Source organism: Agrobacterium sp. MA01 (genome assembly GCF_009650195.1).
Lineage (GTDB): Bacteria > Pseudomonadota > Alphaproteobacteria > Rhizobiales > Rhizobiaceae > Allorhizobium.
Genome location: NZ_CP045854.1, coordinates 1,127,496 through 1,354,636, shown reverse-complemented (window position 1 = coordinate 1,354,636; position 227,141 = coordinate 1,127,496). Strand labels below are relative to the sequence as shown.

Here is a 227,141-nt window from a genome sequence, read left to right as displayed (position 1 = left end):
GTCCGATATACTTGTCTTCGACAGCGCGCTTGTTCTCGGTGTAGCGCGAGCTATCGATACCAAACGCCATGGCCTGGTCCTGCAGGTCGCATTCGCCACCCTGGTCGCAGATCGGGCAATCCAGCGGATGGTTGATCAGCAGGAATTCCATCACGCCTTCGCGGGCCTTTTTGACCATCGGCGTATTGGTGTAAACTTCCGGCAGTTCGCCGTTCGGGCCGCCACGGATGTCGCGCACGCCCATGGCGCAGGAGGCTGCCGGCTTCGGCGGGCCACCCTTCACCTCGACGAGGCACATGCGGCAGTTGCCGGCAACCGACAGCCGTTCATGGAAACAAAAGCGCGGAACCTCGGCGCCAGCTTCCTCGCACGCCTGCAACAGCGTGAAATGATCCGGAACCTCGATCTCTTTTCCGTCGATCTTCAGCTTAGTCATATTCGCCTTCCTGCCTCACGCTTCCGCGCATCCTGCCGGGGCATTCCTGCCGCGACTGACAGTCTTCGTCCGCACCGGATGAAAACTGCCGGTTTTATCCCTCAAGTCCGGCGCATCGCCCCCGCGCGGCCGAACCTTAATCTTAACTGCCTGACCGAGCCTTGCCACCCGCCAACCGGCGCGCCTGGCCTGCCCAGTCGTCTCGCAGCACGCGGCCGCCGAGACCCAATTCCTTGTCCAGCGCATCAAGCGCCTTCTCATTCATCTCAGCGAGGTCCTTGAAGCGGGTAATCCCCCTGCCCTTCAGGACCTGCTCGACCTTCGGCCCGATGCCATCGATCTTCTTCAGATCGTCGGCCTTGCCGCTGGCCTTCCTCGGCCTCACAGCCGGCGCGGCGGGCTCGACCTTTGCATCCGGCAGAGCCTTCGCTTGTGCTGCGGCCTTTGCCTTTGTTCCAACGGCCGGCTTTGCAGCCGCCTTGGCCTTCGGTGCAGGCTTCTGCTTTTCAGCCTTGGCTTTCACCGGGGCTGCGGCCTTGGCCTTCGCCTTCGCCAGAACCGGCTTTTCCGCCGTCACCTTGGCCGGGGTCGGCTCAGGTTCAACCTTTTCGACCGGGGCCTCGACCTTCGTCTCAGCCTCAGCTGCCGGCTTCGCCTCCGCCGCCTTGCGCTCTTCTTCCAGTTGCCGCGCAATCTGGCCGGTTACTTCCATGGCGCCCTGAATGGAGCCAAGGAAGAGCTTGCCCATCTGCGCCGCCATGCCGAAGCCGAAGGCGGTTGCGGCGGCCATGGCGGCCGCCGGATTGGTCATCAGGTCCTCAAGGCCTTCGGAGGCGCGAGCGTCAGATGCCGGTTCGTCCGGCCCCTTTTTCCCGTCCTTGTCCGAAGAGCCTGTCATCCCCTTTGTCCCTTACTCTGCCGCTTCCATGACCACGCCATGGGCGATCGCGTTGCGGGTGTACTGGTCGATGCGCTTTTCCATCTCCGGACGGAAATGCTTGATCAGGCCCTGGATCGGCCAGGCGGCGGCATCTCCAAGCGCACAGATGGTGTGGCCTTCCACCTGCTTCGTCACCTGGAAGAGCATGTCGATTTCACGCTTCTGGGCATTGCCCTTCACCATGCGTTCCATGACGCGCATCATCCAGCCTGTGCCTTCGCGGCATGGCGTGCACTGGCCGCAGCTCTCGTGCTTGTAGAATGCCGAGAGGCGCCAGATGGCCTTCACGATGTCGGTCGACTTGTCCATGACGATGACAGCGGCGGTGCCGAGGCCGGAGCCCAGCTCACGCAAACCGTCATAGTCCATGATCGCGTCCTTCATCTGGGCGCCCGGTACGCAAGGTACCGAGGAGCCGCCCGGGATGACGGCGAGCAGGTTGTCCCAGCCGCCGCGGATGCCGCCACAGTGCTTTTCGATCAGCTCCTGGAAGGTGATCGACATGGCTTCTTCGACCGTGCACGGCTTGTTGACGTGACCGGAGATCGAGAACAGCTTGGTGCCGGCATTGTTCGGACGGCCAAAGCTCGAATACCAGGACGCGCCGCGACGCAGGATGGTCGGGGCAACGGCGATCGATTCGACGTTGTTGACCGTGGTCGGGCAGCCGTAGAGGCCCATGTTCGCCGGGAATGGCGGCTTCAGGCGCGGCTGGCCCTTTTTGCCTTCAAGGCTTTCCAGAAGTGCGGTTTCTTCGCCGCAGATATAGGCGCCGGCGCCGTGGTGGACGACGATATCGATGTCGTAGCCGAGCTTGTTGTTCTTGCCGAGCAGGCCGTAGTCGTAGCACTCGTCGATCGCAGCCTGCAGGGCTTCGCGCTCGCGCATGAACTCGCCGCGAACATAGATGAAGGCATGATGCGCGCCCATGGCGAAGGAAGCGATGACGCAGCCTTCGATCAGGGTGTGCGGATCATGGCGCATGATCTCGCGGTCCTTGCAGGTGCCAGGTTCCGACTCATCCGCATTGACGACGAGATAGTGCGGACGGCCGTCCGATTCCTTCGGCATGAAGGACCACTTGAGACCGGTGGGGAAGCCTGCGCCGCCGCGACCGCGAAGACCCGAGGCCTTCATCTCGTTGATGATCCAGTCACGACCCTTTTCAAGGATTTGCTTGGTGCCGTCCCAATGGCCGCGGGACATCGCGCCCTTCAGGGACTTGTCCTTGAGGCCGTAGATATTGGTAAAGATGCGATCCTGATCTCTCAACATACCCTAACCTCTCAGCGCGGCTTCTTGCCGAAGACCTTGATGTATTCCGCTTCGCCGCCCTTGGCGAGCGCCTTGGCCTGCTTGACCCAGTCGTCCCGCTCGATACGGCCGGAGAACTTGAGATAGGTGTCGACCCACTCGCGCTCTGCCTTCTTCCACTTGGCGACCTGATCGAACGTGTAGACGCCGAGGCCGTTCAGTGTCGCTTCGATCTTCGGGCCGACGCCCGAGATCATCTTCAGGTCGTCAGGCGTTTCCGGGCGCTCGATGCCGGCCGGACGGTTCTTCTCGTCCATGACCGCGGCGGGAGCCGGAGCGACTTCCTTCTCGACCGGGCGGGCCGTATCGGCAGAATCGCCCTTCTGCTTGACGTTCTCGGCAGCAGCCTTTTTGGCAGTTGCCGGGGTCTTGAGCTTCTCGTCCGTCACCGGCGCATCCGTAACCGGTTTCGCGGCGTTGGCGGGCGGTACGGACACTTCCTCGGTCTGTGCCGGGGCCGTATCGTTGAAGCGGATCGGCTGGATGTCACCGGTCAGGGTGGTCGGACCACCGACAGGCGCCGAGAAAATGCGATCAACCTGCGGGCCAGGCTTGACGTCGGAACCCTTGCCGGCGGCGAACCGATCGATGATGTGCTCGAGCTGGGTCACGGTCAGGTCTTCATAGGCATCCTTGAAGATCATCACCATCGGCGCATTGACGCAGGCGCCCTGACACTCGACTTCTTCCCAGGACAAGGTGCCGTCTTCGTTGCGTTCGAAGGGCTCCGGGTGGATCTTCGACTTGCAGACGTGAATGAGGTCTTCCGCCCCCCGCAGCATGCAGGGTGTCGTGCCGCAGACCTGGATATGGGCGCGCGTACCAACAGGCTTCAGCTGGAACTGGGTGTAGAATGTCGCGACTTCGAGGACCCGAATGAAGGGCATGTCGAGCATTTGGCCGACATACTCGATCGCAGCCTTGGTGACCCAGCCTTCCTGTTCCTGTGCGCGCATCAAAAGCGGAATGACCGCCGATTGCTGGCGCCCCGCCGGATACTTGCGAATGGTGGCTTCAGCCCAGATCGCATTCTCCGCGGAGAACGAGAATGCTGCGGGCTGGAATTGCTCTTCGGCTAGTCGACGAACGGACATACTTCCTCACGCCTTGTCTCAGTTTATGGAACCACACCGCGTATTCGTCACATTGGCGAATTCGCAGGCATAGGCCGAATTGTCTTTCTGAAGGAATACGAAGAGCTTCGAGCCGGTCCAGCTGGAGCTCTTGATCTCGTATCCATCCCGGATCAGCTTGGCCATCGACACTGTTTCCCTCGACGATACAGCACTGTTCTCCTGAGCCACCGCCTGGGTGGCGCCGAGACAGATCAGCAATGCCGCGAGGGTCTTAAGCATCAGCGGTCTACTTCCCCGAACACGATGTCGAGCGAGCCGAGGATCGCCGAGACGTCGGCCAGCTGGTGGCCGCGGCACAGGAAATCCATGGCCTGCAGATGCGCATAACCCGGGGCGCGGATCTTGCAGCGATAGGGCTTGTTGGTGCCGTCGGAGACGAGGAACACGCCGAACTCGCCCTTGGGGGCTTCGACAGCGGCATAAACCTCACCGGCCGGTACGTGATAGCCTTCGGTGTAGAGCTTGAAGTGGTGGATCAGGCCTTCCATCGACCGCTTCATCTCGCCACGCTTCGGCGGAACGACTTTGCCGTCGAGCGATGAGACCGGGCCGGTCTTGGCATCGCCCAGCAGACGGTTGACGCACTGCTTCATGATCTTCACCGACTCGCGCATTTCGAACATGCGGATCAGGTAACGGTCGTAGCAGTCACCGTTCTTGCCGACCATGATGTCGAAGTCGAGATCGGAGTAGCACTCGTAAGGCTGCGACTTGCGCAGGTCCCAGGCAGCGCCCGAACCGCGGACCATGACGCCCGAGAAGCCCCAGGCCCAGCAATCATCGAGGCTGACGACGCCGATGTCGACGTTGCGCTGCTTGAAGATGCGGTTGCCGGTCAGAAGGTCGTCGATGTCATCGAGCTTTTCCGGGAACTGGTCGCACCACTTGCCGATATCCTCGACCAGCTGATGCGGCAGATCCTGATGCACGCCACCGGGACGGACGTAAGCGGCATGCATGCGGGCGCCGGAGGCGCGCTCATAGAACACCATCAGCTTTTCGCGCTCTTCAAAGCCCCAGAGCGGCGGCGTCAGCGCACCAACGTCCATGGCCTGCGTGGTGACGTTGAGGAGGTGCGAGAGAATACGACCGATTTCCGAATAGAGAACGCGGATCAGCTGACCACGGATCGGAATCTGGATGTCGAGCAGCTTTTCGACGGCCAGCGAATAGGCATGTTCCTGGTTCATCGGCGCGACATAGTCGAGGCGATCGAAATAGGGCAGCGCCTGCAGATAGGTCTTGGTCTCAATCAGCTTCTCGGTGCCACGATGCAGCAGGCCGATATGCGGGTCGACGCGCTCGACGATTTCACCGTCCAGCTCAAGCACGAGGCGAAGAACGCCGTGCGCCGCCGGGTGCTGCGGGCCGAAGTTGATATTGAAGTTGCGGACGTTGTGTTCGTTCATGGTCTCTGCCCTTCCGCTCACTTGGCCGCTTTTTCATCGCCGGGCAGCACGTAATCCGTGCCTTCCCAGGGCGAGAGGAAGTCGAAATTGCGGAATTCCTGCTTGAGCTCGACGGGCTCGTAGACGACGCGCTTGGCGCTGTCGTCGTAGCGAACCTCGACGAAACCGGTCGTGGGGAAGTCCTTGCGCAGCGGATGCCCCTCGAAACCATAGTCTGTCAGGATACGGCGCAAGTCCGGGTGATCGGTGAACAGGATGCCGTACATGTCCCAGGCTTCGCGTTCGAACCAGTCGGCGCCGGCAAAGACCGGACAGGCCGACGGGACCGGCTTGAACTCGCCGGTTGCGACCTTGATGCGGATGCGCAGGTTCTGACGCGGCGAGAGCAGGTGGTAAACCACGTCGAAGCGGTCTTCGCGCTTCGGGTAGTCGACGCCGCAGATGTCGATCAGGTTGACGAAGCCGCACTGGACGTCGTCACGCAGGAAGGTCAGGAGCGGAATCAGGTTTTCCGACTTCGCCGTCAGCGTCAGTTCGCCGAAGCTGATGTCGCTCGACGAAATCAGCGCACCGCGGACTTCTGCGAGGTAGGAAGCGAGCTCGTTCAGGGCTTCACTCATGTTTTCAGTCCCTTCGCCTTACCGCTCGATCGTGCCCGTGCGCCGGATCTTCTTCTGCAGGAGCATCACACCGTAAAGCAGAGCTTCTGCCGTGGGGGGACAGCCCGGCACGTAGATATCAACCGGCACGACGCGATCGCAGCCGCGCACGACGGAATAGGAGTAATGGTAGTAGCCGCCGCCATTGGCGCAGGAGCCCATCGAGATCACGTAACGCGGTTCCGGCATCTGGTCATAGACCTTGCGGAGTGCGGGCGCCATCTTGTTGGTCAGCGTGCCGGCGACGATCATGACGTCAGACTGGCGCGGTGAAGCACGCGGTGCAAAGCCGAAGCGCTCGGCGTCGTAACGCGGCATCGACAGCTGCATCATTTCGACGGCGCAGCAGGCGAGACCGAAGGTCATCCACATCAGCGAGCCGGTACGGGCCCAGTTGATCAGCTCGTCGGTCGAGGTAACCAGGAAGCCCTTGTCGGCGAGCTCGTTGTTGATCTCGCCGAAGAAGCGGTCATCGGCGCCGATCGGCTTGCCGGTGTTGGGATCGATGATGCCCTTTGCCTGCGGCGCAATCATCGTCGTATCGGACTGGATCACTCCCATTCGAGCGCCCCCTTCTTCCATTCATAGATAAAGCCGACGGTGAGAACACCGAGGAAAACCATCATCGACCAGAAGCCGAACCAGCCGATCTCACCGAAAGATACTGCCCAGGGGAACAGGAAGGCGACTTCGAGGTCGAAGATGATGAAGAGGATCGACACCAGGTAGAATCGGATGTCGAACTTCATGCGGGCATCATCGAACGCGTTGAAGCCGCACTCATAGGCCGACAGCTTCTCCGAATCGGGCGCCTTGTAGGCAACGGCAAACGGCGCCACCAGGAGCGCAATACCGATGATCAAGGATATGCCGATAAAGATGGCGATCGGAAGGTAAGAACTGAGCAGATCAGTCATCATATCACCCTGCTTGTCTCGCATGCCTGATGGCATTTAGGGCGGAGGCGACAAGCCGTAAAGAGAGTTGCAACGCGCCGTGGTTAGCGCAGGCAGCCACCCAGCGCAAGTCCAACCAAAGCCTTTTCACCCGATACCGGATCGCACCTTACCAGCGGGTAAAATGCATGTCTCGCGCAATCGCGCGTGCAGTGCAAAAAGACGCAACACACCGAGCCTGCAAGGCAGGCTCAACACATCACAAAATGATCTGAGAAAACAAGTGGCGCGAGTGACGGGGCTCGAACCCGCGACCTCCGGCGTGACAGGCCGGCACTCTAACCGACTGAGCTACACCCGCGCATTTCATGGGGATTTCCCCATGTCTTCGCTGCCTGAAGCAGCATGCCTTGAAGGCTTTGGAATGGCGCGAGTGACGGGGCTCGAACCCGCGACCTCCGGCGTGACAGGCCGGCACTCTAACCAACTGAGCTACACCCGCGCATTTCCAAATCGGGGTTCAAGGCGATCCCCGTCGAGCGGCTTGCCGTTCGATGAGCGGCTCTCTACGGCGTTCATCTGGAGGTGTCAAGCAGCATCTGAGACAAAACCGTGACGGCCCGATTTTTTCCCCCGCCCCTCCCCCGGGGTCATCGGAAGCTCGCTGCTCGCGACAACGCGCCGCAGGCGCAAAACAAGGATTCTGCTCGGTTTTCCACAAGGCCCGATCGGCCGCATGACAAAAAAACAAAAAATCTGCACAAACACTCTTGCGGATTTTCCGCGATCCGCATAGATCACGGCCACCGACGCGGCAGACACGATTTGTCAAGCGTACGGGCGATTAGCTCAGTTGGTAGAGCGCTTCGTTTACACCGAAGATGTCGGGAGTTCGAGTCTCTCATCGCCCACCATTTTTTCTCTTCCTTCGTTCAGTTTTTCTTGCGCAGGTTGATGCGCATCGCCTTTCCGTCTGTCTGATCGACGTCGAAGGCACCCGTCTTCCGGATCAGATCGCTCAATTTTGAACATCCATAAGTTCGCGAATCGAAATCCGACTTGAGGTTGGAGAGCTGCGTCCCCAACGCAGAAAGCGCGACCCAGCCTTCCTCGCTGTCGATGTCGGACAAGACGCGTTTGATGATCGGGACGGCAGCGCTCGGCGTTTTGAGCGGCGAGAGTGCCTTCGTGTCATCGTCCGGCGATGCCTGGACACTGATGTTTTCCGTGTAGATGAAGCGTCGGCAAGCCTGACGGAAACTCTCGGGCGTTTTCTGCTCCCCAAAGCCGAAAACATCGACACCCTGCTCACGAATGCGGGAGGCGAGTCGGGTGAAATCACTATCCGACGACACGAGGCAGAAGCCATCAAATCGCCCGCTCAGCAGGAGATCCATGGCATCAATGACGAGCGCAATGTCAGAGGCATTCTTGCCGGTCGTGTAGGCAAACTGCTGCTGAGGTATGATCGCGTGCCGCGTCAGCGTTTCGATCCACCCTTTTGATCTGGGACTGGCGAAATCGCCATAGATCCGTCTGACACTAGCCTCTCCAAGGCGAGCAATTTCCTCGAATAGCCCATCGGCGATCTTGCTTGAGGTATTGTCCGCATCAATCAAAACGGCGAGACGCTTCAAACGATCGTTCGGTGCCATTCCAAGTCTCCCCGTTGCAACCAGAGCCAAAGCTGCCCTCAGACTTCAGCCTCGAAGACTCGCTTCGCATTGGCAAGTGCGACAACACCGATTAGCAATAGGCCCGCCGGATTGCTCCAGCGGGCCTCATTCATATCAATGTCTCTGCTTCTTACTTCCCGCCGATCGGGCGGGTCGCCGCCGCCTTCTCCACCATGGCCGTCACCTCGGCACGGCGCGCGCCTTCGAGCGGCATGCGCGGCATGCGGACACGCTCGGAGCCGCGGCCCATGATCTGCTCGGCGAGCTTGATCGACTGCACGAGGTCGTGTTCAGCATCGAGATGCAGAAGCGGCATGAACCAGCGGTAGATGCGGCGGGCTTCCATCCAGTCGCCACGGTCGGCGGCAGCGACCAGGGCCACCGATTCGGCCGGGAAGGCGCTGGTGAGGCCGGAGACCCAGCCCTTGGCGCCGAGCATCAGGCCTTCGAGCGCCACGTCGTCGAGGCCGGCAAAGATGTCGTAGCGGTCACCGAAGGCGTTGATCAGATCGGTGAAGCGGCGCGGATCGGGGGCGCTTTCCTTGACGGCCTTGATGTTCTTCACGCCGTCAAGTGCTTCCAGCACTTCCGCACCGATGTTGACGCGGTAGGCGGGCGGGTTGTTGTAGAGCATGATCGGCAGGCCGGTCGCTTCGGCAACGGTCTTGAAATGGGCAACCAGTTCATGCGGCTTCGGCACATAGACCATGGCCGGCAGGAGCATCAGGCCATCGGCGCCGATCTTTTCGGCATCGCGGGCATAGGCCGTGGCGCGGCGGGTGTCGAATTCCGACACGCCGGTGACAACAGGCACGCGGCCATTCACCACCTCGACGGCGGCCTTCAGGATGGTGCGCTTCTCTTCCGGATCGAGCGAGTTGTTCTCGCCGCAGGTACCCATGACGATCAGGCCGTTTACGCCGTCGTTGACGAGGGCGTCGAGCACGCGCTGGGTGGCGTCGATATCGACCGAGAGATCTTCATGGAATTGAGTCGTTGCGGCGGGGAAAACGCCGTGCCAGCCGGTGGTCATGGGATGCTCCTGTTGAAGTGATCAAATCACAGTATACAGTTTGTCGACAAAATCAAGGCGCGCGTTTCAGAGATCGCTGAAACGGGATTGCAGGACTTCAGATGTCGGGAAGTTCGGCTGCGGCGGCGATGTTGCGGGCGACGTAATCCTGGATCTGGCGAACGATCTGGTCGGCATGGGCAACCGACAGCCGGTCGGCCTCCTCGACATCGCCTGAACGGATCGCCTCGATGATCTTCTCGTGCTCCTCGACATAGCGGCGCGGCAGGCGGTCGTCGAAGGTCTGATAATAGAGCCGGAGAATGCGCCGCCCCTCGTCGAGGAGCCGGGCAAAGAAGGTGGTGTAATAGGGATTGCCGGCGCGCTCGGCGATCGCGACGTGGAATTCCCGGTTAGCCTCGATCATGGCGAAGGCGTCCTGGGCCTCGACGGCGCGGGAAAAGGCCTGCTGCTGCCGGATGATCTCGGCCATCCAGGCATCGCCGGAACGCTTTGCGGCGCCACGGGTCGTCACGCGGTACATCAGGCAGAGCGCCTCGAAATAGGTGGGCAGACTGGAGAAGTCGATGACCGCGACAATCGTGTTGCGATTCGGCAGACTGGTGACCAGCCCGTCCGAGGTCAGCCGCAACAGCGCCTCGCGAATCGGGGTGCGCGACATGCCGAAATGTTCGGAGAGGCGCGTTTCATCCAGCGGACTGCCGGGCGGGCGCTCCATGGTCAGGATTTCATGGCGCAGCGCCTTGTAGACCGATTCGGAACCGGAGCCGCGGGTGCGTGCCCCCTCACCCTTGCCATTGTCGGCATCCGTGCCACCCGTCTCGTTCATGCCCATCCATCGACCTGTTTGCTGCCTCGGTTTGAAGCCAGCACAGCGACGAACGGCGCTTAAAGTCAAGCACCGAGGAGGACGGCGCGTCAGGCAGGCGATCAGGCCAGCTGGCCTGTCGGTGCATCGTCGCCCCAAAGCAGCGGGCTCCAGGCCAGTTCGGGCGGAACGGCATGGAAAAGGGTGCGCGCCGGATAGGCAGAGCGTGGACGCTTACCGAGCGGCACGAGCTGGAAGCCATGGCCGATCATCTCGTCTTCGTCGAAGACATTGCGCAGATCGACGACGACAGGCGATTTCATCAGATCTTTCAGACGCGGCAGATCCAGCGACTTGAACTGATCCCATTCGGTCACAAGAACGACGGCGTCCGCACCCTCTGCGACCTCGTAGGCGTTGCGTCGGTATTTGACCGCACCGAGGACCGCCCTCGCCGCCTCCATGCCTGCGGGGTCGTAGACATGCACATCCGCGCCGCCATCGAGCAGGGTTCTGATGATGGCGATCGAGGGCGCCTCGCGCATGTCGTCGGTATTGGGCTTGAAGGTCAGGCCGAGGACACCGATTCGCTTGCCGCGCACGCTGCCGTCACAGGCGGCAATCACCCGGCGGCCCATGGCCCGCTTGCGGTTTTCGTTGATCGCGACCGTTGTCTCGATCAGCTTCAAGGGCCGGTCGTAATCCTGCGCCGTCTTCACCAGCGCCAGCGTATCCTTCGGGAAGCAGGACCCGCCGAAGCCGGGACCCGCCTGGAGAAACTTGTCACCGATGCGGCGATCCATGCCCATGCCCTTGGCGACCTTCTGCACGTCGGCGCCGAGTTCTTCGCAGAGATCGGCCATTTCGTTGATGAAGGTGATCTTCATCGCGAGAAAGGCGTTGGAGGCGTATTTGATCAGTTCGGCTGTGCGGCGCTCGCAGAAATAGAGCGGCATCTCCTTGAGATCGAGGGCCTCATAGATGTCGCGCATGACCTCGGTGGAGCGTTCGTCATCGGAGCCCACCACGATTCGGTCCGGGCGGCGGAAATCGGAAATGGCCGCACCTTCCCGCAGGAATTCGGGATTGGAGACGACCGCGATGTCCTTTTGCGGGAATTCTTCCCGGAAGATGCGTTCGATCTCGTCGCCCGTGCCGACGGGCACGGTGGACTTGGTGACCACGACGGTGAAACCGGTGGCCGCGGCAGCAATCTCGCGGGCGGCGGCGTATACATGGCTGAGATCGGCGTGACCATCGACGAGGCGCGACGGCGTGCCGACGGCGATGAAGACCGCATCCGCGGCCGCTACCGGTCCGACGAGATCGCCAGAGAATCTCAGGCGACCGGCGACACAATTGTCGGCAATGATGATCTCCAGACCGGGCTCGTAGATCGGCACTTTTCCAGCCTGCAGCGCCTCGATCTTGTCCCGGCTCTTGTCGACGCAGACCACGTCATGACCCAGCGCCGCCAGGCAGGCTCCGGAGACAAGCCCCACATATCCCGAACCGATCATTACAATGCGCATCCGTCACCCTTCCCGAAGAGAATCGAGCTTGAACCTCACGCCGTCACATGTGACCGAAAGACACGACGACTGGATGACAGCCGCTCGCCAGCTCGCAGGGACGGGTGATCGGATAGCGAATCGTCTTGTTTCAGGCGCCGAGGCTTGCGCGCAATTTCTGATGGGCCGCCTCGTCGAGGGAGAAATTCCACATCAGGGCGATGGCCGCGAGCTTGGGGAGGATCGGCAGGAAGGCGTAGAGGGCCGTCAGTGCGGTGAGTGCCCCGGGCGTCTGGGTGGCCGTCTGGCTGCCGATGAAGCCGGCGAGATCGAGGAGCGGGAAGACGACACCGGCGGAGAGTGCCACCGCAAGCTTGGTGGTGAAGCTCCAGGCGGCGAAGTAAAGGCCGGAGCGCTGCTCGCCTGATGAAACCGTGTCGTTGTCGATCACGTCGGCCTGGATCGCGGGTGGCAGCGTCAGATCGAAGCCGAGCAAAAGACCGGTCACGACGCAGACCACGGTGAAGGCGAGCACATCGCCCTTGCCCAGGAAACCCGCCACCGAGAAGACGGCACAGGCGAGCATCATGGCGTAGCACCAGGCGCGGTGCTTGCCGAGGCGCTTGGCGGTGGCAACTGCCAGCGGCACGCCGGCGATGGCGCAGAGGAAATAGGTGAAGAGCAGCGGCCCCTGCATAGCCGGCGCATCGAGACGCTGGCCGACGAAATAGATGAAGAGCGAAGCTGGGATCGCATTCGCAAAGCTGTTCAAGAGGAAGGCGCTGACCAGTCGCAGGAAGGGACCATTGGCGCGCAGATGCCGGAAGCCCTCCCGCAACGAGAGCTTCCGCTGTGAGAGATCGATCGGTTCCGGCACCACGGCCACCGCCAGCAGTCCCGCTAAGGGTAGCGCGACGGCAATGAAGACGGCGACCCAGGCAAGGCCGTGAAAGCCGGCTGCCGTGTCCAAGCCGCCGACGAATGGCAGGGTGATCGCGATCAGCGAGCCGATCAAGGTGGCGCCCTCGCGCCAGGCCGACAGCTTCACGCGGGCCTGATAACCGGTCGCGAGTTCCGCACCCCAGGCGGTATATGGCAGCAGCGACCAGGTGGCGCCGATGGAGAGCGCCACGCCCCAAAAGGCGAGATAACCGACGCCCGCGTCCTCCGGCGGCCAGAAGAGCATGAAGGCAGCGAGCGCCGTCAGCGGCGTGGAGATGACGAAGAAGAAACGGCGGCGACCATAGCGAGAGCGGACACGGTCGGACAGCCAGCCAAACAGGGGATCGGTGATCGCGTCGACCAGCCGGATGGCAAGCAGCAGCGTGCCGATGGTCGCGAGCGACAGGGCGAAGTGATCGGCGTAGAAGGTCGGCACCACGATGTAGAAGGGCAGCGCAATGGCGGCCATCGGGATTGCGGGAAGCGCGTAGAAAGCAAGGCGCTTCGACGACGGGGCCTGGTCTGTCATGGGGATCCGATCACTGAACTCTCTGGAAAGGTCTACGGCTTGTCGGAGTTAACGGTTTTGCCGGTGCGGCGGCAGCGCTCCGAACAGTAGATGACATTGTCCCAGTCCCGCTCCCATTTCTTGCGCCAGGCAAATGGTTTGCGGCAGACGGGACAGGTTTTCTGGGGCAGATCGCCCTTGCGGATCATCTTGGGCATGCGGGGCTCGCGTTTGAATTTCACCTCCCATTTCGCATGGGCGGCGGTAGCGGATCACTTCAAGAGATTAGAGCGGTTGAAGCTTGCCACCCCCTGCCCCACTTGCTAGCTCGAAACCGCAATCACGGGAGAGACATCACGATGAGAGAACATAAATTCGGCCGGACGGAATTCACCGTCAGCGATATCGGCTTCGGCGCCTGGCAGATCGGCGGATCCTGGGGCGAGGTATCCGAGGCCGACGGCCGTGCTGCGCTGAATGCGGCGCTCGATGCCGGCATGACCTTCATCGACACGGCAGACGTCTATGGCGACGGTCGGTCGGAAAAAATCATTGCCGAGGTGCTGAAGGCGCGTGGCGGCAAGCGGCCGATGGTGGCGTCCAAGGCCGGTCGGAGGCTCAACCCGCATGTGGCCGATGGCTATACCAAGGCGAATATAGAAGCCTTCATCGATCGGTCGCTGAAGAACCTCGAAATCGATACTCTCGATCTGGTGCAGCTGCATTGCCCACCGACCGACGTTTACTATCGCCAGGAGATGTTCGAGGGGCTGGAAGAGATCCGCAAGGCCGGCAAGATCAAGCATTACGGCGTCTCGGTCGAAAAGGTCGAGGAAGCGCTGAAGGCAATCGAGTATCCGGGCGTCGTTTCGGTGCAGATCATCTTCAACATGTTCCGCCAGCGCCCGGCTGCCCTCTTCTTCCAGGAGGCCAGGCGCCGCAACGTCGCGGTCATCGCCCGCGTACCGCTGGCAAGCGGCCTGCTTTCGGGCAAGATCACCGCAGCCACGCAGTTTGCGGCGGAAGACCACCGCAACTTCAACCGCAATGGCGAAGCCTTCGACGTGGGCGAGACCTTTGCCGGCGTGCCATTCGAGACGGGGCTCGCGGCCGTCGAGGAAGTGCGCAAGCTGGTGCCAGCTGGCACCTCCATGGCGCAGTTTGCACTCCGCTGGATCCTGATGCATGAGGCCGTCACGGTCGTCATTCCCGGCGCCCGCAATGGCGAGCAGGCCAAGGCCAATGCGGCGGCCTCGGACCTTGCAGCGCTTTCTGCCGATGTCATGGCGGCGTCGCGCGAGGTCTATGAGCGGCTGATCGCACCGCATGTGCATCATCGCTGGTAATCCGCACCGGTGACGACATGAAAAGAGGCCGGGTGAGCGATCACCCGGCCTCTTCTGTTTCAGCTGGCCCGATCTTTCGATCAGTTGGTGCCCTGAAGGTTCACTTCCCAGAACAGGGTCTCGCCAGACGAGTCATCCACGCCGTCATTGTCGGTCACGGCAAAGGCCTTGCCCGATGCGTCGAAGGCGAAGCCTTCGAGCTTGTCGACGACATAGCCATTGGTGGCGGCCTTCAGGTCCGGGATGAAGTCATGGACTTGTTCCTTCGCAACCGTCGGGAGCTCTTCACCGATCTTGGCGGGCTTCAGATCGGCAATCGCGACGCGGTAGAGCTTCTTGAGCTTGGCGTTATCGCCGATCTGGTTGTCGCGCTCGACGATATAGACGTGGTCGCCATGGGCGGTGATTTCCGACAGACCGACCCAGCCTTCGCCAGCCGCTTCCAGCGGATAACGAACGGCACCCCATTCCTTGGACTTCGGGTTGTAGGAGAGGAGCTTCACCGAGCCCTTCTCGTCATCGCCCCATCCGCGCTGAACGGCCATCCAGAGCGTCATGTCGTCGCCGGTGCCGACAGAGGTGATGCCTTCGAGACCGAAGCGGGTCTGGCTGGCCAGGAGTTCGACCGGCAAGCCGATCTCGGCCTTGATCTCGCCCTTGGCGTCGACATTGTAGAGGCCGTGGCCGACGAGCTTGGCAGCATCGCCTTCGGAAGCCAGCCAGAAGCCGCCCTTGCCGTCGAGCGTGATACCTTCCAGGTCGAGCTTCTGGGCCGCAGCGCCACCGCGGGTGATCGGCAGGGCTGAGGTGATGACAGCCGGCTTCTGCGTTGCATCGATCGTGAAGATCGTCGGCTGCATGGCGTAGAAGCTGTCGTTGACGGCATAGAGCGTGCCGACCTTCTCGGCATCGCCGACGAGGCCAGAGAGAGCGCCCCAACCGATCGGTGCGCCATCGACCATGGCCGACTGGATCATCGGATAGGCGGGCGTACCTTCAGCCAGTTCATAGAGCATGACGTGAGAGCGCGCGCCACCGTCTTCACCGAGATCAACTTCGTTGGCGGTTACCAGAAGGTTGCGCGATGGGATGGCGACTGCGCCTTCCGGCGAGACGCCCGACGGCAGGAGCTGGGTGAGTTCAGGCTCGGCGCCCGTGTCCTTGTAGACGGCGGCAATCGAGGAACGCTCGGCGAGAACGAAGAAATAGTTCTGGTCGCCGAAGGTTGCGGCTTCCAGGCCTTCCGGCTCGACGCCCTTGGAACGGGCGCGCTTGTCCGGGAAGTGGCCGATCTGGGCGATCGCCATTTCGAGCGAGGCGCCGGCTTCGTAGGCGACCTTGCCGGTCTTGTCGAAAATGGTGAAACCGCGTGAACCGCCGTTCCAGTCGCCTTCATTGGCGATGACAAGACGATTGTCATCGAGCCACTTCACGGCGTCGGGCTCGCGCGGAACGCCGTCCTTGGTGCCGGTGAACTTCAGCGCGCCATCCGACTTGGTGTCGATGCCCGTCAGATCGACCGTACCGGCGGAGAAGTGGCTCTTCACTTCGCCGGTCTTGCCGTCGACGATGGCAATGTAGTTGTTTTCCTGCAGCGTGACGGCGATTTCGCCGAGGCTGTTGACCGAAACGAATTCCGGCTCCGGATCTTCTGGGGCGACTTCGGCGAGACCGGTCAATGCGACGCGCTTCATGGTGCCGCAATCGGCAACGCCATCCTTCAGCGAGATGATGACGAGGTCACCGGCCGGCATCTGCGGCAGGGCGCCGTCGTTGACGTCTTCGTCACGCTCGTTCTCGATGGCGATCGCGACGAAAGAGCCGTCCTTGGCAACAGCAACCGAATCCGGCTGACCGCCGATGTCGCAGGTGCCCTCGACGGTCTTGCCGGCGATGTCGACGATCGCGAGCTTGCCCGACGGGTTGGTGAAGCTCTCGGACGTGTTGACGCCGACGAGAACCTTGCCACCGGCGACGGAAACAGAAGTCGGTTCGCCGTCCATCATCAGCACACCGGCGGCCTTCGGCGCCTTGGCGTCCGTGATGTCGATGAAGCCGATGCCGCCGAGCGGGCTGTCGGAATAGATCAGGGTATTGCCGTCTTCCGAGGCCGTGATGATCTCGGCCGAGGTGGTGGAAAGCTTGTCCTTGTCAGCCGGCAGATTGGTGGCGACCGGGAAAGCGGCAATACGGTTGAAAACCTGTTCGGCTGCGGCCGGCAGGGCCACGGATGCAAAAAGCGCCGCCGTCAGGGCGACGCGGGAGAGACCATGGGTCATCGGGAAACCTCCAGTATCCAGAAATGGAACAAGAGGGTTCTGAGGCAGTCCGATGACAGTCGAATGACAAGGCGGGAATGAACCCACTTTTCATCGGTTCAGGGTTGAGGCGAAACTTCCTTGCCAGCCTCGCGCAGCATCAGGAAGAGTGATGCGCCGAGGATGAGAAGAGCGCCCAGCCAGAGATAGCCGCTCGGCGCATAGCCGAAGACGAGCCAGCCGGCAAAAACATTGAGCGGCAGTTTCAGGTCGTCGAAGGGCTGAACATAGGCGGCATCCGCCGCATTGTAGGCGAGCGTCAGCAGATACTGGCCGATGGCTGTCAGAAGACCTGCTGCGAGAAGCAGCCAGAGCGCCAAACCTTCAGGAATGGCAAAGCCGGATGCTGCAGCAAGGCCGAAGTTGATCGGCGTCAGCAGCACGAGAAGCCAAACGGTCACCGTCTCCGGAGACTCGTAATGGGTGAGGTTCTTCATGATCAGCGAGGAACCGCCCCAGAGAAGCGCAGAGAGAACCGGCAGCAGGGCGGCGAGCGTGAAGCTGTCCGACCAAGGCTGCAGGATGATCATCGCGCCAACGAAGCCTGTCAGCGTCGCCAGCCAGCGATCACGACCGACGGTTTCGCCGAGAAAGAGCCGCGCACCAATGATGATGAAGAAGGGCGAGGTCATGACGAGCGCGATCGCCTGCCAGATCGGTACAGTGGCAAGGCCGGTTACCCATGCCTGGACGCCGAAGGCCGCGAGCAGGACGCGCAGGATGTGGCGGACGGGATAGGCGGTCTTCATCGCCTTCAAACCGAGCCGGAACAGCAGCGGAAGGGAGAGGACAAGAGCGAAGCCATATTGCCAGAAGGCCGTTGAAGCCGGCGGAAAGCCGAGCGTCATCGAGAGCCACTGGGTGACGACATTGAGAATGGCAAAGGCAACGCCTGCCAAAACCATAAAACCGGCACCGACAACGGCCCGGGAGCGCAGAACAGAAACCGAGCTCTGATTCATGTCATTTTTCCTTATCCAAAGGACCAACACAAATCAGGACAGATGAGGACGACGAAAAACCGCGCCCGGACGGGCACGGACCTGCGCAGCAACGCCCAACAGATCCGCGTGACGCGGATGCAGGGCACAGCCTGACCTCATTCTCTTTCATCCGGACTTTAACCGTCGGCTCCGGAGTTACACCGGATCTGCTGACCCTGCCCTTCCCTTAGAGAAGACCAGGCGCTCGCGGGCTTGGAGTTTCCTCCTTACCGCCGGTGGGGAGTTTCACCCCGCCCTGAGAACGAATGCCGGACAATCCGGCGCAACAGAAATATGACAGCCCATGCTGCAGCGCAAGAGCGCAAAAAGAAAGCCCGGCACAGAGGCCGGGCTAACCAGGGTGTCAGCTGACCATCGGCACCGAAGGGTGGCGACGGTCACGACGGATCAGCTGTTGACAGCGTCCTTCAGGCCCTTGCCGGCCGTGAACTTCGGCACGTTGCGAGCCGGGATATCGACTTCAGCGCCGGTGGACGGATTGCGGCCCTTGGAGGCTTCGCGACGGGCGACGGTGAAGGCGCCGAAGCCAGCGAGACGAATGTCGCCGCCGTTCTTCAGTTCAGCCTGGACCGTTTCAAAAACGGCATCAACGGCAGAGGCAGCGTCAGCCTTGGTGAGGCCAGCCTTCTCGGCGACCGCGGATACGAGTTCGTTCTTGTTCATGTTTCCACCCTTTCTGATTGGTATGAAACGACTCAAATGATTAAGTCGGGCGGAGAATACGAAAGCTTCTGCCCTTCGCAACTCAAAAGCACCCGAAAGCCCCGGAAAACAAGCCTTTTAAGCGGCTTTTCACAAAAAAGGCTGGCAAAAATGCCAGCCTTTTTGTCGGTTTTGGAGCTTTGTGGCTCACTTATGGCAGATTTGCCTCAGTGAGCGACTGTTGCACCGGTTTCGTCGGTCCCATCGACCACCGCAATGGCCGGCGTTTCAACGGTTCCGTCCCATTCAATCGGTTCAGGCACGCGAACCAGCGCATGACGGATCACTTCGCCCATGCGGGACACGGGGATGATCTCCATGTTGTTCTTCACGTTGTCCGGAATGTCAGCCAGGTCCTTGGCATTCTCTTCCGGGATCAGAACCTTCTTGATGCCGCCACGAAGCGCCGCAAGCAGCTTTTCCTTGAGGCCACCGATCGGCAGGACGCGACCACGCAGTGTGACCTCGCCAGTCATTGCGACATCCTTCGAGACCGGAATGCCGGTCATGATGGAGACGATGGCGGTTGCCATGGCGATACCGGCGGACGGACCGTCCTTCGGGGTTGCGCCTTCCGGAACGTGAACGTGGATGTCTGACTTGTCGAAGCGCGGAGGCTCGATGCCGAAATCGACGGCGCGCGCACGGACATAGGATGCCGCAGCGGAGATCGATTCCTTCATCACTTCCTTCAGGTTGCCCGTGACCGTCATGCGGCCCTTGCCGGGCATCATGACGCCTTCGATGGTCAGCAGCTCGCCGCCCACTTCCGTCCAGGCCAGACCCGTGACAACGCCCACCTGGTCCTCGCCCTCAGCTTCGCCATGACGGAAGCGCGGGACGCCCAGATATTCGTTGATGTTCTCACCGGTCACGGCAACCGAGGTCACCTTGCCCTTGATGATTTCGGTCACGGCCTTGCGGGCGAGCTTCATCAGTTCGCGTTCGAAGGAGCGAACGCCAGCTTCGCGGGTGTACTGCTGGATGATCGCCAGGATCGCCGAGTCGGCAACGGAGAATTCCTCCGGCCGCAGGGCATGTTCCTTGATCGCCTTCGGCAGCAGGTGCCGCTTGGCGATCTCAAGCTTCTCATCCTCGGTGTAACCGGCAATACGGATGATCTCCATACGGTCCATGAGCGGACCCGGGATGTTCAGCGTGTTGGCGGTCGTCACGAACATGACGTTCGACAGGTCATATTCCACTTCGAGATAGTGGTCCATGAAGGTCGAGTTCTGTTCCGGATCCAGCACCTCAAGCAGGGCCGAAGACGGGTCGCCACGGAAGTCCATGCCCATCTTGTCGATCTCGTCGAGCAGGAAGAGCGGGTTGGACTTCTTGGCCTTCTTCATCGACTGCACGATCTTGCCGGGCATCGAGCCGATATAGGTGCGGCGGTGGCCACGGATTTCGGCTTCGTCACGCACACCACCAAGCGCCATGCGCACGTATTCGCGGCCGGTTGCCTTGGCGATCGACTTGGCGAGCGAGGTCTTGCCGACGCCCGGAGGGCCGACGAGGCACAGGATCGGGCCCTTCAGCTTCGTCGCACGCGCTTGAACGGCGAGATACTCGACGATGCGTTCCTTGACCTTGTCGAGACCGAAATGGTCCTCGTCGAGGGTCTTTTCAGCCGCGTTGAGGTCGATCTTGACCTTGGACTTCTTGCCCCAGGGAAGCCCCAGCAGCCAGTCGAGATAGTTGCGCACGACGGTGGCTTCCGCCGACATCGGGCTCATGTGACGCAGCTTCTTCAGCTCGGCATCGGCCTTTTCCTTGGCTTCCTTGGAAAGCTTGGTCTTGGCGATGCGCTCTTCCAGTTCGGCCATCTCGTCACGGCCGTCTTCACCGTCGCCGAGTTCCTTCTGGATCGCCTTCATCTGTTCGTTGAGGTAGTATTCGCGCTGCGTCTTCTCCATCTGGCGCTTGACGCGCGAGCGGATACGCTTCTCGACCTGGAGAACCGAGATCTCGCCTTCCATGAAGCCGAGCGCCTTTTCCAGACGCGTCTTCACGCTCACCGTTTCCAGCATTTCCTGCTTTTCGGTGATCTTGATGGAGAGATGCGAAGCAACCGTATCGGCGAGCTTCGAGTAATCCTCGATCTGGCTCGCGGCGCCGACGACCTCAGGCGAGATCTTCTTGTTCAGCTTGACGTAGTTTTCAAACTCGGAAACCACGGAGCGGGACAGGGCCTCGATCTCGACCGCATCTTCTGCCGGCTCGGCGAGGATGCTCGCCTTGGCTTCGTAGTAATCTTCGCGGCCGGTGTAGCTTTCGACCTTGGCGCGTGCACGGCCTTCGATCAGCACCTTCACGGTGCCATCTGGCAGCTTCAGCAGCTGCAGGACGTTGGCAACAGTACCGACTTCGTAAATGGCGTCCGGGGCCGGATCATCGTCGCTTGCGTTGATCTGGGTGGCCAGCATGATCTGCTTGTCGGAGCCCATCACCTCTTCCAGAGCGCGAATGGACTTTTCACGACCGACGAACAGCGGAACGATCATGTGAGGAAACACCACGATGTCGCGCAGAGGCAGCACCGGATAGGTGTTCACCTCGTTTGCAGCTGACGTATTCGTCATTTCACTTCCTTTCAAACGTCCCGGGGAAACCGGGACTCCATGCCGACCCAAAAGAGGCATCAGGCATATTTTTCGATCCTCCAACAAGTGGAGTGGCGCTCCCGCCAATTCAAGCCTGCCGCCTGTGCCCGCGCCGAATCTGTGACATCAGCATGACAGAACCTGCCCGCTTTCACACTACATTGCGGACCTGATGCGAACCATGCGCGTCACTTCGTCGCCTGAAAGGCAGCCGGTCGTCGCATGGATGATCGGGAACGCGGATACGCGGTAACGGCGACGCAGAACTCAAGCGTTCACTCGCCCCTGTTCTAGCCCAATCGACGGGCCTGACAACAGCGAATACCGTAAATGGACAAGGGCTCCGGAGATAACCACAGGCAGCACCAAAAAAGATCGCCCGAAACGGAAAAGCCCGCCACAAGGGCGGGCTTTTCGCTGCAATCGATCCGAAACGATCAGGCGGAGGCGTTGGCCTTCTCTTCCTGGCGATCGGCATAGATGTAGAGCGGGCGGGAATTGCCGTTGACGACGTCGTCGGAGATGACGACTTCGCGGACGCCTTCCAGTTCCGGCAGTTCGAACATCGTGTCGAGCAGGATCTTTTCCATGATCGAACGAAGGCCACGGGCACCGGTCTTGCGGGTGATCGCCTTGCGGGCAATCTCGCGAAGCGCGTCCTCGTGGAAGGACAGTTCGACGTCCTCCATTTCGAACAGGCGCTGGTACTGCTTCACAAGCGCGTTCTTCGGCTCGGACAGGATCTGGATCAGTGCATCTTCGTCCAGGTCTTCAAGCGTCGCCAGGACTGGCAGACGACCGATGAATTCCGGGATGAGGCCGAACTTGACGAGATCTTCCGGCTCGAGTTCACGCAGAACTTCGCCGACACGGCGATCGTCTTCCGCCTTCACCGTTGCGCCAAAACCGATCGAGGTCTTTTCGCCGCGGGCGGATATGATCTTGTCGAGGCCGGCAAAGGCGCCGCCGCAGATGAACAGGATGTTGGTCGTATCCACCTGCAGGAATTCCTGCTGCGGATGCTTGCGGCCACCCTGCGGAGGAACGGACGCGACCGTGCCTTCCATAATCTTCAGAAGCGCCTGCTGGACGCCCTCGCCCGATACGTCGCGGGTGATCGAGGGATTGTCCGACTTGCGGGAGATCTTGTCGACTTCGTCGATGTATACGATGCCGCGCTGGGCGCGCTCGACGTTGTAATCTGCCGACTGCAGGAGCTTCAGGATGATGTTTTCGACGTCTTCACCGACATAACCGGCTTCGGTCAGAGTCGTGGCATCCGCCATGGTGAAGGGCACGTCGATGATGCGGGCAAGCGTCTGGGCAAGATAGGTCTTGCCGCAGCCGGTCGGGCCGACGAGCATGATGTTCGACTTCGCCAGTTCCACGTCGCCGCCCTTGGAGGCGTGCGAAAGGCGCTTGTAGTGGTTGTGCACGGCCACAGCGAGGATCTTCTTCGCCTGCTTTTGACCGATCACGTATTCGTCGAGGATCTTGATGATGTCCTGCGGCGTGGGAACGCCGTCACGAGACTTGACCATCGAAGACTTATTCTCTTCGCGGATGATATCCATGCAGAGTTCGACGCATTCATCGCAGATGAACACCGTCGGTCCGGCAATCAGCTTGCGGACCTCGTGCTGGCTCTTGCCGCAGAAGGAACAATAAAGGGTATTCTTGGAGTCACCGCCGTTGCTTCCGCTGACTTTGCTCATGTCTTTATCCTTCCAGCACGCCGCGCCACCGCAGTCACGGCAGGGCGGTCACTCACACTGTTCAGCTTCCACCGCCGCCTTTGGTGAAAACCGCTTCCGATCCGGAGCTACTAGCCGATCCGACCTTGTCGGAGCGGCGGCAACGAAAACTCTCAGTCTCGGCAGACTATGTCACAAAGATTCAACATAGCCTTAATCCTACTATTAGCGCTTTTGCGTCGACTTTAAACCCCGGGTGCCATCACGTCTGCCGGCATCGGTCCGATACCGGCATCCGCAACAAGGGTCAGGCCGACGGTGCAGCGCCTTCCATTTCAGCGCGCGAGGTCAGGATACGGTCGATCAGACCCCATTCCTTGGCTTCGCTCGATTCCATGAAGTGGTCACGATCAAGCGTGTTCTCGACTTCGTCATACGTCTTGCCCGTATGCTTGACATAGACCTCGTTCAGGCGACGCTTCATCTTAATGATGTCACGAGCATGGCGCTCGATGTCGGAGGCCTGCCCCTGGAAGCCGCCGGAAGGCTGGTGAACCATGATCCGCGAGTTCGGGGTGGCAAAGCGCATGCCCTTCTCGCCTGCAGCGAGGAGCAAAGAGCCCATCGAAGCGGCCTGGCCGATGCAAAGCGTCGACACGGCAGGACGGATGAACTGCATCGTGTCGTAGATCGCCATGCCGGAGGTGACGACACCGCCCGGCGAATTGATGTAGATGGCGATTTCCTTCTTCGGGTTCTCGGCCTCAAGGAAGAGAAGCTGGGCACAGACGAGCGAGGCCATGGTGTCTTCGACCGGGCCCGTCAGGAAGATGATCCGCTCCTTCAGCAGTCGAGAAAAGATGTCGTAGGAGCGCTCGCCACGGTTGGTCTGCTCGACGACCATCGGCACCAGAGCGAGAGCGGTATCAACGGGATTTCTCATGTCGGTCCTTTTTAAGCCTCTCCCCGGCACATCCGGTGGCGGGAATCACGTAGTCTTTGTCAATCCCTACATAGAGTGTCCGCACCCAGACATTCAAGACACGAGGACCGGATATCCTTAATGGTCGCGATGCGCTCCCTGCTGGAGATCCTGACTTTCGGCCGGCTCGACGGACGGCTGAGTGCCATGGCGCGATATCCGTACACAAGAAACGGCTAACATGGTGAAATTTCGGTAAGTCTGGCCTTTGCTCAATTCCTGGCCGGGGCAGGATTCTGCGCGTTTTCATAGTGACTGTTTAACCTGCTTGGCCCATTCTGCAGCGATAGACTGCCGAATTCGTTTCAGGAATTGCATCGTGATTGACGTCAAGACCGCGTTTTTGCTCTGGGTTATCCAGGCCAGCACGCTCGCGATTCTGCTCATGGCCATCTGGTGGCACGCCCGTGACCAGAAACACTTCTTCTGGTTCGGCATCGGATTCCTGTTTCATGCGAGTGGCCTTGGACTGGTCGCGCTGCGCGGACAGATCCCCGATTTCGTTTCGATCCAGACGGCCAACACCATATCGCTCCTCGGCTTCAGTCTCTGGGTGAAGGGGCTCGCAGCCCTTGATCACAGGCCGGCACCGCGGCTTTTGTGGATCCCGCCCGTAGTCTGGCTCGCCGGAAACCTCGCACCCTTCATCCGGATGGAGTTCGCCTTTAGGGTCTCGCTTTACAATGTGGCCGCCGCCATCGGCTTCGCGACGCTGGCCTTCATCGCCGCGCGCGCGCAATTCAGCTCCCGCCGCGATCGCGCCCTGCTTGTCTGCATCTGGGGTGGTCAATCTGCGGTGACGCTGGGTTTTGCCGCGTTCGTCATTTTCCAGCGCCCCACGAGCTTTGCCGACAACTATTTCTCCATGTGGATAGGAACGCTCGCGGTCATCGGCTTTGTGACCTCGGTCGTGATACTCGCCAAGATTACAATGGACCGTTCCCAGGAACAGCTTCAGGCACTGGTCAGGACCGATCCACTGACCGGCGCGCTCAACCGGCGCGGCTTTTCCGAGGCCTATCAGGGGCTTGTGGAAAGCTCCCCCCTCAACACACTGGCAGTCCTGATCTTCGACCTCGATCATTTCAAGCAGATCAACGACCGTCACGGTCATACGGTCGGTGACCGGGTCCTGCGGGAATTTGCCGAAGTCTGCCGGTCGCTTCTGCCGCAGCGTGCGGTTTTCGCGCGGACCGGCGGTGAAGAATTCGCCGCAGTCCTCGCGATTTCGGAACCAAGGGATGCGGCGCTGTTTGCCGAAACCGTGCGGCTGGCGCTGGCAGATCGCAGCATCCCGACCGAAGACGAGGCGATCTCTGTCACCACCAGCGTCGGCATCGCGACCAGTTCTCTGCGCGACGCAGATCTGGACAAGCTCCTGTCCGAGGCCGATCTCGCGCTCTACACGGCCAAGGCGCAAGGGAGAAACCGCACCTCGCTGCGCTCGGGCAATCACACCGTGACCGTGCCGCCAGCGCGCGAAGACAACATACAGGTAGAGGTCGATCGGCAGGCGAGCCGACAGGTGGCCATTCTGAAACGCATCTCTGCCGTTGCCCACAAGCTGGACGACTGAGCGCATCCGCTTCCCCTTGCGCGCGGGAATGCAAAGGATAAACAGAACGCATGACACAGACATCCTTCCTTTCCATCGACCCCGCCACCCGTCGGGTCTCCCTCGACGCCCGCGATCCGGCCTTCTACAGCGATCCGAACCGCACCTATGCGGCCCTGCATGACAGCTGTCCGACCTTCTACTGGGAGGAACAGAAGCAATGGTTCTTCACCGGCTATGACCATGTGAACGCGCTTTTGCGCGACCGCCGCTTTGGCCGGCAGATCCTGCATATCGCGACCCGCGAGGAGCTCGGCATGCCGGAACCGGCCGAGCACACCCGTCACTTCGACAAGGCTGAGGAGCATTCCCTGCTCGAGATCGAGCCGCCGGAGCACACGCGCCTGAGGACGCTCGTCAACCGCGCCTTTGTCTCTCGCCATGTGGAGAAGATGACGCCTGAGATCGAACTGCTCGCGAATCGGCTGATCGACGATTTCGAGAAGGATGGAAAGACCGAGCTTCTGTCGACCTTTGCCGACATCATCCCGGTCACGATGATCGCGCGGATGATCGGCATCCCCGAGGACATGGGACCACAGCTCCTCAAATGGAGCCACGACTATGTCGGCATGTACATGTTCAAGCGGACGCGTGCAGACGAGGAAGCCGCAGACCGCTCGGCGAAGGAATTTGCGGATTATGTTCGGACAGTGATTGCCGAGCGCCGCGCCAATCCGAGCGACGATCTCTTGAGCCACATGATCCACACCGAGCACAAGGGCCAGTTCCTCACCGAGGACGAGCTGATCTCGACAACGATCGTGCTGCTCAATGCCGGCCATGAAGCGACCGTGCACCAGATCGGCAACTCGGTGCGCGTGATCCTCGACAGCGGCATCGATCCCTCAACGCTGTTTTCCGACGAGAAGACGACCGAGCGGACCGTCGAGGAAACACTTCGCATCTGTGCGCCGGTGCACATCTTCCAGCGCTGGTGTCTGGAGCCCTGCGAGATCGACGGCGTCAGCTTTCAGCGTGGCGACAAGGTGAGCCTGATCCTGGCTGCGGCCAATCTCGATCCGCAGAAATTCCCCGACCCACTCGCCTTCAAGCCTTCGCGCGATGAAGGGGCCAACCTCTCCTTCGGCGCAGGCATTCATTTCTGCATCGGAGCTCCGCTCGCCAGGCTCGAGCTCAACATCGTGCTGCCGCTGCTCTTCAAGCGCTTGCCGGGGCTGAAGATTGCAGAGACGCCCACCGTCAAGGACGTCTATCACTTCCACGGGCTGGAGCGGCTCGATCTTACCTGGTGAGGGCAGTCGGCTCGGCGTAGCGGACCATCAGCGCTTCGACGGCCCGCCGCATGGCGAGCCGCAATTCCGGCGGGTCGAGAGCCTCGATGTCCGTTCCAAGCTTCAACATTTCGGACACGGCCATCCGCTCATGCGCCACTGGCAGGCGGACCGTCTGCCAGCCATACTCGTCAGGCTCTCCCAGCAATTCGAGATTGGCGCGCACATAGGGTGGCGCCATGTGCTCCAGCTCTTTTAGTCCCCAGGCCGAGAGCCGGATCACTGCCGAGTTCGGGTAGAGCTCGAGTTCGAGGCGCCGCGTGTTTTCGTTCCAGTATTCTGCGAGATCAAAATCTCTCGGCCAATCGAAACGCTCTTCGGTGACGATCAGGTCGAGGACACGCGAGATCCTGTAGGTGCGGACAGTGCCGTCGACGCGAGCGGCAAGATACCAGGCTCCGCCCTTCATGACGATGCCGAGCGGTTCGGCCTGACGGTTCTTTTCCGCCGTCCAGGAGCGGTAGCGCATGCGGATGCGCTTGGAGTTCCAGACCGCATCGGCGATCGCCTGCAAATAGACGGGCTGCTCACCCTCAGCGAGCCAGGCCGGTGCATCGAGATGGAACTTCTGTTGCATACGCCGGGCGCTCTCCCGCAGATCCTCGGGCAAGGCGGCCGTCAGCTTCTTCTGGGCGCCGGCCATCAGCGAACCGAGACCGAGATCGGCGGCGGCACCGGGAATACCGGACAGGAACATGGCCTCGGCCTCTGACGGCGTCAGGCCATTCAGCCGCACGCGATAGCCATCCAACAGCCGATAGCCGCCGTCCGAGCCCCGCTCGCTGTAGACGGGGATACCTGACAGTGAGAGGGCATCGATATCGCGGTAGATGGTGCGTACCGAAACCTCGTTTTCGTCAGCCAGTGCCTCGGCCGTCACCAGCCCCTTCGCCTGGAGTGTGGTCAGTATGTTGATGAGCCGGCTCGCCCGCATCAGAAAATCTCCCTTTCGACCATCATGCTAAACCAACCTGACACAATCTGACAGGTATGGTGGCGCATTCTCCCTTCGTCGCCTTATGGCGTGATCATTTTCGAAAGGGAGACGTCCAATGACGCAGACACGATCAATCACCCTCTTCTACTCACCCCAGACCCGTGCCACCGGTGCGCGCGTGTTACTCGAGGAACTGAAGGTGCCTTACGATCTGCATGTGCTGAACATGAAGACGGGCGAGCAGCGCCAGCCCGCCTATCTCGCGATCAACCCGCTCGGCAAGGTGCCGGCGGTGCGAGTCGGCGATACGTTGGTTACCGAACAGGGCGCAATCTACCTCTATCTCGCTGATCTCTACCCCGAAGCGGGGCTTGCCCCTGCCCTCACGGACCCGGATCGCGGCGCTTATCTGCGCTGGCTCTTCATCTATGGCAGTTGCTTTGAGCCGGCAGTCGTCGATCGCGTCATGAAGCGCGAGCCGGGATCGATGAACGAGACCCCCTATGCCAGCTACGAGTCGCTGATCGACATACTAGAGGAGGCGCTCAAGACGGGCCCCTACCTGCTCGGCGAGCGCTTCACGGCAGCGGATCTGCTCTGGGGGATCGCGCTGCGCTGGACGACGATGTTCGGCCTCGTCGAGGCGCGCCCGGCGTTTCAGGCCTATATGGCCCGCATCGACGGTCGCGCGAGTGTTCACAAGGTGTCGGCCGAAGATGTCGCCATGGCTGCCGAACACGAGGCGGCAGCGGCCAGGCTTAAGGCCGCAAGCTAAAGCCGGATCACATAGTCCTTGCGAGTCGTTTCAAGCACTTCCCAGGTTCCCTTGAAGCCGGGTCTGAGGATCAGGCGGTCGCCTGCCTTCAAGTGAACAGGCTCGCCGCCTTCCTCGGTGACAACAGAGTGGCCTTCGAGAATGTGGAAGTACTCCCATTCATCGTAGACGATCCGCCACTTGCCGGGCGTCGACTGCCAAATACCGGCATAGATGCCACCGTCGGCTTCCTCGATGTTCCAGGTGGTGAAGCGTGGGTCGCCTGAAATCAGGCGATCGGCGGCGGGAGCGCCCTCTTCCGGCGTGACGGTGGAGGGATCGAATGGCAGTGACAGGCTCATCATAGTCTCCAGGGAAACGAGCGGCGGTGTTGTGCACCGCCGCTCAAAGGACAGATCAGGCCGAGGCCAGCGCCTGCTCAAGATCGGCGATGATGTCTTCGGCGTCCTCGATGCCGATGGACAAGCGGACGACGTCAGGCCCGGCACCGGCTGCGACCTGCTGGGCTTCGGAGAGCTGCGCATGGGTCGTCGACGCCGGATGGATGATCAGCGAGCGGGTGTCGCCGATGTTGGCCAGGTGGGAGAAGAGCTTCAAGCCACCGACCAGCGCTTTGCCGGCCTCGAGCCCGCCCTTGATGCCGAAGGTGAAGACGGATCCTGCGCCCTTCGGCGAGTAACGTTTCTGCAGCGCATTGTTCGGATCGTCGGCCAAGCCGGCATAATTGACCCAGGCGACCTTCGGGTGGCTCTTCAGCCAGGTCGCAACCTTCATGGCGTTATCGCAGTGGCGTTGCATTCTGAGCGGCAGGGTTTCGATGCCGGTCAGGAGCAGGAAGGCGTTCATCGGGGCGATTGCGGGCCCAAGATCTCGCAGGCCAAGGACACGGCAGGCGATCGCGAAGGCGAAATTGCCGAAGGTCTGGTGCAGGACGACGCCGTTATATTCCGGGCGTGGCTCAGACAGCATCGGATACTTGCCGGGTTTTGCAGACCAGTCGAAGGTGCCGCCATCGACGATGACGCCGCCCATCGAATTGCCGTGGCCGCCGAGGAATTTGGTGACGGAATGCACGATGATGTCGGCACCGTGTTCCAGCGGGCGGATCAGGTAGGGGCTCGCCATGGTGTTGTCGACGATCAGCGGCAGACCGTGGCGATGGGCGACCTCGGCGATGGCTTCGATATCGACGAAGGTGCCGCCGGGATTGGCCAAGCTTTCGATGTAGACGGCCTTGGTCTTGTCATCGATCTGGGCGGCAAAGCTCTCGGGGTCAGCAGGGTCTGCCCAGCGCACCTGCCAGCCGAAATTCTTGAAGGCATGGCCGAACTGGTTGATCGAGCCACCATAGAGCTTCTTCGCCGCAACGAAGTTGTCGCCGGGCTGCATAAGCGAGTGGAAGATCAGGAGCTGGGCCGCGTGACCTGAGGCCACAGCGAGTGCTGCCGTGCCGCCCTCTAGGGCTGCGATCCGCTCTTCCAGAACGCCCTGGGTGGGGTTCATGATGCGGGTGTAGATATTGCCGAACTCCTTGAGGGCAAAGAGATTTGCGGCATGATCGCTGTCGTTGAAGACGTAAGCCGTGGTCTGGTAGATCGGCGTGATCCGCGCGCCCGTGGTGGGGTCCGGCTGGGCGCCGGCATGGATTGCGAGCGTGGCGAAACCCGGATTGTTCTCCGACATTATTTGGTCCTCCCTATGTGACTTCGGGCCGGATCATAATCAGTCGCCGCCCGATGTCAGCCCGGATTATTCCAAAGTGCGGGGGTGATCGGGAAATTCATACTTGATCGAGGTCAATGCGGTCGTCCGTCGTGCTGGCATGCTCTTCGCAGTTAAAGGAGAGACGCATGACACTCACGATCGCCGATCCGGTCCGCCACACCGTGCAGCAAATCCTCTCCTGGTTCGCCCAGGGTTTCGAAACCGCCAATGAAGGCAACATGCTTGCCGCCTTATCCGATGCCGAAGTCGATGCGCTCGCAGACGACTGCGGCATCAGCAGCCATCAGTTGCTTGCGCTCGTGAAGGCAGGCCCGCATGCCGCCGACGAAATGCCGGCGATGATGCGGGCCTTGAACATCGATCCGGCAGAGGTGGAGTACCGCATGCGTCGCCTGTTCCGCGACATGCAGGTGACCTGTGCGCAGTGTTCATCCAAGGATACCTGCCGGGCGCACCTGCACCAGGGCAAGGCCGAGCAAACCTTTGTCGACTATTGCGGCAATGCCGATACGCTGAACGCGCTGCGCGCCAATCCGGACTTGCTGGTCGGCGCCTAACGCGTCAGAGCCCGAGCCTGGGGATTTCGATCGCCGGGCAGCGGTCCATGACCACGCGGATGCCAGCCTCTTCGGCCGGCTTGACGGCTTCATCGTCGCGGACCGTAAGCTGACCCCAGATGACCTTGGGCCGGTTCGGCAAGGCAAGCGTTTCTGCGACCACCTCGCCCAGGTATTCCGGTGCCCGAAAGACGTCGACCATATCGATCGGTTCAGCAATGTCAGACATTGTGGCGTAGACGGTCTGGCCGAGAATTTCCTTGCCAGCCTGGCCCGGATTGATCGGATACACCGTGTAGCCCTTCGACAGAAGGAAACGCATGACGCCGAAGCTCGGTCGATCCGGCTTTGGAGACGCGCCGAGCAACGCGATCGTTCGAACGCTTCCGAGGATGTCCCGCAGGTCATCCGCGCTGTAGTGATCGTGATCGGCCATGTCTGTCTCCTCATCTCGCTAGATCAGGATTAAATGGTGTGGCCGCCGTCGACAACAAGGCGGAACCGCCCTGCCCGGCCACACGTTGATCTGCCGTCTCAAGGAGGACCGCCATGCGCCCGACACAGCTTGCCATTACAACTATCGCAGCCCTGCTGCTTGCCGAGCCGGCACTCGCGATTTCGCGCTACAACTCCACTGCGCTCACCTGCGACCAGGTCCGGCAGCGCGTCTTGAACGAAGGCGCGGTCATTCTGCGCTACCCATCGACGCGCGTGAAAGGCATGACGCTCTACGACCGCTATGTCACTCGCAGCGCCATGTGCGATCCACATGAATATGCCGAGCGTGCCTATGTGCCGACACGCGATACCGCCCGGTGCCCGGTGCTCAACTGCCAGGACTACGATCCAGAGACGCGTCGTTTCGGCTTTGGAAAACCGATCATCCGCTTCTGAATCGCCTGAGCGTATTAGGCTGCATGACCTTGCGCCGAGCCCGGATGCAGCCGCTCATAGACAAGCGGGTATTCGGAGACCAGCGCGCGGTTCATGACCATGCTGATGCCTGCTGCCTCTGCCTTTTCGGCCGCCGCATCATCCCGAATGCCGAGCTGACACCAGATCGCGAAGGGCCGGGGCGACATTGCCAGAACCTCGTCGACGATGCCCGGCAGGCATTCCGTGCGGCGGAAGACATCGACGAGATGAACCGGTTCCGGAATCTCCGCCAGCGATCCGTAGACCTGCTGCCCGAGGATGCGCTCGCCGCGATGCAGCGGATTGACGGGGAAGACGTGATAGCCCTTGCCAAGCAGAAAGCCGGAGATCCAGTGACTGGGGCGCTTGTCATCCGGCGAGGCGCCGACGACGGCCACGTTCTTGGCCGTCGCAAGGATATCGGCAAGGTAGCTGTTGAGGTAGGTGTCGTGGTTCATGGACGTTCCTCCCGGCCCGCAAAGGCCCTTGGTTTACCCGTCCATCTTGTCCCAATCTCACTCTAGCGCGGACCGCTTAACGAGCGCGTATCCATATCGGTCAAATGCGAGCGATCATTCCGGAAGGATGACATGTCCGTGTTCATCCTGCGGGAAGAAGGGGTTGAAGGCGATCTCCCACAAATGACCATCGGGATCGGCGACGTAACCGGAGTAACCACCCCAGAAGACTTTCTCCGGCGACTTGACCAGCCTTGCCCCGCAGGACACGGCAAACTTCACGACGGCATCGACGCCGATCTCGCTCGAGACATTGTAGGCGAGCGTGACGCCGGAAAAGCCCGGGGGCGTGTCCGAGACATGCGCATCTTCCGCCAGGCTGGCGCGCGAAAACAGACCAAGGGCCGTGCCCTTCAGCTGGATGAAGGTCACCTGGTCGTTGGACGCGGCGGATTTTGTCCAGCCCAACCTCGCATAAAACTCGGTGCTGCGAGCGACGTCGGCGACGCCGAGCGTGATGAGCGAAATTCGGCGTTCGAGCGACATGGCGATCTCCGTTGACGACCCCAGCCGGTACGTTCGGTTTATGTTTTCATTATGTTCATGTGCATATTAGCAAAATCATGGGTTGCGCTGGACAATTATGACACGTCCGTTCCATTTGCCTGCTTCGCTGGAATGCGGAATTCCGCCTTTTCCGGCCGATTAGCGCGGTCATGGAGTCTGATGCCGACAGCGATCGACATACGGTAAAATAACACCACACTATCAAGTCATTGTTTTACCTTCGGTTTCTCCGAAACCGCCGAGCTGCCGCGATCTTGACCTCCAGCGGCACTCCCTCTATACCCCTCCTCGGAATGCGGCCCTTCGGGACCGCCTTCTTTTTTGCGTCGAAAACGGCGCGAAACAAGCAACAAGAAACGCCTGTCGCTCCCACAATTGGGAAACACAGGATCACACTGAAAGAGACCTCAATGTCTACCTTCGTTCAGAAGCCTGCAGAGGTGGAGAAGAAGTGGATCCTCATCGACGCCGAAGGGCTCGTTGTCGGCCGCCTCGCCACCATCATCGCCATGCACCTGCGTGGCAAGCACAAGGCCACCTACACCCCCCATGTTGACGACGGCGACAACGTCATCGTCATCAATGCCGAAAAGGTCGTCTTCACCGGCAAGAAGTATGCCGACAAGAAGTACTACTGGCACACCGGTTATCCGGGCGGCATCAAGGAGCGTACGGCTCGCCAGATCATCGAAGGCCGCTTCCCGGAGCGCGTTCTCGAGAAGGCCGTCGAGCGCATGATCCCGCGTGGCCCGCTCGGTCGTCGCCAGATGAAGAACCTGCGCGTCTATCCTGGCACGAACCACCCGCATGAAGCTCAGCAGCCCGTCGCTCTCGACGTTGCCAAGCTGAACGCCAAGAACACAAGGAGCGCCTAAGTATGGCCGATCTTTCTTCCCTGAAGGACCTTGCCCCGGCACAGGACGCAGCTCCGGCTCACGTCCGCAAGGTCGACTCGCTGGGTCGCTCCTACGCCACCGGCAAGCGTAAGAACGCCGTTGCCCGCGTATGGGTCAAGCCGGGCACCGGCAAGATCACCATCAACGGCCGCGAGTTCTCCACCTACTTCGCACGCCCGGTCCTGCAGATGATCCTGCAGCAGCCGATCGTCGCAGTGGCCCGTGACGGCCAGTTCGACATCATCGCGACTGTCGCCGGCGGCGGTCTCTCCGGCCAGGCCGGTGCCGTTCGTCACGGTCTCTCGAAGGCCCTCACTTACTTCGAACCGGGCCTGCGTCCGGTCCTGAAGAAGGGTGGCTTCCTGACCCGCGACAGCCGCGTCGTCGAGCGTAAGAAGTACGGCAAGGCGAAGGCCCGTCGTTCGTTCCAGTTCTCCAAGCGTTAATCGCTGGACAACCGGAAACGGAAATCAAGGCGGGGCTTCGGCTCCGCCTTTTTTCGTTCGCCTCGACCCGCGCAGCTGCTGCCGGAGATCGGGGCTTGACCGAGCAAGTCGACCAACTAACTTGATCAAATTTTCAGAGGGAGAAGAGCATCATGGCCAGCAAATCGATCGACAACGCGTTTACCGCAAAGACCCTGCGCGGTGCAGCGACCGATCCGACCTATGCGGGCGCGCTCTCCTTCATGCGCCGCAAGTATTCCAAGGACCTCACCGACGTCGATGCGGTCGTGCTCGGCATCCCTTTCGATGCCGCCGTCTCCAACCGGCCCGGCGCCCGTTTCGGGCCACAGGCAATCCGGCGCGCCTCGGCGATCTTCGACAATGATCCGCAATATCCCTTTGCGCGCGATCTCTTCGAGCAGATGGCCGTCATCGATTACGGCGACGTGCTTCTGGACTACGGCAATCATCAGAAGACCCCTGCCCTGATCGAGGACCAGGCGTCCGAGATCATCGCTTCGGGCGCCTACCTGCTTGGCCTTGGCGGCGACCACTTCGTCACCTGGCCACTTCTGAAAGCCCATGCCGCCAAACACGGACCGCTGGCGCTCGTGCATTTCGATGCCCATCAGGACACCTGGGACGATGACGGCCAGCGGATCGACCATGGTTCCTTCGTCTGCCGGGCCGTGCGCGAAGGCGTGATCGATCCGACGAAATCGATCCAGATCGGCATCCGCACGGAAGCGCCGGAGGATTTCGGCATCCGGATCATTCCAGGCTACGAGGTCGAGGACATGGGCGCGCAGGCCATCGCCGACGCGATCCTCTCGCATGTTGGCACGGCTCCGACCTATATGACCTTCGACATCGACTGCCTCGACCCGGCCTATGCTCCGGGCACGGGGACACCGGTCGCCGGCGGCCCCTCCTCCGCCAAGATGCTGTCGGTCCTGCGCAAGCTCGGGGCCCTCGACGTCCGGGGCTCCGACATCGTCGAGGTGGCGCCGGCCTATGACCATGCCGACATCACCGCAATTGCCGGTGCCACGGTTGCAATGTATATGCTGGGCCTGCGCGCCGAGAAACTCGCGACACGCGCCTGACACATTGATTCAACACACTCACAATCAGATTCCGCATTCTCATCCAAACCTCTGACAGGATTAGACAAATGGCAGCGAAGATCTTCATCGACGGCGAACACGGCACAACGGGCCTGCAGATCCGCACGCGCCTGGCCGACCGCCGCGATCTGGAGCTGCTGTCGATCCCCGAAGCGGAGCGGCGGAACGAGAAGATGCGTGAGGACATGCTGAACAGCGCCGACATCGCCATCCTCTGCCTGCCCGACGATGCGTCGAAGCAGGCCTATGAGATGACGGCAGCGAATAACAATGTCCGTTTGCTGGATGCCTCAACCGCATTTCGGGTGCATCCCGATTGGGCCTATGGCTTTGCCGAAATGGACAAGGCGCAGAAGGCGAAGATCCAATCGGCGCGCTATGTTTCCAATCCCGGCTGCTATCCGACCGGTGCGATCGGCCTCATCCGGCCGCTGCGCGCTGCCGGAATCCTGCCGGACGGCTATCCGATTTCTGTCAATGCCGTGTCGGGCTATACCGGCGGTGGCAAGCAGATGATTGCGCAGATGGAGGACAAGACCCATCCGGAGCATCTGGCGGCGAACAACTTCCTCTACGGCCTGACGCTCAAGCACAAGCATGTGCCGGAGATGCAGACCCATGGCCTGCTTGACCGCGCGCCGCTGTTTGCCCCCTCCGTCGGGCGATTTGCGCAGGGCATGATCGTCCAGGTGCCGCTCTTCCTGGAGGATCTCGCCGCAGGCACGACGGTGGAGAGCATCCATGCTGCACTCGTCGCCCATTATGCGGGCCAGGACATCGTCAGTGTGGTTCCGCTGGCGGACAGTGCCAAGCTGCCGCGCGTCGATGCAGAAGAACTGGTCGGACAGGACTCGATGAAGCTCTTCGTCTTCGGCACGCCCGGTGGTGTGCATGTGAACCTCGTGGCGCTGCTCGACAATCTCGGCAAGGGTGCGTCGGGGGCTGCCGTGCAGAACATGGATCTGATGCTGTCGGCGTGACCGGCCATCTTGATATCCCGCCAGGTCGGATATCCCGGCCTCGCGGGTCGACTCGTTCACAATTGCCGAACGAAATGTCGATCATCTGCCTCATTATCGATGACTATTCTCGGTGCTAGTGTCCTTGCGAAAGCGAGGCCACACTATGAGCAACCGTTTCCCCGTCTACTTCATTCCCCATGGTGGCGGCCCGTGGCCGTTCATGGAATTCCCGCGCGATACCGAAGGCAAGGCGCCCTGGGATGATCTTCGGGCCTTCCTCGAAGGCCTCGATGCGGAAATCGGGCGGCGGCCGAAGGCTGTGCTCGTGGTTTCAGGCCATTGGGAGAAGGAACCGGTGCCGACGGTGAGCACGGCTGCGAAGCCTGGCATGCTCTTCGACTATTACAATTTCCCGCCGCACACCTACGAACTCTCCTACCCTGCCCCGGGCTCGCCGGACCTTGCGGCCCGCGCGCGAGCGCTCCTGGCAGTGGCCGGGATCGAGAGCGCCGAGGATGCCACGCGCGGCTTCGATCATGGCGTCTTCATCCCGTTCATGCTGCTCTATCCGGATGCGGATGTGCCGCTGACGATGATCTCTCTCAAGAATACGCTGGATGTTGAAAGCCATGTGGCGATCGGCGAGGCGCTGGCGCCGTTGCGTGACGAAGACGTGCTGATCATCGCTTCGGGCATGAGCTATCACAACATGCGGATGTTCCGGCAGGCGGAACCAAATCATGTTGAGCAAGCGATCCGGTTTGACGACTGGCTGACGCAAGCGGTCTCCGCACCCGACAGCGCGCGGCGTTCAGAAGTGCTTGCGACCTGGGAGCAGAACCCGGATGCCCTGGCCTGCCATGTGCCGGACCACGATCACCTCGTGCCGCTGTTCGTCGCGTCAGGTGCAGCAGGCTCCGATGCTGGGCGGCAGGTCTTCCGGGGTGAATTTCTCGGAAAACCTTACTCCGCCTATCGCTTCGGCTGATCAGGCTCAGTCGCGGACTTCGACAACAACCGGCTTCGGGCGCTCGCCGTAGAAGGCACGCAAATGAGCGACCGCAAAGGCGAGCACCACCAGCGCCATGCCCTGATGGATGACACCGGCAGCCAGCGGCACCTGCATCACGAGCGTCGCGATGCCGATCACCGCCTGGATGCTGATGAGCACGAAAAGCACCACGCTGCGGCGGGCATGGGTGGTGTCGGGAGCCGCCCGCAGAGACTGGACCATGTAGGCGAGTGCCGCCGCCCACAGAACATAGGCGCCGATGCGATGGATATATTGCACCGTCTTGGGGTTTTCGAAGATGTTGATCCAGGCGGGAGACTGGACGAAGAGCCCCTGCGGCACCCAGGCGCCGTCCATCAGCGGCCAGGTGTTGTAGGTGAACCCGGCATCGAGACCCGCGACAAGCGCGCCGAGATAGATCTGGACGAAGGTCATGATGAGCAGAACGCCCGCGAAGAGACGGCTCTTTTCCGTCGGGACAGCATCGTCAGTATGCGGGTAAAGGCTGCGATAGATCCAGACACAGCTGGCGAAGATGAAACAGGCCATCATCAGGTGGACGGCCAGACGATACTGGCTGACGTCAGTCCGCTCGCTGAGACCCGAGGAAACCATCCACCAGCCGATGAAGCCCTGCAGGCCTCCGAGCGCCAGAAGCCCGACCAGCGGCGTGCGCAGGCTCGGCTCGATCTTGCCGCGCAGCCAGAAATAGGCGAGCGGCACGGCAAACAGCACGCCGATCAGGCGGGCGAGCAGACGATGTGCCCATTCCCACCAGAAGATGAACTTGAACTCGTCGAGGCTCATACCCTTGTTGATCTGCTGGTATTCCGGGATCTGACGATAAAGTTCGAGCTCCTCTTCCCACTCTGCGGCGGTCAGCGGCGGGATAACGCCATGGATAGGTTCCCACTTGGTGATCGACAGGCCTGAGTCGGTCAGGCGCGTTGCCCCGCCGACCAGCACGAGACAGAAAAGCGCAAAAATCACCACGCCAAGCCAGATTCGGACCGCCTTTCGGTCAGCATCCACGCGAGCGATTTCCTTGCGCACCTGCAACTCGGTTCCGGTCAATACTGCTGTCATTCGTCAATCCTCTTTTCGACCGTTGATTTGCATCAGTCAGCCGTGCAAAACAAGCCCGCCGGTTTGCGGCAAGCGGTCGCGTCGCGGAAGACGGCGACGTCGAGTAGGAATAAGGCATGACAAGGCGCCCGAAACTGAGATCCTTCATCGGTACGATCCTGATCATCCTGATCGTGTCGGTCTATGCCCTGCTCGCGACGACGATCGCGACGGCAACACTCGCGACCGCGCCCTGGTGGGCTCATCTGCTTTACTTCCTCCTGACCGGCCTGCTCTGGGTCATTCCCGCCATGCTCGTGATCAAGTGGATGGCCGGCCCCTTCAACAAGAAGGACGTGGATTAACTCCGCCTTTACCCTGGCACGGTGTCGGGCTGCCCATCTCCGAAACCGATAACCGTTTGTTGGCAGTGTCCGCCTAAGCTCCTGCGCGTCAGTGAAACCGGACAGGATAGGGTACATGCGGGCCCAGATACGCCATGATGCGATGGCATTTGCCGAAGATCTGCCAGATGACGGCGCCACCGTCGACCGCAGTCAAGCGACCCTCGACAGCCCCGCTGGACGGCTCTCGCTGACGGTCCATCAGCGCATGGCGCCGCTGGAACGGGTCTGGCGGCAGCTTGAGGCCGACCCCTGGAACTCCCTGCATCATGGCTATGACTGGTGCCGCGCCTGGGTCGAGACCCATGGCCATCCGCTTGCCATCGTCGAAGCACGCCTGAACGACGAGATCGCCTTCCTGCTGCCACTTGAGATCGAACGGCACTATCTCGTGCGCAATGCCCGCTTCATCGGATCCGCCTTCACGAACTTCAACAGCGGCCTGTTCAGCGCCGGCTTCCGGGCGATCGCGTCGACGCTTCCCGGCCCCGCGCTCGAAACACTGCTGGTCGAAGCGTTGCGTGACCACGCCGACCTGCTCAGCTTGACGAACATCCCCTTCGACTGGCGTGGCGAGCGGCATCCGCTTTCAGCTCTGCCGCATATCCGCAACCAGAACGCCTCCTTCCAACTGCCGCTGTGTGCGACCATGGAAGAGACGATTGCGTCGCTGAATGCCAAGAGCCGGCGCAAGAAGTATCGCGCACAGATCCGCAAGCTGGAAGCCGCAGGCGGCTTCGACCATATCCGCCCGACCAAGCTTGCCGAGCAGCAAGCCCTGCTCGAACGCTTCTTTCAGCAGAAGGCCGCCCGGTTTGCCTCAGGCGGCTTGCCGAACGTCTTCCAGCCTGCGGAGACGCAGACCTTCTTTCGGATGCTTCTCGAATTAGATCGCGGCGGAAGCGACGTGCCGCTCGAACTGCATGCCGTTCGCCTGAAGGGCGAGCATGACGGCAAGATCGCCGCCATCACCGGTCTCTCGCGCAAGGGCGACCACGTCATCTGTCAGTTCGGCTCAATCGACGACAGTCTGATGGCGGAGGCGAGCCCCGGCGAACTCCTGTTCTGGTTGGTCATCGAGCGCAGCGCCCTGAACGGTGCCGCCCTGTTCGACTTTGGCATTGGCGATCAGGACTACAAGCGTCGCTGGTGCTCCGTGCAAACCGTGCACCATGATGTGTTGCTGCCTCTGCGCCCTGCAGGTCACCTCGCGGCGATGACGCATCGCAGCCTCACCCGGACGAAAACCTTCATCAAGGGCAATCCGCATCTCTACACGCTCATCCAAAGGATGCGAGCCCAGAGCACGGCTGCGCCGACTGCCAAACCAGAGGATTGAGCGTTCCCGGCCCAGGGAACGGCCGATATCAGGCTGCGTCTCTCGCGTGGCGGCTTGGCGGCGTCTTCACCGAAAGCAGAACGAGATCCGAATAACCGACATCCTCGAAGGTAACCATGATCTCGGCAAGTTCGTCAGCCTTGGGGTCCGGGGCTGAGAGGATGATCTCGTGGCGGCCATTGCGGCTGAGACGGGCGACGCTTTCTGCATTCGCAGGACCGCATTCGACCAGAACCAGATCGTAGACGTCAGCGAGTGCATCGACGATCATGGAGAGACGGTCGGCGCCACGCATGGCCTGACGGATATCCGCATTGCCCTGCGGGACGATATCGGCCGTCGAGGAACGATCAGGATGGATGCAATCGGCAAAGGCGGCTTCGCCGGTCAACAGATCCGTGATTCCAGGAAGATCGCGCCAGGACGCCATCAAACGCGTCGGGCAGGCTGATCCCGTCATGTCGACGAGAACTATGCGCCTGCCGCGATCGGCCAGTTCGCGGGCGAGAGCGACCGTGCCGAGCGAGCCGTCATCGCCCGATGGCGAAATCGCAAAAGCGATCCGCGTTTCCTGCTCGACGAGAAAACTGGCCACGGATGCGATAGAGAACTCGTCATGCTCCTCGACAGTCTCAGCCGCAGGAATCTCGGCAGTGACGACCTGCTCCATCTCCTCGACCAGTTCGGCGTCCGGGGCAACATTCAAAAGGCTCGCGGGCGTATCGGCCGAACGCTCGGGCTTGCCCGGATCGGGAGCGGCTTCCTGACGCGGTAGCGCCTCTTCCTCACGACGGACCGCAACGGGAGCCACTGCCCCCGTGGGACGCAAGGCCCGACCGCTGAAAAGTTCGGCAAGCATCACGGCGACGGCCGCGAGAATCATGGTCGACAACGTGGCGACGATCGTAATCGGCAGAACCTTCGGGAAGTTCGGCTCCTGTGGCTCGATCGCGGTGGAAATCACACGCGCATCAGCAGGGCTCGAATCCTTGTCGAGGCGTGACGACGCCTCGCGGTAGCGGGCCAGATAGGTTTCGAGCAGCTGACGCTGGGCGGTCGCCTCGCGTTCCAGTGACTTCAAGCCGACTTCGTCCTCGCCGGCACGGGCCGTGTCAGCCTTCAAGGTATTCAGCTGGGCAAGCAGCTGTGTTTCGCGCTCACGAGCAACGGCGGCTTCATTTTCGAGGCCGGCCGCGACCTTCAGCGATTCGGCCTGTACCTGCTCGCGGATACCCGAAAGCTGGGCACGCAGGGCCTTCATCTGGGGATGACCATCGAGGAGGCGCGTGGAGAGATCGGAAATCTGGGCGCGCAGCTGCGATTCGGCGGCCCTCAGGCGCTGGATCGATTCCGAGCGGGCAACCGCATCCAGCGTTTCGGTCGACCTTCCAGCCTTGATGCTGGCACGCAGGTTTTCAGCGGTTGCTTCGGCATTCGCGCGTTCGCCACGGACCCGGGCGAGTTCCGTCGAGATATCGGAGAGCTGCTTGCTGCTGAACGAGCTCTGATCGGAGCCGAGTGACATCAAGCCCGCCGAGGAGCGATATTCCGCAACCTTCTGCTCGGCCTCGCGGACCTTTTCGCGCAGATTGGCGATCTCCGTCTCCAGCCAGCGGACGGCGTCGGAATTACTGTCGAGCTTGGCTCCGCTCTGCAAGGAGCGATAGACGTCCATCATCGTGTTCGGTACAGCCGCTGCGAGCTTCGGATCCTGCGACGTGAACTCGATCCCGATCACCCGCGACTTGTCGACCTGATAGACGGCGAGCTTTTCCTTGAAGGCGTTGATGACGCGCTCTTCGGGCGGCAGTTCCAGCGGGTTGCTCTTCAGTCCAAAGAGCACGAGGAAGTCGGTGACGACGGAGGGGCTGGAGTCCGGATCGAATTCGGTGCGCTCATGCAGCTTGAGGTCCCGGGCCACCTGCTTGATCAAATCAACGGACTGGAGCAGTTGCACCTGGCTTGCGATATTCAGTTCGTCGGGCAAAGGTTCGGCGATCGAGGACGAGGTTCCCGATGCCGAGAAGTTCGGCTCGCGCGGCTCGATCAGAAGTTTTGCATCGCCCTTGTAGGTGGGCGAGATCGCATTGGCACCAACGAAGGCCAGCACCCCGACAAGCGCAGTCGCGGCCAGGATCCTCCCCTTTCGCTCCCACACGGCGCGAAAGAGCTGGGCGAGGTCGATATCGACATCATGTTGATCGCGGTCCACACTCGGCATCACAGACTCCCGGAACATCTTGCCCGCGAAAGTAAAGGATCATGGTAACTCAAGGGTTAACCGTGATGCTCCCAGTTTTGGCGCCTGAATGAGGCAATCCGCCACCAGACGTTTACCCGGCATTAACCCTAACCATTCGATAACAGGCCAACGAATGTGGGTTCAGTGGGAGCGCAGCAGCGCATGGCGATGGTCGGCAAACAGGCGATGGTTCTGATCGCAAGCGTGGTCCTGTCGATCGGCGTTTCGGGCTGCGCGAGTTATCGCCCTGCCCCAAAGGTCTTTCACGAGGCCACGATCCAGCCGTATCGGCTCGACAGCGGCGACCGTCTGCGCGTCACCGTTTTCGAACAACCGAGCCTCACCAACACCTATACCGTTGACCAGGCCGGCTACATCGCCTTCCCGCTCGTTGGTCAGGTCGCGGCTCGCGGTGCGACCCTCACCCAGCTCGAAGGCGCGATCGCCCAGAAGCTCAAGCAGGGGTACCTGCGTGATCCCGACGTCTCGATCGAAGTCGATCGCTACCGGTCCATCTTCGTCATGGGCCAGGTCGGGCAACCGGGGCAATACGCCTATGTGCCGGGCATGACCATCCTCAACGCCATCGCCGTCTCCGGCGGCTTCAACAGCCGCGCCAATCAACGGGATGTCGACGTGACCCGCAAGATCAACGGACAGATCATCACAGGCCGCGTGCCGATAACCGACCCGATCCTCGCCGGCGACACCGTCTACGTGCGCGAACGGCTGTTCTGATCGATGGCCGAAGCCCCGTCGCTGCGCATCGTGCATTGCTTTCGGTCGCCGATCGGCGGGATCTTCCGCCATGTCCGCGATCTGGCAGAGTTGCACAGCGCGGCCGGACACAAAGTCGGCATCCTCTGCGACAGCTCAACGGGCGGCGCCCATGAAGACCGGCTCTTCGAGCAGATCATGCCGCATCTTGCGCTCGGCGTCACACGCTTCCCGATCCGGCGTTCCGTCAGTTTGAAGGACATGGCGGCGCTCGGCGAAGCTTACAAACTCATCAAGGAATTGCAGCCGGATATCCTGCATGGTCATGGCGCCAAGGGCGGCGTGATCGCGCGGTTGATCGGCTCACTGCTGCGGGTTCGAAGGTATCGCGTCGCCCGCCTCTATTCACCGCATGGCGGCAGCCTGCATTTCTCGCGGGCAAAACCGTCAGGACAGGCCGTCTTCATGGCCGAGCGCGTTCTGGAGCGGATGACGGAGTCGATTTCTTTCGTCTGCGACTACGAGCGCCAGACATACGAGACGAAGATCGGCAAGCCCCACTGTCAGGCGACGCGGGTCTATAACGGCATCAGCGAGAGAGACTTCGGGCGTATCCCGGTCGAAGCCGAGGGCGTGGATTTCGCCTATATCGGAATGCTGCGCGACCTCAAGGGGCCCGATGTCTTCATCAATGCCTTCGCCGAAGCTGAACGACTGGTTGGTCGACCGTTGAGCGGGGTGATCGTCGGAGACGGCCCCGACCTCGATCGCTATCGTCGAATTGTCGAACAAAAGGGCCTCAGCCGCCGGATCGGCTTCAGACCCGCCATGCCCATCGCCGAGGCCTTTGCGCTCTCCGACATCATTGTCGTTCCCTCGCGCGCCGAGGCCATGCCCTATATCGTCCTGGAGGCGCTGGCCGCAGAAAAGACGGTTATCGCCTCACGGGTCGGGGGCATTCCCGAGATCCTCGGCCCTGACTGCGAGGCCCTCGTCGAGGCCGGCCGCGCCGACCTCTTCGGCGCCGTGATGGCCAAGGCGCTCACCGATCCGGACTGGTCGAGGCGAACCATGCCGAGTCCTCAGAGCTTCCGCTCCCGTTTTTCCGCAACAGTCATGGCCAGGGACATCGAAGCGCTTTATCGGGCGCAACTCGCGCGCATTTGACCGCGGCTTGCACTGAAACGGCACAGATCACGCCATTTCTGAGGGGATCCTAAAGCGTTTCTTAGGACCTTCGCCGTAGTCTTCCCGCACACACGTGCGAGATCCAGACATGAACAAGGTCGACAAACCCGAGGCATTCGATCTTGACGCATTGCGTCGCGGTCAGACGGCCGGCGACGATCCCCTGCACAAGGTGGAAGGGGAGCGTAAAGCCGAAATCAGCGCATTGGCACGCCAGATCGCGTCACAATATGCGGTGGCCAACTATTCGCCGTCGATCGTGATCGGCCAGCTGCGTTTTCTCGAGTTCTTCAGTCTGTTCGGGATTGCGCTCGGCGCCAACTTCTTCTTCGCCTTCGATCCGGGCGCTCACTTCCTCGACACGAGCGTCAGTGCCTTTGTCGGCTCGCTGATGGCATTGCTCTTCATGCAGGCCAGCGATTGCTACCATGTCTCGATTCTGCGTTCGCCGATGGGATCCATGGCGCGGGTTCTGGGAAGCTGGATGGCTTCCCTCGGTCTTGTCGCTCTGACGAACTTCCTGTTCATCGACCATGACCCCAATTACCGCAGCATACTCGCCGCATGGTTCGTGCTCGGTGCGATCTATCTCCTGATCGAGCGCAATCTGATCGGGTTTGGCTTTCGGCGCTGGGGACGCAACGGCGTGATGGAGCGCCGAGCGGTGATCGTCGGCGGCGGCAAACCTGCCAAAGACCTGATCCGCGCTCTGGAACAGCAGCCGGAAAACGATATCCGGATCTGCGGTATCTTCGACGATCGCAACTCTGCACGCTCCCCGGACGTGGTTGCCGGTTACCCGAAGCTCGGGACCGTGGCGGAACTCGTCGAATTTGCGCGTCTCGCTCATATCGACATGCTGATCATCTCGCTGCCGCTCAGCGCTGAAGCCCGCATCATGCAGCTCCTGAAGATGCTCTGGGTGCTACCGGTCGATATCCGCCTCGCCGCCCATTCCAACAATCTGCGCTTCCGGCCGCGCGCGTATTCGCATGTCGGTGCGGTCCCGCTTCTCGACATTCTCGACAAGCCGATCCGTGACTGGGATTCCGTCGCCAAGCGCGCCTTCGACATCTTTTTCAGCGTTCTCGCCCTCATCCTGCTGTGGCCGGTTTTCATTGCCACGGCGATTGCGGTCAAGATGACATCCAAGGGACCGGTCTTCTTCGTGCAGAAGCGTCACGGCTTCAACAACGAGGTGATCAACGTCCTGAAATTCCGGTCGATGTATACGGAAATGAGCGATCCGACGGCCAAGAATGCCGTTACCAAGAACGACCCGCGCGTGACGCCGGTCGGCCGTTTCATCCGCAAGACGTCGATCGACGAGTTGCCGCAGATCTTCAACGTGCTGCGCGGCGATCTCTCGCTGGTCGGCCCCCGTCCCCATGCCATCCTCGGCCAGACCCGCGACAAGACCTTCGGCGAAATCGTCGAGGGTTATTTCGCCCGCCACCGGGTCAAGCCCGGCGTCACAGGCTGGGCGCAGATCAACGGCTGGCGCGGCGAAATCGACACCGACGACAAGATCAAGTTCCGCACGGCCTATGACCTCTATTACATCGAAAACTGGTCTCTCTGGTTCGATCTGAAGATCCTGTTCCTGACCCCGCTCAGGCTTCTCAATACCGAGAACGCCTATTGAGTGCCGTCGTCAACCAAGCGAGGCCCTTCAATCCGCAGGCAGCTGCCGTTCAGCTGATGATCTCCTGGATCATGGCGTTTGGCGTATTCCTGTCGGGCTTCGTCATATCCGAGCCTGCCCCTTATGAACTTCTGATGGTCGGCCAGGTCGCGCTCTGGTTCCTCTTCGGCCTGAAGATCTCGCGCGTCGTCGCGCCCCTGCTCGCTCTGTTGCTGATTTTCAACGTCGGAGGGCTTTTGGCACTGACCATGCTACGGACCATCCTGACGGAACAGGTGCTCTATGTCGCGGTGTCGATCTTCCTGGCGCTCACGGCCGTGTTTTACGCTGCGGTCATCGAGGACAGGCCGCAGCGGCTGAAACTGATCTTCCAGGCCTGGGTGGCTGCCGCCATCATCACGGGCATGCTCGGGATTCTCGGCTATTTCCACGCCTTCCCCGGAGCAGAAGTCTTCACGCGCTACGATCGCGCCATGGGTGCCTTCCAGGACCCCAATGTCTTCGGCCCGTTTCTCGTCGCGCCGACACTTTACCTGATGCATGGCATGCTGAAAGGGCGGCTGCTCGAGTCCCCGCTGCGGATTGTCGGTATTCTGATCCTTTCCTTGGCAGTGTTTCTCTCCTTCTCGCGCGCCGCCTGGGGACTGTTTCTCTTCTGCACCGTCGCCCTGGTCTTCGTCATGCTGCTCAAGGAGCGGACCAATGCCTTCCGCCTGAAGATCCTGGTGCTGTCCCTTGCTGCGGTTGTCGCCATGGTCTTGGCGCTCTCGGTCGCTCTGCAGTTCGAGAAGGTGCAGGCGCTATTCGAGACCCGGACCCAGCTGGTGCAGGAATACGACGGCGGCCACCTGGGGCGCTTCGCCCGGCACCGTCTCGGTTTTGAACTGGCGATGGAAAGGCCGCTCGGGATCGGGCCGATGATGTTCGGCCGGATCTTCCCGGAAGACGAACACAATATCTGGCTGAAGTCCCTGATGGCCTATGGCTGGATCGGCTTTGTCTCTTACGTGACCCTGATGATCTGGACCGTGTCGATGGGCTTCCGCTACTTGCTGCGCGAACGCCCCTGGCAACCCTATCTGATGGTCGCCTGGATTGTTCTCGTCGGGCATATCCTGGTCGGCACCGTGATCGATACCGACCACTGGCGGCATTTCTATCTCGTGCTCGGCATCGTCTGGGGCTGCGGCGCTGCCGAATGGCGTCACCAGCGCGCCTTGCGGAACTGACGCAGAAATGGCCGATTGCGGGCACTGCATTGATTTATTGCCCGCGCACCCCATACTTTACTCATGATCACACCTGCTCAGATACGCGCTGCGCGCGCCATGCTCGACGTCACCATCGACCGATTGTCGCAGGAAAGCGGCGTGCCCGCGCTGCTGATCCTCCAGATCGAAGCCGGGAATGGCTATGACGCCACACCACAGCATTACGCGGCGCTGAAGACCGCGCTCACGGATATGGGCGTCGTCTTTCTGGAGGCGGGCGAAGGCGGCCAAGGTGCAGAAGGACTTCGTCTTGCTGCGCGCGGCAGTGACGACGGTATGCGCCCCGAAGAACTCACCGCCGCCAACGACGATTGAGTTTTTCCAATATGGCGATGGAACAATAACCGGCGCCCAGACTTTCCCTGTCCGACATCATCAGACAGGAGAATTTCATGAGCCGGAACAATGGCCTCTACCTCATCATCGGTGCACTCGTGGTCGCCGTCATCGGCCTTGGCATCTATGTCTACCAGGAAGAGCAGAAGCCTGACGGCGTCGAACTCCGCATCGGCGAGAGCGGCGTCTCGATCGAGGAAAACTGAGCAACGGCCTCAGCGGCTCAAATTCGGCCTGGCCGAATGAAGGTTTCGTAGAACTGCTGGGGGGCGCCGATGGCGCCCTCAAGCATGTAGGCCTGGCGCTCAGAGCCGGCGCGTCGCGCGATGACGGGCAGGCCATGGTCCAGGGCATCAAGCAGGCGATACTCCACCAGCCGTCTGCCATTCTCATCCTTCCAGACGATCATCGATCCTTCCGGCCGGGCTTCACTCTGTCCAGCGAATTCATCAAGCCCATGGAAATCCAGCCATTGGGCGAGCAGCGCCTCGCCATTGCCCGGCGACACCACCCGATCCGCCCTGCCCTGCCAGATCGCCACGGCCGGCTTCCGGCTGGACACGTCTCCTGCCGCACTCCGTGCCAGGTCACCCCATTCCCGTCTGCTGCGACGAGGACCTGATTTCATCACTGAAAGTGCCGACATGGCGTCGCGGGCCGCGCCAAAGGGGAGCCCACCCACCACCTGACCGGCGGCAAAGAGATGCGGATATGTGACGAGAAGCGCATTGGCCATGGCACCGCCCGCCGACAGGCCCTGGATGAAGACCCTGCTGTCCGCGATCCCGTGACGCTCGATCGCGTGTTCGATCATCTGGCGGATCGACATCAGCTCACCGCGATCGCGCGCCACCATGCTCGGGCGGAACCAGTTGAAGCAGAGATTGTGATTGTTCTCCTTGGTCTGCTCCGGATAGAGCAGCACGAAACCCTTTTCCCGCGCCATGCGGCTCCAACCGCTGCCACGGTCAAACTGTCTTGCGGTCTGTAGACAGCCATGCAGCACCACCACGAGCGTAGCCGCGTCCCGGCGGGCGGAGGGCACATATTCAAACATCCGCAGTCGTCCGGGATTGCTGCCGAAGGCATGCACCTGCACGAGGCCAGAGCGCGGCGCGCGGGGTTTTGCGACCTTCGGCGGCTCGTAGATCCTGAGCTTCGGCATCGCCTTCTCCAGCCTGCGCTGCAGACGCTTCTGGCTGCGAAGCAGCGCAGAAAGCGGAGACATGGAGAACTTGAAGCGCATCGGATTTCGGCCCCTTTCGAACCTCACCCCTACATAATGCTGCATTGCAGCAAACATAGGACAGAAAACAAAAGAAGCCGAGTAATGTTCACTCTGAGAGGTCTGATCCACCTGTCGCCAACAACGAAAAAACCGGGCACCTTGCGGTACCCGGTCTCTCTAACCATGCGTCGAAATCAAGTGATTGATCCCTAAGCATAAAATGGTCGGAATGGCGGGATTCGAACCCACGACCCCTTGACCCCCAGTCAAGTGCGCTACCGGGCTGCGCTACATTCCGTCATCTGCCAATCGTGCTTTTTGGGTCACGAGTGACCCGCTCGACAGCCAGTTTCCTTTAGACAGTCAGCCATTTCTGCGCAAGGGGAAACTCCAGCGCGGACGAAAAAATGAGAGGATGATCAGTTCAGACGCTGCATCAGTGCTCTGATTTCCTCGAAGCGCCGGCGTTCTTCGGGTTCTTCGCTGTTTGCGGCGTAACAGGTCAGGTCCATGCAGAAGCGCGTGACCTGCAGCGGTTCAGCGTCATGTTCGAATTGGCACTCGATCTCGTCAGAAATGTCCTGCGGTTCGCTGTCCATCCGGGTGGAATAGGTCAGCCTTGCTCCTGGCGGATCAAGCTCAGGAAAGGCCTGGACAACGCCGACCTTGAGATCTTTGACCATCAGCATGTTCTTCGCCACGAAGATGCAGGCATCCTCTACGGTAGCAGGTCTGGCCTCGGTGGCGCCAGACGACGTTGCCGCCTGCTGCGCAAGCGCCGGGGCGGCGGCGAGCAGGGAGAGAAGTGGGAGTGTGATAAAAAGCCGTTTCATGGAGCCTCGCGCGGGTTGCGTGTCGGTCCTTCAACGCCTCAAGGTCAGCGGTGTTCCGTTCAACGGAACGATGCGTTATCACCGCACCTGGTCGAGCAGCCGCTTGCATTCGAGCAGGTCGAAGAGTGCCTCCTGCAAGAGCGCACGGTCTTCCTTGCCGACGGAGCCCTTGCCGACCGAGATTTCCGGTGCGTCATCATTGGCACCGCCACCGAAGCCGAAGAAACGACCGCTGGTGCGCACCTTGGGTCGGCCGACGACCTGGTCCTCGTCGAGATTGACCTTCGGCTCGTCGTTCTTAGAGGCATTGGCGGCAACAAGCGCTTCCATGGTGGCGACATCGCCGGTGGCAACGGCCATGACGAACTTGTTGCCGTTGGTCTTCAGAAGCTTCTGCACGCCCTTGATCGTATAACCCTGATCGTAGAGCAGATGGCGGATGCCCTTAAGCAGTTCGACATCGTCGGGACGATAGTAGCGCCGACCGCCGCCGCGCTTCAGGGGCTTGATCTGCGGAAAGCGGGTTTCCCAGAAGCGCAGGACATGCTGCGGCAGGTCGAGGTCATCAGCGACTTCACTGATCGTGCGGAAAGCATCCGGGCTCTTGTCCAACTGCATCACAGCGCTCCTCGAAGATCACGCGGGCGCGCGACTCGGATCACATTTCAACGGGGTGAGGGCTGGTTTTCAAGCGCTCGATGACCGGCGGCACGATGCTCCACCGATTTTGGTCTTTTCTCAGGCGGCCGGATTGACCGGCTTCTGCTTGGCCTTGCGGGCTATATGAGCGCGAAGAATGCGCTGCTTGAGAACGTTGGACGCCTTGAACGTCATCACCCGACGGGGAGAAATCGGCACTTCCTCGCCGGTCTTCGGATTACGGCCGATTCGCTCGTTCTTGCTACGAACCTGAAAGGTGGCGAAGGACGAAAGCTTCACGGATTCACCACGCACAATGGCATTGCAAATCTCGTCGATGACCGTTTCCACGAGTTCGGCGGATTCCGTCCGGGAGAGACCGACCTTGCGAAAGACTGATTCTGCCAAATCCGCACGCGTCACTGTCTTTCCGGCCATTGTTCTCGCCCGCCTAAATCAATGATCTTGTTGAATTGGGCAGAGACTATTGCCCTTGGCCGCAACGGTCAAGTGCTTGTCGATGCGCAATTTTTAGGGTTTCAAATGCTACCAGCGCACCAGCACGGCGCCCCAGGTGAAGCCGCCGCCCATGGCCTCGAGCATCACCAGATCTCCCTGCTTGATCCGGCCGTCGCTGGCCGCCGTCGCAAGGGCCAGCGGAATGGATGCCGCAGACGTATTTCCATGCTTGTCGACGGTGATCACGACCTTCTCATCGGGAATGCCGAGCTTCTTCGCCGAGCCGTCGATGATGCGCTTGTTGGCCTGATGCGGGACCAGCCAGTCGATGTCGTCAGCGGTCGTACCGGTCGCCGTGAACGCAGCCTCGATGACGTCGGTGATCATGCCGACGGCATGCTTGAAGACTTCGCGGCCTTCCATGCGCAGATGACCAACCGTGCCTGTGGTCGAGGGACCGCCATCGACATAGAGCTTTTCACGATGGGCGCCGTCCGAGCGCAGGTTCGAGGTGAGAACGCCGCGGTCTGCAACCGTCCCCTCGCCTTCGGCCGCCTCGAGCACCAGCGCACCAGCACCGTCGCCGAACAGAACGCAGGTCGTGCGGTCGGTCCAGTCGAGGATGCGGGAGAAGGTCTCGGCGCCGATCACCAGCACACGCTTGGCCATGCCGCCGCGGATATAGAGATCAGCCGTCGCCATGGCATAGACGAAGCCGGAACAGACGGCCTGAACATCGAAGGCGAAGCCGTGATGCATGCCGAGACGGTTCTGGATGTTGACGGCCGTCGCCGGAAAGGTGTTGTCGGGCGTCGAGGTCGCACAGATGATCAGGTCGATGTCGGCAGCCGTCAGACCTGCGCGATCGAGCGCTTCCTGAGCTGCCGCTGCACCCAGCGATGCCGTCGTCTCGCCTTCACCTGCGATGTAGCGCTGCTTGATGCCGGTACGCTGAACAATCCACTCGTCTGAGGTTTCGACCAGGCTTTCGAGATCAGCATTGGTCATAACCCGTTTCGGGAGCGCTGCTCCGAAACCGCGAACTACAGAACGGATCATTGGAGTTTCCTACCTTTCACGCCGCTTCGGGGCCGGCCGGAGACGGGTGCCGCGCGTGATATTTTTTCAAGTCGTTTTCGATCTTCTGGGTGAGACCGTTCCGGGCCATGTCATAGCCCACATCGAGAGCCGCCGCAAAGCCTTCGGCATCCGTGCCGCCGTGGCTTTTGATGACGATGCCGTTCAAGCCGAGGAAGACACCGCCATTGACCTTGCGCGGGTCCATCTTCTCGCGCAGGCGATCAAAGGCGCCCTTTGCCAGGATGTAGCCAAGCTTGGCCATCCAGGTGCGCGACATGGCCGCGCGCAGGTATTCGGCGATCTGCTTGGCCGTGCCCTCTGCAGTCTTGAGGGCGATGTTGCCGGTAAAGCCTTCGGTGACGACGACGTCGACAGTGCCTTTGCCGAGGTCATCCCCTTCAACGAAGCCATAATAGTCGATCGTGTCGAGGCCGGCCTCGCGAATGAGGCGCCCGGCTTCCTTGACCTCTTCCTGGCCCTTGATCTCCTCCACGCCGACATTGAGAAGGCCAACCATGGGCTTCTCGATTTCGAAGAGCGCGCGCGCCATGGCGCCACCCATGACGGCGAAGTCGAGCAATTGCTGCGCATCGGCACCGATGCCGGCACCGACATCGAGCACGATGCTCTCGCCCGACAACGTCGGCCAGATCGCGGCGATCGCCGGGCGCTCGATGGTCGCCATGGTGCGCAGGCAGAATTTCGCCATGGCCATAAGCGCGCCGGTGTTGCCGGCCGAGACGACCACATCGGCCTGGCCGGACTTCACCGCCTCGATCGAGCGCCACATGCTGGAGACGTAGCGGCCGCGGCGAAGCGCCTGGCTCGGCTTCTCATCCATGGTGACGGAGATGTCGCAGTGGTGGAAGGTCGACTTTTCCTTCAGCTTGGGAAACTGCGCGAGGATCGGCAGGCAGCGTTCCTGCTGGCCGAAGAGAAGGAAGGTTACATCGGGATGACGCTCAAGTGCCTTGGCGGCTCCGGGGATGACGACCTCGGGACCGAAGTCTCCACCCATGACGTCGACAGAAATTCTGATCACTTAGACCTGACCCTTCTTCATCGCTGGTCAGCGATATTTTCGGCCAAAATAGCGCTTTTCACTCGGCACACAACCCACCCGCAGGTGCAGATGGGGGATGATCAGTCCTTTTTCCAGTCTTTCAGGACCGCAAAGGGCGACGGCTTCTTGTCTTCTTCAGCCTTGCTTTCGATGTGTCCGGAGAAGGCAACGCCTTCTTTCTTCGGATAGGGATCGATGTCGAGAGCGGCGAATTCGGCGACCAGCGCGCCGGCGTCGATCGTGTCACCGGTAAACTGTTCGGGAAGGTCGGGACCATCCGGATCGAGCACCATCTCACCGGCGCCATCGAGCACGATGCGGGCAAGCTTGGATCCCTCCGGCACGAAGATCTGGTCGATCTCCTGATCGATCGTGGAGACCACCGGTTCCAGGGTGACGACGCAGGCCTGCACGAGTTCGCCCGTGACATTCCCCTTGATGCGTACACCGTCCTTTTTCCAGCGGGCGATCTGCAGGTCGGCGGACAGCCGATTGACCGCCTCCACGTTCCAGAGGTCCGCAAGGCCCGCGCGCTCACGCTCGTCGGCTTCCACATGGACCTGTACCGGGTTGGCGGAGATATGGGCGACTTTCACCAGATAGGTGAACTCGCGAGGGTCCCTTGCATTGCTGCCTGTCATGTCGTCAATCCTTGTTCTACCGTCCGGTGCGACCTCTGCGCTCCAAGCGCTTGCCGCTGCTCAGGCTCCCGGGACGGCCAGGCGGGCCATGCCCGTCTCGATTTCGTTTTCATCCAGGGCGGCCAGCGCTTGCTCGGCTGCAAACATCCAGTCGGCTAGCGCCTGCATGGAGGGAGCCGCCTCGCCTTCTTCGGGATGAATGTTGCGCTTCAGCGCGGCGCCAAGCGCTTCGCGGTCGTTTTTATCCAGTGCCGCCGCGTAGGACTCCAGTCGACCATAATACATGCCGGCGAGCTTCTTCATGCGCTTCGGCACGCCGGGATCGCCGACGCCCAGTTCGCGGATGGAGTGATCGACATCCTCAAAGAAGGCGTCGATGATGTTCTGGGCGATCTCCTGGCCGCTGCGCGGAGATTTCGCCGTGCGGCGAAAATAGAGAATCAGCATGATCGTCAACAGCTCGAACCGGCCGATCACGGTGTCCGGAACATTCATGTCGAGATAGAATGCGGGCGTGCGCGCCGCCGCCGTCAAAGCCCCGTACTGGCGCTCGACGATCACCTGATTGTTTCTTTTCTGCCGAAAGAAGCCGAATACCATCCAATTCCACCAAAAAGAGCCGGCCGAAGTGGTGAGCCCGGACGTGGTCGTGTTGCATGATTGCGAAAGCTGGTTTACCGAAGCAGGCGTGAATTGCAATGCCGATATCCGGCACGGATGCCGCATCTCGTGGCAGATTGATCGGCAAATCGGCAGCGCAAGCTTTGCGGCGGCTTTCCCCGGAAAGGCCACAATGCTATGCGCAGAAGCGATCAGGCTCCGTCAGGTGCCATCGACAGTCATGGGAGACGTTTGCGTGAATATCAGGATTTTCAAGTCGGACAGGAAGCTCCTGAGCACGACCGCACTTGCTCTTGCCGTCACCATCGGCCTCTCCGCCTGCCAGACCTCCGAGGTCTTCCACAACGGCTATGTCGTTGATCAGGCTGCGCTGGATCTGGTGCCGGTCGGTTCCAGCCGCGAACAGGTCCTTCTCTCGCTTGGCACGCCGTCGACCACGGCGACCTTCGACGGCGAAGTCTTCTACTACATCTCCCAGAAGCGCACCCGCCCGGTCGCCTTCATGAAGCAGCGCCTCGTCGACCAGCAGATCCTCGCCATCTACTTCGACAAGGACGGCGTCGTTGCGCAGCGTGCGAACTACACGCTGCAGGACGGCAAGGTGTTCGACACGATTTCCCGCACGACGCCGACCGGCGGTCGCGATCTCACATTCCTGCAGCAGCTGCTGGCTGGTGGCGGTGGCGCAGCCAACAGCGTCCGCAATATCCTGAGCAATTACTGAGACCATCCGCCGAGGGAGCTATGCCCTCGGCCCATAGAGACATGAAAAAGACCGCGGAAGTTTCCTTCCGCGGTCTTTTTGTTTTGGCATCTTCGCCTCAGCCCGCGAGAACGGCGAGCAGCAGCAGCGCAACGATGTTGGTGATCTTGATTGCCGGATTGACGGCAGGCCCTGCGGTATCCTTGTAGGGATCGCCGACCGTATCACCGGTGACAGAGGCCTTGTGGGCGTCCGAACCTTTCAGGTGCTTCACGCCATCCTTGTCGATGAAGCCGTCTTCGAAGCTCTTCTTGGCATTGTCCCAGGCACCACCACCGGAGGTCATCGAAATGGCGACGAACAGGCCGTTGACGATGACGCCGAGCAGCGAGGCGCCAAGGGCTGCAAAGGCGGAAGCCTTGGAGCCGGAAATCAGGAGCACGCCGAAATAGACGACGAGCGGCGCCAGAACCGGCAGCAGCGAGGGAATGATCATTTCCTTGATGGCGGCGCGGGTCAGGATGTCGACCGCCCGGCCATAGTCAGGCTTTTCGGTCCCCTGCATGATGCCCGGCTTCTCGCGGAACTGCCGCCGGACCTCCTCAACGATCGAGCCGGCTGCGCGGCCGACTGCCGTCATGGCGATACCACCGAAGAGGTAGGGGATCAGACCGCCGAAGATGAGGCCGGCGACGACATAGGGGTTGGAGAGATCAAAGGAGATCGGTCCCATGTCCGCGAAATACGGGTACTGGGCGCTGTTTGCGGCAAAGTAGGCCAGGTCGTTGGAATAGGCCGCAAAGAGCACGAGCGCGCCGAGGCCGGCAGAGCCGATGGCATAACCCTTGGTGACGGCCTTGGTGGTGTTGCCAACGGCATCGAGCGCGTCTGTCGACTTGCGGACTTCAGGCGGCAGATGCGACATTTCGGCGATACCGCCGGCATTGTCCGTGACCGGGCCGAAAGCGTCGAGGGCGACGATCATGCCGGCGAGGCCCAGCATGGTGGTAACCGCGATCGCCGTGCCGAAGAGGCCGGCAAGCTGGTAGGTCGAGATGATACCGCCGACGATGACAATGGCGGGAAGTGCGGTCGATTCCAGCGAGACCGCCAGACCCTGGATGACGTTGGTGCCGTGACCGGTGACCGAGGCCTGGGCGATCGAGTTGACCGGGCGCTTGTTGGTGCCGGTGTAATACTCGGTGATGACAACGATCAGCGCCGTCACCACGAGGCCCAGAATGCCGCAGATGAACAGGTTCACACCGGTGATGTCCATCCCGGCAACGGTGCCGATGGAACCCCAGCCAATGGTCAGCGACGTGGCAATGGCGAGACCTGCCACGGACAGGAGCCCGGTGACGATCAGACCCTTGTAAAGCGCGCCCATGATCGAGCCGCTGGTGCCGAGCTTGACGAAGAAGGTGCCGATGATCGAGGTGATGATGCAGGCGCCGCAGATGGCGAGCGGATAGATCATCGCAATATCGAGCACGGCCGAACCGGCAAAGAAGATCGCAGCAAGCACCATGGTGGCAACGACGGAGACCGCATAGGTCTCGAACAGGTCTGCCGCCATGCCGGCGCAGTCGCCGACATTGTCACCGACGTTGTCGGCGATTGTTGCCGGGTTGCGCGGATCGTCTTCGGGAATGCCGGCTTCCACCTTGCCGACGAGGTCCCCACCGACGTCGGCGCCCTTGGTGAAGATACCACCGCCCAGACGGGCGAAGATCGAGATCAGCGAGGCGCCGAAGCCGAGCGCGACAAGCGCATCGATGACGGCACGCGAGCCGCTTTCATGACCGAGTATTGCGGTCAGGATGTAGAAGTAGATGGAGACGCCGAGCAAAGCGAGACCTGCGACCAGCATGCCGGTGATGGCGCCGGACTTGAAGGCTATGTCGAGACCGGCCGCCAGACTGTGGGAAGCGGCCTGGGCGGTGCGCACATTGGCACGGACCGAGACATGCATGCCGATGAAGCCGGCAGCCCCCGACAAGACGGCACCGATCAGAAAGCCGATGGCAGCGGTGCCCGAGAGAAGAAGCCAGGTGGCGACGAAGACGACGGCGCCGACGATCGCGATGGTCAGGTATTGCCGAGTGAGGTAAGCTTGAGCACCCTCGCGAATATAGCCTGCAATTTCCTGCATTCGGGCATTGCCCTGATCAGCTGCAAGCACCGAGCGTGTCGCCCAGACCGCGTAGACCACCGACAGCAACCCGCATAAAATTACGCCCAGAAGAACCGTCATTCGCAATACCCTCCCGTATTGCCCGCGCCTCACTCATCGCGGGCCGTGACTCGCAGACTCAGGCCCCCTCCTCCGAGACCTCGTCAACGCGTGGCGAGATTGCGTCGCGCTTTTAGCGGCGTCAAGTACGCATATTTTGCCGTCTCAAGGGAACTCAGGCGGCTTTGCGGGCAGCCGCGCGAAGCTGGAGAACGACCAGCAGGAGGCAGGCGATCGTGATCGGCCAGATCACCAGATTCATGACCGACCATCCAAAGGCGGTGAACACCTTGCCCGAGGAGAAGGACGAAAGTGCTACGGTCGAGAACAGGATGATGTCGTGGAAACCCTGCACCTTGTCGGCCTCGGCCGGACGATAGCTCGAGGCGACGATCGCGGTCGCACCGATAAAGCCGAAGTTCCAGCCGATGCCCAGGAGAACGAGAGCGCCCCAGAAATTCCAGAGCGCAATGCCCATATGGGCGACGACCGCGCACGCCATGAGGATCAGCAGGCCGCCCGCAACCACCTTCTCGGCACCGAAGCGGGTGATCAACATGCCGGTGAAGAAGCTCGGCGCGAACATGGCGATGACGTGCCATTGTATGCCGAGCGTCGCCAAGTCGGACGAAAATCCGCAGCCGATGACCATCGCGAGCGGTGCACCGGTCATCATGAAGGTCATCAGGGCATAGGAACTGATGCCGCAGATCATGCCGGTCATGAAGCGTTGGGTCATGACGATTTCGCGCAACGGGCGCACGGGGCCTGAGGCTTCCGCCTTCTTGTCAGCAAGGCTCGGCAGCTTCAGGAAGAACAAGACACCGATCGCGCAGAGCAGCAGAGGCACCATGCCGAGGAAGGCGCCGGCGAAGGTCACAGGTGCGAGCGCATCCTTGAACCAGATGGCGATCTGCGGTCCGACGATGGCGGAGATGATACCGGCGGCGAGGATCCAGGAGATTGCCTTGCCCTTGTAGAAGCTTGGCGATGCGTCGGCGGCGGCGAAACGGATCTTCTGGGTGAAGCCCCCAGATATGCCCATGAGCAAAAGCGAGAAGGCAAAGAGCCAGAAGTTCGACTGGATAAGCGAGAAGGCGGCCAGTGCGCTGCCGAGCGCACCCATCAATGCGCCGACCATGAAGCTTTCGCGGCGGCCAAGAACCCTGGAGGCCGCTGCCACCACGATCGCGCCGACGGCCACGCCGATGTTGAAACCCGTCAGCGGAGCGGTCGAGAGCGACTTGTCGGCGCCGAGCATCTGGAACCCGGCGAGACCACCGACGGCAAAGGCAAGCGGCGGTGCAGAGCCGAGAATTGCCTGGGCCACGGCAAGCAGACCGACGTTACGCTTGGCTGTCGAGAATTGTCCGTCCAGCCCTGCTCCCGTCGTCGCGTCCATCTGCCAATTCCTACTTCTGCGCCGGAGCGCGAACCTGCTTTGCAATCCGGTCGAGAACGGCGTTGACCAGCTTCGGCTCGTCTTCGGTGAAGAAGGCCTGCGCGATCTCGACATACTCCGTTACAATAACAGCGATGGGCACATCCTTGCGCTCGATCAATTCGAAGGTGCCGGAACGCAGAATGGCGCGCACGGTGCTATCCATGCGCGACAGTGACCAGTCGTCCTGCAGGGCGCCACGGATCATCGGGTCGATCTTCGTCTGGTCGCGCACGACACCGGCGACGATCGAGCGGAACCAGGAGGCGTCCGCCTTCAGATAGGTTTCTCCGTCGACCTCCTGGCCGAGGCGATGGGCTTCATATTCGGCCACAACCTCAAGCACGCCGGAGCCGGCGATGTCCATCTGATAGAGCGCCTGCACAGCTGCCAAACGAGCTGCACCGCGCTGGTTTGCCGGCTTTACCGGATGCTTGCCTTCGCCCGTCATCACTCAGCCACCCAGCTTCTTCTTCAGGTCGATCATGGACAGGGCTGCGCGCGCCGCAAAGCCGCCCTTGTCCTTTTCGCTACGCTTGACGCGTGCCCAGGCCTGCTCGTCGTTCTCAACGGTCATGATGCCGTTGCCGATCGGCAACGATTCCGAAACAGCGAGATCCATCAGCGCCCGCGAGGACTCGTTGGCAACGATATCGAAATGGTAGGTCTCGCCCCGGATGACCATGCCGAGCGCGACAAAGCCATCATACTGTGTCCCCTCGTCGTCCATGGCATCCAGTGCCATAGCGATCGCCGGCGGGATTTCGAGCGCACCCGGCACCGTGATGACGTCGAAAGTGGCGCCGGCTTCCTTCAGCGCGTGTTTCGCGCCATCCAGGAGAGCGTCCGACATGTCGTCATAGAAGCGTGCCTCGACGATCAGCAAATGCGGCGATGCCGTCTTGTTTCCCATGGGTCTGATCCGATCTTGAATGTGATTGCGGCGCCTGGCCGAACAGAGACGCGGTCAAACCACGCCGTTTCCCGGAAGGCAAGTGTTTTTGCTGATGGCCGGACCTGCGTTCCCGGCACGGCTCATCATGTCAGGCCGATCAAGGCTTTGCACCGATTGTTCCACTCTCGCTAATGCAGGCGAAAATCAGGCAACCAGCGTGACAAATGTTTAATGGAATTCAGTAACTTAGAGCCAGGATTTCGCCACAAACCGACACCACCTTCAGTCCTGCAAGCGAGCGACGGAATCCCCCGCCATCGCAAACATCCTTGAAAGGAACAGGAACATGAATCGCTTTGCAACCGTTCTGAGTGCCTCTGCACTGTCGGCCATCGCCTTCGGCGCCGAGAGCTATGCCGCCATGCCTTCTGCAGCCGGCATGTCCGGCAGCAGGATCGAAAGCACCATCCAGACCATGTCGTCCAAGGCCTTCAACGTCGTCCGCCTCGACTCTCTGAAGACCCATGACACGGCGCATGAACGCTTCGCCGCGGTCTCTCCCACCTCGCAGGAAGCCCGACACATTCAGGCAGCGGTGATCGCAAACCGCTCGCTTGCCCAGAAGCTCGAAGGCCAGAAGGTCGAGCTCACCAATATCGTCGGCGCCGATCAGGCTGCCGATGGCGGCGTCACCTTCTACGTCCGCTGATCAACCTCCGCCTCCCCTCCATACCCCACCTTGCCCCCCCGTGTCCTAGGACACGGGGCTTTTCGCGCGCAATGGAACCTTTCATGGAGCCCACGTGTTTCCGGTCATGAAAGGCGCCCGGAGGCGGTTGCCTCGCAACACGAAAGATGGAGGCACCCCATGGGTCGCGGCATTCTATTCTGGCTGATCGGCGTACCGATCCCCCTGATCATTCTGTTCCTGCTGTTCTTCCGTTAAACCCAGGCAGACGCAGGCAGTCTCTCAAAAATCTGCAGCCGGTCGCTTCCGATCTGTCTCTCGTCGATCTTGACGAAACCGGCAGGCAGGCGGCCGGCTGAAATCGGCGAAGGAATACCGCCTTCTCCGATCGTCACCGCGGAATCGTAGAGTTCGATCCGGTCGACCACTCCGCGCGCCAACATGTCGGTCGCGACACGAGCGCCACCTTCCACCATCAGTGACGAGACACCCCGCCGCGCAAGCAGCGCCAACAGTCCATCGACATCCGGAACCTCCGACACTTCCACACCCATGCTGACCAGCGCGGCGCGATTGCCTGTTGCGCCGGGTGCCACGGCGAGGAGAACGGGGACGTCCTGGGCCGTCTTGGAAAGCTTGGATGTCACCGGTAGTTCCGCCTTGCGATCAAGCACGATCCTGAGCGGCGAGGCGCTTTCGAGACCCGGCAACCGGACCGTCAATTCGGGATCGTCGGCAAGCGCGGTGCCGATGCCGACCAGGATTGCGTCGCACTGCGCCCTCAGACGATGCACGGCTTCGCGTGCCTCTGGCCCCGTAATCGCGACCTGGCCTGCGCCAACGCGACCGACCATACCATCAGAAGAAACGGCAAGCTTCAGAATCACTTGCGGACGTCCCTTCGTCTGCCGGGTGAGATAGCCTGCCATCGCCCGACGCGCCTCTTTCTGCAGGATGCCGATGGTCACCTCGATATCGGCATCCGCGAGGATCTTGAGCCCCTGGCCCGAGACACGCGGATCGGGATCAGCAACGGCGACCACGACGCGGGCAATGCCGGCCGCGACGATGGCATTGGCACAGGGCGGGGTCTTACCATGATGCGAGCAGGGCTCGAGCGTGACATAGGCGGTCGCCCCCCTTGCCTTCTCGCCGGCTTCGGCGAGCGCCTGGGGTTCGGCATGGGGGCGCCCACCGAGCGCGGTGACGCCACGACCTACGACTTCGCCATCCTTGACGATCACGCATCCGACGGAGGGGTTGGAGCCGGTACGGCCGACATGCTTCAGGGAGAGCTCGATTGCCTCCCGCATATGCCGTTCGTCGCGGGCGGTAATGGACACGCCGTCAATCCGCCGTGCTGTCTCTGGAGATCTTGGCGTTGATCTCGGCAATGACGTTCTCGAAGTCTTCGGCATGGCTGAAGTCGCGATAGACCGAGGCGTAGCGCACAAAGGCAACGTCATCGAGGGTCTTCAGGGCTTCGAGCACCTGCAGACCAATTTCTTCCGAGGATATCTCGGTCTCGCCGGAACTTTCGAGGCGGCGCACGATGCCCGACACGGCACGTTCGATGCGGTCGGCATCGACAGGTCGCTTGCGCAGTGCGATCTGGAAGGACCGCACCAGCTTGTCGCGCGCGAAGGGTGCCTTGCGGCCAGTCTTCTTCAAGACCATCAGCTCGCGCAGCTGCACCCGTTCAAAAGTCGTGAAGCGCCCCCCGCAATCCGGACAGATGCGCCGCCGGCGGATGGAGGTGTTGTCCTCCGCCGGTCGCGAGTCCTTGACCTGGGTTTCATCCGATCCGCAGAAGGGGCAGCGCATCAGCCTTATGCCTTACATGTAGGGGTACATCGGGAAACGGTCGGTGAGAGCAACGACCTTCTCGCGAACGGCACCTTCGACGGCGGCATTGCCTTCATCAGAATTGGCGACCTTCAGGCCGTCGAGAACTTCGACGATCAGATTGCCGATTTCGGTGAACTCGGCTTCCTTGAAACCGCGCGTGGTGCCGGCCGGCGTGCCGAGACGGATACCCGAGGTGACGAAGGGCTTTTCCGGGTCGAAGGGGATGCCGTTCTTGTTGCAGGTGATGTAGGCGCGGCCGAGGCCGGCTTCAGCACGCTTGCCGGTGGCGTTCTTCTTGCGAAGGTCGACCAGCATCAGGTGGTTGTCGGTACCGCCGGAGACGATATCGAGATTGTGCTTGATCAGCGTGTCGGCCAGAACCTTGGCGTTCTTGACGACCTGGGCCGCGTAATCCTTGAATTCCGGCTTCAGCGCTTCGCCGAAGGCGACCGCCTTGGCGGCGATGACATGCATCAGCGGGCCACCCTGGAGACCCGGGAAGACGGCCGAGTTGAACTTCTTCGCCAGATCCTCGTCGTTGGTCAGGATCATGCCGCCGCGTGGGCCGCGCAGCGACTTGTGGGTCGTCGAGGTCGCGACGTGGCAATGCGGGAACGGCGACGGATGCTGGTCACCAGCGACGAGGCCGGCGATGTGGGCCATGTCGACCATGAGGTAGGCACCGACAGAGTCTGCGATCTCGCGGAAACGCTTCCAGTCCCAGGTGCGGGAATAGGCGGTGCCGCCGGCGATGATCAGCTTCGGCTTGTGCTGCTCGGCCTTGCGGGCCACATCTTCCATGTCGAGCTGGTGGTCGTCTTCACGCACGCCGTAGGAGACGACGTTGAACCACTTGCCGGACATGTTGACCGGAGAACCGTGGGTCAGGTGACCGCCCGAGTTCAGGTCGAGGCCCATGAAGGTGTCGCCGGGCTGCAGCAGCGCCAGGAAGACGGCCTGGTTCATCTGGCTACCGGAATTCGGCTGGACGTTGGCGAAGTTGACGCCGAACAGCTTCTTGGCGCGCTCGATCGCGAGTTCTTCCGCGATATCGACGAACTGGCAGCCACCGTAGTAGCGCTTGCCCGGATATCCCTCGGCGTATTTGTTGGTCATGATCGAGCCCTGGGCTTCGAGCACGGCGCGCGAGACGATGTTCTCAGAAGCGATCAGCTCGATCTCGTGGCGTTGACGACCGAGTTCCTTCTCGATCGCACCGAAAATTTCCGGGTCGGCATCGGCGAGAGAACGAGAAAAGAAGGCATCGTTGTTCGACATGATCGCTGGCTCCTCAAAAGCGTTTGATGCTGTGGGGTCTTAAACTTCTGCAGTCACGAGAGCAATACGGAGAGCGACATTTGCAGATCAATTGACGCGCGGAGGCGAATGGCCGCAGCCCCCGAAAAAGAAAAGCCGCGCACGAGGCGCGGCTTGGGTTAGGTCAAGTGCGGTGGAGGCGCTTATTGCAGCGGCACGAAGTCCTCTTCGACAGAACCTGCGAACTGCTCGACGCCGATATTGGCCTGGAGCGCCAGCTGCGCATCGCCGTCCTTCTGATAGATGTCGTCACGGAACTGGACGATGTTGTCGCGGGTCGACCAGGCGCTGATGTAGACGATGTAAACCGGCACTTCTTCGGCCAGCTTGATCGGATTGTTCTGGCGGGTCGTGATGACGCGCTCGATCTCCTGACGTGACCAGCCGGGCGTGTCGCGCAGCAGCCAGGTGACGAGGTCGCGCACGTTCTGCACGCGGATGCAGCCTGAAGATTCGAAGCGCATCAGCTTGTTGAACAGGCCCTGCTGGGGCGTGTCGTGCATGTATTCGTTGTGCGGATTGTGGAAGTTGATCTTGGTGGAGGCCATGGCGTTGATCTTGCCCGGATCCTGGCGGAACATCAGGTTGGGCGCCTTCTCCGCATTCCAGTCGACCGTTTCCGGCGCGACTTCATTGCCATTGCCATCGAGCAGACGGATGGCATTGCGCGTCAGATAGGTCGGATCCTTGCGCATCAGCGGGACAATGTCCTTCTCGATGATCGAGCGCGGCGCGGTCCAGTAGGGGTTGAGGATGACCTCGTAGATCTTCGAATTGATCATGTGGGTCGGGCGGTCGATACGGCCGACGACAGCGGTGTTACGCAGCGCGACGCGATCGTCTTCGACGGCTTCGACGGAGGCACCGGGAACGTTGACCGTGACGTAGCGACGACCGAGATCGCCGGACATCGACTGCAGACGCACCAGATTGGTGTTGAGCTGGTTCAGACGGACATCGGCGCTGACATTCAGTGCCTTGACGGTGAATTCGCCGAGAACACCGTCTTCCGGCAGGCCGTGACGGGCCTGGAAGCGCTTCACCGCACCTTCGACATAGGAATCGTAGGAATTGGACATGCCGGCTTCTTGCGGGAGGTCGCCTGCAATCATCAGACGCTGGCGCAGGCTCTGGACGGCTGGGTCCATGGCGCCGATCCGCAGCGCCGAAGGTGCGTTGACCATGGGCCAGCCACCGTTCGAGACGATCATCTGATACCGGCCGATCGCCTGCTGCATGTTGACGAGGTTGCCGGCGCTCAGCATCGGCGTGTTCGATGTGACGGCGGCAGCGGTGCGCGACGCCTGGGCGTCGAACTGGTCGTCCCAGTTGCCGCGACGCGGTGCGTTGATCAAGTCATTGACTGCATCCTGCGCCATGGCCTGTCCGGTGAATGCCGCAGCACCGGCAGCGGCAGCACCACGCAACAGCGAGCGGCGCGAGAGAGCAACAATTCCAGACGTCTTGGACATATTTCCTACCGTTTCATCCTGAACCTGTCCCAAACGCATACCGCGCCATGGTTAACAAAGCGCCGCCAGAGAGGCAGGGACATGCATTTCGGGGTTGATCGGAGACTGTTGACGCACCTCCGTTCCTAGCTTCGCCGGTCCCATATCAATATGGCCAATTCGTGTCACCAAGGGTTGCGTCACGGGAGTGTGTAGATCGAATTCGGGGCTGTCGGCAGCAGGCGGCCCCGTCCAAAGATCGTCGTCGAGACATCGTTCAGGCCGCTTGCTCGCGCGCGGATTTGCTGATTCCCTCGGATGTGCGCGGTGATTTGCGGGAGGCTTTTATGGAAGAGGTCGATGACAGTGTGGAGGTGTTCAGCTTTGAGGATGGGTGGCGCATCGTCGAGCTACTGACCAAATTCGACTACCAACGCGAAGGCGGTTTGATGGGCAATTGCGTCGGCATGTATTACGACGGGCCTCACACCATCTATTCCCTCCGCAACTCGCTCAACGAACCGAGAGCCAACATTTTGCTTGTGGGCCGAGAGGTCACAGAGGTCGCGGGGCGATACAATACGGTTCCCAAACCCAAGTACATAAAACGGGTGAAACGGTTCCTTGCCGAACGCGGCTACACGGTGGCGCCTACAGCGTTTCTCATTACTGAACTGCGGTCGAGAAACGGGGGACGGATCCAAAACGAGACAAGGCGCTACGGTGCAGGCTGAACCCGCGACCTAGCGCCTTCTCAATGCCACCGCATGACTGGAGGAAATGCGTGGGTGTCTCAGCCTCTCGTGGATTAGAGGCGGTACATGATGCTATCGTTCCAGAAGCGGTCGAGGCGCTGCAGAAGCTTGTTCATCTGGGTGAACTCGTCTGTGCCGATGCCGCCGACCTTCTGGATCGAGCCGATGTGGCGCTCGTAAAGCTTGGCAACAGTCTCGGCGATTTCCTGGCCGGCATCCGTCAGGCTGATGCGGACCGAGCGACGATCGACGCGCGAGCGCTGGTGGTTGATGAAGCCGAGGTCGACGAGCTTCTTGACGTTGTAGGAAACGTTCGAGCCCAGATAATAACCGCGCGAGCGCAGTTCACCGGCGGTCAGTTCAGAATTGCCGATGTTGAAGAGCAGGAGTGCCTGGACGGCGTTGATGTCGGAGCGACCCTTGCGGTCGAACTCGTCCTTGATGACGTCGAGAAGGCGGCGGTGAAGACGCTCGACGAGGTGGAGGGATTCGAGGTAGAGCGAACGGATCGCTTCTTCCTGCGGGTCGAGAGTGGCCGGCTGCGGCTTGAGCTTGGTGTTCATATCGGTCTGCCTCACTGTTTTGTTTGGCGGTGTTGGTTTTTTCTCCCGCCTTGGTGAGGACCGTATCCAATGCGCATAAAATTCTATTTAAAACGCAGGCTTAACAGAGGCTTACTAAAGCCCAGCCTGCGATCAGGGTAAATCAACCGTTATACGCTCCTGCTTGTGTCTCCCTTCGAGCCACAACGCCAGGCGGAAAACAACGAAGACGACAAAGACCACCGAATGCATGGTGACGGCGAGCGTGTTGCGGCCGAAGATCTCCGGCCAGACGGTGAACATCAGCATCTGCCCGCCCGCTGCCAGAAGCCACATCACCGGCCCCCACGAGCCAGCAACCCAGAGGCCGAGGGCGGCGACCGGAAACACGACCGCAAGCCCTGTGGCCGCCACCCGCCAGGGTGTCGACAAGAGATCGAAGCGGCCGAGGCCGTTCTGGCTGTAGCCGACAAGGAGCGCCCAGTACTGCAGACCGAACCACAGGCAGGACAGCGCCACCACGCGCAGAAAGAGCACGAAGATGGTCTCGGTGAGACTGCGAATGGGTGTCTGCGACGAATCAGCTTCCATGGATGGAAGATAGGCTGGCGACAATGCCTCCGCCAGCACGGCTAGCCGCCCTCCCCTGCTGATGTCAGCCCCTCTGCCAGGCGCCTGCTCAACAAAACACAGATCACGCATCTTCAGGCTACTGTTTTGCAAGCCCCGGTCGGCGTGCTAATCAGCAGCCGGACAGAGACGAAGGATCGCGATCATGACGGACAAGACACATCAGGTAGACGACGTCACCGGCCACCGGCGCATGCGCCGCCTGCGCAAGGCCGACTGGCAGCGCCGCATGGTTCTGGAGAACCGCCTGACGGTCGATGACCTGATTTGGCCGATCTTTGTCGTGCCGGGCTCCGGCATCATGGAGCCGATCGCGGCAATGCCCGGCGTCTTCAGAATGAGCGTCGACAAGGCGGTCGAGGCTGCCAGGGAAGCGGCCGACCTCGGCATTCCGGCACTCGCGACTTTCCCGAATGTGGAAATGGAGCTGCGCGATCAGACCGGCTCGGAAGTCCTGAAGGGCAACAACCTCCTCAATCAGGTAACAGCTGCGATCAAGAAGGCGGTTCCCAATATCGGCGTCATCACCGATGTGGCGCTCGACCCATTCACCAGCCATGGGCATGACGGCATCCTGCGCGACGGTGAAATCGTCAATGACGAGACGGTGGATCAGCTGGTGCGCGCTGCTGTTGCCCAGGCCGATGCCGGGTCCGACATTATTGCGCCCTCCGACATGATGGATGGCCGTATCGGAGCGATCCGCCGCGGGCTGGATGCCGCCGGTCACCAGAGCGTCGGCATCATGTCCTATGCCACCAAGTTCGCCTCCTGCTACTACGGCCCTTACCGCGAGGCGATCTCGACCAGCGGCCTTTTGAAGGGTGACAAGAAGACCTATTACATCGACCCGGCCAACGGCACCGAAGCCGTGCGCGATGCAGCACTCGATGTCGAGGAAGGCGCAGACATGCTGATGGTCAAGCCTGGCCTTCCGTACCTCGACATCTGCTGGCGCCTCAAGGAAAGCTTCGGGCTTCCTGTCTTTGCCTATCAGGTGTCCGGCGAATACAGCCAGATCAAGGCTGCCGCCGCCAATGGCTGGATCGACGGCGAGCGCGCCATGCTGGAAACGCTGCTCTGCTTCAAACGGGCCGGCTGCGATGGGATCCTCACCTATTTCGCACCCGAAGTGGCACGTCTTCTGGCCAAACAGGGCTGAGGTTCACGGATTATTGTATTCGGCATCGGGCTCCCCATATCTGAGGCACAACCTCAAAGGAGCCTGATATGAGCCTCGACAGCAATTCGTCCTATGCCGCCCCCGAAGACTGGCGCGCCTATAGCGGCGTGCTTTCGCGGCGCGTCTTTGCCTTCCTCGTCGACTACCTGTTCATCGGCCTCCTCTGGATCCCGGCGGCCGTGGTGGTCTTCTTTCTCGGCATCCTGACGCTTGGCCTCGGCTGGCTTCTCTATCCGATCCTGTTCTTCGTCGTCGCCGGTCTCTATTTCGGCATGTCTCTGGCGGGTCCGTCCCAGTCCACGCCGGGCATGCGGATGATGGGCATTGCCATGGTCCGCCTCGATGGTCGCAAGATCGACTTCGTCACGGCGGTCGCCCACCTCGCACTGTTCTGGATCCTCAACTCCGTGCTGACGCCGCTCGTGCTTCTCGCCGGCCTGTTCATCGAGCGTTCGCGCCTGGTGCATGACCTGCTGCTCGGCACGGCTGCGGTACGAACCTACTAAGCGTCACAATCTCCTATTGCGACAATGCACTCCGGCATCACGCCGGAGTGTTGACCTTTTTCATTCTTGCGCCATCCTACTTCTGACAGGTCACGCCAAAGGATTCTCTTCATCCGCATATGAACACGCAGACCAGCCCCTCCCCACAATTCTACCTGACGGCGCCTGCGCCGTGCCCGTATCTTTCGGGAGAGATGGAGCGGAAGGTGTTCACCCACCTGGTTGGGCAGCGTGCGACGGAGATGAACGATCTTTTGACACAAGGCGGTTTCCGTCGGTCTCAAAATATCGCCTATCGCCCGGCCTGCGAATCCTGCCGCGCCTGTGTGTCGGTCCGGGTGCTGGTCAATGAGTTCGAACCGAGCCGTGGCTTCAAACGCGTCGAGGCCGCCAATACGGATCTGGTTTCCACCGTCTTTCCGGCCCAGCCTTCGACGGAGCAATTCTCTCTCTTCCGCCACTATCTCGACCATCGGCACCAGAACGGCGGCATGTCGGACATGTCGGCGCTCGACTATGCGATCATGGTCGAGGACAGCCATGTGCAGACGCGGGTCATCGAGTACCGGCTGCGCTCACCGGGCGACGGCATCTCGGCCCAGCCGCGGGGAGAACTGATCGCGGTTGCGCTGTCCGACCTGATGAGCGACGGGCTGTCGATGGTCTATTCGTTCTACAATCCGGAAATGGAAAAGCGGTCACTCGGCACGATGATGGTGCTCGACCACATTCGCAGGGCCAAGGCGCTCGGCCTGCCGCATGTCTATCTCGGCTACTGGGTGCAGGGCTCGAAGAAGATGGGCTACAAGACGCGCTTCCAGCCGCAGGAACACCTGATGAACCAGGGCTGGACACGTTTCCCCCTCGATTCCGAGGGCTGAATCCATAAAAAGACGTGGGACGGACGGTCCCATTTCGGGACAGGTCAGCCCTTCGCAGCTGGATCGCTGCGAAGGGCTGTCTCATATCAGGACAGTTTGCGGATAATGCCGTAGACGATGTTCTTGTTCTGGCCGAAGCGCACGGTGGCTTCGACCGGAAGGTCACCCACGCTACCGTTGATAATGCGCCTCATGTCGGTCTCTGAGCGCAACAAAAGCGCCCAATTCATGAAGGTTTCCATGTAGCCATCGACCATGATATCGGTGGCAAAATTGGCAAACAGGAAAACACCATTAGGCTTGAGCATATTCAAGCAGCGCTGGGTAAGCTTTATGGAAACTTTGTCGTTCAAGTAGTCGTATAGCCCGGCCGCGTACACAAAGTCGAACTTTCCGAAGTCATGGCGACCGGCAAGAATTCCGCGCACCGAACCATCAACTGCTTCCACGCAGGTACCACCCAAGTCCCGGCTAATCGAACCTACACTGAGTGGATCCTGATCAAGCGCGACCCAACGTTTCAGACGACCTTCCTGTAAGGCAAAAGACCGGTTGGCTTCGCGCAAGTGGCCTGCGGCAATCGTCAGAACTTCCGCTCCGCTGCCGCGCGAAGAAGCAATTTCATCAACATGTTGGGTGAGAAGATCACGACGCTCGCGGACTGCAACTGATGACGACGCATCCTTGGTGTAGTTGTAGAGAGCTTTACCCAAAGGCGACGCCCCCGCAATTCTATCGGCAACACTCGGATGCCCGTAGATGAAGTCGAGCAACTGTGCATCCCCGGAATAACCGCGTGGCTTTTCGAAGGACCAACGAGTGAACGGGTCTTCCAGGAAGTACCTAGCAACCGGATGCTGTTGGGCGATCGGTATCAGCTGCTGCCAGACGCTGGGCGAATAGCGCTTCCGGATGTCGTGTAGAGAACCTGCAATCCGATGAATGATCTGTCGAGGCTCGGCACCCTGCTCGAATTGCTGCAAAGCTATTCCGAGGGTGAGGCCCAGCGCCGTGCGGGCTGTCCTTAACTCCTCATCCCTCCATTCCGTACCCGGCGCGACGACATGGGCGGCGATCGCTTCCGGAGTAATCAAGCTCTCACCGTCGAGTGTAAATCCAGTTTGACTCATATACCGCACCACCGTGAACAACGAAAACCTCGTTAATACTTCAGTTACCATATGTGCAGCTGCGAGATTGCGCGACTCGATTTGGTAACTTTTGAGGAGTTTGGTTAACAGCGCGGTGGTCGTCGTCCTGTGACGAGCCGGACCAATGCCTAGAGACTTGAAATATGGATACGAAAACACCTGCCGGGTCCTTCGCCGATGCGGATAACGCCGGAATGTTCAGAGAAAGCACGGGTGGATGATGGCTGAGAGACGGACTAACGGGCCGATCAAGCAAGCATCCCAAACCGGCGCAGTGGAGACCAATGGAACCTTTCATGTCGCACGCTGCCCTCAACGATCTTGAAGCGACTGGCAAAACCTGCCCAAGCCAAGCGCCGGTCTCGGCGTTGCGTAGGCTGTATCAGACCCATACCGGTCCTGTCCGCGTCACTAGTGCTCGACAGGGCCTGTGGGTCGCTGTCTTCGTCTACATGCTGTTTTCCGTCAGTGACCTCGTCCTCATCCCGGACGTGGCGTCTGCCACAATCCTCGCCCGCCTCGTGGTAGGCGTGGGGTCACTTGTAGTCCTTGAGATTTTCTGCTGGGGCAAAGCAAGGGCCAGCGTGATCGAAACGATTTCCGCGGCATCAATCGTGGCAGGATATGTCGTGTGGTTGCTGCCGGCGCTTCAGACTACGGCTGTCGAGAGTATTCGCCTCTACATGATCTTCGGCACCATTTTCATGATGGGGGCCAACCTCTTTTTCATTTTTCCGTTCGTGCTGTCGGTCGTTACCTCTGTCGCGGTGTTGGGTATCCTACTTGGCAGTATGCTGGCTATGTTCCCCGGCGATCTGGTCTACGCGATCAATTTCGGGCTCTTTTACGTTTCCTGCTTCATTTTCACCTCTTACGTGAACTGGAAGCTGAACGGGGAGCGCTACAACGTATTCTTAAACGCGCTTGAAGCGGCGCACCAACATCGAGAATCGGAAAAACGTGGGCTCGCGCTCGAGCGCCTCTCCAACACTGACTATCTGACTGGCGTCGAAAACCGCCGCGCTGTCGACAAGCGACTCCGCGACTACTGGAACGACTGGCAGAGCGAAGGCAAGGCCTTTGCTGCGATCTTGGTCGATGTCGACTTCTTCAAGAAATACAACGACTTCTATGGCCATCAGGCCGGCGACCGCTGCCTGATATTGGTCGCGAGCGTGCTCAACGACACGCTGAAGCCGCTCAATGCATCGGTCGGCCGCTACGGCGGCGAAGAGTTCATCGTGCTGTCACGCGTCACGGGCCGCGATCAGGTCATGGCGCTCTGCGAGATCATCCGCAGCGCCGTCGAGGGACTGCATCTCGTCCACGACCAGCGACGTGATGGTCAGGCGGTGGTGACCGTCAGTGTCGGTGCCTCCTATACGCGTCCGCAGAGCGGCCCCAAGCTCGAACGCATCATCAACGAGGCGGACCGGGCGCTCTATTCGGCCAAGGCGAACGGTCGCAACTGCATCCGGCTGTTCAACCCGAACGATCCGCTGACCAGCGACGACAATGAGAACATCGCGGCGACGCTGAGGATGGCGGTCAAGAACGACCTGGTTCATCTCGTCTATCAGCCGATCCAGAACCTTCGCACCGGCCGCATCGAAGCGGTCGAGTCGCTGATGCGGATGAAGATGGTCGACGGCACGCCGCTGTCGCCGGCCCAGTTCATCCCGGTCGCCGAGCGCACCGGCGCCATCCTCGATCTCGGCCTCTGGGCGATCCGCCGGGCCTGCACGGAGGTGCTCGCGACCGGCATTGCGCCGATGGCGAGCGTCAACGTCTCGGCCATTCAGCTCAAGTCGCGCGGTTTTGCTCTGGCCGTCTCGACGATCCTTGAAGAGACCGGCGTCTCCGGTTCGCAGCTCGCCTTCGAGATCACCGAGGGCATCGACATGGAAGGACAGTCGGATGTCATCCGCTGCATCACCGATCTGCAGGCGCTCGGGATCCGCATCTGGCTCGACGACTTCGGCACGGGCTTTGCCGGCCTCTCCTGGCTGCGCCTGTTCCCATTCGACACTGTCAAGATCGATCGCTCCTTCCTGCAGGATGCCCGCCGTCCGGCAGGGCGCGCCATGCTCGAGGACATCATCCGCCTCATCCGCAATCGCGGCCTGAAGATCCTGATCGAGGGTCTGGAGACGGCCGACCATGTCGAGCTGATGCATGAACTCGGGATAGAACTCGGCCAGGGCTATTATCTCGGCCGCCCCGTGCCGATTGACGAAGTCAAGATCAAGTCCTTTCCGCGACTGGCGAGCGTGTCCGGTCTTTGAGGGCGAGTGCTGATTGACCCCAGAAATGGACGATCGACACCTCTGCGTTTCCTGAACGAAATCAGTAGTATCCGGCCAGATTCCAATCTGGACGGATACACGCATGAGCACGGTCGACGCAACTCAACGGACCGGACAGCCTGATTTTGCCGAGAAGCTGCTGAAAGACACCTCCATCAGGGTGAGCGACAGCTATCTTGATGCCTTTCGCAGCCATGTCGATCCGGTGCAGCATGAAGCAGGCACACTCCTCTTCCGAAAAGGCGATGACAGCAGCTTCGCCATCCTGATCGCCGAGGGCGAGATCGAGGTCTATGACGAGGAGAGCGGCAATGTTCTCGCGATCGCCGGCGAAGGGTCGCTCATCGGCGAACTAGGGCTGATCAGCGGCGATCCGCGCAGCGCTTCGGCCAGAACGCTGACCCCGCTGCGTGGCTGGAAAATCGACCGCGCGCAGTATCGCGAGTTCCTGAGCGATCGGCCCGAACTCGCCACCCTCTTCTTCCGCAAGATCTATGCCCAGCTGTCGGCGAGTTACGGCAAGCTCAGGCAACAGTTCGTGGCGCTCGAAGAGGCCGACCGGCGCTATCACGCGCTGGCCTTCCTCTTCGTCACCATGGTTCTGATGATCAACATCTACGCCCTGGTGAACAGCCTCATCCTGACCAATCTCAAGGAGACCCATCAGTCGCAGGTGATGTTCTGGACTTCGCGGGTGATGGAAGTCTGGGGCGCCTTCGTCATCTGGGGACTGACCGTGCGCTGCGGTCTGACGCGACACGACATGGGCATCCGGATGGAGAATCTCTGGAAATCGGTCGGCATGGGACTGGCCATCAGCGCCGTCGCTCTGGCCGCCATGGCCTATTTCCGCACCATTCTCTATCCGGAGCTTCAGGGAACGCCGATACTCGACCCGAAGCTGGTGACGATCACCGTCTACACCTACATCATTGTCGCGCCACTGCAGGAGTGGATCTGCCGCGGGGTGCTGCTGACGGCGATTGCCGATCTGATGCCGGGCAAAACCCGCCCGATGTCGGCGATCGTGATCACGTCCTTGATCTTCTCCACCCTGCATCTGCACTATTCCCAGTCGCTCGCCGTGGTCGCCCTCGTCTCCGGCATCGTCTGGGGCTGGCTGCACCTGAAATACCGCAACCTTGCCGGGCCTATCGTCTCGCACTTCATCCTCGGCAATGCAGCGACGCTGATGGGTGTCTGGTCGATCTGGGAGCGTGGCTGACAGACAAAAGCCGGCCGCGAGGCGACCGGCTGTCATTGTGTGAGGCCTTGGGATCAGCCCGAGAATTTGCCGCTGCGCGGGAAACCCTTCGGGACAAGGCGGCCGGCCGAGGCGCGATCACCCTGCCATTCGACCAGTTCATCCTTCGTCTTGGTGAAGGTGCGTCCGGCACTGTCGGCCCATGTCAGACCGTCTGCGATCGCGAAGAACTTGACGTCGGAGATGCCGCCATCCTTGTAGCGCTGCAGGCGCACGCCCTTGCCGCGGGTCATTTCCGGGATCTGGGTCAGGGGGAAGACGACGAGCTTGCGGTTCTCGCCAACGACGGCGAGATGATCGCCGCTGACGGGCACCACGAGCTTTGCCTCATCCGGCATGCCGACATTCATCACCTGCTTGCCCTTGCGGGTATTGGCGATCACTTCGCCTTCCGGCACGATGAAGCCATTGCCCGCTGTCGAGACGAAAATCAGCTTGCGGCTGGAATCATGGACGAAGGCCGTCAGCACGTCCTGATCGTTTTCCATGTCGACCATGATGCGCAGCGGTTCGCCATGACCGCGACCGCCGGGAAGCTTGTCGCCGCCGAGCGTGTAGACCTTGCCGCCAGTTGTCACTAGCAGGATCTTGTCCGTCGTCTGCGCCGGGAAGGCCACCTTCAATCCGTCCCCTTCCTTGAAGGTCAGCGACGAGGTATCGGCGATATGGCCCTTGAGTGCGCGGATCCAGCCTTTTTCAGAGATGACGACGGTGATCGGTTCCTTTTCGATCATCGCCTGCTGGATTGCCTCGACATCGGCATCAGGCGCGTCGGAGAACACGGTGCGGCGGCGACCGAGTTCGGTGGCCTTGGCGTATTTCTTCTTCACTTCGCCGATTTCCCAGGCGACCGTCTGCCACTGCTTGTCCGTGGAGGCGAGCAGGGATTCGATCTCGGCCTTTTCCGCCGACAGCGCATCGTGCTCCTTGCGGATCTCGAATTCCTCGAGCTTGCGCAGGTTTCTGAGGCGCATGTTGAGAATGGCTTCGGCCTGGTTGTCGGTCAGATCCCATTTGGCGATCAGGACCGGCTTCGGCTCGTCCTCCTCGCGGATGATCCGGATCACCTCGTCGAGGTTGAGATAGGCGATCAAAAGGCCGCCGAGGATTTCCAGGCGCCGGTCGATGGCAGCCAGACGGAACTTCGAACGGCGGATGAGAACGTCCTTGCGGTGGGCGAGCCACTCGGTCAGCACCTCGTTGAGGGCCATGACCTTGGGCACCTTGCCCTGGGACAGCACGTTCATGTTGAGCGGAATGCGGCTTTCGAGCTCGGTGAGCTTGAAGAGCGATTCCATCAGCAGCGTCGCGTCGACCGTGCGGCTCTTCGGAACGAGAACGAGGCGAACATCTTCCGCACTTTCGTCGCGCACGTCTTCCAGAAGCGGCAGGCGGCGGGCTATCAGCAGTTCGGCGATCTTTTCGATCAGGCGCGACTTCTGCACCTGGAACGGGATCTGGGTGACGATGATCTGGTAGCCGCCGCGGCCGAGGTCTTCGGTCTCCCATTTGGCACGGACGCGGAAACCACCGCGACCGGTGCGATAGGTTTCGAGCATCGAGGCGCGGCTCTCGACGATCACGCCACCAGTCGGGAAGTCGGGGCCTTCGATGCCGCCGCGTTCCGGATGGGCGGGATCTGCCAGCAGCTCCTCGACGGGCGCGCCGGGGTTCTTGATCAGGTAGAGGGCCGCGTCGCAGAGCTCATGGGCGTTGTGCGGAGGAATGGACGTCGCCATGCCGACCGCGATGCCCGAGGCGCCGTTCGCCAAGAGGTTCGGGAAGGCACCCGGCAGAACCGTCGGCTCGTCGTCTTCCTCGTTATAGGTCGGGCGGAAGTCAACTGCGTCCTGATCGATGCCCTCGAGCAGCAGGGCCGCGACGTCGGTCATGCGGGCTTCGGTGTAACGATAGGCGGCTGCACTGTCGCCGTCGATATTGCCGAAGTTGCCCTGCCCGTCCACGACCGGATAGCGCTGCGAGAAATCCTGCGCGAGGCGCACCAAGGCGTCATAGACCGACTGGTCGCCATGCGGGTGGAACTTACCGATGACGTCGCCGACGATACGGGCGCATTTCTTGAAGGCCGAGTTCGGGCGAATGCCCATCTCGCTCATCGCGTGGATGATGCGGCGATGCACGGGCTTCAGGCCGTCGCGGACGTCCGGCAGCGCACGATGCATGATCGTCGACAAGGCATAGGCGAGATAGCGCTCTTCGAGCGCCGCCTTCAGGTCAACAGGAAGAATGTGATCGCCACCCTCATCGGGCGGAAGCTGATTTGTCCCCATGGGTTTCCCCTATCGGAGAAGACCCGCAACAGCAAGGAATCCGGGGATTCTGCCTGTGGATTAAGGCGATGTGATCGCCATCACGCCGCAATCTTGCTGCATCAGGCTATGGCGAAAACCGGTGGACGTTTTTTCAATCCCACTTATAAATATCGCCGACCAATTTTGTCCGCACTTCTCGCGGAACCAGCACGAAGGACCTTCTCATGACCCAGTACCGCTCCACCCGACTTCTGCTCGCGAGCGCTGCGCTCACAGTCTTCGCCGGTCCTGCCTTTGCGCTGGACGGGCAGGATTTGTTGAAGAAGATCAATGCTGCCTTCGCGACGGGTGGCAGCAACATCACGGCTGAGAACGTCGAGGTCGATGGATCGAACGTCGTCTTCAAGGGCCTGAAGCTTGGGGTGGAAGGCGCTACGGCTGAGAAGCCCCTGATGCTTGAAGAACTGACGCTCGAAGGCGTGACCGAGGAAGAAGGCGGCGCCTACTACATCGAGCGCGTCGAATTCCCCGAGGTTAACGTGACCGAGGAAAAGTCGAGCTTCAAGGTTCAGGATCTCTATCTGGCCGGCGTCTATGTGCCCGGCGACGCCAATGCCGAGGGTATTGATTCGCTGATGTTCTACGAAGAGGCCCATAGCGGTCCGGTCGACGTCACTGTCGATGGCAAGTCGGTGTTCTCGATGGCGGAAGCGGTCGGCACGATGGGCCTGTCGGACGACGAGAGCACGATCACCTTCGAAGGCACAGTGACCGGCGTGAAGGCCGATCTCAGCACCGTCGAAGACCCGCAGACCAAGGCACAGATCGAAGCGCTCGGCCTCACCACGCTCGACGGCAGCATGAACATGTCCGGCAGCTGGGAAGTCGAAAGCGGCACGATCGACATCGAGGACTACTCGATCGATTTCGCCAATGTCGGCAAGCTCTCCCTCGCCTTCTCGATGTCCGGCTACACGCTCGATCTCGTCAAGCAGATGCAGGAACAGGCCCGCATGATGCAGGCACAGCCGCAGAACGAGCAGGCCCAGCAGGCAGCGGGTCTTGCCATGCTCGGCCTCGTGCAGCAGATGACGCTGGTCGACGCTCAGATCCGCTTCGAGGATGCCGGCATCACCAAGCGCGGCCTCGACTATGCCGGCAAGAGCAACGGTGCCGACGGCGCCCAGATGGCGCAGATGGTCAAGGGCATGGTCCCGATCCTGCTTGCCCAAGCCAAGCTCGGCGCGATCCAGAACGAAATCTCTGCCGCCGTGAACACCTATATCGACGATCCGAAGGCGCTGACCATCGCTGCAGCGCCTGCCAATCCGGTCGCCTTCCCGATGATCATGGGCGCCGCCATGGGCGCACCGGAAACCATTCCGGGCCTGATCGGCCTCAAGGTCACCGCCAACGACTGATCGTTATCGATTGATGGAGAAGCCCGGCCCGCGAAAGCAGCCGGGCTTTTTTATACCTTGGATCAACGAAAAAGGCCGGGATCGCTCCCGGCCTTCGTCATTTAACGGTCCGCTCTGCGGCTCAGTCCTTCTTCGGCTGCGGCACGACGCGCAGGGCCAGATCGCGCAGCTGGGCTGGCGTTGCCGGCGACGGGGCGTTCATGAGAAGGTCCTGGGCCTGCTGGTTCATCGGGAAGATCGAGATTTCGCGCAGGTTCTTCGCGCCGACGAGCAACATGACCACGCGGTCGATACCGAAGGCGCAGCCGCCATGCGGAGGCGCACCGTACTGGAAGGCGCGGTACATGCCGCCGAAGCGTTCCTCGACATCCTGCTGGCTCAGACCGACCTTCTCGAAGGCCTTGACCATCAGTTCCGGCGACTGGTTACGGATCGAGCCCGAGGCGATTTCGAAGCCGTTGCAGACCGCGTCATACTGATAGGCCTTGAGCGACAGCGGATCCTGGCTTTCCAGCGCTTCCAGACCACCCTGCGGCATCGAGAAGGGGTTGTGGGCGAAGTCGATCTTCTTTTCTTCCTCGTTGTATTCGTAGAACGGGAAGTCGACGATCCAGCACATTTCGAAACGGTCGCGGTCGACGAGGTTCAGCTCCTCGCCGGCGCGGGTGCGGGCTTCACCGGCAAACTTGTAGAACTTGGCCGGATCGCCGGCGACGAAGAAGGCCGCATCGCCCGGCTCGAGGCCGAGCTGCTGGCGGATCGCTTCGGTGCGCTCTTCGCCGATGTTCTTGGCGAGAGGGCCGGAGCCGGCAATCTTGCCGTCCTCTTCCTTCCAGAAAATGTAACCGAGGCCCGGCTGGCCGGCCGATTGCGCCCAGGCGTTCATGCGGTCGCAGAATGCTCTGGAGCCACCGGTCTTGGCCGGGACCGCCCAGATCTCGACCTTCGGGTTGGAGGCGATCATGCCGGCGAAGACCTTGAAGCCGGAATCGCGGAAGTGGTCGGTGACGCCTTCCATGACGATCGGGTTGCGCAGGTCCGGCTTATCGGAGCCATATTTGCGGATCGCGACGTCGTAAGGGATGCGCGGCCATTCCTTGGTGACCGGCTTACCTTCGGCGAACTGCTCGAAGACCGAGGTCATCATCGGCTCCATCGTCGCCCAGACATCTTCCTGCGTGACGAAGCTCATCTCGACGTCGAGCTGGTAGAATTCGCCCGGCAGACGGTCGGCGCGCGGGTCTTCGTCGCGGAAGCAGGGCGCGATCTGGAAGTAGCGGTCGAAGCCGGCAACCATCAGAAGCTGCTTGTACTGCTGCGGCGCCTGGGGCAGCGCGAAGAACTTGCCTTCGTGGATGCGGCTCGGCACGAGGAAGTCGCGCGCGCCTTCCGGCGACGAGGCCGTCAGGATCGGGGTCGAATACTCGGCAAAGCCGGCAGCGGCCATGCCCGTGCGCATCGACGAAATGATCTGGGTGCGCTTGACGATGTTCTTGTGCAGCGTGTCGCGGCGCAGATCGAGGAAGCGGTACTTCAGGCGCACGTCTTCCGGATAATCGGGCTCGCCGAAGACCGGCAGCGGCAGTTCCTTGGCAGCCGAGAGAACCTCGATCTCCTGGGCGTAGAGTTCGATCTCGCCGGTTGCCATGGCCTTGTTGGTGGTCTCTTCCGAACGGGCCTTGACGAGACCGTCGATGCGGATGACCCATTCGCCGCGCACGGTCTCGGCCAGCTTGAAGGCCGGGCTATCCGGATCGGCCACGACCTGGGTGATGCCGTAGTGATCGCGCAGGTCGATGAAGAGCACGCCGCCATGGTCACGAACGCGATGGACCCAGCCCGAGAGGCGGACGGTCTGACCGACGTCGGATTTGCGAAGAGCGGCACAGGTGTGGCTGCGGTAACGATGCATGATGTCGTGCTTTCCTGGACTGATAGACGGCTGGCGGGCACAAGAATCCGGCACACGGCCAGCCGATAGAAAATCGGGCGGAAAAGCGCATGGTGCGCCTGATTTGTCAAGGCTGGAGGCGTGAGACCGGGTGCCGGGCGTGGCATCTAGCTCTACCGATGCGATGACCAGCTTGGGTGTTGCGAGTACCTAGCTTATACGCCAAGTTGCGACAACGGGAGGGGTAGATGAGTTCAGAGCTAGTCAAAAATGAGATTCGACGTTTCCTGAAATCGGAGAACAAGTTGGCGCTGTGCCTCAGAGGGAGGTGGGGTGTCGGCAAAACCTACACTTGGGATACCCTCCTCGCAGAGGCTTTCAGGAACGACACGGTCACCCCGCAAAGGTATGCGTACGTCTCCCTATTCGGACTGGAGGCCCTCAGCGACGTCAGAAAGTCGGTATTCGAACATACCGTTGAAGCGGCCGCCTTCAGAGAGAAGAAGAATCTCGAAGCCACCTTCAGCAGCGTTTCCGAGCGAGTGGGGCAACTCACCTCTAGATGGAGGGCAGGGGTAGGTATGCTCCGCGGCGTTCCAGTCGTGGCCGATTACGGCGGTCTCGTGGAAGTGGGTTTCCTTGATGTGAGGGACCAGATCGTGTGTTTCGACGATCTTGAACGCATAAGCGACAGCCTAAAACTCAAGGACGTTCTGGGGCTGATCTCTTTCCTTAAAGAGAAGAAGAGATGCAAGGTTGTTCTATTGCTCAACAGCGACGCCCTTAAGGGGCAGGATGCGGAAGATTTCCACCTTCAGTTAGAAAAGGTCATCGACATTAATCTCGAATATGATCCGACCCCGGTCGAATCGATCGCTACCGCAATACCAGACCGTTCGACGTTGAAGACCAGATTGGTGGCCGAATACACGACCAAGCTGGGGATCACAAATCTTCGGACTGTTTTCAAGATCCTTCAGATCTGCGAACGACTGCAAGAGGTGTTGAATGGATACGACGAGCGAGTTGTCAGCCAAGCTTTCCACAGTTCCTGCTTGTTCGCCTTTGCGCTATATCAGCCGAGCGATGCACCACCGTTGCAGGCGATCTTGGAACACCGACCATATGCCCACCTATTCGGCGACAACGAGGAAAAGACCCCCGAGCAAATCCAGCACGCCGAGCTGCTCAGACGCTACGCATTCCGGACGGCCGATAGTTTCGACCGCGTTGTCTTCGACTGCATCCGCACAGGTGTCTATACTGATTCGAAGATCAGGCAGGAGGCAGACCTTTTAGCCGCCCAGCTCAAACTTGCTGATAAGAATGCAGCATTCTCGGCAGCATGGGACATCTACCACGGATCCTTTGATGATAATGGCGAAGAGTTTGCGCAAGCGTTGAAGCAGTCGATTGTCGACAATGCGCCTGCGATTACCCCAACCGATTTGTCAGCTTCTATCGCTACCCTGAAGGAGCTAGGTCACACAGAAGGCCTCACTGACATTATCAATACCTACGTCGAAAGTAGAGGAGAAGGGAAAGAATTCTGGGGCGGTGACTGGATGGTACCTGGCTTTCACGTAGAAGATCCTGATGTCAAAGCAGCATTTGACACCAAAGCCGCGGAATTCAGAGATGATCGTACTCTCGAAGCGGTCGCGACATCCATCGTGAAGCAAAGCGGCTGGGGTGACAGCGATCTCGATTTTCTGGATCAGCATACAGCCGAAGATTTCTACAGCGCGATCAAGGCTGCGAAAGGCGAGCAGCTTCGAGCTATCGTACACGGTCTGACTTACTTCCGAAAAGTCTCGAGCACAGATCCAAGATTGCCCAGCATCACCGCTAAAGCCATTGATGCCCTTCAACGGATCGGCCAAGAGAGTCAAATCAATCGCCTCCGCGTCGGCAAATTCGGTGTCGAAGTGCCTGTTGCCTGATACATGAGTAACTGCGTAGATCGACCAATACCCCACCTTCTGCTTCAGTTCTAACTCGCGAACGGCAGCTTTTTGGCGGAGGACACAAGGACCCCTAGTATCCGCCTGTCACCGCAAGTCGGACAAGTCTGTCGATCATAGCCAATCTTCGCTCATGCCCGCCCCCATCACTCCGGCAACAACACACTCGCCAGATCCAGCGGCGCCGCAAAAGGCTCGCAGCCGGTGCCGCCGTCTCCCTCCGGTGGCAGCTTGCCGTCGATCATCAGATGCGCGTGGCCATGGATCTGCGACCAGACGAGTTGCTCCACGGCCGCCCTGCCCTCCGGCGTGTCCAGTTTCATGCGCTTTGCCACCGGCCACGAGATCTCCTCGAGAACGGCATGGGCGGCGTTGGCGGGCGGGCCGATGGCCGGGTCGTCCCAGTCGAGGCGGTTTGCGGTGAACATCAGGCGGAAGAGATGCGGGCGAGACCTGGCAAAATTCAGATAGCCGCGGGAAGCCGCCCGTAGCTGCTCTGCCGGATCATCAGGGGTTGCCGCCATGGCCTCCCGCATCGACGCGGCAAACAGCCTGAAGCCTTCGACGGCAAAGGCGGTCATCAGGTGACGCAGGGTCGGGAAATGATGTTCGGGGGCCGCATGGGAGACGCCGACCCGGGCGGCGAGTTTGCGGAGCGTCAGGCCTTCCAGGCCCTGCTCTTCGAGCATGTCGAGCCCGGTGCCGATCAGCGCCTGGCGCAGGTCGCCATGGTGATAGGATTTCTGTCTTGCCATGCCCCTTCATAACCGGTCGCACCCACGTCGTCAAAATCAATCTTGACATTGCCAAGTTATGCCGCATTGTTATCTTGTCACCGTCAAGATGAGGCTCCCATGTCCCCCGACACCGTGTTTTCGATTGCCAGCAGCACTGCGATGGCCGGCTGGATGCTGCTCATCCTCGCGCCGCGCTGGGCAGCCCTCATCGCCTTCATTCGTTTCGGCCTGATCGGGGCGCTTTCGCTCACCTATGCGGTGCTCGTCTTCGTCTACTTCTTCCGCGTCGAGGGTGGCGGCTTTGGCTCGATCGCCGAGGTTCGGGCGCTGTTCACCAGCGACCCCGTGCTTGTCGCCGGCTGGGTGCATTACCTCGCCTTCGATCTCTTCATTGGCACCTGGATTGCCGTCGAGGCGGACAGGCGCGGCTACAATCGCCTGCTGCAGGCGCCAATGCTGGTGGCGACCTTCATGTTTGGCCCGCTGGGCCTCCTGCTCTTTTATCTCACCCGCGCGAGCGAAACCGCGCTTAAGCCCCGAAAGGCCTGACCGATGACCATGCTCTTCAATGACAGCGTCATGCTCGCGCCGTCGCCGGACCTTGCTGCTGCCGAACAAAGAACCCGCCGTGTGCTGATCGTCGGCATCGGATTGTCGGTGGCGCTGGCCCTTCCGAGCCTTGTGGCGCTTAGCCTCGACGACCGGCTGATCAACGGCATCAGCGTCTGGAGCAAGCCGCTGAAGTTCCAGGCATCGCTGGCCATGATGCTTCTGACCCTCATCCTGCTCCTGCCGCTGATCGAGGCGCGCACGCGGGCCGGGCTCGGCGTTTTCCTGGCGAGCCTGATGGCGGCGATCACGGCAAATGGCGAAGTCTTCTACATCACCCTGCAGGCCGCCCGGGGCCGCGCCTCGCATTTCAACGACAGCACACCTTTTGAGGCGATGGCCTATAGCGTGATGGGCGCAGGCGCCGCTTTGCTGGTGCTGTCGAGCCTGGTGATTGGCGTTTACATCCTGCTGCGTCCAAGACCCGATGCGCCAACGGGCTTAAGGCTTGGCGGTGGCTGGGGCCTCGTGCTCGGCAGCATCACCACCCTGATCACCGCTTTCGCACTCGGCAGCGGCCAAATCGACGGTCCCGGCCACTGGGTCGGCGGCATCAAGACGGATGTCGGCGGGTTGCCGCTGTTCGGCTGGTCGCGCACCGGCGGGGATCTGCGTGTGCCGCATTTCTTCGCCACCCATATCATGCAGGCCTTGCCGATCCTCGGCCTTGGCCTCGACCGCTTCACGCCCCGGCTCGCCAGACCCGGCATTGCGCTCGGCGCCGTGATCTCCATTGCCGTGGTCGTCGGCACTTTCGTTCAAGCCGTCCAGGGGCGGCCCTTCCTCTGACGGTTAAATCCGGGCGGATGGCGATGGGCCGCGATTTTAGCCTGTCGCCGTCTGTCGAACAGGTCTACGAATTCGGACCTGCCACGGCACCGACTCAATGATCACACGCCCTCGCCGCGGCCTGCAGGCCCTCACATGCACGACATCCGCCCGCTTATCCCGCTTCTCATCACCGCCGGCATCCTGATCGGCGGCAACGGATTGCAGGGCACGTTCATCGCGCTGCGCGGCATCGAGGAGGGCTTCAGCACCTCGGTCATTGGCATGGTGGGTGCCGGCTATTTCATCGGCTTCGTGATCGGCTGCGTCTACATCACCAAGATCATGCGGGCGATCGGGCATATCCGCGCTTTCTCCGCGCTCGCGGCCATCGCATCCGCCGCCTCGATCATGATGGTGCTGGTGATCGATCCGATCTCCTGGTTCCTGATGCGCCTCGTGCAGGGTGTCTGCTTTGCCGGCTTGTTTGCCGTCGTCGAAAGCTGGCTAAACGCCCGCGTCACCAATGCCACACGAGCGCGCACACTTTCCGTCTACCGTTTCGTCGATCTCGGCTCGGTGACGGCGGCGCAATATATGATCCCGCTCTTCGGGGTCAGCGGCATCGATCTCTTTGCCATCATCGCCATGGCGCTGTCGCTTTCGCTCGTGCCGATCTCGTTTGCTGACAAGTCGAGCCCCGCGCCGCCCAAGGACGTGAAGTTCGATATCAAGATACTCTGGTCGGTCTCGCCGCTCGCCACCGTTGGCTGCATCGTCATCGGGCTCACCAATTCGAGCTTCCGGTCGCTCGGGCCGATCTATGCCGACGGCATCGGCCTGTCGGTAACCGCGATCGCCACCTTCATGAGCATCGGCATCTTTGCCGGAATCGTGCTGCAATATCCGCTCGGGCATTATTCGGACAAACTCGACCGTCGCGTGATCATCCTTGTCTCGACGACCGGCGCTCTGCTCGCCTCGATCTATCTCGCCTTCCTTGCGGGTGACGGGGAGCTTGCCAATTTCATCGGCATCTTCGCCTTCGGCGCCTTTGCGCTGCCGCTTTATTCGCTCTGCTCGGCGCATGCTAATGACCATGCGGCACCCGGCCAGCATGCGCTGGTCTCGGCCGGCACGCTGTTCTTCTGGTCGATCGGCGCTGTCGTCGGACCGCTGATTGCCTCTTTCCTGATGGAGGCCTTCGGGCCGCATGCGCTCTTCGCTTACGTCATCGTCGTGTTGACGTTTTTTGCGGCATATACGCTCGCCCGCATTCGCGTGCGCGACGCGGTGCCGACCGAAAAGCGGCGTATGCGCTTCCGCAGCCTGCTGCGCACCTCGACATTCTTCAGCAAGCTCGCGACGCCGCCGAACGAAAAGGACGGCGGCTAACCTGAACATCGTCAGGCCTGCGACAGCATGGACGGTCAGGACTATTGCTGATCGCACGCCTCAACTTTAAAAACGGGACGACCAGCGAGAATTCCGACCGTGACCTTTGTTTCCCGCCGTACCCTTCTCAAATCCGCAGCCGTGCTTGGCGCATACGGCACAGGCCTTGCGGTGATGCCGCGTCTCAGCCAGGCGCTGGCTGCCAGCGACCCGATCGAGATCGAGGCATTCACAGGCGATGTCTTGCTCGACGGCAAGCAGGCGACGCGTGGGGTGATGCGTTACGCACTGGGCGGACAGACGTCGGTCGACCCCTCCCCGCCGATCCTGCGCGCCAGACGCGGCGAAGCCTTCAAGGCGCAGCTGATCAACCGGCTGGACGAACCGACCACCATCCACTGGCACGGCATCCGGTTGCCGAACGACCAGGACGGTGTGCCCTTCGTCACTCAGCCCTACGTCTATACCGGCGACCGCTTCGACTATGCCTTCTCGCCGCCGGATGCAGGCACCTTCTGGTATCATCCGCATTGCAACACGCTGACCCAGATGGGCCGCGGCCTTGCGGGCGTGATGATCGTTGTAGACGACCGCGATCCCGTCTTCGATGGCGAGGTGGTGCTGAACCTGCGCGACTTCCGGCTTGGCGGCAACAGCCAGTTCATCGAACAGTTCAAACCGCGCGATGCGGCAAAGACGGGCACCTTCGGGACGCTCAGGACCGCCAACTGGCAGCCGGAGCCGACCTACGACGTTCCGGCGGGCGGTGTCGTTCGGGTCCGCATCCTTGCAGCCGATGTGACCCGGATCTACAATTTGCGCCTTGCCGGCGCTGACGCGCAGATCATCGCGATCGACGGACACCCGGTGCCTCAACGTCTGCCGCTCGACATGGCCGTAGTCTCGCCCGGCCAGCGGCTGGACCTCGCCGTCCGTATCGCCGACAGCGAAGGGTCGGAAATGGTGCTGGAGGACATCAGGCCCTCGACACCGAAGGTCGTTGCGCGGCTCCGTGCCGTTGGTTCATCGCTTAAACGCGATCTCGGGGATCTCGGGCCGCTTGTGCAAAACGCCGGCGTGGACGCCGATCTCTCCAACGCAACCCAGATCCCGCTGCTGCTGAGCGCCACTGCGGAAAGTGCGGCCCGCGATTCGATCTGCGGGACGCTCGGTTATTCCTTCTGGGCGATCAACAAGGTGCCCTATCCCGGCGACACACCCGATCCGACTGCGCCGATCGCCGAGCTGAAGCTTGGCCGCAGCTATCTGCTCAATGTCGAGAACGTCACGCCGCATGCGCATCCGATCCATCTGCATGGCATGAACTTCAAGGCCATTTCTTCGAACAAGCGAGAGGTCCAGCCTCTCGTCTCGGACACCTATCTTGTGCTGCCGGATGAAAAGATCCAGCTTGCACTGGTGGCCGACAATCCGGGCGACTGGGTGTTCCACTGCCACATCATCGAACACCAGAAGACCGGCATGACCGGCTATTTCCGAGTGACATGACATGAGCCTTGCCGAGACGATGCGGATCCACGAGCCCTATGCGGGGCTGTTTGCCTATTACGACGGACGCATCCTCGGCAAACGTCTGCATTCCGACAAGCCGAACTGGCTCGACGACGGCGCCTACAGCCTCGGCGTTGCGAGCTATGCAATCGTCTCGGGGCGAGAGGCGCTGGTCTATGACACGCATATCTCCTTTGACCATGCGCGTGCCATCCGCAGCCATCTCTCCAGCCTCGGCGTCACCAGCATCCGGGTCGTGCTCAGCCACTGGCATACCGATCATGTCGCCGGCAATGCCGGCTTCATCGACTGCCCGATCATCTCGAACACGCTGACGCGCAACACGCTGATCGAGAAGCGCAAGGTGCTGGCGGAGAAGGATCCGCCAATCAACCCTGTGGTCATGCCGACGGAGACCTTCGAGGGCGAGACGGTGCTTCAGGTCGGCGACATCACCGTCACGCTCATGCAGTTCGACATTCACAGCGCCGATGGGACTATTCTGCTGCTGCCGCATCTCGGTGTGCTGCTGGCCGGCGACACGCTGGAAGACAGTGTCACCTATATCTCGGAGCCCGAGAACACGGCGCGTCACATCGCCGAACTCGACCGACTGGCGAAGCTCGATTTCAGCCGCATCCTGCCCAATCACGGCGACGAGCAGGTGATCGCATCCGGCGGCTATCCGCCGTCTCTGGCGACCGCCACGCGCGACTATCTTACCCGACTGCTTGCGCGTCTCGATCATCCCGACCTAGACCAACAGAGCCTTGAAAGCTTCATCGCGCCGCAGCTTGCAGCGGGAACCCTCACCTACTTCGCACCCTACGAGGCCGTCCACAACCAGAACATCGCGGCTCTCAAGGGCGCCAAATTCGACGAATAAGGGGACATCGGCCCGGGATTGCCCGCCACAGACTGCTTTCCAAGTCGTTCATATTGACAAGGAAGGCCAGAAGGGAAACTAAGGTTGATCCTGTAGTTTCCATGACCGAGCCGAAATGATCGATACCACTGCTGCGCTCGAAGAGGCTTGCCGCCTCCTCGCCCAATCCGATTTCATCACGATCGACACGGAATTTCTCCGCGAAACGACCTTCTGGCCGGAACTCTGCCTCATCCAGATGGCGAGCCCGGACCATGAATACATCGTTGACCCGATGGCCAAGGGCATCGACCTCAAGCCCTTCTTCGAACTGATGGCGAATTCCGCCGTGGTGAAGGTCTTCCATGCGGCCCGCCAGGACATCGAAATCATCTTCCATCTCGGCGATCTCATCCCGCATCCGATCTTCGACACGCAGGTTGCGGCCATGGTCTGCGGCTTCGGCGACTCGGTCTCCTACGACCAGCTCGTGCAGAAGATTAAGAACGTCCATATCGATAAGACCTCGCGCTTCACCGACTGGAGCCGCCGTCCGCTCTCTGAAAAGCAGCTCGACTACGCGCTGGCCGATGTTACCCATCTGCGCGACGTTTATCTGAAGCTGAAAGGCCAGCTGGACGCGGAAGGCCGGGCAGAGTGGCTGACCGAGGAAATGGCGATCCTCGAATCCCGCGAGACCTATGACCTGCCGCCGGAACAAGCGTGGCAGCGATTGAAGATGCGGCTGCGCAAGCCGACCGAGCTTGCCGTCATGCAATATGTTGCAGCATGGCGAGAGCGCGAGGCGCGTGCCCGCAATGTGCCGCGTTCACGTGTGCTGAAGGACGATGCGATCTACGAGATCGCCCAGCAGCAGCCGAAGGATGTGGAGGCGCTCGGACGCCTGCGCACCATCCCCAAGGGCTGGGAACGCTCATCTTCAGGCGCCGCCATCATCGAACAGGTGAATACGGCCCTTGCACTTCCCAAGTCTGAAATGCCGCATTTGCAACGTCACGCGCATGCACCCGAAGGCACGCAGTCGGCGGTCGAACTCTTGAAGGTTCTGCTGCGCCTCACCTCGGAAAAACACGGCGTCGCCTCCAAGGTCATCGCCAACAGCGAAGACCTGGAAAAGATCGCAGCCGAAGGCGAGAAGGCCGAAGTGGCCGCTCTCCAGGGCTGGCGCAAGGAGCTGTTCGGTGACCTCGCGCTGAAGCTGATCTCCGGCGGTGTCGGCCTGCGCTTCGTCGACAAGCGCGTCGAAGCGGTGGAGTTCTGATCCGTGACGGCGCTATCCCTGCGCCGTGCAACGGAGGCCGACATCCCGTTCATCATGGAGACCGAGCGCAAGCCGGGCTATGACCAGTTCATCGGATGCTATGGCGTTGACGAGCACATGGCGCAGCTTGCGAGCCCCTCGTTTGCGTACCTGATCGGCGAGGATGACGATGGCCAAACGCTTGGCTTCGTCATCCTTATGGATCTCAATCGGCGCGACGGGAATGCCTGCGTCAAGCGCATCGCCGTTGCCAGCCCCGAAAAGGGCGTGGGCACGCCACTGCTGGCCGGCGCCGTCGACTTTGCCTTTCTCGAAACCAATGCCCATCGCCTCTGGCTCGACGTGGTGAGCGGCAATCTGCGTGCGCAGGCGGTCTACCGCAAGATCGGCTTCATCCAGGAAGGCGTGTTGCGCGAGGCAGCGCTTCTTCCCGACGGCAGCCGCTCGGATTTCCTCCTGATGTCCATGCTCCGCCCCGAATGGGCGGCGCGGCGCGGCTGAGGACACCCCATGGAACTTCCCGCCCCGCTCCGCTCCGCCGTCGACCAGATGCTCCAGGGCGAACCGCTGGAACGGATCGCCAAGGCGAGCGCAATTCTGTCTGATCGCTATCGACGCGAGGTGCGCGACGGGCGGTTTCATATCGATGATGCGCTTGCCGCCAAGGCCTATCTTGCGACCCGCCTGCCCGCAACCTTCGCCGCCGTTCGGGCAGCACTCGCCATGGTCGAGGATGCGGCACCGGATTTCCAGCCGGAGACCCTGATCGATCTCGGCTGCGGCCCCGGCACAGCACTCTGGGCAGCAGCCGATACCTGGGGCAGCCTTGGCTCCGCAGAGATGGTGGAAGCAAGCGGCGCGATCCGCAGCGTCGGCGAAAAGCTGGCCGCCGCCGGCAGCGTGAAAAGCCACTGGCAGGCGGGTGATGTGACGGCCAAGATCCCGGTGCTTGAGCCAGCCGATCTCGTGACGCTTGCCTATGTGCTGGACGAGCTTCCGCCGGCAACCATCGGAACCGTCACGGAAAAACTCTGGGCGCTGACCAAGGGCATGCTCGTCGTCATCGAGCCCGGCACACCGGCCGGCTGGCAGCGCATCCTCCTGGTCCGCGACAAATTGCGATCTCTCGGAGCGCATCTCGTCGCGCCCTGCATGCATGCGGAACACTGTCCGATCGTGGCACCGGACTGGTGCCACTTCTCAAGGCGCGTGGCGCGCTCGCGGGTGCATCGTCTGGCCAAGGGCGCCGAAGTGCCGTGGGAGGACGAGAAATACATCTTCATCGCCGCTTCGCGCGAGCCTGTTGCAATAATCGGGGACCGGGTACTTTCTCCGCCGCGCGTCAATGGCGGTGTCGGGCGGGTCAAGCTCTGTCGCACCGACGGCACGGCTGCCGAGCTGACGCTCAGCAAACGCGATGGCGAGGCCTTCAAGGACATCAGGCGGGCCGACTGGGGCGACCGTCTGGAACTGGGGAATAAGGGATGACCACGCGGCTGACATCCGAGCTTGCCTCCCGCTTCGCGACGATCGCGCTGGGGCATGTCACCCGCGAATATCCCAATCATATTCTGCACGGGCTCGAAGGGCCGGAGGATGCGAAGACACCGTCCGAGCTTCATCCGGTCTTCTACGGCAGCTATGACTGGCATTCCTGCGTCCATGGCTACTGGATGCTGGCGCGTCTGTTGCGGCTCCATCCCGACATGCCGGAAGCGCAGGCGATCCGCGATCTCTTCTCAACGATGCTGGTGCCCGACACGGTCGCCGGCGAATGCGCCTATTTCGACCGGCCGATGGCGCGCGGTTACGAGCGTCCCTATGGCTGGGGCTGGCTGCTGAAGCTTGCCGCCGAGTTGCACGGCCACGAGGACCCTGCCTGGGGGGCCGCGCTGTCGCCGCTGACGGAGCGGATTGTCCAGCGCTTCCGCGACTTCCTGCCGCTTGCCACCTATCCCGTGCGAACAGGCACGCATTACAACACCGCCTTTGCGCTGAGGCTCGCTGCCGACTATGCCGAAACGGTCGAGGATACCGGCTTGCTCGAGCTGCTGCGGGAGACCGCGCTGCGCTGGTACAGCTCTGACACCGCCTGCCCCGCTTGGGGCGAGCCCTCGGGCGACGACTTCCTGTCGCCAGCGCTGATCGAGGCGGAATGCGTGCGCCGGCTCCTCTCCGCCGCCGACTTCGCCCGCTGGTTCGACAGTTTCCTGCCCGACATTGCAGCCAAGCAGCCGCGCACGCTGTTTGCGCCCGCCTCCGTCTCCGACCGCTCGGATGGCAAGATTGCTCATCTCGATGGCCTGAGCCTCAGTCGCGCCTGGTGCTGGGCCTCTCTGGCGCGCACCGTGCCGGTCACCGACACACGCCGACCTGTGATGATCAAGGCCGCGCATGAGCATCTCGAAGCCGGGATCGCGCATGTGGCTGGCGACTATATGGGTGAACACTGGCTGGCGAGTTTCGCGGTCCTGGCGCTTTCGGAGACGGAATGATGAGCAGCCTCACTGACACCGTCGACATCAGGGGTCGCGTGCTCGTTTCAGGCTCGGCCGAGGGCGAGGTCTTGTTTACCGATACGGCGCTCAGCTTCTGGGGCGGTGCCGATGCCGTGACCGGCGAGATCATCGACCGGCATCACCCGTTGAGCGGCGAGCGACTGACGGGCCGCGTACTCGCCCTGCCCACCAGCCGCGGCTCCTGCACCGGCAGCGGCGTGATCCTCGAACTGATCCTCAACGGAAAAGGTCCAGCCGCGATCGTGCTTGAGCATCCCGAGGCGATCATCACACTCGGCGTCATCGTCGCCGAGGAGGTTTTCGGGCGGTCGATCCCGGTGATCGCTATCGGGAAAGAGGCGTTTGCAGGGCTGCGGACCGCAAAACGCATCCGAATCAGCGATGCGATCGCCGAGATCGGTTCAGACATCGCGCTAACGGATCAGGACCAGGCCATTCTCACGGGCGAGCGGGGCGAAGCGGCTGCCGTTGCCATGCGCATGGTGCTCAGGATGGCGGCGCTCGAAGGCGCAAAGGAGCTTATCGACATCACCCGCGCCCATATCGACGGCTGCATCTATACGGGTCCTGGAGGCCTGGCCTTTGCCGAGAAGCTGCGCGATCTCGGCGGTCGCGTCGTGGTCCCGACGACGCTGAATGCGATTTCAGTCGATCACCGCCGCTGGCAGGCGCAGGGTGTTTCTGAGGATCTAGGGCGTCCGGCGTCCGCAGTGGCCGACGCCTATGTTGCGATGGGAGCTGAGCCGACCTTCACCTGCGCGCCCTACCTGCTCGACGACCGACCCGCGCGCGACGAGCAGATCGTCTGGGCGGAATCGAATGCCGTCGTCTATGCCAACAGCGTGCTTGGCGCCCGGACGATGAAATATCCTGATTATCTCGACATCGCGATTGCGCTGACGGGACGGGCCCCCAAAGCGGGCTGTCATCTGCCGGAGGAGCGCGCGCCGCAGATGAAGGTCACCGTGCCGCCGCTAGAGGGCGTGGATGACAGCTTCTGGCCACTGCTCGGCTATCTGATCGGGACAATCTCGCCCGATGCGATTCCGCTGATCGAGGAAGTATCCGTGCACAGTCCTGACACGGATGCCCTGAAGGCCTTCGGGGCAGCGTTTGCCACCACCTCGGCAGCACCGATGTTTCATATCGCTGACGTCACGCCGGAGGCACTCGACCCCAAGGCATTTGCAACGCTCGACCTGCCGACCATCTCACTCACCCATCAGGACCTGCTGCGGGCCTGGCGCGAGCTAAACGGCGCGGATGCGGGTCCAGTGCAATTGGTCTCGCTCGGCAATCCGCATTTCTCAGCCACCGAGCTTGCCGCCCTAGCAGCGCTCTGTCGGAATAAGACACGCCATCCGCAAGTGCCGCTCGTCGTCACCTGCGGCCGCGCCGAAATGGCCAAGGCGGAAGCCTCGGGCGATGTGGCTCTGCTCACGGCGTTCGGCGTCACGCTCGTCAACGACACCTGCTGGTGCATGGTGACAGAGCCGATCATTCCCGTCGATGCGATGGTGATCATGACGAATTCCGGCAAATATGCCCATTACGGCCCGGGCCTGACCGGGCGGACCATGCGCTTCGGTAGTCTTGCAGCCTGTGTGGAAGCTGCGGTCACGGGCAAGGATCGCGGCGATCTGCCCGCTTGGCTCGGCTAGCCTGTGGGTAACGGGTGACGTCACTGAAACTTCACCCAACGGCAATCGGTGCGACATGAAGGTTCCTTAAGGACAGCGGCGTTTCCTCCCTTTCAACTAGGTGACGCTATGACCAAAGCTCTTTTGACATCTGCCGCCCTCTTCATTCTCTTTGTCTCCCAGGCCTCGGCCGAGGAGAAGGCTTTCCCGGCCAAGCTCGTCAATCACGCCATCCTGCCGGGCAACACCATCATCGGCGCTCCGGCGGATGCGCCCGCTCATCTCAAGACCTCCGGCAAGTTCTCGACCGCGGACCGCAAGCGTGCGGACGCGCTTGGCAGCGTCCCCGGCAAGGACGGCGTACGCCTGACAGGCCTTTCGCTGCCCTTCGATGGCCAGCCGCTGCAGGGTTTCTCCGGCATCAAGGCCATGGAAGACGGCACATTCTGGAGCCTCTCCGACAACGGCTTCGGCTCGAAGAACAATTCAAGCGATGCCATGCTGATGCTGCATCATCTGACCTTCGACTGGGATGCCGGCGCGGTGAACGTCCAGAAGACGCTCTTCCTCACCGATCCCGACAAGAAAGCCCCCTTCCCGATCGTCATGGAAGGCTCGGACAAGCGTTACCTGACAGGCGCCGATTTCGATGTCGAATCCATCCAGCCGGTCGCGGACGGTTTCTGGGTCGGCGAAGAGTTCGGCCCCTACATGCTGAAGTTTTCGACCGAAGGCGCCCTGACCGACGTCATCGCCACCAAGGCCGGCGAGATCGAGGTGAAGTCGCCCGATAATCCCACGCTCGTCGTCCCTGCCAATCCGGCGGCGAAGATGCCGGTCTTCAACCTGCGGCGCTCCGGCGGCTACGAGGGCCTCGCAATCTCCAAGGATGGCTCGAAACTTTATGCCATGCTGGAAGGGCCGCTCTACCTCGAAGACGCTTCTGTCGAAAAGGCAGATGGCCTGACGGCGCTGCGTATCATCGAACTCGACGCCGCGTCCAAGGCCTGGACGGGGAAGACCTGGCTCTATCCGCTGTCTGAAGGCGGCGAGGCGATCGGCGATTTCAACATGATCGACGAGACGACGGCCCTCGTCATCGAGCGTGACAACGGTGCGGGTGTCGTTGAAAAGGCCTGCGCCGATCCGAAGGCGCCGGCTGCCGACTGCTTCGCCGTTCCGGCCAAGCACAAGCGTATCTACAAGATCGAGATGACGGAAGAAAACGCCGGCAAGGCCGTGCGCAAGATCGGTTACATCGACCTGATGAAGATCGAAGACCCCGACAACAAGAAGCGTCAGGGCGGCGGCGAAGGCTTTTACGACATGCCTTTCGTCACCATCGAGAATGTCGATGTCGTCGATCCGACCCATATCGTCGTCGGTAACGACAACAACCTGCCCTTCTCGGCCGGCCGTGCGCTCGACAAGGCCGACGACAACGAGTTCGTTCTGCTCGAAGTGGGCGAATTCCTCGCAGCAAAGTAAGCGACCACAAGATCTCGGGCCGGGCAACGAACGTGTTCGGTCTGACGCATGAAAGAGAAAAGCGCAGGGGTTCAGGATCCTGCGCTTTTTTATCGAATCTAGGACCGTGTGAGCGTCAGGTCGGCTTGGCGCAGGCCGCCTCGATCGGTCCTATGGATTTTGCCGCCCCGGTCAGCGGATAGGTAAAGGTCTTCTCGCCTATGGTGAACTTCAGTTCTGTTCCCTGCTTCAGCATCCGGGCAATGGCGGCATCGAAGGCTGGGCGCGCTTCGAGGAATGTCAGCTCCATCTCTTCCAGAAACTGGATCTCTGCATCGACGACCAATTGATCGGCGAGAGGCGGCGCGGTCACCGTCAGCTTTACCGTGCCGCTCTTCGGTTCGAAATCCGGATCCAGCGAGAGCGTCATGATAAAATCACGTGCTGGCAGTTCACAGCGGAAGCTCACCGGCACATCATCGGTCTGTGGCATGCCGTAGAGGAGCACGGCGCCACCCTCTTGCGCCTCCCCCATCCATATACGCGCCTCTTCGGCGTTCACGTGAGGCACAAGGAAGATCAACGGCGAGGTGGCCACCGCCAAGGCCAGCATCGTTTTGCGGATCGCTGCAGGAAGCGGTACTTGCTTGGGATTGCTGCTGACCGCCATGACACCCTCTCCAATCAAGGCTGCAAATCTTGGAGATTTGTAGCCCGTCCCTCAGACGCGAGCAATCGCCATAGCGATCACAGCGCTCAAGCGAGAGATGGGTGGATAGGAGTGCGCTAGCGCCCCTATTCGAAGACGAACGCCAGCCGTTTGCCGGTCAGCTTCGACAACTGCATCAGGCGGCCGTCCAGCCGCTCGCCGGCAAAGTCCTGGTAGGACTTCGGGACAACGAATTCGAGGTCGAGCTCCGGGCTGTCCGAACGCCGGAAGGTCAGGTTGTTGACGACGCCGGGCATCGAGGCCGAGAAGAGATAGACGACGCGCAGCATGCCGCCGACGAGCTTTGCCCTATCCAGCAGGCGTTCGGTGGCGATGGCAGCGAGCGGGCCGGTCTGGCCGTCGTCATGCAGGCCTTCGAAACGGTAGTAGTTGGTGAGCGCAATGAAGGCGCGGCCCGGATGCGTAATGCCGACGAAGGAGGAGTGGGCAATCACGTTCAGCGCCTGCAGGCCGCGATAGTCGGGATGAGCGCGCCAGCTGATATCGGCAAGCAGGCAGGCGGCCTGGCGATAGCGGCTTTCCTCTTCCGTCTCCTGGATGTCGAAGAAGGGCATCATACGGCCCGTCCAGTCGGCGAGCTCACGGGCATGTTCCGGTGAGCGGGCACGCAGGATGGCGAGTTCATCGGCAGCCTCGATCAACGGATCGAGCGCTTGTTCTTCATCGAGCAACAGCGAATAGAGGTAGCCCTCACGCACCCCTTGGGCCGAGAAGCAGACGCTTTTCGGCTGCATGATCTCGATCACTTCGCGCATGGCGACGGCCCCGAAGGGGATCAGGTTACGGCGGCTCTTGGAAATGGTCGACCAGGCAGGATCGCGGCTGTTGGCGCCCGAGATGATCTCCTCCAGGAAGAAGGCGATCTCGTCATAGGGCAGTTCATAGCCCTGCATCATGTGCAGCGGGTATTTGCGAATTTCCATGTGCAGCTTGGCGATGTTGCGCCAGGTGCCACCCACTGCATAAAATGTGCGCCCCTGCCCCTTCTTGAGCAGCGATACGTCACCCATCAGTTTCTTCGCGAGCGCACGGGCCTTGGGCAGCGACCCTTCGACACTTTCCGACAGGCGCAAACCGCCGAGCGGCAGCGTGACGCCCTTGCCGAAGCTCTTGCCCTTGATGTCGATGAGTTCCAGCGATCCGCCGCCGAGGTCGCCGGCAATGCCGTCGGCATCGTGGAAGCCGCTGACGACGCCGAGGGCGGAGTATTTCGCCTCTTCCTCACCGGTCAGGACCTGAATTTCGTGGCCGAGGATCTCCTCGGCTCGGGCGATGAAATCGGGACCGTTGGAGGCCTCGCGCGCTGCGGCGGTCGCCAGCACATACATGCGCGTCGCCTTCGCCTGATTGGAGAGCGCGCGGAAGCGGCGGAGCGCCACCAGCGCCCGTTCGACGCCATCCTCGTCCATCCGGCCGGTCATTGCGACGCCCTTGCCGAGGCCGCAGAGAACCTTCTCGTTGAAGAGGACCGTCGGCGCGCGGGCCAGCCCCTCATAGATCACCAGGCGGATCGAGTTGGAGCCGATGTCGACGACGGAGACAGGGGCGATACCGGGAAGACGCCCCTGCGCTTCAGATCTTGTCATGAGGTACCAGAGTTATCGTTTCCTGCCGGATATCAGACCGGCGATCAGTTTCGGTGCGCTTGATTTCAATGCTTCTCCGCGACCCGAAAGGCTCGGATTGGTCATGAAATAGTGCTGGGCGTTGAAAGGTTCCTCACCCTGTCGCACCTCGATGCGGCGTGACGTACCGTCGGCCAATATCTCGTAGCTCTGCTGGTTGTCAATCAGGTTGCCCAGCATGATCTGGGACAGGACCTGCTCATGCACAGTGGGGTTAATGAGCGGCACCAGCGTCTCGACACGGCGGTCGAGATTGCGCGGCATCATGTCGGCGGAACCGATATAGACCAGCGCCTTTTCCGACGGGAGACGATGACCGTTGCCGAAGCAGAAGATGCGGCTGTGCTCGAGGAAGCGGCCCACGATCGACTTGACCCGGATGTTGTCGGAGAGACCCGGCACGCGCGGCCGCAGGCAGCAGATGCCACGGATAACCAGATCGATCTCGACCCCTGCCCCGCTTGCCGCATAAAGCGCGTCGATGATCTCGGGGTCGACGAGCGAGTTCATCTTCATCCAGATCTGGGCCGGACGACCGGCCTTTGCGTGCGCGATCTCCTCGTGGATGTGCTTGAGGATGCGTGGACGCAACGTATAGGGCGAGACGGCCAGCTTCATGCTCTCTTCCGGTTCGCCGTAGCCGGTGATGAAGTTGAAGACATTCGCCATGTCATGGGCGATCTTCGGATTGCAGGTGAAGAAGGAGAGGTCCGTATAGATCTTCGCCGTCACCGGGTGATAGTTGCCCGTGCCCAGATGGCAGTAGGTCCGGAGCTTGCCGTCTTCGCGACGCACGACCATGGACATCTTGGCGTGGGTCTTGAGTTCGATGAAACCGAAGACGACCTGGACGCCGGCGCGTTCGAGGTCGCGAGCCCAACGGATATTGGCTTCCTCGTCAAAGCGCGCCTTGAGCTCGACGAGCGCCGTCACCGACTTGCCCGCGTCGGCGGCATCAATGAGCGCACGGACGATCGGGCTGTCGTTCGAGGTGCGGTAGAGCGTCTGCTTGATTGCGAGAACATCGGGGTCGCGCGCGGCCTGCAACAGGAATTGCACGACGACATCGAAGCTTTCATAGGGATGATGGACGATCATGTCCTTCTCGCGGATCGCGGCCAGGCAGTCGCCGGCATGTTCGCGGACCCGCTCCGGGAAACGGGCGTTGTACTGCTCGAAACGCAGGTCGTCGCGCGGGGCCTTGGTGATTTCCGAGATCGTATTGAGCGCGAGCAGGCCGGGGAGAACGGCGACGCGATTGTCGGCAACACCGAGTTCGTGAACGACGAACTGGCGCAGGGCCACCGGCATCTCCGAGTCGACCTCGATGCGGATCACGGAGCCGCGGCGGCGGCGCTTGAGCGCCGTCTCGAAGAAGCGGACGAGATCCTCCGCCTCTTCCTCAACCTCGATATCGCTGTCGCGGATAATGCGGAAGGTGCCGAAACCCTTGACCTCATAACCCGGGTAAAGCCGGTTGATGAACAGCCCGACCATGTCCTCGAGCGTGATGTAGCGGATGGTGACGCCCTCGTCCGGCAGACGGATGAAGCGGTCGAGCGTCGGCGGCAGACGCAGCAATGCCGTCATAGGCTCGCCGGTGCGGCTCGAGCAGAGCTGCAGGCCCATGGAGAAGCCGAGATTGGGGATGAAGGGGAACGGATGCGCCGGATCGATCGAGAGGGGCGTCAAAACCGGGAAAATCGCTTCTTCGAAAGTCGTTTCAAGCCAGGTCCGGTCAGCCTCGGATAGCGCCGCCGGCCGGACAATCAGGATCTCCTCCTGAGCGAGATACTGCTGCAGTACGGCAAGCGAGGCTTGCTGCTCCATCTGCAGATTGTCGATTTCCTTGAGGATGTCGTCGAGCTGCTCGGCCGGCGTCTTTCCATCGGGACTCTTGACGACGATGCCCTGCCGCACCTGCCCTTCGAGACCGGCGACGCGGACCATGAAGAACTCGTCGAGGTTCGCTGCAGAGATCGACAGGAAGCGAATACGTTCCAGCAGTGGATGGGCGGTGTTGAGGGTTTCCTCGAGGACACGCCGGTTGAACTGCAGCCAGGAGAATTCGCGATTTATGAAGCGTAGCGGGCTGGACAGCAGGTCCTCGGCCGGCGCCACCTCCAGACCGGTTTCGCCATCTGTGCCGTGTACTGCGCTGTCCATGATTCGCCCCTTGGTTATCGTTGGTGCCGATTATAACAATTTAACGACAGATCTGTGACGACTACTCCTGGGCGTCTGCCGCCTCCAGCGTTTCCAGAACCTCCGCAGCCAGGCTGCGGCTGATCTTGGCCCGGCGCGCCAGCGCCAGCTTGTCCATGCGATCGACGACAACCTGAGCGGCCAAGAAGGAACGCTCCATACGGCTGACGATATAACCGACGATCTTGTCATCGATGTAAAGCTGGCGGTCGGCGAACAGCTTGGTGATCAGCTGGCCGAGCAGGTCTTCATCCGGCGCTCCGATTTCCACGACCGTGGCCGCCTTCAGGCGCGAATTCAGATCCGGGAGCGCGACGTTCCAGGACGGGGGAAAGCTGCGCGAGGTGATCAGCAGCGTCGTACCATGCTGACGCACGGCATTGATGACATGGAAGAGTTCGACCTCGTCGAAGCCGGCGCGGTCGGCATCCTCGAGGAGCACCGGACCTGCGGCTGCCACCTGCGACGCGCCCTGCCCGGCTTGCAGCACGATATCCGTCGCGCCGCTGGTGTCGCGAAAAATCTGGGCGAGGTGAGATTTTCCCGAGCCTTCCGGCCCGGTCAGGATCACCACCGGCGACGGCCAGTTCGGCCAGGCGTCGACGATCGACACGGCAGCGGCCATGCGTTCGGAAACGAGCAGGTCGTCACGACCGGTCGCCGAACCATGCTCGAAGGCGAGCGGCAATTGTTCGGCGGCTCCACGCTTTTCGGGAGCCATCTTGGCGTCAGTCATTCATGCCTCGGGCACGTCTTTGGAGCTTGGGGATGCGATCTCGCCAACGGGCTGGGAAGGCGGCGCGATGACGACCGAGGTTCCGTAATAGAGATCACTGTCAAGATAACGCGAGATCGCGAAACGAACAAGTACGCCGACGGCCGCGGCCGCGGGCACGGCCACCAGAACACCGACGAAGCCGAAGAGCGCACCGAAAGCAAAGAGGGCGAACATCAGCCAGACCGGGTGCAGGCCAACGCTTTTGCCGACGAGCTTCGGCTGCAGAATATTGCCCTCGATGAACTGGCCGAGGAAGAAGATGCCGGCGATCACGCCGACCCAGATGAAATCCGGCCAGAACTGCACAAGTGCGACACCGAGCGACAGGAGCAGACCGACTGTCGATCCGACATAGGGGATGAAGCTGATCATGCCGGTAAAGAAGCCGATCAGGAGGCCGAAATTCAGGCCAGCGGCCGAAAGCGCGACCGCATAGAAAATACCGAGGATCAGGCAGAGAGAACCCTGACCGCGCACGAAGCCGGCAATCGTGTTATCGAGTTCGGTGGCGAGCTGGCGCACTGTGCCGAGCTGGTGGCGCGGCACCCAGCTATCGACCTTCTCGATCATGCGGTCCCAATCGAGCAGCAGGTAAAAGGCAACGACAGGTGTGACCACCAGCAGCGAGGCGATGTCGAGCAGCGCCTTGCCGGAATTCCAGATCTGCTCGACAAGCGTGCCGAGGAAGCCGACGCCTTCGCTCAAATAGCGCGAGAAGTTCTCCCGGATCGTGCCCATCTGACCATCCACCCAATCCGGCAGCCAAGAGGCATTCGAGGTCGCAATGAAGGTCTGCAGTTGCGTGACATATGCGGGCACGCGCTGGATGAACTCATTGAGCTGGCTGGCAAGCACGGGAATGATGATCATCAGCGACATCACGAAGACGACAACGAAAGAGACGAGAATGACCACCGTCGCCATCAGGCGGCTCAAACCGATCCGCTCCAGCCGATCGGCGACCGGATCGAGGAAATAAGCGAGCGCCATTCCGGCGATGAAGGGCAGAAGGATCGACGAGAACAACATCAGGAAGGCGACGAATATCGCAAGCGTCAGCAGCCAGAAGAAGACCTGGCGGCGGAGGCCGATTGCACTGATGTTGTGAGCCATGTGCGTCTCCGTTCGAAGTTCGAGCCCTGTGCAGGACCGCAAACCATGCTGCGGCGCCACAGTAGGAGATAGGTTACCGCAGAAGCCTTGGTCAAGAACTGCCACCCGATCGGCAGTGACAAGATGCAATCGCGGGCCAGAATGCCCGGGAAATCGTGGGCTTCTGCGGCTCGCAGCTTGCATCCAAGGGCGCTTCATGCCATGGCCAGCCGAAATTCTCGCAGGATCGGAGGCAGGCATGAGCCAGGCTGGCAAGAACGGGTTGACCTATAGTGATGCGGGCGTCGACATCGACGCGGGTAACCTGATGGTCGAGAAGATCAAGCCGGCCGTGAAGTCGACGCGCCGTCCGGGTGCGGATGGCGAGATCGGTGGCTTCGGCGGGCTCTTCGACCTCAAGGCCGCCGGCTTCAAGGATCCGATCCTGGTTGCGGCAAACGACGGCGTCGGCACCAAGCTGAAGATCGCCATCGACGCCAATATCCACGACACCGTCGGCATCGATCTCGTCGCCATGTGCGTCAACGATCTCGTCGTCCAGGGTGCTGAGCCACTTCTCTTCCTCGACTATTTCGCCACCGGCAAGCTTGATCCGGATCAGGGTGCGGCGATCGTTCAGGGCATTGCCGCCGGCTGCCGCGAGGCAGGCTGCGCGCTGATCGGCGGCGAGACCGCCGAAATGCCGGGCATGTATTCGAAGGGTGACTACGACCTTGCCGGCTTTGCCGTGGGTGCTGCCGAGCGCGGCGAACTGCTGCCGGCCGGCGACATTGCCGAAGGCGATGTGATCCTCGGCCTCTCGTCCTCGGGCGTGCATTCCAACGGCTTCTCACTGGTGCGCAAGATCGTCGAAGTCTCGGGCCTTGCCTGGGATGCGCCGGCTCCGTTCGCTGAGGGCCAGTCGCTGGGTGCAGCGCTCCTCACCCCGACCCGCATCTATGTGAAGCCGCTTCTGAAGGCGATCAAGGAAACCAAGGCGCTGAAGGCGCTTGCCCATATCACCGGCGGCGGCTTCCCTGAGAACATTCCGCGCGTGCTGCCGAAGCACCTCGCTGCCGAGATCGATCTCTCCTCCTTCCAGGTTCCGGCCGTCTTCTCCTGGCTCGCCAAGACCGGCGGCGTTGCCCAGAACGAAATGCTGCGCACCTTCAACTGTGGCATCGGCATGATCGTCGTCGTCTCCGCCGACAAGGTGGACGAGGTCACCAAGGCGCTGGAAGCCGAGGGCGAAACCGTGGCCCGTCTTGGCCGAATGATCGCCCGCGAAGAAGGTGCGCATGGCGTGACCTACAAGGGTGCGCTCGCCCTATGAGCGCCCGGCGCCAACGCGTCGTCGCCTTCATTTCCGGCGGCGGATCGAACATGCTGGCACTGGCGAAAGCCTGCGAAGCGGCCGACTATCCTGCCGAAATCGTGGCGGTCTTCTCCGACAAGCCTGAGGCCGGTGGGCTTGCGAAAGCGCAAGCTCTCGGAATTCCGACACGCGTGTTCGAGCGCACGGCCTATGGCTCCAAGGCCGAGCATGAGGCCGCGATCCTCGCCGACCTTGCTGAAATTGGTCCCGATCTCATCTGCCTTGCCGGCTATATGCGCCTGCTATCCGGCGACTTCATCCGTCCGCATACCGGCCGGATCCTCAACATCCACCCTTCCCTGCTGCCGCTCTTCCCCGGCCTTAACACCCATCAGCGGGCGATCGATGCCGGCATGAAGGTTGCGGGCTGCACGGTGCATTTCGTCACCGAAGGCATGGATGAGGGGCCTGTTATTGCGCAGGCGGTCGTGCCCGTACTGATCGACGACACAGCGGAAACCCTTGCTGGCCGCGTGCTCACCGTCGAGCACCAGACCTATGCGGCGGCACTGAAGCTCGTTGCCTCCGGCAGCGTCTCCATGCTTGCCGATGGCAGCGTCGAACGTCTGGCTTCGGAGACGGATGCGGAAGCCAGGTTGATCAGCGCCTGAGGCCTGGTTTGCGATCTATTCACCCCCCCGTTTAAATCTAAGGGTTCCTCTCCCCGCTGGACTCAGCTCTATTCGTGTTCTCATTTTGATCACGTAAAGCTGTTGCCAGGGACCTCTCATGACGTTTGCCGATCGGATTTTCACCCCCTTTGAAAGGCTGCTCCGACCGCTCGAAGTACCGTATCGAAGGATTCCGAGTGATGGTCCCCTGCGGCTCGTCCTGCATTTCGTCGCATACGCACCGAAGTCGTGTTTGGTCGTGCTTGGCCTGTCAGCCAGCGTCGAGATCGTCAACCTGACTGTCCTCTGGGGTGTCTCACACCTGATCGACGGCATCTCCAGCCAAGGTCTGCTTCCCTATCTCGATGCCCATCGCTGGCCACTCGCTGGTTTCGTCGCGCTCTTTTTCCCAGTTCTGCCGCTGCTGATCTTTCTCTGCAATGCATTGGGCGTCCATGTCCTCAGCGTCAGCCTTCCCACACTCATCCAGTGGCATGGTCACAAGGCGGTCGAAAGCCAGGATCTCGGCTTCTTCCATGACCAGTTTTCGGGCCAGGTGGCCAGCCGGATCGCTCAGGTGGCGGGGGCCGTCAAGCAACAGATGGCGGCGGCGGTCCGGACGCTGCCAATCTTCTTTGTGCAGATGGTCGGTTCGGTCGTGCTTCTGACTGCGCTGTCCTGGCCGTTGACGCTCCCGGTCCTTGTGTGGATCGCCATGAATGCCGTGATCGCAAAACAGGCCGTGCCGCAGTTTAGCGCAACGGCCAAGACGGCGGCTCGGGCACGCAGCCGAGTGGTCGGGGAGATGACCGACCTCTACAGCAACATCCAGACGGTCAAGCTCTTTGCCGCCGAGGACAGCGAGGCCGGTGCGCTGCGGCGTGTGATGGAGCGGTCGATGACCGCTCAGTATCGTGAGCGCCGCATCGGCCTTACGGCAGATCTCCTGGTCATTTCCTCCAACACGTTGTTGTTCATCGCCATCTTTGCCGTCAGCCTCTGGGGGATTGCCGATGGCTTCGTCACGCTCGGCGAATTCGTCGCTGCGATAACAATCACCCAGAGGCTGGCCTCCAATTCCCGCGGTTTCCTCAATCTTGGCCAACAGATTTCCGAAGCGATCGGCACAATTCGCGACGCCATGCCGGTTATGACCACGCCGCCGACGGTGGTTGATGTGCCGGGGGCGAAGGCGCTGACCGTCGAGCGCGGCGAAATCCGCTTCGACCGAGTGAATTTCGAGTATCACGATAGCCAGCAAGTCATTCACGACCTGTCGCTTTCGGTGTCAGCCGGCGAGAAGGTTGGGCTCGTGGGTCTGTCCGGCGCTGGCAAGACCACGCTGGTGAGCCTGCTGCTACGCCTCTACGACCTCGATGGCGGGCGCATTGTCATCGACGGGCAGGATGTCGCCGAAGTGACCCAGGCGAGCCTCCGCGCGCAGATCGGTTTCATCGCTCAGGATGTATCATTGCTGCATCGCTCGGTCGGCGACAACATCCTCTATGGCCGGCCGGGCGCCACGCAGGCAGAGCTGAAAGCCGCGGCACACCTTGCTCAGGCCGATGCCTTCATCGCCGACCTGAGGGACAGCGAGGGACGCACCGGTTATGCGGCCTATGTCGGGGATCGTGGCGTCAAGCTCTCAGGCGGGCAACGGCAGCGGGTCGCCATCGCTAGGGTCCTTCTCAAGGATGCGCCGATCCTGGTTCTGGACGAGGCAACGTCCGCGCTCGACAGCGAAGCGGAGGCGACGATCCAGGAAAAGCTCGACCTGCTGATGGAGGGTAAAACGGTGATTGCGATTGCGCATCGGCTGTCGACCATCGCCCGCATGGACCGCATCGTCGTGCTCGACAAAGGACGGATCATCGAGGAAGGAAGACCGGACGATCTGCTGAGTGCAGGTGGTCTTTACAGCCGTCTCTGGGCGCGGCAGACCGGCGGCTACATCGCATCGCTGGACGACTGACCCGTACCCCTGCCGCTCCGCTTCAGCGCGGCCCATTGCAAGAGCATGATCGTCTTCGCGTCGATGATCTCGCCGGCCTCGACCATCTCCAATGCCTCGGAGAAGGATAGCTCGATCACTTCGAGATCCTCCTGCTCGTCGTCGAGGCCACCACCTGCAGCGATGCGGTCGGCATCGGTGACGGCGGCGTAGAAGCCGTGCAGCTTCTCGGTGACGGAGCCGGGCGACATGAAGGCGGCAAAGGCCGGGGTTGCCGTTGCGATCTTGAAGCCGGTTTCCTCCTGCGCCTCACGTAGCGCCGCCTGCAACGCGGTTTCACCGTCGTCGATGAAGCCGGCCGGGACCTCGAGCAGGTAGGGATATTCGCCGCTCAAGTGAGCTGCGATGCGCAGCTGGCGGACCAGTGTGACCGTGTCGCGTTCGACATTGTGCAGGAGAATGGCTGACGCATTGCGGCGTTCGAACACCTCCCAGGAGAGCCGGTGCGGCGCCCTGCCTTCGCGGAAGAAATCGAAGGTGATGCCGCGCAGATGGCTCCAGCCCTTCCACAGCGTCTTGTCTTCCAGGATCGCGATCCGGGCCTTGTCGAAAATGCTCATGCCAGGGCTTTTCTCATCCAGACCTTGTTGTCATGGAAGGCGGCACCGCCATGGGGTGCTGCCGGATCGGCACCGGTCAGGACATTGATGCCCTCGCCGTCGAGATGGCTCTTGTTCGGCCAGAGGCCCTCGGCCACCAGCACGCCCGGCTTCACGGCATCGGTGATCTTGGCGTGGATGCGGAGTTCGCCCCTAAGGTTGCCGAGGCTGACAACATCACCATCCATCAGACCGAGGCTCACGGCATCGGACGGATTGACCATGACCTCGGGGCGGCCTTCCTTGTCGCGCGAGGTCTTGGTCTCGGCGAAGGTAGAGTTCAGGAAATTGCGCGCCGGAGACGTCGCGAGCCGGAAGGGGTGTTCGGCATCAGCCACTTCGATCAGATCGACCTGGTCAGGATACACAGGCAATTCCTTCACCGGCCCCAGCGAGCCAAGCTTTGCCGGCGGTTTGTTCGGGGCTGGCGTTCCTTCCCAGTCCGGCTTGAAGCGGAACTTGCCGTCCGGATGGGCGAAACCGTTCAGATAATGGGCGTCCTCGAAGGCCGGCTGGCAGTCGAGCCACTTGTCCTCGATCAGCGTGTCGAAATCCGGCTTGCCGCTGATGTAGAGCATGTGTTCGATATGCTGGCGCTCGGTCTTGCCGAAGCCCGGGCGATCGGCGATGCCGAGGCGTTTGGCCAGCTCCTCGATGACGAAGAGATTGGTGCGCACCAGCGGCGGCGCATCGACGAGCTTCGGCCCGAGCAGGATATGGCTCTGGCCGCCGCCGCGATAGATGTCGTCATGTTCGACAAACATGGTGGCGGGCAGGACGATATCGGCGAGCTCGGCCGTCTCGGTCATGAACTGCTCATGCACGGCGACGAAGAGGTCGTTGCGCAGGAAACCCTGCTTCACCAGCCGCTGTTCGGGCGCGACATTGACCGGATTGGTGTTCTGGATGATCAGCGCATCGACGGGCCCACGATGGCGGAGCGCTTCGGCGTCCCCGGTCAGCACGCGGCCGATCTGCGACTGGTCGAGCATGCGGATCTCGGGGTCGACCATACCAGTGCCCATCAGCTGCGCCTTGTTCAGCTGGAAGATGTCGCTGTTCGAGTGGAAGGCGCCGCCGCCCTCATATTGCCAGGAGCCGAGCACGGTTGCGAGCGAGAGGGCCGCATGCATCGAGACCGCGCCATTGCGGCTGCGAGTAAAGCCGTAGCCGAGGCGGAAGTAGCTCTTCTTCGTTTCACCGACGAGACGGGCAAAGACCTCGATCTCTTCGACCGTGAGGCCTGTTATGGTCGAGGCCCATCCCGGCGTCTTATCCTTGAGATGCGCTTCGAGCCCTGCCGGATCATCGGCGAACTTCGCCATATACTCCCGGTCGGCGTAACCGTCGCGGAAGGCGACATGCATGGCGGCACAGGCGAGCGCCGCATCCGTGCCGGGTTTGAGGATGAGGGCCATATCGGCCTGCTTCATCGTCGGATTGTCGTAGATGTCGACGACAACGATCTTCGCGCCGCGATCTTTCCGCGCCTTGATCGCATGGGTCATCACGTTGACCTGGGTGGCGACCGCATTGGTGCCCCAGATGACGACGCAATCGGAGACGGCCATTTCGCGCGGGTCCGGGCCGCGCAGCGTGCCCGTGCCCATGACATAGCCGGTCCAGGCCATGTTTGTGCAGATCGTGCCGAAGAAGCCGGAGTACTTCTTTGCGTGGCGCAGGCGCTCAATGGAATCGCGCTGCACCAGGCCCATGGTGCCGGCGTAGAAATATGGCCAGACGGCTTCGGAGCCGTGGCGCTGCTCGGCCTTGACGAAGGCGTCGGCAATCTCGTCAAGGGCGGCTTCCCAGGTGACGTCCTGCCACTGGCCCGCGCCCTTGGCGCCGGCCCGACGAACCGGCTTCATCAGACGATCCGGATGGTAGAGCCGCTCGGCATAACGCGCGACCTTGGCGCAGATGACGCCCGCCGTATAGCTGTTCTCGGTCGCGCCGCGCATACGGCCGATGCGACCGTCCTCGGTCAGCTCGACGTCAAGCGCGCAGGTGGATGGACAGTCATGCGGACAGGCCGTATGACCGACCGACCGGTTTCGGATGGGGCTCTGGATGTTCATGGGGCCGTTATAGGCCAAGGCCTGAACGCTCAAAAGCCCCATTCGAACAATTCATCACTGCCATCGGAACGATCAATGAATTATCGCCACATCTATCACGCGGGCAATTTCGCCGATGTCTTGAAGCACCTCGTCCTGTCGCGGCTGATCATCTATTTGCAGCAGAAGGACAAGGCGTTTCGCGTGCTCGATACCCATGCCGGAATTGGGCTCTACGACCTATCCTCTGGTGAGGCGCAGAAAACAGGCGAATGGCTGGAGGGGATCGCCAAGGTCATCGATGCCGAGCTGCCGGAAAAGGTGGCCGATATCATGGCGCCCTATTTGGACGCGGTGAAGGCTCTGAACCCGGATCGCGAGACCGGCGGCCCGCTTGCCAAATATCCGGGCTCGCCGAAACTCGCCCGCGATCTCTTCCGTCCGCAGGACAGGCTGTCGGCGATGGAACTGCATCCCGAGGACGCGCGGGCGCTTTCGCGGCTGTTCGAGGGCGATTTCCAGGTCCGCGTGACCGAACTCGACGGCTGGCTGACACTGAATGCGCATCTGCCGCCGAAGGAAAAGCGCGGCATCGTGCTGGTCGATCCGCCCTTCGAGATCGAGGGCGAATACGAGCGGCTGGTGGACGGGCTTGCCAAGGCGCATCGCCGCTTTGCCAATGGCGTCTACTGCCTCTGGTATCCGATCAAGAAGGGCGCGCCGATCAAGGAATTCCACGAGGCCCTACAGGCGCTTGGCATACCCAAAATGCTCTGCGCCGAGTTGCATGTGAAAAGCGACCGCGAGCAGACGGGCCTTTCCGGCACCGGCCTTGTCATCGTCAACCCGCCCTTCACGCTGAAGGACGAAATGCATCTGGTGCTGCCGGAACTGAAGCGGCTGATGGCGCAGGATCGATACGCCTCACATCGCTGCTTCTGGCTGCGCGGCGAAGACTGAGCGGGAGCCGAGCAGCGCATGGGACGCTATACCGGTCTTTTCGCCTTCGGCCTGCTGCTTGCGGCTTCGGTCGTCTACAGTCTGCTGCCGGCAGACGGTCCCGCCGAACGGTCCACGCCAATTGCGTCATCAACAGAAACTGCCCCGCCTCGCTCTCCCGAACAGCGTCAGCCGGCAAAGGGGACGGACACCCCGGAAGCGCCGCAAGGCAGCGGGTTCGATTTCTACGTGCTGGCGCTTTCCTGGTCGCCGACCTTCTGTGACGGCGAAGCTGCCGGCCGCAACCGCGAGCAATGCGGCGCGGGCAAGGACTTCGGATGGGTGGTGCACGGGCTTTGGCCGCAGAATGAAACGGGCTGGCCGGAGAATTGCCCGACACCGGAAGGCAGCCGTGTCCCCGAGCGGATCGGGCGAACCGTCATCGACATCATGCCGAGCATGGGGCTGGTTGGCCACCAGTGGCGCAAACATGGCTCCTGTTCGGGGCTCGGCATGACCGATTACTTCAAACTCGTGCGCCAAGCGCATGATACCATTCGCCTTCCGACCGAGCTTTCCAATGTGGACATCGAAAGCCGGACATCACCGCAGGCCGTGGAGGCAGCCTTCATCCGCAGCAATCCGGGGCTCACCCGCTCGGCAGTCGCCGTGACCTGTGATAGGGAGAGAGTCGACGAAGTCAGGATATGCCTCGACCGGTCGCTTGGCTTCCGCGCCTGCCCTGAGGTCGACAGCCGGTCGTGCCGCCGCTCCGAGATCACTATCCCGCCTACGCGTTAACTCGCCACGAGAGCCACAGGAAACCATCATGAAGCTGCTCTTCGCGCCCGCCTCGCCCTATTCGTCCAAGGTTCGCATGGCGGCCCGCCATCTTGGCATCGAACTGGAAGAGGTCAGGGTCAACACGGCGGAAAACCCGTCGGAACTCGTCGACGCCAATCCGCTCGGCAAGATCCCGACGCTGATCACCGACGACGGAACGGCCATCTTCGACAGCCGCGCGATCATGCAGTATCTGCATCGCGCGTCCGACAAACGTCTTTATCCAAAAAAGGACGAGAAGCGGACCGAAGCGGATGTGCTCGAGGCCCTGTCCGACGGTATCTGCGACAGCCTGCTGGCCATCGTCTACGAAAAGCGCTTCCGGCCGCCGGAACTCGTCAGCCAGGATGCGATCGACCGGCAATGGGCGAAGATCAACCGCAGCCTCGATCATCTCGACAAGCACCTGCCAAAGATCGGAAAGAAGCTGCATGGCGGCCACTTTGCGCTGGCGTCCACCCTCGGCTACCTGATGTTGCGCTTCCCCGGCGAATGGGAAAATGGTCGGGCCGCGCTCACGGAATGGCCGGCCAAGTTCGCGAAGGCTTTCGAGCCCTACCCGGCTCTGCGCCCGAAGGCCTGATCGCCCGAAGCTACCAACCAGAAACAGAAAAGCCGGGACGATGCCCGGCTTTTCTTCATTTCTGGATCGCGTGGATCAGAACTTCACGCCCATGCCGACCTTGACCGAGTGGTCGTCGAAGCCACGGGAAATGGTCGAACCACCGAGGTTGAAGTCGCGCTTCTGGTAGTCGCTGTAGCGATACTCGACGCGTGCCGTGATGTTGTCGGTGACGAAGGTCTCGACACCGGCACCAACCGTGTAACCGGCTGCCAGTTTCTCGTCATCGGTTCCGGCGCCGGACAGCTCATGGTTGGCAACAGCCAGACCAGCCGTACCATAGACCAGGAAGGGGTTCAGGTCGTAACCGACGCGACCGCGGACCGAGCCGTTGACGCCCTGGGTGCCAGTCAGGCCGCCAGCGACGCCAGCCTGGGTGCCAGCATTGCCTTCTTCGCCATTGTAGCTGATGTCGGCTTCAGCACCGTATACGATCGAGCCATTCTGCATGTTGTAACCGCCGTACAGGGTACCGCCGAGGTCCTTGGCGTCACGGCCGTTGTTCGAGCCGGTGAACTTGCCGAAGTCGTAGGTCAGACCACCACCGACATAGGCACCCGACCAGTTGCCTGCCGGCGCAGAGTAGGATTCGGCGGCAGCCGGGGCTTCCGGTGCCTGGTAGATGGCGTCAGCTGCCTGGGCGGCGAAAGCTGCGACGGAGGTGGCGGATGCCAGAAGCATGATCTTGAGGGTACGCATGTTAGTCTCCTTTCGGTTCCCGGCCGCTCTTCACTAAGAACCAACGGCGGCCTGAACGTTAGTGGGTAATCTGTCCGTTCCGACTGTCTAGATGAATAGAAATTGAGGAAATGAAAGAGCGGAAATGTGAATTCATTGTGGCATCGCCATGACCAAATCGGGACGTTGCTTAAAAGACACAAACGATTCGTTAACCATAACAAATGCTTTACGCGATTTACTGAAGATTTCATCAACTTATACTTACATTATACGCGGACCCCACAAAGCAAACCCCGGGCAAAGTTTCAGGAATGCCCCGTTTAAATGTCGCCTCGGCGCCATATATGCAGCGCAACACCACTGACAGCACAAGGTAAGACACATGCAAAACGGCATCCCGAAGGTGGCTTTGGTCACCGGATCCGCAAAACGACTTGGCCGCGCCATCGCCGAAGACTTGGCGGCCCATGGCTTTGCCGTGGCATTGCATGCCAACGGTTCGCTGGATGAGGCAGAGGCCGTGGCCCACACATTGCGGTCCGAGGGAAAACGGGCAATCGCGCTGAAGGCGGACCTTGGTAACATTTCTGAGACCGGATCACTGATTGCGCAGACGGAAGCCGAATTCGGGCCTGTCGGGCTGCTCGTCAACAATGCCTCGATCTTCGAGGATGATTCCGCCATCGATTTCGATCCCGAAATCTTCGATCGGCACTTCAACGTACATGTACGGGCACCAGCGATCCTCAGTGGTGCGCTCGTCAAGGCGCTGCCCGAGGACAGCGCAGGCCTGATCGTCAACATCATCGACCAGCGCGTCCTGGCGCTGAAACCGACCTTCTTTTCCTATACGCTGTCGAAATCGACCCTCTGGACAGCGACGCAAACGCTGGCCCAGGCCTTTTCGCCTCGTGTTCGGGTCAATGCGATCGGCCCCGGCCCCAGCTTGATTTCGGAACGGCAGCGGCCAGAGGATTTTCAGGCGCAGATCGACAGCCTGCCCCTCAAGCGCGGCCCCTCGCTCGATGAATTCGGCCGCACGATCCGCTTTCTTTTTGACACGCCGTCGATCACCGGCCAAATGATCGCCTTGGATGGGGGCCAGCATCTGATTTGGCACGGCACGGAGATCAATGAATGAATGGAGGAAAGCTGCCCGATGGCGGCATTCTCTATGACGGTTCGGAAGAGGATGACGACGACGTCGTGGCGGAGGTGGATGCCACCCGCCCCGGCATCGAGATCGACTGGCATGTCGACGGCCTTGATGAAACAGGGCTCACCGGCGCTGACCTGATTGCCGAATTCGTCAAGCGGCTGCCCAATGCGCCCGGCGTCTACCGCATGCTGAACAAGGCCGGCGAGGTCATGTATGTCGGCAAGGCTCGAAGCCTGAAGAAGCGTGTCAGCAATTATGCCCAGGGCCGCGTTCACTCGAACCGTCTGTCACGCATGGTGCGGGACACCGTGCACATGGAGTTCGTCACGACCCGCACCGAGGTCGAGGCGCTGCTGCTCGAAGCCAACCTGATCAAGCGCCTACGCCCGCGCTTCAACGTGCTTCTGCGCGACGACAAGAGTTTTCCCTATATTCTGATCACCGGCGACAGCCGATCGCCCGCCATCTACAAGCACCGCGGGGCGCGCGCCCGCAAGGGCGACTATTTCGGCCCCTTTGCTTCGGCGAGTGCGGTTGGCCGCACGATCAATTCGCTGCAGCGCGCCTTCCTTCTGCGCACCTGCACCGACAGCGTCTTCGAGAGCCGCACGCGACCCTGCCTGCTTTATCAAATCAAGCGCTGTTCGGGTCCGTGCACGCATGAGATCAGCGATCAGGACTATGCTGGCCTGGTGCGCGAAGCGAAGGACTTCCTGTCGGGCAAGAGCCAGAACGTCAAGGAAGCCATGGCGCGCGCTATGAACGAGGCGGCCGAGGATCTCGACTTCGAGCGCGCCGCCGTGTTCCGTGATCGTCTCGCGGGTCTGTCGCATGTGCAGAGCCATCAGGGCATCAATCCGGCAGGTGTGGACGAGGCCGATGTCTTTGCCATCCATCACGAAGGCGGGCTGTCCTGCATTCAGGTCTTCTTCTTCCGCGCCAGCCAGAACTGGGGCAATCAGGCCTATTTCCCGAAGGCCGATCCGCAACTGAGCGCAGCCGAAGTGCTCAACTCGTTCCTGGCGCAGTTCTACGACGACAAGCCAGTGCCGCGGCTGATCCTCTTGTCCGAAGAGGTCGAGGAGCAGGACCTGCTCGCCTCCGCCCTGTCGGAAAAGGCCGGGCACAAGGTTTCGATCAGCGTGCCGCAGCGCGGGGAAAAGAAGGATCTCGTCGATCACGTGAATGCCAATGCCCGCGAGGCACATGGGCGGAAGCTTGCCGAAACCGCGTCGCAGTCGCGTCTGCTGGCCGGTCTCGCCGAGACCTTTCAGCTGCCTTACGTGCCGCGCCGCATCGAGATCTACGACAACTCCCATATCATGGGCACCAATGCGGTGGGCGGCATGGTGGTCGCGGGGCCGGAAGGCTTCGTGAAGGGGCAGTACCGAAAGTTCAACATCAAATCGACCGACATCACGCCCGGAGATGACTTCGGCATGATGCGCGAAGTGATGACCCGACGCTTCTCGCGCCTGCTGAAGGAAGAAGGGAAGCCGGACCGCAGCGCGACCCCGGAAGACTCTGGGGACAGCCCCTTCCCCGCCTGGCCTGATGTCATTCTGATTGACGGTGGCCAGGGCCAGATGAGTGCAGTGCGCAAGATCCTTGCCGATCTCGATATCACCGAGAGCGTGATTGCCATCGGCGTTGCCAAGGGTGTGGATCGCGATGCGGGCCGCGAGCGCTTCTTCGTCGAGGGCAAGCCCGACTTCACGCTGCCACCGCGCGACCCGGTTCTCTACTTCATCCAGCGCATGCGCGACGAAGCGCATCGGTTTGCAATCGGCTCACACCGGGCGCGGCGCAAGAAGGAAATGGTCAAGAACCCGCTCGACGAGATCGCCGGTATCGGACCGACGCGCAAACGGGCGCTGCTGCAGCATTTCGGCACGGCCAAGGCTGTATCCCGCGCCGCGGTCAGCGACTTGATGGCCGTCGAGGGCATCTCGGAAGCGGTTGCGCGGCTGATCTACAACCATTTTCACGAAAGCAGGGGTGACTGACACGGAAACGACGCATCCGGGGTCGAGATGATGATACAGACGATTCAGAATTCTTGAGTTGACGGCCTCGACGGAAACCCATCACATCACTCAGAGCACCAGACTTCAAAGACAGGGCATCATGGCTTCGCGCGCATACAACATTCCGAATCTCCTGACCTACGCTCGCATTCTCGCCGTGCCGCTCATCGTCGTGTGCTTCTTCCTGGAAGGCCGACTTCAGAGCTCCGACTTCGCCCGCTGGACGGCGCTGACGATCTTTGTCGTCGCCTCGATCACCGACTATCTCGACGGCTATCTGGCACGCATCTGGAACCAGACATCCAATATCGGCAAGATGTTGGACCCGATCGCCGACAAGCTTCTGATCGCTTCGGTGCTGCTCCTGATGGCGGCGGATGGCACGATCGCGGGCTGGTCGCTCTGGGCCGCCATCACCATTCTCTGCCGCGAGATCCTGGTCTCGGGCCTGCGTGAGTATCTGGCGGCGCTCAAGGTGTCCGTGCCAGTTACCCAGATCGCCAAGTGGAAGACGACCGCGCAGATGTTCGCACTCGCCTTCCTTCTGGCCGGCCCGGCGGGGGATAAAGTTCTACCCTATGTCGAGTTTGGCCTCGCCACCCATATCGGCATCGCGCTTCTCTGGATCGCCGCCATCCTGACCATCTATACCGGCTACGACTATTTCCGCGCCGGCGCGAAGCACATGGTGGATTGAGATGGTGAAGGTTGTCTACTTCGCCTGGGTTCGCGAGCGGATCGGCAAGGGCGAGGAAGAACTGGAGATCCCGGCCGAGGTCAAGACCGCCGGCGAGCTGGTATCCTGGCTTGCGACCCTCGGTGAAGGCTATGAGGAGGCTCTGCGCTTTCCCAAGGCAATCCGGGTCGCCGTCAACCAGGAACATGTCGAGCATAACGAACTGATTGCTGGCGCCCGTGAGATCGGGATCTTTCCGCCGATGACCGGCGGCTGAGAGTCAGCTCGCTGGAGGACAAGCCGTGACGATCAGGCCCGCCCCCACCATCCGCGTCCAGCGCGAGGATTTCGATACGGCAGCCGAGTCGCAGGCTCTCTCAGCCAGGCGCAAGGACATTGGAGCGCTCGTTTCATTTGTCGGCCTTTGCCGCGACGAGGCGGGCACGCTTTCGGCGCTCGAACTCGAACATTATCCGGGCATGGCGGAAACAGAGATGACCCGGATCGCGGAACTTGCGATCGATCGCTTCTCGCTGCTGGGGCTCACTGCCATCCACCGTTTCGGGCGGATCGAGGCGGGGGAACAGATCGTGCTCGTCCTTGCCGCCGCCCCGCATCGGCAGGCTGCCTTCGACGGCGCCAATTTCGTCATGGACTTCCTCAAGACCTCAGCGCCGTTCTGGAAGAAGGAACACGCGCAAGATGGCACCAGCGGCGATTGGGTCGCGGCAAAGGACGCCGACGATACGGCACGGGATCGCTGGAACCGATAAGCGTACGCCTCGCATGAACTGCCACAGCCGCCAATCGATCTCGACTTGGCAGGATTGCTCACGCTTTGGCCGAGCCGACGTGTGCCTTCCCTTGTCTCGACCACATGGCGGCATGAAAAAACCGGAGCCTTTCAGCCCCGGTTCTTTAATCCATCCAACGTCTTGAGGCTTCAGCCTCAGGACTTGATTCAGCCGACGATTTCGGTGTCGGCGAACCAGTAGCTGATTTCCTGGGCAGCGGTTTCCGGAGCGTCCGAACCGTGAACCGAGTTTTCGCCGATCGACAGGGCGAACATCTTGCGGATCGTGCCTTCGTCGGCATTGGCCGGGTTGGTCGCGCCCATGATTTCGCGGTTCTTCAGGATGGCGTTTTCGCCTTCGAGAACCTGAACGACGGTCGGGCCCGAGGTCATGCCTTCAACCAGTTCGCCGAAGAAGGGGCGTTCCTTGTGAACGGCGTAGAAGCCTTCGGCTTCGCGCTTGCTCATCCAAACGCGCTTCGAAGCGACGACGCGCAGGCCGTTGTCTTCGAAGACCTTGGTGATGGCGCCGGTCAGGTTGCGCTTGGTGGCGTCGGGCTTGATCATCGAGAAGGTGCGTTCAATCGCCATCTGTCTCATCCTTTTGTCTGTCAGGGAAAGTGGGCGGTATCTACCCGCCCCGAATCACGAAGACAAGAGGGCTTCGACAATTTCACGACGACGTCACAATCACACGGTTTTGACCGGTCAGGCGACCGCATGGGCGACGCCGTCATGGAGTTCGAGGCAACGGTCGAACCAGAGGTTCACCGGATCATCCGCCGGCAGGTGGATGGCGCCCGTGGTGACCCTCAGCCATTGCAGCGCACCGAACAGGATATAGTCGCCGAAGAGCGGGGTTGCGCCGCCGACGAAAGGCTGGAAGCCCAGCATGTGACGGAGCGGCTGGAGCGCTGCCGGAAGGGCTGCAATTGCGGCGTCGCGACCGGCGGCCATGTCCTCCAAGGTCCGTCCGAGCCTTTCCTCACGGCTCTTGCGGAAATAGGCCTGGTCAGCGGGAGCCAGCATGTCGTGGATGTCGACGAGAGCGATCTTCGTGATCGCGGTATGGACGACATGCTGGGAATAGCCCTCCACCAGGCGTGCTGCGGCGACACCGCCCTGCCCGCCAAACAGGCTCGGCTGCTCGGGATAGGCCTCCTCCAGATAGAGCGCGATCCGAAAGCTGTCGGAGATCAGTTCCTGACCGTCCCTAAGGATCGGAACCGTCTTTGAGAACCCGCCCTCGATTGTTGGGATCGCCGTGAAGGCGAGCGGCCGCTCCTCGAATGCAAGGCCCTTGTGGTGGAGGGCCATCACGGTCTTCCAGCAATGGGGCGAGAAAGGACGCGCGGCATCGGCGCCGCACAGCGAATAGAGGGTCATCGTCATCGGGATCTCCTAGGTTCGCACCAAAAAAGCCGATCACGGGGCCGGATGCAAATCAGCATTTTTCATGGAACCCATAACCCCCATTTCGGTCGAAGCCGGCTAGACTGGATGCAGGACCACAATCAGGAGCGTACCATGCAGAACTATCAGATGCTCGCGGACTACAATGCTTGGGCCAACAGGCTGCTTTATTCTGCTGTCGCAGACCTCTCGACCGAAGAACTCCACCGCGACACCGGCGCCTTCTTCGGATCAATCTTCGCAACGCTCAGCCACATCCTGACCGCAGACCGGATCTGGCTGAACCGGTTCACCGGCGAAGGCCCGATGCCCCGCTCCCTGGATGAGCGCCCCTATGATGACTTCGAGGATCTGCGGGCCGCTCGGCTGGAAGAAGACACGCGGATCATCCGTTATGCGCAGAGCCTGACTGCGGAGCGGCTGGATAGCGACTTCAGCTACACGCCGGTCACATCGCCGGAACGCGTAAGCCATAAGCTCTGGCCGGCCCTCACCCATGTCTTCAACCATCAGACCCATCACCGTGGGCAGGTGCATGCCGGATTGACCGGACTGGGCAAGCCGAGCCTCAGCCTCGACCTGATCTATTTCGTCCGAAGCGAGGGCAGACAGTGGATGTGAGACGCGACACACGCCAGGCAGAGCCCTGAAACGGAAATGGGGCCACGACGATCGTGACCCCAAGTCTTTCGTGCCTATCTTGGCTTCGCTTGCGGTCAGGCCGCGCGACGCGCTCCGGAACCTGTCTTCGATCCGGTCTTGAACTGCGCCATCAGGTGATCCAGCGTGGTAGCCTCCTGGACGAGTTGCTGGATCGCAGCGCTCGACTCCTCCACCATCGCAGCATTCCGCTGGGTGTTCTTGTCGATGTGCCCGACCGCCTGATCGATCTCGACAAGGCCCTGTGCCTGGGTCTTGGCACCATCGATGATCTTGGAGATCTCGTGGCTGATCGACTGAACCTCGGTCGCGATCGTGCTCAAAGCCTCGCCGGCCTGGTCGACCAGTGAAACACCGTTGCGCACTTCTTCCCCGGATGCGTTGATGAGGGTCTTTATCTCCTTCGCTGCATTGGCGGAGCGCTGAGCGAGTTCGCGAACCTCCTGTGCGACGACCGCAAAACCCTTTCCGGCCTCACCGGCACGCGCCGCTTCGACGCCGGCGTTCAGCGCCAGAAGATTGGTCTGGAAGGCAATCTCGTCGATGACGCCGATGATGTTCGAAATGGACTGCGACGACTGCTCGATACGGCTCATGGCAGAGACCGCGTCGGTTACGATCGTGCCGGATCGTTCCGCACCCATCCTTGCCTGGTTGACCAACTTGCCGACCGAATCCGCGACAGACGCGGTTTCCTTCACTGTGGCCATCACGCTGGACAGCGCGCTCGCGGTTTCCTCGACCGACGCGGCCTGGCGCTCGCTGCGGGCGGAGAGATCGTTGTTGGCCTGGCCGATCTGGCCCGTACCGTTGCGGAGAACTGAGGCCACCTGACCGACCTGAGAAACGACGACTTCGAGCTTCTGCACGGAGGCATTGAAGGACGTTCGCAGCTCATCAAGCGGGCCTGAGAAGGCGCTGTCGATGCGGTAGGAGAGGTCCCCTTCCGCCAGCTTCTGCAGCGATCTGGCCAGTTCGGAAACGGCGTAGTCCACCGCTTCGGCTTCCCGCGCCTTTTCCGCTTCCCGCTTGCGGCGGTCGGCATCGGCAGCGGCATCGGTTCGCTTGACGTGATCGGCCATCTCTACGGCCTCGCGCTCGGCAGCGACTGCATCGGCAACAGCCTTGTCGGAGACATCGAATGCCTTGACGACGGCCGAGGTCAGAGCGATCAGGACGATGCTCTGGACGATCAGCACCACCGCATGCAGGACGACGCGCGAGAAGTCGGAATCACCCGGGAAGACCGCCAGCGGCATCGCAACATACAGCAGCAGATGGTGGACCGCGACGAGCGCGGCGTAGCCGATAATCGCCTTCCAATCGATCCAGGCGGCACAGATCGCCAGGCTCGCGAAGAAGTACATATGGATGTCGATTTGGAGCGGCGAGCCCTGGAAGGCGAAAACGAGAATAGCGACCGTCGCCGCATTCGCCATGGAGGTAACCATGCGGGTGGTCGCGCCGGTACGATCCCTTGTCCACAAGAGTGTGGCCGGCACCAACAGGGCGAGAGTGGCCAGGATCATGGTCCAGTCGACACCCTGCTCGCGGACGAGATTGCGGATGACGATCAGGGCAAAGTTGATCCAGAGCAGTCCGACGATGCCGTAGGAGATCCTGTCTCTGAGCTTATTCAGTTCATTCATGTGTTCATTCCTTGCAGGCAACCAAGCGCCAGATCATGGTTGATGACGAGCAAAGCGCCCGCATCGAGAAGCCGCTCCGGAAAATCCGGAGCCTGCGAATAAGCGACCGACATCCACGGGACGCTTCCAGCCCAGACGAAAGCACCGTCAGCCCGGTCAATGACTGCCATCGAACCCGCCGCATGTGCCGCGGGTGAGGTTACAACGAGGACGAAGGGGCCGGACGGCCTTGCCGCTATGACAGCGACAACGGCGACCGCCAGCGAGAAGTAGACAGCGGGAATAAGGGACTTCATGGTGCCTACGCATGTTCGCCGGTCGAGTTCTGAGAAGGCTCTTCCCCAGCTGGTTTTCAGAACTTCAGCAAACCACAAACATCTCTAAAATATAATTAACCGAAGGGCGGAACCCGCTCAAATTTCGGGCAATTCCGCTTTAGCAAAAGGCAAAATGGAAGCCCCTGAGCAGGCCTTTGCCTTAACCGTTTCGTATGTGGTGCCGTGTTACGAGACCACAATTCTGCGGGAATAGTTCCGGCCTCCCACAGACCAAGCGCAACTCATCGGATGATCAGGACGAATTGATGAGCGGAATTGCAGACGATCTCCAGAAGATCACGGTCTTCATGCTGAAACATCAGATCGCCGGGATCCCCCGCAACTTCGAACTGGTTCATGAAGCCTTTGCCGGCAGCAAATCGGATCTTGCGCGTGAGCTTGCAGCCCTTGGATCCCGTCCGACGCAATCGGCGCTCGACCAACTCGGCCTCAAGCACCGGCTTGCCGGCCATTGCGGCGTCTCGGCGGAACGCTTGCAGGACGAAACGCTGAAAACGCTGAAACGGCTCAGCGACCAACTGTCGCTCGGACTGACCCAGAAGCGCGCTTTCACGAACTCGGTGGAAGGCGTCATCCGCTCGATCCGCGAGGATGTCACCGTCGGTATCGACCAGTTGCTCGGGGAGTTGGATCTGCTCTCCTCGATTGCCGGGGACATGATCAAGGCGGAAACCGCGCTGGCATCCGATGTTGCCGAGGGGCTGGACAGTCTGAATACCGCAGACCGGGCCATTCGCGCAGCGCAGGCTGCGATGAAACGGGACCATCTGACCGGCCTCGCCAACCGGATCAGCTTCATCCAGACGCTGGAGGACGCCCATTCGGCCTCCTCGGCGGCCAAGCCGAGCGCGCTTGTGCTGATCGAAGTCCTCGATCTTCCCGGACTGCAGCACCAGTATGGCGACGAAGCGGTCAGCAAGCTCATCCGTGGTCTGGCGACGATCTTCCGCAAGGCGATCAAGAAGCACGACTTCATCGCCCGCATCGAGGCCGACACCTTTGCCTTCGTCTTCCAAGGCATCAACGCCGACGAGGCACACATCATCGCCGAACGGCTGTTCACGACGGCGGATAACAATCTCGTCTTCGCTTCCGAGACCTCGCCGGGTTCCGGCGGCCTGCCACTCGCGATCGGTCACGCAATGGCACACGAAGCCGCCGATCCGACAAGCTGGCTCGCCATTGCCAAGACCGCCACGATATTGGCACGGCAAAACCCGCGCCAGCCGATCATAGGCTACAAGCCCGGACAGCGCCAGGTCGCCTGACGAGATCGCCCGGCAGGCCCGACCGGGCGCCCTCGCCCGCTTGCCTTTGGCCGTGACATCGGCCAAAAGCCAGAACCATGATCACGATCAACGATATCTCCGCCCGCATCGCAGGCCGCCTGCTCATCGACCACGCCAGCGTCGCGCTTCCGGCCGGGACCAAGGCTGGCCTTGTCGGCAAGAATGGTGCGGGCAAATCGACGCTGTTCCGCATCATCACGGGCGATCTGGCCTCCGAAAGCGGCAATATCTCGATCCCGAAGAATGCGCGCATCGGCCAGGTCGCGCAGGAAGCGCCGGGAACGGAAGACTCGCTGATCTCCATCGTGCTTGCCGCAGACAAGGAGCGCGCAGCCCTGCTCGTAGAGGCAGAGACGGCGACGGATCCGCATCGCATTGCCGAAATCCAGACACGGCTTGCCGATATCGGCGCGCATTCGGCGGAAGCTCGCGCAGCGACGATCCTGTCGGGCCTCGGTTTCGACCACGAGGCGCAGTTGCGCCCGGCCTCGTCCTTCTCCGGCGGCTGGCGCATGCGCGTGGCGCTCGCCTCGGTGCTCTTCGCCGAGCCGGATCTGCTGTTGCTCGACGAACCGACCAACTATCTCGACCTTGAAGGCACACTCTGGCTTGAGGACTATGTGCGGCGCTATCCGCACACGGTCATCATCATCAGCCATGACCGGGATCTCCTGAACACCGCCGTCAACTCGATCATCCATCTCGACCAGCAGAAGCTCACGCTCTATCGCGGCGGCTATGACAGCTTCGAACGGCAGAAGGCCGAGAACGACGAATTGCAGATGAAGGCCAAGGCGAAGAACGACGCCGCGCGCAAGCATCTGCAGAGCTTCATCGACCGCTTCCGCGCCAAGGCGACCAAGGCCAAGCAGGCACAGAGCCGCATCAAGGCGCTGGAGCGCATGGGGACGGTTGCCGCCGTCATCGAGGACCATGTCCATCCGATCACCTTCCCGAAGCCTGAAAAGCAGCCGGCCTCGCCGATCGTTGCGATCTCGGGCGGCGTGGTCGGCTACGAGCCGGGCAAAGCGATCCTGAAGAACCTCAACCTGCGCATCGACAACGATGACCGCATCGCGCTTCTCGGTTCGAACGGTAACGGCAAGTCGACCTTCGCCAAGTTCATTTCCGGACGTCTGGAAGCCCAGAGCGGCCAGCTGAAGACGGCATCGAGCGTGAAGATCGGCTTTTTCGCCCAGCACCAGCTTGACGACCTCATCCCGAACGAGAGCCCGGTTGCCCATGTGCGCCGGCTGATGCCGTTGGAGCCGGAAGCCAAGGTGCGTGCCCGCGTCGCGCAGATGGGGCTTGCAACCGAAAAGATGGAGACGGCTGCCAAGGATCTCTCGGGCGGCGAGAAGGCGCGCCTGCTGATGGGGCTTGCCGCCTTCCACGCCCCGAACCTCCTGATCCTCGACGAGCCGACGAACCACCTAGACATCGACAGCCGCAAGGCGTTGATCGAGGCGCTCAACGACTATGAGGGCGCCGTTATCCTGATCAGCCATGATCGCCACTTGATCGAGGCGACCGTCGACCGGCTCTGGCTTGTGAACAACGGCACGGTCACCAGCTTCGACGGCGACATGGAAGAGTATCGCTCGCTGATCATCGCCTCGGGCAAGAAGCCGGTGGAGAAGGACAAGGGCGACGGCGGCGCTGATACCGTCAACAAGGCCGAGCAACGCAAGGCGGCTGCCGACAGGCGCGCGAGCCTTGCACCACTCAAGAAAAAGATCAACGAAGTCGAGGCCTTGACGAAGAAGCTGGAGACTTTGATTCAGGCGCTCGACAAGGAGCTTGCCGATCCGGCTCTATATGAGAAGGCGCCGGCCAAGGCGGCAGAAAAGGCCAAGCAGCGCGGAGAAGCGGCGGCAAAGCTTTCGGCAGCGGAAGAGCAATGGCTGGAGCTGTCCACCGAATACGAAGAGGGCATGGCGGGCTGACCGTTGGCCTTACCTCTTTGCAACCCGAAGCAGTCTAAACCCGCCTAAGAGGCGGCAAGGCCGAAATCGTACGAATTTGGTTGTAATTCATAGCGATCCCATTGTTTTCTTGTGATATTTAGATCAGAAAATCGTGATGCTGCGCAACTCAGGCGCGATTTTTAGTAAACTTTTAAATTCCAGACCACATCATTCCCGCGAGTTAGGTCGGCCTACTTCAATCCAAAGTGCATTTCGTACCCATCGTCAGCCTTCCGGCCGGATGACTGTGCGCAAACGTTTTTGTCCCCGACGGGCCCCTCCGTTGCCGGGAATTGCGAAGCTGTGCGCGGAACGATCTGCACACCTGAGAAGCGCCTCGGTGATGCAACCGGGGCTCCCCCTCCCCGCGATCCATGCCATGAGGGCACGGACCCGGAGTGAACGGAAAGCTGCGGAATGTCGACGAAACCCCTGTCCATCAAAGCCTCGCTGCTCGGGGCCTTCATGCTTCTACTTGCCCTTCTCGTCGTCCAGGGTGGCTTTGCCCTCTGGTCGATGAATGGTGTCTTTTCCAATGTCCAGCGACTGGCGCAAGGCTCGGTACCGGTCGTCGACATCACCAACCGCCTGAATATCTCCATTGCCAACCTGCGTGCCTTGCAGACGCGGCATATACTGAGCACGACCCCGGAGACGCTTGCTGCAGCCGACGCGGCAGTTGCCAAAGAGGTCGATAAATTGAGGGACCGGATGGCGCGCTATGAGGCAATGATCACACTTCCGCAGGAAAGGCCCGCTTTCGAAGGATTCAAGGCCAGCGCCGAAAACTATCTTATCGCAGGCGACCGCATGATCGAACTTTCGCGCACCGGCGACAAGGCTGCCGCTGCGGCGTTGCTCACGGGGGAAATGGTTGTCGCCTATGACGAGATGGATGGCTATGCAGACACATTCCGCGACGCCAATGTCGATGCGGCTGCCGCGATGTTCGAAGAAAGCGCCAGCAGTTTCCGTCTCTCGCTTCTGAGCAATGCCGCGATCCTGGTTGTCGGTGCGCTGGCCGGCATTGCCGCCATGATCTTTGTCGCGCGCGGCGTTACCAAACCGATCGAACGCATGACACGGATCATGGGGCGCCTCGCCCGCAACGAGTTCGATGTCGAGATCGCCTATCTCGAACGGCAGAACGAGATCGGTGACATGGCGCGTGCCGTCGATGTGTTCAAGCAGAACGGTCTTCGGGTGCGGAAAATGAACGCGCAGGAGCACCGGATGAAGCAGCGCTGCGACGAGTTGCAGGAAAGCATCGGCCAGGTTTGTGCTGCGGCCATTGCCGGCGACTTCTCCCAACGGATCGATCGCGATTTCGAGTTCCCGGATCTCAATGCCTTCGCAAGCTCGATGAACGACCTGGTGCGCTCGATCGACAACGGCCTTGCGGAAACACGGCGCGTCATCGCCGGTCTGTCCGATGGCGATCTGACCGATACCATGCGCGGCGAATTCAACGGCGCCTTTGCGGAACTGCAGGGCAATGTGAACGGCACGATGCAGGTTCTCAGAACCGTCGTCGCCGAGGTTCGTACCTCAATCGATCAGATCCGCTCCGGATCGGGCGAGTTGCGTTATGCCTCCGACGACCTTGCCAAACGCACAGAACAGCAGGCGGCCGCACTTGAGCAGACCTCGTCTGCACTCGAGGAAATCACCGCAGCGGTCCGGCAATCGACCGACACGGCGCTTCAGGCGACCCGCATGGTCGACGAGGCGCGCCGCAGCACCGAGGAATCGAGTTCTGTCGTCGGCGACGCGGTCGCGGCGATGGGACGGATCGAGCAGGCGTCAGGCGAGATCGGCCAGATCATCAATGTGATCGACGAAATCGCCTTCCAGACCAATCTTCTCGCCCTGAACGCCGGCGTCGAGGCGGCGCGGGCGGGTGAGGCTGGCAAGGGCTTTGCCGTCGTTGCCCAGGAGGTCCGGGAACTCGCCCAGCGTTCGGCAGGCGCGGCCAAGGACATCAAGGCGCTGATCACCAAGTCGGGCGAGGAAGTCGGGATCGGCGTGCGCCTTGTGACGGCAACCGGGGATGCGCTGTCGCGGATCAGGGAGCATGTCATGCATATCAACCAGTCGGTTCACCAGATCGCGGCAGCGGCCAGGGAACAGTCCCACAAGCTCCATGAGGTCAATACCGCCGTCGGCCAGATGGACCAGTTCACACAGCGCAATGCTGCGATGGTGGAGGAGACGACCGCCAGCACCAACAGGCTGGCCGATGATGCCGTCAACCTGTCGCACCTGATCAGCCACTTCAAGCTCGAGACCGCCTCGTCCCGGGCACGATCATCGCTGCCCGCGGCAAACGACACTGGGAACGGGCTGCGAAGAGCAGCAGCCACGCGGTGATAAAGACATCATTGCAAACTGCGAAGGGCCGCCCTGTGGCGGCCCTTCTGCATTTCTGGCATTCGACGATTTCAGGCCTTCTTCTCCCAGCGCCCCTCTGGGCTCTGTTGCCAGTAGGTCAGTGTGTGACCCTGGCTCTTCAGCCGTTTCCATTGCGAGCGGGCCCCTTCGAGCTGTTCCGTGTCGTATCCGTCGAACACGAAGACGACGCGGTCGTAGGGCAGCTCATCCGGCGGCTCGGCGCCATCGACCAGAAAGCGGACGCTTGCCTGGTTGATGTTTTCGGTACCCGTGGTCAGCAGCACCGGCTGGCGATCCGGAGCGGCGCCGTCCTCAGTGCCATGGGGCAGAAAACTCTCGTCGCGATAGGTCCAGAGAAGCGCATCGAGCGCATCCCGGCGTTCGGGGTCACGCGTCTGGACGGCCACGCGCCAGCCGCGCTCCACGCTCTTTTCCAGGAGCGGCGGGAGCGCGTCTTCCAGCTTCGATTCCGTCAGATGGTAGAAGAGAACATCGGCCACGGAGGCAGTCACCGCCATCAGGATTCGTAATGCGCGCGAACGAGTTCATCGAGCAGGCGTACGCCGTAGCCCGAGCCCCAGGACTGGTTGATCTCGTCGTTGGGTGAACCCATCGCTGTGCTGGCAATGTCGAGATGGGCCCAAGGCGTGTCCTTCACAAAGCGCTTGAGGAACTGGGCTGCCGTAATTGAGCCTGCCTGACGGCCGCCGGTGTTCTTCATGTCGGCGAACTTGGAATCGATCAGCTTGTCGTACTCCTTGCCGAGCGGCATGCGCCAAAGCCGTTCATTGGTCGCGAGGCCGGCGGCCAGCAGCCTTTCCGAAAGCTCATCGTCGTTGGAGAACAGTCCGGCATGCACACTGCCGAGTGCTACGCCGATCGCCCCCGTCAGCGTGGCAAGGTTGATCATGAAGGTCGGCTGGAAACGATCGTTGCAATACCAGAGGGCATCGCAGAGCACGAGGCGCCCTTCCGCATCGGTGTTGATCACCTCGATCGTCTGGCCGGACATCGATGTCACGATGTCGCCGGGACGCTGGGCATTGCCGTCGGGCATGTTTTCCACCAGGCCGAGGATGCCGATGACATTGACCTTGGCCTTGCGGGCGGCAAGCACATGCATCAAGCCCGCGACGGCAGCGGCACCGCCCATGTCACCCTTCATGTCCTCCATGCCGCCTGCCGGCTTGATCGAGATGCCGCCGGTGTCGAAGACCACGCCCTTGCCGACAAAGGCGATCGGCTTGTCTTTCGACTTGCCGCCCTTCCACTGCATCACAACGAGGCGAGGCGGACGCACGGAGCCCTGGGCGACGCCGAGAAGCGCACCCATGCCGAGCTTCTTCATCTCTTTCTCCGTCAGGATCTCGACCTCGACGCCGAGCTTTTCGAGCTCCTTAGCCTTGGCGGCGAATTCGAGCGGTCCCAGCAAGTTGGCAGGCTCGTTGACGAGGTCGCGGGCGAGGATCACGCCGTCGGCAACCGCTTCCGTTTCCGCAAAGGCCTTCTTGGCGGCTGAGGCCTCAGCGGTGACGATCGTCACCTTCACCGTCTTTTCAGCCTTCTCTTCCTCGTCTTCCGACTTCTTCTTGGTCTTGTAGGTGTCAAACTTGTAGGCGCGAAGCAGCATTCCAAGCGCGAAATCCGCGACAGCCTTCGGCGAGACCTGAAGTCCGGGGACATCGACGTAGACGGTTACGGTGTCAGCCCCCTTCACCGCCGCCGTGGCAACGCCCCCCGCCTTCAACCAATCATGCGCGGACAAGCTATCGCCCTTGCCGAGCCCGAGAACGACCAGCCGGTCGAGCGGCGAGCCATGCGGAGCAACGATGTCCAGGGTTGAAAGCGACTTGCCGGTGAACTTGCCGGACTTGGCGGCGCGGGCATAGACGCCGGCCGGATCCGCTTCAGTTGCCCCCGCCGGCATGTCTGCACCTGACGTCGTCAGGAGAATGGCGAGCCCTTCCGCAGCGGCGTGGGACTTTGCGAAGGAGACGGCGAGTTTCAGCGACATGACGGGCATCCTGGATACGTGATGAGAAGACTTACAGGGATCATGGTCTTTTCGCGAACGATGGCAAGAGTTTGACCGGGCATTCCTCATCCAATCCCCCGATTGCAGCCAGGGCCGCGCCAGCGTGTCCGATTTATCGCGGTGGAGAAAAAAACAGGATCACGAAGCCGGGGAAATTGACATCCGTCGGTCGCCAAAATGCCGCAAGCGTTGTAGAGAACGCCAATCCTCGGCGCGACGTCTGCGTGTCGCGCCTGCAAGGGAACCCTATGAAGATACTCGAACAATACATCCTGCGACGGGTCGTCCTGATGTTCACGACAGCGCTTTTACCGGTGCTGGCGATCATCTGGACGACGCAGGTGTTGCGACGTATCAACCTCGTCACCGACAGTGGCCAGTCGGTAGGGTCCTTCATGCTCTTGGCGACGATGATCCTGCCGACCATCATCGCGACCGTCCTGCCCTTCGCGCTCGTCATCGGCATCACCCATACGCTGACCACGATGAACAACGATTCGGAGCTTGCGGTCATCGATGCTGCCGGAGCACCGAGACGGACGATCCAGCGTCCTCTCCTGATGCTGGCGGGCGGCCTCAGCATTTTCTCGCTGGTCATGCTCGGCTTCGTCGAGCCGGCAATGCGCGTCAACGTGCGAAGCATGATCGCAACCGCTTATGCCGATCTGCTTTCTTCGGTGATCGAGGAAAAGACCTTCCGACAGATCGAGCCCGGCCTCTATGTGCAGATTTCCGAGCGGCAGGCAGGCCGCCAGATGAAGGGGCTGCTGGTCGCCGATTCCCGTGATCCGGCTTCCGAGCTCATCTATTATGCCCGTGAGGGCGCAGTCGAAGAGACCGGCAAGGCGCTCGTGATGCAGGATGGCGAAGTGCAGCGCAAAGCGCCGAACGGCGATGTGACCGTCATCCGCTTCGACCGCTATGCCTTCGATCTTTCGGATCTCTCCGAGGAGCGCGGCCAGGCCCGCTTCGGCGCCAAGGATCGCGACCTTTTCTATCTGATGGATCCCGATCCGCTCGACGAGCGCTATGTGAGCAATCCCAACGACTTCACGGCCGAGCTCCACCGCCGCATCAGCGCGGCCTTCTTCCCGCTCGTCTTTGCCGTGATCAGTCTGATGATGTGCGGTGATGCCCGGTCCCACCGCGAAGCGCGGCTGCATCCGATGGCGTCGACCCTGCTGATGTCGCTCACCCTCTTCTGGGCTTCGAACTACGTCACCTCGCTCGTCGAAACATCCGCGGCATACGTGCCTCTGCAGTATTTCGTGCCCCTGGCCAGCGGGGCCGCTGCCGCCTTCATGCTGGCAACGAATCGCAGTCCGCGATTGCCGCGTGCGGTCTCCATTCTGGTGAGCAAGGCGATCACACTCACGCAGAAGCGGCTTGGCGCAAGCACCGGGGGCGCGGCATGATCTGGACTCTCGGGATTTATTTCTTCCGACGCTACATGATGACGACGCTGTGGTTCTTCCTCGGCGTCATCTCGATCACCTATCTCATCGATTTCACGGAAACCTCCGGCCGCTATGACAACCTGCCGGGCTATTCCGTGACAGGCGTGCTCTACCTCACCGCCTTGCGGCTGCCGCTGATCCTGCAACAGACGGTGCCGTTCATCGGCCTTTTCGTCGGCATGGCGACGCTGATTGCGCTCAACCGCAAGTCTGAACTGGTTGTCGCGCGGGCGGCCGGCATTTCCGTCTGGCAGTTCATGGCGCCCTTTCTGATCGGCGCCACCCTGATCGGTCTGACGACGACGCTGGTGATCAATCCCCTCGCCGCCTGGGGTGAACGCCAGGGCACCGAAATCGAAGCGAAATGGCGTGAAACGGCAGGCAGTGCGAAACCGGCGCCGATTCCGTGGCTGCGCCAGTCGAGCGGCGACAATGACGTGGCGCTCGGCGCTCGTTCTGTCCTTGAGGACGGAACCCTGCTTGTCGATGCCGTTCTGCTGCATTTCGACCAGGACGGACGCATCGTGCTGCGCCAGGATGCGCGCACCGCGACTTTGAAAGATGGTTACTGGATGCTTACCGACGTTCTCGAGACGCGTCCGGGAGAAATCCAGACGCGTCTCGCCGAAGCGCGGGTTGCGACCAATCTCAACGAGGAATTCGTCCAGCAGCGTCTAGCCAGACCGGAAAGCGTTGCTTTTTATGATCTATTTCAGAAAATTGAAGTTGCCCGATCCTTCGGGATCGCACCCCATGCGCTGGAAACGCAGTTTCATTCGCTGCTTTCACTGCCGTTCCTGATGATTGCAATGACGCTGATTGCTGCAACCGTTTCGCTGAAATTCAGCCGTATCAACCAATCGAGAACGGTGATTCTCGGTGGAATATTGTCAGGCTTCGTGCTTTATGTTGTCTCTGTGCTCGTCAGGGCATTCGGAAGCAGCGGCGTCATGCCGCCATATGTTGCGGCCTGGGTCCCAGTTGTCGTAGCCATGGCACTGGGGGCAACGATTCTGCTTCACAAGGAGGATGGTTAGTGGCGGTAAAAGACCGCGGGAATATCAGGAGGCTCTCAGTAGCCCTGCTGACCAGTGTCGCTGTGTGCGCTATGGCGCCCGCTGCGCCTCTCGTGCATGCGCAGAGCCTGTCCGACTCAGCGTCGATGGCAGGCAACGTCCCTGATGACGCGAAGCTGCTTCTGGCAGCCAATGAACTCGTTTATGACCGTGATGCCGAGCGCGTTGTCGCGAACGGTGCGGTACAGATCAATTATGCCGGCTACCAGATGGTGGCCCGTCAGGTCGTGTACGACCAGAAAACGGGCCGCGTCACCGCGGCGGGCAATATCGAGTTGGTCGAGCCGACCGGAAACCGCATCTATGCGGATTCACTCGATGTAACCGACAATTTCTCCGACGGCTTCCTGCGTGCTTTGCGCGTGGAGAGCACGGATAACACCCGTCTTGTTGCCGAAAGCGCCCAGCGCGTCGGCGGCACGCAGATGATCCTGCACAAGGGTGTGTACACGGCATGTCTTCCCTGCGCGGAAAACCCCTCTCGTCCGCCGCTCTGGCAGGTGAAGGCTGAACGCGTCGTTCAGGACGGCACCAAGAAGACCGTGCGCCTCGAAAGGGCCCGGTTCGAACTCTTCGGCAAGTCGCTTGTGACGCTGCCGTTCATCGAGGTGCCGGACAATACCGTCAAGCGGAAGTCGGGCTTCCTGTTCCCGCAGTTCCGTTCCGGCGAAAATGTCGGCTTCGGCATTGCGGTCCCCTACTACATCGCCATCGCTCCGGACCGCGACGCGACGGTCACCGCGACCGGCTTCAGCGCCCAGGGCGTGCTCCTCGAAGCGGAAGTCCGCCAGCGCTTCGAGAAGGGTCAGGCCAGCATCCGATTCGCGGGCATCAGCCAGATGAACACGGACGAGTTCACTGCCGGCACGAGCGATGCCGCGCGTGATACGCGTGGCCTCATCGCGTCGAAGGGCGAGTTCAAGATCAATCCGCGCTGGGCATTCGGCTGGGATGTCATGGTGCAGAGCGACAACAACTTCGCACGCACCTATGGTATCGATGGCCTCAATGCGTCCACCAACACCAATGTCGTCTATTTGACCGGCATCGGCGAACGCAATTTCTTCGACATGCGCGGCTACTATTTCGACGTTCAGGACGTGGATCTGAACAACACGTCGGAGAAGAAGCAGGCGACCGTTCTGCCGGTCATCGACTACAGCTATTACGCGCCCGAACTGGTCGCCGGCGGCCAGTTGTCGGGTACCTTGAACTTCACCTCCCTGTCGCGCTTCTCGAGCGAATTCGCCGACACGAACAGAGATGGTGCGTTTGACGTCTATCGCGGGCTGAAGGGCAACATGAACCGCCTGACTGGCGAACTCGAATGGGAACGCACCTTCGACGGTCCGGGCGGATTGCAGATCACACCGCTTCTCGCTGCCCGTGGCGATGTATATGGCTTGGCCATGGACGCCCCCGGAAACTACACCGGCGGCTATACAAGCAACGATGCCCTTGGTCGCTACATGCTGACCGCCGGCATCGAGGCCCGTTATCCGTGGCTGATTACCACTGCGAACAGCTCGCATATCATCGAGCCGATCGCGCAGATCTATGCCCGCAACAACGAGGGCTATGCTGGCCAGTTGCCGAACGAAGATGCGCAGAGCCTGGTGTTTGACGCCAGCAACCTCTTCTCGCGCAACAAGTTCTCCGGCTTTGACCGTGTCGAGGGCGGAACACGCGCCAATGTCGGCATGCGCTACACCGGCAGCTTCGACAACGGGATCGGTGTACGCGCGGTCATCGGTCAGTCCTACCATCTGGCGGGCCTGAACTCCTACGCGACACAGGACCTGCTGGCCGTAGGCTCCGGTTCCGGCCTCGAGACGGATGTTTCCGACTATGTGGCATCGGCTGGTTTCGAACTGCCGATCGGGCTTTCGCTGAGCGCCGGCGTGCGGCTTGATGAGAAATCGCTCGACGTTCGTCGTACCGACCTCAATGCGACCTATTCTCAGGACAGGTTCGAAACAAGCCTGACCTTCACCCAGCTCGACGCGCGCCCGGGCTACTCGTTCAACAACGACAACCAGACGATCACCAGCTCGACCACAGTGAAGGTCACCGAGAACTGGTCGGTGTTTGGTTCGTTGAACTACGATATCGATGCCGACAAGTTCAACCGTCGAAGCGTCGGCATCTCCTATGCCGACGAGTGCACGGTCTTCTCGATCGCCTATTCGGACAAGTATGATCCGAATGCGGAGACCGCGAACGACTGGACGATCGGTGGAAAGCTGGTGTTCCGCACCCTCGGAGAGATCAATCTCAGCGACACCTCGTTCGAGTGAGGCCAAAGCGCTGCGATGCAGGTCATTGTTTCGCCGCATGGATTGTGCAATCCGTGCGGCGGTTCTAAAATCCGTTACATGATCTACGTCCGGAGCAGGCTTCTGCAGTTCGGAGAAAGGATGACAGATGGCTCATGCAAACAAAGGCACCGGTCTGCTGCTTGCCGGCGTCATCGCGCTGTCCTTAAGCGTCAGCCCGACACCAATCTTTGCGCCGGCTCAGGCAGCAACATCGGTGGCTGCCGTTGTCAACAAGACCGCAATCACAAGTGCTGACGTCGCTCGTCGCGTGGCCTTCCTGCGACTGCAGCGTCGCACTGGCAATCTCCAGCAAATCGCCCGCGACGAACTCGTGAACGAGACGCTGAAGCGCGAGGAGATCGCGCGGGTCGGCATGTCCGTCAGCACGGCGGATGTCGATGCCTCGTTCGAACGCTTTGCGTCGTCGAACAAGATGTCGGTGTCGCAGCTCAATACCGTGCTCGATCAGGCCGGCGTCGGTGCCGCGCACTTCAAGTCCTTCATCGCCATCTCCATGAGCTGGCCGCGCCTCGTGAACGCACGCTATGGGGCGGGAGCGCGTGGCCGTTTGTCCAACCAGGATCTCGTGACCCGTCTTCTCGAAAACAAAGAGAAGCCGGTGACGACGGAGTATTTCCTCAAGCAGGTGATCTTCGTGGTGCCCGCCTCGAAGAAGGGCATCGTCAGCAAGCGCAAGGCGGAAGCCGAAAAGTCGCGCGCCTCCTTCCCCGGCTGCGATCAGGCCATGGAGTTCGCCAAGAACTATCTTGATGTGTCGATCCGCAATCTCGGCCGTGTTCTCGAGCCTGAAATGCCGCCGGAGTGGAAGCCGCTCGTGGAGAAGGCAAAAGGTGGCACGACGGCAACCCGCGTGACCGATCGCGGCGTCGAGTATCTCGCCATCTGCAACCAGCGTCAGGTTTCTGACGATGTTGCGGCTGAGGTCGTCTTCCGCGCCGAGGATATCGGCAAGGAACAGCAGGGCGAAAACCCGAATTCCGATAAGTATCTGGAAGAACTGCGCTCCAAGGCCCAGATCGTAATACAATAAGCCGCGAAAGGCCGTTCCATGACCAATGGCGTCCTTCCGCTGGCGCTCAGCCAGGGCGATCCGGCCGGTATCGGGCCGGATATTGCTCTTCAGGCCTGGCTGAAACGTGATGAGCTGGCGCTTCCGCCGTTTCTCTATGTCGGCGATCCCGAGGTCCTGAAGGTTCGCGCCCGCCAATTGGAACTCGACGTTACCGTCGAGGAGACGGATGCGGCGCATGCAAGCGGCGTCTTCGTCCGGGCGCTTCCGGTTCTTCCCATTCCGACGGGCGTCGATGTCTTGGCCGGAAAGCCGCATGTGGCGAATGCCCGCGGCACGATCACAGCCATCGAGACGGCCGTCGCCCTGTGCCTCTCGGGTGCAGTGCGCGCGGTCGTTACCAGTCCGATTGCAAAATCCGTGCTGTACGAAGCCGGCTTCGGGTTTCCCGGGCATACCGAGTTTCTCGCCGATCTCGCGGCGCGTGCAAAGGGTGGCTCCGTAATGCCGGTCATGATGCTCGCGGGGCCGAAGCTGAAGGCCGTACCCGTGACCATACACATTCCGCTGAAAGATGTTCCCGGCGCCCTGACCGAAGCCTTGATCGTCGCCACCTGCCGGATCGTCGCGCAGGATCTCGCCGATCGGTTCGGGATCGCCTCCCCGCGACTGGCGGTCGCCGGCCTTAATCCGCATGCGGGCGAGAATGGCGCGATCGGCCATGAGGACGATGATATCATCCACCCGGCGATCGGCAGGCTGCGTGACGAGGGCATCGATGCGTTTGGCCCCCTGCCCGCCGACACCATGTTCCACGACGATGCGCGTGATCGATACGACGTGGCGATCTGCATGTATCACGACCAGGCACTGATACCGGCCAAAGCCCTCGGCTTCGACGACAGCGTCAACGTAACGCTCGGGCTTCCCTTCATCCGCACCTCGCCTGACCACGGAACGGCTTTCGGTCTCGCGGGCAGCGGTTTTGCCAAGGAAACCAGCCTCGTTGCAGCCTTGCGGATGGCTGATCGAATGGCGCATGCGCGGGATGCATCTCGCTGATGGCCGCGCTCGATGGACTGCCGCCGCTGCGCGACGTGATTGCGCGCCATGGACTGGATGCCAAGAAGGCGCTCGGACAGAACTTCCTGCTCGATCTGAACCTGACCCAGAAGGTGGCCCGCAATGCCGGGTCACTTGAAGGTGTGACGGTGATCGAGGTCGGGCCAGGTCCGGGCGGCCTTACCCGGGCAATCCTTGCTTTAGGCGCGAAGAAGGTCATTGCCATCGAGCGTGATCCGCGCTGCCTACCGGCTCTGCAGGAAATTGCCGAGCATTATCCCGGTCGCCTCGAGGTGATCGAAGGTGATGCGCTGAAGACCGATTTCGAGAGCCTGGCTCCAGGCGAGCCGGTGAAGATCATCTCGAACCTGCCCTACAATGTCGGTACGCAGTTGCTGGTCAACTGGCTGTTGCCAGACCAATGGCCGCCCTTCTGGCAGTCCCTGACATTGATGTTCCAGAAGGAAGTCGGGCAGCGGATCGTGGCGCGCGAGGACGACAATCATTACGGCAGGCTCGGCGTGCTCTGCGGCTGGCGGACAGAGGCGCACATGGCCTTCGACATCCCGCCGCAAGCCTTCACGCCGCCGCCCAAGGTGACCTCGACCGTGGTCCATCTGGTCCCGATCGAGAAGCCCCTGCCCTGTGATCCGGACAAGCTGGAAAAGGCGACGCAGGCTGCTTTCGGCCAGCGTCGCAAGATGCTCCGGCAAAGCCTCAAGCCTATCGGCGGGGAAGCATTGCTCGCCCGCGCCGAGATCGATCCTCAACGCCGGGCGGAAACGCTCAGCGTCGAGGAATTCTGCCGGATCGCCAATCTGCTCTGACTACCCGGCTCTTCGTCAGGCGGCCTCGCGGCCGCGCTGACGATTCTCGTTTCCAGGCAATTTGAACATGGCGATCTGACCGTTGAGCCGGTCGGCTTCAGTCGCCACGCTTGACGTTGCTGCACTCGCTTCCTCAACCATCGCCGCATTCTGCTGGGTCACCTGGTCCATCTGGCTGACGGCCTGACTGATCTCGTTGAGCGCTGCCGACTGCTCCTTTGCAGCCGAAACGATGGCCGTGACGCGTTCGTTGATCTTCATCACATGATCTTCGATGCCCTTCAGCGTGTCGCCGGTTTCGTTGACCAGCCGAACCCCGGCCTCTACCTCCTGCGCCGAGCGATTGATCAGTGCCTTGATCTCGCGGGCGGCGTTGGCAGACCGCTGGGCGAGTTCGCGGACTTCCTGCGCGACGACGGCAAAGCCCTTGCCGGCCTCCCCTGCCCGGGCGGCCTCGACGCCGGCATTCAGGGCCAGAAGGTTGGTCTGGAAGGCGATTTCATCGATGACCGAGATGATCTGGCTGATCTGCCCGGAGGACTGTTCGATATGGTGCATGGCCTTCACCGTATCCGCCACGACGGCACCGGATTTCTGGGCGGTCACGCTTGCTTCGCGCACCAGATGGCCTGCCTCTTCCGCACGTTGCGTGGAACTCGTCATGGTCGTGGTGATCTGGGTGATCGAAGCGGCAGCCTCTTCCAGAGCGGCAGCCTGGCGTTCGGTACGGCGGGCGAGGTCGTCGGCTGCCAGCTGCAGTTCCTGCGAGCCGCCATGCAACTGTCCGGTACTCTCGCGGATGGTCGACATCACGCCGCACAGCCGCTCCATCGAGCCGTTGAAGCTTATGCGAAGCGGATCGAGAGAGGGCGCAAAGGGTTTGGAGAGACGATAGCCGATTTCCCCCGCTGACAGCGCATCCAGGCCGCTGGCGAGTTGTTCAACCGCATAAGAGATCTCCGCGGCACGTTCTGCCCGTTCGCGTTCGGCCTCCAGTTCAGCCGCACGCTTGATCCGCTCGGCTGCTTCCTGCTCCTCGCGTTCCTTGACCATGCGGGCCTTGGCAAGCGCGATATATTCGGTGACGGCGCGTCCCATCTGGCCGATCTCGTCCTTGCTCTCGGCTCGGATCAGGTCGACTTCGACATTACCGGCGGCCAGATCATTCATCGTCCGTGTCAGGCGCCGCAGCGGACGCACGACGGTCAAGGACAGGGAGATGGCAAAGAAGCAGGCAAAGGTGAGCACCGTACTGGTGATCCCGGCAACACGCAGCAGATGATGGTACTCCTGATCAGCCATCCCCTGCGCATCCACGACAATGGTCGCCAGCGTCTCGTTTTCGAGTTCCTTCAGACGCTCTATGCGGCGCGCCGAACGCTCCAGCCACTCAGCGCTGTCGATAGCCGAGAGGTCAGCCGACAGGCCACCCACCATCATCTTCGAGCGGATATCCTCGACTGCCTCCGCATCCGGCGTATGCAGCGATTCACGGTAGTGTTCGCGATCCTCGTCCGGCAGCAGTTCGAGATACTGGTCGATCAGTGATTTCTGCGAACCGAACATGCCGATGAAATCGAGATAATGCGCCTCGTCGAACTTGCCTTCCGAGATGAAGGCATGCCCCAGATTACGCTCCTGGCCTGCCACTTCCTTGGCGTTCATAAGCAGGCTGTAGGCCATCATCTTGCCGACCACGCCCTTGGCGCCGGCAGCGAGCGAGAACTCGCGCGAGACATTCATGAGCCGGTGAACGAGATCGGTGTAGTAGACGAATACTTCTGCGGGCGCCAAGGTCAGATTGTCGGTCGAGGACCGGATCTGCGGAAGCTTCGCCAGCACCGCCGTGAGCTCCTCTTCGTGGCGCATCAGTGTCGGATCGCCCTCGGCCTTCATGTCGGCGAGAACCTGGTCCATCTTGTCGAGGGCGGGCGCACCGGCGGTTCGGGCGGCCTCAAGTTCGGCGCCATGCTCCCGTCCCTTGGAGGCGAGCAGGCCCACCGCTTCGGCGCGTTCCGCCTGGAGCGCATGCACGAAATCACCGATCACGCCGAGATCGGCGCTGACGATGTTCAGATGGCGAGCATGCTGATAGGCAGTAAACGTCGTATTGATTTCGACATAGGCCAGACCGGCCAGAGCCACGAGCGGTATGGCAAGCGCCACCGCGAGGCGCCAAGTCACTGAAACATCCGTCAGTCGCATCTCGATCCCCAGCGTTGCATCGGTTTTTACTAAAATTACGCAACCATAGCGTCATCAGGATCATGCGTTGCAATGGTTAAACATTAGTCATTCTGAAATTGAGAAAATTGAGAGATGATGCCGTTTCTTTGGCTTTCAGTTCGCGAAACGTCCAGCAACTGAGCCAGCGGCCTCGTCGATCAACCATGTGGCCAGCAGATTGACGGCTTCGCTGCTGCTGCCCGGCACAAGCCAGTAACCACGCCCTTGGACCGCCATCACCTCACCCGCCACGACCAGCAAATTGGCCTCGAGCAGCTGATCCACGACGCCCAGCCAGCCGAGAGCCACACCCTGCCCAGCCATGGCGGCCTGAACCACGAGCGCATAGGTGTTGAAGCGGAGATCGCCCGGACTGTCCTGCAGGCTTTCGCCCCGTTGCAACCGCGACAAGTATGCAGGCCAGTCGAGCCAAGGCGAGACGTGCTCGGCTTCGAGATGAATCAGGGGACATTGCCGGATGGGCAGGCCCGGACCATCCTTGAGGCTTTGCGCCAGGATGGGCGTGCAGACAGGCACGACCCGTTCGGGCATCAGCAGGCGGGCATCGGCGCCGAACTCGCTGCCCGTGCCGAAGGCGACGGCGAGATCCGCATCCTCGCGCCAATGGTGCCCGAGGCGCTGGGTTGCGACGATCTGCAAATCGATTTCCGGATGGCTTTGCCGAAAGACATGCATGCGAGGAATGAGCCAAAGGCTGGAGAAGGCGTAATCCGTGGCGAGCCGCACGGTGGGTCTTCTGCGCGCAGCACGCACGCTGCGCTGCAGGGCATCCACCTCCGACACCGTGCGTTCCGCAATCGCGAGCAGTCGCCGCCCTTCATCAGTGTATCTGACGCCCCTGTGCAGGCGATGCAGCAAGGGCTGACCAAATCGTTGCTCCAGAAGGCGGATCTGATAGCTCACGGCCGGCTGGGTCAGACCGAGCGCTTCGGCTGCGGCCGACAGGGAGCCTTTCCGGTCGATCTCGACCAGCAGTCGCATCCAGGCGAGATCGATCAGCGCTTCAGACATAAATTTTCTCTATGTGAAACATCAAAATTCTCCCGCTTCACAGGTGAATGGTGCGGCTCTTGAATAAGGGTAACCAATATCACAAAAAGAGGGAACCATCATGCGCAAGACACTTACGTCCGGCACACGCCTTAGCGGGCTCGCCGCTCTGGCAATGCTGTTGATTACCACCACTGCGGCCGCTGCGGACGCCGAGAGCTGCAAGGTCGTCCGGTTGTCCGATCCGGGCTGGACCGACATCACGGCGACCAATGGTGTCGCCTCGGTCGTTCTCGATGCGCTCGGCTATGAGCCCGATGTGAAGACGCTATCCGTGCCGATCGGCTATCAGTCGATGAAGAACGGCGAGATCGACGTGTTTCTCGGCAACTGGATGCCCGCTCAGCAGGCCTTCATCGACGACCTGAACGCTGCACAGGCGATCGAAGTGCTGGCGAAGAACCTGGAAGGTGCAAAGTTCACTCTCGCTGTCCCGACCGCGGTTGCAGACAAGGGCATCAAGGATTTCGCCGATCTCGGCAAGAATCCCGACGAGTTCGAAAGCAAGATCTACGGCATCGAGCCGGGCGCGCCGGCCAATGCGAACATCCAGAAGATGATCGATGCCGGCGAATTCGGTCTGAAGGGCTGGGAACTTGTCGAGTCCGGCGAGCAGGCGATGCTGGCCCAGGTCGAGCGCGCCACGAAGGAAGGCAAGGGCGTGGTCTTCCTCGCCTGGGCGCCGCATCCGATGAACGAACGGTTCAACCTCACCTATCTTTCGGGCGGCGACGCCTATTTCGGCGCGAATTTTGGCGGCGCGGAAGTCTATACGCTGGCCCGCACTGGCTGGAGCGGCAACTGCCCGAACGCTGCCACCCTCTTCAAGCAGATGACCTTCGACGTCTCGATGGAAAACGTCTTGATGGGCGAGATCCTCGGCGGCAAGGATTCGAAGGAAGCCGCAACGGAATGGCTGAAGGCCAATCCTGCCGTCATGGATGGCTGGCTGAAGGGCGTGACGACCTTTGACGGCCAGCCGGGTGACGCGGCGGTCAAATCCGCTCTCGGTCTTTGAGGTCGTATCCAGTGACATCACGCCCCAATATTCTGATCCTGATGGTGGATCAGGCCAACGGCACCTTCTTTCCGGATGGTCCCGCCGACTTCCTGCATGCCCCGCATCTCAAGTCCCTGGCGAAGCGCTCCGTGCGCTTCGCCAACACTTATACGGCAAGCCCGCTCTGCGCACCGGCGCGTGCCTCCTTCATGTCCGGGCAATTGCCGAGCCGGACCCGCGTCTACGACAATGCGGCGGAATTCGCCTCCGATATCCCGACCTATGCGCATCACCTCAGGGCTGCCGGTTATCAAACCAGCCTGTCGGGCAAGATGCATTTCGTCGGGCCTGACCAGCTGCACGGTTTCGAGGAGCGGTTGACGACCGACATCTATCCCGCCGATTTCGGCTGGACCCCCGACTATCGCAAGCCGGGCGAGCGGATCGACTGGTGGTACCATAATCTGGGTTCCGTCACGGGCGCCGGCGTTGCCGAGATCACCAACCAGATGGAGTATGACGACGAGGTGGCCTACAACGCCACGCGACGGCTTTACGACCTGTCGCGCGGACACGACGAGCGTCCCTGGTGCCTGACGGTCAGCTTCACCCATCCACACGACCCCTATGTTGCGCGGCGAAAATATTGGGATCTCTACGAGGGCTGCGACGCCCTGCAGCCGAGTGTGCCTGCGATCCCCTATGACGAACAGGATCCGCATTCGCAGCGCCTGATGGATGCCTGTGACCACCTCGCCTTCGACATCACGGACGAGCACATACGCCGTGCGCGGCAAGGCTACTTCGCCAATATCTCCTATGTCGACGACAAGATCGGCGAGATCCTCGACGTGCTCGAGCGCACCCGGATGGCGGAGAACACGATCATTCTCTTCGTCTCCGACCATGGCGACATGCTTGGCGAGCGAGGCCTCTGGTTCAAGATGAACTTCTTCGAGGGCTCCGCGCGGGTACCGATGATGATGGCTGTGCCCGGGATCGAGGGACGCCTGGTAACAACGCCGGTCTCGACGCTCGATGTGACGCCGACGCTTGCCGGTCTCGCAGGCATCGACATCTCGACGATCAAGGACTGGACCGACGGCGAGGACCTGATGCCGCTTGCGACCGGCACTGGCGGCCGCAGCATTGTTCCGATGGAATATGCGGCGGAGGGCACGGTGAGTCCCATGGTCGGGCTTCGAAACGAGCGTCACAAACTGACGCTCTGTGCGGCGGATCCACCGATCCTGACCGATCTAGAAGCTGATCCCTGTGAGATGACCAACCTCGCTCACGATCCGGCGGCGGCAAGCGTGTTCGAGGCATTGCGGGAGGAAGCAGCCCGACGTTGGGATCTGATGCGTTTCGATGCCGCTGTGCGGGAAAGTCAGGCGCGGCGACACATCGTCTATACGGCGTTGCGCAACGGCGCCTATTTCCCCTGGGACTACCAGCCGCTGCAGAAGGCCTCGGAGCGCTATATGCGCAACCATATGGACCTCAACATTCTCGAAGAAAGTCAGCGCTTCCCAAGAGGCGAATGATCCAAACAAGAAGGGCGGCCGAGATAATCGGGCCGCCCTTTTCAATGAATCAGAGACAATCTCAGGCGATCAGACCTTCAACAAAGTCGAAGAGGCCATGGCGACGATCGCGGCGCAGGCGCTCGGCCTTGACGATGGACTGGACGGCATCGAAGGCGGAGTTCAGGTCGTCATTGACGATGACATAGTCATATTCGCGCCAGTGCTTGATCTCTGAGCGGGAATTGTTGAGGCGTGTCTGGATGACCTCCTCCGTATCCTCTGCACGGCGATGAAGGCGCGACTGCAGTTCGGCCATGGTCGGCGGCAGGATGAAGATCGAGACGACATCGGCCGACATCTTTTCCTGTAGCTGCTGGGCGCCCTGCCAATCGATATCGAAGAGCATGTCGCGGCCCTCGCCCATGGCCGTCTCGACGGCCTCACGCGGCGTACCATAGTAGTTGCCGTGCACCTGCGCCCATTCGAGCAGCGAGTCGCTATCGCGGAGCCGTTCGAATTCGCGCTGGGAGACGAAGTGGTAGTGAACACCCTCGATCTCGCTCTGGCGGCGCTGCCGGGTCGTCACACTGACCGAGAGGCTGATCTGCTGGTCGCGATCCATCAAGGTGCGGGCGATCGTCGACTTTCCGGCGCCCGAGGGCGAGGAGATGACGAGCATCAGGCCGCGCCTTGCGATCTTGACGGAGGTGGGGGCGGCAGCGGCCATGGACTACTCCAGATTCTGAACCTGTTCGCGGAACTGGTCGATGACGACCTTCAATTCGATGCCGGCGGCAGTGACTGCGACGGCATTGGACTTGGAACAGATAGTATTTGATTCGCGGTTAAATTCCTGCGCCAGGAAATCGAGCTTGCGGCCGACGGGACCACCAACGGACAACAGTTCGCGGGCCGCCGTCACATGGGCCTTGAGGCGATCGATTTCCTCACGCAGATCCGCCTTGGTGGTGATCAGGGCGATTTCCTGATGCAGGCGGTCGCGGTCGAGGCCGCTCGTCCCGTCCATCAGGCTCGCAAGCTGCGTTTCAAGCCGGCGGGCAATCTCATCGGGCGAACGCGACGGATCCGCCTCGATCTGCAGGGCAAGCTGTTCGATCCTGGCGATATGCTCTTCGAGGATCCGGCGCAGTGCCGCCCCCTCGGTCGTGCGCATGTCGACCAGTGCGGAGATAGAGCGTTCGAGGCCGGCGAGAATGTCCGCGTCACGCTCGGCGATCGCTTCGGCATCATCAGTCGCTTCGCGCATGTCGACGAGCCCTCGGATCGACAGGAGTGTGTCCAGCCTGAGCGGAGCCGGGTCCAGTACGTCGGGTCCGAGCTCGTTGCGCAACGCGAGAACGGCCGCCAGTGCATCATGATTGAGCACCGCTTCGACGCGGTTTTCACTGACCGTCACGCTGAGGCCGATCTGCAGATTGCCGCGCGTCAGGCGCTCGCTGGCAAGGCGACGGATATCCGTCTCCAGGGCTTCGTGCCCCTGCGGCAGGCGCGTGCGCAGGTCGAGCCCCTTGCCGTTCACCGAGCGCAGTTCCCAGGCCCAGCGATAACGACCGGACGAGCCCTCGACCCGGGCGAAGCCCGTCATGGATTGCAGTGTCATGTCCCCGCCCCTTACCGCCGGTCTCAGTTATTGGCCGACGGATCGACTTCCGGATCTACATCCAGTGTGGCTGGCGGCGTTTGAGCGCGCTCGGCCTCGATCTTGCGCCAGCGACGGACATTCGCATTGTGCTCATCGAGCGTCTTGGCGAAGGCGTGACCACCGGTTCCGTCGGCGACGAAATAGAGATCATCCGTCTTCCACGGATGGGCGACCGCTTCGAGGGCAGCACGGCCCGGATTGGCGATCGGGCCTGGCGGCAGCCCCCTGATCACATAGGTGTTGTAGGGCGTTTCCTTGCGGATGTCCGACTGATAGATCGGGCGATCTGCCGGTTTGCCGTCACCACCGAACAGGCCATAGATGATCGTCGGGTCCGACTGGAGCCGCATGCGCTTGTTCAACCGGTTGATGAAGACCGAGGCAACATGGGCACGTTCGTCGTCCTTGCCGGTTTCCTTTTCGACGATAGAAGCCAGCGTGACGAACTCTTCCTTGGTCGTGACAGGCAGATCCGGATCGCGCTTCTCCCAAATCTGGTCGATCAGCCGCTCCTGGGCGGCCCGCATCTGGGCAACGATCTCGGCACGGTTCGTGCCGCGCGTGAACTTGTAGGTATCTGGACGCAGGCTGCCTTCCGGCGGAAGCTCCGCAGGCAGGTCGCCTTCAAGCACCGGATCGGCGGCAAGTCGCAGGAACATCTGTTTGACAGTCAGGCCTTCCGGGAAGGACACCGAATACAGGATGGACTTGCCGGATTCGAGAAGCGCCGTGATCTCCTTCATCGAAGAGCCGGCCTTGATCTCATATTCGCCGGCCTTCAGCGTCTGGCCGTCCGTGAGGTAGGTCGTCGTGACATAGCGATAGATGCGGGCGTCAGAGACGATGCCGTTGCGTTCCAGGTTGTTGGCGATCTCGGCGAGGCCAGCACCGCTGCGCACGACGAAATTGGTGTTGGCGACGAGCGGACCGGGCTTCTGGTAGCTGTCCATGACGTAGAAGAAGCCGGCCACGGCCACGACGCTGACAAAGACCACCATGGTCATCAGGAAGTTCAGGAAGATCACCAGCTGGCTGCGCGCCTTGCGCGACCGGCGCGGCGGCTGCGGCACGCGCTCGGGGCGCAGGGCCTCGTTCGGCGACTTCGGAATGAAGGGTCCCTTGCCCGGCTGGGTCTCGGCATCGCGGCCGAAGGAGACACCGTTGTTCTGGCTACCGCCGTTCTGGCTGTTGTCGGTCACCGGCAATCCTTCTTTGTTTCGCACTCGCGGCTGTTTTATCCAGCAATGCGGCAAAAATCCGGGTCATCGTCCGGCACAGGTGCGCCGGGCGTTGGCATGATTTCTACCCGCTAAAAGTGGTGGCGGGCAAGAGCGCCCAGCCTTCATCCAGTGCAATCGCGGGCGGCAGATCAGCGACCGGCCGCCCGGGTGCGATCAGGCCTCGTAGCGCTTCAGCACGAGCGAGGCATTGGTCCCGCCGAAGCCGAAGGAATTCGACAGGGCAACATTGATCTCGCGCTTTCTCGCCTTGTGCGGCACGAGGTCGATCTTGGTATCGACATCGGGAGTGTCGAGGTTAAGCGTCGGCGGCGCGATGTTGTCGCGGATCGCCAGCGCCGAGAAGATTGCTTCCACCGCACCGGCCGCACCAAGCAGGTGACCGATGGCCGACTTGGTCGACGACATCGAGACATTTTCGGCATGATCGCCGAGCAGGCGCTCGACGGCACCCAGCTCGATCGTATCGGCCATGGTCGAGGTGCCGTGGGCGTTGATGTAGTCGATGTCGGACGGCTTCAGACCGGCACGCTTCAGCGCCATGGTCATGCAGCGGAACGCACCGTCACCATCCTCGGAGGGAGCCGTGATGTGGAAGGCGTCGCCCGAGAGACCATAGCCGACGACTTCGGCATAGATCTTGGCGCCACGGGCCTTGGCGTGTTCCAGTTCTTCCAGAACGACGATGCCGGCACCCTCACCCATGACGAAACCGTCACGGTCCTTGTCATAGGGACGCGAGGCGGCGGTCGGATTGTCGTTGCGGGCGGTCGACAGCGCCTTGCAGGCGGCAAAGCCGGCGAGCGAGATGCGGCTGATTGGCGATTCGGTACCGCCGGCGACCATCACGTCGGCATCGCCGAGCGCGACCAGACGGGCAGCATCGCCGATCGCATGGGCGCCGGTCGAGCAGGCCGTCACGACGGAATGGTTCGGGCCACGCAGCTTGTGGCGGATCGAAACCTGGCCGGAGGCGAGGTTGATCAGGCGGCCCGGAATGAAGAAGGGCGAGAGGCGACGCGGCCCCTTGTCGCGCAGGATGTGGCCGGCTTCGACAATGCCTTCGAGGCCGCCGATGCCGGAGCCGATCAGGACGCCCGTGGCACACTCTTCTTCGTAGTTCTTTGGTTCCCAGCCGGCATCCTTCAACGCCATATCGGCTGCAGCAAGGGCATAGATGATGAAGGCGTCAACCTTGCGCTGGTCCTTGGGCTCCATCCAGTCGTCGGGGTTCCAGGCGCCCTCGCCTTCGGTCGGGATGCGGCAGGCGATCTTGGCCGGCAGGTCCTCAACCTCAAATTCCGTGACCAGGCGGGCACCGCTCTGGCCGGCCAGTAGCCGCTGCCAGGTCAGTTCCGTTCCACATCCCAGAGGCGATACCATGCCGGTACCGGTGATGACGACACGTCTCATCGTGCGAAGCCCACCCTAAATTGGTTGACCGAAGTCACTGTAAACAAAGGTCCAGATACAACAAGGCCCGCTCATCGCGGGCCCAAGCGGATAGGACGGGCTCGCGCCCGCCTTCCGCAGCAGTGTGATCGATCAGGCCTGGGCCTTCTCGATGAACTTGACAGCGTCGCCGACCGTCAGGATCGAGTCAGCTGCATCGTCCGGGATCTCGACGCCGAATTCTTCTTCGAAGGCCATGACGAGTTCGACGGTGTCGAGCGAGTCAGCGCCCAGATCGTCGATGAAGCTGGCGCCTTCGACGACCTTTTCAGCGTCAACGCCGAGATGATCAACTACAATTTTCTTCACGCGTTCTGCGATATCGCTCATGTCGGTATCCTCGACCTTCTAAAATTCAGAGGGAGCCTTAATGGCGTCCCTACCCTGCATTCAGCCAGTGACGCTTTCGTCCCACCAGCAAACCTGTTCGGCCCTGACCCAGAGCGGTTTATGCAAACAAAAGCATAAACTTCGGCTCATGAGACGGAGCAACTGCTCACAGTCATGGCCCGCTTAACACGGTTTAAGCGCGCCGCAAAGCCAGAAATTCGCACCCTCGCCTTGGTCAACATCCTATTGCGCAGGGGCTGTTTCCGGCAATGTTATCAGATCATCGCCATGCCGCCATTCACGTGCAGCGTCTGGCCCGTCATGTAGGCAGCCTCGTTGGAGGCGAGGTAAACGACGGCGGACGCGACTTCTGCGCCCGTGCCCATGCGCTTCATCGGGATGGCGCCCATGATCGCATCCTTCTGCTTGTCGTTCAGCTTGCCGGTCATGGCGCTTTCGATGAAGCCCGGCGCCACGCAGTTGACCGTCACGTTGCGGGTCGCGATTTCCTGGGCGAGCGACTTGGAAAAGCCGATCATGCCGGCCTTGGAGGCGCAGTAATTGGCCTGGCCCGGATTGCCGGTCACGCCGACGATCGAGGTGATGTTGATGATGCGGCCGAAGCGGCGGCGCATCATCGGATGGGTCAGCTCGCGCGTCAGGCGGAAGACGGCGGTCAGGTTGACTTCGAGCACCGCATCCCAGTCGGCATCCGACATGCGGACGAACAGGCCGTCCTTGGTGATGCCGGCATTGTTCACGAGGATGTCGACGCCTTCGAGTTCAGCCTCGGCCTTTTCGCCGAGCGCCTTGACTTCGTTGCGATCGGAGAGGTTGGCCGGGAAGATCTTGACGCGATCGCCGAGCTCGGCGGCCAGTGCTTCCAGCTTTTCGACGCGCGTGCCGTGCAGGCCGACAATTGCGCCCTGGGCATGCAGCTGGCGGGCAATTTCTTCGCCGATGCCGCCGGTGGCGCCAGTCACGAGGGCCTTGCGGCCGGTCAGATCGAACATGGTCGGGTTCCTTGTTATTCGTTGAGGCGGTCAGCCGTTGAGGGCGGCGAGCGCTGCGTCGATGTCGGCCGGGCCGTTGACGGCCACACCGCTGATGTTCTTGTCGATGCGGCGGGCAAGACCTGTCAGGACCTTGCCGGCACCCACTTCATAAAGCGTGGTGACGCCATTGGCGCCAAACCACTCCACCGTTTCGCGCCAGCGCACCTGACCGGTGACCTGCTCGACGAGCAGATCGGCGATCTCGGCAGCGGAGGTGACGGGGGCTGCACGCACATTAGCGATCAGCGGCACGATGGGGTCTTTCTTCTCGACCTTGGAAAGGGCCTCGCGCATGGCGTCGGCTGCCGGGCCCATGAGTGCCGAATGGAAGGGTGCAGAGACCGGCAGCATGATGGCGCGCTTGGCGCCCTTTTCGGTGGCGAGTGCTGCGGCCTTCTCGACGGCGGCCTTACCGCCGGAGATGACAAGCTGTCCGCCGCCATTGTCATTGGCGATCTGGCAGGGACCGATTGCGGAGGCTTCAGCGCAGATCGCCTGCACATCGCCGTGCTCCAAACCGATGATCGCGGCCATCGCGCCTTCACCCACGGGGACGGCGGCCTGCATGGCATTGCCACGAATGCGCAGGAGACGCGCGGTGTCGCCGATCGAGAAGGTGCCGGCAGCGCAGAGCGCGGAATACTCGCCGAGCGAATGGCCGGCGACGTAGGCAACCTTGGACTTGAGATCCAGGCCCTTGGCCTCCAGCACGCGGATGACTGCCATCGAGACGGCCATCAGCGCCGGCTGGGCATTGGCGGTCAGCGTCAGCGTCTCTTCCGGACCATTCCACATGATATCGGAGAGTTTCTGGCCGAGCGCTTCATCGACTTCTTCGAAAACGGCGCGGGCCTCGGCAAAACTGTCGGCAAGGTCCTTGCCCATTCCGACAGCCTGACTGCCCTGACCCGGAAAGGTGAATGCGACTGACATGGGCGTTTCTCCCTTGGTTTTTCCCTGTCAATTCACAGTTGGCCCTTGCGAGTCAAGCCTTGGCACCATTCCTCGACCGCCCGAAACACCGGAAATAGAGGGCTGTTCCACAGCTATCGACATCTTGCGATGCATCAATTTCTGACTAGATTGCTGCGGAACTCATCCCGCCTCCCAAGGCAATCCCTCCACATCAGAGGCTTCCCCCATGAAGATGAACCGGCTCGGCCGAACCGATATCCTTGTTTCCGAGATCTGCCTGGGCACCATGACCTGGGGCTCACAGAACACGCACGAGGAAGCCTACCAGCAGATGGATTACGCACTCGACCACGGCGTCAATTTCTTCGACACGGCCGAGCTTTATCCGACGACGCCACTTTCGGCGGAGACCTATGCCGACACCGAACGCCTGATGGGCGACTGGTTTGAAAAGTCGGGCAAGCGCGATCAAGTCGTGCTCGCGACCAAGGTCGCCGGCCCCGGCCGCCCCTACATCCGCGAGGGCAAGCCGATCACCGGCGCCGTGGTCAGGCAAGCGCTCGACGCCAGCCTGACACGGCTGAAGACCGACTATGTCGATCTCTACCAGATCCACTGGCCGAACCGCGGGCATTTCCACTTCCGTGGCGCCTGGAACTACAATCCTTACAAACAGGATAAGACAAGGGCCTCTGCCGACATCGCGGAAATCCTGGATGCCTTGGGCGACTGTGTGAAGGCCGGCAAGCTTCGGGCCGTCGGACTGTCCAACGAGACCACCTGGGGCACACAGAAATATCTGACGCTTGCCGAAGCCAAGGGGCTTCCGCGTGTCGCCACGATCCAGAACGAGTATAATCTGCTCTATCGCCACTACGATCTCGATCTGGCTGAACTTTCTCATCACGAAGACGTTGGCTTGCTCGCCTATTCACCGCTCGCGGGTGGTATTCTCTCGGGCAAATATCTCGACGGAAAGAAGCCGGCGGGCTCGCGTGGCTCGATCAACGGCGATATTGGCGGCCGCCTCGTGCCGCATCAGGAAGCGGCAACGCGCGCCTATGTCGAGCTTGCGGCCAAGCATGAAATTGATCCCTCCGCCATGGCGCTCGCCTTCTGCCTGACGCGCCCGTTCATGGCCTCCGTGATCATCGGCGCCACGACGATGGAGCAGTTGAAGACCAATATCGACGCTGCGGAGCTGACACTCTCAGACGAAGTGATGCAGGAGATCGCCAAGATCCATCGTCTCTATCCGATGCCGATCTGACGACACGAATACCGGGAAGCCGTCCGACAAACAAAAACGTGAACGGACGTGACCTAAACATCGCCGCAGTGCATCACCACCTGCGGCGACGATCACATATCGGCCGTTTGGGCCTTGTTTTATGGGGGTTTGTCTTGGATTACCTGTTCGTGGCCGGGGGCCTGGTCGGCCTTTATTTCGGGGCCGAATGGCTCTTGCGCGGTGCAATCGGCGTGGCGCAGAAGCTCGCCATACCGACGCTGATCGTTTCGCTCGTGATCGTTGGCTTCGGCACATCCATGCCGGAGCTGCTGGTCTCCGTCCGCGCCGCCCTCACCGGTTCATCCGACATCGCCATCGGCAACGTGGTCGGCTCCAATACGGCCAACATTCTCCTGATCGTCGGAGCCTGTGCGATGATTTTTCCGATCACGCATTGGGACAAGGGCGTGAAACGCGACACCTATGTGATGATCGGCGCTGCCGTTCTGCTGCTGGGTCTCGTCCAGTTCGAGGCCATCGGGCGAATCGCAGGCCTCCTTATGGTCGCAGGTCTGATCGCCTACATCCTATACGCCTATGTTCAGGGTAAGGGCGCGGTCGAAGAACTGGCGGATGAAGACGTGAAGCACGAGACACTCGGCACGGGCTTCATGACCCTTTTGATTGTCGGCGGCCTGGCCACGCTGTTTATCGGCGCCGAACTGCTGGTCCGCGGTGCGACCAATCTCGCCCGCGACTTCGGCGTCTCCGAAGCCGTCATCGGCCTCACCGTCGTTGCCGTCGGCACCTCGCTGCCGGAGCTTGCCACCGGCATCATGTCTGCGCTGCGCAAGCATTCCGATATCATGATCGGCAACATCGTCGGATCGAACATCTTCAACATCCTGTTCATTCTGGGTGTGACCTCCGTCATTCAGCCGATCTCGGTCGATCCGCGATTCGGCAGTTTCGACGTCCCAGTCATGCTGGGCGTCACCATCGGCTTCGCCTTCCTGCTTCTTGCGCATCTGGGCGTGCGCAGATTGACGGCCGGCGCGATGCTCGTGGCCTATGTCGGATACACGCTCGCACTGGTTCAGGTCTGACGTACCAGCGCCATTGCAAACCTTGACACGGGCCGCCGGCATAAAATGCCGTGCGGCCCTTGCTTTTGTGGCTAAACCGCGTATAAGCGCGCCGTTCACAACACCCGGTCTCTGGCTGGTGGCTGAACGGAGGGCTGGCAGGCCGATAAGGCTTGCAGCAGGAACCAGAAGGGTTTCCGGTCTCCCGTGTCTCCGCTCTCGACCGTCTCGAACACAACACTTTTCTTGCCGCGGCACACGCCGCACAGGAGCAGTCTGTGAGGCTTAGCGCCGGATCCGGGTGACGACAACCGCAAGAAAAGGCAAAGCTTACATGGCTCTTTACGAACACGTATTCCTTGCCCGGCAGGATATGTCCGCTCAGCAGGTTGATGCCCTCGTCGAACAGTACAAGGGTGTCATCGAAGCTAACGGCGGCAAGGTCGGGCGCGTAGAAAACTGGGGCCTCAAGTCCCTCACCTACCGCATCAAGAAGAACCGCAAGGCTCACTACGCCCTGATGGACATCGATGCTCCGGCACCGGCCGTCCATGAAATGGAGCGCCAGATGCGCATCAACGAAGACATTCTTCGTTACATGACCATCGCTGTTGAAGCCCACGAAGAAGGCCCGTCTGCCATGATGCAGAAGCGCGACCGTGACGACCGTCCGCGTCGTGACGGCGACGATCGTGGCCCGCGTCGCGATTTCGGCGACCGTGGCGATCGTGGTCCGCGTCCGGACCGTGGCCCGCGTGAAGGTGGCTTCGAGCGTCGTCCGCGCGAAGACCGCGCGTAATCTGAGCAATAGGAGAACACACAATGGCTGATGCATCCTCTTCTCAGGCACGTCGTCCTTTCCATCGTCGTCGCAAGACCTGCCCCTTCTCGGGCGCAAACGCTCCGCGCATCGACTACAAGGACGTCCGTCTCCTGCAGCGCTACATTTCCGAGCGCGGCAAGATCGTTCCGTCGCGTATCACCGCAGTTTCCCAGAAGAAGCAGCGCGAACTGGCCCAGGCCATCAAGCGCGCCCGTTTCCTCGGCCTGCTGCCTTACGTCGTAGCGTAATCTGATCCGAAGCCTGCCGGCTCTCCGCCGGCGGGCTTCATCCCTTCCGCGTTGGGCGCGGATCGGAACCGACCGCCAGATGGCGCGATTGCCGCGACGTCAGGTGAAAACCCATGTTGGGGATGGCTCTTGCGAGATCGCGTTAGCCCCTCCCCTAACTGCTAGAACAGCAGGACAGCGACATTGAAGAACCTGGATGCGAAATCGCTGACGACCGGCTTTGTTGCCGGCATTACCGCCGCCCTGCTCGTGCTGGGTGCTGCGGCACAGCCCACGCTTGCCTCCATCCTCTATGCTGCTTCCGCCCTTCCCGTTCTGATCGTCGGCCTCGGCTGGGGCAATGCCGCCGCCATCACCGCGATCGTGACGGCCGCCCTTCTCGGTATGGTCAGCGTATCGCCGACATTTGCCTTCGGCATGACAATCTTCACGCTTGGGCCGGCCGGCTGGCTGGCACACCTGTCGAGCCTGGCGCGTCCAGCGTCCGAAATCGGCGGCCCTGACCACCTGATCGCCTGGTATCCGCTTTCCGATATTCTTCTTCAGCTCTGTGCTTTCGTGTCGATCGCCGTCGTCGTGCTCGGCGTGATCATCGGCTTTGGTCCGGAATTCACGGGCCAGCTTGTTGATGCGATGACGCAGGCGATGAGCACGCAGGATCCGGCCATGCTGCCCGATGCCGTGGCGCTCGAGCAGTTGAAGCGGACCATGGTCATCCTGCTGCCGATCATCCAGGGCGGCACCTGGGTTCTGCTGCTGACGATGATGTATTACATCGCCATGCGCATCGTCACGGCTTCCGGCCGCAACAAGCGTCCGCGCGAAGACTTTCCGTCGGCGCTCCGGATGAACCGCAACACGGTCTTCATCTTCCTCGCCGGCATTGTCGCCTGCTTCATCGGCGGCGTGCCCGCCATGATCGGAGCCGTTGTCTGCGGCACCTTCGGCGCGGGCTTCCTGATGGCTGGCTTTGCCTCCATGCATCTCAAGACCCGGGGCAAGGACTGGCGCCTGCCGGCCCTCGTGCTCGCCTATCTCTCTTCGATCATGCTGCTTCCGCTCATGATCCCCTTCATCATCGGCCTTTCGGACACACGAAGGACCGTTGCCCTGACGCCGGCCGGCAAGGCCGACACTTCAAACTCCGACACTGACAACTGAAAGGAACAGGATCATGCAAGTCATTCTCCTCGAACGCATCGCAAAGCTCGGCCAGATGGGCGAAACCGTCAAGGTTCGCGACGGCTTCGCTCGTAACTTCCTGCTGCCGCAGGGCAAGGCGCTGCGCGCCAACGAAGCCAACAAGAAGCGTTTCGATGCCGAGCGCGCCACGCTCGAAGCCCGTAACCTCGAGCGCAAGTCGGAAGCCCAGACGGTTGCCGACGCTCTCGCCGGCAAGTCCTTCATCGTCGTCCGTTCGGCTGGCGAAACCGGCCAGCTCTACGGTTCGGTCGCTGCTCGTGACGTCGTCGAAATCCTGGCTGCCGAAGGCTTCAACATCGGCCGCAACCAGGTTGAACTGAACACCCCGATCAAGGCCATCGGCCTGCATCAGGTCACCCTGCACCTGCATGCGGAAGTCGAGTTGTCCGTCGAGCTCAACGTTGCCCGTTCGGCCGAAGAAGCCGAGCGCCAGTCCAAGGGCGAAAGCCTGACCTCGGCCGACGCCATCTACGGCGTTGACGAAGACGCTCTTCGTCCGGAAGACTTCTTCGATCCGGACGCAGACATGGACGGCGAAGACGACTGATTTTTCCGCCATCGCGGAGACGAAACGCCCGGATTTTTCCGGGCGTTTTTCGTTTGCGCTCTGCTAAAATGAACGCTCCAGATCGCCGATTCGGCTGATGTCACAGTCAACCGAAAAGATCGGATTGCTCGGCTTTTTCTAAAGTCGCGATTGGGTGCCTGTGAATCAATGTGGGTTGCTGCGCGGGCCATTCCGCTGGCCCAGGTTCTCGCTATGGTGCAGCCACCGCCGACACTCTGAACGGATATGAACGAATGAATGATGCTGCGCGCAAACTGAGCCCGGTCCAACCGACTGAGCCGCTCTATCGGGAGGCTCCGAACAATATCGAAGCCGAACAGGCCCTGCTCGGCGCCATTCTCGTCAACAACGATGCCTTCTACCGCGTTTCGGACTTCCTGAAGCCCGAGCATCTCTATGAGCCGCTGCACCGCAAGATCTTCGAGGTCGCCTCCGAGATCATCCGCATGGGCAAGACGGCAAACCCGGTCACGATCAAGACCTTCCTGCCGGCCGACCAGAAGGTCGGCGACCTTACCGTTGCGCAGTATCTCGCGCGGCTTGCTTCCGAAGCGGTCACAATCATCAATGCGGAGGACTATGGTCGCGCTATCTACGATCTCGCGCTGCGCCGCTCGCTGATCCAGATTGGCGAGGACGTCGTCAACATCGCCTACGACGCGCCGCTCGACATGCCGCCCCAGGCGCAGATCGAAGACACCGAGCGCCGTCTATTCGCGCTGGCCGAAAACGGACGCTACGACGGCGGCTTCCAGTCCTTCTCGGATGCGGTCGCCCAGGCCGTCGACATGGCAGGGGCTGCTTTCGAGCGTGACGGCAACCTCTCGGGCGTCTCCACCGGCATCATGTCGCTCGATGCCAAGATGGGCGGTCTGCAGCGTTCCGACTTGATCGTGCTCGCCGGTCGTCCGGGTATGGGCAAGACCTCGCTTGCGACCAACATCGCCTGGAACATCGCGGCCGCCTATGAGCCGGAAGTCCTGCCCGACGGCTCCTTCAAGGCAAAGAATGGCGGCGTGGTTGGCTTCTACTCGCTCGAAATGTCGGCCGAACAGCTGGCCACCCGTATCATGTCCGAGCAGACGGAAGTCTCCTCCTCGAAGATCCGCCGCGGTGACATCACCGAGCACGAATTCGAAAAGCTCGTCGGCTTTTCCCAGACCATGCAGAAGGTACCGCTGTTCATCGACCAGACCGGTGGTATCTCGATTGCCCAGCTCGCTGCCCGTGCTCGTCGTCTGAAGCGTCAGCGCGGTCTCGACTTCCTTGTCATCGACTATATCCAGCTGATGACCGGCTCGGGCAAGTCGGGAGAAAACCGCGTTCAGGAAATCACCCAGATCACCACGGGCCTGAAATCGCTGGGCAAGGAACTGAACGTGCCGATCGTTGCACTTTCCCAGCTCTCCCGTCAGGTTGAAAACCGCGAAGACAAGCGCCCGCAGCTCTCCGACCTTCGCGAATCCGGTTCGATCGAGCAGGACGCCGACGTCGTGCTCTTCGTGTTCCGCGAGGAATACTATGTGAAGAACCTCGAGCCCCGCGACATCGCCGATCCGAAGTATCCGGAATGGGAAGCGCATATGGAGAAGGTCAAGGGTACGGCCGACGTTATCATCGCCAAGCAGCGTCACGGACCGACCGGCACCGTGAAGCTCGCCTTCCAGTCGGAATTCACCCGCTTTGCGGATTTGGCCGAGCCGAGCTTCATCCAATACGAAGAACCGTGAGATCGGAGGGCGCCCCAGAGGCGCCCTTTCCTTTCCATGGCTAGAGACCTGCAGCCCTCAAGGCCGCAACGGTGACCACGCCGGCGGCAGCGGCTGGCAGAAGCGGCAGGCGGGTGGCGGAGAACGCCACCACCGCACAGCCCGCGGTCTCTGCCCAGCCGGTGGCAAAGGCCGTCGGCGTCACCACAGCCATCAGCACCGAGGGCGGGATCGCTCCCAGGATCTCTTCGGCTCTTGGCGACAATTGCAGGAGGCGGCCGACCAGCAATCCCGCCTGCCGCGTCGCGATCGTTGCGACCGCCATGGCGAGGATCGCAAGCAGGGTGTTCATGTCGATCGTCATGCCCTCGCCTCCCCGCCCATCGAGCTGAAAGCTGCGACGGCGACACCACCGAGCGCGCCGGCGAGAATGTACCAGACACCAGGCACGAACTGTTGGACGACCAGTGCACTGACACCGCTGCCCACGAGAATTAGACCCGTGCGCGATCCGCGCCAGAAGCCGGCGATGAGGATGACGAAGACCGCCGGGAAGACGAAGTCCATGGCGATCACGGCAAGATCACCGACGAGGCCTCCGAGCAAGGCGCCAACCAGCCCTGACAGCACCCAGGCTGCGTAGAAGGGCAAGGCGGCACCGAAGAACCAGGCCGGTGTGAGGCGATGCTCCCGGGCATGGAATTCGGCTACGGCCCAGATCTCATCGGCGAGGAAGAGCATGGAAATGATCTTCTGCCGGAGCGAGAACGCCGCCATGTGGCGTGAGATCGACGCGCCCATCAGCACATGCCTGACATTGACGAGCAGGGCCGCCATGCCGAGTGCTGCGATGCTGGCGGGGTGGCTCCAGAGATCCATCGCCACAAACTGCGAACCGCCGGCAAAGACCAGCGCGCTCATCAGCATGGCCTCGAGCGCAGAGAGCCCCTTAGTGGCGGCGACAGCCCCGAAGACGAGCCCGATCGGCACAACGGCGACGGTGAGCGGCAGTATCGATCGGAAACCCTGGCGGATTTCGGCGGTGACGTTGGGCGGCATGCATACTCCCATGGGCGATTGTCTCGCCGGGATAAGCCCGCGATTCTGCGAGGTCTTGAAGGAAAGTGATCAGCCGGCGCGGAAGACGGCTGGGGTAAGGCCGGTCCGCGCCTTGAACTGCCGGGTCATATGCGCCTGATCCGCGAAGCCACAGGCCGCTGCCGTGTCCGACGGAGTGGCGCCTGATCGGAGCAGATGCCGGGCGTGGCGGATGCGCATGTCCGTCTGGAAGGCATGCGGCGTGATGAAATACTGCTTGCGGAAGGCGCGGATCATGTGGGCACGGCTGAGGTTCGCCACTTTCGCCAGCGTCTCGAGGCCGATCTCGTCGTCGAAATGGGCGGCGATATGATCGCGGACCCGGCGCATGGCCGAGGGTTCGCTGTGGTCAGGCGCGCGGATGATCTCGCTGCCGTGGCGGGCGAACATGGTGGCGAGAACACAATACATGCTCTCCTCGCCCTCCAGTGCCGCAACCTCACCGCTCTCGATCCGGCGGTGGGCAAGGTTGAAGGCCTTGGCAAGTTCCGGGTCGGTCAGAAGCTGTCGACCGAAGCTCGCAATGCCATGGAAGGCGCGGCCCGTCACGTCCTCGATGATGTCGGTCAGCAGCGCGACCTCGGGATAGATCATCCGGTAGCGATAGCCGTCCGGCGCGCCGGGCTGGCCGTCATGGATCTCGCCCGGATTGATCAGATAGAGCGCACCGGGGCCGGTGTGTTCGCGCGTGCCACGGATGCTTGCCACCTGGCAGCCGACCTCAATCGCGCCGATCGAGAAGGTGTCGTGCGAATGGGGCGAGAATTCATGCGTGATGAAGGAAGCGGTCAGGCATTCCATGTCGCGGAAGCGCCCGTCCCGCCAGAAGCGGGTTCGCTCCTTGCGTGAGACCGGATTGGCCTCGGCGGCCTCCTGCTGCGAAACACTGTGCATAGCAGCATAATATCGGGCCGCCGCATTTTCGTCTTGAAGAAAAGTGCTAGGGTCGGCGCATCGATCAACTGACCCGAAGCCTCCATGACAGACCGTTTCACCATCCTCGATGCGCCGGAGGAATTTCTTTCGGCACCGCTGCGCCTGACCGTGGATCTCTCGGCGATTGCTGATAACTGGCGAGAGATGGCACGCCGCTCCGGCAAGGCCCGGACGGCCGCCGTCGTCAAGGCGGATGCCTATGGTCTCGGCATCGAGGATGTCGGCCAGGTTCTATATCACGCGGGCGCCCGCGACTTCTTCGTCGCGGTGCCGGCGGAGGGAGCCACACTCCGCCCCTATGCGCCTGAGGCTCGCATCTTCGTGCTGTCAGGCATCTGGCCGGGCCAGGAAGAGATCTTCTTCGAGAACGATCTCGTGCCCGTTATCGCATCCGAGGAACAGCTTGCCTTCTGGATGGCTGTGCTCACCGAGCGTGGCCCCTATCCTTGCGCCCTGCATGTCGATACCGGCTTCAACCGGCTGGGCCTGCCGATGGCCGACGCGCTGGCGCTGACCGACGATGTTTCGCGTCCCGCCAGTCTCGATCCGGTTCTTGTCATGAGCCACCTCGCCTGCGGCGATGATCCGTCTTCGCCGATGAACCGCCAGCAACTCGAGAAATTCCGGGAGGTTAGCGCGGCTTTCGAAGGTGTTGATTCCAGCCTCTCGGCATCTGCCGGCATCTTCCTCGGCTCGGATTACCACTTTGATCTCACCCGTCCCGGAATCGCGCTCTATGGCGGGGAGGCTGTCAGCGGCGCCAGAAACCCGATGCAGCCGGTGGTCAAGGCCGAGGCCCGCATCCTGCAGATCCGCGAGGCAAAAGCCGGCGAAAGCGTCTCTTACGGCGCAACGCATGTGCTGGCGCGCGACAGCCGGCTTGCAGTTGCGAGCGTCGGTTATGCGGATGGCTATCTGCGCAATCTCTCCGGCTCGGGTATCGCCTTGCGCGGGACAGGAATTGCTGGTGCAGAGGGGGTGATCGCCGGTCGGCGTGTTCCGGTCGTCGGCCGGGTCACCATGGATCTCACCGTCTTCGACATCACCGATCTGCCCGACAATGCGGTGCGCAGCGGCGACTATATCGAACTCCTCGGCCCCTCCATGCCGCTCGACGAGGTGGCCCGCGCCGCCGGCACGATCGGTTACGAAATGCTCACCGGACTTGGGCTGCGCTATGAACGGATCTATCTGGAGGGGGAAGACTGAGGTCTGGCGCGGGTGGATTTGTTCTGCTATTGTTCCCATAAATGGAGCATCTGATGACCGAAGAAAGCCCATCCCAAGCGACTGTTCAGGTACAGCTCGAACCTGACGAATCTGCCTTTGTCGAGCAGCAGATCAGCAACGGCATCTATGCTTCTGCTGAGGATATGCTGCGGGCTGGCCTTCGTCTGCTGGCTCAGAACGAGCGGCTGGAGCGGATCAAGGAACTGCGCACGATGATCGATGACGCGGACCGATCGGTGGATGCTGGTGACTTCAGGGAGTTCTCCAAGCCCGGCGACCTCACGGCATTCATTGTCGCCGAAGCGAAAGCACGACGGTGAACAGCAGTCCCGGTCGACCGTATCGACTGTCACCCCAAGCCGTCGAGGATCTCATCGAGATCTACGCCTACCTTTATGTCCGAAGTCCTGTTCCAGCCGAGCGCTTCACGGCCGATCTCGAACAAAAGATTGGCGACCTGGCTGCCTCCAGAAACCCGCGGGTCGCCCGCGATTGGGTCAAAACCGGATTGCGCGCATTTCCCTATCGACGTCGATGCATCTATTTTCGTCTCGTCGACGACACACTGATTGTGCTGCGCATCACGCACGGCCGCCAAAACATCTCCCCCGACGATTTTCCCGAAAGCGACCTGTAATTCATGGCCAAAGCCAAGACCCAATTCATCTGCCAGAACTGCGGCACGGTCCACTCCCGCTGGGCGGGCAAATGCGATGGATGTGGCGAATGGAACACCATCGTCGAGGAAGATCCGATGGGCGGGATCGGCTCCGGTCCCGGCAAGGCGCCGAAAAAGGGGAGGCCCGTCACCCTCACCTCGCTGTCTGGCGAGATTGAGGAAGCGCCGCGCATTCCGACAGGCATGGGTGAACTCGATCGGGCAACTGGTGGTGGCTTCGTGCGCGGTTCGGCGGTCCTCATTGGTGGGGACCCAGGCATCGGCAAATCGACGCTTCTGATGCAGGCGGCAGCGGCGCTGGCGCGGCGTGGTCATCGGGTCATTTATGTCTCGGGCGAAGAGGCTGTCGCCCAGGTCCGGCTGCGCGCCCAGCGCTTGGGGGCTGCCGATACGGATGTGCTGCTCGCCGCCGAAACCAATGTCGAGGACATCCTCGCCACCATTTCAGAGGGCAAGCGGCCGGACCTAGTCATCATCGATTCGATCCAGACGCTGTGGAGCGATACGGCTGACAGCGCGCCGGGTACCGTGACCCAGGTGCGCACCGGGGTTCAGGCAATGATCCGCTTTGCCAAGCAGACCGGGGCGACCATGGTGCTGGTCGGGCACGTTACCAAGGAAGGCCAGATCGCCGGTCCCCGCGTCGTCGAGCACATGGTCGATGCCGTCCTATATTTCGAGGGCGATCGCGGCCATCACTATCGCATCCTGCGCACAGTGAAGAACCGCTTCGGACCGACCGACGAGATCGGCGTCTTCGAAATGTCGGACAAAGGCTTGCGCGAAGTCGCCAATCCATCGGAGTTGTTCCTCGGCGAACGCAACGAAAAAGCCCCGGGCGCGGCTGTCTTTGCCGGCATGGAAGGAACACGGCCCGTGCTGGTCGAGGTGCAGGCGCTGGTGGCTGCTACCTCGCTCGGTACGCCGCGCCGAGCGGTCGTCGGTTGGGATTCGTCCCGCCTCGCCATGATTTTGGCGGTATTGGAGGCGCATTGCGGTGTCAGGCTCGGTCAACATGACGTTTATCTGAATGTTGCCGGCGGCTATCGGATCAGTGAACCGGCGGCCGACATGGCGATTGCTTCGGCACTGGTTTCGTCGCTGGCCGGTATTGCCCTTCCGGCCGATTGCGTCTATTTCGGCGAAGTCAGCCTGTCGGGGGCGGTGAGGCCGGTGGCCCATACGGCCCAGAGGCTGAAAGAGGCGGAAAAGCTCGGTTTCTCCGCTGCGGTCTTGCCGGCTGCCTCCCCGGACCTTCCAAAGGGTTCGGCAGGCAAATGGAGGGAAGTGGACAGCCTTCCCGATCTCGTGGCGCGGATCGCCGGTTCCCGGCTGAAAGCCCCCACGGGTCAGGAGGACGGTTGATCCGGTCCGACGCGTGTTATCACGCGTTCCGGCGGAATCGCGGTGACATCAATGCCGGTCTTTTCCGGCAGCCTTGGAGTTGGTATTTATGCCCATCACAATTTTCGACGGTATCGTCATCGGCGTCGTCCTGTTTTCAGCGGTGCTGGCGATGGTACGTGGCTTTTCGCGTGAAGTGCTGTCCATCGCGAGCTGGGCGGGTTCGGTTGCTGCCGCCTACTATCTCTATCCCCTGCTCGTTCCCTATCTGATGAGCTATACCAACGATCCGCGGATCGCGATGGCAGGCTCTGCCGGCATCATCTTCCTGATCGCGCTGATCGTCATTTCCTTCATCACTTCGCGCATTGCCGACTTCATCATCGACAGCCGCATCGGCGCGCTCGACCGCACGCTCGGCTTTCTCTTCGGCGCGGCCCGTGGCCTGCTGCTGCTGGTCGTTGCGGTGGCCTTCTGGAACTGGTTGATCAACGAGCCGCAGCGGCCGGACTGGGTCAACAACTCCAAGTCCAAACCCTTCCTCGACTCGCTGGTGCAGAAACTCGAGGCCGTCCTGCCGGAAGACATCGAGCCGCAGATCCGCGAGCGCATCCTCGGCCGCGACGAGCCGGAAGCCGGCACTGCTGGCGAAACGGCTCCCGCCGAGCAGGCGCCCGAACAGGCTCCGGCCCAGAACAACTGATCCTCTCGCGGCTTCGGCCGCGCGACATGAGACAAGACACAGATGCCGCCGGATCGGGACAGACCGGCGGCTTCCCTGTTCAAAGCGCAGCATCCCGCGTCTGTCCCCGGAGCAAAGGCCATCGCCATGAAGCAGATCAGCCCTTCTTACGTCGTCTATGGCAGCCAGGACGACAAGTTCCACGAGGAATGCGGCGTGTTCGGCATTCTCGGTCATCCGGATGCTGCGACCCTGACAGCGCTTGGCCTGCACGCCCTGCAGCATCGCGGCCAGGAAGCAGCCGGCATCGTCTCCTTCGACGGGCGCCAGTTCTATACCGAAAAGCACATGGGCCTCGTCGGTGACCACTACACCAATCCGGCGACGCTCGCGAAACTGCCCGGCCCGCAGGCGATTGGCCACACGCGCTATTCGACGACAGGGGAAGTTGCGCTGCGCAACGTCCAGCCGCTGTTTGCCGAACTGGAAGAAGGCGGCATCGCCATTGCCCATAACGGCAATTTCACCAACGGTCTGACGCTGCGCCGCCAGATCATCGCGACCGGCGCCATCTGCCAGTCGACCTCCGATACCGAAGTCGTGCTGCATCTGATCGCCCGCTCGCGCCATGCCTCGACCACCGACCGCTTCATCGATGCGATCCGCCAGATGGAAGGCGGCTATGCGATGATCGCGCTCACCCGCACCAAGCTGATCGCTGCCCGCGACCCGATCGGCATCCGTCCGCTGGTCATGGGTGAACTCGACGGCAAGCCGATCTTCTGTTCGGAGACCTGTGCGCTCGATATCATCGGCGCGAAGTTCGTCCGCGACGTGAAGAACGGCGAAGTGGTGATCTGCGAAACGCAGGCCGACGGCTCCGTGACGATCGAATCCCGCATGCCGGCCCGTCCCCTGCCGGAACGCGTCTGCCTGTTCGAATATGTCTATTTCGCGCGGCCTGACTCGGTCGTTGCCGGCCGCAACGTCTACACTACCCGCAAGAATGCCGGGATGAATCTCGCCAAGGAAGCGCCTGTTGAAGCCGATGTCGTGGTGCCCGTGCCGGATGGCGGCACGCCGGCTGCGCTCGGCTACGCGCAGCAGAGCGGCATTCCCTTCGAATACGGCATCATCCGCAACCACTATGTCGGTCGCACCTTCATCGAGCCGACGCAGCAGATCCGCGCCTTCGGTGTGAAGCTCAAGCATTCGGCCAACCGGGCAATGATCGAGGGCAAGCGCGTCGTGCTGGTGGATGATTCCATCGTGCGCGGCACGACCTCGCTGAAGATCGTCCAGATGATCCGCGATGCCGGCGCCAAGGAGGTGCATATCCGTGTCGCCTCCCCGATGATCTTCCATCCTGATTTCTACGGCATCGACACGCCGGATCGGGACAAGCTGCTGGCCAACCAGTATGCCGGCGACGAGGCGATGGCGAAGTATATCGGCGCGGACTCGCTTGCCTTCCTGTCGATCGACGGCCTCTACACCGCGGTCGGCGGCGCTCCGCGCGATCCGGCCAACCCGCAATTCACCGACCACTATTTCACCGGCGACTATCCGACGCGCCTCGTCGACAAGGAAAGCGAGAAGCCGGGCCGCAAGGAAAGCATGCTCGCCGCCAACGGCTGAGCTCCAGAGCAAGTCCAGCAAAAGTGCGCCAGCGGTTTTGCGTCCGGACTGCGTCAAAACAAGGAGATAGAGCATGTGATCCGGCTTAAGCCGGACATGCTCTAGGGATATAGGACAGACCATGACCATCGACCTCAAGGGACGGCTTGCGCTCGTCACCGGCGCCTCGCGCGGCATCGGCTATTTCACCGCGATCGAACTCGCCAAGGCCGGCGCGCATGTGATCGCCTGCGCCCGCACCGTAGGTGGCCTGGAAGAGCTGGATGACGCCATCAAGGCCGTCGGCGGGTCTGCGACGTTGGTCCCCTTCGACCTGTCGGACATGGCCGCCATCGACCAGCTCGGCGGGCATATCTTCGAGCGCTGGGGCAAGCTCGACATCGCAGTCCTCAATGCCGGTGTGCTCGGTGTCATCTCGCCGATCGGCCATGTCGAGGCAAAGGTTTTCGACAAGGTCATGACGATCAACGTCACCGCCACCTGGCGCCTCATCCGCTCGCTGGAGCCGCTGCTGATCAAGTCCGACCAGGGCCGTGCGCTGATCCTGTCTTCGGGTGCGGCCCACAAGTGCCGTCCGTTCTGGGGCCCCTACTCCGCCTCCAAGGCCGCCGTCGAGGCGCTCGCCCGCACCTGGGCGGCCGAGACCCAGCGCCTGCCTCTGCGCGTCCTCTCCGTCGATCCAGGTGCTACCCGCACCGCCATGCGCGCCCAGGCCATGCCGGGTGAAGATCCAGCCAGTCTGCCGCATCCGTCCGAAGTTGCCGCCAAGCTCCTGCCGCTCGTCGGCCCGGACCAGACGGAAACGGGCAAGCTGTTCATCGTTCGCGAAGGCAAGATGGTCGATTACCGCATGCCGGAGTAAGGAAGGACCACCACCCTAGCGGCGGCCGTCCCGTAGCAGGATCACCCATGTCGCCCAGAGATTTTGCCGCTTATGCCTATCTGTCCCTGGCCTGGGGACTGTCGTTCCTGCTGCTCTTGCATGTCGTCGATGCGTTCGGCTGGATCGGCGCGGTGACCTTTCGCTGCTTCATCGCAGGCGCCCTGCTTTACGTGATTGCAAGGGCTATGCGACGCCGGCTTGACTTCGGCGCAGGCTGGCTTCCTTTCGTGGTCGTAGGCGCCACGACCGTGGCCGGGCAGCTGGTGGGGCTTTCCTATGCGACGCCGCTGATCGGCACGGCGATGGCCGCAATCTTCGTCGCGTCCATCCCGCTTTTTTCCATGGTCATCGCGCAGCTCTGGGGATTGGAGCGGATCACACCTGCGCGTGTGCTTGGACTTGCGCTTGGAACGATCGGCATCATCATGCTGGTAGGCTTCCCGGCCGTGCCGGTCACTGGCGCCTTCCTGCTCGGCTGTGCCGCCATGGTCGGCTCAACCTTCTCGGCCGCCTTCGGCAGCAATTATGCGAGCCGGCATCTTTCCGGCACCGGCCCCTGGGAGGTGACGATCGGCTCCTTCATCGCCGGCGGTATCCTGACGCTGCCGCTTCTGTGGTTCGTGCCTGTTCCCGGAACACCTGTAGCGATCGACTACCTCTATCTCGTGGCACTGGCAGCCTTGATGAGTGCGCTGACCTATGTGCTCTATTTCGGTCTGGTCAAAAGCATCGGCGCGACCGCCGCGATCAGCGTCGAATTCGTCGTGACCGTCGTTGCCGTGCTGGTCGGGGCTCTCGTACTCGACGAACCGCTGACGGTGATGCAGCTGGCGGGTGGTGCCGTCATCATCGTCGGATGTGCTCTGGTTCTGGGCCTTGTCCGCCCGGTGCGAGCAGCTACCTGATCACTTGCCTCGCCGACGGATGCGAGGAGCCGAGCGACGCGGTTCACCCGCGACAAGGGCGAGCGTTGCTGCCGTTTGCTCCAAAAGGACTGCGGGTTCGCAGAGACGAACGCAGTTTCGTCCATCCGCCTTGGCCCGGTAGAGAGCGGCATCGGCGCTGGCCAGGAGCATATCGAGATCCGCACCGCTCGCACTGGCTTCGGCAACACCGATGCTGACGGTAACCTGCAGGGGTGAGAGCGGCGACATCGCCATGCCCGCGACTGTAAGGCGCAACTCTTCGGCCAGGGCGAGCGCCTGTTGCACGCCAATACGCGGCAAGAGACAGGCGAATTCTTCGCCACCCAGACGGGCAAAGAGGCAGCCCTTGGGCATCCGCTGTTCGATGGCACCTGAAAAGGCAATCAGGACCTGATCGCCGGCGGCATGGCCATGGGTATCGTTGACGGTCTTGAAGTGATCGATGTCTAGCAACAGCACACTCGTGCCGCCCTCCTGGCTAAGAGCGGCCTTGGCTTCCGTGACGAAGGTGCGCCGGTTGGCGAGATTGGTCAGGGGATCGCGCTCGGATGCCAGTCGATAACGGAGTTCGTCGCGCTCCTTCGCCAGCATCAGCAGAGCGACGAGCGTCAGCACGATCATCATGGAGTTGGCCAGCACGACATAGGCAAACCAGGGTGCCGTCGTGCCATCGGCCGCATAGGCCGGGCCCACCAGAAGAGAGAGCGGCACCGGCACCAGCCAAATTGCGCCTCGAATGAGATTTGCTACCGCAGCAATCGACCTGGACGGCAACGGCTCTCGCTTTGCCTTGTGCAAGATATCTCGCGCCGTAAGGAAGCAGTAGCCGGCAATCAGGGCGCCGAGAATAGTGGTTCTCAGCTCTATCGATTGATAGACGACAGGCATCAGCCAGAGCGCCGTCCAGACAATCAGCCCAATGGAGGCCTTTGTTAGAGAGGCCTTGCCGCCCTCGAACACAACGACCGCCTGCCAGTATAGGCCGACGGCGAAGACGCCGAGCCCGAGACCGATGCCCGACGACAAGAACAGCGGCAACGAACTACGCGCCGAATGCAGAAACATGGCCGTGCAGCCAGCGAGCCCCGCCGCAACGAGGAGAGGCAGGATCCGGCTGTCCCGGTTTCGCAGCCACATATAAATCGTCACGACCGTCGATATCAGTGTGATCAGCGCGTGGACGATCATCACTGTTGGCAGATGCAGGCTGTGGTCCATACCGAAGATCATCTCCGAGGGCGGGGGAATACCACGCTAGAATTGGGGTAGTAATCTTGAAAAAGACTTAAGCCGAGGAGCAGGTATCCACAGTGACGGACACGGACATGCCGCTTTTCGGGACGCCGCAAGCGCCCTTGACCAAAATCACGACCCGCGCCATAACACCCAGCATGAAAACGAGCCTCTGCACCATTTGCGGGCTCATTATTCGCTAGCGCATTCGCTGGCCTGGCCGTTTTCGTCTCCTGCATAGCCCCAGATGACAAACGACCCGGTCCAGCCGGGTCAATCATTCTGGGAGTTTCACATGGCCGGCGGCCTCAAGCTTTACAACACGCTCACACGCGAGAAGGTCGATTTCGAACCGATCGACCCCGACAATGTGCGCATGTATGTCTGCGGGCCGACCGTCTACGACTTCGCGCATATCGGCAATGCGCGCCCCGTGATCGTCTTCGACGTGCTCTACCGGCTGCTGCGCCACACCTATGGCGCGGACAAGGTCACCTACGTTCGCAACATCACCGACGTCGACGACAAGATCAACGCGCGGGCGTTGCGCGATTTCGGCGGGCAGATCGCCGATGGTTCGATGAGCCTCAATGAGGCGATCCGGGCCGTTACTGGCAAGACGGAAAGCCAGTTCCACGAGGACGTGGCCTCGCTCGGTTGCCTCAAGCCGACCGTCGAGCCACGCGCCACCGACAACATTCCGCAGATGATCACGATCATCCAGCGGCTGCTCGACATGGGCCACGCCTATGTCGCCAGCGGTTCGGAAGGCCATGAAGTGCTGTTTTCGACCGCGTCGATGGCCGATTACGGCATGCTGTCAAAGCGCAAGCTCGAAGACCAGCAGGCAGGCGCCCGCGTCGCGGTCGAAAGCCACAAGATGAATCCGGCCGATTTCGTGCTGTGGAAGCAGTCCGCTGACACAGAGCCAGGCTGGCCGGCGAGCTTCACCTTCGAGAAGATCACCACGCCGATCTATGGGCGTCCCGGCTGGCATATCGAATGCTCTGCCATGTCCGACCGCTATCTCTGGGAAGAGATCAAGGATCGCCTGTCCCCCAAGGCGAAAGCCAAGCCGCACCAGTTCGACATCCATGGCGGTGGTCTGGACCTGATCTTCCCGCACCACGAAAACGAGATCGCCCAGTCCTGCTGCGCCTTCGACAACGACCTGATGGCGACCGTGTGGATGCATAACGGCTTCCTGCAGGTCGAAGGCCGGAAGATGTCGAAGTCGGAGGGTAATTTCGTCACGATCAACGAGTTGCTGGCGACGGAGAAATTCGGCGGTCGCCAGTGGCCGGGCGAGGTGCTGCGGCTGGCGATGCTGATGACGCATTACCGCGAGCCGATCGATTTTTCGGTGAAGCGGCTTGAGGAGGCGGAACGCCTGCTCGCGAAGTGGCCGGCGGGTGATGCCGGGGATACCGCCCCGGATACATCGGTTATTGAGGCCCTTTCGGACGACCTGAATACGGTTGCTGCCGTTCAGGCGATTCATGCACTCGCGCAGGCAGCGAATGCGGATCCGTCGAAGCTGCCGTTGTTCGCGGCTTCCGCCGCCTTGCTCAGTGTTGCGCCGAAGAAGGCAGAAGTCAGCGACGACCTCTCCGCCGCCGTCCAGGCCCTCGTCGACCTCAGGCTCGAAATGCTGAAGGCGAAGAACTTTGCCGAGGCCGACCGCATCCGCGACGAGCTTGGCGAAAAGGGCATTCAGCTCAAGGACGGCAAGGACAAGGATACCGGCGAGCGGGTAACGACCTGGGAGGTCAAGCGGTAGTTGCTTGGGGGAAACCGTTGGCATATGCTTGGCATATGCCAACTCAGGAGATGCGAATGGAACTGGAAAGACATGTCCGGATCTTCAAGAACGGTCGCAACCGCGCCGTTCGCATTCCCGTGGAGTTCGACTTCCCCGGTGACGAGGCGATCATGCGCAAGGAGGGTGACAAGATCACCCTAGAACCCGTCCAGGCAAAGAAGGAAAGCATGATCGAATGGCTGCGCCGCCAGGAGCCAATCGAAGAGGACTTCGACTTCGACCTTCGTGAACCGCCAACGCGGGACGTCGAGCTGTGAATACGCCTCGCTACATGCTCGACACGAATATTGTTTCGGACGTGATCCGCAACCCGCATGGATCCGCCGCCACGATGATCGAGAGCGTCGGCGACGCGCAGGTGGCGATCAGTTCGATCGTTGCGTCCGAACTGCGTTTCGGCATTCTGAAACGCAACTCCGAGCGCCTGACGTTCCTGGTCGAAAACCTTCTCGATCGGGTTTCGATCCTGCCCTACGAAGACAAGGAAGCTTCCCATTTTGCCGAGATTCGCCTCGACCTTGAACGGAATGGAACGCCGATCGGTTCGACGGATCTCTTCATCGCCGCGCATGCAAGATCTCTGGACGTGACCCTGGTGACGGCCAACGTCCGAGAATTCGGCCGAGTATCAGGCCTCAAGGTAGAAAACTGGGTCAGGTCGAACCCATGACCCAACCCAACCCCAACACCAAAATGCCGAAATGGCTGCTTTACGGGCTGATCGCCAAGGGCGTTCTGGTGGCTGCGGTGATCATCGGCGTCACCGTTTATGTGACGATGCAATGAGGACGTCGAGATGAGTGAAATTGAAAGCGGCGGCTGCCAATGCGGTGCGATCCGGTTCCAGGCGTCGAAGCTTGGGCGCCCGTCGATCTGCCATTGCCGTATGTGCCAGAAACAATTCGGCTCCTTCTTCGGCGCCTTTGTCACCGCCGACCAAGCGCATCTGACCTGGACGCGCGGGCAGCCGATGCTCTACCGCTCGTCCGCCAAAGTGAAGCGCGGCTTCTGCGCCAAATGCGGCACGCCGCTCTCCTATCACCACCCTAACGGTGTGGAACTTGCCATCGGCGCCTTCGACCATCCGGAGCGTTTCGAGCCGCAGATCCAGGTCAATCACCACAAGCGCCTGCCCTGGATCGACCATCTCTTCGAAAAGCCCGCATATTCCAGCCCAGAGATGGAGGCCTTTTTCGCCTCGATCGAGAGCTTCCAGCATCCCGACCATGACACGGCTGAGTGGCCGCCGGAGGATGATCAATGACCCGTCAGATACATTCCGGTGGCTGCCAGTGCGGCGCGATCCGCTACAAGATCGCGGGCGAGCTCGGCTATCCGCATATCTGTCACTGCCGCATGTGCCAGAAGGCGAGCGGCAACTTTTTCATGGCGCTGGCCGGCTCGCGCCAGGAGGATTTCCTCCTGATGCGGGGCGAACCGAGCTGGTTCCAGTCGTCTGATCCTTGCGGGCGCGGCTTCTGCAAGGACTGCGGCACGCCGCTCTTCTTCCGCACCAAGGGTTCGCCCTATATCAGCGTGACGATCGGCAGTCTCGATAAGCCGGAGCTAGCCGAACCCATTTCGCAGGATGGGGTCGAAAGCCGGATGCCCTGGTTCGACAAACTTTTCGGCCTCCACGAAAAGCAGACAGACCGTTCGGATCTTCCGGCCGGCAATGCCGGGATCGCCGCCACCTCGCGGCAGCATCCCGATCACGATACGGTGGCCTGGCCACCGAAGAGGACATGACATGACGACTGAATTGCGCGGCTTTTACCCCGACATCGAACCTTTCGAGACCGGCATGCTCGATGTCGGCGACGGGCATCAGATCTATTGGGAGCGTTTCGGCACCAGGGGTGCCAAGCCCGCCGTCTTCCTGCATGGCGGCCCGGGCGGCGCGACCAGCCCGTCGCATCGGCGCCTCTTCGATCCCGCGCTTTACGACGTGATCCTGTTCGACCAGCGCGGCTGCGGCAAATCCACGCCGCATGCCTCGATCGAGGCGAATACCACCTGGCATCTCGTCGCCGATATCGAGCGGCTGCGTCAGATGATCGGTGCCGAAAAGTGGCTTGTCTTCGGTGGCTCCTGGGGCTCGACGCTGGCGCTTGCCTATGCCGAAACCCATCCGCAGCACGTCTCCGAACTCGTGCTGCGCGGCATCTACACGCTGACCAAGGCCGAGCTCGACTGGTACTACCAGTTCGGCGTCTCCGAGATGTTCCCCGACAAATGGGAGCGTTTTTGCGCGCCGATCCCGGAAAATGAGCGTCGCGAGATGATGGCGGCCTATCGTCGCCGGCTGACCGGTACCGACCGCGAGGAGAAATTGCGCTGTGCGATGGCCTGGAGCTCCTGGGAAGGCGAGACGATCACGCTTCTGCCGAACCCTGATTATTCCGGCCATTTCTACGACGCGGACTTCGCACTCGCCTTTGCCCGCATCGAAAACCACTTCTTCGTCCATGCAGGCTGGCTGGAGGAAGGTCAGCTCTTGCGCGATGCCTACAAGCTGAAGGACATTCCCGGCGTGATCATCCACGGCCGCTACGACATGCCCTGCCCGGCGAAATATGCGTGGGCTCTGCACAAGGCCTGGCCGAAGGCGGATTTCCACCTGATCGAGGGGGCAGGTCATGCCTATCTTGAGCCTGGGATCCTCGACCAGCTAATCCGCGCAACGGATCGGTTTGCGGGGAAGAACTGAAGTAAAGATTGCCCTCACCCTACCCTCTCTCCGCAAGCGGGGAGAGGAAGTGAGATCACCGAGTTGCCTGAGGACAACAGCATGACGCTTGAAAAGATCACTCTGTTCGACACGACGCTCCGCGATGGCCAGCAGACGCCGGGGATTGATTTTTCCGTCGAGGACAAGATCGCGATTGCGGCCATGCTGGACGAGTTCGGCATCGACTTCATCGAGGGCGGTTATCCCGGGGCAAACCCGACGGACACGACCTTCTTTTCCAGGAAGCGCACGCAAAAGGCCGGCTTCGTCGCTTTCGGCATGACCAAGCGTGCAGGCATCTCCGCCTCCAACGATCCGGGCCTCAGCCAGCTTATCCAATCCAAGGCGGATGCCGTCTGTCTGGTCGCCAAGAGCTGGGACTATCATGTGAAGGTCGCGCTCGGCTGCACCAACGAGGAGAACCTCGAAAGCATCCGTGACAGCGTCAAGGCCGTGGTCGAAGCGGGCAAGCTTTCCATGGTGGACTGCGAGCATTTCTTCGATGGCTACAAGGCCAATCCGGACTATGCTATTGCCTGCGCCAAGGAAGCATACGACGCCGGCGCCCGCTGGGTCGTGCTCTGCGACACCAATGGCGGCACGCAGCCGCCGGAGATCCGCGAGATCGTCTCGGCGGTGATTGCCTCCGGCATCCCCGGTTCTTCGCTCGGCATCCACGCGCATAACGACACCGGCCAGGCGGTTGCAAATTCGCTCGCCGCCGTCGAGGCAGGCGTGCGGCAGATCCAGGGGACGCTGAACGGCATCGGCGAACGTTGCGGCAATGCGGATCTCGTCACGATCATCCCCACGCTCTGTCTCAAGGAGACCTATGCGTCGCGCTTCGAAACCTCGATCGACCGGGAAAAGCTCGTCGGCCTGACCCGCCTGTCGCGCGCCTTCGACGAGTTGCTCAATCGCTCCCCTAACCACCAGTCGCCTTATGTCGGCGGCTCGGCCTTTGCCACCAAGGCTGGCATCCATGCCTCGGCGCTGCTCAAGGACCCGAAGACCTATGAGCACGTCGAGCCCGAAAGCGTCGGCAATTTCCGCAAGGTCATGGTGTCGGATCAGGGCGGCAAGGCGAACTTCCTCAACGAGCTGAAGCGTCGCGGCATCACGGTTGCCAAGGACGATCCGAAGCTCGACACGCTGATTTCCGTCGTCAAGGAACGCGAGGCCTCGGGCTATGCCTATGAGGGGGCCGATGCGAGCTTCGAGCTTCTGGCGCTGAAGACGCTCGGCACCGTGCCTAATTTCTTCGCGGTTGAAAGCTTTCGAGTCATGGTCGAGCGGCGCTTCGATAGCCACGGCAAGCTGAAGACAGTGTCTGAAGCCGTCGTGAAGGTGCTGGTCGATGGCGAGACGGTCATGTCGGTTGCGGAAGGCGATGGTCCGGTCAACGCGCTCGACATCGCGCTGCGCAAGGATCTCGGCAAGTACCAGGCGGAAATTCTCGACCTCGAGCTGGCGGACTACAAGGTCCGTATCCTCAACGGCGGCACAGAGGCCATCACGCGCGTTCTCATCGAGTCCACCGACGCCACCGGCGCGCGCTGGTGGACGGTCGGCGTGTCCGAGAACATCATAGACGCCTCCTTTCAGGCGCTGATGGACAGTATTGTCTACAAGCTGATGAAAAACCGCGAACTGGCGGGGCAGATCGCGGCGGAGTGAGATCGGCCGCGCCCAAACGATCGGTCTGCCTGAACGATGCTTCACAGAAATGAATTGGCGCCTGCAACCTTGCAGGCGTAATCCCGTTTCCAAGCACAACAAAAGTCAGGAAACACCATGGCCGACGTCTCCGCTCCTGCCGAGAACCGGGACAGCCTGAACGGCTTTCTCTTTGCGCTCTCGGCCTATCTGCTGTGGGGCTTCCTGCCGCTTTACATGAAGGCGCTCGCGCATATCTCGCCGGCAGAGGTGATCGCGCATCGCATCCTCTGGTCGATCCCGGTCGCCGGCCTCCTCCTGATCATCCTTAAGCGCACCGACGAGCTGAAGAAGGCGATGCGCAATCCGCGCATGCTCGGCATGGCCGCCGTGACGGCGACGCTGATCAGCGTCAACTGGGGCATCTATGTCTGGGCGATCGGGGCCGGCCATGCACTGGACACCGCGCTCGGCTATTTCATCAACCCGCTTTTCTCAATCCTGATGGGCGCGGTAATCTTGAAGGAAAAGCTGAAGCGCACGCAGATTGCGGCCTTGGCACTCGTCGTGCTCGCCGTGGTGATCCTGACTGTCGAAGCGGGCCGGCTGCCGATCGTCGCGCTGGCGCTCACATTCTCCTGGGGCTTCTATGCCTTCTTCCGCAAGACGCTGCCGATCGGGCCGAACCAGGGCTTCCTGCTGGAAGTGCTGCTGCTGTCGCCGATCGCGCTCGGCTATCTCGTCTATCTCAACCTTGAGGGCGGCGGACATTTCCTGATGGGCAACACGACCGATACGGTCCTGCTCGCCTCGGCGGGGCTGGTGACGGCAGTGCCGCTGATCCTTTATGCCAACGGCGCCAAGCTGTTGCGCCTCTCGACCATCGGAATCATGCAGTATATCGCGCCATCGATGATCTTCATCACCGCCGTCTTCGTCTTCAACGAACCCTTCAGCGCCGCCAAGGCCGTAGCCTTCCCGCTGATCTGGGCAGCTCTCGTGATCTATACGCTGCCGATGCTTCGGCAGCGCTGATTGGCACTCGAGTTCAGAGCTTGGAAATCGTTTCCGGGTCGCCTTCAGGCGCCTCGGTCTCGGCCCAGCGCGTTTCGATCGCCGGCACGATATCCTCAATCCGGTCGATGACCAGCGGCCGCACGAGATGGGCCGTGTGGATGAAGCCCGACGCCGACATGTGGTCGATCAGTTCGAGCATCGGCTTCCAGAAATCATTCACATTGGCAAAGACCATCGGCTTGGCGTGACGGCCAAGCTGGCCCCAGGTCATGATCTCGACGATCTCCTCCAGCGTGCCAATGCCACCCGGCAGCGTGACGAAGGCATCCGAGCGTTCGAACATGGCATGCTTGCGCTCATGCATATCCTTGGTGATGATCAATTCGTTCAGCTGGCCAAGCGAATGCCGCGTCGCTTCCATGTCGACGAGAAATTCGGGTATGATGCCGGTGACATGACCGCCGGCCGAGAGCACGCCGGAGGCGACCGCTCCCATGATGCCCTTGGTGCCGCCGCCATAGACGAGGCGGAGGTTGTTTTCGGCCAGCGCGCGGCCGAAGTTTCGGCCGGCCTCCATGAAGTCGGGATCGCGTCCGGGCTGGGAGCCACAATAGACGCAGACGGATCGAATCGGGGTTTTCTGTTCGCTCATGCGAAGCAAAAAACAGTCTGCGCTGACCAAGGTCAACAAAATTGGCTGAAAACCCTTGTCCAGCCGGGTGGATTGATCCATCGCCGCTTGTCGATTCATCAGGTTGACGCTAGCAATTCCAAGGGAATGGCGGCTGTTCCGCCGGGAGACTTGAGAAATGAAGAACCGTGCCCTCTGGGTGGTCCTGATCGTCCTTGCCATCGTCAGCCTGCTGATGGTCTTCGTCATCATGCCACGGCTCAACTCACCGGTGGGGGATCTGCCGACCGTGAATGCTGCCGCTGATGCCGTGAAATCGGCAGCGGATGAGGCTAAGGCCACCGCCGAGACTGCAGTCGCCGATGCCGCTGCGACCGCGAGCCAGAAGATGGATCGCCTGAAGGCCGAGGCGGAAAAGGCCGTCGATGGCATCTCGGCGCTGTTTGCCGATGGCCGCACGCCGGGCATCGAAGCCTATACCGCCGCCAAGACACTGGCTCAGGGTGCCCTGCAGGCTCTCTCTTCGATCGAGATCCCAGAAGGCCTCGATGCGACGATCATGGATGTGATCAAGACGGTACAGGCCGATGCTGCGCGGGCTCTGGAGATGCTTCAGCAGCTGCCGGCTGATCCGGCAAAGGCCGCCGGCCTCGTCGCCTCGATCAAGGATGCGCTGCTCGGCAAGCCGATCACCACCCCCGCTCCGGTCGCCGAGACGCTGGCGGCCGTCGCACCGCGCTTCGACGTCCTTCGCGTAGAGCCAGATGGCTCCACGGTCATTGCTGGCAATGCCGTGCCCGGCGCCACCGTCGAGATCCTCAATGGCGACCAAGTCATTTCCTCGCAGACGGTCGACGGCACCGGCGATTTCGCCGCCGTGCTTGATCAGCCGCTGCCGCCCGGCGACCACGCGCTGCAGATCCGCGCCACCGCTCCCGACGGCAAGGTCGTCACCTCGGAAGAGGTTGCGACGATTTCCGTACCCGAAGGTGGCAAGGGCGAGCTCCTGGCCATGGTCTCGAAGCCTGGCGAGGCGAGCCGGTTGATCACGCTTCCCGGTTCCGAAAATGCTGCGGCATTGGCAAGCCAGCCGGCCGCAGCAACTGATACCGCCACGCCGGCTGCAGCACCTGCCACACAGGCTGGTGGCGTCACCCTGCCCGACCTTCCTGCTGCGGCGACCGAGCTTGCCGGCTCGGCACCTGCCATGCCCGGCACGACCGACACGGCTGCAGCATCCGCATCGGAACCGGTGGCCGAAGAACCCGCCGCCCTTCCCGGCGCAACCGAGGTTCAAGTCACAGCGGTGGAGATCGAAGGAGATCGAATTTTCGTCGCCGGAAAGGCTCGGGCCGGCGCCACGGTTCGCGGCTTTGCAAACAAGGCCGCCATCGGTGAGGCTGTGAGTGATGGGAATGGTAATTTCGTCATTGAAGGCGAAATGAAACTCGACGTCGGCAACCACATCATCGAGGTTGAACTGCTGGATACCGCCGGCAAGGTTGTCGTACGCGCCTCGGTGCCGTTCGAGCGTCCCGCCGGCGAGCAGGTCTCCGTCGTTGCCCAGACGGGAGCGGGCGCGGAGTCTTCGCCGACAAGCCCCGAACAGGCGGAATTCGAGCGTCTCAGGATCTCGTTGACCAAGGCTGTGACGATCCTGGAAAACCTGTTCGCCAACGGTCAGAAGCCGGCGCTGGAGCAGGCGGCAGCGGCGCGGTCTGCAACGGAAATCGGATTGCAGTCGATCATCGGCTTCCGTCCGTCTCCGAATGTTGGTCCTGAACTTGCAGCCGCCTTTAGCAGCCACGCCGCCAAGGCACGAGAGGCGCTCGCGCTCTTGCAGCCGATTCCAAACGGCAATGTGGACGCATTGGGCGCCGCCCTGCCGCAGCTCGTCGCGCTGATCCGTGATCTCCTCAACGATCCGGCACCTGCTCCTGCTGCACAAGCACCGGCCGCACAGCCGGAGGCCGGTGTTGCATCAAGCTCGCCTGCCCCGGAAACGGCGGCGGCCTCCGGCGAGCCGAAAACCATCCAGCAGGCGCCGCTCGAACAGAGCGACAGCAGCGTCATCATCCGCCGCGGCGACACGCTCTGGCAGATTTCGCGACGGGTCTACGGTCAGGGTGTCCGCTACACCACCATCTATCTCGCCAACGAGAACCAGATCAACAATCCGGACCTGATCGAGCCCGGCCAGATCTTCATGGTGCCGCGCGATGCGCTTCCCAATGCGGAAGAAATCCACCGCAAACGTCTGCGCGGCGAGGCGGTGAACTGAGCTTTCACAGTTCCGTTATTGTATTCGCGCGAACTGGAACCTAATTGAGTGATAGCGGCGACTCCTCCGAGGGGTCGCCGCTTTTTGATCTTGATACAAGCGAGAGGGTCGGGGATGGCAGAGGCGAAGAAGAAGACGGTATCGGCCGACGACGGCAACCCTATGCAGACCCTCGTCAACCTCTGGCCCTATATGTGGCCGGCGGACCGCTTCGACCTCAAGATGCGGGTCGTGTGGGCAACCGTCTTCCTGATCATCTCGAAATTCGTGCTGATCCTCGTCCCCTATTTCTTCAAATGGGCGACCGATGCTCTCGACGGCCGGCTGGACATGGCAGGCCTGCTGCCGACTTTCCTTCTCGGGGCAGTCGCGCTCGTCATCTTCTACAATCTTACCCGTATCCTGCAGGTCGGCCTCAACCAGCTTCGCGACGCGCTGTTTGCCAGCGTCGGCCAGCATGCGGTGCGCCAGCTCGCCTACAAGACTTTCGTGCATATGCATCAGCTGTCGCTGCGCTTCCACCTGGAGCGCAAGACCGGCGGGCTTTCGCGCATCATCGAGCGCGGCACGAAGGGCATCGAGACGATCGTCCGCTTCACCATTCTCAATTCGATCCCGACGTTGATCGAGTTCATCCTGACGGCCGCAATCTTCTGGTGGACCTACGGCTTCTCCTATCTCGGCGTCACCGCCTTCACCGTCTGGGCCTATATCTGGTTCACCATCCGCGCCTCCGACTGGCGCATCGGCATTCGCCGCGCGATGAACGACAGCGACACGGATGCCAACACCAAGGCGATCGACTCGCTTCTCAACTTCGAGACGGTAAAATATTTCGGCAACGAGGAGATGGAGGCCAAGCGCTTCGATGCCTCGATGGCGAAGTACGAGAAGTCCGCGACCCAGGTCTGGACCTCGCTCGGCTGGCTGAACTTCGGCCAGGGCCTGATCTTTGGCGTGGGCACCGCGATCATCATGGTGATGTCGGCGCTTGCCGTGCAGCGCGGCGAACAGACGATCGGCGACTTCGTCTTCGTCAACGCCATGCTGATGCAGCTGTCGATCCCGCTCAACTTCATCGGCTTCGTCTACCGCGAAATCCGCCAGGGTCTGACCGATATCGAGCAGATGTTCGATCTCCTCCAAGTCGAAGCCGAAGTGGTGGACAGCCCCGCCGCCAAGCCGCTCGTCATTGCGCAGGGCGCCATCGCCTTCAAAGATGTGCATTTCCACTATGACCCTGAGCGACCGATCCTCAAAGGCGTCTCCTTCGAGGTCCCGGCCGGCAAGACGGTGGCCGTGGTCGGGCCGTCGGGTGCCGGCAAGTCCACCATTTCCCGCCTGCTCTATCGCTTCTACGATGTGCAGCAGGGCTCCATCACCATAGATGGACAGGACGTGAGGGACATCACGCAGAAATCGCTGCGCGCGGCCATCGGCATGGTGCCGCAGGATACCGTACTGTTCAACGATACCATCGCCTACAACATCCGCTATGGCCGCCCCGGTGCTGCGGAAGATGACATCGTCCAGGCGGCAGAAATCGCGCAGATCTCGAACTTCATCAAGGACCTGCCCGATGGCTTCGACACCAAGGTCGGTGAACGCGGGCTTAAGCTGTCAGGCGGCGAAAAGCAGCGTGTGGCGATTGCCCGCACGGTTCTCAAGGCGCCGCCGATCCTGATCCTCGACGAGGCGACCTCTGCGCTCGATACGACCACAGAGCACGAGATCCAGTCTGCCCTCGACATCGTTTCGAAGAACCGCACGACGCTTGTCATCGCTCACCGTCTCTCGACCGTCGTTGCCGCAGACGAGATCATCGTTCTGAAGGGCGGCGAAATTGCCGAACGCGGAAGCCATAGCGAGCTTCTGGCCCAGGACGGCCTCTATGCCTCGATGTGGAACCGTCAGCGGGAGGCGACGCAGGCAGAGGAAATGCTTCGGCAGGTGCGCGAAAGCGACGAACTCGGCGTCGTTGTCCGGCGCCCGCCAGCCGTCTGACGCCGCTGGTCAGCGACAGAGGACGATCAGTCCGCCCGGCATAGCCGATTGCGCCCGTCGCGCTTGGCCCGATACAGGGCGAGATCGGCCCGCCGCAGCGCGTGGTCGATCGTCTCCTGCAGCGGATCAAAATCGGCAAGGCCGATGCTGATGGTGCCGACCGTGCCTATGCCGGTCACTACCGCGCAGTAGCGAGCGATATCGGCCCGCATCCGCTCGAGGATGGCAGCGGCCTGAGACGCATTGTCGCCAGTGAAGAAGGCAAAGAACTCTTCCCCTCCGGCACGTGCAATCAGAACCCCCTCCTCCTCATGGGCCCGCAGGGTGTCGACAATCGAACAGAGGGTTACGTCTCCCTCGCCATGCCCCAGCTCGTCGTTGATCGACTTGAAGTGGTCGATGTCGATGACGGCCACGGCGAAGCTCCGCTCACCTTCATTCGCCGTCTCGATTGCGGAACCCGCTACCTGGAAGAACTTGCGGCGGTTGTAGGCATTGGTCAGCGGATCGCGTTCGGCAGCTGCGGTCAGGCGTGCCTCAAGTTCCTTGCGTTCTGTAATGTCGATCAGCACACCTGCAATGCCGCGCAGGCCGCCTTCGGGAGAGGCGACACAGGCCTTATGCAGCATGATGTGACGTACGCCCGTGTCGGGAACGCAGACATCTGTCTCGAGCCTGATGGCGCCGCCCCTCCGCATCACTTCGAGATCCGATTCCCGATGTGCTTCGGCAACATCCGGCGGGAGAAAATCGGCGAGTGTGTGACCAATGACGCGGTCGCGTTCCGTGCCGACGAAATGGCTGAACGCCGTGTTGCAGCCAAGATACCGGCCGCCGACGTCTTTCAGGTATATCGGCGTCGGCAGATGGTCCAAGCCGTCCTGCCAGGCATCGAGCTTGTCCTGCAGCGCGGCGAGCGTCTTTTCATGCGTCTGCAGCAGGGTGAGGTGACGCTTGGCGCGCAAGAGGCAGCGCAGCAGCTGTGGGGTGCCCTCCTCCATGAGAAGGTCGTCCACCCCCGCGTCGAAGAGTTCCGCCTGAAACTCTGATGTCGCCGATCCGGTTACCGCGACCAGGTAAAGGCGATCGCCGCAGATCTCACGGAGCCGAACAACCTGGGCGATCAAGCTCTTGTCAGCGCAATCAAGGAAGCAAAGCGACGAGGCACGCAGTGCCTCCGGAGCCGCGATGCCAGACGGCGACAGCGACGCGATCAAAGCTGGCGGCGGCAGTCCGCGAGAGGAATGCCAGGATATCGTGGCGAGCGTTACCGTGTCCGAATCCGGTTCAATTTGCCTGGCGAGCTGCAACGGTCATCCCTTGCCCGGACGGCTCCGAAAACGGCACCGCATTCCGGATCCTGCTTAAATCCAACACCCCTTTTTTAGGGTGCAGTTATTTACAAACTCTCGCCAGGCTCATGAGCAATTGAGCTTTTTTTTGGGCCAGGTGTGGATTGTCACATGTGCTTTAGCGCGCCTTGATTTGACCGGCGGCATTGCCCATCTGCGGCTTTCAGAGTAGTCACGGGCGACACAATTCAAAGACCGAGGACCCCATGGATCTGTTCGAAACCATCCGCAAGACGATCGTGCCCGTGCACAAGGAAGGCTATCCTTTCGTTGCCGCCTTCTTCGTTGCATCGCTGGTGCTCGGCTGGCTCTGGGATCCGCTTTTCTGGATCGGCCTGATCCTCACCCTCTGGTGCGCCTACTTCTTCCGCGATCCCGAGCGCGTCACACCGCAGGACGACGATCTGGTCATCAGCCCGGCCGACGGCCGCGTTTCCTCGGTACAGATGGTCGTTCCGCCGCAGGAACTCAATCTCGGCACCGAGCCGATGCTGCGCATCACGGTGTTCATGAATGTCTTCAACTGCCATGTGAACCGGGCACCGGTGCGCGGCCGGGTGACGACGATCGCCTATAAGGAAGGCCAGTTCCTGAATGCCGAACTGGACAAGGCAAGCACCGACAACGAGCGCAACGGCCTCGTCATCGACAGCAAGCATGGTGCCATCGGCGTCGTTCAGATCGCCGGCCTCGTTGCCCGCCGGATCATCTGCTGGACGAACATGAACGAGCCGCTGGATGCCGGTGAGCGCTTCGGCCTGATCCGCTTCGGCTCGCGACTCGATGTCTTCCTGCCGGCGGGTGCCGAGCCGCGTGTTTCGCTTGGCCAGACCGCGATTGCTGGCGAGACCGTGATTGCCGAGTTCGGCTCGACCAAGGGCCCGGTCATCAGCCGTCGCAGCTGAGGAGATATTGATGGACGATCAGACCCCCTCGACCGAATTACGCAGCAGCACCCAGACTGATACGGGTGCGCGCGGCCCGAGGCTCCGCGAAATTCCTCTCCGGCTGATCATTCCCAATCTGATCACTGTGCTCGCGATCTGCGCGGGCTTGACCGGGATCCGGCTGGCCTTCGAAAACCGCTATGAATTGGCGGTCGCCATGGTGCTGGCCGCCGCCTTTCTCGACGGCATCGACGGCCGCGTCGCGCGGATGATGAAGGCGACGTCGAAGTTCGGCGCGCAGATGGATTCGCTCGCCGACATCATCAATTTCGGCGTGGCGCCTGCTCTCGTTCTCTATGTCTTCGTGCTCGACCAGGCCCGTTCGCTCGGCTGGATCGCCGCTCTGATCTACGCGATCGCCGCCGGGCTTCGGCTCGCGCGCTTCAACGTTATGGACGAGCGCGAGACCAAGGCACCCTGGCAGTCGGAGTTCTTTGTCGGCGTGCCGGCACCTGCGGGTGCTGCCCTCGTGCTGCTCCCGGTCTATCTCGGCTTTCTCGGCGTGGCACCGGTCGGCATCTTCGCCTATGCCAGCACTGCCTATACCGTCGTCATCGGCTATCTCCTCGTCAGCCGCCTGCCGGTCTGGTCGGGCAAGTCCGAGACGAGCCACATCCGCCGCGATTTGGTTCTGCCGATGATTCTCGGCGTCGTGCTCTATGTGGCGCTTCTGATGAGCTTCACCTGGGAAGTGCTGGTTGTCAGCGTTCTTCTCTATCTCTGCTCGCTGCCGTTCGGCGCCCGAAACTGGCACCGTCGCTACGGCACGCTGACCATTGGCGAAGAATCAGCGGAAAAGGGGCTTTCGGAGATCGATCGGGGCGTCTGACCGGCATTTTCGTTCAAGCTTGAAGTATTTTTGAGCCCCGCCAAGCCGAAAAGCTTGCGCGGGGCTCTCCATATCTACTCTTTTTCTTCAAATTTGATTTGTGTCACAGCAACGGCCACGCTTTTGTCATGATCTCCGCAGAGAGAGCCGCAAACAAAAAACACCGGTCAGGAAACACTCCAAGGAACATGATGATGACGACTGAGAATCAAGCCGAGCAGCAGAAGCCGGCAAACGAGAATCTCGCCGCGAAGTACCGCCCAGTCGGCCTCAAGGCCGTTCTCGCTGCAGCTCTCATGCTGAAGCCCAAGGTGGCACCGAAGATCGCCTGAAGGCTTTCAGGAAGACCGCAATTCTGTGCATGGGAAGCTCGCTTCCCGTCCCGGAAATTGCCTAGAACAGGCTCATCTGCCCGTCGCCGGACTTGTCCGCGATGGGCTTTTGTTTTTTCGGCTGGAGCGCAACTGGGGTCTGGAGTTCCGGACCCACATTGGCGACCTTGTTGACGAGGTCGGACACCGGGATCGCCTCGAAATAGTCCTCCGCTGCGGGCTGCAGAAGATCTGCCACATCGCGCGGCTCACCATGGCGGCAATCGAGCCAGCGGCTGAAATCCTGCGGCTGGATCACCACAGGCATGCGATCATGGATCTCGCCGATGGCCCTGTTTGCCCCGACCGTCAGGATACAGCCCGTATCGAGCTCGGAGCCGTCCTTCGACATATAGGTTTCCATCAGCCCGCCGAAGCAGACGATCCCGCCGTTCCTCGGGCGGATCCAGTAGGCCTGCAGCTTTTCGCCGCTCTCCTTTGGCGGCCGGTGCCATTCGTAGAAGCCGGAGGCTGGAACCAGAATACGCCGGTGCCGCATCGCCGCGCGAAACGACGCCTTCTCGTTTGCCGTTTCGGAACGGGCATTGATCAGCAGCGTGAATTCCTTGGGGTCCTTGACCCAGGACGGGATGAGGCCCCAGCGCACCAGCACAGCCATGCGATCCGGCCGGTTCGAACCGGGCTCCGCAGGCGGGGACGCCACCGCCACGAGGATCGGCTGCGTCGGCGCGATATTGTAGCGCGGCGGGAAGCCCTCGAGCTCCATCACGCCGAGGATCTCCGCCACTTCTTCCGGGCTCGCAGTCAGGGCAAAACGTCCGCACATGTGACGTAGATGGCAGTCCCACCCGCCAGGGTCAAGGCGTGACGCGATGCTTGCAGGGGGCGGCAAAGCCCGCGATAATCGTGGCATACTGCTTCGTCGCCGCGGTGCGATCTTCCGACCGGAGTTTCCAGTTCATGAGCATGCCTCGCCTCGCCTCTTCCGCCATCGTCGAGCGGGCCGGGCGTTATCTCCTTGTCCGGCGCGGCAATCCGCCGGCGGCGGATCTCTTTGCCTTTCCGGGGGGGCGCGCCGAGCCGGGCGAGATGCCGGAGGAAACGGCACTCAGGGAGCTGTTCGAGGAAACCGGGATCGTCGGGCGTAATCCGCGTCTATTCGAGACGGTCGAGCTTCTGCCGGAGGCCGGCGTCGCGGGCAGCCATTTCCTGCTTTCTGTGTTCCAGGTGGAGGCCGATGCGACGGGCGAAGCGGAAGCTAGAAGCGACGCGCTAGAGGCAGGCTGGTTTCTTCCGGAGGAAGTGCTTGAGCTTCCCATCCCCGAGAGCGTGCGCGACTGCATCCTGCGCCTGTCGTCAGCGACCCCGCGCGAGGGTGCAGCATGAGCAAGATCACGAAGTCCCTCCTCCTCACAGCGGTTCTTCTGGCAATCGCCGGCCGGGTGGCTGCGCAGGGCAGCACTGAGGCTATCGTTCCGCCCGTGGCAGACACCGAGAAGCCGACGCCCTACGATGACCGTCTCGCGCGGCTTTCGGAGATCATCGGAGCCGTTCACTACCTGCGCAATCTCTGCAAGGCGGATGGGGAACCGGAATGGCGTCAGTCGTTGCAGGGCCTGCTGGACGCCGAAACGCGCGCCGAGCCGAAGCGCCGGGCACGGATGACGGCTGCCTACAACCGAGGCTACCGTTCTTTCGCCTCCGTCTATACCTCTTGCACGCCGGCCGCAGTTCGTGCAGAGCAGAATTACCGTATCGAAGGCGCAACACTTGCCACAGAAATTACCGCACGTTTCGGAAATTAACGATTAATTCACCTCTTTTGGTCTGCCCCCGTGTCGTTTTGGCAAAAGGCTGATAGGGTTGTTAAGGACTGAGTAAGTGCTTCGAGGAATGCCCATGGAACCGCGCCGCAACGAAATCGACGAGATGATCGTTCACGAGAAGATGCAGGCTGCGCTGGAATACCAGAACGAGGCCTGGGCAGACGGCATGGCCGACGGTATCGAGCCCGAGATCATCGCCGAGGCGTCCTTTGCGCTGGCGATGCGCGAGACCATCCGCATTCATGGAGAACACGGCGCCGAGGCTGTTCTCGACGCGCTCAAGGCCCGGCTGCTCGCCGGCGAATTCTCGCCCGAACGCCAGCTTCAGTAAGACAGCAATCGAGGGACACAATGATGATCTCGTCGCGGGTCAGGCTCCTCCGCTTGACGAGCGCGCTGACGCTCATGCTTGCCTCCACGGTGACGGCTTTCCCTGCCTTCGCCCTCTCCGACATCAAGGATATCACGCCGCCTGCCGCCGAATCGTCAGAGCCGCCGTCGAGCGATGAACTTGATGTCATCGAGGATTCGATCCCGGTGATCCCCGATCCGGATCCGCTGATCCGTTCACCTGAGCCGGAACAGGTCGAAGATGCCGAGCGCGTCGAGCCCGCCGGTCCGCCGGCCGAAGTCATCTATGACATCGAGAAGGCGCCGGAACCCGTGCGACGGATGCGCGAACTCATCATTGAGGCAGCAAAGACCGGCGACATCTCGAAGCTGAAGCCGCTGATGAACCCTGGTCCGGACCAGACTGTGGTGCCGCTTCAAGCGCCGGACCAGGACCCGATCGAGGCGCTGAAGGCGATCTCCGGCGATAGCGACGGCGTCGAGATCCTGGCGATCCTGCTCGATATTTTCTCCACCGGCTTCGTGCAGCTCGACAAGGGCACGGCGGACGAGGCCTATGTGTGGCCCTATTTCGTCGGAAAATCGCTTGGCCTGCTGACGCCGCAGGAGAAGGTCGAACTTCTGCGCATCGTCACCGCCGGTGACGTCGCGGAAATGCAGGAATACGGCAATTACAACTTCTTCCGCGTTGGCATCACAACCGACGGCCGCTGGAAGTTCCTTTCCGTCGGCGACTGACCACGATCCAGATTGTGGGCCAAACTGTGGGCTGTGATCGGAACTGCTTGTCGTCTAGACTGGCAGCGCCTAACTCAGTCGGCATCGAAACAGCCCGGTGGACCCCATGCCCTCAGCCTTCCTGCCCGATCGCGCCTTTGTCCGAATAACGGGGGCGGATGCCGAGCACTTTCTGCAGAATCTGATCACCACCGATCTCGGGGCACTTGCGGCCCATGAGTTGCGTCCGGGCGCGCTTCTGACGCCACAGGGCAAGATCTTCTATGATTTCCTGATCTCCCGCAGCGATGACGGGTTCCTGATCGATATCCGCGCCGATCAGTTGGAAGCCTTCGTCAAGCGCATGACGATGTACAAGCTGCGCGCTGCCGTGACGATCGAGACGCTGCCGGAAACGGGGGCGACGGTGATCTGGGGCGAGGCCAGCGACGGTGCCGCCGACCATCGATTCGCGCTCGCCGGAACCGAGGTTCGCCGCCAACCGGGCCGGATCGATGGTGCTGGCGACCGGGGCGCTTACGATGCGCTTCGCATTCTCCACGGCGTGCCGGAATCGGGGCAGGACTACGCGCTTCAGGATGCCTTTCCGCACGACATTCTCTTCGACAAGTCGGCTGGTGTCTCCTTCCGCAAGGGATGTTATGTCGGTCAGGAAGTGGTGTCGCGCATGCAGCATCGCTCGACCGCACGGCGGCGCGTGGTAATCGTCTCTGGCGAAGCGCCGCTTCCCGCGTCCGGCTCAGAGATCACCATTGCCGGCAAGACGATCGGCGCGCTCGGCACCGTCGCAGGCGAGCGCGGGCTTGCGATTGTCCGCATCGACAAGGCCGGCGAAGCCATGGCAGTCGGCGAGCCAATTCTTGTCGGTGACGTGCCGGTATCGGTTGCCCTTCCCGGCTGGACGGGACTGACGTTCCCCAGCTCGGCCGAGGAGGCCTGACATGGGTTCGGCTGCCGCTCTGCCCTCCGCCCGTGCCTGGCAACGCATGCTCTCCGGTCGGCGTCTCGACCTGCTCGACCCCTCGCCGCTTGATGTCGAGATCACCGATATCGCCCATGGGCTTGCCCGTGTCGCCCGCTGGAACGGGCAAACCTCCGGCGATCATGCCTTTTCCGTTGCCCAGCACAGCCTGATCGTCGAGGACATCTTCCGCCGCTCAAATCCAAAAGCCACGGCCGACGATCTGATGGTCGCGCTGCTGCACGACGGGCCTGAATATGTCATCGGCGACATGATCTCGCCGTTCAAGGCCGTCGTCGGTGGCGGCTACAAGGTCGTGGAAAAACGCCTGGAGGCGGCCATCCATTTGCGCTTCGGCCTGCCTGCCCATCCGAAAGCGGCGCTGAAGGACCTGATCAAGAAAGCCGACATGATCTCTGCCTATTTCGAGGCAACCGTGCTCGCCGGCTTCGCCGAGGCCGAAGCCCGCAAGCTGTTCGGCCAGCCCAAGGGCTTCACCCGCGACACGATCCTGATCGAACCGCTGCCCGCCTATCAGGCACAGGCAAAGTTCCTCGAACGCTTCGAGGAGATCGAGGCCGGCAGGCAGTCGACGACCTGGGCCAGCGCATGAGCGTCATCGTCGTTTCACCGCTCGCCCGAATTGCCGAGATGGCCGTGCGTCACAAGGCGCGGGAAATGATCAGCCTGCTCGCTGCCAATCAGGATTTTCACCGGCCGGCGGTGATCCAGGCCGAGCGGCATCTGAAGCTTGCGATGAACGACATCAGCTTTGCCGGGACCGGCGATCTGATCGCGCCGCAGGAAGCACATGTCGCCGAGATCATCGGTTTCGCAAAGGCCTGGGATCAGACTCAGCCGCTTGTCGTCCACTGCTGGATGGGCGTGTCGCGATCTCCGGCAGCGGCGATGATCGCGAGCCTTGCGGTGGCTCCCGACGATGACGACGATGCGCTGGCGAAGCGTTTGCGCGACGCCTCACCCTTTGCCACGCCGAACATGCGGCTGGTGGAAATCGGCGACGAGATGCTCGGTCGTGGCGGACGCTTCGCGAAGGCGGTCAAGGCACTCGGGCGAGGCGCCGATGCCGACGGCAACACGCCGTTCGTCTTGCCGCTTCCCCCACGGGAACCTGTCAAGTCATGACGACACCGGCGGAGATCGAGATCGGGCTCAATGCCGCGATCGTCGCCATCAACGCCCGCACCCCACGCCTGCTCGTGGTCGGAGAGGACGGCAACGCACTTGATGCGCTGCCCTTCGGCCCCTTCGATCCAAACCGGCACCGGACGATGGAAATGTCGCTTCGGCATACCGTCGAAGCACAAACGGCGCTCGAACTGGGCTACATCGAGCAGCTCTATACCTTCGGGGATCGCGGCCGCCACAAGATGCCCGGCGATCAGGGGCCGCATATCGTGTCGGTCGGCTATCTCGCGCTGACGAGGCTCGACACCGACGGCGATGCACGGCTGGAACTGTCCGGAGCCCGGTGGCGTGACTGGTACGGATATCTTCCCTGGGAGGACTGGCGGCAGGGGCGACCGGCTCTCTTGGACCGTGTCATCCTGCCAGCGCTGACCGCATGGGCAGAAGAGGCGTCGGCCGCCTCGCGCCGCTCACGGCTGCGACTTGCTTTTGGTCTCGATGACTTCCCCTTCGACGAGGAACATGTGCTGGAGCGCTACGAGCTTCTCTACGAGGCAGGGCTGGTCGAAGAAGCCGTGCAGGACGGGCGCGTCGAGCGATGCCAAACAGGGGTCACCCTGGGGCGGCCGATGCGCCATGACCACCGGCGGATCGCCGCGACGGCGCTTGCCCGGTTGCGCAGCAAGATCAAGTATCGGCCTGTCATCTTCGAACTGATGCCGCCGGAGTTCACCCTCACCGAACTGCAGGGCACGGTCGAGGCGATTGCCGGGCACCACGTGCACAAGCAGAATTTTCGGCGTCTGGTCGAAGGCGCCGAACTGGTCGAAGCGACGGGGTCGACACAGGCCGCCACCGGTGGCCGGCCAGCGGCACTCTTCCGTTTCCGTCGTCAGGTGCTCGAAGAGCGGCCGGCTCCGGGCCTCAAGGTCGGAGGCCGGACCAGCGGTTGACCTCGCCTCCCCCTGCCCCATCTAGGCCTTGGACACCAATAGCCCAAGGAGCAGTACGGCATGGATTTGGATACGAACGAAGCGATCCTCGCGACACAGGCAGCACTGGCGCAGGCAAGCCAGCTTGCCGTCCAGTATTCCTTCTCTATCGTCGGAGCGCTTCTTCTCCTGTTCATCGGCTGGTGGCTTGCCGCCCTTCTCAGCCGGTGGACCCATGCCGGTCTCATGCGCGTGCGCGGCATCGACGAGACGCTGGCGCGCTTCTTTGCCAATGTCGTGCGCTACGGCGCCCTCATTCTCGTCTTCGTCACCGTGCTTGGCCAGTTCGGCGTCCAGACCGCCTCGATCATCGCAGCGCTGGGTGCAGCGGGCCTCGCGATCGGTCTTGCGCTGCAGGGCACGCTGCAGAACATTGCCGCCGGCATCATGCTTTTGGTGCTGCGCCCGTTTCGCGTCGGCGAATACATCGATACGGGCTCGATATCGGGGACCATCGTCGAGATCGGACTGTTCGCCACGGAGCTGAAGACGCCTGATGGCCTGTACCGGCTCGCTCCCAATTCCACGCTGTGGAATGTGCCGATCACCAATTTCAGCCGTCTTCCAACCCGCCGTTTCGAACTGAAGGTGGGTATCGATTACAATGACGACATCGACCTGGCCGAGAAGATCATGCGCGATCACGCGGAGGCGGATGCACGGGTGCTGAAGGATCCGGCCATCTCCACCCATGTCGACCAGCTGGGCGACAGCGCGGTGGTCATTACGCTGTGGTACTGGACGGCGGCTTCAGACTTCTGGTCGACGTCACGCGAGATGATCAAGAAGGTGAAGAAGTCCTTCGACGAGAACGGGATTTCCATCCCGTTCCCGCAGGTGACCTATCACGGCTCGCCGCAAATGGTCGCCCTACCCGAACGCTTCGTCGACGCTCGGGCGAAGGAAGCCTGAGCGTCACCTGCCGCCACAGGTGCAACCCAGGTTTTTGAAATGAGAGGCAGCGGGTCAGCTCTCGCTCTGCTGCCCTACACTCTTTTCGAGGTGCCGGTCGATGATACGCTGCATTTCGGCAAGCACTTCCAGCACGCTGACAGTGTCGTCCTCGGTCATGCCCGCAGTGGTCTCGGCTTCCGGGTCCGCCTGCACCTGTCCAGAGCCGGACGCGGACTTTTGCGTCACAAGCGTTGAACGCACAGCGGAAATGTCGTCGCAAGCAGATGTCGTGTCGGAGTGACGTTCGTCACAAGCGATTGCGAGATCATTTTTAGTAAAAGATGCAGGTATCGAAGCATCATGGCGGGCATCCCTGCCCAGGGGTGCGCTGTCCGGCTTCAAAAGTGTCGTCGTCATACTTGCCCCTTACACAGTCGTCGTTCCGTCTGCATTACCCCGATGCGATACAAACTGTATGCATGACAAAGGGCTAGGGGATTCGGTTTTGGCGGTCAAAAACCAGGAATCACGGGTAATAACTAGCGAAGCAAATGCTGATATATCAGCAAGGCCTTGGCACACATGGGTTTTCCGGTGCGCGCGGGATCCCCGCGCATGCTGCACCGCAAAACGATCCGCAAACTTTGTCGTGAGTTCAGCGGAGCGAGATGTCGAGGCCGATGTCGAGTGTCGGGGCTGCCATGGTGATCTTCGAGGTCGAGATATAGTCGACACCCGTCTCGGCGATCGGGCGAATCGTCTGCAGGTTGACGTTCCCCGAGGCTTCGAGGACCACGCGCCGGACATCCGAGGCGTAGTCAGCCAGGCCCAGGCCATGATGCCCGCGATTGATCGCGACCGCCTCGCGCAGCAGATCCGGCCCCATGTTGTCGAGCAGGATCACATCCGGTCGTGCGCCGAGTGCTTCGCGCATCTGCTCCAGACCATCAACCTCAACTTCGATCTTCACGAGGTGGCCGGCATAGGCGCGCGCGGCATGAACCGCGGAGGCGACGCCACCGGCGACAGCAATGTGGTTGTCCTTGATCAGGATCGCATCGTCGAGCCCGAAGCGGTGGTTCGAACCGCCACCCAGACGCACCGCGTATTTCTCCACAGCCCTTAGCCCCGGCAGTGTCTTGCGGGTGCAGGTCACCCGCGCCTTGGTATGGGTGATCTCGGCTGCAAAGCGTGCCGTGTAGCTGGCCACGCCCGAGAGATGCATGAGGAAGTTCAGCGCGACGCGCTCGGCCGACAGGACCGACCGGGCGTTGCCGGAAACGCGGGCGATCGCTTGCCCCGGCGCTACCGTATCGCCATCGGCCACAAAGGCTTCGAAGCGCAAGGACGGATCGATCAGACGAAAGGCAGCTTCGGCCAGGGGCAGCGCGGCGACGACGCCGTGTTCGCGGCTGTTCAGATCGGCCGCCGCCGTCTTCTCCGGCCCGATCGTCGCATAGGTGGTAATGTCCCCGGCACGGCCGAGATCTTCGAGGAGTGCGTTGCGGACGAGGTCCTCAATCATCAGGGGCGAAAGCTGAGGGCGAAAGCTCGTGGTCATCTGCGTGGTCTCCTCAGCCGGCCAGTTCGGCGGCAATGCGGTCGGCATCTTTCAGCGTCAGATAGGTGCGATGACGCTGCGCTTCCTCAGGATGCGGATGATCAGCGCGCATATGGGCGCCACGGCTTTCCCTGCGCAGATAGGCGCCAACGGCAATCAGCTTGGCGGTCGCCGTGATGTTGGAGAAGCGCACGCGCGGGCGCTTGCGCTCCAGAGCCACCAGTTCACGGATCAGCACCTTCAGCCCCGCCTCGTCTCTGATGACGCCCGCATGGCGGCTCATCAGACCGCGCAGGTCCTTGAGCTCGGGGCTGTCTTCGACAGTGACGAGGTCATCGTTTTCGCCGGCGCTCGTGCCCCATTCGTAAAGGGCCGATTCCGGCAGCATGCCCTTGATCGATTCGGCGATCCGACCGGCAAAGACGACGGCTTCAAGAAGCGAATTGGAGGCGAGACGGTTTGCGCCATGCACGCCGCTCGAGGTCACCTCTCCCGCTGCCCAGAGGCCATCCAGCGAGGTGCGGCCATCGGCATCCACGAGCACGCCGCCCATGTGATAATGCACCGCCGGGACCACCGGAATGGGCTGGCTCACCGGATCGATGCCGGCGGCGATGCAGGAGGCAAAGACGGTCGGAAAGCGTTTGGCAAAATCCTTGCCGATCGCCTTGGTGCAATCGAGGAAGGCGCCGCGGCCGGCCGCCACTTCGGCAAAGACGCCGCGGGCCACGATGTCACGCGGTGCAAGCTCCGCGTCCGCATGCAGATCGGTCATGAAACGATGGCCGGCCGCATTTACGAGCACAGCGCCATCGCCGCGCAGGGCTTCGGTCGCCAGCGGCGCCGGGTCCTGGCCGATATCGATGGCCGTCGGGTGGAACTGGACAAATTCCGGATCGGCGATCATGGCGCCGGCCTTAGCCGCCATGCCGACGCCCGTGCCGCGTGCTTCGGCCGGGTTGGTGGTCACAGAATAGAGATGACCCACGCCACCGGAGCAGAGCACCACCGCACGCGCAGGAAAGGCGACGCGCGTCTTCGACTGGCCGGCATCAGGCCTTGCGATGACGCCGGAGACGAAACGGCCTTCGGCAATCAGTTCCTCGACCACATAGCCTTCCATGACCCGGATCGACGGCGTGCGGCGGACAGCCGAGATCAGCGCCTCCATGATCGCGCCACCCGCCCTGTCACCGGCCACGCGGACGATCCGACGCTCGGAATGGGCGGCCTCACGCGACAGCAACAGATGGCCTTCCAGATCGCGGTCGAAGGGCACGCCATAGGCGAGCAGATCATGCACCCGATCCGGCCCCTCCGAGATCATCAGCCGCGCCATCTTCTCCTCGACCAGCCCGGCACCGGCTGAGACCGTATCGGCCAGATGTTTGTCGAAACTGTCGCCGGGGCTCATCGCGGCGGCGATGCCGCCTTGCGCCCAGGCCGAGGACGCGCCCTGCCCGATCGGGGCGGCGGCCAGCACCGTGACGGGGCGTGGCGCCAGTTTCAGCGCGCAGAAAAGGCCGGCCAGGCCGCCACCGACGATGACGATATCGTCGATGCCCTGCCAGGATTGCGGCCGCATGGATTCAAGATTGGTTGGCATTCAGCCCTCCCCGGCCGGCCGGTATTCAATTCTTCAGATTGATCATCCGCTCCACGGCAAGCCGTGCGCGGCCGGCAATCGCCGGATCAACCGTCACTTCCTCGGTCATGAAGAGCAGGCTGTCGAGGATCTTCGGCAGGGTGATGCGCTTCATGTGCGGACAGAGATTGCAGGGTTTGACGAAGTCGACTTCGGGCACCTCGACCTGGATATTCGAGGCCATAGAGCATTCGGTAACGAGCAGCACACGGGCGGGGCGCTTTGTCTTGACGTAGTCGATCATACCCTTGGTCGACCCGGCATAGTCCGAGACGGCAAGCACGCTCGGATGGCATTCCGGGTGAGCGACGATCTCGATGCGCGGATCGGCGCGCTTGTATTCCAGGAGTTCGTCGGCCGTGAAGCGCTCATGCACCTCGCAATGGCCCTTCCAGGTGAGGATCTTCTTGCTCGTCTGGTTGGCGACGTTCATCGCCAGATATTCGTCGGGGATGCAGAGCACGGTGTCGCTGTCGAAGCTGTTGACCACGTCGACGGCATTGGCCGAGGTGCAGCAAACGTCGGTTTCAGCCTTCACGTCGGCGGAGGTGTTGACATAGGTGACGACGGGCACGCCGGGATAACGCTCGCGCAGCAGGCGAACATCGGCACCGGTGATCGATTCCGACAGCGAGCAACCGGCGCGGCCGTCGGGGATCAGCACGGTCTTTTGTGGATTGAGGAGCTTCGAGGTCTCGGCCATGAAATGCACACCGCATTGGACGATGATCTCGGCATCGACGCTGACGGCATCGCGGGCGAGTTGTAGCGAATCGCCCTTGATGTCGGCGACGCAGTGGAAGATCTCCGGCGTCTGGTAGTTGTGCGCCAGGATGACCGCGCCGCGTTCCTTTTTCAGCCGGTTGATCGCATGGATGTAAGGCGCAAAAATGGGCCACTCGATCGCGGGGATGAAATCGCGGACACGCTCGTAGAGGTGCTCGGTCTCCCTGGCTATGGCCGGCGTATAGGTGAGATCCGGGCGCTCCCAGACGCCAAAACGCTCGGCTGCCGTGCGGGACGTGCGGGTGGTTTGCACCGGGTGCTGCGCTTCCATGGCCATCTCCTCCATTATTTATGCTCAATTTGAGCATAACAAGCGCCAAAGAAAACCGGCGATCGCCGGTACTGCGGATGTAGAAAGTTTCGCCCTCGATTGCAAGGGAGGTTTTAACCCCGTCTTCGCGCCTCGCAAGGTCGGCCATGACCGCGGCGTGATGAGAAACGCTTTCCCTGATCGAGAAAACCGTTAGTTTGGCGGCTCCTTGAGGCACGGCTCTGTGAGGCCAAATGTTCGAACTGTTGCCGCTGATCCTGATCGGCGTTCTCTTTGTCATCAACCGGGGCGCCGCCAAACGTATCGACCGCCTTGAGAGGGAACTCGGGGAGGTCCGCGAGCGGCTGCTCAAGGTGAGCGGAGCGACAGCAACGCCATCTGCCATTCAGGTGGGCCCGGAAGAGCCGGTTGAGATCGTCCTTCCGGAGACGTCCGCAGAGACCCTGGTTGCGGAGGAGGCAGCACTCGATGGAGCGCCGTATCAAAGCGCACCAGCCTCGTTGCCGGAAGAAAACGCTGCCGCCCTCACCACGGCGGCCAGCAGCAGAGCCACCGCCGCCGCACCCGCAGAGAGCCTGGAAAATCTGCTCGGCGCACGTTGGGCCGTCTGGGCCGGAGGACTGGCTCTGGCGCTCGGCGGTGTCTTCCTCGTGCGTTACTCAATCGAAAGCGGACTGCTCGGCCCCGGCGTGCGACTGACGCTTGCTGCCCTGTTCGGCCTCCTCCTGATCGCCGCCGGCGAACTGGTCCGCCGAAAGGCATTGCCGAAGGCCGAAGCGCTCTATGCCAACGCTATGGTACCCGGCATCCTCACGGCAGCGGGTGCGGTCTCGCTGTTCGGCGCGATCTATGCCGCCCATGGCATTTATGAATTCATCGGCCCGACGCTCGCCTTCCTGCTCCTCGGGCTCACCGCCTTCGGTGTGCTCGGCCTTTCGCTGCTCCATGGGCAGGCTCTGGCCGGGCTCGGGCTTGTCGGGTCGATGCTGACGCCGCTTCTGATCTCGACCACGGCGCCGAGCCTTTGGACACTGTTCATCTATCTGACCGTCGCCCAGATCGCGACGGCGCTCGCCTCGCGGATCAAGGGCTGGCTGATCGTGCCGGCGATTGCCCAGGTGCTGCTCGGGCTCTGGGCGCTCGTGGCACTCATTGACTCCGCCGAGATAACGCCGATTGCCTTGTCGCTGATCGCCATGATCGCGGCCTGGATGCTGATCTGGCCGGGTGTGAAGGGTGAAGATCCGGCGGAGCCCGGCACACCTCTGTCGCTCGATGCCCTTGGTCGGCGGATGGCCTGGGGTCCGCTTGCGCTCGACATCACGCTGTCGCTCGCGGTGCTAATACCGGCGCTCGTGATGCTGGACAGCGGACCGGCGGTCTCCTTGCCGCTCTTTGCCTTCGCCGCTCTGGTCGCAGCGCTCGCCGCTGCGGGAAGTGCGCGCCATGGCGCCTTCTGGCCAACGGTACTTGCGGCCGTGGGCGCCCTGATCGGCGCCGTGGTAAAGTCCGGCTTGATCGCCCAGGCGCAGGTCCTGCTGCTCGGCTTCGGCTGGGAGGAAACGGCCGTGGTCAGCCTCGGCGGACCTGTCATGCTGATCTTCCTGGTGCTTGCCGCCGTCTTCGCCTTTATCGGTCTTGCCCAGAACCGCCGTCGCTTTGCCGATGAGCCCTTGTTCGCAACGGTCTGGGCGGTGATCGTGGCGGTCCTGCCGGTGACGCTCGCGACCATCAGCTTCCTGTTTTACGGAACCTATGCGCGGGACTGGGTGCATGGCCTCTTTGCGCTCGGCCTCGGCTCCGTGCTGCTCGCAGCCTGTGAATATCTCTATCGACAAGGCGCCCTGCCCGCTTTCCGGCGCGGGGTCGACATCTTGCTTCTCGGCAGTTTCTTTGCCTTCGTGCTCGCGCTGCATTGCCTGACCGACGGCGTTGTAACCACGATCCTGCTGGCGCTCATCGGCTTTACCTATCTGATGGCGACCCGCAAACGGGCGTGGAGCGGACTGCCCTGGGTGATGGTGGCTGCGCTCGTTGGCGTACTCTTCCGCATCTTCTGGGATCCGACGCTGGTCGGGCCGGATGCGCTGTCGCGGACGCCCGTGTTCAACCCGTTGCTGCCCGGCTACGGCATTCCGGCACTGCTGGCGCTTCTCTCGGCCTATCAGATGCGAAACTGGCCGGGCCTCAGGGTTCGCAACGCGCTTCAGGGCCTGGCCAGCCTTCTTGGCCTGCTGGCGGTCGCAATCCTGGTCCGTCATGCGATGAATGGCGGCGTGCTCGACGCCTCCGCTCCGACGCTCGGTGAACAGTCGATCTACACATTGCTGGTGGTGGGTCTCTCCGGTATCCTGATGACGCTCAATGTCAAATCACCAAGCCACGTCTTCCGCTACGGTTCGATGTTGGCCGGCGGCCTTGCCATAGCGCAGACCATCAGCCTGCATCTCGGCGCGCTCAATCCCTATTTTTCTGGCGAGAGCAGTGGCAGCTGGCCGCTGATCAACCTGCTGCTGATCGGCTATCTGCTGCCTGGCCTCGCCTATGCGGGTCTCGCCTTCTACGCCCGCGACAAGCGCCCCCTTCCCTATGTCATCCTGTTGGCGCTTTCCGGCGCCCTGCTCGGTTTCGCCTGGGTGACACTGTCGGTGCGACGCTTCTGGCAGGGCGAGTTCATCGCCTACTGGAAGGGGTTCGAACAGGCGGAAACCTACAGCTATTCGGTGGCCTGGCTGGCAATCGGCGTCGGGCTGCTCGCGCTCGGCTCGCGCTTCGATGCGAGAAGCCTTCGCATCGCCTCTGCCGTCATCGTCATCCTGACGGTTGCCAAGGTCTTCCTGATCGACATGTCGAACCTCGAAGGCGTGCTTCGCGCGCTTTCGTTCATCGGTCTCGGCTTCGTGCTGATCGGCATCGGGCTCTTCTATCAGAGGATCCTGAGCGGCAAGTCGAGCCGATCGCCAGCCGTGGACGAGGACGAGGCGCCGACGGGGATCTGATCAAGGGCGGTTGAACAGTTTGGCCTTGCGGGGCTAGATGCGGCCAGCCGAAACGGGGAACCAACGTTTGACCGCCCTTCTCACCGCCTCTGACTTCGCCCCCCACGATGCGCTCGCCGCCGTTCTCCTCGATCACGCGACCGAGGGGGATGATGGCTCGCACGACCTTGCCCATATCCACCGCGTCTTCAGGAATGCGCTGAAGATTCAGGCCGGCGAAGGTGGAGATGCCGAGATCCTCGCCGCCGCCGTTCTCCTACATGACTGCGTCGCGGTCGAGAAGAGTTCGCCACTCCGGTCGCAGGCTTCGCGGCTGGCCGCAGAGAAGGCAAGTGGCATTCTTGCCGCGCTTGGCTGGCCGAAGGAGAGGATCGAGGCCGTGGCGCATGCGATCCTCACCCATAGCTTTTCCGCCAACATCAAGCCGGAGACACTGGAAGCGAAGATGCTGCAGGATGCCGACCGGCTGGATGCGATCGGCATGGTCGGCGTGGCGCGCTGTTTCTACATCGCCGGGCGGATGGGTTCCGGCCTCTACCACCCCGGCGATCCCAGCGCCGAGCAGCGCCCGCTCGACGACCGCTCCTATGCGATCGACCACTTTCCGGCCAAGCTCCTGAAGCTCTCCGACGGCTTCCAGACGGCGACCGGCCGAAAGCTGGCTGAGGAGCGGCACGAGCGGCTCAATCTGTTCCTGACCCTCTTCCGCGACGAAATCTGAAGGACGCTAATCCATGCAAGTGACCGGGCTCTCCATCTATCCCTTCAAGAGCGGGCGCGGCATTGCGCTTCCCCAGGCGCGCATCGATCCCATGGGCCTCTCCGGCGACCGGCGCATGATGCTGGTCGATCCTGATGGCCAGTTCATCACCCAGCGGGAAATGCCCGACCTTGCTCGCCTCACGGCGCTCCCGGCCGCCGCCTATCTGACGCTTCGATTGAATGACGGGCGTGAAATGATGGTCGCGCCGCCGCAGCCGGACAATCGCATGGATGTCACCATCTGGCGCTCGACCGTCAGCGCGGCGATGGCGCATGACAGCGTTAATGCCAAGCTTTCCGACTGGTTCGGCCGGCCGGTGAAACTCGCCTTCATCGACGAGGAAAGCCGCCGCGAGGCGAGCGTGGAATGGGCCGGAGAAGCCTCGCCGATGGGCTTTGCCGACGGCTATCAGATCCTCGTGACGACATCAGGCTCCTTGCGCGCGCTGAACGAGGACATGGAGCGGCACGGCGAAGGTTCTGTTGGCATGGATCGGTTCCGCCCGAACATCGTCGTCGACTGCGACGAGCCCTGGGCGGAAGATGCCTGGACCGGCCTCGAGATCGGCGGCGTCCGCTTCGATTTCGTCAAACCCTGCCCACGCTGCATCATGACCACCCAGGACCAGCAGACCGGATCGCGCGAGGTTGCCAGCCCGATGCCGGCCATGGGCCGGATCCGCATGTCTGCCGACCGCCGCGTGCCGGGGGTGCTTTTCGGGTGGAATGCGGTACCGCGGGGAGAGGGTCTGGTGCGGGTCGGGGATGCGGCCACTGTACTCGGCCGCCGCGAGGGTTGGGCGATCAAGGGGCGGTGAGATTACGGGGTCAGCAGAGCTTGCGGCGCCCATCTCCCCCTTGGTGGGGGAGAAAGCGATTTCGATGAGTTAGTCGTGGCGGAAGCCACGGCTAAACATCTGAAATCGCAAGCGAGGGGGTCCGTGAGTCTGCGCCCACAGGACCGATCCCCTCACCAACAAAATCTGAAGTTTAGCCCTGATCGGGCTAAGCCTTCGATTTTGTAACCTCTCCCACAGAGGGGAGAGGTGGCGCGACACCCCGCTGGGGGCCTCGAAGGATCGAGCCGCCCACGCCGCCCCCTGACATCCATCAAATCCCCTGATGGCCAGTTCATCAAAAGGCGTTTCTGCTCATGATCCGACTGCACTAGTGTGTGATCGACAAAGGAGAATCCGCGATGAACACGATCAGCCGTCCCGCCATGCCCTGGCTTATCATTCTTGCGGGATCGCTGATTGCGGTGATGACCTTCGGGCCGCGTTCGGCCATGGGCTTCTTCCAACTGCCAATGCTCGCGGACCGGGGTTGGGACCGCTCCACATTCGGGCTTGCCATGGCCTTCCAGAACCTGTTCTGGGGCTTGAGCCAGCCGTTCTTCGGGGCGCTCGCCGACAAATACGGTACGGGTCGCGTGCTCGTCATGTCGGGCGTGCTTTATGCCGCTGGCCTGGTGATGATGGCCAATGCTTCGGCGCCTATCTGGCTGCATATGGGCGGTGGTGTGCTGATCGGTCTTGCGATCGGCGCCGGCTCCTTCAGCGTCATTCTCTCGGCCTTTGCCCGCAACGTGACGCCGGAACAGCGGTCGATGGCATTTGGCATTGGGACAGCTGCGGGTTCGGCCGGCATGTTCCTGTTTGCGCCGCTCAGCCAGGGTTTCATCTCGGCCTTCGGCTGGTCGGATAGTCTCGTGATCATCGCTGTCATGATGCTGGTCGTGCCGCTGCTTGCCTTTCCGCTGCGCGGCAATGCACAGTCGGGCACGCAGTCCGGCAACCAGTATCAGCAGACGATCGCCGAGGCGCTGAAAGAAGCCTTCGCGCACAAGAGCTATCTTCTGCTGACGACCGGCTTCTTCGTCTGCGGCTTCCAGGTCGCCTTCATCACCGCGCATTTCCCCGCCTATCTCGGCGATATCGGCATCGAGGCGAGTTATGCGGTGATCGCGATGGCGCTGATCGGCTTCTTCAACATCATCGGCTCGCTGGCGGCCGGCTGGATCGGGCAGCGCTATTCCAAACCCTATTTCCTCGCCTTCATCTATATCGGTCGCTCGATCACAGTGACGCTCTTCCTGCTCCTGCCGCAGACGCCGGCCTCGGTCGTTGTCTTTGCCGCTGTCATGGGGCTGCTCTGGCTCTCCACCGTGCCGCCGACCAACGGGCTCGTGGCGATCATGTTCGGCACGCGCCACCTCGGCCTGCTCGGAGGCCTGGTCTTCCTCTCCCACCAGATCGGGTCCTTCCTCGGCGTGTGGATGGGCGGCTATCTGTACGACCACTTCGGAACCTATGACCAGGTCTGGTGGTTGGGTGTGGCGCTCGGCATCTTCGCGGCTGTGGTGCACTGGCCGATCCGCGAACAAGCCGTCGAACGCCCGGCAATGGGCGTGGCGTAATTTTGCCCAAACTGAGATCATATTTCGGCATTTCGCTCGTGCCGGATCAAAATTCCTGTGTTTTCAGCTGAGCAAGACTGTCACAGAAAATTATTTTATTTTTCCCGCACCGCCCGTTGACGGATTCCGAGCCAGCACCTACCTTGTGCGAGCTGGTTCGGATCCTGACGACGAACCATGTACGGCCTCGCTATTGAAGGCCGCAGCCAAAGAAGGAGGTCAGCGAAATGCAAGTTGTATTTCTTGATGCCATCCGATCCTGGCAGCCGACCCCGCGCCTCGTGATGGTGAAACGCCATCCCGACTGCATCTGTCGAATGTGACGCTGCGCAAGCACTGATTCCATTTCATCGACACCTTACACAACGCCGTGCCGCGCGCATGGGCGGGGAATATCGTTATGAAGAAGCAAGTTATCGAATATGCCGGGATCCCGGTTGGCATCACCATACCCGATGGCGACAGGGTCAAGTTCATCGCCGTCAAATATCCGGTCATCGACCTCGACGGCGGTAGCTATCGCAACATCAGCGAACTACAGGCCGCCATTCATGATCACATGGCGAAATCGGCGCCAGAAGATCAGGCTGTGTTCCTGGGCGCGGCCAATTCGCCGGGCGCTTCCAGCGAACGCAAGGTTTTCAACGCCGCCTGACAGAACCCCTCGCGTGCCGCGCCGGGCTCCAGGCCCCGCGGCCCGTAGACATGCCGATCCAGAAAATAGGATGTCAGCCGAAAGGCGGCAGCGAGGCTGTCCGGATCAGCCGCCCGGTTCGTGCCGGGCTTGAGGAAATCCGGCAGCGCCAGCATCTTGTCCGCCCAGGGCGCGCCCGCCTCGCGGCTGACCGCCCTGCCCGACTTCGGCGAGACATAAGCCAGATCATGATGCGTGCCCGTCGCGGCACATTCGGTCAGATCCAGCCCGAAGCCGAGATCATTCAGCAGCCCAAGCTCGAAGCGGACGAAGAGTTCGCCGGCCGTGGCAGGTTCCTCCAGATGATCGAGAATGATATCCAGCGCCTGAAAGAGATGCGGATGGGGATCTCGCTCCGGCAAAAGCCGCAGCAGGGCCCCGAGCGCCTGCACACCGTAGACGGCGGTCGCGCTTTCCATCAACCGGCCCGCACGCAGCATCAGAGGTTCTATGCGAAACTCGCCCAGATGTTCGTCCAGGCGGGCACGCCAGGTGACTTCCAGACGATTGCCGGGCTGCAGCACCGGCTGCATCGTGCGTGAGCGACCAGAGCGCACCATGCCCAGATGCCGGCCGCGGCTGGCCGTCATCACCTCGGCGATGACGCTTGTTTCGCCATGCCGCCGCACCCCGAGAAGGATTGCCTCGTCTGTCCATTGCATGATCAGGTTTTACCGCAGAGGCCGCTTAAGCGCGAGGAATTTCGCGAGCGGTCAGACGTCCGCGAGATAGCGTTGCACCCAGCCGCGCCAATGGGCGATCGCTTCGGGCTTTCCCGGATAGCGTTTTTCTTCATGCAGTTGCACAAGTGACTTCATCGCCTGGAAGAGCACAACCGACATGATCTCGGCCTGTTCCTCGGGCAGGTCCGGGCGCCAGAGCGTGAGGATCTCGGTGATGCGCTTGCGCAGGCTTTCACGAAGCACGCCCGGGCGCACACCCGGCTGCTCCCATCGGGCATCGAGCAGGCTGAGCGCCAGGCTGCGCTCGGCAGCATGGGCGACGAGCACGTCGAGCAGGCGGTCGGCAAGCTGGCTTCCGTCGAGGTCTGCGACCTGCGCCCTGATTCGGTCCAGCGCTGCCTCGACATGCTCGGCATAGCGGGCGACGAGTGCGTCGGCGAGCACATCCTTGTTGGGAAAGAACTGGTAGAGTGAACCGATCGGCGCTTCGGCCCGGGCAGCGATCTCCGTCATGGTCGCGGCCCTGTAGCCCTGCTCGGCGAAGACGGCGGCACCGGCATCAAGAAGCTTTGCGACCCGGGCAATGCCGCGCTTGCGTTTGGGCTCCTTGGCGGTCGGCGCGGGCGTCGCCAGCGGCGTCGAGGCCGAACTTGACTTTTGCGAGGCCATGCTCATAAAACTCGTTTGTGAGGTCTACCTCATTTATTTGATGAAAACGCGCTTTCGTCCAGCCCTTTCCGGCAAAGGTGTCTCAGACGAAGGACGGAGACAGTCATGTCCTTGGACAAAGAGCATGGGACGCCTACACAACCCGGCCTGCTGACACCGCTTCCGGTCGCCCTTCGCTGGCTCATTCTCTTCGCCCTGTCCGTTGCGATCTCCGGCGGGCTTTTCCTCGCGCATATCCCGGGCTCGCTGCTGCTCGGGCCCATGGTCTCGGCCATTCTCGTGGCCACAAACGGCGCACGGCTTTCCGTTCACCGCTACCCCTACATCTTCGCCCATTCGCTGATCGGCTGCATCATCGCCCGCTCGATCGATCTGGGAACGCTGTCGACGGTCGCAGACGACTGGCCGGTCTTTCTGTCCATCGTGCTTGCGATCATCGCGGCGAGCAGCCTGCTCGGCTATTTCATGGCAAAAGCCGAGATCCTTCCGGGCACAACCGCAATCTGGGGGACATCTGCGGGAGCCGCCTCGGCCATGGTGCTGATGGCAGAAGCCCATGGCGGGGATGCGAGGCTGGTCGCCTTCATGCAGTATCTGCGCGTCGCCTTTGTCGCGACCGGCGCCTCGCTGATGGCGGCCTTCGTCTTCAACGTCGAGGGCGGTGCTGCGCAGGCCGTCGTCTGGTTTCCGGAGACGGACTGGCTCGACCTGTCCTTAACGCTGGCTGCTGCCATTGCGGCGGCGATGGTCGGCGCACGGCTCAGGATACCGGCGGGCACCATGCTCCTGCCGCTGGTTGCGACGACGGTTCTGCATGTCATGGGCTATATCACCCTGCAACTGCCGGAATGGCTGCTGGCGCTCGGCTATGGCGTGATCGGCTGGCGGATCGGCCTGTCTTTCACGCGGCGGATCCTGAGGCATGCGGCAAGCGCCCTGCCCCAGATCGTCGGCTCGATCCTGGTGCTGATGGCGTTCAGCGGCGGGCTTGCCTTCCTGCTCTGGTCGCTGCATGGCGTCGACCCGCTTACGGCCTACCTCGCGACGAGCCCCGGCGGGCTCGATTCGATCGCGATCATTGCCGCGACCACGCCGGTCGACATGTCCTTCATCATGGCGCTGCAGACCATGCGGCTGATCGTCATCATCCTGATCGGACCGACGATTTCGGACTTCGTGGCAAGGCGCGTGGCGAAGGGCTGAGCGCCCTTCGCTTGATTGCGCTTAGTCGCGGGGGAATTCGAGGCCCATTTCGCGGAAGCGTTCGGGATCGTTGCCCCAGTTCTCGCGCACCTTCACAAAGAGGAAGAGGTGGACCGGCTGTTCGAGGATCTCGGACATCTCCTTGCGGGAAGCCGTGGAAATCGCCTTGATCGCGTCGCCGTTCTTGCCCAGCACGATCTTCTTCTGGCTGTCGCGCTCGACATAGATAACCTGTTCGATACGAACAGAGCCATCCTTGCGCTCTTCCCAGGTCTCCGTCTCGACATGCGAGGAATAGGGAAGCTCCTGGTGCAGGCGCAGGAACAGCTTCTCGCGGGTGATTTCGGCTGCGAGCTGGCGCATCGGCAGATCGGAAATCTGGTCTTCCGGATAATACCAGGGACCTTCCGGGAAGGTCTCTGCCAGATAGTCCATGATGTCGTCGCAGCCCGACCCGGTCGTGGCCGAGATCATGAAGGTGCGGTCGAACTTGACCGCTTCGTTGGCCTTCTCGGCCAGCGTGAACAGATCTTCGTGGCGCACCCGGTCGATCTTGTTCAGGACCAGGATCTTCGGCTGCGGCACGTCCTTCAGGGCTTCCAGGATCGCCTCGGCATCGCCGCGCAAACCGCGTTCGCTGTCGATCAGGAGCAGGATGATATCGGCATCCTTGGCACCGCCCCAGGCAGAGGTCACCATGGCGCGGTCGAGCTTGCGGCGCGGCTTGAAGATGCCGGGCGTGTCCATGAAGACGATCTGGGCGTTCTTGTGGATCGCGATGCCGCGCATGACGGCACGGGTCGTCTGCACCTTGTGGCTGACGATCGACACCTTGGCGCCGACAAAGCGGTTGACCAGCGTCGACTTGCCGGCATTGGTCGGGCCGATCAAGGCAACAAAGCCGGATCGGGTCGGGGTGTTGACGGTGGCTTCGCCGCCGTCATGGGTTTCGGTATCGGTCATATCATCCATTCAATTCGCGTCGGAGGCCTTGGCCCAGACGCCTTCGCGTTCGAGTATCTTGGTCGCGGCCACCTGTTCGGCGGCACGCTTGGAACGTTCGATGCCGATCTCCGGCTTCAGGCCCGGGATCTCTACGATCACCGTGAAGCTGGGATCATGATCCGGTCCAGAGCGATCGGCAACCTTATATGTGGGCGGCTTGCCAAATCTGGCATGCGTCCATTCTTGCAATTCGGTCTTGGCATCGCGGCGGGCGCCGTCGGCGCGGGCAGCACGACCCTCCCAGTATTTGAGGATAAAGCCGCGCGCGGCCTCCAATCCTGCCTCAAGATAAATGGCGGCGATCAGGCTTTCAACGACGTCGGCGCGGACATTCAGCATGTTCTTCGCCGTGATCTTCTTCACGTCCGCGCCCGTGCGGATGAAACGGTAAAGCTCGATCTCGTCGGCGACGGAGGCACAGGCCTCGGCACTGACCAGCTGGTTGAAGCGAACCGAAAGTTCGCCCTCGGTCGCGTCGCGGAAGGTCTTGAACAGCATTTCGGCGACGCAGAGGCCGAGTACGCGGTCGCCGAGAAATTCCAGCCGCTCGTAGTCGCCCTTCTTGCCCCGCGAGACCTGGGCGCTGGCATGAGTCAGCGCCCGCTTCAGGCGGTCGCGGTCGGCGAACTTGTGGCCGATCGCAGCTTCGAGCTGCTCCCAATCCTTTTCGCCGACCACGCTCTTATTCGTCATTCGACCACCTTGAACAGGCGATCCCAGCGCATGTTGGCCGGCCACTTCCAGACTTCGCGGAAGGAGGTGTCGTTGCCAAGCGAGAAGAAGATCAGCGAGGCCTTGCCGATCAGGTTCTCGGCCGGCACGAAGCCGACGTCGAAGCGGCTGTCGAGCGAGTTGTCGCGATTGTCGCCCATCGCGAAGTAGTGGCCTTCCGGCACGATGAATTCGCGCGTGTCATCGCCACGGGTGCCCTGCGCCTGGTCGAGCGTGTTGTAGCTTACGCCGTTGTCGAGCGTTTCGCGGAAGACGGGAACGTCGGTGCCGGGATCCATGCGGTAATCGGAGGTGAAGACGCCGTCCTGAACCTTCGGCACGGGCTGACCGTTGACCTGCAGCACGCCGCCGATCATCTGGATCCGGTCACCCGGCAAGCCAACGATCCGCTTGATATAGTCGATGCTCGGGTTCGGCGGGAAGCGGAAGACCGCGATATCGCCGCGCTCCGGTTCGCTCTCGAAGATCCGGCCTTCGAACAGATCCGGCGAGAAGGGCAACGAGTACTTCGAATAGCCATAGGAGAACTTGTTGACGAAGATGTAGTCGCCAACCAGCAGCGTCGGCATCATCGAGCCAGACGGAATTGTGAAGGGCTGAAAGAACACGGTCCGGATCACCATCGCCAACAGCAGGGCCTGGATGATGACCTTGACGTTTTCCCAGAGGGCACTTTGCTTCTTTTCTTCGCTCACGCGGATCGGTTCCTTCTTGCGAAAATCCTGCTCTCTCTAGTCGGTTCGGGCGAGCGCGGCAACCGCGTAGCCCCGTCAACCAGCGCGACCAGTTAACTCAGCGGCTTTCCGGCAGGGCCTCGACGATGACGAATGCCTGGGCATAGGGGAATTCGTCGGTGATGGTGAGATGAATGACAGGACGATGGCCTGCCGGCAGGAGGCGTTCCAGGCATCGGGCGGCGCCACCAGTCAGTTCCAGGCCCGGCTTGCCGTTCGGCAGGTTCACGACGCCCATCTCCTTCCAGAAGACACCTTCGGCAATTCCGGTCCCCAGCGCTTTCGCCATGGCCTCCTTGGCGGCGAAACGCTTGGCATAGGAGGCAGCGCTGTCCTTGCGGCCATTCGAGCGCGCCTGCTCCTCGTCCGTGAAGCAGCGGGCGGTGAATTTCTCGCCGAAACGGGTGATCGATTTCTCGATTCTTCTGATGTCGACCAAGTCGCTGCCGATGCCGATGATCATGTCAGACGCTCGATCCCTGGAGAGCTTCGGCGAGGCGGACACGGGCGCGTTCGGCAAGCCGTTCGCGGCGACGGGCCTGGAATTTCGCCACGGTGAAATAGATGACGCAATAGATGACCGCGCCACTGACGACGGCGAGCGGGATAGCCCCCACGAGCATCGGCTTCAAGATCGGATGCCACATGCTCTCGAAGGCCGAAAGGGAAAACTTTTTCTCGAGATCTACACTATCCGTGACCGGAACCCCCTTGCCGATCAGGCGATGGCCCACCTCCCAGGTCGAGGCCCAGATGAGCGGAAAGGTCAGAGGATTGCCAAAGGCTGTTCCGATGGCAGCAGCAACCATGTTGCCGGCAATGAGATAGGCAATCGCGAAGGCGAGCAGAAAATGCAATCCGATGAATGGGGTCCAGGAGGAGACGACGCCTGCCACAACGCCGGCGGCAATCGCGTGCGGGGTGGCCGACAAGCGCAAGATTCGTTTGCTCAGATATTGAAACGATCGGATGAAGCCCCGGCGCGGCCAAAAAAGCTCGCGTAGCTTCGTCAGTCTGGAAATCGGTTGCCTGCGTCGAAACAGCATGCGGGATATGTAGTGGATGCCGGACGGGTTGGGCAAGGAAAAGCGGCCATCAAGGTGGCCAAAAAGCAAAGACGCCGGCAAGAACCGGCGTCGCAGCATGGACCAGATATGGTCGGTCGACGTATCAGCTGCGGCGGAACATGCCACGGTCGATTTCGCGCTGGCGGTATTCCAGGTCGACGAGATCGCGGGCGCCGTTCAGGTAGCTCATTTCACGCTCTGCAACGGTCGGAACGCGAAGGGCGCGGGCGAATTTGCGGATCGGAGTAAACATCGTTTTGTCCTCGGTTCTTTGTCTTCATCTGTTGACCGAGATATAATGGTGCGGCGCACAATCAACCAGAGACAAGAACTGACGTCAGCCATGCGTAAAACGCATAGCGAAGGGGTCGAGGTTTACGAATTAGGCAGGATTGTGATGAAAAGTGAGGCAGCGAGGGCGGCTGCGAGGCGACCGGGCGGACATTATCCGCACCGGTCATGTCTGTGAGACGGCAGATCGCCTCAGTCGTAAACGCGCTTCACCGTCGAGATGCAGTCGAGTTCCTTGAGCTCGCCAAGCAGCTGGCTCAGCTGACGAAGGTCCCAGACCTCGAGATCGATCCCCATTTCCGTGAAGTCGGTGGCGATGCGGATCATGTTGAGCACCCGGATGTTGATATCCAGACGGGCAACGCATTGCGCAACGGTCGCCAGCGTCCCCGGCTCATTGAGCGCATTGATCAGGATTCGTGCAACGAAACGCGACTTGTTCGCCTCGTCGAGATCCCAGCGCACGTCGATCCAGCGCTCCGGCTCGTTTTCAAAGCGCTGCAGGGCGGAAGCCTGGATCGGGTAGATGGTGATGCCCTTGCCATCTTCCATGATGCCGACGATTCGGTCGCCGGGCACGGCACCTGCAGGCGCGAAATGCACCTCGGCGTTTCCGGAAAGGCCGCGGATCGGCAGCGGATCCGGACCATCGCCCGCTGTCGGCACATCACCCTTCGGATGGGCGGGACCGGGGATCTTGAAGACCATGCCATTGGCGCTGTTCATCGCGAACCAGCCCTCGTCCGAGGAGGGCTTCACGGTCACACGTTCGTCCTGATAGTCGGGGAAGACGGCCCTGAGAACGTCGAGCGAGGAGGTCTCGCCGCGACCGACCGAGGCGATCGCGTCTTCCACGTCGCGCTGGCCGAGACGATGCAGCGCGGGTCTCAGCGTGTCCTTGGAGAACACCTTGCCGGCGCGCTCGAAGGTGCGCTCCAGAATGCGCTGGCCAAGGCCTGCATATTGCTTGCGGATCGCCATGCGGGTGGCGCGGCGGATGGCGGCACGGGCCTTGCCGGTGACGACAATCTCTTCCCAGGCGGCGGGCGGCACCTGCACGCCGGAGCGGATGATTTCAACCTCGTCGCCATTCGACAGACGGGTGACCAGCGGCATGATCGAACCGTTGATCTTGGCGCCGACGCAGGTATCGCCGACATTGGTGTGAACGGCATAGGCAAAGTCGATCGGGGTGGCACCGCGCGGCAACGCAATCAGCTTGCCCTTGGGCGTGAAGCAGAAGACCTGGTCCTGGAAGAGTTCGAGCTTGGTGTGTTCGAGGAATTCTTCCGGGTTGTCCCCTTCCGCCAGCGCCTCGATGGTATGGCGGAGCCAGGAATAGGCATTGCTTTCGCGCTGCAGCGGCTCGCTCGGATCGCCGTTCTCGCCATCCTTGTAGAGGCTGTGGGCGGCAATACCGAATTCGGCGATATCGTGCATGCGCCGAGTGCGGATCTGCAGCTCGATGCGCTGGCGCGACGGGCCGACGATGGTGGTGTGGATCGAGCGGTAGTCGTTCTGCTTCGGCGTCGAGATGTAGTCCTTGAAGCGGCCCGGCACGACGCGCCAGCGAGTATGCACGATGCCAAGCGCGCGGTAGCAGCCGGGGATGTCGTCAACGAGAATGCGGAAGCCATAGACGTCCGAAAGCTGTTCGAAGGAGAGCGATTTCGACTGCATCTTGCGGAAGACGGAGTAAGGCTTCTTCTGCCGGCCCTTGACCGAGGGGGTCAAAAGGCCGTTCGCCACCAGGAGCTCGCGCAACTCGTCCTCGATCTTGGTGATCAGGCCTTCGTTGCGGGTCGACAGCTCCGCCAAGCGATTGGTGACCGTCTCATAGGCTTCCGGGTTCATGTAGCGGAAGGACAGGTCCTCCAGCTCGTCGCGCATGTCCTGCATACCCATGCGGCCGGCGAGCGGCGCATAGATTTCCATCGTCTCTTCGGAAATTCGGGCACGCTTGTCGTCACGCATGTGCTCGAGCGTGCGCATGTTGTGCAGGCGGTCGGCGAGCTTCACCAGGAGAACGCGGACGTCGTCGGAAATGGCAAGCAGGAGCTTGCGCAGATTTTCCGCCTGCTTGGCCTTCTTGGTGACGAGGTCGAGCTTCTTGATCTTGGTGAGGCCCTCGACCAGACGGCCGATATCCTCGCCGAAGAGCTCGTCGATCTCGGCACGGGTCGCGGACGTGTCCTCGATCGTGTCGTGCAGCAGCGCAACCGCGATCGTCGATTCGTCGAGATGCATGTCGGTCAAGATGGCGGCAACTTCGAGCGGGTGGGAGATATAGGGGTCCCCGCTGGCGCGTGTCTGCTTGCCGTGCTTCTGCATGGCATAGACATAGGCCTTGTTCAGCAGAGCTTCGTTGGCATCGGGCTTGTATTTCTGCACCCGCTCAACGAGCTCGTATTGCCGCATCATTCCGATCGTCTCCACAAACGAAAAAGCGCGCCAGTCGAGACGACTGGCGCACGTTCATCCTACAGTCAGATCAAGACTTAAGTCTGATCTGTTGACGATTAGTAATCGTCGCTCTTTTCCGGCGGAACAAGGCCTTCGATACCGGCAAGCAGCTCTTCTTCCGACATCTGGTCGAAGGTGAGCGTTTCCGGCAGTTCGTCCTCTTCCTCGCCCTTGCCGGCGGTGCCGGTATTGGCCAGCATCGAGCTCGGCTCCTGTTCCGGCTCGTCGACTTCGACGTGCTTCTGCAGCGAATGGATCAGATCTTCCTTCAGGTCGTCGGGCGAGAGGGTCTCGTCAGCGATTTCACGCAGAGCGACGACCGGGTTCTTGTCCTTGTCGCGATCGATGGTGATCGGCGCGCCCTGGGAGATCTGGCGGGCACGGTGGCTTGCGAGCAGAACGAGCTCGAAGCGGTTCTCGACTTTGTCGATGCAATCTTCAACGGTGACACGGGCCATTGCCTGTCCTTTGCGATCTTGAATGCGTGGGATTGACGGCTGCGATACAGGCAATGGCAGGCAAATTCAAGTTTTTCGTGCTGGCACCCTGCCAAGCCCAAAAATGAAGGCCGGAAAAGGCCCTCAATACACCACATTTCAACCGCAGGCTGCTTGGATTGCACCTGACGATGCCCTAGATAGATTTTTATATGATCATTTCATAATGTAAAACTGTGATCATAACTGGAGGGGCAAGGTATTGTTTTGATTGCCGATTGCCGAGACTGTTCATATTTGACGTAAGGATATCGAAATGTTCGACCCCCGTGAAAAAATTGCACTCTTCATCGATGGCGCCAATCTTTATGCCGCGTCCAAGAGCCTCGGCTTCGACATCGATTACCGCAAGCTCCTGAAAGCCTTCCAGAAGCGCGGCTATCTCCTGCGCGCCTATTACTACACCGCTCTCATCGAGGACCAGGAATACTCCTCGATCCGCCCGCTGATCGACTGGCTGGACTATAACGGCTACAAGGTGATCACCAAGCCGGCGAAGGAATTTACCGACTCCATGGGCCGCCGCAAGGTGAAGGGCAACATGGATATCGAGCTTGCCATCGACGCGATGGAACAGTCCGAAACCGTCGACCATCTCGTGCTCTTCTCCGGCGACGGCGATTTCACCACGCTGGTCGAAGCGCTGCAGCGCAAGGGCCGCAAGGTCTCTGTCGTCTCGACCATGGCGACGCAACCGCCGATGATCGCCGACGACCTGCGCCGCCAGTCCGATCACTTCATCGATCTGATGACGCTGAAGGCCGAAATCGGCCGAGACCCGTCGGAACGCGGCACCCCGCGCGCACCGGAACCGGCAACGGCGAGCGAAGACGAGCACTGAAGCAGGGCTGCCGGCCTTGCCGCTGCAGACCGGCGATTGCGGTCGATCGAGCGGCGAGAAAAAATCGGCGCCCGATTTTCGGCGGCACGGTTGAGCGGGGTGGGTTATGGTGCCGCCATGCTGTTCCAAAAACCCGACCACGACACCCTATACGACGCCCTTATCCGCCGCGATCCGGCCCATGACGGCCTGCATTTCGTCTGCGTGACCTCGACACGGGTCTTCTGCCGGCTGACCTGCAGCGCCCGCAAGCCGAAATCGGAAAACTGCATCTTCGAGGACACGATCGCCGCCTGCCTCGGTTCCGGATTCCGTCCCTGCAAACGTTGCCGACCGACGCTGCATCACGGCGGCAACGATCCGCTTGTCGCGGGCCTCGTCGAAGCCCTGGAAGCCGATCCGTGCCGACGCTGGAGCGAGCAGGACGTGATCGCCCGCGGACACGATCCCTCCACGGTGCGCCGGGCCTTCAATCGCCGTTTCGGCATGAGCTTTCTGGAAATGGCGCGCCTGCGCCGCCTTGGCAGCGGTGCCGACACATTGTCCGGCGGCGAGAGCGTGATCGAGGCGCAGCTCGATGCAGGTTACGAGTCCGGCAGCGGTTTTCGCGCGGCGATCACCCGGCTCTTCGGCACGGCCCCGGCTGGCCTACGCGGCCAGGCACTGCTGAAGGCGGATTTCCTCGAGACACCGATCGGCACGATGGTCGCAATCGCCGACGACCATGCGCTGCATCTGCTGGAATTCACCGACCGCCCTTCACTCTCTTCCGAGATCGCACGGCTGCAGGCCCGCCAGAAGCTGGGCGTGATGCTCGGCAAGATCCGCGTCATCGAACAGGTCAGAGACGAGATCGACCGCTACTTTAGCGGCCAGGGCACCGACTTCACGGTCAGGCTCGCGGGACATGGCAGCGCCTTCGAGCGCGACGTCTGGCAGGCCCTGCGGGACATTCCGGCCGGCGAGACGCGCAGCTATTCCGGGATCGCCGCCGATCTGGGCCGGGAGAGCGCCGTCAGGGCCGTGGCCCGCGCCAATGGTGCGAATCAGATCGCCATCATCATTCCCTGTCACCGGGTGATCGGCGCCGATGGAGGCCTCACCGGCTATGGTGGCGGGCTCTGGCGCAAGCGCTGGCTGCTGGAGCACGAGCGACGCATGGCATTGTCTTTGCCATCGACGGGCGCAATCTCCGTCGACACATCCGCGTCGCACCGGCGGCACATGCAATCCCTGACCACGCCTGAAGCCATGCCTTCCGGACAGATCAAGGACTGATCAAACGACCGCAAGCCGAACGCCTCCCGAACATGCGACCGCAACGGCGGCGCGTGCCCGGTCGCCCATCGCCATCTAAAGCAATTGCAGCAAAAGCGCGAAGCGGTTTTGCGTCCGGAATTCCGTAAAAACAAAGAGATAGAGCATTGAAGGCGACTCCGTTTCGCCGGAAATGCTCTAGGGGATCGACACCATGCAAACCAGACACAAGGGGCTCAACGCATCCGGCATCGAAGCCTCCCAACGCGCCCCGCTCACACTTTTGATGACCGCTGTCGCATGGCTCTTTCGCCACCGCGCCCAAGGACCGGTCAACTACGTGAATCACCTCGATGCGCACGGGCTGAGGGACATAGGGCTCGACGCGCAAGATGCCGCCCGGATCCCCTCGACGGCGCGTGCGGATGCGTTGCGTCTGCTGATGATGCGGGGTAGCCTGTGAATGGGGGGACGGCCGCGGCCGTCGCTCACATCGCCTCGAAAGCGATAGCCTGCGCGCCCTGCCAGAGAACCATTTTCCCCATGGCCTCCAGCTGCTCTGCACCCTTGGTCACCGTCAGGAAATGATTGCCGGCCAGCACGCCCATCTTGCTCGCAAACTGCGAGGAGCCATAGGCGAAGAGCAGTTCCGTTTCGCTGAAGCCGCCGGGATATAGCAGGATGTCGCCGCGCGAGGGATGGGCCGTGTGGTTTTCGAAACCTGCCCCGAACTGGAAATCGCCGAGCGGCACCCAGACCGCCTCGCCCGACCAGCGCGAATGGATCGCCTGGTTGCGGAACGGCAGGAAGCTTTCGAAGATGCGGCAGGTCTCGGGCGCCTTTTCGCGTTCGAAACGGGCCTCGAAGACGAAGGGGCCGACGGTGAGTCTGAGGAATTCCAGGGACATGCCACTCAACCCGTCTTCATCAGGCGCTGCTTCTGGCGGTTCCAGTCGCGTTCCTTCTCGGTCTCGCGCTTGTCATGCAGCTTCTTGCCCTTGGCGAGCGCAAGCTCCAGCTTCGCCCTGCCCTTCTCGTTGAAATAGATCTTGAGCGGCACCAGCGTCATGCCTTCGCGATTGATCGAGGCGCGAAGGCGGTTGATCTCGCGCTTGGACAAAAGCAGCTTGCGACGGCGGCGCGGCTCGTGATTGAAGCGGTTCGCCTGCAGATATTCCGGCAGATGCGAATTGATCAGCCAGATCTCCTCACCCTCGTCGGAGGCATAGGATTCGGCAATATTGGCCTTGCCCTCGCGCAACGACTTCACCTCCGTGCCGGTCAGAACCAGACCCGCCTCGTAGGTGTCGATGATCTCATAATTGAAACGCGCCTTGCGGTTCTCCGCGACAATCTTGTTGACGGTGCGCTGCGAGCCTCTGGGGGCCATGGTCAAATCTTCCGTTTCGCCCGGGATTTTGTCGTGGATCGCCTGCGCCCGGGCGGGGCGTGGCTGTTGTCAGGGATATGTAATGGAGGATGGGGGGGAAATAAAGGTGGATGAGGATTTGGGGCGGGGGATGGCGCCTCGTATGGCGACCGGGAACCCTGGCTTGGTTGCATGGCGCGCCGAATTCTCCCGTCAAAGCAGCTGCATCAGAACTCCCAGCAACCGTTTTTGGGAGGAACCCTCCGCATGCCTTCATTTGCGTCGACTTTAAAAAAGCGTGGTGCAAAAAAGACGGCGTCGAACTCTCATTGCTTCAAGGACACAAGATGAAATTCCATCGCCTTCGTACTGGTATGCTGGCCATCGCTTTCGGCATCGCGGCTAACGGCATGACCGTAACTGCGGCTCATGCCGATGAATTCTCGTTCACCGCCACGAACTCGACCAACACAGCTATCACCCAGCTATTGGTGTCCGAAGACAAGGCTGAGTGGGGTTACTTCGACATCGGAAGCGGCATCAAGCCGGGCGAGACCGTCGACCTCGCTTGGGATCAGAGCACCAATGGCGACAACTGCACGCAGTGGGTCAAGGCCGCCTATGCCGATGGCAGCGAGTCGGAGCCTACCAAGTTCGATTTCTGCGAAAGTGGACTTGAGCTCGAATTCTGATCGGATTCTCGTCGGTTCATGAAAAACTGGCAGGTTACTTTCGGTAACCTGCCTTTTCTTTTGCTGGGTGCGGATCTAGACGGCGCAACCTCGCCTCCTCATCCCCTCAGTTCAGCAGTCCCGCATGCTTCAGCGCCGCGTCGATCGCGGCTCCCGTCGAGGCCTCCAGCGTTGCCAACAGCGGCAGGCGCCCCCCCTCACCCATAGGTGACCTTGCGCAGCAGCAGTTCCAGCGGGCCGTGGCCGAAGCGGCTCGCGAAGGCGACGACCGGGAGCATGGCGAGGATTGTAACGGCGAAGGACAGGGCAAGCAGCGTAAGGTTGCCGAGCGTGCCGAACAGGCCGAGGCCATAGCCGCCAAAAAGGAGGCCGGCGAGCAAGCCCTGGGTGACATAGCAGCTCAGCGAGTTGCGTCCCGCGAGCAAGAAAAAGCGGGGAAAGCGGACACGGTCCGACAGGCTGAGGATCAGGCCGAGATAGGCGGTGGCGAGGATCGGACCGCCAAGGGCGAGGCTGCAGAAGCCGAGAGAAGAAAGGACGGGGCTTGCCTCGCCGAACGCGCCGCTCGCGACATAGAGAGCATTGATGGTAAGGCCGAGGACGAGCAGCGGCAAAACCTTGCGGCGCAGATTTTTTGCCAGGGCATTTCCGCTTTCAAAAAGACCGTTTCTGGCGGCGACGATCCCGGCGAGGAAGGCGGCGAAAGCCAGATGCCCCTGGAAGAGCAGGAGGAAGAAGAAAGTCTGCGGCCAGTCGCGCCAACGGGTCAGGACCGTCTCGGTATTGCTGCCGCCGAGATTGGGATGGGCTGGCGGAAGCGGGATTTCCGCGAAGAGGACGGCGAGCACCATGAGCGAGAGGGCGGCCACAGGGATCATGCCGCCGGCGATCAGCAACAGCCTGCGGCTGGTAGCGCCCCTGACGGCCCAGGTGATCAGACCGAGCATGGCATAGAGCAGGAGAATATCGCCCGAGAAGACCAGAACGGCATGCAGGGCGCCGAACAGCGCCAGCATGGCGAGACGCCGGGAAAAGCGGCGGGCAAAGGAAGCGCCCGCGCGCTGAGCGGCCTGGATCTGGATCTCCATGCCCCAGCCGAAGACAAAGGAGAACAGCAGGAAGAACTTCGCCTGGAACACCAACTCCACAAGATAGAGCGCGACCCGGTCCATGGCGGCGGCCGGCGCCACCAACATGGTCTCCATGGGCTGCGCCATGAAGGGCAGATTGACCACGGCGATCCCGATAAGCGCCACGGCGCGGACGACATCCACCGCCTGGTTGCGGTCCTGAGGCATTGAGGGTACTCCATTGAGCGATTGCTCTACGTTATTGAGCGACCGCTCAATCTGTCAAGTGGAGGCGCCCGTGACCGGCAAGCCTGAGATCGACATGCCCCTTGTGACCCGAAACGGCACGCCCGCGATCAGCAAGCGGGAGAGGATTTTTGCTGCCACGGTCGAATTGTTGCTGGAGGAGGGGCTCGTTGTCGTTCAGACCCGTGCGGTGACCGAGCGAGCCGGTGTCGGGACCGGCCTGCTGAACCACTACTTCCGCTGGCCGGAACTGCGCGCAGCAGCCTGGAGCGTCATTTTCGCTGACATTGCCGAGGATATGCGGCGAGCCAAGGAAAGCCCGGCACAATCGCTCGACCGCTTTTTCAAGGAGAGCTTTTCGCCTGAGGCACAACCGATCTGGCGCCTGTGGATGGAGGCGGAAAGTCTTGGCTCTCAAGACGAATGGCTGGCAAAGGCCGTGGAGACGGCACGCCATCGGCTGCGGGACGGGCTCACGGCACTTCTCGTCGAAGGCCTTGCAGAACAGGGCCTGTCACTCGCCTCCCCGCGCGATGCAGCGTTGCGGCTTGAGGCCTTGCGCGACGGGTTGATTGGGCTTTTGCTGGCTCGGGATCGCGAGATCGACAGCGCAAAAGCCGAGGCCCATTTGCGCGAGGCCTTGCGTCGGGAGACCTGACCGCCGTCTGATCAGATAAGATCAGGTCGAGGCCGTTGCGCTCGCCGCCTGGGCGGCGAGCGGTCATCCCCTCAATTCACTAGTCCCGCATGCTTCAGGGCCGCGTCGATCGCGGCTTCCGTCGAGGCCTCAAGCGTTGCCAACAGCGGCAGGCGGACGGTGCGGTTCATGCCGCGGGTGCGGTTCAGCGCATATTTCGCGCCGCAGAGACCGGGCTCCAGGAAGATCGCCTTGTGCAGCGGCATCAGGCGGTCCTGGTAGGCGAGTGCCTTCGTATAATCGCCGGCCAGGGTCGCTGCCTGGAATTCCGCACAGAGGCGCGGGGCAACATTGGCCGTGACCGAAATGCAGCCGGTGCCGCCATGGGCATTGAAGCCGAGTGCGGTTGCATCCTCGCCCGAGAGCTGGACGAAATCCAGGCCACAGGTGATGCGCTGGTCGGAGACACGCTCGATCTTGCCGGTCGCATCCTTCACACCGACGATGTTCTTGTGCGCCTTGGCCAGCGCGCCCATCGTTTCCGGCGACATGTCGATCACCGAGCGGCCGGGAATGTTGTAGATGATGATCGGCAGCGCGACGGCTTCTGCGATCGCCTTGTAGTGCGCGATCAGGCCCTTTTGGGTCGGCTTGTTGTAATAGGGGGTGACGACGAGCAGCGCATCGGCGCCGACGGCTTCGGCATGCTGGGCAAGCTCGATGGCCTCAAGCGTGTTGTTGGAGCCGGCACCGGCGATCACGGGCACGCGCTTGTTTGCCACTTCGACGCAGAGCTCGACCACGCGCTTGTGTTCGGCATGGGAGAGGGTCGGCGATTCACCCGTGGTGCCGACCGGCACGAGACCGGAGGAGCCTTCGGAAATCTGCCATTCGACATGGGCGGCGAAGGCTTGCTCGTCGACAGCGCCCTCTTCAGTGAACGGCGTGACGAGCGCGGGAATGGATCCCTGATACATGCAATGAACTCCTCGGGGGCCGACATCCACGCTTCGGCCGCATTCTCAGATTAAATCGGGGGCACATTACTTCGCACCATCAGGTGCGACAAGCGCATCTGCAGGAGATTTGTGACAGTTTTCCGAGGCTTCGTTCGAGAGAATGTGATCGCTGGCTTTAGGCTTTTGTTAACCGCGTGCTCGGCCTACTCTCTCGTGTGATGCCATGGGTTATAGTGTGTGGATGAAGATGTCGCTGCCTTATCGTTCTGTCCTCGGTCTCGGTCTTGCGCTCGTCCTGTCGTCGACGAGTGCGCAGGCGCTTTCCGACGTGCCTGTGCCGCCTATGAAGCCGCTCGGCTTTGCACCGAGCAAGGCGGCACCGCCGTCGCTTGAGACCACCGGCGCCATTCCGCGCGGCGAGCGGCTGGCTGCCGCCAATCCGCAGCTGAAGTCCGGCCTTGATGCTCTGTCTGATCGCAAGGGCGCCCAGGCGATCGCGATCCGCGACCGCATGCCCGCCGGGCTCGACCGGCAGATGCTGACCTGGTCGATCGCCATGTCCGGCTTGAGCGACGTACCGGCGGCCGAAATCGCCGCTGCCCAGCGGCAGCTTCAGGGCTGGCCAGGGCTCAAATCCTTCCGCGCCAATTCTGAAAAGGCGCTTTTCCGCGAAAATCCGGCGCCATCCGCCGTTCTCTCCGCCTTCGGCAATACCGCGCCGGAGACGACCGAAGGCACGATGCTTCTGGCACGCGCGCATCTCGCGACGGGTGACCGGAGCAAGGCTGCAAGCCTGATCCGCAACCTCTGGCGCACGGAGGGCCTGGACGAAGCGACGGAAGATCGGGTGATGGGTGAGTTTTCCGGCCTGCTGCGGCCCGCCGATCACCGCGCCCGCATGGATTATCTGATGTATCGCGAGCGGGTGGGCCAGGCGAAGCGCTTTGCCTCGCTCGGTGAGGCGCAGTCGCTCTACCGCGCCTGGGCAGGGCTGATTTCGAAGGCCGACAATGTCGGCGGGCTGATCCAGGCCGTGGATGGCAAGTGGCGCAACGATCCGGCGCTGCTCTTCATCCGCATTGAAAACCTGCGCCGCCAGCAGAAATTCGAGGACGCGGCCAAGCTACTCTCGCAGATGCCGCGTGATCGGGCCGAGCTGATCAATACCGGCGCCTGGTGGGACGAACAGCGTATCATCGCCCGCGGGCTTGCCGATCAGGGTCAGGTCCGCGAGGCCTATCGCATCGTCTCCCGGCATGTGGCGACTCAGCCAACCGATATTGCCGATGCGGAATTCCATGCCGGCTGGTTTGCACTGCGCGCGCTGAACGATCCGGATACCGCGAGCCGGCATTTTGCCCGCATCCTCGAGGTTTCCAACCGGCCGCTGTCTGCCAGCCGCGCCTGGTACTGGCTGGGTCGCGCCGCGGAAGTGTCGCGCGACCGCAAGGCGCGCGAGTATTTTGCCCGCGCCGCCGAGCATTCCAGCACCTTCTATGGCCAGCTCGCCGCCGCGCGCCTCGACCGGCCGGGGATCGAGATCCCCTATCCGCGTCCAAGCCAATCCGATCGCAACCGCTTTGCGCAGCGCGAAGCCGTTCAGGCGATTGCCCGTTACGAGGCGGCCGGTCATGGCTGGCGGGCGCAAAGCCTCTACCGTGCGCTGGCCGATCAACTGGAGAGCCCTGGCGAACTCGCTATGTTGAGTGCAAGGGCGGAGAAATCCTCCGGCGGCCATCAACTGGCGCTGCAGATCGGCAAGACCGCCTATTCGCGGGGGATCGACGTGCCGGCGCTGGCCTTCCCCGTCGGCGTCATTCCGTCCTCGGCCAATATTGCCGGCTCCGGCAAGGCACTTGCCTATGCCATTGCCCGCCAGGAAAGCGCGTTCAACCCGACCGCCATCTCGCCGGCGGACGCACGCGGGCTCCTGCAGCTTCTGCCGTCGACCGCAAAGGCTGTCGCGCTACGCCATGGCCTTGCCTATCGCCCGGAGAAGCTGACCAATGATCCCGGCTTCAATGCCACGCTCGGCGCCCATTATCTGGGCGAGCAGATCGACCGCTTCGACGGCTCCTATGTGCTGACCTTCATCGCTTACAATGCCGGCGCCAGCAAGGTGCCGGGCTGGATCGAGCGTTACGGCGATCCGCGTGGCAAGTCGATCGACGAGGTCGTCGATTGGATCGAGCGGATCCCCTTCCCCGAGACGCGCAACTACGTCATGCGGGTGATGGAGAATTACCAGGTCTACAAGAGCCGGCTTGGGCAAAAGACCGACATCGTGCACGACCTGCGCTTCGGCCGGTAAGCGCCCGGCCCTGTCCATTATTGCCTGGTGACCGGCGGTGAAGGCTCCGCTAGGCTCTCTTTCGACACAGCGAAGGAGAGCCGCATGGCCGATGTTATCGACCGCCTCATCACCGTTCCCGACGGACTCAACCTGCATGTGCGCATTCATGGCGCAGACAATGGCGGCACGCCAATCGTCTGCCTGCCTGGGCTCACACGCAATGTGCTCGATTTCGAAGATCTCGCGCGGATGCTGGCAGCTCCGCCCTATGATCGGCGGATCATCGCGATCTCCTCGCGCGGCCGCGGCCTGTCGGATCGGGACCCGCAGCCGGAGCGCTACACAATCCCGGTCGAAGCGGGCGACGTGGTCAGCGTGCTCGACGCCTTGGGCGTAGACCACGCCGCCTTCATCGGCACCTCGCGTGGCGGCTTGATCCTGCATGTGCTGGCCATGACGCATCTTCACCGCATCGAAAGGCTGGTGCTCAACGATATCGGGCCCGTGCTGGAGAGGGAGGGGCTGAGGCAAATTCAGGGCTATCTCGGCACTCGGCCTGCGCCTTCAAGTTATGCCGAAGCGGCTGACATACTCAAGGCCACCCATGGCGCAGAGTTTCCGGCGCTGAGGCCGGACGACTGGGCCGGCATGGCGCAGGCGCTCTACCGCGAGATCGATGGAAAGCTCACCGCAGATATTGACCAAGCCATCGCCGCGCAGTTTCGCGCCGCCGACTTAAGCCAGCCCTTCCCCGACCTCTGGGCGCAGTTTGCGCTGCTTGCGGACAAGCGAGTGATGGTGGTGCGGGGGGAACACTCGCGGCTTCTGTCCCGCGCCACGACTGATGACATGGCTCAGCGACATGCCCAATGCACGGTCGTCGAGGCCAAGGGACAGGGCCATGCTCCGCTGCTGCATCTCAATGGGCTTGCAGAAGCGATCGGCACGTTTCTGGGCAGCTGAACCCTGCCGCAGATCGCGCACCAGCGATCGTCACAAAACCTCTTCAAAAACGAAAAGCCCGGCACAAGGCCGGGCTTCCCTTATTCGATCTGGAGATCGAATTAGAACGAACGGATCAGGCGAACGAAGCCGGTCCACTCGCCGCTGTCGGCCTTGTTGTAGTCAACAGTGGTGTCAACCTTGAGGCCCGAAGCAACAGCGTAGGAAGCCAGAACGCCACCGGTTACGTAGTCGACGTTGTTGAACTGCTCAACAAAGTTGACAGACGGGGTGATCGTCAGCTTTTCGGTTGCCTTGAAGCCGTAAGCAGCGCCAACGGTCCACTCAACGGTGCCGACGTAAGCCGACGGGTCGGAAGCCCAACCAGCGTAGAGTTCGAACGTGCCCGGGCCGATTGCAGCAGCGCCCTTACCAACGACATAGCCTTCGTCAGCCTTGGTGTCGTAGCCGCCCCAGAGGGTCAGGGTTACGGCGCCGAGGGTCGTGGAAGCCAGACCCTGGATGCCGAATGCGCCGTCAGCCTGACGGAGTTCGTCAACGCCGAGACCAACGGTAAAGGCGTCAGCCGAGTAGGTGTAGCTGACCGAGTCAAACTTCGCGTTGTCGATGAACGTGTCGTTTTCGCCGGAGATGCCGATGTCGTCAGCCCAGGTCAGGAAGTAACCAGCCTTGAAGCCGCCAACGGTGATGTAAGCCTGGTCAAGGGTCACGCCCTGCGAACCATCGCTCGTGCCCTGAAGACGGATGTAGGAACCGATGGTGCCAACTTCCGAGTCGTTCTTGGATTCGATTACGAGACGGGCGCGGGTCTGGAAGTCGTCAGCGTTGCGAGCTGCAACGGTGTCGCTGGTGTTCCAGTCGTAAGCGAAACGAACTTCGCCGCCGATCTTGAGGCAGGTTTCGGTGCCGGGGATGTAGAAGTAGCCGGTGCCGAAGGCGTCGCAAACGCGAACGTATTCCATGGGCTCGGGCTCAGCAGCGACGATTGCGTCAGCAGCCTGGGCGCCGGAAACTACAGCGAGAGCTGCAGCGGAGCCGAGAAGAAGGCTCTTGATGTTCATTATTGACCTCCAGTCAATTATAGAGGTCGCACCAGGTAATTTCAGAATTTAATTCGTTTTTTCAATTGTTTGCTGGTGTCGCGTGAATCTGTTCGGCAACGCGGCGGCGAGTTGCGCGTCTCAGGAAACATGATTTCTGACGGAGCTGAGGCAGGAGGCCAGACGCACAAACTCGCGCAAAAGCTCGAGACAGTGCGAGCGATATGCAAAGTGTGATGGTGATGTGCAGGGGTAAAACAATGGCGGAGAGGAAGGGATTCGAACCCTCGATACGCTTTTGACGTATACTCCCTTAGCAGGGGAGCGCCTTCGACCACTCGGCCACCTCTCCGGTGACGCCTGATTATTTGCTTGAATCAGTGATTGCAAGGCCTTTTCTCCGCTCTCAACATTTTAGCGAGCGGTCGCCAATGCCAGGTGTTGATCCCATCACTCATAGGAAAAGCCGAATCGTTCCCGCCTCACGACATGATTCTGTCACTCGGGCGGCCATCTGCTGCCGATTTTCAGGCTTAAGGTCTGAAGCTGCCATTGTCGAAGATGCAGCTTCGAGGCGAGCCGACATGGTTCTAAATGCAACTTTTTGCGGAATCCTGTGCCAAAATGAGAAGACCACCCGCATGCGAACACCTGCCCGGCGTACCCAAGAGCTTGTGTAAGCGGCGGTTTTTTTTGGATTTTCTTAACAAAACCTAAATGGATATGGGGCGGCGCAAGGGAGTTTGTGGCCTTTCAGCAACAGGCCGGGTGGAAGGGTGACCACATTCTGTCCATTCCACTCTTTGGTGATTGCATGACCGACGGGGTTTTGTATTTTCAACCTCGGAAGCGAGGCGGTGGATCGTCCGTCTTCTGAAACCGACGGGGATGGGGCAGGGAATGCTGTCCTTCAGCCAATTAACCCAGACCCATACGAAACTTGACTGGAGGTCAATAATGAACATCAAGAGCCTTCTTCTCGGCTCCGCTGCAGCTCTCGCTGTAGTTTCCGGCGCCCAGGCTGCTGACGCAATCGTCGCTGCTGAGCCCGAGCCCATGGAATACGTTCGCGTTTGCGACGCTTTCGGCACCGGCTACTTCTACATCCCCGGCACCGAAACCTGCCTCAAGATCTCGGGTGAAGTCCGCGTTACTCTCTCGGCTAACGAGAACAACGCTCCTTACGGCACCCCGTCGAACGACACCTGGGATAGCGCAGTCCGTGCACGCCTGGCATTCGACGCCAAGAACGACTCGGAAATCGGAACGATCGGTTCCTACGTCCGCATTCAGGCTGATAGCCAGGGCGCAACGACCACAGGCGCTAACATCACGCTCGATCAGGCCTACATTACTGTTGGCGGCTTCAAGGTTGGTCGTTCGCTGACCTGGGCTGACGACTGGGGTCTGGCTGGTGAGTCTGACGACTTCTTCGGCAATGCCAAGTTCAACACCGTTTCCTACACCTACTCGGCTGATGCCTTCACGGTCGGGCTCGGCGTGGACGACCTCTCCGACCAGTTTGCTGGCAACGAAGTTGGTCTGGAAGCCGTTGGTTCCGCTTCGCTCGGCGTGGCCACTGTCACCGTGAACGGCGTTTATGACTTTGGCTCGGAAGAAGGCGCGATCGCCGGCGTTGTCGCCGCTAACGTCGGTCCTGGCACCTTCGCTTTGGCCGCCGCTTGGGCGTCTGGTCAGTCGGTTGGTTACAACTTCACTTCCGAGTGGACTGTTGGCGCGGCCTATACCTTCAAGGCAACCGACAAGCTGTCGATCACCCCGCAGGTTGTTTACTGGGATAGCGTTGGCTTCACGAATGCTGACCAGTGGGGCGCAGACCTGCTCGTTGAATACGCTCTCGCTTCCGGCCTGAAAGCTTCGGCTGACGTTCGTTACCTCGATCGCGACGGCGCTGCTGACGGCAACTGGGACGGCTTCGTCCGCCTGACCCGCTCGTTCTAATCCACAGCGATTAGCTTAAAAATGCGTGGGGTCCGGCTTCATCACGAGCCGGACCCTTCGCGCATTCCAGAATGAGCTTGAATACGCGTTCTGCCAAAGGCTTGGGCAGGATCAGCCAGGCTCCTCCTCAGAACAGAAAGGAGCGCGAACGATCCATTCAGACAGTCCGATAGGGGCTTAACACGAAAGTTTGTGCTGTTCTGCACTATACTTTTTATAAGTTATAACGATATCTACGCCTGTGGGGACGGGCGGTGAGCCCGTTCGCGTGCTCGCCAAAGGGAAATTTGGGGGATACATGCAGGTGGAAATGCCGGCCGGGAAGGGTTTTGACGTCTTTGTGGGCGTGCCCGATTATTCGGTACATTATCAATACAGACAGGGAACGATCCTGCACGAGGTGCGCGAAACCAATCTGCGCGAACTGTTCGGCAAATATGGCGACCTGTTGTGGATGAATGGCAGCCACAAATATAACGTAACCAATTTTATCGGAGAGCTTCACGATCTCCTTGATTTTCCGAGTTTTTCGGCTTTTTCAGACGAGATGCTCGACCAATTGATCGGCAAATTGCGCAAACGCGGTAATAGCAATGCCACCATCAATCGAAAGATGGCGGCCTTAAGCAAACTGCTGCGAAAGGCGAACAAGATGGGAGACGTTCACAGTCTGCCTGAATTCAAGCGCCAGAAAGAGAAAGCGGGTCGCATTCGCTTCCTCGACAGGGATGAAGAGGACCTGCTGTTTTCCGAAATCCGGGCGCATTCCGAACTCTATTACCGGTTCTGCCTCTTCCTGGTCGATACCGGCGCCCGCCTGAGCGAGGGGCTGAACCTGCGCTGGGGTGACATACATAAAGACCGCGTGACCTTTTGGGTGACAAAATCGGGACGCTCGCGCTCGGTTCCGCTCACCCAGCGCGCGCTGGCTGCCATTGAATCGTCGGATCGTCGATATTCGGGCCCGTTTGCCGAGATCGACCAGCAGCGCTTCCGCATCGCCTGGCACAACGCCAAGGATGCGGTGGGCTTTGCCGACGACAAGGACGTTGTGCCGCACGTGCTGCGCCATACCTGCGCATCCCGTCTGGTTCAGGGCGGGATCGATATCCGTCGCGTTCAGATGTGGCTCGGCCACCAGACGCTCACCATGACCATGCGTTACGCCCATCTTGCTTCGCATGATCTCGACATGTGCGTTCCGATCCTGGAGCGGGCGGCGGCGTCGTGAGTCATATTGTAATGTAAGTTGCAAAAGGGCCGGCTTTGTCCGGCCCTTGCTCTTTATATTGTGTCATTCCCTGCCTGCCCCAAAGGCGGGCTCATGGCCTCAGACCATCAGGCTCTTCAGGTCGAGCGCGGGATCGGCAATCGAGACAGGATCGACCGGCCGACCGAGTTCCAGGAGCTTCTTGCCGGTCACATAGGCCTTGGCATCGTTGATCGCATCGACGGCGATGAAGACGCCCTTGCAGAAATACCAGATCGAAAGGCTTCCCTCGCGGGTACCGGGGCGCAGCACCGTCTGATCATAGCCCAGATTGAAGCCGGCGATCTGCAGCTTCACATCATACTGGTCCGACCAAAACCAGGGCTTCGGGCGATAGGGCTCGGATCCACCTGCGATCACGGCTGCGACGGCTTCGGCCTGATCCACCGCATTCTGTACGGATTCGAGCCGTACCTGCTCCCCGTTCCATGCCTGAACGGCGCAGTCGCCCATGGCGAAGATGGCAGGGTCGCTCGTGCGGCCAAAACTGTCGACGGCGATGCCGTTCTGAACCTCAAGACCGGCATCACCCGCCAGACGATCGTTTGGGGTCACACCGATCCCGACGATGACGAGGTCGACGTTGATGACGCGGCCGTCCGAGAGCTCGGCGGCCTTCACTCTGCCCTCATCGCCGATCAAACGGGTCAGACCCGTCTTTTCGTGGATGTGCACGCCCTCGGTTTCGTGGATCGTGCGGATCGCATCCGCCGTATCGGAAGCGGCAACGCGAGACAGAATGCGGTCGGCCATTTCGATCAGCGTGACGTCGAGACCCAGCTTGCGGGCGACGGCTGCTGCCTCAAGACCGATATAACCGCCGCCGATAATGAGAAGCCGATGGCCCGGTTTCATCTCGTCGGCCAGACGATCGGCATCGGCCTTGTCGCGCATCGTATAGACGCCCTCTAGATTACCGCCGATCGCGGCCGGCAGACGGCGCGGCGTCGCCCCGGTGGCGATGGCGAGGGTCTCATAAGGGATCTCGCTGCCGTCGAAAAGCTTGACCACGCGCTTGTCACGATTGATCGCTTCGACCGGCGTCGACAGGTGGATCTCGACCCCGTTCTCGCCATACCAGGCTTCGGGCCGGAACAGCAGTCGATCGAAGTCCATGTCGCCGAGCAGATACTTCTTGGAAAGCGGAGGCCGCTGATAGGGCAGGACCGGCTCGTTGCCGACAAGGGTGATCGGCCGCTCGTCCTTCAGCGCCCTCAGCTTTGCGGCCAGAGCGAAACCCGCCTGCCCCGCCCCGATAATCACCAGTCGCTCCGCCACGTGATGCACTCCCTGCCGCATGCCGTCCAAATCAGAATCGCTGCCTGAAGACCGGCCACGATGCGATGCAGCAAGGCCTAGCTTTGTGGCGGTTTGCGGTCAAGTTGGCCTGGGGCTCGCCGGTCGAAACCGCCCATTGTAAACGGCGTGCACATCCTCGCTGATTGCTACCTAAGGCATTCCCGACCAAAAACGGCACAAACAGCCAACCGACGAAGTGGCTGGCAAATCTTGCCAATTTGAAAGCTCGTCTGGATTTTACGGTTTGCATGCAGGATCTGGTAACGGACATCGGCTAGCATGTCATTCTAACTTGACACCGTGGGAGGGTAACATGCCCTTGCAGAGGATACCGGACGCAAAATCGGACATCCCTCGGGATCAGATCTTCGAGAAATTCAAGATCGATCGCCCCGGCAAGATCGTGTTTGTCGGCCATCATCTCAGCATGGCACGGTCGCAGCGCTGCCTCATCCGGACGATTTCGCTTTATGGCGCCGATCTCGACGTCTCGCCGCATGTCCAGGTGCCGCCGAACTTCTTTCTGGAGATCCTCGGCATTCACGATGACATCGGCTGCACGCTGATCCGCCGCGAAGCCGAAAAGGTCACGGTCGGCTTCAACATGTTGATCGACCCCGAGTTCCTGCACCGTGTCGTCAGGCTTTCCTTCGAAACAAGTCACTGACATCTCGCGCCGACTGATCACCGCTTGCGCCCTCTTGCGGGCGCCAGCGCGGCCTGCGCTTGCCGGGACGTCCGTTGAAACCGAATATTCAGTATTGGTAAAATTTGAGCGATCTTATTGATGCTACTGCAAATATTAGTGCTCACAGTGTGAGACAGAAGAGTTTGGGGAGCCGGTCATGGCGATGGAAAATGCGACGCATCTGGCTGGGGTACGCTCGGAAATGTACGAGCGCAAATGGGAGCGCTTCTATGTCCGCCGGCCGGCCAAGGTGATGTCGGTTCGCCCCGGCCTCACCGGCATCACGATCCGCAGCTGCGAAGTGGTCGACATTTCGCAAGGCGGCGCTGCGATCGAACTCACGACCGCGATTGGCCTCTCCTCTCATTATTATCTGCAGATCGTCGGCCTTGCCGACCGGATCGGATGTGCCGAGGCCTATCGCAACGGCAACAGGGTCGGCGTGAAGTTCATTGCACCGATCTCCGAGCACATGTTGCACCGGATTGTCCGCGCCGACTTCATGCTTGGCGACGCCGTCAATGCACCGCTCAAGCCTTTCCAGAACGGCAACGGTGCGCGCCTCGGTCGCTGAGAAAATCTCTGCCGGCAGATGAGGTCTGATCGCCGCGGATCCGGCTTGCTTCGGCTGCGGCGGCACTTATGGTGGGCGGATCGCTCTCGACCTCCGGATGCCGCTTCGCAATGACCGCCTTCTCACGCTTCACGCCCCTCTCCGCCTCGCTCCCCGCAACCGTGCCCTTTGTCGGTCCCGAAGCCATTGAACGGCAACGGGGCCTTGCGGTTCGCGCCCGCATCGGCGCAAACGAAAGCGGCTTCGGCCCGGCACCTTCCGTGCTCGCGAGGATTGCCGAGAAGTCAGGCGAGATCTGGAAATACAATGATCCGGAAAACCATGCCCTCAAGGTGGCGCTCGCCGCGCATCTCGGACTGAAGCCGGAGAACTTCGTGATCGGCGAAGGCATCGATGACCTGCTCGGGCTGATCGTCCGGCTGGTGATCGAGCCCGGCATGCCTGTCGTCACATCGCTCGGTGCCTATCCGACCTTCAATTTTCATGTAAACGGGTTTGGCGGGCGCCTGGTCACGGCTCCCTACCGAGATGACCGGGAGGATCTCGACGCGTTGCTCGCATTGGTGAAGCAAGAAGATGCGCCGCTCGTCTATTTCGCAAACCCCGACAATCCGATGGGAAGTTGGTGGGATTCAGACAGCATCGTCGCGTTCGCCCGTGCCCTGCCTTCGACCACGCTTCTCATTCTCGATGAAGCCTATAGCGAGACGGCACCCGAAGGTTCGATCCCGGCAGCCGACGCGCTGATCGACCTGCCGAACTTGATCCGCACGCGCACCTTTTCCAAGGCCTATGGCCTGGCGGGTGCCCGCGTCGGCTATGGCATCGGCACGCCGGGCACCGTCTCTGCCTTCGACAAGATCCGCAACCATTTCGGCATGCCGCGGCTGTCGACCGAGGCGGCACTCGCGGCGCTCGCAGACCAGGGCTATCTCAACGACGTTGTCGGGCGGATCAAGGCGGCACGGGACAGGATCGCCAGCATTGCGACCGCGAACGGTCTTCGCCCCCTGCCCTCTGCCACCAATTTCGTCGCGATCGATTGCGGCCGCGACGGGGTCTATGCCCGGGCCATCGTCGACGGCCTGATGGAGCACGGTGTCTTCATCCGCATGCCCGGCGTCGCTCCGCTCAACCGGTGCATCCGGGTCTCGGCAGGACTGCCTGAAGATCTCGACCTTTTCGAAGCGGCACTGCCGAAGGTCTTGAAGACAATCGGCTGACCTCGCCACAATGAAAAAGACCGCGCCGGCCTTGTTCCTGCCGGTCGCGGTCTTTGAAAAGTGTTGGCCCTGGCCCCGTCCAAAGGTCCCCGCCACGTTCCCCACTCAGGGTTATTCTTGTCATTCTCCTGCCGCGGTCGCGGCCGGAATTCGTCAGTGCATGGTCATCCATTCGCGGGCGGCACGAAGCGCCTCGGCGAGCTGGATCTTGCTCATCGTCTGGGCGAGATCGGCGCGAAGCTCGGCGGCGCGGTCGCAGCCCTTGATCGCGGCGATGTTCAGCCACTTGTGTGCCGACACCAGGTCAACAGGGCAACCGCGGCCGGTTGCATACATCAGACCCATGTCGCGGAAGACATCAGCCCGGGTTTCGCCACCCATCGTGGCATTTTCGGAATTGTGCATTTCAAAGCGTGCCATTGGTTTTGTCCCTGTTTGCCTAGTTTCTCGGTGGTCCCTGTTTTCCCTTGCGGGCCCTTCCGAAACGGCGCCGGATCTTTGTCCGGTCATTCTCGTGTCGGTCGGGTTTGGCGGGGTTTTTCCCTGCTCGTTTGATGGGTTCACTATGCCAAACGGTCTTCAAAACTCGCTTAAAATGCATCCTTAATTTGCTGAAAACAAAGTACAAAAGCTTCGTAAACTTCGGATTCCGTTAAGCATCGCTTCCCCTGCAACCCAAGGATTTCCGCTCAAAATTTACGAAAGCTTCACGCTGACAAATCAACCGATTTTTCACCATGTTTCCCGAAGGCATTTCGCGAAAGTGCAGGATTTGCTGCGATCTGAGGCTTTCCACCGCTCGCATTTCGCGGCGGATTGCTTTTACCTTTACGTGTGCGTAAGATAATTCTTAACCGTTGGGCGGCTGCGGAGAGGACCGTCTCCGACCACGGGAGAGGACCATCATCTCGGGAGGAGAGATCAGACCATGCGTTCCATCATCATTGCGGCAGCCCTTGCGCTTTCGGCCTTCACAGCCCAGGCCGCCGAGCCCATCGAAGGCAACTGGAAAACGGCATCCGGCGCCACGGCCCAGATCGCACCGTGCGGCGGCGCCTATTGCGTGACGCTGAAGAGCGGCAAGCACAACGGCAAGCAGATCGGCAAGATGTCCGGCAGCGGCGACAGCTACAAGGGCGAGATCACCGATCCGGAAACCGACAAGACCTATGCGGGCTCCGGCTCCGTCTCCGGCAATTCGCTGAAGATGAAGGGGTGCGTCATGGCCGTGCTCTGCAAGACGCAGACCTGGACACGTCTCTGAAGCGATCGACATTCGAAAATAGCAAAGGGGCGCCGGCTACAACCGGCGCCCC

221 protein-coding genes, 5 tRNA genes, 1 pseudogene and 1 riboswitch (1 of these 228 only partly in view) are annotated in these 227,141 nt (G+C 61.4%); of the genes and pseudogenes, 121 read left to right on the top strand and 106 right to left on the bottom strand.

Annotated elements, in window-relative coordinates; all coding sequences use genetic code 11:
- The 11 genes from nuoG to GH983_RS06525 all read right to left on the bottom strand — a co-directional run.
- On the bottom strand, positions 1-436 hold the beginning of the coding sequence (gene nuoG, locus GH983_RS06575) for an NADH-quinone oxidoreductase subunit NuoG (RefSeq protein ID WP_153761979.1). Its footprint begins 1,646 nt before the window's first position; 436 of the gene's 2,082 nt are visible here — the first part of the coding sequence; its start codon is at positions 434-436; the stop codon falls past the left edge of the window.
- Positions 437-578: 142 nt separating this feature from the next.
- Complete coding sequence (locus tag GH983_RS06570; protein ID WP_153761978.1) at positions 579-1,334, bottom strand: 5' DNA nuclease; 756 nt, start codon at positions 1,332-1,334, stop codon at positions 579-581.
- 12 nt (positions 1,335-1,346) lie between these two features.
- Positions 1,347-2,651, bottom strand: a complete 1,305-nt coding sequence (gene nuoF, locus GH983_RS06565) for an NADH-quinone oxidoreductase subunit NuoF (RefSeq protein ID WP_006727574.1) — start codon at positions 2,649-2,651, stop codon at positions 1,347-1,349.
- Between the two features lie 11 nt (positions 2,652-2,662).
- Positions 2,663-3,784: an NADH-quinone oxidoreductase subunit E gene (locus tag GH983_RS06560; RefSeq protein WP_153761977.1), complete on the bottom strand. Its 1,122-nt coding sequence runs from the start codon at positions 3,782-3,784 to the stop codon at positions 2,663-2,665.
- Between the two features lie 18 nt (positions 3,785-3,802).
- Entirely contained in the window at positions 3,803-4,045 is a 243-nt protein-coding gene (locus GH983_RS06555) for a hypothetical protein (protein WP_054150619.1), read from the bottom strand.
- On the bottom strand, positions 4,045-5,235 hold the full coding sequence (locus GH983_RS06550; RefSeq protein WP_054150618.1) for an NADH-quinone oxidoreductase subunit D: 1,191 nt from the start codon (positions 5,233-5,235) through the stop codon (positions 4,045-4,047). Before GH983_RS06550 ends, GH983_RS06555 begins: the two co-directional genes overlap by 1 nt.
- 17 nt (positions 5,236-5,252) lie before the next feature.
- Entirely contained in the window at positions 5,253-5,855 is a 603-nt protein-coding gene (locus GH983_RS06545) for an NADH-quinone oxidoreductase subunit C (RefSeq protein WP_069041635.1), read from the bottom strand.
- An 18-nt stretch (positions 5,856-5,873) separates the two neighbouring features.
- Positions 5,874-6,455: an NADH-quinone oxidoreductase subunit B family protein gene (locus GH983_RS06540; RefSeq protein ID WP_054150616.1), complete on the bottom strand. Its 582-nt coding sequence runs from the start codon at positions 6,453-6,455 to the stop codon at positions 5,874-5,876.
- Positions 6,446-6,811 carry an NADH-quinone oxidoreductase subunit A gene (locus GH983_RS06535; protein ID WP_069043838.1) on the bottom strand — a complete coding sequence of 122 codons (366 nt, stop codon included), beginning with the start codon at positions 6,809-6,811 and terminating at the stop codon, positions 6,446-6,448. Before GH983_RS06535 ends, GH983_RS06540 begins: the two co-directional genes overlap by 10 nt.
- Positions 6,812-7,074: 263 nt before the next feature.
- Positions 7,075-7,151 (bottom strand) — tRNA-Asp (locus tag GH983_RS06530).
- A 64-nt stretch (positions 7,152-7,215) separates the two neighbouring features.
- Positions 7,216-7,292 (bottom strand) — tRNA-Asp (locus GH983_RS06525).
- A gap of 336 nt (positions 7,293-7,628) precedes the next feature.
- Here GH983_RS06525 and GH983_RS06520 point away from each other — a divergent pair.
- Positions 7,629-7,704 (top strand) — tRNA-Val (locus GH983_RS06520).
- Between the two features lie 18 nt (positions 7,705-7,722).
- On the opposite strand, the gene GH983_RS06515 is transcribed toward GH983_RS06520, so the two are convergent.
- The 6 genes from GH983_RS06515 to GH983_RS06490 form a co-directional block, all read right to left on the bottom strand.
- Positions 7,723-8,445, bottom strand: coding sequence for an NYN domain-containing protein (locus GH983_RS06515; protein ID WP_153761976.1), 723 nt, complete (start codon positions 8,443-8,445; stop codon positions 7,723-7,725).
- 151 nt (positions 8,446-8,596) lie between these two features.
- Complete coding sequence (locus tag GH983_RS06510) at positions 8,597-9,499, bottom strand: dihydrodipicolinate synthase family protein (RefSeq protein ID WP_153761975.1); 903 nt, start codon at positions 9,497-9,499, stop codon at positions 8,597-8,599.
- A gap of 97 nt (positions 9,500-9,596) precedes the next feature.
- Positions 9,597-10,334 carry a GntR family transcriptional regulator gene (locus GH983_RS06505; RefSeq protein ID WP_153761974.1) on the bottom strand — a complete coding sequence of 246 codons (738 nt, stop codon included), beginning with the start codon at positions 10,332-10,334 and terminating at the stop codon, positions 9,597-9,599.
- Positions 10,335-10,429: 95 nt separating this feature from the next.
- A complete protein-coding gene (locus GH983_RS06500; protein ID WP_153761973.1) occupies positions 10,430-11,839 on the bottom strand; it encodes a UDP-glucose/GDP-mannose dehydrogenase family protein in 1,410 nt (469 codons plus the stop codon).
- A gap of 130 nt (positions 11,840-11,969) precedes the next feature.
- A complete protein-coding gene (locus GH983_RS06495; protein ID WP_153761972.1) occupies positions 11,970-13,289 on the bottom strand; it encodes an MFS transporter in 1,320 nt (439 codons plus the stop codon).
- A gap of 32 nt (positions 13,290-13,321) precedes the next feature.
- Positions 13,322-13,486, bottom strand: coding sequence for a DUF2256 domain-containing protein (locus GH983_RS06490; RefSeq protein WP_153761971.1), 165 nt, complete (start codon positions 13,484-13,486; stop codon positions 13,322-13,324).
- A gap of 141 nt (positions 13,487-13,627) precedes the next feature.
- Between GH983_RS06490 and GH983_RS06485 the strand changes: the two genes are divergently transcribed.
- Positions 13,628-14,614, top strand: coding sequence for an aldo/keto reductase (locus GH983_RS06485; protein WP_153761970.1), 987 nt, complete (start codon positions 13,628-13,630; stop codon positions 14,612-14,614).
- 80 nt (positions 14,615-14,694) lie between these two features.
- Here GH983_RS06485 and GH983_RS06480 read toward each other — a convergent pair whose 3' ends face one another.
- From GH983_RS06480 to clpP, 6 genes are all read right to left on the bottom strand, one after another.
- On the bottom strand, positions 14,695-16,893 hold the full coding sequence (locus GH983_RS06480) for an esterase-like activity of phytase family protein (protein WP_153761969.1): 2,199 nt from the start codon (positions 16,891-16,893) through the stop codon (positions 14,695-14,697).
- A 98-nt stretch (positions 16,894-16,991) separates the two neighbouring features.
- Positions 16,992-17,894, bottom strand: coding sequence for a DMT family transporter (locus GH983_RS06475; protein ID WP_054150610.1), 903 nt, complete (start codon positions 17,892-17,894; stop codon positions 16,992-16,994).
- Between the two features lie 135 nt (positions 17,895-18,029).
- A riboswitch (FMN riboswitch) is annotated at positions 18,030-18,183 on the bottom strand.
- A 140-nt stretch (positions 18,184-18,323) separates the two neighbouring features.
- On the bottom strand, positions 18,324-18,599 hold the full coding sequence (hupB, locus tag GH983_RS06470) for a DNA-binding protein HupB (protein ID WP_006727558.1): 276 nt from the start codon (positions 18,597-18,599) through the stop codon (positions 18,324-18,326).
- Positions 18,600-18,805: 206 nt separating this feature from the next.
- Complete coding sequence (gene lon, locus GH983_RS06465) at positions 18,806-21,223, bottom strand: endopeptidase La (protein ID WP_054150609.1); 2,418 nt, start codon at positions 21,221-21,223, stop codon at positions 18,806-18,808.
- Between the two features lie 458 nt (positions 21,224-21,681).
- Positions 21,682-22,959 carry an ATP-dependent Clp protease ATP-binding subunit ClpX gene (gene clpX / locus GH983_RS06460; protein ID WP_054150608.1) on the bottom strand — a complete coding sequence of 426 codons (1,278 nt, stop codon included), beginning with the start codon at positions 22,957-22,959 and terminating at the stop codon, positions 21,682-21,684.
- Positions 22,960-23,245: 286 nt separating this feature from the next.
- Positions 23,246-23,881 (bottom strand): ATP-dependent Clp endopeptidase proteolytic subunit ClpP, encoded by a 636-nt coding sequence (clpP, locus tag GH983_RS06455; protein ID WP_054150607.1) that lies wholly within the window; start codon positions 23,879-23,881, stop codon positions 23,246-23,248.
- A gap of 358 nt (positions 23,882-24,239) precedes the next feature.
- Between clpP and GH983_RS06450 the strand changes: the two genes are divergently transcribed.
- Positions 24,240-25,496, top strand: a complete 1,257-nt coding sequence (locus tag GH983_RS06450) for a GGDEF domain-containing protein (RefSeq protein ID WP_153761968.1) — start codon at positions 24,240-24,242, stop codon at positions 25,494-25,496.
- A gap of 50 nt (positions 25,497-25,546) precedes the next feature.
- On the top strand, positions 25,547-26,791 hold the full coding sequence (locus tag GH983_RS06445) for a cytochrome P450 (protein ID WP_153761967.1): 1,245 nt from the start codon (positions 25,547-25,549) through the stop codon (positions 26,789-26,791).
- Here the strand turns inward: GH983_RS06445 and GH983_RS06440 are convergent.
- Positions 26,781-27,764, bottom strand: coding sequence for a YafY family protein (locus GH983_RS06440; protein ID WP_153761966.1), 984 nt, complete (start codon positions 27,762-27,764; stop codon positions 26,781-26,783). The genes GH983_RS06445 and GH983_RS06440 overlap by 11 nt on opposite strands.
- 118 nt (positions 27,765-27,882) lie before the next feature.
- Here GH983_RS06440 and GH983_RS06435 point away from each other — a divergent pair, with 118 nt between their 5' ends.
- The gene (locus tag GH983_RS06435; protein WP_153761965.1) at positions 27,883-28,542 is read left to right on the top strand and encodes a glutathione S-transferase family protein; all 660 of its coding nucleotides are present in this window, start codon (positions 27,883-27,885) and stop codon (positions 28,540-28,542) included.
- Here the strand turns inward: GH983_RS06435 and GH983_RS06430 are convergent.
- Entirely contained in the window at positions 28,539-28,883 is a 345-nt protein-coding gene (locus GH983_RS06430) for a cupin domain-containing protein (RefSeq protein WP_054150603.1), read from the bottom strand. The two genes, GH983_RS06435 and GH983_RS06430, sit on opposite strands and share 4 nt — an antisense overlap.
- Before the next feature lie 55 nt (positions 28,884-28,938).
- Complete coding sequence (locus GH983_RS06425) at positions 28,939-30,225, bottom strand: O-acetylhomoserine aminocarboxypropyltransferase (RefSeq protein ID WP_153761964.1); 1,287 nt, start codon at positions 30,223-30,225, stop codon at positions 28,939-28,941.
- A 167-nt stretch (positions 30,226-30,392) separates the two neighbouring features.
- Between GH983_RS06425 and GH983_RS06420 the strand changes: the two genes are divergently transcribed.
- The gene (locus tag GH983_RS06420; protein WP_153761963.1) at positions 30,393-30,824 is read left to right on the top strand and encodes a DUF6455 family protein; all 432 of its coding nucleotides are present in this window, start codon (positions 30,393-30,395) and stop codon (positions 30,822-30,824) included.
- A 4-nt stretch (positions 30,825-30,828) separates the two neighbouring features.
- Here the strand turns inward: GH983_RS06420 and GH983_RS06415 are convergent, their stop codons facing one another.
- A complete protein-coding gene (locus GH983_RS06415) occupies positions 30,829-31,260 on the bottom strand; it encodes a CoA-binding protein (protein WP_069041653.1) in 432 nt (143 codons plus the stop codon).
- Between the two features lie 113 nt (positions 31,261-31,373).
- Here GH983_RS06415 and GH983_RS06410 point away from each other — a divergent pair, with 113 nt between their 5' ends.
- Positions 31,374-31,718 carry a hypothetical protein gene (locus tag GH983_RS06410; RefSeq protein WP_153761962.1) on the top strand — a complete coding sequence of 115 codons (345 nt, stop codon included), beginning with the start codon at positions 31,374-31,376 and terminating at the stop codon, positions 31,716-31,718.
- A 14-nt stretch (positions 31,719-31,732) separates the two neighbouring features.
- Here the strand turns inward: GH983_RS06410 and GH983_RS06405 are convergent, their stop codons facing one another.
- Together GH983_RS06405 and GH983_RS06400 are read right to left on the bottom strand one after the other, a co-directional pair.
- A complete protein-coding gene (locus GH983_RS06405; RefSeq protein ID WP_054150598.1) occupies positions 31,733-32,197 on the bottom strand; it encodes a CoA-binding protein in 465 nt (154 codons plus the stop codon).
- 114 nt (positions 32,198-32,311) lie between these two features.
- Positions 32,312-32,743 (bottom strand): VOC family protein, encoded by a 432-nt coding sequence (locus GH983_RS06400; protein ID WP_153761961.1) that lies wholly within the window; start codon positions 32,741-32,743, stop codon positions 32,312-32,314.
- A 431-nt stretch (positions 32,744-33,174) separates the two neighbouring features.
- Here GH983_RS06400 and rplM point away from each other — a divergent pair, with 431 nt between their 5' ends.
- The 5 genes from rplM (at position 33,175) to GH983_RS06375 (ending at position 37,183) form a co-directional block, all read left to right on the top strand.
- Positions 33,175-33,639 carry a 50S ribosomal protein L13 gene (gene rplM / locus GH983_RS06395; RefSeq protein ID WP_054150596.1) on the top strand — a complete coding sequence of 155 codons (465 nt, stop codon included), beginning with the start codon at positions 33,175-33,177 and terminating at the stop codon, positions 33,637-33,639.
- Positions 33,640-33,641: 2 nt separating this feature from the next.
- Complete coding sequence (rpsI, locus tag GH983_RS06390; RefSeq protein WP_054150595.1) at positions 33,642-34,106, top strand: 30S ribosomal protein S9; 465 nt, start codon at positions 33,642-33,644, stop codon at positions 34,104-34,106.
- 152 nt (positions 34,107-34,258) lie between these two features.
- Positions 34,259-35,212 (top strand): agmatinase, encoded by a 954-nt coding sequence (gene speB / locus GH983_RS06385; protein ID WP_069041656.1) that lies wholly within the window; start codon positions 34,259-34,261, stop codon positions 35,210-35,212.
- A 68-nt stretch (positions 35,213-35,280) separates the two neighbouring features.
- On the top strand, positions 35,281-36,213 hold the full coding sequence (gene argC, locus GH983_RS06380) for an N-acetyl-gamma-glutamyl-phosphate reductase (RefSeq protein ID WP_069041657.1): 933 nt from the start codon (positions 35,281-35,283) through the stop codon (positions 36,211-36,213).
- Between the two features lie 145 nt (positions 36,214-36,358).
- The gene (locus tag GH983_RS06375; RefSeq protein ID WP_153761960.1) at positions 36,359-37,183 is read left to right on the top strand and encodes a class III extradiol ring-cleavage dioxygenase; all 825 of its coding nucleotides are present in this window, start codon (positions 36,359-36,361) and stop codon (positions 37,181-37,183) included.
- Positions 37,184-37,189: 6 nt separating this feature from the next.
- Here GH983_RS06375 and GH983_RS06370 read toward each other — a convergent pair whose 3' ends face one another.
- Positions 37,190-38,293, bottom strand: coding sequence for a COX15/CtaA family protein (locus GH983_RS06370; protein ID WP_153761959.1), 1,104 nt, complete (start codon positions 38,291-38,293; stop codon positions 37,190-37,192).
- A gap of 116 nt (positions 38,294-38,409) precedes the next feature.
- Here GH983_RS06370 and GH983_RS06365 point away from each other — a divergent pair, with 116 nt between their 5' ends.
- Entirely contained in the window at positions 38,410-38,637 is a 228-nt protein-coding gene (locus tag GH983_RS06365) for a DUF2842 domain-containing protein (protein WP_153761958.1), read from the top strand.
- Positions 38,638-38,752: 115 nt separating this feature from the next.
- On the top strand, positions 38,753-40,015 hold the full coding sequence (locus GH983_RS06360) for a GNAT family N-acetyltransferase (protein ID WP_153761957.1): 1,263 nt from the start codon (positions 38,753-38,755) through the stop codon (positions 40,013-40,015).
- A gap of 28 nt (positions 40,016-40,043) precedes the next feature.
- Here the strand turns inward: GH983_RS06360 and GH983_RS06355 are convergent, their stop codons facing one another.
- A complete protein-coding gene (locus tag GH983_RS06355; RefSeq protein ID WP_153761956.1) occupies positions 40,044-42,236 on the bottom strand; it encodes a GumC family protein in 2,193 nt (730 codons plus the stop codon).
- Between the two features lie 189 nt (positions 42,237-42,425).
- Here GH983_RS06355 and GH983_RS06350 point away from each other — a divergent pair, with 189 nt between their 5' ends.
- The 6 genes from GH983_RS06350 (at position 42,426) to GH983_RS24085 (ending at position 47,620) form a co-directional block, all read left to right on the top strand.
- Positions 42,426-42,995, top strand: a complete 570-nt coding sequence (locus GH983_RS06350) for a polysaccharide biosynthesis/export family protein (protein WP_371418475.1) — start codon at positions 42,426-42,428, stop codon at positions 42,993-42,995.
- Between the two features lie 3 nt (positions 42,996-42,998).
- Positions 42,999-44,141 (top strand): glycosyltransferase family 4 protein, encoded by a 1,143-nt coding sequence (locus GH983_RS06345; protein WP_153761955.1) that lies wholly within the window; start codon positions 42,999-43,001, stop codon positions 44,139-44,141.
- A gap of 109 nt (positions 44,142-44,250) precedes the next feature.
- On the top strand, positions 44,251-45,807 hold the full coding sequence (locus tag GH983_RS06340; RefSeq protein ID WP_054150585.1) for an undecaprenyl-phosphate glucose phosphotransferase: 1,557 nt from the start codon (positions 44,251-44,253) through the stop codon (positions 45,805-45,807).
- A complete protein-coding gene (locus GH983_RS06335; protein WP_153761954.1) occupies positions 45,804-47,036 on the top strand; it encodes an O-antigen ligase in 1,233 nt (410 codons plus the stop codon). Before GH983_RS06340 ends, GH983_RS06335 begins: the two co-directional genes overlap by 4 nt.
- A gap of 99 nt (positions 47,037-47,135) precedes the next feature.
- Positions 47,136-47,393 carry a hypothetical protein gene (locus tag GH983_RS06330; protein WP_245280881.1) on the top strand — a complete coding sequence of 86 codons (258 nt, stop codon included), beginning with the start codon at positions 47,136-47,138 and terminating at the stop codon, positions 47,391-47,393.
- 77 nt (positions 47,394-47,470) lie between these two features.
- Positions 47,471-47,620, top strand: a complete 150-nt coding sequence (locus GH983_RS24085) for a hypothetical protein (protein WP_006727526.1) — start codon at positions 47,471-47,473, stop codon at positions 47,618-47,620.
- 17 nt (positions 47,621-47,637) lie between these two features.
- Here the strand turns inward: GH983_RS24085 and GH983_RS06325 are convergent, their stop codons facing one another.
- The 9 genes from GH983_RS06325 to GH983_RS06285 all read right to left on the bottom strand — a co-directional run bounded on the left by GH983_RS06325 (position 47,638) and on the right by GH983_RS06285 (position 53,957).
- Positions 47,638-48,642, bottom strand: a complete 1,005-nt coding sequence (locus GH983_RS06325; RefSeq protein WP_246727511.1) for a PHB depolymerase family esterase — start codon at positions 48,640-48,642, stop codon at positions 47,638-47,640.
- Between the two features lie 221 nt (positions 48,643-48,863).
- A tRNA-Pro gene (locus GH983_RS06320) sits at positions 48,864-48,940 on the bottom strand.
- A gap of 121 nt (positions 48,941-49,061) precedes the next feature.
- Positions 49,062-49,475 carry a hypothetical protein gene (locus GH983_RS06315; RefSeq protein WP_153761952.1) on the bottom strand — a complete coding sequence of 138 codons (414 nt, stop codon included), beginning with the start codon at positions 49,473-49,475 and terminating at the stop codon, positions 49,062-49,064.
- Positions 49,476-49,553: 78 nt separating this feature from the next.
- Positions 49,554-50,087, bottom strand: coding sequence for a MerR family transcriptional regulator (locus tag GH983_RS06310; RefSeq protein WP_054150716.1), 534 nt, complete (start codon positions 50,085-50,087; stop codon positions 49,554-49,556).
- Positions 50,088-50,213: 126 nt separating this feature from the next.
- Complete coding sequence (locus GH983_RS06305) at positions 50,214-50,552, bottom strand: integration host factor subunit alpha (RefSeq protein WP_054150580.1); 339 nt, start codon at positions 50,550-50,552, stop codon at positions 50,214-50,216.
- Positions 50,553-50,660: 108 nt separating this feature from the next.
- Positions 50,661-51,632, bottom strand: a complete 972-nt coding sequence (locus tag GH983_RS06300) for a beta-ketoacyl-ACP synthase III (protein WP_054150579.1) — start codon at positions 51,630-51,632, stop codon at positions 50,661-50,663.
- A 16-nt stretch (positions 51,633-51,648) separates the two neighbouring features.
- Complete coding sequence (gene plsX / locus GH983_RS06295) at positions 51,649-52,695, bottom strand: phosphate acyltransferase PlsX (RefSeq protein WP_054150578.1); 1,047 nt, start codon at positions 52,693-52,695, stop codon at positions 51,649-51,651.
- A 101-nt stretch (positions 52,696-52,796) separates the two neighbouring features.
- Positions 52,797-53,357 (bottom strand): DUF177 domain-containing protein, encoded by a 561-nt coding sequence (locus GH983_RS06290; protein WP_069041668.1) that lies wholly within the window; start codon positions 53,355-53,357, stop codon positions 52,797-52,799.
- 60 nt (positions 53,358-53,417) lie between these two features.
- Positions 53,418-53,957: a ubiquinol-cytochrome C chaperone family protein gene (locus tag GH983_RS06285; protein WP_069041669.1), complete on the bottom strand. Its 540-nt coding sequence runs from the start codon at positions 53,955-53,957 to the stop codon at positions 53,418-53,420.
- Positions 53,958-54,198: 241 nt separating this feature from the next.
- Here GH983_RS06285 and GH983_RS06280 point away from each other — a divergent pair, with 241 nt between their 5' ends.
- Complete coding sequence (locus GH983_RS06280; RefSeq protein ID WP_054150575.1) at positions 54,199-54,702, top strand: outer membrane protein assembly factor BamE; 504 nt, start codon at positions 54,199-54,201, stop codon at positions 54,700-54,702.
- 97 nt (positions 54,703-54,799) lie between these two features.
- Here GH983_RS06280 and GH983_RS06275 read toward each other — a convergent pair whose 3' ends face one another.
- From GH983_RS06275 to ribH, 4 genes are all read right to left on the bottom strand, one after another.
- Positions 54,800-56,938 (bottom strand): sodium-translocating pyrophosphatase, encoded by a 2,139-nt coding sequence (locus tag GH983_RS06275; RefSeq protein ID WP_069041670.1) that lies wholly within the window; start codon positions 56,936-56,938, stop codon positions 54,800-54,802.
- Positions 56,939-57,092: 154 nt separating this feature from the next.
- Positions 57,093-58,319, bottom strand: a complete 1,227-nt coding sequence (locus tag GH983_RS06270) for an MFS transporter (RefSeq protein WP_153761951.1) — start codon at positions 58,317-58,319, stop codon at positions 57,093-57,095.
- A gap of 10 nt (positions 58,320-58,329) precedes the next feature.
- Positions 58,330-58,809 carry a transcription antitermination factor NusB gene (nusB, locus tag GH983_RS06265; RefSeq protein ID WP_054150572.1) on the bottom strand — a complete coding sequence of 160 codons (480 nt, stop codon included), beginning with the start codon at positions 58,807-58,809 and terminating at the stop codon, positions 58,330-58,332.
- Positions 58,810-58,812: 3 nt separating this feature from the next.
- A complete protein-coding gene (gene ribH, locus GH983_RS06260) occupies positions 58,813-59,271 on the bottom strand; it encodes a 6,7-dimethyl-8-ribityllumazine synthase (protein ID WP_054150571.1) in 459 nt (152 codons plus the stop codon).
- Between the two features lie 328 nt (positions 59,272-59,599).
- On the opposite strand from ribH, the gene GH983_RS06255 reads away from it, so the two are divergent.
- A complete protein-coding gene (locus GH983_RS06255) occupies positions 59,600-59,962 on the top strand; it encodes a hypothetical protein (RefSeq protein WP_153761950.1) in 363 nt (120 codons plus the stop codon).
- Positions 59,963-60,195: 233 nt separating this feature from the next.
- On the opposite strand, the gene ribD is transcribed toward GH983_RS06255, so the two are convergent.
- The 4 genes from ribD to GH983_RS06230 form a co-directional block, all read right to left on the bottom strand.
- A complete protein-coding gene (gene ribD, locus GH983_RS06245; RefSeq protein WP_153761948.1) occupies positions 60,196-61,284 on the bottom strand; it encodes a bifunctional diaminohydroxyphosphoribosylaminopyrimidine deaminase/5-amino-6-(5-phosphoribosylamino)uracil reductase RibD in 1,089 nt (362 codons plus the stop codon).
- 4 nt (positions 61,285-61,288) lie between these two features.
- The gene (nrdR, locus tag GH983_RS06240) at positions 61,289-61,765 is read right to left on the bottom strand and encodes a transcriptional regulator NrdR (protein ID WP_006727509.1); all 477 of its coding nucleotides are present in this window, start codon (positions 61,763-61,765) and stop codon (positions 61,289-61,291) included.
- A 12-nt stretch (positions 61,766-61,777) separates the two neighbouring features.
- Positions 61,778-63,067, bottom strand: coding sequence for a serine hydroxymethyltransferase (glyA, locus tag GH983_RS06235; protein ID WP_054150568.1), 1,290 nt, complete (start codon positions 63,065-63,067; stop codon positions 61,778-61,780).
- Positions 63,068-63,249: 182 nt separating this feature from the next.
- On the bottom strand, positions 63,250-64,578 hold the full coding sequence (locus tag GH983_RS06230; RefSeq protein WP_054150567.1) for a murein L,D-transpeptidase: 1,329 nt from the start codon (positions 64,576-64,578) through the stop codon (positions 63,250-63,252).
- 326 nt (positions 64,579-64,904) lie between these two features.
- Between GH983_RS06230 and GH983_RS06225 the strand changes: the two genes are divergently transcribed.
- A complete protein-coding gene (locus tag GH983_RS06225) occupies positions 64,905-65,291 on the top strand; it encodes a hypothetical protein (RefSeq protein WP_069041675.1) in 387 nt (128 codons plus the stop codon).
- A gap of 74 nt (positions 65,292-65,365) precedes the next feature.
- Here GH983_RS06225 and ldtR read toward each other — a convergent pair whose 3' ends face one another.
- Positions 65,366-65,875: a transcriptional regulator LdtR gene (gene ldtR / locus GH983_RS06220; protein ID WP_054150565.1), complete on the bottom strand. Its 510-nt coding sequence runs from the start codon at positions 65,873-65,875 to the stop codon at positions 65,366-65,368.
- 132 nt (positions 65,876-66,007) lie between these two features.
- Complete coding sequence (locus GH983_RS06215) at positions 66,008-66,445, bottom strand: DUF6163 family protein (protein ID WP_054150564.1); 438 nt, start codon at positions 66,443-66,445, stop codon at positions 66,008-66,010.
- A gap of 184 nt (positions 66,446-66,629) precedes the next feature.
- Between GH983_RS06215 and hemB the strand changes: the two genes are divergently transcribed.
- From hemB to GH983_RS06200, 3 genes are all read left to right on the top strand, one after another.
- Positions 66,630-67,646, top strand: a complete 1,017-nt coding sequence (gene hemB / locus GH983_RS06210; protein WP_069041676.1) for a porphobilinogen synthase — start codon at positions 66,630-66,632, stop codon at positions 67,644-67,646.
- Positions 67,647-67,714: 68 nt separating this feature from the next.
- The gene (locus GH983_RS06205) at positions 67,715-68,173 is read left to right on the top strand and encodes an RDD family protein (RefSeq protein ID WP_069041677.1); all 459 of its coding nucleotides are present in this window, start codon (positions 67,715-67,717) and stop codon (positions 68,171-68,173) included.
- A 119-nt stretch (positions 68,174-68,292) separates the two neighbouring features.
- Positions 68,293-69,054 carry an arginyltransferase gene (locus tag GH983_RS06200; protein ID WP_069041678.1) on the top strand — a complete coding sequence of 254 codons (762 nt, stop codon included), beginning with the start codon at positions 68,293-68,295 and terminating at the stop codon, positions 69,052-69,054.
- An 86-nt stretch (positions 69,055-69,140) separates the two neighbouring features.
- Here the strand turns inward: GH983_RS06200 and GH983_RS06195 are convergent, their stop codons facing one another.
- Positions 69,141-70,184 (bottom strand): methyltransferase, encoded by a 1,044-nt coding sequence (locus GH983_RS06195; protein ID WP_069043841.1) that lies wholly within the window; start codon positions 70,182-70,184, stop codon positions 69,141-69,143.
- A gap of 317 nt (positions 70,185-70,501) precedes the next feature.
- On the opposite strand from GH983_RS06195, the gene GH983_RS06190 reads away from it, so the two are divergent.
- Together GH983_RS06190 and GH983_RS06185 are read left to right on the top strand one after the other, a co-directional pair.
- Entirely contained in the window at positions 70,502-72,490 is a 1,989-nt protein-coding gene (locus GH983_RS06190; RefSeq protein ID WP_150127406.1) for a bifunctional diguanylate cyclase/phosphodiesterase, read from the top strand.
- 103 nt (positions 72,491-72,593) lie between these two features.
- Positions 72,594-73,736: a type II CAAX prenyl endopeptidase Rce1 family protein gene (locus GH983_RS06185; protein WP_153761947.1), complete on the top strand. Its 1,143-nt coding sequence runs from the start codon at positions 72,594-72,596 to the stop codon at positions 73,734-73,736.
- 53 nt (positions 73,737-73,789) lie between these two features.
- Here the strand turns inward: GH983_RS06185 and parC are convergent, their stop codons facing one another.
- Entirely contained in the window at positions 73,790-76,066 is a 2,277-nt protein-coding gene (parC, locus tag GH983_RS06180) for a DNA topoisomerase IV subunit A (RefSeq protein WP_153761946.1), read from the bottom strand.
- 206 nt (positions 76,067-76,272) lie between these two features.
- Here parC and GH983_RS06175 point away from each other — a divergent pair, with 206 nt between their 5' ends.
- Positions 76,273-77,469 (top strand): hypothetical protein, encoded by a 1,197-nt coding sequence (locus tag GH983_RS06175; protein ID WP_153761945.1) that lies wholly within the window; start codon positions 76,273-76,275, stop codon positions 77,467-77,469.
- Between the two features lie 121 nt (positions 77,470-77,590).
- On the opposite strand, the gene aspS is transcribed toward GH983_RS06175, so the two are convergent.
- On the bottom strand, positions 77,591-79,381 hold the full coding sequence (aspS, locus tag GH983_RS06170) for an aspartate--tRNA ligase (protein WP_153761944.1): 1,791 nt from the start codon (positions 79,379-79,381) through the stop codon (positions 77,591-77,593).
- 227 nt (positions 79,382-79,608) lie between these two features.
- Between aspS and GH983_RS24080 the strand changes: the two genes are divergently transcribed.
- Positions 79,609-81,303, top strand: a complete 1,695-nt coding sequence (locus tag GH983_RS24080) for a hypothetical protein (RefSeq protein ID WP_194842793.1) — start codon at positions 79,609-79,611, stop codon at positions 81,301-81,303.
- 167 nt (positions 81,304-81,470) lie between these two features.
- Here the strand turns inward: GH983_RS24080 and GH983_RS06160 are convergent, their stop codons facing one another.
- Entirely contained in the window at positions 81,471-82,079 is a 609-nt protein-coding gene (locus GH983_RS06160; RefSeq protein WP_153761943.1) for a TetR/AcrR family transcriptional regulator, read from the bottom strand.
- Between the two features lie 99 nt (positions 82,080-82,178).
- Between GH983_RS06160 and GH983_RS06155 the strand changes: the two genes are divergently transcribed.
- The 11 genes from GH983_RS06155 (at position 82,179) to GH983_RS06105 (ending at position 94,139) form a co-directional block, all read left to right on the top strand.
- Positions 82,179-82,610: an ABA4-like family protein gene (locus tag GH983_RS06155; protein ID WP_069041688.1), complete on the top strand. Its 432-nt coding sequence runs from the start codon at positions 82,179-82,181 to the stop codon at positions 82,608-82,610.
- Between the two features lie 3 nt (positions 82,611-82,613).
- A complete protein-coding gene (locus tag GH983_RS06150) occupies positions 82,614-83,459 on the top strand; it encodes a hypothetical protein (protein ID WP_153761942.1) in 846 nt (281 codons plus the stop codon).
- A gap of 135 nt (positions 83,460-83,594) precedes the next feature.
- Positions 83,595-84,833 carry an MFS transporter gene (locus GH983_RS06145; protein ID WP_153761941.1) on the top strand — a complete coding sequence of 413 codons (1,239 nt, stop codon included), beginning with the start codon at positions 83,595-83,597 and terminating at the stop codon, positions 84,831-84,833.
- A gap of 99 nt (positions 84,834-84,932) precedes the next feature.
- The gene (locus GH983_RS06140; protein WP_153761940.1) at positions 84,933-86,342 is read left to right on the top strand and encodes a multicopper oxidase family protein; all 1,410 of its coding nucleotides are present in this window, start codon (positions 84,933-84,935) and stop codon (positions 86,340-86,342) included.
- Position 86,343: 1 nt separating this feature from the next.
- Positions 86,344-87,231 carry an MBL fold metallo-hydrolase gene (locus tag GH983_RS06135; RefSeq protein ID WP_153761939.1) on the top strand — a complete coding sequence of 296 codons (888 nt, stop codon included), beginning with the start codon at positions 86,344-86,346 and terminating at the stop codon, positions 87,229-87,231.
- A 115-nt stretch (positions 87,232-87,346) separates the two neighbouring features.
- Positions 87,347-88,492, top strand: coding sequence for a ribonuclease D (rnd, locus tag GH983_RS06130; RefSeq protein WP_153761938.1), 1,146 nt, complete (start codon positions 87,347-87,349; stop codon positions 88,490-88,492).
- A 3-nt stretch (positions 88,493-88,495) separates the two neighbouring features.
- The gene (locus GH983_RS06125; RefSeq protein WP_153761937.1) at positions 88,496-88,993 is read left to right on the top strand and encodes a GNAT family N-acetyltransferase; all 498 of its coding nucleotides are present in this window, start codon (positions 88,496-88,498) and stop codon (positions 88,991-88,993) included.
- Positions 88,994-89,002: 9 nt separating this feature from the next.
- Positions 89,003-89,980: a small ribosomal subunit Rsm22 family protein gene (locus GH983_RS06120; RefSeq protein WP_153761936.1), complete on the top strand. Its 978-nt coding sequence runs from the start codon at positions 89,003-89,005 to the stop codon at positions 89,978-89,980.
- Entirely contained in the window at positions 89,977-90,987 is a 1,011-nt protein-coding gene (locus GH983_RS06115; RefSeq protein WP_153761935.1) for a DUF2891 domain-containing protein, read from the top strand. Before GH983_RS06120 ends, GH983_RS06115 begins: the two co-directional genes overlap by 4 nt.
- Positions 90,987-92,672, top strand: a complete 1,686-nt coding sequence (locus GH983_RS06110) for an aconitase X (RefSeq protein WP_153761934.1) — start codon at positions 90,987-90,989, stop codon at positions 92,670-92,672. Before GH983_RS06115 ends, GH983_RS06110 begins: the two co-directional genes overlap by 1 nt.
- 108 nt (positions 92,673-92,780) lie before the next feature.
- Entirely contained in the window at positions 92,781-94,139 is a 1,359-nt protein-coding gene (locus GH983_RS06105) for an esterase-like activity of phytase family protein (RefSeq protein ID WP_153761933.1), read from the top strand.
- Positions 94,140-94,254: 115 nt separating this feature from the next.
- On the opposite strand, the gene GH983_RS06100 is transcribed toward GH983_RS06105, so the two are convergent.
- The 5 genes from GH983_RS06100 to GH983_RS06080 all read right to left on the bottom strand — a co-directional run bounded on the left by GH983_RS06100 (position 94,255) and on the right by GH983_RS06080 (position 100,569).
- Positions 94,255-94,788 (bottom strand): hypothetical protein, encoded by a 534-nt coding sequence (locus GH983_RS06100; protein ID WP_054150546.1) that lies wholly within the window; start codon positions 94,786-94,788, stop codon positions 94,255-94,257.
- 125 nt (positions 94,789-94,913) lie between these two features.
- Positions 94,914-96,434, bottom strand: coding sequence for an exopolyphosphatase (gene ppx, locus GH983_RS06095; RefSeq protein ID WP_054150545.1), 1,521 nt, complete (start codon positions 96,432-96,434; stop codon positions 94,914-94,916).
- A gap of 12 nt (positions 96,435-96,446) precedes the next feature.
- Complete coding sequence (locus GH983_RS06090) at positions 96,447-98,639, bottom strand: RNA degradosome polyphosphate kinase (protein WP_054150544.1); 2,193 nt, start codon at positions 98,637-98,639, stop codon at positions 96,447-96,449.
- Between the two features lie 61 nt (positions 98,640-98,700).
- A complete protein-coding gene (gene hdaA, locus GH983_RS06085; protein WP_054150543.1) occupies positions 98,701-99,414 on the bottom strand; it encodes a DnaA regulatory inactivator HdaA in 714 nt (237 codons plus the stop codon).
- Complete coding sequence (locus GH983_RS06080; RefSeq protein ID WP_054150542.1) at positions 99,415-100,569, bottom strand: AI-2E family transporter; 1,155 nt, start codon at positions 100,567-100,569, stop codon at positions 99,415-99,417.
- 238 nt (positions 100,570-100,807) lie between these two features.
- Between GH983_RS06080 and purM the strand changes: the two genes are divergently transcribed.
- The 3 genes from purM (at position 100,808) to GH983_RS06065 (ending at position 104,506) form a co-directional block, all read left to right on the top strand.
- Positions 100,808-101,881 carry a phosphoribosylformylglycinamidine cyclo-ligase gene (gene purM, locus GH983_RS06075; protein WP_153761932.1) on the top strand — a complete coding sequence of 358 codons (1,074 nt, stop codon included), beginning with the start codon at positions 100,808-100,810 and terminating at the stop codon, positions 101,879-101,881.
- The gene (gene purN / locus GH983_RS06070; RefSeq protein WP_153761931.1) at positions 101,878-102,534 is read left to right on the top strand and encodes a phosphoribosylglycinamide formyltransferase; all 657 of its coding nucleotides are present in this window, start codon (positions 101,878-101,880) and stop codon (positions 102,532-102,534) included. The genes purM and purN overlap by 4 nt, the downstream gene beginning before the upstream one ends.
- Positions 102,535-102,652: 118 nt before the next feature.
- The gene (locus GH983_RS06065; RefSeq protein WP_153761930.1) at positions 102,653-104,506 is read left to right on the top strand and encodes an ABC transporter ATP-binding protein; all 1,854 of its coding nucleotides are present in this window, start codon (positions 102,653-102,655) and stop codon (positions 104,504-104,506) included.
- On the opposite strand, the gene GH983_RS06060 is transcribed toward GH983_RS06065, so the two are convergent.
- Positions 104,482-105,105, bottom strand: a complete 624-nt coding sequence (locus GH983_RS06060; protein ID WP_069041702.1) for an NUDIX domain-containing protein — start codon at positions 105,103-105,105, stop codon at positions 104,482-104,484. The genes GH983_RS06065 and GH983_RS06060 overlap by 25 nt on opposite strands.
- Positions 105,102-107,264: a molybdopterin-dependent oxidoreductase gene (locus GH983_RS06055; RefSeq protein WP_054150537.1), complete on the bottom strand. Its 2,163-nt coding sequence runs from the start codon at positions 107,262-107,264 to the stop codon at positions 105,102-105,104. The genes GH983_RS06060 and GH983_RS06055 overlap by 4 nt, the downstream gene beginning before the upstream one ends.
- 33 nt (positions 107,265-107,297) lie before the next feature.
- Between GH983_RS06055 and GH983_RS06050 the strand changes: the two genes are divergently transcribed.
- The 3 genes from GH983_RS06050 to GH983_RS06040 are packed head-to-tail and all read left to right on the top strand — an operon-like array spanning position 107,298 to position 109,566.
- Entirely contained in the window at positions 107,298-108,161 is an 864-nt protein-coding gene (locus tag GH983_RS06050; protein ID WP_054150536.1) for a 23S rRNA (adenine(2030)-N(6))-methyltransferase RlmJ, read from the top strand.
- Positions 108,162-108,179: 18 nt separating this feature from the next.
- Complete coding sequence (locus GH983_RS06045) at positions 108,180-108,941, top strand: ribonuclease T(2) (protein WP_054150535.1); 762 nt, start codon at positions 108,180-108,182, stop codon at positions 108,939-108,941.
- 28 nt (positions 108,942-108,969) lie between these two features.
- Positions 108,970-109,566: a glutathione S-transferase family protein gene (locus GH983_RS06040; protein ID WP_054150534.1), complete on the top strand. Its 597-nt coding sequence runs from the start codon at positions 108,970-108,972 to the stop codon at positions 109,564-109,566.
- Positions 109,567-109,641: 75 nt separating this feature from the next.
- Here GH983_RS06040 and GH983_RS06035 read toward each other — a convergent pair whose 3' ends face one another.
- Entirely contained in the window at positions 109,642-110,304 is a 663-nt protein-coding gene (locus tag GH983_RS06035) for an outer membrane protein (RefSeq protein WP_054150533.1), read from the bottom strand.
- A gap of 364 nt (positions 110,305-110,668) precedes the next feature.
- On the opposite strand from GH983_RS06035, the gene GH983_RS06030 reads away from it, so the two are divergent.
- The 5 genes from GH983_RS06030 to GH983_RS06010 all read left to right on the top strand — a co-directional run bounded on the left by GH983_RS06030 (position 110,669) and on the right by GH983_RS06010 (position 114,921).
- Positions 110,669-111,427, top strand: coding sequence for an SDR family oxidoreductase (locus GH983_RS06030; protein ID WP_054150532.1), 759 nt, complete (start codon positions 110,669-110,671; stop codon positions 111,425-111,427).
- On the top strand, positions 111,424-113,451 hold the full coding sequence (gene uvrC, locus GH983_RS06025) for an excinuclease ABC subunit UvrC (protein ID WP_153761929.1): 2,028 nt from the start codon (positions 111,424-111,426) through the stop codon (positions 113,449-113,451). The genes GH983_RS06030 and uvrC overlap by 4 nt, the downstream gene beginning before the upstream one ends.
- 121 nt (positions 113,452-113,572) lie before the next feature.
- A complete protein-coding gene (gene pgsA, locus GH983_RS06020; RefSeq protein WP_054150530.1) occupies positions 113,573-114,169 on the top strand; it encodes a CDP-diacylglycerol--glycerol-3-phosphate 3-phosphatidyltransferase in 597 nt (198 codons plus the stop codon).
- Between the two features lies 1 nt (position 114,170).
- Complete coding sequence (gene moaD / locus GH983_RS06015) at positions 114,171-114,425, top strand: molybdopterin converting factor subunit 1 (protein WP_153761928.1); 255 nt, start codon at positions 114,171-114,173, stop codon at positions 114,423-114,425.
- A 31-nt stretch (positions 114,426-114,456) separates the two neighbouring features.
- Positions 114,457-114,921: a molybdenum cofactor biosynthesis protein MoaE gene (locus GH983_RS06010; RefSeq protein ID WP_371418474.1), complete on the top strand. Its 465-nt coding sequence runs from the start codon at positions 114,457-114,459 to the stop codon at positions 114,919-114,921.
- Positions 114,922-115,109: 188 nt separating this feature from the next.
- Here the strand turns inward: GH983_RS06010 and ndk are convergent, their stop codons facing one another.
- A complete protein-coding gene (gene ndk, locus GH983_RS06005) occupies positions 115,110-115,532 on the bottom strand; it encodes a nucleoside-diphosphate kinase (protein WP_054150527.1) in 423 nt (140 codons plus the stop codon).
- Positions 115,533-115,649: 117 nt separating this feature from the next.
- Positions 115,650-116,333, bottom strand: coding sequence for a glutathione S-transferase family protein (locus GH983_RS06000; protein ID WP_153761926.1), 684 nt, complete (start codon positions 116,331-116,333; stop codon positions 115,650-115,652).
- A gap of 135 nt (positions 116,334-116,468) precedes the next feature.
- Between GH983_RS06000 and GH983_RS05995 the strand changes: the two genes are divergently transcribed.
- Positions 116,469-116,975, top strand: a complete 507-nt coding sequence (locus tag GH983_RS05995) for a DinB family protein (protein WP_153761925.1) — start codon at positions 116,469-116,471, stop codon at positions 116,973-116,975.
- A gap of 95 nt (positions 116,976-117,070) precedes the next feature.
- Here GH983_RS05995 and GH983_RS05990 read toward each other — a convergent pair whose 3' ends face one another.
- Positions 117,071-118,663, bottom strand: a complete 1,593-nt coding sequence (locus GH983_RS05990) for a methyl-accepting chemotaxis protein (RefSeq protein ID WP_153761924.1) — start codon at positions 118,661-118,663, stop codon at positions 117,071-117,073.
- Positions 118,660-118,959 (bottom strand): hypothetical protein, encoded by a 300-nt coding sequence (locus GH983_RS05985; RefSeq protein WP_054150523.1) that lies wholly within the window; start codon positions 118,957-118,959, stop codon positions 118,660-118,662. The genes GH983_RS05990 and GH983_RS05985 overlap by 4 nt, the downstream gene beginning before the upstream one ends.
- A gap of 287 nt (positions 118,960-119,246) precedes the next feature.
- Between GH983_RS05985 and GH983_RS05980 the strand changes: the two genes are divergently transcribed.
- The 3 genes from GH983_RS05980 to GH983_RS05970 all read left to right on the top strand — a co-directional run bounded on the left by GH983_RS05980 (position 119,247) and on the right by GH983_RS05970 (position 124,627).
- On the top strand, positions 119,247-120,269 hold the full coding sequence (locus tag GH983_RS05980; protein WP_153761923.1) for a diguanylate cyclase domain-containing protein: 1,023 nt from the start codon (positions 119,247-119,249) through the stop codon (positions 120,267-120,269).
- A 77-nt stretch (positions 120,270-120,346) separates the two neighbouring features.
- Positions 120,347-122,236: an ABC-F family ATP-binding cassette domain-containing protein gene (locus tag GH983_RS05975; RefSeq protein WP_153761922.1), complete on the top strand. Its 1,890-nt coding sequence runs from the start codon at positions 120,347-120,349 to the stop codon at positions 122,234-122,236.
- 438 nt (positions 122,237-122,674) lie between these two features.
- Positions 122,675-124,627: a methyl-accepting chemotaxis protein gene (locus GH983_RS05970; protein WP_153761921.1), complete on the top strand. Its 1,953-nt coding sequence runs from the start codon at positions 122,675-122,677 to the stop codon at positions 124,625-124,627.
- 71 nt (positions 124,628-124,698) lie between these two features.
- Here the strand turns inward: GH983_RS05970 and GH983_RS05965 are convergent, their stop codons facing one another.
- Positions 124,699-125,148, bottom strand: a complete 450-nt coding sequence (locus GH983_RS05965; protein ID WP_153763570.1) for a DNA polymerase III subunit chi — start codon at positions 125,146-125,148, stop codon at positions 124,699-124,701.
- 17 nt (positions 125,149-125,165) lie between these two features.
- Positions 125,166-126,662, bottom strand: a complete 1,497-nt coding sequence (locus tag GH983_RS05960) for a leucyl aminopeptidase (RefSeq protein ID WP_153761920.1) — start codon at positions 126,660-126,662, stop codon at positions 125,166-125,168.
- A 269-nt stretch (positions 126,663-126,931) separates the two neighbouring features.
- Here GH983_RS05960 and GH983_RS05955 point away from each other — a divergent pair, with 269 nt between their 5' ends.
- The 6 genes from GH983_RS05955 (at position 126,932) to rsmA (ending at position 134,453) form a co-directional block, all read left to right on the top strand.
- Positions 126,932-128,098, top strand: a complete 1,167-nt coding sequence (locus GH983_RS05955; RefSeq protein WP_069041712.1) for an LptF/LptG family permease — start codon at positions 126,932-126,934, stop codon at positions 128,096-128,098.
- Positions 128,095-129,177 carry an LPS export ABC transporter permease LptG gene (lptG, locus tag GH983_RS05950; RefSeq protein ID WP_069041713.1) on the top strand — a complete coding sequence of 361 codons (1,083 nt, stop codon included), beginning with the start codon at positions 128,095-128,097 and terminating at the stop codon, positions 129,175-129,177. Before GH983_RS05955 ends, lptG begins: the two co-directional genes overlap by 4 nt.
- Positions 129,177-131,513 carry an LPS-assembly protein LptD gene (locus tag GH983_RS05945; RefSeq protein ID WP_153761919.1) on the top strand — a complete coding sequence of 779 codons (2,337 nt, stop codon included), beginning with the start codon at positions 129,177-129,179 and terminating at the stop codon, positions 131,511-131,513. The genes lptG and GH983_RS05945 overlap by 1 nt, the downstream gene beginning before the upstream one ends.
- 127 nt (positions 131,514-131,640) lie before the next feature.
- On the top strand, positions 131,641-132,585 hold the full coding sequence (locus tag GH983_RS05940; protein ID WP_153761918.1) for a peptidylprolyl isomerase: 945 nt from the start codon (positions 131,641-131,643) through the stop codon (positions 132,583-132,585).
- A gap of 18 nt (positions 132,586-132,603) precedes the next feature.
- Positions 132,604-133,626: a 4-hydroxythreonine-4-phosphate dehydrogenase PdxA gene (gene pdxA, locus GH983_RS05935; RefSeq protein ID WP_153761917.1), complete on the top strand. Its 1,023-nt coding sequence runs from the start codon at positions 132,604-132,606 to the stop codon at positions 133,624-133,626.
- Positions 133,626-134,453, top strand: a complete 828-nt coding sequence (gene rsmA / locus GH983_RS05930; RefSeq protein ID WP_153761916.1) for a 16S rRNA (adenine(1518)-N(6)/adenine(1519)-N(6))-dimethyltransferase RsmA — start codon at positions 133,626-133,628, stop codon at positions 134,451-134,453. The genes pdxA and rsmA overlap by 1 nt, the downstream gene beginning before the upstream one ends.
- A 15-nt stretch (positions 134,454-134,468) precedes the next feature.
- Here the strand turns inward: rsmA and GH983_RS05925 are convergent, their stop codons facing one another.
- Positions 134,469-136,658: a methyl-accepting chemotaxis protein gene (locus GH983_RS05925; protein ID WP_153761915.1), complete on the bottom strand. Its 2,190-nt coding sequence runs from the start codon at positions 136,656-136,658 to the stop codon at positions 134,469-134,471.
- Between the two features lie 135 nt (positions 136,659-136,793).
- On the bottom strand, positions 136,794-137,711 hold the full coding sequence (locus GH983_RS05920) for a LysR family transcriptional regulator (RefSeq protein ID WP_054150512.1): 918 nt from the start codon (positions 137,709-137,711) through the stop codon (positions 136,794-136,796).
- Positions 137,712-137,865: 154 nt separating this feature from the next.
- Between GH983_RS05920 and choX the strand changes: the two genes are divergently transcribed.
- Positions 137,866-138,768, top strand: a complete 903-nt coding sequence (gene choX, locus GH983_RS05915; RefSeq protein ID WP_246727548.1) for a choline ABC transporter substrate-binding protein — start codon at positions 137,866-137,868, stop codon at positions 138,766-138,768.
- 41 nt (positions 138,769-138,809) lie between these two features.
- Complete coding sequence (gene betC / locus GH983_RS05910; protein WP_246727547.1) at positions 138,810-140,297, top strand: choline-sulfatase; 1,488 nt, start codon at positions 138,810-138,812, stop codon at positions 140,295-140,297.
- A 61-nt stretch (positions 140,298-140,358) separates the two neighbouring features.
- On the opposite strand, the gene gmk is transcribed toward betC, so the two are convergent.
- The 7 genes from gmk to fabD all read right to left on the bottom strand — a co-directional run bounded on the left by gmk (position 140,359) and on the right by fabD (position 146,950).
- A complete protein-coding gene (gene gmk, locus GH983_RS05905; protein ID WP_054150510.1) occupies positions 140,359-141,006 on the bottom strand; it encodes a guanylate kinase in 648 nt (215 codons plus the stop codon).
- A gap of 3 nt (positions 141,007-141,009) precedes the next feature.
- A complete protein-coding gene (locus tag GH983_RS05900) occupies positions 141,010-141,900 on the bottom strand; it encodes a YicC/YloC family endoribonuclease (RefSeq protein ID WP_153761912.1) in 891 nt (296 codons plus the stop codon).
- 23 nt (positions 141,901-141,923) lie between these two features.
- The gene (mltG, locus tag GH983_RS05895) at positions 141,924-143,147 is read right to left on the bottom strand and encodes an endolytic transglycosylase MltG (protein ID WP_371418473.1); all 1,224 of its coding nucleotides are present in this window, start codon (positions 143,145-143,147) and stop codon (positions 141,924-141,926) included.
- Between the two features lie 189 nt (positions 143,148-143,336).
- On the bottom strand, positions 143,337-144,593 hold the full coding sequence (fabF, locus tag GH983_RS05890) for a beta-ketoacyl-ACP synthase II (RefSeq protein ID WP_153761911.1): 1,257 nt from the start codon (positions 144,591-144,593) through the stop codon (positions 143,337-143,339).
- A 132-nt stretch (positions 144,594-144,725) separates the two neighbouring features.
- The gene (locus GH983_RS05885) at positions 144,726-144,962 is read right to left on the bottom strand and encodes an acyl carrier protein (protein ID WP_006727438.1); all 237 of its coding nucleotides are present in this window, start codon (positions 144,960-144,962) and stop codon (positions 144,726-144,728) included.
- A 275-nt stretch (positions 144,963-145,237) separates the two neighbouring features.
- Positions 145,238-145,975 (bottom strand): 3-oxoacyl-[acyl-carrier-protein] reductase, encoded by a 738-nt coding sequence (fabG, locus tag GH983_RS05880; RefSeq protein ID WP_153761910.1) that lies wholly within the window; start codon positions 145,973-145,975, stop codon positions 145,238-145,240.
- 30 nt (positions 145,976-146,005) lie between these two features.
- Positions 146,006-146,950: an ACP S-malonyltransferase gene (gene fabD, locus GH983_RS05875; protein WP_153761909.1), complete on the bottom strand. Its 945-nt coding sequence runs from the start codon at positions 146,948-146,950 to the stop codon at positions 146,006-146,008.
- Between the two features lie 208 nt (positions 146,951-147,158).
- On the opposite strand from fabD, the gene GH983_RS05870 reads away from it, so the two are divergent.
- The 7 genes from GH983_RS05870 to GH983_RS05840 all read left to right on the top strand — a co-directional run bounded on the left by GH983_RS05870 (position 147,159) and on the right by GH983_RS05840 (position 153,820).
- The gene (locus GH983_RS05870; RefSeq protein ID WP_153761908.1) at positions 147,159-148,202 is read left to right on the top strand and encodes an aldo/keto reductase; all 1,044 of its coding nucleotides are present in this window, start codon (positions 147,159-147,161) and stop codon (positions 148,200-148,202) included.
- A gap of 134 nt (positions 148,203-148,336) precedes the next feature.
- The gene (locus GH983_RS05865; RefSeq protein ID WP_054150504.1) at positions 148,337-149,269 is read left to right on the top strand and encodes a calcium/sodium antiporter; all 933 of its coding nucleotides are present in this window, start codon (positions 148,337-148,339) and stop codon (positions 149,267-149,269) included.
- Positions 149,270-149,582: 313 nt separating this feature from the next.
- The gene (gene rpsF, locus GH983_RS05860) at positions 149,583-150,047 is read left to right on the top strand and encodes a 30S ribosomal protein S6 (RefSeq protein ID WP_054150503.1); all 465 of its coding nucleotides are present in this window, start codon (positions 149,583-149,585) and stop codon (positions 150,045-150,047) included.
- A 23-nt stretch (positions 150,048-150,070) separates the two neighbouring features.
- Complete coding sequence (rpsR, locus tag GH983_RS05855; protein ID WP_006727431.1) at positions 150,071-150,319, top strand: 30S ribosomal protein S18; 249 nt, start codon at positions 150,071-150,073, stop codon at positions 150,317-150,319.
- Positions 150,320-150,502: 183 nt separating this feature from the next.
- Positions 150,503-151,480, top strand: coding sequence for a DUF2232 domain-containing protein (locus GH983_RS05850; RefSeq protein ID WP_153761907.1), 978 nt, complete (start codon positions 150,503-150,505; stop codon positions 151,478-151,480).
- 13 nt (positions 151,481-151,493) lie between these two features.
- Positions 151,494-152,069: a 50S ribosomal protein L9 gene (rplI, locus tag GH983_RS05845; RefSeq protein ID WP_153761906.1), complete on the top strand. Its 576-nt coding sequence runs from the start codon at positions 151,494-151,496 to the stop codon at positions 152,067-152,069.
- 254 nt (positions 152,070-152,323) lie between these two features.
- Positions 152,324-153,820: a replicative DNA helicase gene (locus GH983_RS05840; RefSeq protein WP_054150500.1), complete on the top strand. Its 1,497-nt coding sequence runs from the start codon at positions 152,324-152,326 to the stop codon at positions 153,818-153,820.
- Positions 153,821-153,860: 40 nt separating this feature from the next.
- Here the strand turns inward: GH983_RS05840 and GH983_RS05835 are convergent, their stop codons facing one another.
- From GH983_RS05835 to GH983_RS05825, 3 genes are all read right to left on the bottom strand, one after another.
- A complete protein-coding gene (locus GH983_RS05835; protein ID WP_153761905.1) occupies positions 153,861-154,163 on the bottom strand; it encodes an AzlD family protein in 303 nt (100 codons plus the stop codon).
- On the bottom strand, positions 154,160-154,858 hold the full coding sequence (locus GH983_RS05830; RefSeq protein WP_153761904.1) for an AzlC family ABC transporter permease: 699 nt from the start codon (positions 154,856-154,858) through the stop codon (positions 154,160-154,162). Before GH983_RS05830 ends, GH983_RS05835 begins: the two co-directional genes overlap by 4 nt.
- Positions 154,859-154,927: 69 nt before the next feature.
- Positions 154,928-155,791 carry an AraC family transcriptional regulator gene (locus tag GH983_RS05825; RefSeq protein ID WP_069041727.1) on the bottom strand — a complete coding sequence of 288 codons (864 nt, stop codon included), beginning with the start codon at positions 155,789-155,791 and terminating at the stop codon, positions 154,928-154,930.
- Between the two features lie 84 nt (positions 155,792-155,875).
- On the opposite strand from GH983_RS05825, the gene alr reads away from it, so the two are divergent.
- From alr to GH983_RS05785, 8 genes are all read left to right on the top strand, one after another.
- Entirely contained in the window at positions 155,876-157,042 is a 1,167-nt protein-coding gene (alr, locus tag GH983_RS05820) for an alanine racemase (protein WP_153761903.1), read from the top strand.
- 53 nt (positions 157,043-157,095) lie between these two features.
- The gene (locus tag GH983_RS05815; RefSeq protein ID WP_171901551.1) at positions 157,096-157,383 is read left to right on the top strand and encodes a type II toxin-antitoxin system ParD family antitoxin; all 288 of its coding nucleotides are present in this window, start codon (positions 157,096-157,098) and stop codon (positions 157,381-157,383) included.
- Complete coding sequence (locus tag GH983_RS05810) at positions 157,380-157,700, top strand: type II toxin-antitoxin system RelE/ParE family toxin (protein ID WP_245280878.1); 321 nt, start codon at positions 157,380-157,382, stop codon at positions 157,698-157,700. The genes GH983_RS05815 and GH983_RS05810 overlap by 4 nt, the downstream gene beginning before the upstream one ends.
- A 3-nt stretch (positions 157,701-157,703) precedes the next feature.
- The gene (gene radA / locus GH983_RS05805) at positions 157,704-159,107 is read left to right on the top strand and encodes a DNA repair protein RadA (RefSeq protein WP_153761902.1); all 1,404 of its coding nucleotides are present in this window, start codon (positions 157,704-157,706) and stop codon (positions 159,105-159,107) included.
- Positions 159,108-159,195: 88 nt separating this feature from the next.
- A complete protein-coding gene (locus GH983_RS05800; RefSeq protein ID WP_153761901.1) occupies positions 159,196-159,789 on the top strand; it encodes a CvpA family protein in 594 nt (197 codons plus the stop codon).
- 126 nt (positions 159,790-159,915) lie between these two features.
- Complete coding sequence (gene purF / locus GH983_RS05795) at positions 159,916-161,406, top strand: amidophosphoribosyltransferase (protein ID WP_054150707.1); 1,491 nt, start codon at positions 159,916-159,918, stop codon at positions 161,404-161,406.
- 121 nt (positions 161,407-161,527) lie between these two features.
- A complete protein-coding gene (locus tag GH983_RS05790) occupies positions 161,528-162,268 on the top strand; it encodes an SDR family NAD(P)-dependent oxidoreductase (RefSeq protein ID WP_153761900.1) in 741 nt (246 codons plus the stop codon).
- Positions 162,269-162,315: 47 nt separating this feature from the next.
- On the top strand, positions 162,316-163,194 hold the full coding sequence (locus GH983_RS05785; RefSeq protein ID WP_153761899.1) for a DMT family transporter: 879 nt from the start codon (positions 162,316-162,318) through the stop codon (positions 163,192-163,194).
- Here the strand turns inward: GH983_RS05785 and GH983_RS05780 are convergent, their stop codons facing one another.
- The gene (locus GH983_RS05780) at positions 163,195-164,433 is read right to left on the bottom strand and encodes a diguanylate cyclase (protein WP_194842792.1); all 1,239 of its coding nucleotides are present in this window, start codon (positions 164,431-164,433) and stop codon (positions 163,195-163,197) included. It lies immediately after the preceding gene.
- A 310-nt stretch (positions 164,434-164,743) separates the two neighbouring features.
- Here GH983_RS05780 and cysS point away from each other — a divergent pair, with 310 nt between their 5' ends.
- The 8 genes from cysS to rarD all read left to right on the top strand — a co-directional run bounded on the left by cysS (position 164,744) and on the right by rarD (position 171,692).
- Positions 164,744-166,228: a cysteine--tRNA ligase gene (gene cysS / locus GH983_RS05775; protein ID WP_153761897.1), complete on the top strand. Its 1,485-nt coding sequence runs from the start codon at positions 164,744-164,746 to the stop codon at positions 166,226-166,228.
- A 56-nt stretch (positions 166,229-166,284) separates the two neighbouring features.
- The gene (locus GH983_RS05770) at positions 166,285-166,527 is read left to right on the top strand and encodes an antitoxin (protein WP_054150488.1); all 243 of its coding nucleotides are present in this window, start codon (positions 166,285-166,287) and stop codon (positions 166,525-166,527) included.
- Positions 166,528-166,541: 14 nt separating this feature from the next.
- Positions 166,542-166,940: a type II toxin-antitoxin system VapC family toxin gene (locus GH983_RS05765; protein WP_153763569.1), complete on the top strand. Its 399-nt coding sequence runs from the start codon at positions 166,542-166,544 to the stop codon at positions 166,938-166,940.
- 126 nt (positions 166,941-167,066) lie between these two features.
- On the top strand, positions 167,067-167,534 hold the full coding sequence (locus GH983_RS05760; protein ID WP_153761896.1) for a GFA family protein: 468 nt from the start codon (positions 167,067-167,069) through the stop codon (positions 167,532-167,534).
- A complete protein-coding gene (locus tag GH983_RS05755) occupies positions 167,531-168,019 on the top strand; it encodes a GFA family protein (RefSeq protein ID WP_153761895.1) in 489 nt (162 codons plus the stop codon). Before GH983_RS05760 ends, GH983_RS05755 begins: the two co-directional genes overlap by 4 nt.
- A gap of 1 nt (position 168,020) precedes the next feature.
- Positions 168,021-168,980 carry a prolyl aminopeptidase gene (pip, locus tag GH983_RS05750; protein ID WP_153761894.1) on the top strand — a complete coding sequence of 320 codons (960 nt, stop codon included), beginning with the start codon at positions 168,021-168,023 and terminating at the stop codon, positions 168,978-168,980.
- A gap of 81 nt (positions 168,981-169,061) precedes the next feature.
- A complete protein-coding gene (gene cimA, locus GH983_RS05745; RefSeq protein WP_153761893.1) occupies positions 169,062-170,678 on the top strand; it encodes a citramalate synthase in 1,617 nt (538 codons plus the stop codon).
- Between the two features lie 117 nt (positions 170,679-170,795).
- A complete protein-coding gene (gene rarD / locus GH983_RS05740) occupies positions 170,796-171,692 on the top strand; it encodes an EamA family transporter RarD (protein ID WP_054150482.1) in 897 nt (298 codons plus the stop codon).
- 13 nt (positions 171,693-171,705) lie between these two features.
- Here rarD and GH983_RS05735 read toward each other — a convergent pair whose 3' ends face one another.
- Positions 171,706-172,326 (bottom strand): TIGR00730 family Rossman fold protein, encoded by a 621-nt coding sequence (locus GH983_RS05735; protein ID WP_069043848.1) that lies wholly within the window; start codon positions 172,324-172,326, stop codon positions 171,706-171,708.
- Positions 172,327-172,483: 157 nt separating this feature from the next.
- Between GH983_RS05735 and GH983_RS05730 the strand changes: the two genes are divergently transcribed.
- Positions 172,484-174,586, top strand: a complete 2,103-nt coding sequence (locus tag GH983_RS05730; RefSeq protein ID WP_153761892.1) for an Ig-like domain-containing protein — start codon at positions 172,484-172,486, stop codon at positions 174,584-174,586.
- 114 nt (positions 174,587-174,700) lie between these two features.
- Positions 174,701-176,590, top strand: coding sequence for an ABC transporter ATP-binding protein/permease (locus GH983_RS05725; RefSeq protein WP_054150480.1), 1,890 nt, complete (start codon positions 174,701-174,703; stop codon positions 176,588-176,590).
- A 26-nt stretch (positions 176,591-176,616) separates the two neighbouring features.
- Here the strand turns inward: GH983_RS05725 and GH983_RS05720 are convergent, their stop codons facing one another.
- Positions 176,617-177,900 (bottom strand): GGDEF domain-containing protein, encoded by a 1,284-nt coding sequence (locus GH983_RS05720; RefSeq protein WP_153761891.1) that lies wholly within the window; start codon positions 177,898-177,900, stop codon positions 176,617-176,619.
- 248 nt (positions 177,901-178,148) lie between these two features.
- Between GH983_RS05720 and GH983_RS05715 the strand changes: the two genes are divergently transcribed.
- From GH983_RS05715 to GH983_RS24075, 3 genes are all read left to right on the top strand, one after another.
- Positions 178,149-178,847 (top strand): phosphatidylserine decarboxylase, encoded by a 699-nt coding sequence (locus GH983_RS05715; RefSeq protein WP_153761890.1) that lies wholly within the window; start codon positions 178,149-178,151, stop codon positions 178,845-178,847.
- 10 nt (positions 178,848-178,857) lie between these two features.
- Positions 178,858-179,718, top strand: coding sequence for a CDP-diacylglycerol--serine O-phosphatidyltransferase (pssA, locus tag GH983_RS05710; protein ID WP_054150477.1), 861 nt, complete (start codon positions 178,858-178,860; stop codon positions 179,716-179,718).
- Between the two features lie 194 nt (positions 179,719-179,912).
- Positions 179,913-180,050, top strand: coding sequence for a hypothetical protein (locus GH983_RS24075; protein WP_171901533.1), 138 nt, complete (start codon positions 179,913-179,915; stop codon positions 180,048-180,050).
- A gap of 61 nt (positions 180,051-180,111) precedes the next feature.
- On the opposite strand, the gene GH983_RS05705 is transcribed toward GH983_RS24075, so the two are convergent.
- Positions 180,112-180,876, bottom strand: a complete 765-nt coding sequence (locus tag GH983_RS05705; RefSeq protein WP_153761889.1) for an SOS response-associated peptidase — start codon at positions 180,874-180,876, stop codon at positions 180,112-180,114.
- Between the two features lie 134 nt (positions 180,877-181,010).
- On the opposite strand from GH983_RS05705, the gene GH983_RS05700 reads away from it, so the two are divergent.
- The 9 genes from GH983_RS05700 (at position 181,011) to GH983_RS05660 (ending at position 186,979) form a co-directional block, all read left to right on the top strand.
- Positions 181,011-181,436 carry an NUDIX hydrolase gene (locus GH983_RS05700; RefSeq protein WP_054150475.1) on the top strand — a complete coding sequence of 142 codons (426 nt, stop codon included), beginning with the start codon at positions 181,011-181,013 and terminating at the stop codon, positions 181,434-181,436.
- Positions 181,433-181,855 (top strand): TIGR02301 family protein, encoded by a 423-nt coding sequence (locus GH983_RS05695; RefSeq protein WP_153761888.1) that lies wholly within the window; start codon positions 181,433-181,435, stop codon positions 181,853-181,855. The genes GH983_RS05700 and GH983_RS05695 overlap by 4 nt, the downstream gene beginning before the upstream one ends.
- 94 nt (positions 181,856-181,949) lie before the next feature.
- On the top strand, positions 181,950-182,207 hold the full coding sequence (locus GH983_RS05690; RefSeq protein ID WP_054150473.1) for a hypothetical protein: 258 nt from the start codon (positions 181,950-181,952) through the stop codon (positions 182,205-182,207).
- A 20-nt stretch (positions 182,208-182,227) separates the two neighbouring features.
- Positions 182,228-182,965, top strand: coding sequence for a hypothetical protein (locus GH983_RS05685; RefSeq protein ID WP_153761887.1), 738 nt, complete (start codon positions 182,228-182,230; stop codon positions 182,963-182,965).
- 106 nt (positions 182,966-183,071) lie between these two features.
- On the top strand, positions 183,072-183,905 hold the full coding sequence (locus GH983_RS05680; protein WP_153761886.1) for a folate-binding protein YgfZ: 834 nt from the start codon (positions 183,072-183,074) through the stop codon (positions 183,903-183,905).
- 1 nt (position 183,906) lies between these two features.
- A complete protein-coding gene (locus GH983_RS05675; protein ID WP_069041743.1) occupies positions 183,907-184,539 on the top strand; it encodes an HD family hydrolase in 633 nt (210 codons plus the stop codon).
- Positions 184,536-185,072 carry a tyrosine phosphatase family protein gene (locus GH983_RS05670; protein WP_153761885.1) on the top strand — a complete coding sequence of 179 codons (537 nt, stop codon included), beginning with the start codon at positions 184,536-184,538 and terminating at the stop codon, positions 185,070-185,072. The genes GH983_RS05675 and GH983_RS05670 overlap by 4 nt, the downstream gene beginning before the upstream one ends.
- Positions 185,069-186,028, top strand: a complete 960-nt coding sequence (locus GH983_RS05665; protein ID WP_153761884.1) for an NAD regulator — start codon at positions 185,069-185,071, stop codon at positions 186,026-186,028. The genes GH983_RS05670 and GH983_RS05665 overlap by 4 nt, the downstream gene beginning before the upstream one ends.
- 60 nt (positions 186,029-186,088) lie before the next feature.
- Positions 186,089-186,979, top strand: coding sequence for a mechanosensitive ion channel family protein (locus GH983_RS05660; protein ID WP_153761883.1), 891 nt, complete (start codon positions 186,089-186,091; stop codon positions 186,977-186,979).
- Between the two features lie 54 nt (positions 186,980-187,033).
- Here GH983_RS05660 and GH983_RS05655 read toward each other — a convergent pair whose 3' ends face one another.
- The 4 genes from GH983_RS05655 to nadA all read right to left on the bottom strand — a co-directional run bounded on the left by GH983_RS05655 (position 187,034) and on the right by nadA (position 191,224).
- Positions 187,034-187,378 carry a hypothetical protein gene (locus tag GH983_RS05655; protein WP_153761882.1) on the bottom strand — a complete coding sequence of 115 codons (345 nt, stop codon included), beginning with the start codon at positions 187,376-187,378 and terminating at the stop codon, positions 187,034-187,036.
- A 238-nt stretch (positions 187,379-187,616) separates the two neighbouring features.
- Positions 187,617-188,522 (bottom strand): carboxylating nicotinate-nucleotide diphosphorylase, encoded by a 906-nt coding sequence (gene nadC, locus GH983_RS05650; protein ID WP_194842791.1) that lies wholly within the window; start codon positions 188,520-188,522, stop codon positions 187,617-187,619.
- Positions 188,523-188,535: 13 nt separating this feature from the next.
- Positions 188,536-190,128 (bottom strand): L-aspartate oxidase, encoded by a 1,593-nt coding sequence (locus tag GH983_RS05645; RefSeq protein WP_054150466.1) that lies wholly within the window; start codon positions 190,126-190,128, stop codon positions 188,536-188,538.
- Between the two features lie 25 nt (positions 190,129-190,153).
- Positions 190,154-191,224 carry a quinolinate synthase NadA gene (gene nadA / locus GH983_RS05640; protein WP_194842790.1) on the bottom strand — a complete coding sequence of 357 codons (1,071 nt, stop codon included), beginning with the start codon at positions 191,222-191,224 and terminating at the stop codon, positions 190,154-190,156.
- Here nadA and GH983_RS05635 point away from each other — a divergent pair.
- The 6 genes and pseudogenes from GH983_RS05635 to GH983_RS05610 form a co-directional block, all read left to right on the top strand.
- Positions 191,223-191,420: a hypothetical protein gene (locus GH983_RS05635; protein WP_150127413.1), complete on the top strand. Its 198-nt coding sequence runs from the start codon at positions 191,223-191,225 to the stop codon at positions 191,418-191,420. The two genes, nadA and GH983_RS05635, sit on opposite strands and share 2 nt — an antisense overlap.
- A gap of 37 nt (positions 191,421-191,457) precedes the next feature.
- Positions 191,458-194,223: a DUF2339 domain-containing protein gene (locus GH983_RS05630; RefSeq protein ID WP_153761879.1), complete on the top strand. Its 2,766-nt coding sequence runs from the start codon at positions 191,458-191,460 to the stop codon at positions 194,221-194,223.
- Between the two features lie 67 nt (positions 194,224-194,290).
- A complete protein-coding gene (locus GH983_RS05625) occupies positions 194,291-194,944 on the top strand; it encodes an HD domain-containing protein (RefSeq protein WP_246727508.1) in 654 nt (217 codons plus the stop codon).
- A gap of 13 nt (positions 194,945-194,957) precedes the next feature.
- The gene (locus GH983_RS05620) at positions 194,958-195,803 is read left to right on the top strand and encodes an MOSC domain-containing protein (protein ID WP_153761877.1); all 846 of its coding nucleotides are present in this window, start codon (positions 194,958-194,960) and stop codon (positions 195,801-195,803) included.
- Between the two features lie 380 nt (positions 195,804-196,183).
- Positions 196,184-197,404, top strand: a complete 1,221-nt coding sequence (locus tag GH983_RS05615) for an MFS transporter (protein WP_153761876.1) — start codon at positions 196,184-196,186, stop codon at positions 197,402-197,404.
- Positions 197,405-197,804: 400 nt separating this feature from the next.
- Positions 197,805-197,984, top strand: a pseudogene (locus tag GH983_RS05610) (hypothetical protein); the annotation flags it as partial.
- Positions 197,985-197,986: 2 nt separating this feature from the next.
- Here the strand turns inward: GH983_RS05610 and recO are convergent.
- Positions 197,987-198,760, bottom strand: coding sequence for a DNA repair protein RecO (recO, locus tag GH983_RS05605; protein ID WP_153761875.1), 774 nt, complete (start codon positions 198,758-198,760; stop codon positions 197,987-197,989).
- Between the two features lie 51 nt (positions 198,761-198,811).
- The gene (locus GH983_RS05600; protein ID WP_246727507.1) at positions 198,812-199,450 is read right to left on the bottom strand and encodes a TetR/AcrR family transcriptional regulator; all 639 of its coding nucleotides are present in this window, start codon (positions 199,448-199,450) and stop codon (positions 198,812-198,814) included.
- 105 nt (positions 199,451-199,555) lie between these two features.
- Between GH983_RS05600 and GH983_RS05595 the strand changes: the two genes are divergently transcribed.
- Positions 199,556-200,653, top strand: a complete 1,098-nt coding sequence (locus tag GH983_RS05595) for an AbrB family transcriptional regulator (RefSeq protein ID WP_153761873.1) — start codon at positions 199,556-199,558, stop codon at positions 200,651-200,653.
- A 21-nt stretch (positions 200,654-200,674) separates the two neighbouring features.
- On the opposite strand, the gene era is transcribed toward GH983_RS05595, so the two are convergent.
- The 8 genes from era to rpoZ form a co-directional block, all read right to left on the bottom strand.
- On the bottom strand, positions 200,675-201,625 hold the full coding sequence (gene era, locus GH983_RS05590) for a GTPase Era (protein ID WP_069041756.1): 951 nt from the start codon (positions 201,623-201,625) through the stop codon (positions 200,675-200,677).
- Positions 201,626-202,351, bottom strand: coding sequence for a ribonuclease III (gene rnc / locus GH983_RS05585; protein ID WP_069041757.1), 726 nt, complete (start codon positions 202,349-202,351; stop codon positions 201,626-201,628).
- Positions 202,348-203,085, bottom strand: a complete 738-nt coding sequence (gene lepB, locus GH983_RS05580; RefSeq protein ID WP_054150455.1) for a signal peptidase I — start codon at positions 203,083-203,085, stop codon at positions 202,348-202,350. Before lepB ends, rnc begins: the two co-directional genes overlap by 4 nt.
- A 97-nt stretch (positions 203,086-203,182) precedes the next feature.
- A complete protein-coding gene (gene acpS / locus GH983_RS05575; protein ID WP_054150454.1) occupies positions 203,183-203,587 on the bottom strand; it encodes a holo-ACP synthase in 405 nt (134 codons plus the stop codon).
- Between the two features lies 1 nt (position 203,588).
- Positions 203,589-204,170 (bottom strand): DUF2062 domain-containing protein, encoded by a 582-nt coding sequence (locus GH983_RS05570; RefSeq protein ID WP_069043852.1) that lies wholly within the window; start codon positions 204,168-204,170, stop codon positions 203,589-203,591.
- 124 nt (positions 204,171-204,294) lie between these two features.
- A complete protein-coding gene (locus GH983_RS05565) occupies positions 204,295-204,444 on the bottom strand; it encodes a DUF3563 family protein (protein WP_153761872.1) in 150 nt (49 codons plus the stop codon).
- 230 nt (positions 204,445-204,674) lie between these two features.
- Positions 204,675-206,903, bottom strand: coding sequence for a bifunctional (p)ppGpp synthetase/guanosine-3',5'-bis(diphosphate) 3'-pyrophosphohydrolase (locus tag GH983_RS05560; RefSeq protein WP_054150453.1), 2,229 nt, complete (start codon positions 206,901-206,903; stop codon positions 204,675-204,677).
- Between the two features lie 98 nt (positions 206,904-207,001).
- The gene (gene rpoZ / locus GH983_RS05555) at positions 207,002-207,403 is read right to left on the bottom strand and encodes a DNA-directed RNA polymerase subunit omega (RefSeq protein WP_006727366.1); all 402 of its coding nucleotides are present in this window, start codon (positions 207,401-207,403) and stop codon (positions 207,002-207,004) included.
- A 295-nt stretch (positions 207,404-207,698) separates the two neighbouring features.
- On the opposite strand from rpoZ, the gene GH983_RS05550 reads away from it, so the two are divergent.
- The 3 genes from GH983_RS05550 (at position 207,699) to GH983_RS05540 (ending at position 210,003) form a co-directional block, all read left to right on the top strand.
- Positions 207,699-208,283 carry an NYN domain-containing protein gene (locus GH983_RS05550; RefSeq protein ID WP_054150452.1) on the top strand — a complete coding sequence of 195 codons (585 nt, stop codon included), beginning with the start codon at positions 207,699-207,701 and terminating at the stop codon, positions 208,281-208,283.
- A gap of 117 nt (positions 208,284-208,400) precedes the next feature.
- Complete coding sequence (locus tag GH983_RS05545) at positions 208,401-209,561, top strand: bifunctional transcriptional activator/DNA repair enzyme AdaA (RefSeq protein WP_153761871.1); 1,161 nt, start codon at positions 208,401-208,403, stop codon at positions 209,559-209,561.
- A 193-nt stretch (positions 209,562-209,754) separates the two neighbouring features.
- The gene (locus GH983_RS05540; protein ID WP_153761870.1) at positions 209,755-210,003 is read left to right on the top strand and encodes a hypothetical protein; all 249 of its coding nucleotides are present in this window, start codon (positions 209,755-209,757) and stop codon (positions 210,001-210,003) included.
- Positions 210,004-210,028: 25 nt separating this feature from the next.
- Here the strand turns inward: GH983_RS05540 and GH983_RS05535 are convergent, their stop codons facing one another.
- Both GH983_RS05535 and smpB read right to left on the bottom strand, forming a co-directional pair.
- Positions 210,029-210,448: a DUF3830 family protein gene (locus tag GH983_RS05535; RefSeq protein WP_054150450.1), complete on the bottom strand. Its 420-nt coding sequence runs from the start codon at positions 210,446-210,448 to the stop codon at positions 210,029-210,031.
- A 5-nt stretch (positions 210,449-210,453) separates the two neighbouring features.
- Positions 210,454-210,930, bottom strand: coding sequence for an SsrA-binding protein SmpB (smpB, locus tag GH983_RS05530; protein WP_054150449.1), 477 nt, complete (start codon positions 210,928-210,930; stop codon positions 210,454-210,456).
- A gap of 326 nt (positions 210,931-211,256) precedes the next feature.
- Between smpB and GH983_RS05525 the strand changes: the two genes are divergently transcribed.
- A complete protein-coding gene (locus GH983_RS05525; protein ID WP_153761869.1) occupies positions 211,257-211,601 on the top strand; it encodes a hypothetical protein in 345 nt (114 codons plus the stop codon).
- Positions 211,602-211,798: 197 nt separating this feature from the next.
- On the opposite strand, the gene GH983_RS05520 is transcribed toward GH983_RS05525, so the two are convergent.
- Positions 211,799-212,899 carry a DUF418 domain-containing protein gene (locus tag GH983_RS05520; protein ID WP_153761868.1) on the bottom strand — a complete coding sequence of 367 codons (1,101 nt, stop codon included), beginning with the start codon at positions 212,897-212,899 and terminating at the stop codon, positions 211,799-211,801.
- Between the two features lie 70 nt (positions 212,900-212,969).
- On the opposite strand from GH983_RS05520, the gene GH983_RS05515 reads away from it, so the two are divergent.
- Entirely contained in the window at positions 212,970-213,575 is a 606-nt protein-coding gene (locus tag GH983_RS05515; RefSeq protein WP_197278021.1) for a TetR/AcrR family transcriptional regulator, read from the top strand.
- A 71-nt stretch (positions 213,576-213,646) separates the two neighbouring features.
- On the opposite strand, the gene dapA is transcribed toward GH983_RS05515, so the two are convergent.
- Positions 213,647-214,531 (bottom strand): 4-hydroxy-tetrahydrodipicolinate synthase, encoded by an 885-nt coding sequence (gene dapA, locus GH983_RS05510; RefSeq protein ID WP_153761867.1) that lies wholly within the window; start codon positions 214,529-214,531, stop codon positions 213,647-213,649.
- Between the two features lie 223 nt (positions 214,532-214,754).
- Between dapA and GH983_RS05505 the strand changes: the two genes are divergently transcribed.
- Positions 214,755-216,824, top strand: a complete 2,070-nt coding sequence (locus GH983_RS05505) for a lytic transglycosylase domain-containing protein (RefSeq protein WP_194842830.1) — start codon at positions 214,755-214,757, stop codon at positions 216,822-216,824.
- A gap of 84 nt (positions 216,825-216,908) precedes the next feature.
- On the top strand, positions 216,909-217,769 hold the full coding sequence (locus tag GH983_RS05500; protein ID WP_153761866.1) for an alpha/beta fold hydrolase: 861 nt from the start codon (positions 216,909-216,911) through the stop codon (positions 217,767-217,769).
- Between the two features lie 101 nt (positions 217,770-217,870).
- Here the strand turns inward: GH983_RS05500 and GH983_RS05495 are convergent, their stop codons facing one another.
- Together GH983_RS05495 and GH983_RS05490 are read right to left on the bottom strand one after the other, a co-directional pair.
- On the bottom strand, positions 217,871-218,830 hold the full coding sequence (locus GH983_RS05495; protein ID WP_069041765.1) for a porin: 960 nt from the start codon (positions 218,828-218,830) through the stop codon (positions 217,871-217,873).
- Between the two features lie 240 nt (positions 218,831-219,070).
- Positions 219,071-219,161 (bottom strand) — tRNA-Ser (locus GH983_RS05490).
- 605 nt (positions 219,162-219,766) lie between these two features.
- On the opposite strand from GH983_RS05490, the gene GH983_RS05485 reads away from it, so the two are divergent.
- Positions 219,767-220,771 carry a porin gene (locus GH983_RS05485; RefSeq protein WP_153761865.1) on the top strand — a complete coding sequence of 335 codons (1,005 nt, stop codon included), beginning with the start codon at positions 219,767-219,769 and terminating at the stop codon, positions 220,769-220,771.
- A gap of 298 nt (positions 220,772-221,069) precedes the next feature.
- Positions 221,070-222,002: a site-specific integrase gene (locus GH983_RS05480; RefSeq protein WP_153761864.1), complete on the top strand. Its 933-nt coding sequence runs from the start codon at positions 221,070-221,072 to the stop codon at positions 222,000-222,002.
- 99 nt (positions 222,003-222,101) lie between these two features.
- On the opposite strand, the gene GH983_RS05475 is transcribed toward GH983_RS05480, so the two are convergent.
- Positions 222,102-223,319, bottom strand: a complete 1,218-nt coding sequence (locus GH983_RS05475; protein WP_153761863.1) for an NAD(P)/FAD-dependent oxidoreductase — start codon at positions 223,317-223,319, stop codon at positions 222,102-222,104.
- A gap of 334 nt (positions 223,320-223,653) precedes the next feature.
- Here GH983_RS05475 and GH983_RS05470 point away from each other — a divergent pair, with 334 nt between their 5' ends.
- The 3 genes from GH983_RS05470 to GH983_RS05460 all read left to right on the top strand — a co-directional run bounded on the left by GH983_RS05470 (position 223,654) and on the right by GH983_RS05460 (position 225,825).
- Positions 223,654-224,007: a hypothetical protein gene (locus tag GH983_RS05470; RefSeq protein WP_054149604.1), complete on the top strand. Its 354-nt coding sequence runs from the start codon at positions 223,654-223,656 to the stop codon at positions 224,005-224,007.
- Positions 224,008-224,185: 178 nt separating this feature from the next.
- The gene (locus GH983_RS05465) at positions 224,186-224,602 is read left to right on the top strand and encodes a PilZ domain-containing protein (RefSeq protein WP_069041767.1); all 417 of its coding nucleotides are present in this window, start codon (positions 224,186-224,188) and stop codon (positions 224,600-224,602) included.
- Between the two features lie 110 nt (positions 224,603-224,712).
- Complete coding sequence (locus GH983_RS05460) at positions 224,713-225,825, top strand: pyridoxal phosphate-dependent aminotransferase (RefSeq protein WP_153761862.1); 1,113 nt, start codon at positions 224,713-224,715, stop codon at positions 225,823-225,825.
- 153 nt (positions 225,826-225,978) lie between these two features.
- On the opposite strand, the gene GH983_RS05455 is transcribed toward GH983_RS05460, so the two are convergent.
- Complete coding sequence (locus GH983_RS05455; RefSeq protein WP_006727350.1) at positions 225,979-226,245, bottom strand: sel1 repeat family protein; 267 nt, start codon at positions 226,243-226,245, stop codon at positions 225,979-225,981.
- 508 nt (positions 226,246-226,753) lie between these two features.
- Between GH983_RS05455 and GH983_RS05450 the strand changes: the two genes are divergently transcribed.
- Positions 226,754-227,089: a DUF2147 domain-containing protein gene (locus GH983_RS05450; RefSeq protein ID WP_054149607.1), complete on the top strand. Its 336-nt coding sequence runs from the start codon at positions 226,754-226,756 to the stop codon at positions 227,087-227,089.
- Positions 227,090-227,141 lie beyond the last annotated feature (52 nt).

Bases quoted from the DNA above. Each gene is read 5' to 3' on its own strand.
- hupB (WP_006727558.1), bottom strand. From the start codon at position 18,599: ATGAACAAGAACGAACTCGTATCCGCGGTCGCCGAGAAGGCTGGCCTC.
- GH983_RS06215 (WP_054150564.1), bottom strand. From the start codon at position 66,445: ATGGAAGCTGATTCGTCGCAGACACCCATTCGCAGTCTCACCGAGACC.
- GH983_RS06040 (WP_054150534.1), top strand. From the start codon at position 108,970: ATGAAGCTGCTCTTCGCGCCCGCCTCGCCCTATTCGTCCAAGGTTCGC.
- GH983_RS05535 (WP_054150450.1), bottom strand. From the start codon at position 210,448: ATGTCCCTGGAATTCCTCAGACTCACCGTCGGCCCCTTCGTCTTCGAG.
- rarD (WP_054150482.1), top strand. From the start codon at position 170,796: ATGGCCGACGTCTCCGCTCCTGCCGAGAACCGGGACAGCCTGAACGGC.
- GH983_RS05615 (WP_153761876.1), top strand. From the start codon at position 196,184: ATGAACACGATCAGCCGTCCCGCCATGCCCTGGCTTATCATTCTTGCG.
- pgsA (WP_054150530.1), top strand. From the start codon at position 113,573: ATGGCTTCGCGCGCATACAACATTCCGAATCTCCTGACCTACGCTCGC.
- GH983_RS05680 (WP_153761886.1), top strand. From the start codon at position 183,072: ATGCCCTCAGCCTTCCTGCCCGATCGCGCCTTTGTCCGAATAACGGGG.
- GH983_RS06110 (WP_153761934.1), top strand. From the start codon at position 90,987: ATGAGCAGCCTCACTGACACCGTCGACATCAGGGGTCGCGTGCTCGTT.
- alr (WP_153761903.1), top strand. From the start codon at position 155,876: ATGACAGACCGTTTCACCATCCTCGATGCGCCGGAGGAATTTCTTTCG.
- GH983_RS05975 (WP_153761922.1), top strand. From the start codon at position 120,347: ATGATCACGATCAACGATATCTCCGCCCGCATCGCAGGCCGCCTGCTC.
- GH983_RS06030 (WP_054150532.1), top strand. From the start codon at position 110,669: ATGCAAAACGGCATCCCGAAGGTGGCTTTGGTCACCGGATCCGCAAAA.
- pip (WP_153761894.1), top strand. From the start codon at position 168,021: ATGACGACTGAATTGCGCGGCTTTTACCCCGACATCGAACCTTTCGAG.
- GH983_RS05825 (WP_069041727.1), bottom strand. From the start codon at position 155,791: ATGCACAGTGTTTCGCAGCAGGAGGCCGCCGAGGCCAATCCGGTCTCA.
- GH983_RS05500 (WP_153761866.1), top strand. From the start codon at position 216,909: ATGGCCGATGTTATCGACCGCCTCATCACCGTTCCCGACGGACTCAAC.
- GH983_RS06365 (WP_153761958.1), top strand. From the start codon at position 38,410: ATGACAAGGCGCCCGAAACTGAGATCCTTCATCGGTACGATCCTGATC.
- GH983_RS06430 (WP_054150603.1), bottom strand. From the start codon at position 28,883: ATGAGCCTGTCACTGCCATTCGATCCCTCCACCGTCACGCCGGAAGAG.
- GH983_RS05730 (WP_153761892.1), top strand. From the start codon at position 172,484: ATGAAGAACCGTGCCCTCTGGGTGGTCCTGATCGTCCTTGCCATCGTC.
- GH983_RS06490 (WP_153761971.1), bottom strand. From the start codon at position 13,486: ATGCCCAAGATGATCCGCAAGGGCGATCTGCCCCAGAAAACCTGTCCC.
- GH983_RS05755 (WP_153761895.1), top strand. From the start codon at position 167,531: ATGACCCGTCAGATACATTCCGGTGGCTGCCAGTGCGGCGCGATCCGC.
- hdaA (WP_054150543.1), bottom strand. From the start codon at position 99,414: ATGACTGACGCCAAGATGGCTCCCGAAAAGCGTGGAGCCGCCGAACAA.
- GH983_RS06205 (WP_069041677.1), top strand. From the start codon at position 67,715: ATGAGCCTCGACAGCAATTCGTCCTATGCCGCCCCCGAAGACTGGCGC.
- GH983_RS06480 (WP_153761969.1), bottom strand. From the start codon at position 16,893: ATGACCCATGGTCTCTCCCGCGTCGCCCTGACGGCGGCGCTTTTTGCA.
- GH983_RS06115 (WP_153761935.1), top strand. From the start codon at position 89,977: ATGACCACGCGGCTGACATCCGAGCTTGCCTCCCGCTTCGCGACGATC.
- GH983_RS05505 (WP_194842830.1), top strand. From the start codon at position 214,755: ATGAAGATGTCGCTGCCTTATCGTTCTGTCCTCGGTCTCGGTCTTGCG.
- nrdR (WP_006727509.1), bottom strand. From the start codon at position 61,765: ATGCGCTGCCCCTTCTGCGGATCGGATGAAACCCAGGTCAAGGACTCG.
- GH983_RS06225 (WP_069041675.1), top strand. From the start codon at position 64,905: ATGGAAGAGGTCGATGACAGTGTGGAGGTGTTCAGCTTTGAGGATGGG.
- GH983_RS05785 (WP_153761899.1), top strand. From the start codon at position 162,316: ATGTCGCCCAGAGATTTTGCCGCTTATGCCTATCTGTCCCTGGCCTGG.
- GH983_RS05900 (WP_153761912.1), bottom strand. From the start codon at position 141,900: ATGACACTGCAATCCATGACGGGCTTCGCCCGGGTCGAGGGCTCGTCC.
- GH983_RS05690 (WP_054150473.1), top strand. From the start codon at position 181,950: ATGGAACCGCGCCGCAACGAAATCGACGAGATGATCGTTCACGAGAAG.
- pssA (WP_054150477.1), top strand. From the start codon at position 178,858: ATGGACGATCAGACCCCCTCGACCGAATTACGCAGCAGCACCCAGACT.
- purF (WP_054150707.1), top strand. From the start codon at position 159,916: ATGAAGCAGATCAGCCCTTCTTACGTCGTCTATGGCAGCCAGGACGAC.
- GH983_RS05765 (WP_153763569.1), top strand. From the start codon at position 166,542: ATGCTCGACACGAATATTGTTTCGGACGTGATCCGCAACCCGCATGGA.
- GH983_RS06355 (WP_153761956.1), bottom strand. From the start codon at position 42,236: ATGCCGAGTGTGGACCGCGATCAACATGATGTCGATATCGACCTCGCC.
- recO (WP_153761875.1), bottom strand. From the start codon at position 198,760: ATGCAATGGACAGACGAGGCAATCCTTCTCGGGGTGCGGCGGCATGGC.
- GH983_RS05675 (WP_069041743.1), top strand. From the start codon at position 183,907: ATGGGTTCGGCTGCCGCTCTGCCCTCCGCCCGTGCCTGGCAACGCATG.
- GH983_RS06055 (WP_054150537.1), bottom strand. From the start codon at position 107,264: ATGGGGCTTTTGAGCGTTCAGGCCTTGGCCTATAACGGCCCCATGAAC.
- clpP (WP_054150607.1), bottom strand. From the start codon at position 23,881: ATGAGAAATCCCGTTGATACCGCTCTCGCTCTGGTGCCGATGGTCGTC.
- GH983_RS06540 (WP_054150616.1), bottom strand. From the start codon at position 6,455: ATGGGAGTGATCCAGTCCGATACGACGATGATTGCGCCGCAGGCAAAG.
- GH983_RS06510 (WP_153761975.1), bottom strand. From the start codon at position 9,499: ATGACCACCGGCTGGCACGGCGTTTTCCCCGCCGCAACGACTCAATTC.
- GH983_RS24075 (WP_171901533.1), top strand. From the start codon at position 179,913: ATGACGACTGAGAATCAAGCCGAGCAGCAGAAGCCGGCAAACGAGAAT.
- rpsR (WP_006727431.1), top strand. From the start codon at position 150,071: ATGGCTGATGCATCCTCTTCTCAGGCACGTCGTCCTTTCCATCGTCGT.
- GH983_RS05960 (WP_153761920.1), bottom strand. From the start codon at position 126,662: ATGTCGCTGAAACTCGCCGTCTCCTTCGCAAAGTCCCACGCCGCTGCG.
- GH983_RS06330 (WP_245280881.1), top strand. From the start codon at position 47,136: ATGCTCGACGTCACCATCGACCGATTGTCGCAGGAAAGCGGCGTGCCC.
- GH983_RS06150 (WP_153761942.1), top strand. From the start codon at position 82,614: ATGACCATGCTCTTCAATGACAGCGTCATGCTCGCGCCGTCGCCGGAC.
- GH983_RS06060 (WP_069041702.1), bottom strand. From the start codon at position 105,105: ATGAGCATTTTCGACAAGGCCCGGATCGCGATCCTGGAAGACAAGACG.
- ndk (WP_054150527.1), bottom strand. From the start codon at position 115,532: ATGGCGATTGAACGCACCTTCTCGATGATCAAGCCCGACGCCACCAAG.
- GH983_RS06410 (WP_153761962.1), top strand. From the start codon at position 31,374: ATGCGCCCGACACAGCTTGCCATTACAACTATCGCAGCCCTGCTGCTT.
- GH983_RS05560 (WP_054150453.1), bottom strand. From the start codon at position 206,903: ATGATGCGGCAATACGAGCTCGTTGAGCGGGTGCAGAAATACAAGCCC.
- GH983_RS05645 (WP_054150466.1), bottom strand. From the start codon at position 190,128: ATGCCAACCAATCTTGAATCCATGCGGCCGCAATCCTGGCAGGGCATC.
- rnc (WP_069041757.1), bottom strand. From the start codon at position 202,351: ATGACGAATAAGAGCGTGGTCGGCGAAAAGGATTGGGAGCAGCTCGAA.
- GH983_RS06420 (WP_153761963.1), top strand. From the start codon at position 30,393: ATGACACTCACGATCGCCGATCCGGTCCGCCACACCGTGCAGCAAATC.
- GH983_RS06270 (WP_153761951.1), bottom strand. From the start codon at position 58,319: ATGGACGCGACGACGGGAGCAGGGCTGGACGGACAATTCTCGACAGCC.
- GH983_RS05660 (WP_153761883.1), top strand. From the start codon at position 186,089: ATGGATTTGGATACGAACGAAGCGATCCTCGCGACACAGGCAGCACTG.
- GH983_RS06475 (WP_054150610.1), bottom strand. From the start codon at position 17,894: ATGAATCAGAGCTCGGTTTCTGTTCTGCGCTCCCGGGCCGTTGTCGGT.
- nadA (WP_194842790.1), bottom strand. From the start codon at position 191,224: ATGGAAGCGCAGCACCCGGTGCAAACCACCCGCACGTCCCGCACGGCA.
- nadC (WP_194842791.1), bottom strand. From the start codon at position 188,522: ATGACCACGAGCTTTCGCCCTCAGCTTTCGCCCCTGATGATTGAGGAC.
- GH983_RS06545 (WP_069041635.1), bottom strand. From the start codon at position 5,855: ATGAGTGAAGCCCTGAACGAGCTCGCTTCCTACCTCGCAGAAGTCCGC.
- lon (WP_054150609.1), bottom strand. From the start codon at position 21,223: ATGACGAATACGTCAGCTGCAAACGAGGTGAACACCTATCCGGTGCTG.
- GH983_RS05790 (WP_153761900.1), top strand. From the start codon at position 161,528: ATGACCATCGACCTCAAGGGACGGCTTGCGCTCGTCACCGGCGCCTCG.
- GH983_RS05980 (WP_153761923.1), top strand. From the start codon at position 119,247: ATGAGCGGAATTGCAGACGATCTCCAGAAGATCACGGTCTTCATGCTG.
- GH983_RS24080 (WP_194842793.1), top strand. From the start codon at position 79,609: ATGAGTTCAGAGCTAGTCAAAAATGAGATTCGACGTTTCCTGAAATCG.
- GH983_RS05620 (WP_153761877.1), top strand. From the start codon at position 194,958: ATGCAAGTGACCGGGCTCTCCATCTATCCCTTCAAGAGCGGGCGCGGC.
- GH983_RS06200 (WP_069041678.1), top strand. From the start codon at position 68,293: ATGAACACGCAGACCAGCCCCTCCCCACAATTCTACCTGACGGCGCCT.
- clpX (WP_054150608.1), bottom strand. From the start codon at position 22,959: ATGAGCAAAGTCAGCGGAAGCAACGGCGGTGACTCCAAGAATACCCTT.
- GH983_RS06445 (WP_153761967.1), top strand. From the start codon at position 25,547: ATGACACAGACATCCTTCCTTTCCATCGACCCCGCCACCCGTCGGGTC.
- GH983_RS05525 (WP_153761869.1), top strand. From the start codon at position 211,257: ATGAAATTCCATCGCCTTCGTACTGGTATGCTGGCCATCGCTTTCGGC.
- pdxA (WP_153761917.1), top strand. From the start codon at position 132,604: ATGACCAATGGCGTCCTTCCGCTGGCGCTCAGCCAGGGCGATCCGGCC.
- GH983_RS06145 (WP_153761941.1), top strand. From the start codon at position 83,595: ATGCACGACATCCGCCCGCTTATCCCGCTTCTCATCACCGCCGGCATC.
- fabG (WP_153761910.1), bottom strand. From the start codon at position 145,975: ATGTTCGATCTGACCGGCCGCAAGGCCCTCGTGACTGGCGCCACCGGC.
- GH983_RS05800 (WP_153761901.1), top strand. From the start codon at position 159,196: ATGCCCATCACAATTTTCGACGGTATCGTCATCGGCGTCGTCCTGTTT.
- GH983_RS05600 (WP_246727507.1), bottom strand. From the start codon at position 199,450: ATGGCCTCGCAAAAGTCAAGTTCGGCCTCGACGCCGCTGGCGACGCCC.
- GH983_RS06305 (WP_054150580.1), bottom strand. From the start codon at position 50,552: ATGGCCGGAAAGACAGTGACGCGTGCGGATTTGGCAGAATCAGTCTTT.
- GH983_RS06100 (WP_054150546.1), bottom strand. From the start codon at position 94,788: ATGGCGGTCAGCAGCAATCCCAAGCAAGTACCGCTTCCTGCAGCGATC.
- purN (WP_153761931.1), top strand. From the start codon at position 101,878: ATGAGCGCCCGGCGCCAACGCGTCGTCGCCTTCATTTCCGGCGGCGGA.
- GH983_RS06080 (WP_054150542.1), bottom strand. From the start codon at position 100,569: ATGGCTCACAACATCAGTGCAATCGGCCTCCGCCGCCAGGTCTTCTTC.
- GH983_RS05570 (WP_069043852.1), bottom strand. From the start codon at position 204,170: ATGCTGTTTCGACGCAGGCAACCGATTTCCAGACTGACGAAGCTACGC.
- GH983_RS06065 (WP_153761930.1), top strand. From the start codon at position 102,653: ATGACGTTTGCCGATCGGATTTTCACCCCCTTTGAAAGGCTGCTCCGA.
- betC (WP_246727547.1), top strand. From the start codon at position 138,810: ATGGTGGATCAGGCCAACGGCACCTTCTTTCCGGATGGTCCCGCCGAC.
- GH983_RS06555 (WP_054150619.1), bottom strand. From the start codon at position 4,045: ATGCTTAAGACCCTCGCGGCATTGCTGATCTGTCTCGGCGCCACCCAG.
- GH983_RS05700 (WP_054150475.1), top strand. From the start codon at position 181,011: ATGAGCATGCCTCGCCTCGCCTCTTCCGCCATCGTCGAGCGGGCCGGG.
- ppx (WP_054150545.1), bottom strand. From the start codon at position 96,434: ATGACAAGATCTGAAGCGCAGGGGCGTCTTCCCGGTATCGCCCCTGTC.
- speB (WP_069041656.1), top strand. From the start codon at position 34,259: ATGGCCAGCAAATCGATCGACAACGCGTTTACCGCAAAGACCCTGCGC.
- GH983_RS05715 (WP_153761890.1), top strand. From the start codon at position 178,149: ATGGATCTGTTCGAAACCATCCGCAAGACGATCGTGCCCGTGCACAAG.
- rpsF (WP_054150503.1), top strand. From the start codon at position 149,583: ATGGCTCTTTACGAACACGTATTCCTTGCCCGGCAGGATATGTCCGCT.
- GH983_RS05450 (WP_054149607.1), top strand. From the start codon at position 226,754: ATGCGTTCCATCATCATTGCGGCAGCCCTTGCGCTTTCGGCCTTCACA.
- GH983_RS05780 (WP_194842792.1), bottom strand. From the start codon at position 164,433: ATGGACCACAGCCTGCATCTGCCAACAGTGATGATCGTCCACGCGCTG.
- smpB (WP_054150449.1), bottom strand. From the start codon at position 210,930: ATGGCCCCCAGAGGCTCGCAGCGCACCGTCAACAAGATTGTCGCGGAG.
- GH983_RS05470 (WP_054149604.1), top strand. From the start codon at position 223,654: ATGCCCTTGCAGAGGATACCGGACGCAAAATCGGACATCCCTCGGGAT.
- GH983_RS06440 (WP_153761966.1), bottom strand. From the start codon at position 27,764: ATGCGGGCGAGCCGGCTCATCAACATACTGACCACACTCCAGGCGAAG.
- GH983_RS06045 (WP_054150535.1), top strand. From the start codon at position 108,180: ATGGGACGCTATACCGGTCTTTTCGCCTTCGGCCTGCTGCTTGCGGCT.
- GH983_RS06135 (WP_153761939.1), top strand. From the start codon at position 86,344: ATGAGCCTTGCCGAGACGATGCGGATCCACGAGCCCTATGCGGGGCTG.
- GH983_RS05460 (WP_153761862.1), top strand. From the start codon at position 224,713: ATGACCGCCTTCTCACGCTTCACGCCCCTCTCCGCCTCGCTCCCCGCA.
- dapA (WP_153761867.1), bottom strand. From the start codon at position 214,531: ATGTATCAGGGATCCATTCCCGCGCTCGTCACGCCGTTCACTGAAGAG.
- GH983_RS05565 (WP_153761872.1), bottom strand. From the start codon at position 204,444: ATGTTTACTCCGATCCGCAAATTCGCCCGCGCCCTTCGCGTTCCGACC.
- GH983_RS06315 (WP_153761952.1), bottom strand. From the start codon at position 49,475: ATGAAACGGCTTTTTATCACACTCCCACTTCTCTCCCTGCTCGCCGCC.
- hemB (WP_069041676.1), top strand. From the start codon at position 66,630: ATGACGGACAAGACACATCAGGTAGACGACGTCACCGGCCACCGGCGC.
- aspS (WP_153761944.1), bottom strand. From the start codon at position 79,381: ATGCATCGTTACCGCAGCCACACCTGTGCCGCTCTTCGCAAATCCGAC.
- GH983_RS06500 (WP_153761973.1), bottom strand. From the start codon at position 11,839: ATGCGCATTGTAATGATCGGTTCGGGATATGTGGGGCTTGTCTCCGGA.
- GH983_RS05480 (WP_153761864.1), top strand. From the start codon at position 221,070: ATGCAGGTGGAAATGCCGGCCGGGAAGGGTTTTGACGTCTTTGTGGGC.
- GH983_RS06325 (WP_246727511.1), bottom strand. From the start codon at position 48,642: ATGTCTCCGCTTTCTGCGCTGCTTCGCAGCCAGAAGCGTCTGCAGCGC.
- GH983_RS06285 (WP_069041669.1), bottom strand. From the start codon at position 53,957: ATGGTATTCGGCTTCTTTCGGCAGAAAAGAAACAATCAGGTGATCGTC.
- GH983_RS05520 (WP_153761868.1), bottom strand. From the start codon at position 212,899: ATGCCTCAGGACCGCAACCAGGCGGTGGATGTCGTCCGCGCCGTGGCG.
- moaD (WP_153761928.1), top strand. From the start codon at position 114,171: ATGGTGAAGGTTGTCTACTTCGCCTGGGTTCGCGAGCGGATCGGCAAG.
- GH983_RS06375 (WP_153761960.1), top strand. From the start codon at position 36,359: ATGAGCAACCGTTTCCCCGTCTACTTCATTCCCCATGGTGGCGGCCCG.
- GH983_RS06415 (WP_069041653.1), bottom strand. From the start codon at position 31,260: ATGGCCGATCACGATCACTACAGCGCGGATGACCTGCGGGACATCCTC.
- GH983_RS06155 (WP_069041688.1), top strand. From the start codon at position 82,179: ATGTCCCCCGACACCGTGTTTTCGATTGCCAGCAGCACTGCGATGGCC.
- acpS (WP_054150454.1), bottom strand. From the start codon at position 203,587: ATGATCATCGGCATCGGCAGCGACTTGGTCGACATCAGAAGAATCGAG.
- GH983_RS05665 (WP_153761884.1), top strand. From the start codon at position 185,069: ATGACGACACCGGCGGAGATCGAGATCGGGCTCAATGCCGCGATCGTC.
- GH983_RS05830 (WP_153761904.1), bottom strand. From the start codon at position 154,858: ATGCCGCCCAACGTCACCGCCGAAATCCGCCAGGGTTTCCGATCGATA.
- GH983_RS06255 (WP_153761950.1), top strand. From the start codon at position 59,600: ATGAATCGCTTTGCAACCGTTCTGAGTGCCTCTGCACTGTCGGCCATC.
- GH983_RS05635 (WP_150127413.1), top strand. From the start codon at position 191,223: ATGGCCATCTCCTCCATTATTTATGCTCAATTTGAGCATAACAAGCGC.
- GH983_RS05655 (WP_153761882.1), bottom strand. From the start codon at position 187,378: ATGACGACGACACTTTTGAAGCCGGACAGCGCACCCCTGGGCAGGGAT.
- GH983_RS06300 (WP_054150579.1), bottom strand. From the start codon at position 51,632: ATGATCCGTTCTGTAGTTCGCGGTTTCGGAGCAGCGCTCCCGAAACGG.
- GH983_RS06550 (WP_054150618.1), bottom strand. From the start codon at position 5,235: ATGAACGAACACAACGTCCGCAACTTCAATATCAACTTCGGCCCGCAG.
- parC (WP_153761946.1), bottom strand. From the start codon at position 76,066: ATGGGGACAAATCAGCTTCCGCCCGATGAGGGTGGCGATCACATTCTT.
- GH983_RS05955 (WP_069041712.1), top strand. From the start codon at position 126,932: ATGAAGATACTCGAACAATACATCCTGCGACGGGTCGTCCTGATGTTC.
- fabF (WP_153761911.1), bottom strand. From the start codon at position 144,593: ATGAGACGTGTCGTCATCACCGGTACCGGCATGGTATCGCCTCTGGGA.
- GH983_RS06425 (WP_153761964.1), bottom strand. From the start codon at position 30,225: ATGTCGGAGAACAATCCGGGTTTCGCCACGCTCGCAATCCATGCCGGC.
- GH983_RS05670 (WP_153761885.1), top strand. From the start codon at position 184,536: ATGAGCGTCATCGTCGTTTCACCGCTCGCCCGAATTGCCGAGATGGCC.
- GH983_RS06400 (WP_153761961.1), bottom strand. From the start codon at position 32,743: ATGTCGCTCGAACGCCGAATTTCGCTCATCACGCTCGGCGTCGCCGAC.
- GH983_RS06275 (WP_069041670.1), bottom strand. From the start codon at position 56,938: ATGACGGTTCTTCTGGGCGTAATTTTATGCGGGTTGCTGTCGGTGGTC.
- GH983_RS05735 (WP_069043848.1), bottom strand. From the start codon at position 172,326: ATGAGCGAACAGAAAACCCCGATTCGATCCGTCTGCGTCTATTGTGGC.
- rplI (WP_153761906.1), top strand. From the start codon at position 151,494: ATGCAAGTCATTCTCCTCGAACGCATCGCAAAGCTCGGCCAGATGGGC.
- GH983_RS05485 (WP_153761865.1), top strand. From the start codon at position 219,767: ATGAACATCAAGAGCCTTCTTCTCGGCTCCGCTGCAGCTCTCGCTGTA.
- GH983_RS06185 (WP_153761947.1), top strand. From the start codon at position 72,594: ATGAGCACGGTCGACGCAACTCAACGGACCGGACAGCCTGATTTTGCC.
- GH983_RS05870 (WP_153761908.1), top strand. From the start codon at position 147,159: ATGAAGATGAACCGGCTCGGCCGAACCGATATCCTTGTTTCCGAGATC.
- glyA (WP_054150568.1), bottom strand. From the start codon at position 63,067: ATGTCGAACAACGATGCCTTCTTTTCTCGTTCTCTCGCCGATGCCGAC.
- nusB (WP_054150572.1), bottom strand. From the start codon at position 58,809: ATGACGGGCGAAGGCAAGCATCCGGTAAAGCCGGCAAACCAGCGCGGT.
- GH983_RS05770 (WP_054150488.1), top strand. From the start codon at position 166,285: ATGGAACTGGAAAGACATGTCCGGATCTTCAAGAACGGTCGCAACCGC.
- rpsI (WP_054150595.1), top strand. From the start codon at position 33,642: ATGGCCGATCTTTCTTCCCTGAAGGACCTTGCCCCGGCACAGGACGCA.
- GH983_RS05705 (WP_153761889.1), bottom strand. From the start codon at position 180,876: ATGTGCGGACGTTTTGCCCTGACTGCGAGCCCGGAAGAAGTGGCGGAG.
- GH983_RS05995 (WP_153761925.1), top strand. From the start codon at position 116,469: ATGCAGAACTATCAGATGCTCGCGGACTACAATGCTTGGGCCAACAGG.
- GH983_RS06360 (WP_153761957.1), top strand. From the start codon at position 38,753: ATGCGGGCCCAGATACGCCATGATGCGATGGCATTTGCCGAAGATCTG.
- GH983_RS05925 (WP_153761915.1), bottom strand. From the start codon at position 136,658: ATGCGACTGACGGATGTTTCAGTGACTTGGCGCCTCGCGGTGGCGCTT.
- GH983_RS05495 (WP_069041765.1), bottom strand. From the start codon at position 218,830: ATGAACATCAAGAGCCTTCTTCTCGGCTCCGCTGCAGCTCTCGCTGTA.
- GH983_RS06280 (WP_054150575.1), top strand. From the start codon at position 54,199: ATGGGAGACGTTTGCGTGAATATCAGGATTTTCAAGTCGGACAGGAAG.
- ldtR (WP_054150565.1), bottom strand. From the start codon at position 65,875: ATGAACACCAAGCTCAAGCCGCAGCCGGCCACTCTCGACCCGCAGGAA.
- GH983_RS06160 (WP_153761943.1), bottom strand. From the start codon at position 82,079: ATGGCAAGACAGAAATCCTATCACCATGGCGACCTGCGCCAGGCGCTG.
- choX (WP_246727548.1), top strand. From the start codon at position 137,866: ATGCTGTTGATTACCACCACTGCGGCCGCTGCGGACGCCGAGAGCTGC.
- GH983_RS24085 (WP_006727526.1), top strand. From the start codon at position 47,471: ATGAGCCGGAACAATGGCCTCTACCTCATCATCGGTGCACTCGTGGTC.
- GH983_RS06290 (WP_069041668.1), bottom strand. From the start codon at position 53,357: ATGACAGGCAGCAATGCAAGGGACCCTCGCGAGTTCACCTATCTGGTG.
- GH983_RS06035 (WP_054150533.1), bottom strand. From the start codon at position 110,304: ATGCGTACCCTCAAGATCATGCTTCTGGCATCCGCCACCTCCGTCGCA.
- GH983_RS06230 (WP_054150567.1), bottom strand. From the start codon at position 64,578: ATGTCCAAGACGTCTGGAATTGTTGCTCTCTCGCGCCGCTCGCTGTTG.
- GH983_RS06535 (WP_069043838.1), bottom strand. From the start codon at position 6,811: ATGACTGATCTGCTCAGTTCTTACCTTCCGATCGCCATCTTTATCGGC.
- GH983_RS06345 (WP_153761955.1), top strand. From the start codon at position 42,999: ATGGCCGAAGCCCCGTCGCTGCGCATCGTGCATTGCTTTCGGTCGCCG.
- GH983_RS05465 (WP_069041767.1), top strand. From the start codon at position 224,186: ATGGCGATGGAAAATGCGACGCATCTGGCTGGGGTACGCTCGGAAATG.
- rnd (WP_153761938.1), top strand. From the start codon at position 87,347: ATGATCGATACCACTGCTGCGCTCGAAGAGGCTTGCCGCCTCCTCGCC.
- GH983_RS05970 (WP_153761921.1), top strand. From the start codon at position 122,675: ATGTCGACGAAACCCCTGTCCATCAAAGCCTCGCTGCTCGGGGCCTTC.
- GH983_RS06175 (WP_153761945.1), top strand. From the start codon at position 76,273: ATGACCCAGTACCGCTCCACCCGACTTCTGCTCGCGAGCGCTGCGCTC.
- GH983_RS06570 (WP_153761978.1), bottom strand. From the start codon at position 1,334: ATGACAGGCTCTTCGGACAAGGACGGGAAAAAGGGGCCGGACGAACCG.
- purM (WP_153761932.1), top strand. From the start codon at position 100,808: ATGAGCCAGGCTGGCAAGAACGGGTTGACCTATAGTGATGCGGGCGTC.
- uvrC (WP_153761929.1), top strand. From the start codon at position 111,424: ATGAATGGAGGAAAGCTGCCCGATGGCGGCATTCTCTATGACGGTTCG.
- GH983_RS05920 (WP_054150512.1), bottom strand. From the start codon at position 137,711: ATGTCTGAAGCGCTGATCGATCTCGCCTGGATGCGACTGCTGGTCGAG.
- GH983_RS06435 (WP_153761965.1), top strand. From the start codon at position 27,883: ATGACGCAGACACGATCAATCACCCTCTTCTACTCACCCCAGACCCGT.
- GH983_RS06120 (WP_153761936.1), top strand. From the start codon at position 89,003: ATGGAACTTCCCGCCCCGCTCCGCTCCGCCGTCGACCAGATGCTCCAG.
- GH983_RS06560 (WP_153761977.1), bottom strand. From the start codon at position 3,784: ATGTCCGTTCGTCGACTAGCCGAAGAGCAATTCCAGCCCGCAGCATTC.
- GH983_RS05725 (WP_054150480.1), top strand. From the start codon at position 174,701: ATGGCAGAGGCGAAGAAGAAGACGGTATCGGCCGACGACGGCAACCCT.
- GH983_RS06195 (WP_069043841.1), bottom strand. From the start codon at position 70,184: ATGAGTCAAACTGGATTTACACTCGACGGTGAGAGCTTGATTACTCCG.
- lptG (WP_069041713.1), top strand. From the start codon at position 128,095: ATGATCTGGACTCTCGGGATTTATTTCTTCCGACGCTACATGATGACG.
- GH983_RS05885 (WP_006727438.1), bottom strand. From the start codon at position 144,962: ATGAGCGATATCGCAGAACGCGTGAAGAAAATTGTAGTTGATCATCTC.
- GH983_RS05695 (WP_153761888.1), top strand. From the start codon at position 181,433: ATGAGCAAGATCACGAAGTCCCTCCTCCTCACAGCGGTTCTTCTGGCA.
- GH983_RS05540 (WP_153761870.1), top strand. From the start codon at position 209,755: ATGCAAACCAGACACAAGGGGCTCAACGCATCCGGCATCGAAGCCTCC.
- GH983_RS06190 (WP_150127406.1), top strand. From the start codon at position 70,502: ATGTCGCACGCTGCCCTCAACGATCTTGAAGCGACTGGCAAAACCTGC.
- GH983_RS06505 (WP_153761974.1), bottom strand. From the start codon at position 10,334: ATGGGCATGAACGAGACGGGTGGCACGGATGCCGACAATGGCAAGGGT.
- era (WP_069041756.1), bottom strand. From the start codon at position 201,625: ATGGATGATATGACCGATACCGAAACCCATGACGGCGGCGAAGCCACC.
- GH983_RS06405 (WP_054150598.1), bottom strand. From the start codon at position 32,197: ATGAACCACGACACCTACCTCAACAGCTACCTTGCCGATATCCTTGCG.
- nuoF (WP_006727574.1), bottom strand. From the start codon at position 2,651: ATGTTGAGAGATCAGGATCGCATCTTTACCAATATCTACGGCCTCAAG.
- cimA (WP_153761893.1), top strand. From the start codon at position 169,062: ATGACGCTTGAAAAGATCACTCTGTTCGACACGACGCTCCGCGATGGC.
- GH983_RS05455 (WP_006727350.1), bottom strand. From the start codon at position 226,245: ATGGCACGCTTTGAAATGCACAATTCCGAAAATGCCACGATGGGTGGC.
- GH983_RS06000 (WP_153761926.1), bottom strand. From the start codon at position 116,333: ATGACGATGACCCTCTATTCGCTGTGCGGCGCCGATGCCGCGCGTCCT.
- gmk (WP_054150510.1), bottom strand. From the start codon at position 141,006: ATGGCCGCTGCCGCCCCCACCTCCGTCAAGATCGCAAGGCGCGGCCTG.
- GH983_RS05940 (WP_153761918.1), top strand. From the start codon at position 131,641: ATGGCTCATGCAAACAAAGGCACCGGTCTGCTGCTTGCCGGCGTCATC.
- GH983_RS05760 (WP_153761896.1), top strand. From the start codon at position 167,067: ATGAGTGAAATTGAAAGCGGCGGCTGCCAATGCGGTGCGATCCGGTTC.
- fabD (WP_153761909.1), bottom strand. From the start codon at position 146,950: ATGTCAGTCGCATTCACCTTTCCGGGTCAGGGCAGTCAGGCTGTCGGA.
- radA (WP_153761902.1), top strand. From the start codon at position 157,704: ATGGCCAAAGCCAAGACCCAATTCATCTGCCAGAACTGCGGCACGGTC.
- GH983_RS06350 (WP_371418475.1), top strand. From the start codon at position 42,426: ATGGTCGGCAAACAGGCGATGGTTCTGATCGCAAGCGTGGTCCTGTCG.
- GH983_RS05985 (WP_054150523.1), bottom strand. From the start codon at position 118,959: ATGAAGTCCCTTATTCCCGCTGTCTACTTCTCGCTGGCGGTCGCCGTT.
- GH983_RS05630 (WP_153761879.1), top strand. From the start codon at position 191,458: ATGTTCGAACTGTTGCCGCTGATCCTGATCGGCGTTCTCTTTGTCATC.
- rsmA (WP_153761916.1), top strand. From the start codon at position 133,626: ATGGCCGCGCTCGATGGACTGCCGCCGCTGCGCGACGTGATTGCGCGC.
- argC (WP_069041657.1), top strand. From the start codon at position 35,281: ATGGCAGCGAAGATCTTCATCGACGGCGAACACGGCACAACGGGCCTG.
- GH983_RS06485 (WP_153761970.1), top strand. From the start codon at position 13,628: ATGAGAGAACATAAATTCGGCCGGACGGAATTCACCGTCAGCGATATC.
- GH983_RS05990 (WP_153761924.1), bottom strand. From the start codon at position 118,663: ATGAATGAACTGAATAAGCTCAGAGACAGGATCTCCTACGGCATCGTC.
- GH983_RS06495 (WP_153761972.1), bottom strand. From the start codon at position 13,289: ATGACAGACCAGGCCCCGTCGTCGAAGCGCCTTGCTTTCTACGCGCTT.
- ribH (WP_054150571.1), bottom strand. From the start codon at position 59,271: ATGGGAAACAAGACGGCATCGCCGCATTTGCTGATCGTCGAGGCACGC.
- GH983_RS06515 (WP_153761976.1), bottom strand. From the start codon at position 8,445: ATGGCACCGAACGATCGTTTGAAGCGTCTCGCCGTTTTGATTGATGCG.
- GH983_RS05840 (WP_054150500.1), top strand. From the start codon at position 152,324: ATGAATGATGCTGCGCGCAAACTGAGCCCGGTCCAACCGACTGAGCCG.
- GH983_RS05550 (WP_054150452.1), top strand. From the start codon at position 207,699: ATGTTCGACCCCCGTGAAAAAATTGCACTCTTCATCGATGGCGCCAAT.
- GH983_RS05835 (WP_153761905.1), bottom strand. From the start codon at position 154,163: ATGACGATCGACATGAACACCCTGCTTGCGATCCTCGCCATGGCGGTC.
- GH983_RS05815 (WP_171901551.1), top strand. From the start codon at position 157,096: ATGACCGAAGAAAGCCCATCCCAAGCGACTGTTCAGGTACAGCTCGAA.
- rpoZ (WP_006727366.1), bottom strand. From the start codon at position 207,403: ATGGCCCGTGTCACCGTTGAAGATTGCATCGACAAAGTCGAGAACCGC.
- GH983_RS05685 (WP_153761887.1), top strand. From the start codon at position 182,228: ATGATGATCTCGTCGCGGGTCAGGCTCCTCCGCTTGACGAGCGCGCTG.
- rplM (WP_054150596.1), top strand. From the start codon at position 33,175: ATGTCTACCTTCGTTCAGAAGCCTGCAGAGGTGGAGAAGAAGTGGATC.
- GH983_RS06090 (WP_054150544.1), bottom strand. From the start codon at position 98,639: ATGGACAGCGCAGTACACGGCACAGATGGCGAAACCGGTCTGGAGGTG.
- GH983_RS05595 (WP_153761873.1), top strand. From the start codon at position 199,556: ATGTCCTTGGACAAAGAGCATGGGACGCCTACACAACCCGGCCTGCTG.
- cysS (WP_153761897.1), top strand. From the start codon at position 164,744: ATGGCCGGCGGCCTCAAGCTTTACAACACGCTCACACGCGAGAAGGTC.
- GH983_RS06050 (WP_054150536.1), top strand. From the start codon at position 107,298: ATGAATTATCGCCACATCTATCACGCGGGCAATTTCGCCGATGTCTTG.
- GH983_RS05545 (WP_153761871.1), top strand. From the start codon at position 208,401: ATGCTGTTCCAAAAACCCGACCACGACACCCTATACGACGCCCTTATC.
- GH983_RS06105 (WP_153761933.1), top strand. From the start codon at position 92,781: ATGACCAAAGCTCTTTTGACATCTGCCGCCCTCTTCATTCTCTTTGTC.
- GH983_RS06340 (WP_054150585.1), top strand. From the start codon at position 44,251: ATGAACAAGGTCGACAAACCCGAGGCATTCGATCTTGACGCATTGCGT.
- GH983_RS06370 (WP_153761959.1), bottom strand. From the start codon at position 38,293: ATGACAGCAGTATTGACCGGAACCGAGTTGCAGGTGCGCAAGGAAATC.